We start from the raw sequence: 169,672 nt of genomic DNA, 5'->3' as shown, positions 1-169,672 counted from the left end.
GGAGACGAGGCCCATGGCGATGCCCGCGACGGGCGCGCGCAGCGGCACACCCGCCGACCGGTCGCGGGGCGGGCGACCCGGCCGACGTGGACGGGGCGGGCCCGGATGCCGCCGCGGCCTCCGAGCGCGCCTCCGCGGCCTCGCGCAGCGCGCGGAGCTCGCGGCGGGTCATGGGGGCGCCGGTGCCGATGCCGGGCCCGGCGCCCCGCGGGGCCGGGGTGTCGGCGTCCGCGGAGGAGGCCGTCGATCCGCCGGCGGGAGGGGAGGCCGGGACGGCGGACGCGGAGCCCGGAGTCGCCTCGACCACGTCCCCCACGTCGCCGAAGAGGCTCTCGAAGGGGTCGGCTCCTCCGCCCGAGGCCGTCGTGGCGCGTCGGGCGGGGTCGTGCTCAGGCGTGTCGGTCAGGATCGACTCGGTTCCTCGGGACGAGATCGCCGGGTGGGGAGCCGGCGGCGCGCTCGCTCTCGAGCGCATGTTGAAGGATTATAACGGCCGCCACCTGGTCGATCACGGGCCGCTGCTTACGGGAGCCTCTGCCGGAGGAGCGCAGGGCGCTCTGCGCGGAGACCGTCGAGAGCCGCTCGTCGACCAGCCGGACGGGGATCTCCGTGGCGTCGGCGAGCCGCCGCGCGAAGCCCTCGGCGTCGTCGGTGGAGGCCGTCGCCCGGCCGGAGAGGGCGAGCGGCAGGCCGACGACGAGCTCGACGCAGTCCGCCTCCGCGGCCACCTCCAGGATGCGGCGCACGTCCGCCGAGCCGGCCGCGTCGCGCGGCACGGTCTCGACGGGCGTGGCGATCAGCCCGTGCGGATCCGACCGGGCGAGGCCGATGCGGGCCTTCCCCACGTCGACCGCGATCCGGGCGCCCAGGCGCATCAGGATGCGAGCGCCTGGCGGACGGCCGCGAGCGCGTCGGAGATGGCCGAGACGTCCTGGCCGCCGCCCTGCGCGAGGTCGTCCTTGCCGCCTCCGCCGCCGCCGAGCACGGCCGCCGCGGCGCGGGCGAGCTGCCCCGCCTTGGCGCCGGCGTCGCGCGCGGCCTGGTTCGTGGCGACGATGACGGTCGGCTTGCCGCCCGCGTCGCCCGCGAGGGCGATGACCACGGGCTCGGATCCCGCGCGCTCGCGCACGAGCGTCACGAGCTGGCGCACCTCGTCCGCCGAGCGCACGCTGCCGAGCGAGTCCTGGATCAGCGTGACGGCGCCCACGCGCGCACCCTGCTGGAGGAGGGCCGGCACGCGCTGCTGCAGCGCCTGCGCCTCGAAGTCGGCGATGCGCCGCTCCGCGGTCTTGAGGTTCTGCAGGAGGTCGGCGATGCGGTCGGGCAGCTGCTCCCGCGGCGTCTTGAGGCTCGAGGTGAGCTGCGACACGATGGCGCGCTCGACGGCGAGGTCCTGGAACGCCTCGCGACCCACGAGCGACTCGATGCGGCGGTTCGTGGATCCGACGGACGACTCCCCCACCACGTTGATGAGCCCGATCTGCGCGCTGGAGGACACGTGCGTGCCGGCGCACAGCTCGCGCGACCACGGGCCGCCGATGTCGACGACGCGCACGGTGTCGCCGTACTTCTCGCCGAACAGCGCCATGGCGCCGAGCTGCTTGGCCTCGTCGAGCGGCATCACGCGCGTGACGACCTGCAGGTCGTCGCGCACGGCGCCGTTCGCGATGTCCTCGATCTCGCTGCGCGTCTCGGGGCTCAGCGCCTGGTTCCACGCGAAGTCGAGCCGCATGTAGCCGGCGCGGTTGTAGGAGCCGGACTGGTGCGCGTCCTGGCCGAGCACCTGGCGGAGCGCCGCGTGCACGAGGTGCGTGCCCGAGTGCGCCTGGGTCGCGCCGCGGCGCCAGTCGGCGTCGACGACGGTGGTGGCGGCATCGCCGACGCCCACCTCGCCCGAGCGCACCTGCACGCGGTGGCTGACGAGGCCCTTGACGGGCTTCTGCACGTCGAGCACCTCGAGGTCGAAGCCGTTCCCGACGATGCTGCCCGCGTCGGCCTCCTGGCCGCCGGACTCGGCGTAGAGGCTCGTCTCCGGGAGGATGACCTCCGCGATGTCGCCCGCGACCGCGTGGTCGACGCTGTGTCCGCCCACGATGAGGCCGAGGATGGTCGTCCCGGTCTCGAGCTCGTCGTAGCCCGTGAAGCGCGTCTCGCCGGCTGCGCGGAACTCGCTGTAGACGGTGAGGTCGGCGAGCGCGGTCTTCTTGCTCTTGGCATCCGCCTTGGCGCGCGTGCGCTGCTCCAGCATCAGCCGGTCGAACGCCTCGCGGTCGACCGTGAGGCCGTTCTCCTCCGCCATCTCGAGCGTGAGGTCGATGGGGAAGCCGAACGTGTCGTGCAGGAGGAAGGCGGTGTCGCCCGCGATCCGCTCGCCGCCCTTCGCCTTGGTCTCGCCCACGGCCACGTCGAGGATCGTCGTCCCGCCGGCGAGCGTGCGGAGGAAGGTCTCCTCCTCCGCGTACGCGAGGCGGGAGATGCGGTCGAAGTCGTCGGACACCTCGGGGTACGCCGCCTTCATCGCGTCGCGCGACGCGGGGAACAGCTCGCCGAAGGTGGCGGCGTCGACGCCCATGAGGCGCATGGCGCGCACCGTGCGGCGCATGAGGCGGCGCAGGATGTAGCCGCGTCCCTCGTTGGACGGCCGGACGCCGTCCGACATGAGCATGAGCGACGAGCGCACGTGGTCGGCGACGATGCGCATGCGCACGTCGTCCTCGTGGTCGGCGCCGTAGCGCCGGCCCGAGAGCTCGGACGCGCGGTCGAGGACCGGGCGCACCTGGTCGATCTCGTACATGTTCTCGACGCCCTGCTTGAGGAACGCGACGCGCTCGAGCCCCATGCCGGTGTCGATGTTCCGCTTCGGCAGGTCGCCGAGGATCTCGAAGTCGCTCTTGCCGGTGCCCGCCCCGCGCAGGTACTGCATGAAGACGAGGTTCCAGATCTCCACGTAGCGGTCGTCGTCCGTCGCCGGGCCGCCGTCGGCGCCGTAGGCCGGGCCGCGGTCGAAGAAGATCTCGGAGCAGGGGCCCGCGGGGCCGGGCTGCCCGGTGTGCCAGTAGTTCGTGTCGCGGCCGAGGCCCTGGATCCGCTCGTCCGGGAGCCCCGCGATGCGCTTCCACGCCTGCCGGGCCTCGTCGTCCTCGTGGTAGACGGTGACCCACAGGTCGTCGGGCGAGAAGCCGAGGCCGCCGTCGGCCTCGCTCGTGGTGAGCAGCTCCCACGCGTACGCGATGGCCTGCTCCTTGAAGTAGTCGCCGAAGGAGAAGTTGCCGTTCATCTGGAAGAAGGTGCCGTGGCGGGGCGTGCGGCCGACCTCCTCGATGTCGAGCGTGCGGATGCACTTCTGCACGCTCGTGGCGCGCGGGAACGGCGCGGGCACGACGCCCGTGAGGTACGGCACGAACGGGACCATGCCGGCCACCGTGAACAGGAGCGTCGGGTCGTCGCTCACGAGCGACGCCGACGGCACGACGGTGTGCCCCCGGTCGCCGAAGTACGTCAGCCAGGCGTTGCGGATGTCTGCGGTCTGCATGCGGTCTACTGCTTTCCCAGCTCGGTGATGGTGTCCTCGGCCTCGCCGACGGCGGCGCGGAGCTCGGCCTCGCGGCGGCGGTACCCGTGCTCGACGGCCTCGCCGAAGCGGCGGGCCCGGGCGTCGACGCCCTGGAACAGGCGGTGCCCGGCGGGCGTGCGGTCGACCACGTGGGCGGCGGCGAAGCCGATGGCGACCCCTACGGCGATGAGGACGAGGTTCTTCATGGGGTTCCCCTTCCGGGAGACGTCGTGCCGGGTGCGCGGCCACGGGGCCGAGGGCGATCCTACCGGCCCGGTCTCGGCGTCCCGCGGGCGGGCGGGCGGGCGCGCGGTCGCCGGCGCCCGTGGCCCGGATACGCCGCGAGGCGGGCCGCCCCGGAGGGCGACCCGCCTCGCGGACGGTGGTGCGGGTGGCTAGCGGGCCGCGTAGTACTCGACGACCAGCTGGACCTCGCAGGTCACGGGGACCTCGGCGCGCTTCGGCAGGCGCACGAGGCGGGCCTGCAGCTTGTCGAGCTCGACCTCGAGGTACGAGGGGAGCTTCGGCAGCACGTCGGCGTGACCGCCGGCGGCAGCGACCTGGAAGGGCTCGGTGCCCTCGGAGCGCGGCTTGACGTGGATCATCTGGCCGGCCTTCACGCGGAAGGAGGGGCGGTCGACGATCTTGCCGTCGACCATGATGTGGCGGTGCACGACGAGCTGGCGGGCCTGCGCCGTGGTGCGCGCGAGGCCGGAGCGGACGACGAGCGCGTCGAGGCGCTGCTCGAGGATCTCGACGAGGTTCTCACCGGTCAGGCCCTGGGTGCGACGCGCCTCCTGGAAGGCGATCTTGAGCTGGGCCTCGCGGATGCCGTACTGGGCGCGCAGACGCTGCTTCTCGCGGAGGCGGACGGCGTAGTCGCTGTCCTGCTTGCGCTTGGACCGGCCGTGCTCGCCCGGCGCGTAGGGGCGCTTCTCGAGGTACTTGGCCGCCTTCGGCGTGAGCGGGATGCCCAGCGCGCGGGAGAGGCGGGTCTTGCTGCGGGTGCGTGACTTGGTGGACACGTTTTCCTTCCAGGGAGAAAGTCTCTGACGACGGGTGGTGCAGGGCGTCCGCGCACACGCATGGGCGCGCGACGATCGATCCCGCTGATGCGGGTCCTGCGGAAGTAGAGGGATTCGCCACGGGTCGTCCGGCTACAGGACGTGTCCCTTGGATCTGGATGTCGACGCAGCCGCACGCGACACCCCATCTAGGCGACAGCGAGCTTAGCACGGCATCCGCGCGCTCCCGGGGGTGCGCCGCGCCGGCGTCACCCGCCGCGGACGATGCGCCGCAGCTTCTCCAGGCGCGCCGCGAGGTCGCGCTCGTGCCCGTGCTGCGTGGGCGAGTAGTAGGTGCGGCCCACGAGCTCGTCGGGGAGGTGCTGCTGGGTGACGACGCCGATGTCCGCGTCGTGCGGGTAGCGGTAGCCCTTGCCGTGGCCGAGGCGCTTCGCGCCCGGGTAGTGCGCGTCGCGCAGGTGCAGCGGCACGCGGCCGAACGCGCCGGCCCGCACGTCGGCGATGGCCTGGTCGATGCCGAGGTAGGACGCGTTCGACTTGGGCGCGGTCGCGAGGTGCACGACGGCCTGGGCCAGCGGGATCCGCCCCTCTGGCATGCCGATGAGCTGCACCGCGTCGGCGGCGGCGACCGCGACGACGAGCGCCTGCGGGTCGGCGAGCCCGATGTCCTCGGAGGCCGAGACGATGATCCGCCGGGCGATGAAGCGCGGGTCCTCCCCCGCCTCGATCATGCGGGCCAGGTAGTGCAGCGCGGCGTCCACGTCGGAGCCGCGGATCGACTTGATGAAGGCGCTGATGACGTCGTAGTGCTCGTCGCCGTTGCGGTCGTAGCGGAGGAGCGCCCGGTCGACGGCGAGGGCGACCTGCTCGGTGGAGATGGGGATGGGCGCGGGGTCCTCGGCGGGCGCGGGCGCGGCTGCCTCGTCGTCCTCGTCTTCGTCCTCGTCGTCCTCCGCCGCCGCGCGCGCCTTGCCCGACGCGTCCGCCTGGGCCGACACCGCGGCCGCCTCGAGCGCCGTCAGCGCGCGCCGGGCGTCCCCGGAGGCGAGCCGGATGATCATCGACCGGGCGTCGTCCTCGAGCGCGAACCGGCCGCCCAGTCCCCGGGCGTCCGCGACGGCGCGGTCCACGAGCACGCCGAGGTCGTCGTCGTCGAGCTGCTCGAGGGTGAGGAGGAGGCTGCGCGAGAGCAGCGGCGAGATGACGGAGAAGGACGGGTTCTCCGTGGTCGCCGCGATGAGGATCACCCAGCCGTTCTCCACGCCGGGCAGCAGCGCGTCCTGCTGCGCCTTGGTGAAGCGGTGGATCTCGTCGAGGAACAGCACCGTGGAGACGCCGAAGAGGTCGCGGTCGCTGAGCGCCTTCTCCATCACCTGACGCACGTCGCGGACCCCGGCCGTCACCGCGGACAGCTCGACGAAGCGGCGGCTCGACCCGTGCGCGATGGCCTGCGCGAGCGTCGTCTTGCCCGTGCCGGGCGGGCCCCACAGGATGATCGAGACGGAGCCCTGCTCCCCCGCGACGTCCGAGGCGAGGCTCACGAGCGGCGATCCGGGCGTCAGCAGGTGACGCTGGCCGGTGACCTCGTCGAGGCTCCGCGGACGCATCCGGACGGCCAGGGGCGTGGCCCCCGAGCGGAGGCCCGTTCGCGTGTCGGTCATGACCTCGATGGTAGGCGGGACCGGCTAGTGTTCCCGTACCGCCGACTCGGGCGGCACCGACCGGAGGACGCCGTGGCCCCCAGGAACGACCGCGCAGCCCGTGAGGCGCAGGCCCGGCTCCGCCGCTACGAGGCCCGTCAGGAGCTGCACGCGAGCGGCGTCCGCCGCCGCCGCCGCGACGACCTGGTCGCGGTCGTCGGCGTGATCCTCGTCGCCGCGCTCGCGGTCGGCGCGCAGCTCGCGTACGAGGCCGGCCCCGGAGCCCCGGCTCCCGCGCCGTCCTCCACCCCCGCCTCTCCCGGCGACCCCGCGCCCGCCACGCCGGACGCCACCCCGGCGCCGGACGCCACCCCGGCACCCTGAGCAGCCGGCCCGACCGCACGGTCCTCACGAGCGCCTGCGAGCCCGGGCCGATCGGCGTCCTCCCGCGCAGGCGCGACCCGCGCTGGGGCATGATCGACAGGTCAGCCCGCCGACGCACGCGGCGAACCTGCGCGATGCCCGTGCTCTAGGCTGACGTGCACGTCTCCGCACCGGTCCGGCCGGTCCTACGAACAAGGTGGAATCCGTGGCAGACAACGATCAGACCCCCTGGGGCCGCGTCGACGAGACGGGCACCGTCTTCCTCCGCGAGGGCGACGGCGAGCGCGTCGTCGGCCAGTACCCCGACGGGACCCCCGAGGAGGCGCTGGCGTACTTCCAGCGCAAGTTCACCGACCTCGCGGGTCAGGTCACGCTCCTGGAGCAGCGCGCCAAGCGCGGCGCCCCCGCGGCGGACGTGTCGAAGGCCGTCGCGCACCTCATCGAGGCGGTCGACGGCGCGAACGCCGTCGGCGACCTGCAGGCCCTGCGGGTCCGGCTCGACGTGCTCGCCGCCACGGTCGGCGAGCTCACGGAGAAGCAGGGCGAAGAGCAGCGCCAGGTCGTCCAGGGCGCCGTCGCCGAGCGCACCGCCATCGTCGAGGAGACCGAGCGCCTCGCGCAGCAGGACTTCTCGAAGGTGCAGTGGAAGCAGCTCACGGCCGAGGTCGACGCGCTGTTCGCCCGTTGGCAGCAGCACCAGCAGACGGGGCCGCGCCTCCCCAAGAACGAGGCCAACGAGCTGTGGAAGAGGTTCCGCACCGCGCGCTCCACGATCGACACCGAGCGCAAGGCGTTCTTCGCCGAGCTCGACAACGCGCACAAGGACGCCCGCTCCAAGAAGCAGGCCATCGTCGAGCAGGCGCGCGCCCTCGAGTCGCAGGGCGTCGGCGGCATCCCGGCGTACCGTCGCCTCCTCGACGAGTGGAAGCTCGCCGGCCGCGCCGGCAAGCGCTACGACGACGCGCTGTGGGCGCAGTTCAAGGCCGCGGGCGACGTCCTCTACGGCGCCAAGGCCGAGGTCGACGCGGCGGACGACGAGGAGCAGCAGGCGAACCTGCAGGCGAAGCTCGCCCTGCTCGACGAGGCCGAGCCCATCCTCCAGATCACCGAGCGCACCGCCGCGCGCGACAAGCTCACGGCCGTCCAGCTGCGATGGGATGCCGTCGGCCGCGTGCCGCGCGACAGCGTCAAGACCGTCGAGGACCGGCTCCGCAAGGTCGAGACGCACGTCCGCACTCTCGACGAGGAGTTCTGGCGCAAGAACAACCCGGAGACCAAGGCGCGCTCCGAGGGCCTCGCGTCGCAGCTCGGCGCCGCGATCGACAAGCTCCAGCGCGAGCTCGACGCTGCCAAGGCCGAGGGCGACGCCCGCCGCATCGCCGAGGCCGAGGAGGCGCTCGCCGCCCGCCGGGTCTGGCTGGACGCGCTGGGGTCCTAGCCCTCCTCCTCCGCACGGCGACGACGGGCCGGGATCCTCCACAGGATCCCGGCCCGTGGTCCGTGCGCGGCCGGCACCTGCCATGGTGCGCCGCATGACCCCGCGCCTCGCTCCCGTCCTGTCCGTCCTCGACCTGCCCCTCGCCGAGCTCTGCTCCGCGCGCCTCGACGGCGAGGTCTACGAGGTCGACGCCTGCTACTCCCCCGTGGACGAGCTCGCGTCCCCCTGGCTCCGCGCGGCGGCGCTGGCCGCCCAGGTGCCGAGCCGCCTCATCGCCGAGCGCCTGACCGCGGCGTGGGTCCACGGCGCCACGCGCCAGCCCCCGCGCACGCACGAGTACTGCGTCGACGCCGTCGCGCGGTGCCATCCACCGGAGCTGCGGAACGTCCGCATCCGCGAGGTCGTGCTCGACGAGCGCGACACCGTCGTCATGGCGGGCCTGCGCGTCACCACGCCCGTGCGCACGCTGTGCGACATCGCCCGCACGGTCGCCGACTTCACGCCGCGGCACGAGAGCGCGTGCCTCGGGCTGCTCGCCCTCCCCGACGTCACGGTGCCCGCTGCCCGCGCGCACCTCGAGGCCTCCGGGGCGCTGCCCGACAAGCGCCGCGCGCTCGCGCGCCTCTCGGCCCTCGCCGGTCTCGCGGACGACGCCGCAGAGCACGAGGGCGCCGGCGGCGCCGCTCCGATCAGCCCCCGTTGACCCGGTACACGTCGTACACGGCGTCGATCCGCCGTACGGCGTTGAGCACCCGGTCGAGGTGGGTGACGTCGCCCATCTCAAACACGAAGCGGCTGATGGCCAGCCGGTTCGAGGAGGTGGACACGGACGCGGACAGGATGTTCACGTGGTGCTCCGACAGCACGCGCGTCACGTCGCTGAGCAGACCCGAGCGGTCGAGCGCCTCCACCTGGATGTGCACGAGGAACAGGCTCTTGGACGAGGGCGCCCACTCCACCTCGATCATGCGCTCGGGCTCGGAGCGCAGCGAGCCGACGTTGTGACAGGACGCCTGGTGCACCGAGACGCCGGCACCCCGGGTCACGAAGCCGATGATCTCGTCCCCCGGGACGGGCGTGCAGCACTTGGCGAGCTTGACGAGGATGTCGGGGGCGCCGCGGACCAGCACGCCCGAGTCGCTGTTGCGCGACACCCGGGAGCGCTGCGTGACGGCGAAGACCTCCTCCGCCTCCCCGCCGCTGTCGCCCTGGATGGACGCGAGCACCTTCTCGATCACCGACTGGGTGGAGACGTGGCCCTCGCCTACGGCCGCGTAGAGCGCCGCGACGTCGTCGAACTTCATGCTCTGGGCCACGTCGGAGAACGCGTCCTGGTTCATGAGCTTCTGGAGCGGGAGGTTCTGCTTCCGCATGGCCCGGGCGATGGCGTCCTTGCCCTGCTCGATGGCCTCCTCGCGGCGCTCCTTGGTGAACCACTGCTTGATCTTGTTGCGGGCGCGGGCGCTCTTGACGAACGCGAGCCAGTCCTTGCTCGGGCCGCTGTCCGGGTTCTTCGACGTGAAGACCTCCACGACGTCGCCCGTGGTGAGCGGGTTCTCGAGGGGCACGAGCCGCCCGTTGACCTTCGCCCCCATGGTGCGGTGGCCGACGTCCGTGTGCACCGCGTAGGCGAAGTCCACGGGCGTGCCGCCGGCCGGGAGGCCGATCACCTTGCCGTGCGGCGTGAAGACGTAGACCTCCTTCGCCCCGATCTCGAAGCGCAGGCTGTCGAGGAACTCGCCGGGGTCGGCGGTCTCGGACTGCCAGTCGGAGATGTGGGCGAGCCAGGCGAGGTCGGTGTCCCCCTGCGGCGACACCTCCGTCGTGCGGCCGCCGTTCATGCGCTCCTTGTACTTCCAGTGCGCGGCCACGCCGAACTCGGCGCGCTGGTGCATCTCGTGCGTGCGGATCTGGATCTCGACGGGTCGCCCCTTCGGGCCGATCACCGTCGTGTGGAGCGACTGGTAGAGGTTGAACTTGGGGGTGGCGATGTAGTCCTTGAACCGCCCGGGCACCGGCGTCCAGCGCGCGTGGATGGCACCCAGCACCGCGTAGCAGTCGCGCAGCGAGTCGACGAGCACGCGGATGCCGACGAGGTCGTAGATCTCGTCGAACTCGCGACCGCGCACGACCATCTTCTGGTAGATCGAGTAGTACTGCTTCGGGCGGCCGGCGACCTTGCCCCGGATGCGCGCGGACCGCAGGTCGTCGTTGACGCTGTCGATCACCTGCTGCACGAACTCCTCGCGCTGCGGCGTGCGCTGCTTGACGAGGTTCTCGATCTCGACGTAGATCTTCGGGTAGAGCACCGCGAACGAGAGGTCCTCGAGCTCCCACTTGATGGTCTGGATGCCGAGGCGGTGCGCGAGCGGCGCGTAGATCTCGAGCGTCTCCTTGGCCTTCCGCTCGGCGGAGGCCGACTCGACGAAGCCCCACGTGCGGGCGTTGTGCAGGCGATCGGCGAGCTTGACCACGAGCACGCGGATGTCCTTCGACATGGCGACGACCATCTTGCGCACGGTCTCGGCCTGCGCGCTGTCGCCGTACTTGAGCTTGTCGAGCTTGGTGACGCCGTCGACCAGCATCGCGATCTCGTCGCCGAAGTCGTGCCGGAGCATGTCGAGCGTGTACTCGGTGTCCTCCACCGTGTCGTGCAGCAATGCGGCCGCGAGGGTCTTCGGTCCGATCCCGAGGTCGGCGAGGATCTGCGCCACGGCCACGGGGTGGGTGATGTACGGCTCGCCGCTCTTGCGCTTCTGACCCTCGTGCGCGTTCTCGGCGACCGAGTACGCCCGCTCGATGAGGCCCATGTCTGCCTTGGGGTGGTGCAGCCTGGCGGTGCGGATGAGCTGCTCCACGGCGCCGGCCGGCTGCGCCCGGGAGAAGAGGCGGGGCACGAGGCGCCGGAGGGAAGCCGTGCTCGAGGTCGTCTCCGTCATCGTCCAGCCTCCCAGCCGTCTGCTGGTGACCAAATTATCACCGCAGCACAGCGCTCCCGACCACTGCTCCGGCGGGACGGGCGCGGATCAGGCGACGCGGCCCGCGGACCCGTCGTCCGTGACGACGTCGCCGCCCATCTCCGCCCAGGCCTGCATGCCGCCGGTGATGTTGGAGGCCGCGAAGCCCCCGCGGAGGAGGGCCTGCGTGGCGAGCGACGACCGGTGGCCGGAGCGGCAGACCACGACGATGTGCTCGTCGGACGGCAGCTCGTCGGCGCGGTCCTGGAGCTCGCCCAGGGGGATGTGATGGGCGACCGCGGAATGGCCCGCGGCCCACTCGTCTGCCTCGCGCACGTCGAGGAGCCAGGACTCCCCCGTCGCCGTGCGGGCCTTGGCCGTGGCGGCGTCGATGTCCTCGGGGACGCCCGCTCCGTGTGCGCTGCTCATGCCTCCACCGTAGCCGCGGCGCGCTCGGCCTGGGCCCGGCTGGCGGCCGCGGCCGCGCGGGCGTCGCCCTTCTTCACCTTCGGCTCGTTCTCCCGGAGGTGCGCGTACAGCGGGGCGGCGAGGAAGATCGTGGAGTAGGTGCCCACGATGATGCCGATGAAGAGCGACAGGGCGATGTCTCGCAGGGTGCCCGCTCCGAGCACCACGGCGCCGATGAAGAGGATCGAGCCGACCGGGAGGATCGCGACGATCGAGGTGTTGATCGAGCGCACGAGCGTCTGGTTGACGGCGAGGTTGACGGACTGACCGAACGTGCGCCGCGACTCCTGGCCGTCCTCCGCGGTGTTCTCGCGGATCTTGTCGAAGACCACGACCGTGTCGTACAGCGAGTAGCCGAGGATCGTGAGGAAGCCGATCACCGCTGCCGGCGTGACCTCGAACCCGGTGATCCCGTAGATGCCGGCGGTGAGCACCAGGTCGTGGAGCAGTGCCACGATGGCGGCGACGGACATCTTCCAGGTGCGGAAGTACACCGACATGACGAGGGCGGCCAGCGCGAGGAACACCACGAGCCCCCAGAGCGCCTGGCGCGTGATGTCCTGGCCCCAGGAGGGGCCGATGAACGACTCCGTGACGCTCGCCGGCTCGACGCCGTACGCCGTGGCGAGGGCCTGGCGGACGGCGGTGCTGTCGGTGGCCTCGAGCTGGTCGGTCTGCACGCGCACCCCGTCGGAGCCGACGCTGGAGACGCGCGCCGGCACGGGGGTCACGGTGGCCACCGCGTCGCTCGCGATGTCCTGCGACTGCGAGGACGCCCCGCTCACCGTGAACTCGGATCCGCCCGTGAACTCGATGCCGAAGGTGAATCCGCCCCGGACCAGCGGCCCGAGGATCGAGATGAGGATGCACACGGCGGCGATGCCGTACCAGAGCTTGCGGCGCCCGACGATGTCGAACGAGCGCTTGCCCGTGTAGAGGTCGTTGCCGAACTCGGAGAAGCCAGCCATCAGTCGTCCCTGCTCGTGTCGTCGGATCGCGGCGCGTCGATCGTCGCGGTCGAGGTGGTGCCGGTTCCCGCGCCCTGGGCGGCCTTGCGCTCGGCGATGGTCTGCCGGCGCGCCGCCTCCTTGGCCGCGGCGGTGCCTCGGCCGGTCGAGACGGTCGGGGTGCGGAAGGTGGCGCGGCCGCGGTAGACCGCGCCGAGCGCCCGCGGGTCGAGCCCGCTGAGGCGGTGGCCCTCGGCGAAGAAGCGGCGCTCGGCGAGCAGCTGCAGGATCGGGTGGGTGAAGAGCGACACGACGATGAGGTCGATGATCGTCGTGAGCCCGAGCGTGAGCGCGAAGCCCTTCACGTTGCCGACGGCGAGGATGAAGAGCACCGCGGCGGCGAGGAAGTTGACCGTGTCGGAGGCGATGATCGTGCGCAGCGCGCGCTTCCACCCCTGCTCGACCGACGAGACGAGGCCGCGGCCGTCCCGGAGCTCGTCCTTGATGCGCTCGAAGTACACGATGAACGAGTCCGCCGTGATGCCGATGGCGACGATGAGCCCCGCCACCCCGGCGAGCGACAGCCGGTACCCCTCCCGCCAGCTGAGGAGCGTGATGAGCAGGTACGTGATGACGGCGGCGATGGCCAGCGACGCCACCGTCACCATGCCGAGCGCCCGGTACTGCACGAGCGAGTAGAGCACCACGAGCACGAGGCCGATGAGTCCCGCGATCAGGCCGCTGGTGAGCTGGGAGGACCCGAGCGTCGCCGAGATGACGTCCGAGCTCTGCAGGGTGAAGCTCAGGGGCAGGGCGCCGAACTTGAGCTGGTCGGCCAGCGCCTTGGCGCTCTCCTGCGTGAAGTTGCCCGTGATGGAGGGCTTGCCGTTGGTGACGACGCCCTGCGTGACCGGTGCGGAGATGACCTCGTTGTCGAGGACGAAGGCGAACTGGTTGCGCGGGGACTCGAGCGTGATGAGGCGGGTCGACATGTCGCCGAACTGCTTCGTGCCGTCTCCGTCGAAGACGAGGTTGACGGCCCACGTGCCGGTGCTGACGCCCTGGCTGGACTGCGTCAGCCCGCTCGTGGCGTCGGAGATCGTGCTGCCGTCGACCTCGACCGGGCCGAGCACGTACTTGGCCGCCTTGTCGTCGGCGCAGGCGATGATCGCGCGGTCGGCGGGTGCGGCCTGGCCGTCGTTCTCCGGCGCGGTGGCGCAGTCGTAGGCGGCGAACTGCGCCTGCAGCCTCGGGGTGATCCAGGCGACATCGCTGGGGCCGGTCGGCTGCGTCGCGGGCTCGTCGGAGAGCGTGGCGGGGTCGGGCGTGGCCTCGGCGGCCGGCGTCTCGGCCGCGGGGGTCGACCCGTCGGCGGGCGCGGATCCGTCCGTGGGCGTCGGCGTCGGCGTGGGCGTGGCGGTGCCGGGGGCGCCGACGAGCACGGGCCGCAGCTCGAGCTTCGCGGACGACTGCAGGCGCTGCATCGTCGCGGCGTCGGGCTCGCCCGGCAGGCTCACCACGATGTTGCTGCCGCCCTGCGTGGTGATCTCCGCCTCGGAGACGCCGCTCGCGTCGACGCGCTGGCGGATGATCGACACCGCCTGGGCGAGCTGCTCGCTCGTGGGCCCGGACGACGAGCCGTCGAGCTGCGGCGCGAGGATGATCTGCGTGCCGCCCTCGAGGTCGAGCGCCAGCTTCGGGGTCCAGGACCCGTTGCTGAAGGCGATGCTCGCCGCGTTGCCGCCGGCGAGGAGGCCGATGATGACGAGCAGCCAGACGAGCTTGCGCCGGGCCTTGCGTACCGGTGTGGGCGACTTGGCCACCTGGACACTCGACTTTCTCCGCGGGACGCCCGCCGCTGCGACGCGGTCCCGGATGGGTGGGGGAGCTGGCCCGGGCGCGATCCCGCCCGGGTGCGGCGGACGGCTCAGCCGCCCGCCCGGTGGATCAGGAGCGCGCGGTGGGCGCGTCGCCGTCGTCGAGGCGACGACCGGCGTCCGTGCTGCCGGTCTCGTCGACGACGTCGGTCGCGGGGGCGTCGTCCACGAGCTCGCTCGCGTCGTCCGCCACGGCCACGGTGGGCTCGACGACCCGGGCGATGGTCTGGCGGTGCAGCTTGAGGACGGTGCCGGGCGAGACCTCGAGGTAGGCGAGGTTGTTCTCGTCGTCGAAGGAGACGAGCGTCCCGTAGATGCCGGATGCGGTCATGACCTCGGCGCCGGGCACCATCTGCGTCTGCAGCGCGGCCAGGTCCTTCTGGCGCTTCCGGCTGTTGCGGAACATGAAGAAGATGAGCAGCGCCAGGACGGCGAACATGATCAGGGTGAACGGGTCCATGCGGGACGGGCCTTTCAGGAGCTGGGGGTGTACGGACGCGACGAACCGGCGACGTTCCGCGGGAGGCCAGCTTGAATCATAGGCCATCGCCGAAGAGCGGCTCCTCGGCCCCGGGAGACGCCGCCCCCGGTCCGGGGGCGCCCGGCCGGACCTGGGCCATCGGTCCCTCGAGCCCGAAGTGCCGCCAGGCGGCGGGGGTCGCCACGCGACCGCGCGGGGTGCGGGTGACCAGCCCGATGCGCACGAGGAACGGCTCGACGACCGACTCGATGGTCTCGGCCTCCTCCCCCACCGAGACGGCCAGGGTGTTGAGCCCGACGGGTCCGCCGTCGAAGCGCGTGAGGATGCCGCGCATCACCGCGCGGTCGAGCCGGTCGAGGCCGAGCGGGTCCACGTCGTAGAGGTCGAGGGCGGCGCGGACGGACGTCACGTCCGCCTCCGTGCCGTGGACGAGCGCGTAGTCGCGCACCCGGCGGAGGAGGCGGTTGGCGATGCGGGGCGTCCCACGGCAGCGTCCCGCGATCTCCGCGACGGCCTCGTGCTCGATCTCGAGGTGCAGCATCCCGGCCGCGCGCTCGATGACCTGCTCGAGCTCGTGCGTCTCGTAGAACTCGAGGTGCGCGGTGAAGCCGAAGCGGTCGCGTAGCGGGCTCGGCAGCATGCCGGAGCGAGTGGTGGCGCCCACGAGCGTGAAGGGCGCGAGCTCCAGCGGGATGGAGGTGGCGCCGGCGCCCTTGCCCACCATGATGTCGATGCGGAAGTCCTCCATCGCGAGGTAGAGCATCTCCTCGGCGGAGCGCGCCATCCGGTGGATCTCGTCGACGAACAGGATCTCGCCCGGCACGAGCGCGGACAGCACCGCCGCGAGGTCGCCCGCGTGCTGGATCGCGGGGCCGCTCGTGAGGCGGAGCGGCCGGCGGCTCTCCTCCGCGACGATCATCGCGAGCGTCGTCTTGCCGAGCCCGGGCGGGCCGGCCAGGAGGATGTGGTCGGGCGAGCGGTTCTGCATCGCGGCCGCCGTCAGCAGCAGCTCCAGCTGCCCACGCACCTTGACCTGCCCGACGAACTCCGACAGGGACCGTGGTCGCAGCGCGCCCTCGAAGGCGAGCTCGGCCTCCGACTCGGGGACGGGGCTCGACACGTCGCCCTGCTCGGGGGCGCTCACCGGTCGGCCGCCGCGCCGGCCGCGGCGGTGCCGGGCGCCTGCTGCGGGCCGAGCATCCCGAGGGCGACGCGGAGGAGGCGCGCCATGTCGGCCGGCGCGCCCTGCTCCTCGGCGGCGGCCACCGCGTCGTCGACCGCCGTGCGGGCGACGCGCTCCGACCAGCCGAGGCCCACGAGCGCGGTGAGGACGTCCGCGGTGACGGACGACGGGGCGGATGCCGCCGAGCGCGACCGCGGCTGCGTGACGACGAGCTTCCCCGCCAGCTGCAGGACGATGAGCTTCGCCGTCTTGGGGCCGATGCCGGAGACGCGGCGGAACACGGCGTCGTCCTCGACGGCGATCGCCTGCGCCATGGCCTCGGGGTCGAGGTGCTCCAGCACCGCGAGGGCGGACTTCGGGCCGACGCCGGTGACGCCGCAGAGCAGCTCGAAGGCGCGCAGCTCGTCCGGCCCGGGGAAGCCGAAGAGGGTGAGGGAGTCCTCGCGGACGACCAGGGACGTGAGGACGGTGGCCTCGGATCCGTGCCGCAGCTCGAGCGCGTGCCGCGGGGTGACGGAGATCCCGTAGCCGACGCCGTGGACCTCCAGCAGGAGGGTCTGACCGGAGACGGACAGCACGGTGCCGCGGAGGGAGGAGATCACGCCCACAACCCTACGAGCTAGCGCCGACCCCGCTGCGCACGCTCGGCGGCGAGCCACGCCGCCTGGGCCGCGGTCGGTCCGGCGGCACCGGGCGCCGCCGACGCGGCGGCGCGCGAGACCGGCGCGGGCGTCCCGGTGATCCCCGCGCGGGACAGCCCCGCCCGCCAGCCGGCGCAGATGGCGAGGGCGAGGGCGTCCGAGGCGTCGGCCGGGGTCGGCAGCTCGTCGAGGCCGAGGATCCGCGCGACCATCGTCGCGACCTGCTTCTTGTCGGCCTGCCCGTAGCCCGTGACGGCCGCCTTCACCTCGCTCGGCGTGTGCATCGCGACGTCGAGCCCGCGCCGCGCGGCGCCGGCGAGGGCCACGCCCGTGATCTGCGCGACGCCCATCACCGTGGAGAGGTTGTCCTGCGCGAAGACGCGCTCGATGGCGACGACCGCCGGGCCGTGCCGCGCCACGAGCTCGTCGATGCCGTCGCCCACCGCGAGCAGCCGGTGGTGCAGCTCGTCCGTGGGGCTCGTCCGCACGACCTGCACGTCGACGATGCGCGCCGAGCGGTCCGCGAACACGTCGACCACCCCGACGCCGCAGCGGGTCAGTCCGGGGTCGATCCCGAGGATCCGGACGGACGGCCCGGTGCCGCCCGCGCCGCTCCCCCGCGCCCCGGCGATGAGGGGCTACTCCTCGTCGTCGTCGTCGAGCGCCGCCTGGACCTCGGCGGGCACGTCGCTGTTGACGTAGATGTTCTGGACGTCGTCCAGGTCCTCCATGGCGTCGATGAGCTTGTTCACCTTGCGCGCGGTCTCGAGGTCGACCTCGACCTTGACCTGCGGCACGAACTCCACGTCGGCGGAGTCGTACTCGATGCCCGCCGCCTGGAGCGCCTGGCGCACGGCGACCATGTCGCTCGGCTCGCACCGGATCTCGAACACCTCGCCGTGGTCGGTGACGTCCTCCGCGCCCGCGTCGAGGACCGCCGTGAGGACGTCGTCCTCCGTCGGCGCCTCGGCATGGGGAACGGCGAGGACGCCCTTGCGGTGGAAGTTGTAGGCGACGCTGCCCGGATCGGCCATGGTGCCGCCGTTGCGGCTCATCGCCGTGCGGACCTCGGCGGCCGCGCGGTTCTTGTTGTCCGTGAGGCACTCCACGAGCATCGCGACGCCGTTGGCCGCGTAGCCCTCGTACATGATCGTCTGGTAGTCGACGACCTCGCCGAGGAGGCCCGCGCCGCGCTTGACGGCGCGGTCGATGTTGTCGTTCGGGACGCTGGTCTTCTTGGCCTTCTGCACCGCGTCGACGAGGGTCGGGTTGCCGGACATGTCGGCGCCGCCGATCTTGGCCGCGACCTCGATGTTCTTGATCAGCTTCGCGAACGACTTGGCGCGACGCGAGTCGATGATCGCCTTCTTGTGCTTCGTGGTCGCCCACTTGGAATGTCCGGACACGGGTGGTTCTCCTTACGCGGCGTCTGCTCGCTGTCAATGATGGACCATCGGGCGGCCGCGCCGATCGACCCCGGGGGTCAGAGGGTGCGGCCGGACTCCTCGACCATGTCGAGGAAGAGGCGGTGGAAGCGGAGGTCGCCCGTCACCTCCGGGTGGAACGAGGTGCCGAGGAGCGCGCCCTGGCGGACGGCGACCACGCGGCCGTCGTCGAGCGACGCGAGAGCCGACGCTGCCGGCCCGACCGACGCGACCACGGGCGCGCGGATGAAGACGGCGTGCACGGGCGGGTCCCCCAGCTCGGGCACGTCGAGGTCCACCTCGAAGGACGCGGTCTGGGATCCGAAGGCGTTGCGGCGGACCGCGACGTCGAGCCCGCCGATGCTCCGCTGGTCGTGGATCGCGTCGACGATCTCGTCGGCCAGCATGATGAGGCCGGCGCAGGTCCCGTACACGGGCAGCCCGTCGTCGATCGCACCGCGGAGCGGCTCGGCGATCCCGAACTGGCGCGACAGCTTGTCCATCACGGTGGACTCGCCGCCCGGGATGACCAGGCCGTTGAGCCCCGGCAGGTCCTTCGGCTGGCGGACGAGCCGCGTGCGCGCACCGAATCCCTCGAGCACCCGCACGTGCTCGCGGACGTCCCCCTGCAGCGCGAGGACGCCGACGAGAGTCCCGTCGGCGTTCGGCGCCGCCGTGCTACCGGCCACGCTGGGCGAGCCGGTGGGCGGCGCTCACGCCGGCGAGCTCGTCGCCGTCAGCCGGGATCGACGTGCCACCACCCCGTGCGGAGCGGGATGCGGAGGACGAGGGCATGGAGGACAGGATATCCCGCGCGCGACGGGTGCCCGGCCCGCGGGCGCGATTATGCGACGGGATGACCGCTTCGTCAACAGATGGCGAACGGGGGATGGACGTCGATACCGTCCTCGCACGAAGCTGACGATGTCGTATCGAACGCGAGGCTCCGTCCACGGACGGGCAGGCGTTCACGAGCTCCCTTCTCGTCGGAGGCGCACAGGTCGTACGCGTGCAGGACGAGACGGGGAGGGATCGATGTCGCATCAGGGCGTACCCGAGGGGTGCAGGCGGAGGCTGCTGGCCGACGCGCCGGCTGCCGTCCGCGAAGGGGTGCAGGGACGGGACCGGGTCCGGTCGCGCGAGGTCGTCGGGGCGTCCGCCGGTCGGGGAGCCGACCGTGGCTGAGACGAGGGCGGTGCTCCTCTGCGCCGGATCCGGCACCCGCGCGCGCGACGTCACGGGCGACGTCCCGAAGTGCCTGCTCGAGATCGACGCCGTGTCGCTGCTCGCCCGCGCCCGCGCCCAGCTCGCACGCGCCGGGGTGCGCGACTCCGTGGTGGTCGCCGGGTTCGAGTGGCGCCAGCTGGCGAGCGCCGTGGGACCGACCGGGACGGTGCGCGTCTGGGACGGCTGGGAGACCGCCAACAACCTCTGGACGCTCGGCGCGAACGTCGACCTCCTCGAGGGGGGAGGCGACCGGGTGATCCTCTTCGGCGACGTGGTCTTCGATCCGGGCATCCTCGACGCGCTGCTCGACTCGCCCGCGGACGTCGCGCTCGCCGTCGACGGCTCCTCCCGCCTCGAGGGCACCATGCGGGTCCGCCTCCGGGACGGTGCGCTCGAGATCGGCAACCGCCTCGCGCCGGCCGAGGCGGACGGCAACTTCGTGGGGATCCTCAAGCTGAGCGAGCGCGCCTGCGCGCCCGTCGCGGCCGAGCTCGCGCGTCGGTTCGCCGAGGGCCGCGATCGCGACGACTACTACACGGCGGTCCTCCCGGACCTCGCGCACACGCTGTCCATCGAGTGCGTCAGCGTCGGGGGGAACCGATGGGCGGAGGTGGACACGCCCGCGGACTACGCCCGCGCGCGCAGCATCTTCGAGACGGGGCGTGGAGGTGCCGGCCCATGTGCGGGGTGACGGGGATCCTGGAGCTCGACGGTCGGCCGTTCGCCGACCTGGAGATGCTCGCCGCCGTCAACGCGTGCCAGGCTCATCGCGGACCCGACGAGTCCGGCTACCACGTCGACGGTCCCGTCGGTCTGGGATTCACGCGGCTCAGCGTCATCGACGTGCCGCACGGGCAGCAGCCGATGGTCGACGCGGACACGCGCGTGTCGCTCGTCTTCAACGGGGAGATCTACAACTTCCGGGAGCTCCGGAGCCAGCTGCGGGCGCGCGGCCACGTGTTCCGGACGTCGAGCGACACGGAGTCGCTCCTCCGCGGGTACCTCGAGTGGGGCTCGGACGTGGTGCACCGGCTGAACGGCATGTTCGCGTTCGGCATCCACGACGGTCGCACGGGCACGCTCCTCCTGGCTCGGGACCGGCTCGGGATCAAGCCCCTGCACTGGGCGGTGGTCGACGGGAGGTTCGTCTTCGCGTCCGAGATGAAGGCGATCCTCGCGGTGCCGGGCTTCCGCAGGCAGGCGAGCCTCGCCGGCATCTCGAGCTACCTCACCTTCCGTCAGGCCGTGTGGGGGAACAGCTACTTCGAGGGGATCGAGAAGGTGCTGCCCGGCCATCTGGTCGAGGTGTCCGGAGGGCGGGTCGTCGACCGCGAGTACTGGCAGCTCCCCGTGCCCCGGCCGGACGGGTCCCGGAGCGGACCGGAGTGGATCGACCTCGCCGACGAGATGCTCGGGAGGGCCGTCGACCGCTGCCTCGTCTCGGAGGTGCCGCTCGGGGCGTACCTGAGCGGGGGCCTCGACTCGAGCCTCGTGGTCGCGATGATGGCGCGGCGCCTCGATCGCCCGGTGCGGACGTTCTCGGTCGGCTACGGGACGGGCGCGTACGACGAGGGCGTGTACGCGCAGCAGGTCGCCGACCACGTCGGCGCCGAGCACACCCATCTCGTCGTCGGCAGGGAGACGTACGAGGAGGGGCTCGTGCCGCTGATCCGGCACCGCGACGCGCCCCTGTCCATCCCGCAGGAGATCGCCGTCCACGCGCTCTCCACCGAGATGAGGCGCCACGTGACGGTCGCGCTCTCGGGGGACGGGGCGGACGAGCTGTTCGGCGGATACGGGCGGGTGATGCGCTCGCCGCTCGACTGGAAGAAGACGGCGGCGCTGCAGAAGGTGGTCCCGCCGGCCCTGGCGAGGAGGATCGCGGCCGCGCACGGCCCGAGCCAGACCTCGCTGGCCGCGAACCTGGACGTGCGCGACCACCTCGAGCACTTCTACCGCATGTACCACTGGGTGCCGTTCGAGGAGAAGTGGGGCCTCTTCTCCCCCGAGGCGCGCGAGGCCCTGCAGGGTGATCGCGCGGTCAGGGCCCCGTTCGAGCGGTCGTTCGCCCGGACCGCGGATGCCGACCCCTACGACCGGGTCCTGCACGCGTTCCAGCACCTCCATATCGGCGCGATCCTCGACAAGGTCGACGCGATCGGCATGTCCGCGAGCCTGGAGGGACGCGTGCCGTTCGTCGACCACGAGCTGGTCGAGGCGTTCGTGCACATGCCCGTCCGCCACAAGATGGCGTGGAACAGCCGCTCCGCGCAGCTCCGCTCGTGGTTCACGCCCGCCTTCCGCGCCTCCGAGACCCTGGACACGACGAAGACCGTGCTGCGGAGGGTCGCCGACAGGTACCTCCCGGGGACGCTGACGTCGCGCAAGAAGATGGGCTTCCCCACGCCGCTGGACGACTGGATGCGCGACGGCATGCTGGTCCGCGCCCGCGAGGTGCTCCTGGACGGGGCCACCCAGCGCGACGGCCTCTTCGATCGGCGGGCGATGGAGGGGTTCCTCCGCCGCCCGCAGGACCTCGACCACGACTTCTACGGGAAGAAGGTCTGGATGTACATGAACGTGGCGATCTGGATGCAGGAGGTGGTGCACTCGTGACCGCCGGGACCGCGACGTCGACGGCCGCCGACCGGGTGCTCGCCGCCCTGCGGCGGGAGGGGGTCGACTTCGCGACCGGCGTCCCGTGCTCCCTGCTCGCGGGGCTGTTCTCCGTCCTGGAGCGCGGAGGGCCAGGCGAGCGCATCCGGTACGTCCCGGCGCCGCGCGAGGACACCGCGATGGGGATGGCGGTCGGGGCACGGCTGGCGGGTGCGATGCCCGTCGTCCTGATGCAGAACTCCGGACTGGGCTACTGCCTGAACGTGCTCACGAGCCTCACCCTCATCTACGACGTCCATCCGCTCATCATCATGAGCTGGCGCGGGCACGACGGGACGGACGCCGTCGAGCACGACGTCATCGGCCGCGAGGTCGTCCGCCTCCTCGACGTCGTCGGGATCGCGCACGCGGTCCTGGACCCCGAGCGGCCGGAGCGGGCCGTGGCGTCGGGCATGGACGCGGTGCGGGACGCTCAGCCGTTCGTCGTGCTCGTCGTGGAGGGGATCTAGCCGTGCGGTACGAGGACGCGTTCCGAGCCCTGCTCGACGCGCACGCGGACGCCGCCGTGGTCGCCACGTGCGGCCACATCTCGCGGGACCTGTTCGGCTTCCACGACAGGGGCGGCACCCTCTACCTCGTCGGGTCGATGGGGATGGCGGGACCGGTGGCGCTCGGCGTCTCGATCCAGCTCCCGTCGACGACGGTGATCGCGATCGACGGCGACGGCTCCGCGGCCATGAACCTCAGCGGAGCGGCCAGCGTCGCGGGGAGCGGCAACCGGATCCTGCACGTCGTGCTCGACAACGGCCAGCACGGCAGCACGGGCGGTCAGCGCGTGTCCCCCTCCGGGGACCTGGCCGCCGTCGCCCGCGGGCTCGGGTACCGCACCGTGCTGGACATCACGACCGAGGACGGGCTCGCGGGGATCGCGGGGATCGCGCGCTTCCCCGCCTTCGCACGGATCCGGGTCGCCCCGAGGTCCGGGCCGATCGGACCCCGCGTGTCGCTCGCACCGCGGGAGCTCCGCGACAGGTTCGCCGCGCATCTGCGGTCGGACGGACACGAGATGAGAGGAGAGGGACGATGACGATGCAACGGACGCTCCGGGACGTGCTGGCCTCAGCGCGCATCGGGAGCGCGGCCGGCGCGCACAACGCGCTGACGGCGCGGCTGGTCGAACAGGCGGGATACGACGTGGTCTGGGCCAGCGGGCTCGAGATCTCCGCGTCGATGGCCGTGCCCGACGCGAACATCCTGACGATGAGCGACGTGCTGGCGGTGGCGGCGTCGATGGCCGCGAAGGTCCGGATCCCGGTCCTCGCGGACTGCGACTCGGGATTCGGCGGCACCGCCAACGTCGCCGCCATGGTGCGGGCCTACGAGGCCGCGGGCATCCAGGGCGTGTGCGTCGAGGACAAGACCTTCCCGAAGCTGAACAGCTTCGTGGCGGGGAACCAGTCGCTGGTGCCGATCGAGGACTTCTGCGGGAAGCTCGCCGCCGCCCGGGAGAACCGGTCCTCGGACGCGTTCGTCGTGATCGCGCGCATCGAGGCCTTCATCGCGGGATTCGGCCTGCACGAGGCGCTGGTCCGGGCCCGTGCGTACGAGGCCGCCGGCGCGGACGCGCTGCTGATCCACTCGAAGCGCGCCGACGCGACCGAGATCGAGGGGTTCCTCGCGGCCTACGACGGCGAGCTGCCCGTGGTCGTCGTCCCCACGACCTACAAGGAGACCACCCTCACGGACCTGCAGCGCATGGGGGCGTCGCTGGCCATCTACGCGAACCAGGGCCTGCGCAGCGCGATCTCCTCCACGCGGACGACGCTCCGCACGATCCTCGAGTGCGGCTCAGCCGCCGCGGTGGACGACTCGATCGCGCCCCTGCAGGAGGTGTTCGACCTCCAGGACATGGCCGATCACGTGAGCCGGGAGGCCCGCTACGAGGCCATCGGCCGCGACGTCGCCATGGCCGCCGAGTCGCCCGCCCCGCGGGTGGGCTGAGCCGGTGTCGGTCATGGACGCCGCGACGGCGACGGCGGGCCCGGCGCTCGTCAAGACGGATCCATCGACCGGGAGGGTGCTCGGCACCTTCCCGGCGGGTCGGGCGGAGCAGGTGCGCGTGGCGGCGGAGCGCGCGGCGTCGGCCTCCCGCGGCTGGGCGGACGCGGGAGCGGTTCGGAGAGGCGACGTCGTGCACCGGCTCGCCGAGCTGATCGAGGCGCACCGCGACGAGCTCGCCGCCAGCATCCGGGCGGAGACCGGCAAACCGGTCCGGGACGCCGTGGGCGAGGTCGAGCGCACGGTGGCCCTCGTGCGCTTCGCCGCCGGCTTCGGCAGGCGCACCGGCGGTGAGACGCTCCCCTCCGACACCCCGCTCACGGCGAGCTCGACGCATCGACGGCCGGTCGGGCCGGTCGCCCTCATCACGCCGTGGAACTTCCCCCTGGCGATCCCGGCCTGGAAGCTCGCCCCGGCGCTCGTGGCCGGGTGCACGGTCGTGCTGAAGCCGTCCCCGCTCGCCCCGCGGACGGCCGAGCTCCTCGTCGACCTCGCCGCGCTCGCCGGGGTCCCCGACGGCGTCGTCTCGGTGGTCCAGGGCGACGGCGTCACCGGGGACCTGCTGGTCTCCCGCGCAGAGATGCGCGCCGTCAGCTTCACGGGGAGCGTCGACGTCGGGCGCTCGATCCACCGGGCCGCCTCGCGGACGATGGCCAGGACCCAGCTCGAGATGGGCGGCAAGAACGCCGTCATCGTCATGGAGGACGCCGACCTCGATCGCGCCGCGACGGCCGTCGTGCGCGGCGCGTTCGGCCAGTCCGGCCAGCGCTGCTCCGCGACGAGCCGCGTCATCGCGCACGCGCCGGTGCACGACGCGCTGGTCGCGAGGATCGTCGAGCACGCCATGCGGCTCCGGCCCGGTCCCCCGGACGACCCGAGCTCGGACCTCGGCCCGCTGATCAGCGAGGACGCCATGCGGCGGTGCCTCGACGCCGTGCAGGCGAGCCGCCTGGATGGCGGCACCGTGCTGTGCGGCGGCGAGCGCATGGGGACCGTGGGGAACTTCGTGCTGCCCACCGTCATCGTCGGGCTGGATCCCACGGCGCCGCTCGCCCGGACGGAGGTGTTCGGGCCCGTCCTCGTCGTCCTCGCGGCATCGTCGCTGGAGGAGGCGATCGCCATCGGCAATTCCGTGGAGTACGGGATGTCCGCGGCCATCTTCACCTCCGACATCCGGAGCGTCGGGCGCTTCGTCGCCGAGACGGAGGCCGGCATGCTGCATGTCAACCGTGCGGGTACGGGAGCGTTCCCGCACATGGCGCACACGGGGGCGAAGTCCTCGCAGTTCGGTCCCGCGGAGTGCTCCGAGGAGGGCCTCGGCTTCTTCCTCGAGACGAGGACGGTGACCATCGATGTGTCGTGACACCCCCGCCGTCGCGTCGGCTCGCGACCGACCCCTCGTGTCCGCGGAGAGGAGTGCGTCATGTGCGGCACCGTAGGCCTGTTCGTCGGCTGCGCGGCCGCGGCCTTCTGCCCCGTCGCCCGGACGCAGGGCACGACGGACGCGGCCGGCGTCCCGCCGGACGCGCCTCCGCCGGACTACCGCTCCGCCTTCAGCAGCTGGGACGCGCGCGCGAGCGTCCGATCGGCGCCCCGGCGCGTGCTGCGGCCGGACGCGGGCCTCGCCCTGTTCCCGGAGGAGCTGGTGCCGGTCGCCGCGCATCCCCTCGTCCGCGCCCTCGGCCCCGAGGTGCTCGTGGGGATGCAGACGCGCCAGCTCTACCGCTACCTGCACTTCACCGCGAAGCTCGAGCACCTGGTGGTCAACCACGTGGCGCTCGGCATCGCCAACGGGGACGTCCGCGTCCCCATCCCCGAGCAGATGCGGTTCGACGCGCTCAAGATCTACTGCGACGAGGCGTACCACGCCTACTTCTCGGTGGACCTCATCCGCCAGGCCGAGCAGCTGACGGGCATCGCCCCGCCGAAGGCGGACGAGGAGCCCTTCTTCCTCGTGCGGCTGCGCGGCCTGCAGGCTCTTCACGAGCCCCGGCTGGCCGGCCTCATCGAGCTGGCCTTCACGATCGTCTCCGAGACGCTGATCTCCTCCACGCTCACGGACGTGGGACGCGGCGTGCGCGTCGATCCCGCCGTCACGGACGCGGTCCACGACCACGCGCTGGACGAGGGCCGCCACCACGCGTACTTCGCCGCGTACCTCGAGCACCTCTGGGGGAGCCTCGATCCCGGGCAGCGCGAGTTCGTCGCGCAGCTGTTCCCCCGGCTCATCGACGTCTTCCTCGACCCCGACCGGCCCTCCGTCGCCGCCGAGCTCGCCGCGTACGGGCTGCCCCCGGACCAGATCGAGCAGGTGCTGGCGGACGTGTTCTCGGACGACATCCGTCACGCGTACAACCGGGCCACGGCGGCCAAGCTGCTCGTGTACCTCGGGGCGCTGGACGTCTTCTCCAGCTCGGCGGCGCACGAGCAGGCGGCATCGCTCGGGCTCGTGGACTAGGAGATGATCGTGGACATGGAGCGCAGCGAGCGGACCACCGCCGGCGTCCGTCGGACCCGTCAGGCGGGGCCGACATGACGGCGGCTCCCCCGCAGGAGCGCGGACGGCTGGTGTGGCCGGTCGCGGCCTGGTTCTGGGCGCTGCAGTTCGCGGTCCTCAATCCCCTGCTGGCCGTGCTGCTCGTCACGCTGTACGACGCGACGCCCTCGCAGGTCGGCTGGGCGCTCGGCGCGTACAACGTGGGCGGCTTCATCGCGTCGCTGGCGATCCCCGTCCTCGCCGACCGGACGGGCGACTACCTCCGGCCGCTGCTCGTGTGCGCGGTCGCCGGGGTCGCGCTGGTGGTGGTCCTGGCGGTGACGACGTCGCTGCCGTGGGCCGTGGCCGCGCTCGTCGTGCTGGGCGGGCCGCCCGGGGTCGGGTCGACCCTGCTGTTCGCGCAGCTCCGACACGAGGGGGCGGCGCCCGCCCAGGTCATCCGCACCCGGGCGATCGTCTCGTTCGCCTGGGTCGTCGGTCCTCCGCTCGCCACCCTCTGGACGGGAGTGACGGGATCGCCGGCGGCGCTGCTGCTCCTCGCTGCGGTCGGCGTCGTCAACGTCGTCACCGCCCTGCTCCTGCTGCGCCGGCGCGGATCCACGGCCCCGGCGGGCGCCGGAGCCGCCCGCCCGAAGCTGCTCGCGCAGCTGCGCGGCTGGTCGCGCTGGACGACGATGACCGCGTTCGTCCTGCTGCAGGCCACCAACATCGCGACGGTCACGATCGCGTCCCTGTTCATCACGCGCGACCTCGACAGCCCGCTCGTCTGGGCCGGCGTCGTCCTCGGCGCGGCCGCGCTCCTGGAGATCCCCGCGCTCCTCGTCATCGGCCGGCTCCACGGACGCGCGAGCACGGCGTCGCTGCTCCTCACCGGCTTCGCCTCCGGCGCCGTCTACTACGGCACCGCCGCGCTCGCCTCCCACCCCTGGCAGCTCCTCGCCCTGCAGCCGCTGAACGCCTGGTTCTTCGCGGTGGTCGCGGGCGTGGGGCTCACCGTGTTCCAGGACGCCTTCGCGAGCCCCGGTCTCGCATCGGGCCTCTTCACGAACACCCGACGGGTCGGCGCCATCCTCGCCGGGGCGCTCATCGCGCTCCTCGCCGCCTTCCCGGCCCCCTACCGCGCGGTCTACGGCGCCTCGGCCGCGATCACCGCGCTCATGGCCATCGGGGCGCTCGTGATCGTGGTCGCCGGAGCCCGCGCCCGGACACGCTCCCGGGCAGCTGACCCGCTCAGGGCGCCGGATCGGGGGCCTCGCCCCGCGACACCACCCGCCACCGCATGCACCGACGACCGGAAGGAACACCGATGAGCAGCACGACGAGCAAGCTCGAGCCGAGCGACGAGTACCTGGTCCGCTTCCTGAGCGACGGGGAGTATCGCAGGGAGGCCTTCGCGGTCGCCGACCGGCTCGTCGACGAGGACGTGACCGACGAGGAGACCGTCCTCGCGTGGACGCACGGGGACGGGATCCTCGCCGAGCTGGTGACGCACCTGGCGGCGTCGAGGCGCGTGGTGAGGAGCCTGGCCGAGCCGGTGAGCGTGGGGATCGTCTTCGCCGTGTGGAAGGAAGCGCGACGCCTCCAGCCCCGGACCGAGCGGAACCCCGCCGGCGAGGACGCCCTGCGCGCGAAGGTCGCCGAGCTGGAGTGGCTGTTCCGCGACGCCCCCGTCAGCTGGCGGCTATACATAGTGGACGACGAGTGCCCCGAGGGGAGCCTGGAGGTCGCGCGCGCGATCGTCGAGGAGGACGGGCTCGAGTCGGTCGAGCTGCTCCGGTTGCGCGACGCGCTGCCCGCCGCGGAGCCGCCGCTGTCGAAGCTGGCCGCGGCCGACCTCTCGGTGAAGGGCGGCGCCCTCCTGCTCGGGCTGCGACGCGCCTCCGCGCGGGGCCACGACTACGTCATGTTCACGGACTGCGACAACAGCAACAACCTGGGTCAGATCGGGCTGCTGCTCGAGCCGTTCCTCACCGGCGGGGTCCGAGCCGCCATCGGGGATCGCCGATCCACGCGCGTCTCGCACTGGCAGGACTCCCGGGACAGCGAGTCGACGGCCAACTACGTCCTGAAGCGGGTGCGGCAACTCCTCGCCTTCGACCTGATCCTCCGCGACGTGACCTGCCCCTTCAAGATGTTCGACCGCGCGTGCCTCGCGGCGATGCTGGAGGAGCTCGACGTCTTCGACTTCTGCGTGGACTACGACATGCTCGGCTACCTGCAGCACGAGGGGACGCCGCTCGCCGTCGTGCCCATCGTCTCGCTCGATTCGGAGACGGAGACGACCTGGGTCCCGCTCGGCAACGCCAGCGTCTGGTGGCAGAAGCTGCGCGGCTTCGTCCACGTGGTGGAGAAGTACGGGCTGCCGCACGACCGGGAGGCGGCCGATCTGGTCCGGAGGCACCTGACGTCCCAGGAGGCCGTCGCGGCGGTGCTCCGCGCCGGAGAGCAGGGCGTCGTCCTCGGCGGGCGGCCGATCAGCCCTGCGGAGCAGCTGCAGATGGACCTGGGCGAGGTGGAGGAGTGGTTGTGTGCCGTGCTGTCGGAGTAGCCACGTGATCGGCGTGGCCCGGTGCCGCCTGGACCCGAGGTGGCGCCGATGAACGGTGACGGGCCCCACCTCGACGAGGTGCGGATCGGTGACGTGGCCCGCGAGCCGTCATCGAGACCGACGACGCGGTACAGCCTGACCGTGACGTCCCCGGTGGCCGAGCGCAGGATGTCGGTGGACTGCATCGACCTTCCCGACCTCGCCGCCGTCATCCCGTACTGCCCCGAGGACGCATCGGTCCACCTCGTGGAGCAGGTGCGGCCGGCGCTGTTCGTCAAGCACGGCTGGAGGACCGACCTCGAGCTGCCCGCGGGCTTCGTGGATCCCGGCGAGAGCCCGCGCGACGCCGCCGTCCGCGAGCTGCGGGAGGAGACCGGCCTCGAGGCCCTCGACATCGCGCATCTCTGCGACTTCGTGATCTCGCCCGGCTTCACCGGGGAGATCACGTCCCTCCACCTCGCCCGCGTCGCACCGCGGGAGGACGACGACCGCTGGACCATGACGGTCGACGAGGAGATGCTGCGGGTCCGCCGGGTGCGACTCGCCGACGTCGCCGCACTCCTCGGAGAGGGCCGGGTGCACAACGCCCTCACCTGCCTCGCCCTCACCTGGTGCCTGGCGCACGGGGATGCGCTGGACGCCGGCCCCGGCCCCGGCGCCGGAGGCTCCGATGCGTAGCCGCCGCGAGGACCGGACGACCATGCCCGGCCGACAGCCCGGAGACGTACGTGGCGATGACGAGGGGCGGGCATCCTGCCGGGCATCCTGCCGGGGATCCTCCGGATCGTCGGCGATCCGGCGGCCGTCGCCGACGCAGGCACCGCCTGCCCACGGTCCGTCAGGCGCCACCGACGGTCCACCAGCACGGCACAGGACCACCGGAGGAAGGAGCCCTCGATGCGACGACGCACGACACCCGGCCGGACGGCCTGCCTCGGCCTGATGGCGGCCGTCTCGGCCGCCACCCTGGGCCTCGCTCCCCCGGCGTCCGCCGGGACCGCCGCGAGCTCCGACCCCGCCGGGCTCCGCTCGCCGGCGATCGCGGCGGACGCCCCGCACACGCGGACGGTCGACTGGCTGGTGAGCCGGATGACGCCCACGGAGGAGCTTGACCTCATGGAGGGCAGCTGGGCGGACAAGACCAACATCGACGGCACCCTCGACCCGGACACCCACGACCAGGCCGGCTACGTGCGCGGCGTGGCCCGGCTCGGCATCCCCGAGACCCGTCACGCGGATGCGCTCGGCATCGAGGCGTCCGCCGCCGCGACGTCGTATCCGAACCGGCTCGGCCTCGCGTCGTCGTTCGACCGGGACGCGTTCTCGCGGTTCGGACAGCGGGTCGGCGAGGACGGCGCTGAGATGGACATGGACCTCATCTACGGTCCCCAGGTCGACATCGTGCGCATGCCCTCGTGGAAGCGCGACATGACGGCGCTCAGCGAGGACCCGTACGTGGCCTCCGAGCTGGGCTCCCGCGAGATCCAGGGGATCCAGAGCACCGGGCTGCTCGCGCAGGTCAAGCACGTCAGCTCCTACGACGGGCAGGACCAGAACATCGCCTCGCTGGTCGAGGGGCAGGCGGCGCACGAGCTGTACCTCGCGCCGATCGAGGCTGCCGCGTCCGCCGGGGTGAGCTCGATGATGTGCTCGTACGCGACGTCCCGGATCGTCGGCGAGGAGGACGAGCCCCGCTACGCCTGCGCGAACTCGGGTCTGCTCCAGCGCATCGTGAAGGACGAGTGGGGGTTCCCCGGCTGGATCACGACGGACTACGGCGGGGGCACGGCCACGTCCGACCTCCTCGCGGGGACCGACCAGGAGTTCACGACCACGAACTTCTCGTCGGACGCGCTTCTGCCGCTCATCGACCCGCAGTCCGACTCGTACGACGAGAGGTACGCGCACGCGGCGCGCGAGTCGGTGAGCCGGATCCTGTACCAGTACGAGCGCTTCGGGCTCCTCGACGACAGCCGCATCCCGGAGGCCGTGCGGTCGCCGGTGCCGCAGCACGGCGACGTCGACGACACGGACCACGCCATCCGGATCGACGAGCAGGCGGGGATCGAGGAGTCGCTCCAGCTCGCGGAGGAGTCCGCCGTCCTGCTGAAGGACGACGGGGGCGCCCTGCCGCTCGACCCGCAGCGGTCCGTCGCGGTGATGGGGCAGTCCGCCACCCTCCTCCCGGCCGGCCCGGGCGGAGAACGCGCCCTCGGGTTCGGGGACCGGACGAACATCACCCCGCTGAAGGCCATGCGTTCCATCGCCGGCGACCGCGTCACCAGCGCCCCCGGCATCGACCTGCTCGGCACCACCGTCCCGGCGGACGCGCTCAGCGCCGACGAGGGCGGCACCACGCGCGGCCTCACCCGCACGACCACGACGGGAACCGTCTCGACCACGTCGACCGACGCGGCCATCGACGGCGACCAGACGGATCTCCGCCCGGGCAGCACGTACTCCTGGACCGGCTACCTCGACGTGCCGGCGGACGGCCAGTACCGTCTGCTCACCCAGCGTCCCTACGGCACCGACAGCGGCGACGACAGCAGGTACAACCAGGACACCCGCCCGGCGAGCAACAGCACCGCCACCCTCGCGGTGGACGGCAGATCCGTCGCGCTGACCGACCCGGACGCCGAGGTGCTGCCCAACGCGTACCCCACGTACTCGACCGAGGCGGGGATCAGGACGACCGCCGGCAACGGCCAGTACCTGGGCTACGAGAACGCCGCGACCGTCCTCGACCTCACCGCGGGCCGGCATCGGGTGACGCTGGGGTACGCGCCGTCCGCGATCGCCGCGACGACGCCGACGTTCCGCTTCGCCTGGTCCCCGATCGAGGACTCGCTGCGGCAGGCCGAGACGGCAGCACGCACGCACGACGTCTCCGCCGTCTTCGTCGACGACGCGAACCAGGTCACCGGCGACGGCGTCTCCCCGACCAGCGACGTCGCGCGTCTCAGCGCCGACCAGGACGCGCTCATCCGGCGCGTCACCGCCGCCGCGCACGGGGCGGGCCACCGCGTGGTGGTGGTCGTGAACTCGGATGCCGCCGTGCAGATGCCGTGGGAGGAGGGCGTCGACGCCGTGCTGGAGATGTGGTACCCGGGCCAGGAGGGGGGCGCCGCGACGGCGGACACCCTCTACGGCGTCTCCGACCCGTCCGGCAAGCTGACGATCTCGTTCCCGAGGAACAGCTCGGAGACCCTGTTCGCCGGTCATCCCGAGCGGGCGGGCGGCACCCAGCCGCAGGGCGAGCCGACGAGGACGATCAAGTGGACCGAGGGGCTGGACGTGGGATACCGCTGGTACGCCTCCGCGGAGAACACGCAGGGCTTCGCGCCGATGTTCGCCTTCGGCCACGGCCTGTCGTACACGCACTACGTCTACGACGACTACTCGGCACGGGCGACCGGGGACGGCGGCATCGACGTCGACCTCCGGATCACCGACGCGGGAGGGGTCGCGGGCTCGGAGATCCCGCAGGTCTACGTCGGTCCGTCCTCGGAGCTGCCGGACGGGATCGCGCAGGCGCCCACGAAGCTCGTCCAGTTCGACCGCGTCGACCTCGCCGCCGGTCAGTCGAAGCGGGTTCGCATGCACGTCACCGCGCGCGAGCTGTCGTCCTGGTCCGAGTCGTCCCAGCGATGGGTGCTGGGGACGGGACCCCGGACGGTGTCCGTCGGCGCGGCGTCCGACGACATCCGCGTCTCCTCGACGGTGGACGTCGCGGCGGCGGACGTCGCGGCGGCGGACGTCGCGGCGGCGGACGCCGGGGGACGAGCCGCGCTCGTCCCCTCGTCGTCGACCGCGCCGGCCGTCGCCGTCCCGGCGGTCCCGTCCCTCGCGGAACCGGAGGCGCTCGGTCCGCCTGCTACCAGCCGCGCTCGGCGAGGCGGTGCGGGGCGGGGACATCGGCGACGTTGATGCCGACCATCGCCTCGCCCAGCCCGCGCGACGCCTGGGCGATGGCGTCGGGGTCCTGGTACAGCGCCGTCGCGGTGACGACGGCCTTCGCGCGGGCGACCGGGTTGCCGGACTTGAAGATGCCGGATCCGACGAACACGCCGTCGGCGCCGAGCTGCATCATCATCGCGGCGTCCGCCGGGGTGGCCACACCGCCCGCGGTGAAGAGCACGACGGGGAGCTGGCCGGTCCGCGCGACCTCGAGCACGAGGTCGTACGGCGCCTGCAGCTCCTTCGCGGCGACGTAGATCTCGTCGTGCGTGAGGGCGCTCAGGGCGCGGATCTCCGACTTGATGGTGCGGATGTGCTTGGTGGCCTCGGACACGTCGCCCGTGCCCGCCTCGCCCTTGGAGCGGATCATGGCCGCGCCCTCGGTGATGCGGCGGAGCGCCTCGCCGAGCGTCGTGGCGCCGCACACGAAGGGCACGGTGAAGCCCCACTTGTCGATGTGGTTCACGTAGTCGGCCGGGCTCAGCACCTCGGACTCGTCGATGTAGTCGACCTCGAGGGACTGCAGCACCTGCGCCTCGACGAAGTGGCCGATGCGCGCCTTCGCCATGACCGGGATGGAGACCTCCGCCTTGATCTGGTCGATGAGGTCGGGGTCGCTCATGCGGGCGACGCCGCCCTGCGAGCGGATGTCCGCCGGGACGCGCTCGAGCGCCATGACGGCGACCGCGCCCGCGTCCTCCGCGATGCGCGCCTGCTCGGCGTTGACGACGTCCATGATGACGCCGCCCTTGAGCATCTCCGCGAGTCCGCGCTTGACGCGGCTCGAGCCGACCTGTCCGGGGGTGTTGGTGTCAGTCATTGTGATCCCTATCCTATTCGCCCGCCGGGGCGGGCCAGGCTGCTGCGATGGATGCCCGGACGTCGCCCAGCAGCTGCGGCAGCGCCTTGGTCTTGGCGATGATCGGCAGGAAGTTCGCGTCCTGCCCCCATCGCGGCACGATGTGCTGGTGCAGGTGCTCGGCGATGCCGGCGCCCGCGACCTGCCCCTGGTTCATGCCGATGTTGTAGCCGTCGTTCCGCGACACCTCGCGCACGACGCGCATCGCGGTCTGCGTGAGCGCGCCGATCTCGGCCACCTCCTCGGGGCCCGCGAGGTCGTACGTCGCGATGTGCCGGTACGGGCAGACGAGCAGGTGCCCGCTGTTGTACGGGAACAGGTTCAGCAGCACGAAGGCGTGCTCGCCGCGGGCCACGATGAGCGCGTCCTCGTCGGACATCGACGGCGCGATGCAGAACGGGCACTCGTCGCGGTCCGGCTGCTGGCCCTTCTGGATGTAGACCATCCGGTGCGGGGTCCACAGGCGCTGGAACTCGTCGGGCACGCCCGCGAGGTGGCCCGGGTCGTCGACGCGCACGTCGGGGCGCTCGTCCTCTCCCCCGGACTCGTGGTCCGACAGGGTCAGACGGGCCACGCGGTCACCACCTGCTCGCGGCGCGCGATGGCGCCCGTGATCCGCTCGACGGCCTCGTCGACCGGCACGCCGTTGACCTGGGTGCCATCGCGGAAGCGGAAGCTCACGGATCCGGCCGCCCGGTCGTCCTCGCCGGCGATGAGCTGGTACGGGACGCGGAGCTTGGTGTGGGTGCGGATCTTCTTCGGCATCCGGTCGTCCGAGGTGTCGAGCTGCGTGCGCACGCCCGCCGCCCGGAGCCGGTCGAGCACGCCGCCGAGGTACTCCTCGTAGTCCTCGGCCACGGGGATCCCGACCACCTGCACGGGCGACAGCCACACCGGGAACGCGCCCGCATAGTGCTCGGTGAGCACGCCGAAGAAGCGCTCGATGGACCCGAACAGCGCGCGGTGGATCATGACGGGCTGCTTGCGCGTGCCGTCGTTCGCCGTGTACTCGAGGCCGAAGCGCTCGGGCAGGTTGAAGTCGAGCTGGATGGTGGACATCTGCCAGGTGCGCCCGATGGCGTCGCGCGCCTGCACGGAGATCTTCGGACCGTAGAACGCGGCGCCCGCGGGATCCGGCACGAGCTCGAGGCCCGTGTCGACCGCGACCTGCCGGAGCGTCTCGGTCGCCTCCTCCCACACCTCGTCGGATCCGACGAACTTCTCCGGGTCCTTCGTGGACAGCTCGAGGTAGAAGTCGTCGAGGCCGTAGTCGCGCAGCAGCGAGAGGACGAACTCGAGCGTGCCCTTCAGCTCGTCGGCCATGCGCTCGCGCGTCGTGAAGATGTGGGCGTCGTCCTGCGTCATGCCGCGCACGCGGGTGAGGCCGTGGATCACGCCGGACTTCTCGTTGCGGTAGACCGTGCCGAACTCGAACAGGCGCAGCGGCAGCTCGCGGTACGAGCGCTGACGCGACCGGTAGATGAGCACGTGCATCGGGCAGTTCATGGGCTTCAGGTAGTAGTCAGCGCCCTGGCGCGTGATCTCGCCCTCGTCGTTCCGCGCCTCGTCGAGGTGCATGGCGGGGAACATGCCGTCCTTGTAGAAGTCGAGGTGCCCGCTCGTCTCGAACAGGTTCGACTTCGTGATGTGCGGCGAGTAGACGAACTCGTAGCCGGCCGTCTCGTGCCGGCGGCGCGAGTAGTCCTCCATCTCCCGGCGGATGATGCCGCCCTTGGGGTGGAAGACCGCGAGGCCGGAGCCGATCTCGTCGGGGAAGGAGAAGAGGTCGAGCTCGGCGCCGAGGCGGCGGTGGTCGCGCTTCAGGGCCTCCTCGATGCGGCCCTGGTACGCGCGCAGCTCGTCCTTGGTGGGCCACGCCGTGCCGTAGATGCGCTGCAGCTGCGGGTTCTTCTCGGATCCGCGCCAGTAGGCGGCCGCGACGCGCGAGAGCGCCCAGCCGTTCCCGACCATGCGCGTGCTCGGCAGGTGCGGGCCGCGGCAGAGGTCGCGCCAGAAGACCTCGCCGGTCTTCCCGTCGACGTTCTCGTAGACCGTGAGCTCCGCGCCGCCGACCTCGACGGACTCGCCGTCCTCGCCGAGCTCCTCGCCGGATCCGCCCTTGAGGCCGATGAGCTCGAGCTTGTAGGGCTCGTCGGCCATGAGCTCGCGGGCCTCCTGCTCGGAGACGACGCGGCGCGTGAAGCGCTGGCCCTGGCGGATGATGCGCTCCATGTTCTTGGAGATCGCCTTCAGGTCCTCGGGCGTGAAGGGCTCGGCCACGTCGAAGTCGAAGTAGAAGCCGTCCGTGACGGGCGGCCCGATGCCGAGCTTCGCCTCGGGGTTGATCTGCTGCACGGCCTGGGCCATGACGTGCGCGGCCGAGTGACGGAGGATCGCGAGGCCGTCGGGCGAGTCGATGCGCACGGGCTCGACGACGTCGCCGGGGGCGACCTCTGCCGCGAGGTCCTTCAGCTCCCCGCCGATGCGCATGGCGACGACCGCGCGGTCGCCGAAGAGCGTGAACCCGGTGCCCGCCTCCGTCGCCTCGACCGGCGCGGTCGTCTCCGCGGGCGCGGCCTCGTCGTGGTTCTCGGGCTGGGCGGCGTCTACCACTGCGGGCTCCTTGCGGGACGGGGAGGGAACCGATCCAGACTACCGGCGCGCGGGAGCCGCCCCTCGCCGGGAGCGGCGGGCGTGCGCGCGCCGGCCGGCCGGAGGAGGCGCCGGGGGGAAAGAAAGAAGGCCCCGGTCTCCCGGGGCCTTCTGGGTGGTGAGCGATACTGGGATCGAACCAGCGACCTCTTCCGTGTCAGGGAAGCGCGCTACCGCTGCGCCAATCGCTCATGCACTTGCTCGAGGTGGGGACGGGATTTGAACCCGCGTGGACGGCTTTGCAGGCCGCTGCCTCGCCTCTCGGCCACCCCACCACCGGTGGTTCCCACCTTGTGAAAGGGGACCCCTCTCGGGGCCCCTGTCGAGCGGATGACGAGATTCGAACTCGCGACCCTCACCTTGGCAAGGTGATGCGCTACCACTGCGCCACATCCGCATTTCACACGATGTCCGCCGGCTTCCCGGCGTCCCTGCGTGCTCGATGACTCTAGCCGATCTCCTGGCGCGGGTGCAAAACGACGCGCGCCCGACCGCTCCGGGCACCCCGTTCACGCGCCCGCTGCCCCGTGTTCACGCGGATCCGGTGGGCGAGCGCTCGGGACCAGCCCGGGCGTGTCGCGCAGCGGACCGTCGTCGCCGGCCCCGCCGGGACCGGCGTGACCGCGACGGCGCCCGCGGTATGGCATCATGGATCCGCACCGTCCGCGGTGCGAGCACGGGCGATTGGCGCAGTTGGTAGCGCGCTTCCTTCACACGGAAGAGGTCATCGGTTCGAGTCCGGTATCGCCCACCGTCATCTCCCTCTCCCCCGCTACTGCAGCAGGGCCCGCGCCGTCCCCTCGTCGAGCACGATGTCGGTCACGAGCCCCGCGGCGAGGGCCCCGCGCACGCTCCGCGCCTTGGACGCCCCCGCCACCACGCACACGCGTCGGGGCGCCTTGCGGATCGTCGCCAGGTCCGGCCCGCTCGCCCGCGCGTTGATCGCGATGTCGGCCGACGACCCGTCTTCGCGGAAGAAGACGGTGGAGACGTCTCCCACGACGCCGTCCGCATCGAGCGCGCGCTGGTCGGACCGCTCGAGGTACCCGCCCGAGTAGACGTGGCTCGGCACGAGGGCGACCGGGGATCCGACGCCGAACAGGACCATGTCCATCCGCTCCTGCAGCTCGAGCACGCGCTTCGTGCTCCTCTCGCGCCAGAGGGCGAGCTTCGTGGCGGGGTCGTCGAAGAACGCCGGCACCGGGAACTGCTGCACGGTCGCGCCGTACGCCTGCCCGAACCGCCGGAGGATCTCGCTGGCGTACATGATCCCGGTGGTGCGCACGTTGCCCGCCCCGTTGAGCTGCACGACGAGCGTGTTGTGGGTGGGCTTCGGCACGAGGTACCGGCTGACGGCGCTCACCGTGGAGCCCCACGCGACGCCGACGACCATGTTCGAGTCGACGTACTGGGTGAGCATCCGTGCAGCCGAGAGCGCCACCCGGTCGACGCGGTCGACGTCGCTCGTCTGGTCGGGCACGGGGACGACGTGCGCGACCACGCCGTACCGGTCGTGCAGCTGCTCCCCGAGCACGGACGCGAGGTCGAGCGGCGAGCGGATCTGGATGTCGACGAGGCCCGACTCCCGGGCGTACGAGAGCAGCCGCGACACCGAGGAGCGGCTGGTGCCGAGCTCCCGGGCGATGGCCTCCATCGTCAGGTCCTGCATGTAGTAGAGGTGCGCCGCGCGCAGGGCGTCCTGGGTGCGCTCGTGCGCGATGCCGTCGACCATCCGACGATGCTTGCACATCCGTGCACGGGCTTCGCGGGATCCGTTCGCGGGCGGATGATGGACGGACAGCACGCGCACCACGCACGCATCGAACAGAGAGAAGCCTCCTCGTGACCACGTCGAAGAAGACCGACCTGCGGGACAACGTCGCCCGCATCCACGACCGCCCGAGCGCGCAGGTGCTCGTCATCGGCGGCGGCATCAACGGCATCGCGACGTTCCGCGACCTGGCGCTGCAGGGCGTCGACGTCGTCCTCGTCGAGCGCGCCGACTACGGCTCGGGCGCCTCGGCCGCCAGCTCGCACATGATCCACGGCGGCATCCGCTACCTCGAGAACGGCGAGTTCCGCCTCGTCCGCGAGTCCGTCGAGGAGCGCAACGGCCTCATCCGCATCGCGCCCCACTACGTGAAGCCGCTGCAGACGACCATGCCGATCTTCTCCACCTTCTCCGGCATCCTCAACGCGCCGCTGCGCATGCTCACGCACAAGCAGCGCTCCACCAAGGAGCGCGGCGCCCTGCTCATCAGCGTCGGCATGACGCTGTACGACTCCTTCTCGCGCGACGGCGGCTCCGTCCCCCGCCACCGCTTCCGCGTCGGCAAGGCCGCCCGCGAGGACATGCCCGCCCTCAACAAGGACGTGAAGTTCACGGGCACCTACTACGACGCCTCCGTGCACGAGCCCGAGCGCCTCGCGCTCGACGTGCTGAAGGACGGCCTGGCCGCGGGCGAGCACGCCCGCAGCGCCAACTACCTCGAGGCCGTGGGCGTCCAGGACGGCGGCGTGAAGCTGCGCGACGTGATCTCGGGCACCGAGTTCGTCGTCACCGCGCCGGTGGTCGTCAACGCGTCCGGCCCCTGGACCGACCTCACGAACGACGCCATGGGCGGCGACACGAAGTTCATGGGCGGGACCAAGGGCTCGCACATCGTCGTCGACAACGCCGAGCTGCTCGAGGCGACCAAGGGCCGGGAGATCTTCTTCGAGAACAACGACGGCCGCATCGTGCTCATCTACCCGCTCAAGGGCCGCGTGCTCATCGGCACCACGGACATCGACGCCGACCCGCGCGAGCCGGCCGTCTGCACCGAGGAGGAGGTCGACTACTTCTTCGACCTCGTCAAGCACGTCTTCCCGCAGATCGAGCTGAACCGCGAGCACATCGTGTACCGCTACTCGGGCATCCGCCCGCTGCCGCGCCACGAGGACACCGCGCCCGGCTTCGTGTCGCGCGACTACCGCATCGTCGAGACCGAGATCGCCGGCCTCCCCGACGCGAAGGTGCTGAGCCTCGTGGGCGGCAAGTGGACGACGTTCCGCGCCCTGTCGGCGCACCTGTCGACCGAGGCCACGACGCGCCTCGGCGTCGAGCGCTCCGTGGACACGACGGGCATGCCCATCGGCGGCGGCAAGGACTTCCCGTCCTCCAGCACCGCCCGCGCCCGCTGGATCGCCACGCAGGCGGCCCGCGCGGAGGGCATCGGCACCGAGCAGGTCGACCGCCTGCTCAACCGCTACGGGACGCGCGCCACGAGCGTCATCGACGTCCTGTCCGGGCAGCCGTCGACGCCCCTCGCGACCGACCCGCAGCTCACGCGCGCCGAGATCGCGTACTTCGCCACGCACGAGGACGCGGTGCACCTCTCCGACGTCGTCCTCCGCCGCACGAACCTCGCCTTCGTCGGCGGCGTCACCCACGAGATGCTCGCGGAGATCGCGGACGTGCTGCAGGAGGCGCTCGGTTGGAGCGACGACGAGCGCGACGCCGAGGTCCAGGACACCGTCGACGTGCTGAGCAGGTACCACGGGGTCGACGTGGGCGCGACCAAGGTGGCCGCGGACGCGACCGTCACGGAGTTCGCGAACTAGCACGACCGCCGCGGGCCCGCCCGCACCCGGGAGGCCGGTCGCCGAGAGGCGGCCGGCCTCCTCGTCGTGGAGTCCTGCCGCGCGATCGCGCCACGGCCCCTGCCAGGCGACGGGTCTAGGTTCGGGACATGACCCACCCCCGGCTCGACCCGATCCCGCTCACCACGCTCCAGGGCGAGGAGACCACCTTCGGCGCGTACGCCGACAAGGTCGTCCTCGTGGTCAACGTCGCCTCGCGCTGCGGGCTCGCGCCCCAGTACGAGAAGCTCGAGCAGCTCCAGCGCACCTACGGCGATCGCGGGTTCACGGTCATCGGCTTCCCCAGCAACCAGTTCCTGCAGGAGCTCGGGTCCGCGGAGGCCATCGACGAGTACTGCTCCACCACGTGGGGCGTCACCTTCCCGATGATGGAGAAGGTCAAGGTCAACGGGCGCTCGGCCCACCCCGTCTACGCGGAGCTGACGAAGGCGCCGGACGCCGAGGGCAAGGCCGGGCGGGTGAAATGGAACTTCGAGAAGTTCGTCGTGACGCCGTCGGGCTCCGTGCACCGCTTCCGGCCCACCGTGGAGCCGGACGCGCCGGAGATCGTGTCGCTGATCGAGGCGGAGCTGCCCGGCTGATCCGGCCGTCGCGCCCTGCTCAACCGCGGCGCGCGATCAGCCCCGCCAGGTACGACGCCTGACCCGCGTGCTGCAGGTCGTCGGAGAGCACGCTCACGAGGCGGGCGGCGAGCGTGACGGGTGGCGTCCAGTCCTCGTCCACGACGCGCGCGAGCTCCGACTCGTCGAGCCCGGCGAGGTACGCGAGGGTCGCCGCCTGCACGGCGTCGAGGTAGCCGAGGAGCAGCTCCGGGCCGGTGCCCGCGAGCGCGCCCACGTCCTCGGGAGACTGCCCGTACCCGGTGGCGGACGCGTCGAACGGCAGGGCGAAGCGCGCGTCCCATCCCCCGGCCGTCCACGTCTGCGGGGTGCCCGCGACATCGGCCACCTGCGCGTCCTGCACGCGGGCGAGGTGCCAGACGAGCCAGCCCACGGTGTTCGCCTCGGCGTCCGGGCGGAAGGCCAGGTCGTCGGCGTCGAGCCCGTCCACGGCCTCATGCACGATCCCGCCGATGCGTCCGTAGGCGTCGACGAGCAGGTCGATGGCGGGGGTCATGGCGTCTCCTCGGATCGGGTGCGCACCCGGGCGGGCGCCCTCCCATCCTGCTCCGCTCACGACCGTCGACGACGACATGGCAGGCTCGCGGGGTGACGCGACTCTCCCCCGACGCCCCCTGGTCGACGCCCGACGACGACGCGTGGTGCCCCTGCACGAGCGGCGACCCGTACGGCGCCTGCTGCGGCCCGATCCACCGCGGCGACGTCGCGGCGCCCACCGCCGAGCGGCTGATGCGCTCGCGCTTCTCGGCCTACGCGCGCGGGGACGCCGCGCACCTCGCGCGGAGCTGGCACCCGTCGACGCGGCCCGACGAGCTCGACCTGGATCCCGCTGTCCGGTGGTTCCGCCTCACGATCGTGCGCACCGCCCTCGGCGGGCCCGCGGACGCCACGGGCCTCGTCGAGTTCGAGGCGGCGTACCGGCACGACGGGGAGCGCGGCGCGCAGCGCGAGGCAAGCCGCTTCGCCCGGCACCGCGGATCCTGGGTCTACGTCGACGCGGAGTGACCGCGACGCCGCGGGTCAGGCCTCGCCGAACCCCGAGTCGATGAGCTCGACCAGCGCCGTGACGGCCTCCTCCGCGTCGTCGCCGGTGGCCTCGATGACGACGTGCGCGCCGCGCGTGAGCCCGAGCGCCATGACGCCCAGGAGCGACGCGGCGTTCTGCCCGTTGACCGTGATCGCCGACGAGTAGCCCGCGGCGCGCGTGACGAAGTCCGCCGCCGGGCGCGCGTGCAGCCCGTCGCGGTTCACGAGCACGGCCTCGCCGCGCACCGTGCCGGCGCCTCCCGCGGGGGCTGGCTCCGTGCCGTCGGCGCGCGGATCCGGGGCGAGCCCGGCGTCGGCGTCCTCCGCGGCGTCCGCGCTCGCGGCCGAGGCGGCCGCCGCAGCCACCTCCTCGAGGGTCCCGCCGGTCTCGGCGGCCACCGCAGCGGCCACCGCGCCCTCCACGAGCGGCGCGCGGACCACCACGACGCGGGCGCGGGCGTCGTCGTCCAGGAGGTCGACCGCGGTCTCGGCGGTGAGGTACGCGGATCCGAGGTCGGCCAGCACGACGACCCCGTCGCCGCCCTCCGCCCAGGCGAGCGCCTGGGCGACCACGTCGAAGCTCGTGCCGATGCCGGCGTCGTCGAGGGTGCCGTCGCCGGATCCGCCCGCGGGGACGAGCGCGACGGTCGGCGCCATCTGGCGCGCGAGGTCGACGAGGCCGTGGGCGATCAGGGCGCTGTGCGAGACGAGGACCAGCCCGACGCTCACGACGCGGCCCCCTCGGCGTCGCGGGCGGTCGAGGCCGCCGCCCGGAGGATCAGCGCGGACGACTGGGCCCCGGGATCGCGATGCCCGACCGCGCGCTCGCCCAGGTAGGAGGCCCGGCCCTTGCGCGCGACGAGCTGCTCGGTCGCCTCCGCGCCGCGCTCGGCCGCGTCGGCCGCGGCGGCGAGCACGTCGGCCGGAGCGGTCCCCGCGTCGGCGGCGGCGCGCGCGGCCTCGGCGGCGGGACCCCAGGCGTCGACCATGGTCTTGTCCCCCCGCTCGGCCTTGCCGCGGAGCACGATCCCGCCGACCGCGGCCTCGAGCAGGTCGGCCAGCGCGGCCCCGTCGAGGTCGACGCGGCCGGCGACGGCGGCGGACGCCTTGAGGTATGCCGTGCCGAGGAGCGGGCCGGATGCGCCGCCCACGGTGGAGATCAGCGTGGTCGCGACGGCCTTCAGCGCGTCGGCCGGCGTCGCGTCCGCGGCGAGCGCGGGGAGCTTCGCGACCACGGCGCTGAATCCGCGGTCGAGGTTCTCGCCGTGGTCGCCGTCGCCGATCTCGCGGTCGAGGGCGATGAGGTCGCCCCGCCGCTCGGCGATCACGCGCGCCGCCTCCGTGGTCCAGGCCACGACCCAGTCGGTCCCGAGTGCCATCTGCTACCTCCCCCACCGCAGGGCGGCGGTCTGCACGGGCGAGTCCCACAGCTCGGTGAGCTCGTCGTCGAGCAGCAGCACCGTGAGGGACAGGCCCTCCATGTCGAGGGCCGTGACGTAGTCTCCCACGAGGCTCCGCGCGACGGTCAGCCCGGCCTCGCGCAGCACGGCGGCCGCGCGGGCGTAGGCGATGTAGAGCTCCGAGAGCGGCGTCGCGCCCATCCCGTTCACCAGCAGGAGCACGCGGCTCCCCGCCGGCGCGGCCAGGTCCTCCAGCACCGGGTCGAGCAGCCGGTCGACGATCGCGTCCACGGGCTCGAGCGGCAGCTTCACGCGGCCGGGCTCGCCGTGGATCCCGATGCCGACCTCCATCTCGTCGTCCTCGAGCGCGAAGCTCGGCTCGCCGGCGTGCGGGACGGTGCACGCGCGGATGGCGACGCCCATGCTGCGCACCTGCCCGATCACCCGCTCGGCGATGGCGGCCACGGCGTCGAGGTCGTCCCCGCGCTCCGCCGCGGCCCCCGCGATGCGCTCCACGAGCACGGTGCCGGCGACCCCGCGGCGGCCGGCCGTGTACAGCGAGTCGGTCACCGCGACGTCGTCGTCCACGACGACGGTCCGCACGCGCACGCCCTCCGCCTCGGCGAGCTCGGCCGCCGTCTCGAAGTTGAGGACGTCGCCCGTGTAGTTCTTGACGATGTGCAGGACGCCCGCGCCGGCGTCGACCGCGAGCGTGGCCGCGACGACGGGATCCGGCGTGGGGCTCGTGAACACCGGGCCGGGCACCGCGGCGTCCAGCATCCCGTGCCCGACGAAGCCCAGGTGCAGGGGCTCGTGCCCGCTGCCGCCGCCGCTCACGAGGGCGACCCGTCCGGGGCGGGTCGGCTCCGCGCGTCGGACGTGCAGCGGGTCCGCGTTCAGGCGCACGAGATCGGCGTGCGCGGCGGCGAACCCCGCGACCGCCTCCTCGGCGACGGTCCTCGGGTCGTTGATCAGCTTCTTCACTGCGGCTCCTCGCGGGTCGCGGGCGGCGCGCGGGCCCCCGGGCGTCCGAGCCGGATCGAGGAACGGGACTCGGTCGGCGGCGACTCGGGTGCGTGCTCAACATACGCCCGGCGGCGAGCGCGGCACAGGTCGGCACCGGTGCCGGCGGAGCGGCCGGAAGCGCGTCGCGGAGCGGCCAGGCGGGGACGGGCCACCGGCTGCCCCGGCATTAGATTGGAAGGACCGCGATGATGCGGCAGAGGTCGTACCCGCGCCTCGACGAACGATCGGAGCACCACTCAGTGGATCAACTCAGAACGATATTCCTGTCGGAGACGGTGGGCACCGCCCTCCTCGTCCTCCTGGGATGCGGAGTCGTGGCGAACGTCGCGCTCATCAAGTCGAAGGGCCTCGCCGGAGGCACCCTCATGGTCAACTTCGGCTGGGGCCTCGCGGTCTTCGCCGGTGTGACCGTCTCGTACGCGTCCGGCGCGCACCTCAACCCGGCCGTGACGCTGGGCCTCCTCGCCGCCGGCAAGATCGAGGACGTCGCGAGCGTCCCCGTCTACATCCTCGCCCAGATGGTGGGCGCCATCATCGGCGCCGTCTTCTGCTGGCTCGCCTACAAGCAGCACTTCGACGAGGAGCCCGACGCGGCCACCAAGCTCGGCGTCTTCTCGACCGGCCCGTCCATCCGCAACTACGGCTGGAACCTCGTCACGGAGATCATCGGCACGTTCGTGCTGGTCATCGTGATCCTCGGCTTCAGTCTCGCGAACCACCCCGACGCGTCCGCGGCCACCCCCGCCGGCCTCTCGGCGCTCGGCGCCATCCCCGTCGCCCTCCTCGTGGTCGGCATCGGCGCGTCCCTCGGCGGACCGACCGGCTACGCCATCAACCCGGCCCGCGACCTCGGCCCCCGCATCGCGCACGCGATCCTCCCCATCAAGGGCAAGGGCCCGAGCGACTGGTCCTACGCCTGGGTCCCCGTCGTGGGCCCGGCCATCGGCGGCCTGCTCGCCGGCCTCGCGTCCTACGCGCTGCTCCCCATCATCTAGAACCCCGAACCCCACAGGAGAGACCACATGAGCGAGAAGTACATCGTCGCCATCGACCAGGGCACCACCAGCACGCGCGCCATCGTGTTCGACCACGCCGGGTCCATCGTGTCCACCGGCCAGCTCGAGCACGAGCAGATCTTCCCCCGCGCCGGCTGGGTCGAGCACGACCCGATGGAGATCTGGCGCAACACGCGCGAGGTCATCGGCCAGGCGCTGTCCAAGGCCGACATCACCCGCCACGACGTCGAGGCCGTGGGCATCACCAACCAGCGCGAGACCGCCGTCGTGTGGGACCGCACCACGGGCAAGCCCGTCTACAACGCCATCGTCTGGCAGGACACCCGCACGCAGAAGATCGTCGACCGGCTCGCGGCCGACGGCGGCGTCGAGCGCTTCAAGCCCACCGTCGGGCTGCCGCTCGCCACCTACTTCTCCGGCACCAAGATCGTCTGGATCCTGGAGAACGTCGAGGGCGCGCGCGCGAAGGCCGATGCCGGCGAGCTGATGTTCGGCACGACCGACACCTGGGTCCTCTGGAACCTCACGGGCGGCACCGACGGCGGCGTCCACGTCACCGACGTGACCAACGCCTCCCGCACGCTCTTCATGGACCTCGAGACCCTGCAGTGGGACGACGGGATCCTGGAGGCCTTCGACGTGCCGCGCTCGATGCTCCCCGAGATCAAGAGCTCCTCCGAGGTCTACGGCCAGGTCGAGTCCTCGAGCCTCCTCCGCGAGGTGCCCATCGCGGGCATCCTCGGCGACCAGCAGGCGGCCACGTTCGGCCAGGCCGCGTTCGACCAGGGCGAGTCGAAGAACACGTACGGCACCGGCAACTTCCTGATCTTCAACACCGGCACCGACATCATCCACTCGCAGAACGGCCTCCTCACGACGCTCGGCTACAAGCTGGGCGACGCGGAGCCGCACTACGCGCTGGAGGGATCCATCGCGGTCACGGGCTCGCTCGTGCAGTGGATGCGCGACAACCTCGGCCTCGTGTCGAGCGCCGCGGAGATCGAGACCCTCGCCGCCACGGTCGAGGACAACGGCGGGGTGTACTTCGTGCCCGCGTTCTCGGGCCTGTTCGCGCCGTACTGGCGCTCGGACGCGCGAGGCGCGCTCGTCGGCCTCACGCGCTACGTGAACAAGGGCCACATCGCCCGGGCCGCGCTGGAGGCCACGGCGTTCCAGACGCGCGAGGTGCTGGATGCGGTCAACGCCGACTCGGGCGTCGACCTCACCGAGCTCAAGGTCGACGGCGGCATGATCGCCAACAACCTGCTCATGCAGTTCCAGGCCGACATCCTCGGCGTGCCCGTCGTCCGCCCCGTCGTCGCGGAGACCACGGCGCTCGGCGCCGCGTACGCCGCGGGCCTCGCCGTCGGGTTCTGGAAGGACCTCGACGACCTGCGCAGCAACTGGCAGGAGGACAGCCGCTGGACGCCCGACATGGACGACGCCGAGCGCGAGCGTCAGCTGCGCCTCTGGAAGAAGGCCGTCACGAAGACCTTCGACTGGGTCGACGACGACGTGCAGTAGGCCGCACCCGCACGATCCGCACGCCCCGTCGCCCCTCGGTGACGGGGCGTGCGTCGTCCCACGGGCACCGGCGACGGGCATCGGCCGCCCGCGCGCTCAGAGGAGCGTCGGCTGCCCGCCGCCCGCGGGGACGTCGTCCACCGGCGCGATCAGGTCCCGCCCGTCGTTCCGGACGCTGTTGACCCGGGTGGAGACCCGGCGCGGCACGAGGCGCGGCTCGGGCAGCGACGCGAGCAGGTGCCGCACGTCGTCGACCGCCGCCGTCCCGACGTCGAGCCAGTCGTCCAGCCGGTCGCGCGGGACGATCACCGGCGTGCGGTCGTGGATGCGCCCGAGCGCGTCGCTCGCGGCGGACGTGAGGATCGCGAGGCTCCGCAGCCACGCGCCGGGCTGCCCGTCGGCCACCGCGGGGTCGCGCCAGTGCTCGTACACGGCGGCGAAGGCGAGGGGACCCTCGTCCTCGGCATGCAGGTACACCGGCAGCTTCCCCTCGGCGGTCGCCTGCCACTCGTAGTACCCGTCGGCCGGCACGATCGCGCGCCGTGCGAGCACGGCCTTCCGGAAGGCGGGCTTCTCCGTCACGGTCTCGACCCGGGCGTTGATGAGCGGCGGGCCCTGCGGCGACCGGGCCCACGGGGGCACGATCCCCCACCTCGCGCTGGCGAGCACGCGGCGGGTGCCGCCGTCGGCGTCCGCGCGCGGCCGGCGATCGGCGATCAGACGCACCTCCGTGGTCGGCGCCACGTTCCACGACGCCGGCGGGTCGTCGCCTTCCACGTCGTCGACCGCCCAGTCCCCGACGAGGTCGCCCGTCGCCCGCGCCACCACGAATCTCCCGCACATGCGACCATCATCCGCCGTGCCCGCGACATCGCCGGTCGCGGGCGGATCAGGCGCGGGTCGCGGCCGCCCACTCCCCGAGCTTGGCGGCCGCCAGGCCCGAGTCCACGGCGTCGGCGGCGACGACGAGCTTCTCGCGGAGCCGCTGCGCCATGGGCTGCTGCACGCGCGTGGGATCGCCCATGAGGTCGAAGGCCTCGAGCCCCGCCGCCGCGTTGAGCAGCACGACGTCGCGCTGCGGACCCGGCTCCCCCGCGAGCACCCGTCGGATGACGGCGGCGTTCTCCTCTATCCCCTCACCGAGGAGCGCCTCGATGGGCGCGCGCGGGATGCCGAGCTCGAGCGGGTCGAGATCGTGCTCGACCACGGCTCCGCGGCTGACCTCCCAGATGTGGCTGTGGCCCGTGGTGGTCAGCTTGTCGATCCCGTCGTCACCCCGGAACACGAGCGCCGTCGCCCCCCGGGTGCGGAACACGCCGACGAGGAGCGGCACGCGGGTCAGGTCCGCCACGCCGACGGCGGACGCCTCCGGCCGCGCCGGGTTGCAGAGCGGCCCCAGCACGTTGAAGAGCGTGGAGATGCCGAGCTCGCGTCGCGTCGCGGCGGCGTGGCGGAACCCGGGGTGGAAGAGCGCCGCGTGGGCGTAGGTGATGCCCGTCTCGCGGAGCACCTCCCCCACGCGCTCGGGCGTGATCGTGAGGTCGACGCCGAGGGCCGTCAGCACGTCGGAGGCGCCCGAGGCCGAGCTCGCCCCGCGGTTGCCGTGCTTGATGACGGGGACGCCCGCGGAGGCGGCGATCACGGCGGCGACCGAGGAGATGTTGAGGACCGCGCCGTAAGGGTCCCCTCCCGTGCCCACGATGTCGAGGGCACGCGGATCCGCGTCGAGCGGCAGGGCCTCCTCGAGCACCGCGTCCCGGAACCCGACGATCTCATCGACCGTCTCGCCGGCCGCGCGGAGCGCCACCAGCAGCCCCCCCAGCTGGGCGGGCGTGGCCTCGCCCCGCATCACCTGGCGCATCGCCCACGTCGACTCCGCGACGGACAGGTGGCCCCCCTCGATCAGGGCGGTGATGAGCGCGGGCCATGTGGGGGCGGAGGGCATGCGGATCAGCCTAACGAGAGGCTGGATCGGATCTCACGGGCGGCCCGGGTGGGCGTCGGGTGTCGTCGGCCTGGGTCATAATGGAACCTGTGACGACCACCTCAATCTCCCCTGCATCCACCGCGCCGGTGGTGAACCGGCCGAACACGGTCGCCGTCGGCACCATCGTGTGGCTCGGCAGCGAGGTGATGTTCTTCGCGGGCCTCTTCGCGATCTACTTCACCCTCCGCTCCACGTCCGGCGCCCTCTGGGAGTTCGAGGCAGGCCGCCTCAACGTGCCCTTCTCGCTGGTGAACACCCTCATCCTCGTGTCGAGCTCGTTCACCTGCCAGTTCGGCGTCTTCGCGGCGGAGCGCCTGCAGGCGCGGGCCACCGGATGGAAGCCCAGCCAGTGGGGCACGGTCGAGTGGTTCTTCCTCACCTACGCCCTCGGCGCCATCTTCGTCGTCGGCCAGATCTTCGAGTACGCCACCCTCGTCACCGAGGGAATCACGCTCAGCAGCAATGCCTACGGCTCGGCGTTCTACATGACCACGGGCTTCCACGGCCTCCACGTCACGGGCGGTCTCATCGCCTTCCTCCTCGTCATCGGGCGCATCTTCGCTGTCCGGTCGATGGGGCACAGGGAGGCGACGAGCGCCATCGTCGTGTCCTACTACTGGCACTTCGTCGACGTGGTCTGGATCGGGCTCTTCCTGGTCATCTACGTCCTCAAATAGCACCGAGCGGGAGCAACAACCACAGCATGAGCACCACGACAGCACGCGCCCGCCGCACCGGCCGCCGCAGCCCCCTGACCACCGTCGCCCTCCTCGCCATCGGCCTGCTCTTCACGGGCGGGGCCTACGCACTGATCCAGACGGGCACCGCCTCGGCCCAGGTCGACCTCAAGAGCGCGCAGACCATCGACGAGGGCCAGAAGCTCTTCGGCTCGAACTGCGCCACCTGCCACGGCATGGACGCCACGGGCACGGGCGTCGCCCCGAGCCTCATCGGCGTCGGCGCCGCGTCGGTCGACTTCCAGGTCGGCACGGGTCGCATGCCCCTCCAGGCCACCACGGTCCAGGCGGAGGAGAAGCCGACGCAGTTCACGGACGACCAGGTCAAGGAGCTCGCCGCCTACGTCGCGTCGCTCGCCCCCGGACCTGCGATCCCGGCGAGCCAGTACCTCGACGGGCAGGGCGACCCCGCGAACGGCGCCGAGCTCTTCCGCATCAACTGCGCGATGTGCCACAACGTGGCGGGGGCCGGAGGCGCCCTCACCGAGGCGAAGTTCGCCCCGAGCCTCAAGGGCGTGGACCCGGTGCACATCTACGAGGCCATGGTCACCGGCCCGCAGAACATGCCGGTCTTCAACGACACGAACATCTCCCCCGAGGACAAGCGCGACATCATCACGTCGCTCCAGTACATCGAGCAGAACAGCAACGTCGGCGGCGCGGACCTCGGCGGGCTCGGCCCGGTCTCCGAGGGGCTCTTCATGTGGATCTTCGGCCTCGGCGGCATCGTCGCCCTGACCGTGTGGCTCACCGCCAAGTCCAACTGACGCCCGCATCGATGACCCGCACCAGAACACACGAGAGGCACGCACATGGCACACGACGATAAGGACGAGTCGGGCGTCGTCCCCGCGGGCTACGACGCCGGCGAGCTCGAGTCCGCGGGCCGTGACGTCGTCCTCCCGGGCGGCACCGCCGTCGCCACGCGCGACGCGTTCCAGAACCCCGGCTTCCCGGAGCACCGCCTCCGCGTCACCGACAAGGACCCGAAGAAGGCGCAGACGGCCGAGCGCGTCGTCTACACCTGGTTCTACCTGTCCATCGTCGGCAGCGTCTTCGCCATCGGCGCCTACTTCGGCTTCCCGATCTACGCGGACGACCCGGGCAGCGTACGGCTCAACAACCTGTTCCTCGGCATCGGCATCGCCCTGGCGCTGCTCAGCCTGGGCATCGGCGCGATCCACTGGTCGAAGGCGCTCATGAGCGACCACGAGCTGATCGACGAGCGGCACCCGCAGGGCGGCTCCCCCGCCACGCAGGCGCGCGCCGTCGAGATCTTCGCCCAGGCGAACGAGGAGTCCGGCTTCGGTCGCCGCTCGCTCATCCGCAACAGCCTCATCGGCGCCCTCGTGGCCTTCCCGCTCCCCGCGGTCGTGCTGTTCCGCGACCTCTACCCGGGCAGCGCCGAGGAGCCCGCCTCCGCCCTCAGCCACACGATGTGGAAGGCCGGCGAGGTCCTCACGCGCGATCCGTCCGGCACGCCCATCAAGGCGTCCGACGTCACCATCGGCTCCGCGTTCCACGTCATCCCCGCGTCCCTCATGGACCTGGAGGAGGGCAAGCTCGAGGAGAAGGCCAAGGCCGCGGTGCTGCTCATGCGCCTGCGTCCCGAAGACCTGGTCGAGCTGCCGGAGCGCAAGGGCTGGTCGTACGACGGCATCGTCGCCTACTCCAAGGTCTGCACGCACGTGGGATGCCCGGTGGCGCTCTACGAGCAGCAGACCCACCATCTGCTCTGCCCCTGCCACCAGTCCCAGTTCGACGTGACCAACCACTGCGAGGTCATCTTCGGACCTGCCAAGCGGCCCCTGCCGCAACTGCCCATCGCCGTCAACGACGAGGGCTACCTCATTGCACAGAGTGATTTCACCGAGCCCGTAGGGGCGAGTTTCTGGGAGCGTCGTGGTGACTACAACAGCTGATCCGACCACGACGGGTGCCGCCGCGCCCGCCGCCACGAGCGGGGGCGGCCTCACCGCCGCCGCCGCCACCTACCTCGACGAGCGCACCAGCGTCAGCGTCGCCGTCAAGGAGTTCGGGCGCAAGATCTTCCCGGACCACTGGTCCTTCATGCTCGGCGAGGTGGCGCTGTACAGCTTCGTCGTCATCCTGCTCACGGGCACGTGGCTGACGTTCTTCTTCAACCCCTCCATGGCGGAGACGCACTACGCCGGCTCCTACGCGCCCCTCAAGGGCGTCGAGATGTCCGTCGCCATGTCGTCGTCGCTCGACATCTCGTTCGACATCCGCGGCGGCCTGCTCATGCGGCAGATCCACCACTGGGCGGCGCTGCTCTTCGTCGCCTCCATCGGCCTGCACATGCTGCGCATCTACTTCACCGGTGCGTTCCGCAAGCCGCGCGAGCTCAACTGGTTCATCGGCTTCGTCCTGTTCATCCTGGCGATGGCCGAGGGCTTCACGGGCTACTCGCTCCCCGACGACCTGCTCTCCGGCAACGGCCTGCGGATCATCGACGGCATGGTCAAGGGCATCCCGGTGATCGGCACGTGGATCTCGTTCCTCCTCTTCGGCGGCGAGTTCCCGGGCACGCACATCATCCCGAGGCTGTACACGCTGCACATCCTGCTGCTGCCCGCGATCCTCGTCGCGTTCCTCGCGCTCCACCTCCTGTTCGTGGTCGTGCACAAGCACACCCAGTTCGCCGGTCCCGGCCGCACGAACGAGAACGTGGTCGGTGTGCCGGTCCTCCCGACCTTCGCGGCCAAGGCCGGCGGCTTCTTCTTCGTCGTCTTCGGCGTGATCGTGGTCATGGCGTCGTTCTTCACCATCAACCCGATCTGGAACTACGGGCCCTACGACCCGTCACCGGTGTCCGCGGGAACGCAGCCCGACTGGTACATCGGCTTCGCGGACGGCGCCCTGCGCCTCGTCCCGCCGGGACTCGAGTTCGTGCTGTTCGACCACACGTTCTCGTTCAACATCATCCTGCCCATCACGGTCCTGGGCCTGTTCATCGTGCTCGTCGCGCTCTACCCCTTCATCGAGGCGTGGATCACGGGCGACAAGCGCGAGCACCACATCCTCGACCGTCCGCGCAACGCCCCGACGCGCACCGCGATCGGCGCCGCCGGCGTCACGTTCTACGCGGTCCTCTGGTCTGCCGCGAGCTCCGACCTCATCGCCACGCACTTCAAGGTGTCGATGGAGGGTGTCATCCACACCCTGCAGGCGCTCCTGATCCTCGGACCGGTCATCGCCTACCAGGTCACGAAGCGCATCTGCCTGGCGCTCATGAAGAAGGACCGCGAGATCGCCCTCCACGGGGTCGAGTCGGGCCGCATCGTGAAGCTCCCCGGCGGGGAATTCATCGAGGTGCACGAGCAGCTCGACGAGTACGAGCGCTGGCGCCTGGTGAGCTTCGACGACTACAAGCCGCTCATGATCCGCCCGGACAGCCGTGGACGCATCACGGTCAACCAGCGGGCCCGCGCGGCGCTGTCGAAGTGGTTCTTCGAGGACCGCATCTCCCCGGTCACCACCAAGGACGTCGAGCGCAGCCACGGCGACCACCACTAGCAGCACCCGCTCGGATTGATCCCGGGCACGACCGAGAGCCGGTCCGGCATCACGCCGGATCGGCTCTCGTGCGTCCACGGCCCCATCGCCCGACGCACGACCCCTGTCACGCGTCACAGCCGTCCGCCTCGAGGAGCGCCCGTGGATCTCGATCGTCTCGCTGCCTGGCTCCGCTGCCCGATGTGCCGCGAGGACCTGACGGCCGTGCCTCCCCTGGCCCTCCGCTGCGCGAACGGGCACGCCTTCGATGCGAACAAGCGCGGCTACGCCTCCCTCCTGCCGGCCGGAACGCGCGTCACCGGTGACACCGCCGACATGCTGTCCGCGCGCGACCGCTTCCTCGAGGGCGGGCACTACTCCCCCATCTCCGACGGGATCGCGGACGCACTCGACCTCGGCCGCGACGCGGCGCGGCGCGAGAGCGGTCCCCGACGGATCCTCGACGCCGGGTGCGGGACGGGCCACTACCTGCGCACCCTCCTCGACCGCGTGCCGTCAGCGCACGGTCTCGCGGCGGACCTGTCGGTCGACGCCGTGCGTGCGGCAGTGCGCGGTCGGCACGACGTCGACGGGCTCGTCGCCGACACCTGGGCGGGTCTACCCGTCCGGGACGGTGTCGCGGATCTCCTGCTCGACGTGTTCGCCCCTCGGAACATGCGCGACTTCCACCGGGTCCTGGTGCCCGACGGCCTCCTCCTGATCGTCGCGCCGGGACCCGAGCACCTCCGTCAGCTGCGCGAGGCCGGCCGCGCGGTCGGGATCCAGGCCGACAAGCGCGAGCGGATACTGGCCTCGGCCGCGCCGCTCTTCGAACCCCTGTCCGAGACCCTCATCCGCCACGACCTCGTGCTGGGCGCCGACGACGTCGATCGCCTCCTCGGGATGGGGCCGTCAGCGCACCACCGCGATCCGCGCGACGGATCCCCGCCCCTTCTAGAGGCCGGCTCGTCCCCCGTCACCCTCGACGTGACGATCCATCTGATGCGACGGTGCGACATCCAGGGCCCGGCCTGACGGCGGCCCGTGCCGGGAGCTCGCGTCCGGTCGCCACGCGCCGCGGCTCCCGTCGGCTATCCCCCGACTCCCCGAGGTGGAGGATCCCCGCCAGGTCAGCTTTCACGGGCTCGAAGGTCATCACCTCGCGGCGTGGCCACTGGCGGATGCGGGCCCGGCGGGCTGGACTGCGATGCTCGGGGACGACGTCCGCCTCCGTACGGGACCTCGGGCCGCGCGCCACGCACGATCGGCCCCAAGCCGGCCGGAGGAGGTCGCCGTCCGCCGGACGGCGGTACGCCTGGAGCAGCTGAGCTCTCCGCCCATCGCACGCGGATCTCATCCGCACTCAGGGCGGACGCCCGACGCTCCCTGCTGCCTCCGATACGTGCGCGTCGACGCGACTCACGGGATCCGTGCGTCCGCTGCTCGATCCCCCGACATGTCCTCCGGCTCGGAACGACCGCAGACGGGCCGGAACGCGAGACGCTCGGGACCGCAGTCGCGGCCCGGGCGTCTTCAGCGTCAGCGCCTCACCAGCTCAGCGAAGCAGCTTCTTGTAGAACTCCGCCGTCCGCTCGTAGCCGAGCCGCTTGTAGAACTCGCCGGCGCGTCGCGTGCTCATCGTGATCTGCCCGACGCCACGATCGCCGCAGAGGCGCTCGACCGCTCGGACCAGGGCCGAACCCGTGCCGGAGCTCCGCGCCTCCCCGTCGACGACGAGCTCCTCGAGGTGCGCGCTGAGGCCACCGGCGTAGAGCAGACGGCTGACGACGAGGTACGCGTATCCGACGACGCGGCCGGCATCCTCGGCGACCAGGAGCACGTCGCGACCGACGTCCTTGTTCGCCCGGAGGATGTGGAAGAACGTGACGTCGAAGTCGTCCCTGGTCGCCGGGGCGTTGATCATGTCGAGCTGCTGGCACAGGGCGAAGACGGCGTCTCCGTCGGAGGCCAGGGCGTGCCGGATGTCGACCATCGGATCAGCGGGCGAAGTAGCCGCGGTAGTACTCGTAGGTCCAGCCCACGAGCGCGATGATCGCGAGCCCACCGCCGATGATCGCGATCCAGATGCCGACGGCGAGGCCGAGGAACACGGACGCCGCACCGGCCGCGAGGATCACCGGCCACCAGCTCCACGGGCTGAAGAAGCCGAGCTCCGGATCGCCGTCATCGACGTTGGCGTCGCTGCGGTCCTCCGGGAGCTCCCCGTTCTGCGCGGCGTAGAGCCGAGCCACGAAGAAGCCGATGAACGCGGCCAGGACGCCCGAGAGCGCGATGGCCAGCGTGCCGACCCACTCGACCGTGTTCTGGTCGATGAGGTGCCAGATGGTGTACGCGGCCGCCGCGAGGACGAAGAAGACCGCGAGGATGTAGAAGAGGTTCCTATTGGCGCGCACGTCACTTCACCTTGTCGCTGGAGATGTCGTAGGTCGCGGCATCCGGAGCGTCCTTGGCAGGCCCGATGCCGACGGGGATGCCGGCTTCCGGGTGGTTCAGGTCGAAGGCCGGGGCCTCGGAGCGGATGCGCGGGATGGACGTGAAGTTGTGCCGCGGCGGCGGGCAGGACGTGGCCCACTCGAGCGAGCGGCCGTAGCCCCACGGGTCGTTGACCGTCACGCGCGGCGCGGTGCGGGCCGTGATCCACACGTTCAGGAAGAACGGGATCATCGACAGCGCGAGGATGCCGGCGCCGATGGTCGACAGCTGGTTCATCCAGGTGAAGTCGTCCTCGGGCTGGTAGGTCGCGTACCGACGCGGCATGCCCATGACGCCCAACCAGTGCTGGATGAGGAACGTGGTGTGGAAGCCGATGAACAGCAGCCAGAAGTGGACCTTGCCGAGACGCTCGTTGAGCATCGTGCCCGTCCACTTGGGCCACCAGAAGTAGAAGCCGGAGAACATGGCGAACACGACGGTGCCGAAGACCACGTAGTGGAAGTGCGCGACGACGAAGTACGTGTCCGAGACGTGGAAGTCGAGCGGCGGCGACGCCAGGATCACGCCGGTGAGACCGCCGAACGTGAACGTGATGAGGAAGCCGATGGCCCACAGCATGGGCGTCTCGAACGTGACCGAGCCGCGCCACATCGTGCCGATCCAGTTGAAGATCTTCACGCCGGTGGGCACCGCGATGAGCATGGTCATGAGCGAGAAGAACGGCAGCAGGACGGATCCGGTGACGTACATGTGGTGCGCCCACACCGTGACCGAGAGGGCCGCGATGGAGATGGTGGCGTACACGAGCGTCTTGTACCCGAAGATCGGCTTGCGGCTGAAGACCGGGAATACCTCGGACACGATGCCGAAGAACGGCAGCGCGATGATGTACACCTCGGGGTGGCCGAAGAACCAGAACAGGTGCTGCCACAGGATGGCGCCGCCGTTGGCGGGGTCGTAGATGTGCGCGTCGAAGATCCGGTCGGCGCCGAGGCCGAACAGCGCGGCGGCGAGCACCGGGAACGCCATCAGCACGAGGATCGACGTCACGAGGATGTTCCACGTGAAGATGGGCATCCGGAACATGGTCATGCCGGGGGCGCGCATGGTGATGATGGTCGTCACGAAGTTGACCGCCCCGAGGATGGTGCCGAAGCCGCTGAGCGCGAGCCCCATCACCCACAGATTGCCTCCCAACCCCGGTGAGAAGGTCGTGCTCGACAGCGGCGCGTACGCGAACCATCCGAACGAGGCGGCACCGGCCGGGGTGAGGAAGCCGGCGACCGCGATGAGCGAGCCGAAGTTGAACAGCCAGTACGCGAACGCGTTGAGGCGCGGGAACGCGACGTCCGGGGCGCCGATCTGCAGCGGCATGAGCACGTTGGCGAAGCCCGCGAACAGGGGCGTCGCGAACATGAGCAGCATGATCGTGCCGTGCATGGTGAAGAGCTGGTTGTACTGCTCCTTCGTCTCCACCACGTGCAGACCCGGCTCGAACAGCTGGGCGCGGATGACGAGCGCCATGACCCCGCCGAGGCAGAAGTAGAGGAACGAGGTGATCAGGTACAGGTACCCGATCGTCTTGTGGTCGGTGGAGGTGATCCAGTTGACCACGACGTTGCCCCGGCGTTCGGCCTTGCCGTTGCCGTCGAGGACCTTCGCCTGACCCGCGGGGATCGCGGTGGGACGGTTGAGGGTCGATGTCACGTTTCTGCTGCCCTACTCTTCGGACGACTCGGTGGTGGCCGGCACCTCGGTGCCGGGGAGGTTCTGCAGGCGGTCGTAGTCCTTGCCGAGGTCTCCTGCGAACCCGGCCGCCTTCTGCTTCTCGATGTAGGCGTTGTAGTCCTCGATGGACACGACCTTCACCTGGAACAGCATGAGGGAGTGGTACTCGCCGCAGAGCTCGGCGCAGTCGCCGTTGTAGGTGCCGATCCTCTGCGGGATGAACGACATGTAGTTCGTCTTGCCGGAGATGAGGTCCTTCTTGTAGAGGAAGTCCACCACCCAGAAGGAGTGCAGCGTGTCGCGCGTGTTGAGCTCCAGCTCGACCTTGGTGTTGACCGGCAGGTAGAGCGTGGGGAGCTTGGCCTTGTCGACGGCGCCCTGCGGGCCGTTCTCGGCCTCGACGGCCTGGACGCCCTGCTCGTAGGCGCCGCCCTCGAGGGTCTGGCCGGCCTCGGTCTGGCCGCCGAGGTAGTTGAAGTCCCACGCCCACTGCTTGCCGAAGACCTGGACCTTGACCTCGGGCTTGTCGAAGCGCGCCTCGATGGCGGCCTGGTCCTTGGCGGTGAAGGCGAAGAAGCCGAGCACGAGGATGAGGGGCACGATCGTGTAGAAGATCTCGATCGGCATGTTGTAGCGCATCTGCACCGGTAGGCCGGTCTGGCCCTTGCGGCGGCGGTAGACGACCGCTGCCCAGATGGTGAGGCCCCAGGTGAGCACGCCCACCGCGAGGAGGACGATCCAGGCCGTGACCCAGAGGCCGATGACCGAGTCGACGTGGTTCGTGGTGCCCGGCTCGGTGGGGAGGAAGCCCTGGAGCTGCTGCTGCGTGCACCCCGCGAGGAGTACCGAGATGCCTATGGCGACGGGGATCGTCAGCCAACGTTGACGGCGAGTGAAGCGCACGTGCAGACCCTTCGAAGAACCGGATGTGACGGGTTCCACCCTACGCGACAGGGAGCCGCCCGAAGGACGACTCCCTGCTCGAAGCCCGGTTCACCGGGCCGGATCGCTTACCGCTGCATGTGTCAGTGGAACGAGTCGCCGCAGGCGCACGAGCCGCCGGCGTTGGGGTTGTCGATGGTGAAGCCCTGCTTCTGGATGGTGTCCTCGAAGTCGATCGTCGCGCCGTCGAGGTAGGGGACGCTCATCTTGTCGACGATGACCTCGACGCCGTCGAAGTCGACCGTGGCGTCGCCGTCGAGCTCGCGCTCGTCGAAGTAGAGCTGGTAGATGAGGCCGGAGCAGCCGCCGGGCTGGACGGCGACGCGGAGGCGCAGGTCCTCGCGGCCCTCCTGCTGCAGCAGGCTCTTGACCTTGCTCGCGGCGGTGTCCGTGAGTCCGACGCGGTGGGCAGCCTGGGCGGCCTCGGTCAGCGTGGTGTCGGTCATGAGCACTCCTCGGGTGGTGGGATCTGCGGTCGGGCGACTCCGGTGGAGTCTACGTCGTGCAACCGCGGGAGTCACCCGGGTGTTCCCGCGGCCGGCGAGCATCTTCGCCGGACCCGACGGCCGGGGATCAGTCGCGACGTGCGATGCGGCTCAGCAGCACGGCCTCGCTGAGGATCGCCCGCTGCAGCACGCCCAGGTGCTGGGACTCGTTGGGGCTGTGCGCGCGGGTGTCGGGGTCCTCGACGCCGGTGACGAGGATCTGCGCGGACGGGAACGCCTCGACGAGGTCGGCGATGAACGGGATCGAGCCGCCGATGCCGGCCTGCACGGGTGCGCGGCCCCAGCCGGCGGTCATCGCGGCGGTCGCCTCGGCCATGGCCCATCCGGTCGTGTCGACGAGGAAGGGATCGCCCTGGTCGACGTCGCTGATCTCGACGTGCGCGCCGAAGGGACGGTGGGCCTGCATGTGCGCCTCGAGGGCGCGGTGCGCGTCGGCCGCGGTCTGGCCGGGCGCGATGCGCGCGCTGATCCGGACCGACACCTCCGGCAGCAGCGTGTTGCTCGCGTTCGCGACCGACGGGGCGTCGATGCCCGTCACCGTGATGGCGGGCTGCGCCCAGAGGCGGGTCAGGATCGGGCCCGTGCCCACCGGGGACACGCCCTCGAGCAGCGCGGCCTCCTCGGCGAGGCGGGCGTCGTCGTACTCGGGGGTGTCCATGTCCGCGGAGGAGAGGCCGGCGACGGCGACGGAGCCGTCGGCGTCCCAGAGCGAGTCGAGGAGGCGGACCGCGGCCATCATCGCGTCGGGGACGGCACCGCCGAACATACCGGAGTGCGACGCGTGGTCGAGCGTGCGGACGGTGAGGCGGAACGTGACGTTGCCGCGGAGCGCGATGGTGATGGAGGGGGTGTCGACGTCCCAGTTGTCGCTGTCCGCGACGACGATGACGTCGGCGGCCAGCGCGTCGTGGTGCTTCGCGAGGAAGTCGGAGAAGGAGCGGGACCCGGCCTCCTCCTCCCCCTCGATGAAGACCGCGAGGCCGAGGTCGAGGTCGTCGCCCTCCGCCTCGACGAGGGCGCGGATCGCCGCGACGTGCGTCATGATGCCCGCCTTGTCGTCCGAGGCGCCGCGCCCGTGCAGGCGGTCGCCGCGCAGGGTCGGCTCGAACGGCGGAGTATCCCAGTGCTCGTCCGCCCCGGGCGGCTGCACGTCGTGGTGCGCGTAGAGGAGGACCGTGGGCTTCCCGTTCCGCGGCGCCCGGGTCGCGAGGACGGCCGGCTGCCCGTCGTCGCCGGACGGGGTCGCGGCACGGTGGACGGAGACGTCGTCGAAGACGCCGAGCCCGGCGAGCAGTCCCGCGACGGCGTCCGCGCTGGCGGCCACGTGGGTGGGGTCGAAGGCCGGCCAGGACACCGAGGGGATGCGCACGAGAGCGGAGAGGTCGGCCACCGTGGCGGGGAACCCGCCCGCGACGGCCGCAGCGAGCCGGTCGACGGCCTCCTGGTCCGGGGCGGTCACGGCGTCTGCGGAGGTGTCGGGAGGCGTCATGCAGGTAATCTTAGATTCACTCCAGGCAAGGACGAGAGACGTGGCGAAGCAGCAGACACCCGCAGAGACCCCCTCCGAGACGACCGCTCCGGCGGGCGCCGAGGGCCGGACGGCCGACGGGAAGAAGGGCCCCACCCCCACCCGCCGGGAGCGCGAGGCCGCGAACCTGCGTCCGCTCGTCCCCCAGGACCGCAAGCTCGCCGCTCAGCAGAGCAAGGAGAAGGCGCGCGAGGCGCGCGCCCGGGCCAACGCCGGCATGGCGGCGGGAGACGAGCGGTACCTGCCCGTCCGCGACAAGGGACCGCAGAAGCGCTACGCCCGCGACGTCGTCGACGCCCGCTGGAGCGTCGGCGAGCTGCTGCTGCCCGTGATGGGCGTCGTCGTCGTGCTGACCTTCGTGCTGCCGACCAACATGGCCACGATCCCCCTGCTGTCGATCTACGCGTTCGTGCTGGCGGCCATCGTCGACGCGTACCTCACCGGCCGCCGCGTGCGAGCCGCGATCACCACGAGGGTCGGCGCGGACCGCGTCGAGCGCGGCATCCGCTGGTACACCGGCATGCGCACCATCCAGATGCGCCCGATGCGCCTGCCGAAGCCGCAGGTCAAGCGTCGCGAGAAGATCACGTTCGGCTGATCGCCGTCCGCGGGAGGCGGCCGCCAGCGGCAGCTCCGCGGGAGGCGGCCGTCAGCGGCCGCGGCGGATCCGCGCGAGCCCGGCGTTGACCGATCGGGCCCAGAGCGGCCCGCGGTAGAGGAACGCCGTGTAGCCCTGCACGAGGGTGGCACCCGCGTCGATGCGCGCCTGCACGTCCTCGGCCGTGTCGACCCCGCCGACCGAGATGATGCACGCATCGTCCGGCAGCACCCGGCGCAGGATCCCCAGCACCTCGAGCGCGCGCGAGGCCAGCGGCGCGCCGGACAGGCCGCCGGCCCCGGCCGCCGCGACGACGTCGGCATCCGTGCGGAGGCCCGCACGGGAGAGCGTGGTGTTCGTGGCGATGACGCCGGCCAGCCCCAGCTCCGTGGCGAGCCCGGCGATGCGCTCCACCTCGGCGTCCTGCAGGTCCGGGGCGATCTTCACGAGGACCGGCACGCCGTCGGCGGCGTCGCGGATGCTCGTGAGCAGCGGCCGGAGGAGCTCGATCTCCTGGAGCCCGCGGAGGCCGGGGGTGTTCGGCGAGCTGACGTTGACGGCGAGGTAGTCGGCGACGGGGGCGACCAGGCGCGTCGAACGCACGTAGTCCGCCACGGCGTCCTCGACCGCGACGGCGCGCGTCTTGCCGATGTTGACGCCGATGACGGGCCGGTCGCGCCGCGCGCGGAGGCGGCGGAGGCGGTCGGCGAGGGCGGCCGCTCCCCCGTTGTTGAACCCCATCCGGTTGATCACGGCGCGGTCCTCGATGAGGCGGAACAGGCGCGGCCGCGGGTTGCCCGGCTGCGCCAGGGCGGTGACCGTGCCGACCTCGACGTGGCCGAAGCCGAGCTGGCCCAGGCCGAGCACGGCCTGCGCGTCCTTGTCGAAGCCCGCGGCGACCCCGAACGGCGAGGGGAAGCGGAGCCCGAGGGCGTCCACCGCGAGTGACGGATCCGGTGCGGTCAGCCGCCGGGCGATCCAGCCGAAGCCGGACGGCGGGAGGAGGGCGATGGCCGTGGACGCGAGGTGGTGCGCGTCCTCCGGGTCCATGCGCGACAGGACCGTGCGGAAGAGGAGGGGATACATCGGCACCAGGCTAGCGGGTGCGGGCCCCGTCCCCCGCGGGCGCCCGCAGCCGGCGGGCGCCCGCAGCCGGCGGCTAGGGCGTGTCGGCGTCCGGCGCGGCCGAATGGGCGACGCGCAGCTGGGCGATGGCGGCCTCGAAGTCGTCGAGCGAGTCGAAGCCCTGGTAGACGCTGGCGAAGCGCAGGTACGCGACCTCGTCGAGCTCGCGGAGCGGCGGCAGGATGCTGAGGCCGATGTCGTTCGCCTCGATCTGCGAGGCGCCGGTGGCCCGGATCGCCTCCTCCACGCGCTGCGCGAGGACCGCGAGGTCGGTGTCGGTGACGGGCCGGCCCTGGCAGGCCTTCCGCACGCCGGTGACGATCTTCTCCCGGCTGAACGGCTCGACCACGCCGTTGCGCTTGATCACGCTGAGACTCGCGGTCTCCGTGGTGCTGAAGCGGCGGCCGCACTCCGGGCACTGCCGACGCCGGCGGATCGACAGCCCGTCGTCGCTCGTGCGGGAGTCGACGACGCGGGAGTCGGGGTGGCGGCAGAAGGGGCAGAACATCGTGTGCCCAGGATACGTCAGCCCCGGAGGCGGGCTGTCACCGCGTCGCCGTGGGCCGGGAGGTCCTCGGCGCGGCTCAGCACGACGATCATCGGCTCGGCCTCGCGCAGCGCATCCGCGTCGTAGCGCACGACCTGCTGCGGGCGCAGGAACGTGTAGGCGCCGAGGCCCGAGCCGAACCGCGCCTGGCCGCCGGTGGGGAGCACGTGGTTGGAGCCGGCGAGGTAGTCGCCGAGGCTCACGGGCGAGTGCGGGCCGAGGAAGATCGCCCCGGCGCTGTGGAGGTGCGGGAGCAGCGCATCCGGGTCAGCGGTCTGGACGGAGAGGTGCTCGGGGCCGTACGCGTCGCTGTAGCGCGCCGCGGTCGCGAGGTCGTCGACCACGAGGATCGCCGACTGCGGACCGGCGAGCGCCTGGACGACGCGGGCGGAGTGCGCGGTCGTGGCGGCCAGCGCCTCGACCTCCGCGTCCACCGCCCGGGCGAGCTCGGGCGAGTCGGTGACGAGGACGGACGCGGCCATCTCGTCGTGCTCCGCCTGGCTCACCAGGTCGGCGGCGACGAGCCGGGCGTCCGCGTGCGCGTCGGCGATGACGAGGATCTCGGTGGTGCCGGCCTCCGAGTCGATGCCGGTGACGCCGCGCACGACGCGCTTGGCGGCCGCGACGTAGATGTTGCCGGGCCCGGTGACGACGTCGACGGGCTCGAGGCCGATGTCGGCGACGCCGTGCGCGAAGGCGCCGATGGCCCCGGCGCCGCCCATCGCGTAGACCTCGTCGACGCCGAGGAGCCCGGCGGCGCCGAGGATCGCGGGGTGCACGGATCCGCCGTGCGCCGCCTGCGCGGGCGAGGCCAGCGCGATGCTCGCGACGCCGGCGACCTGCGCGGCGACGACGTTCATCACGACGCTCGACGGATAGGCGGCCTTGCCGCCCGGGGCATAGAGGCCGACCCGGCGGACCGGCTGCCAGCGCTGCACGATCGTCCCGCCGGGCACGACCGTGGTCGTGGTCTCCGGCGGGACCTGCGCGGCGGACCCGAGGCGCACGCGGCGGATGGCCTCCTCGAGGGCGGCCCGGACGTCGGGGTCGAGGCCGTCGACGGCCGCGGCGATCGCCTCGGCGGGCACGCGCAGCGCGTCGGGGCGGACCCGGTCGAGCCGCTCCGCCTGGTCGAGGAGCGCGGCGCTCCCCCGGGTGCGGACGTCCTCGACGAGCTCGCGCGCCACGTCGAGCGCGACGGCGACGTCGGTGACCGGACGCGGGAGGAGGTCGAGCAGGTCGGCGGTGCTGGGCGTGGTGCCGCGGAGGTCCTGGATGCGCATCATGACTCCGGAAGTCTACCGAGCGGGCGCCGGGCGGTTCGGGCGGCTAGCGTCTCCAGGCATGGACGCGCACCCCGCCACCACGCTCTCCGAGGCCCCGGGCCAGGCCGCCTTCCGCGCCGCGTTCCGGCGCCATGCCGCGGGCGTCGCGGTCGTCACGACGCGCGATGCCCAGGGCTCCCCCGTCGGCTTCACGGCGACGTCGCTCGCCTCCGTGTCGGCCGACCCGCCGCTCGCGAGCTTCAGCCTGGCCCGCACGGCATCGAGCGCCGCCGCGATCGGGACCGCCGATCACGTCGCGATCCACGTGCTCGGCGCGCGCGACCGGCCCCTCGCGGAGCGCCTCAGCGGCCCCGCTGCCGAGCGCTTCGCGGGCGACCACTGGTCCTCCGGCCCGCACGGCCTGCCGGTGCTCGACGGCGGCACCGCCCTGCTCGTCGCCCGCATCGTGGAGCGCGTGCACGTCCACGACGCGATCGTCGTGGTCGTGCGCATCGAGGACGGCGGCGCGGGCGTCGAGGACGAGCCGCTCGTCTACCACGCGCGGCGCTACCTGCGCCCCGGCGCCGACGCCTGAGAGGCCGCCGCCCGAGAGGACGCCGTCCGAGGTCCCGAGGCGCCCGGGCCGCGGATCAGCCCAGGCAGTTCGGCCCGAGCAGCGACTTGAGCTCGCCGTAGAGGTCGGCGCTCACCGTGACCGGGTACGGGATCTCGAAGACGCGCCCGTTGTCGCCCTTCACGAGCTGCAGACGCACCTCGGTGTCGCCCGAGTGCCGGATCAGCACGTCGTTGAGGCCCATGACCGTCTCGGTCGTCGCCCGGTTCTCCGCCAGGCTGATGAGCAGCGGACCGGAGCCGAGGCTCTGCCCGAGGTCGGGCTGGAACATCGAGAACGCGTGGATGTTCATGCCGTCGTCGCGCGTGGACACACGGCCGCGGATCACCACGACGGTGTCGCTCTGCAGCGCTGGAGCGAACTCCTGGTACGCCTTGCCCATGAACATGCAGGTGATCTCGCCGCCGAAGTCCTCCAGCTGCACCATGCCGTACTGGTTGCCGGAGTTGCGCGCCGTGCGGTGCTGCACGCTCGTGAGCAGGCCCGCCAGCGTGACCGTCTCGCCGTCCATCGACGCGTCGGTCGCGAGCAGCTCGGCGATGCCCGTGGAGGCGAGCTTCGCCAGCGGGATCTCGAGCCCCGCGAGCGGGTGGTCGGACACGTAGAGCCCGAGCATCTCGCGCTCGAACGCGAGCTTGTCGCGCTTCGCCCACTCCGGCCGCTCCGGCACCTTGCGCGCGTGCTGCGGCTCGTCCCAGAGGCTGTCGAAGTCGAAGCCGACCTGGCCGTTCATCGCGGCGCGCTTGTCGCTCACGGACGCGTCGATCATGCCCTCGTGCACCTCGAGCAACGCCCGGCGCGTGTCACCCAGCGAGTCGAACGCGCCGGCCTTGATGAGCGACTCCACGGTGCGCTTGTTCGCCACGGGGAGCGGCACCTTCTTGAGGAAGTCGTCGAACGACTCGAACGCGCCCTGCTCGGTGCGGGCGCCGCGGAGCGCCTCCACCACGTTGGCGCCGACGTTGCGCACGGCGCCCAGGCCGAAGCGGATGTCGGCGCCGGCGGCCGCGAAGAAGCCGATCGACTCGTTGACGTCCGGCGGCAGCACCTTGATCCCCATGCGGCGGCACTCGTTGAGGTACAGCGCCATCTTGTCCTTGGAGTCGCCGACGCTCGTGAGGAGCGCCGCCATGTACTCGGCCGGGTAGTGCGCCTTGAGGTACGCGGTCCAGTAGGAGACGACGCCGTAGGCCGCCGAGTGCGCCTTGTTGAACGCGTAGTCGGAGAACGGCAGCAGGATGTCCCAGAGCGCCTTCACCGCGGCCATCGAGTACCCGTTGTCGACCATGCCCTGCGAGAACCCGGCGAACTGCTTGTCGAGCTCCGACTTCTTCTTCTTGCCCATGGCGCGGCGGAGGAGGTCGGCCTGCGCGAGCGTGAAGCCGGCGAGCTTCTGCGCGACCGACATCACCTGCTCCTGGTACACGATGAGGCCGTGCGTGGTGCCGAGCACCTCGCGGAGCGGCTCCTCGAGCTCCGGGTGGATGGGGGTGATCTCCTGCAGCCCGTTCTTCCGCAGCGCGTAGTTCGTGTGCGAGTTCGCGCCCATGGGGCCCGGTCGGTACAGCGCGATGACGGCCGAGATGTCCTCGAAGTTGTCGGGCTTCATCATGCGCAGCAGCGAGCGCATGGGGCCGCCGTCGAGCTGGAAGACGCCGAGCGTGTCGCCCCGGGCCAGGAGGTCGTACGCGCCCTGGTCGTCGAGGCCCAGGTCCTCGAGCACGAGCTTCTCGCCGCGGTTCGACTCGATGTTGTTGAGCGCGTCGTCGATGATCGTGAGGTTGCGCAGCCCCAGGAAGTCCATCTTGATGAGGCCGAGGGACTCGCACGCGGGGTAGTCGAACTGCGTGACGATCTGGCCGTCCTGCTCCCGCTTCATGATCGGGATGATGTCGATGAGCGGCTCGCTCGACATGATGACGCCGGCCGCGTGCACGCCCCACTGGCGCTTGAGGTTCTCGATGCCCTGCGCGGTCTCGAAGACCTTCTGCGCCTCGGGGTCCATCGCGAGCACCTCGCGGAAGTCGCCGGCCTCGCGGTAGCGCGGGTGGTCGGTGTCGAGGATGCCGGACAGCGGGATGTCCTTGCCCATGATCGCCGGCGGCATGGCCTTGGTGAGCTTGTCGCCCATGGAGAAGGGGTAGCCGAGCACGCGGCTGGAGTCCTTCAGCGCCTGCTTGGCCTTGATGGTGCCGTAGGTGACGATCTGCGCGACGCGCTCGTCGCCGTACTTGTCGGTCACGTACCGGATGACCTCGCCGCGGCGACGGTCGTCGAAGTCGACGTCGAAGTCGGGCATGGAGACGCGGTCCGGGTTGAGGAACCGCTCGAAGAGGAGGCCGTGCTGCAGCGGGTCGAGGTCGGTGATGCCCATCGCGTAGGCGACCATCGACCCGGCGCCGGATCCGCGACCGGGGCCCACGCGGATCCCGTTCTCGCGGGACCAGGCGATGAAGTCCGCGACCACCAGGAAGTAACCCGGGAAGCCCATCTGCGCGATGACGCCGACCTCGTAGTCGGCGCGCTTCCGCACATCGTCCGAGAAGCCGCGCGGGTAGCGGCGGACGAGGCCGCGCTCGACCTCCTTGACGAACCAGGTCTGCTCGCTCTCGCCCTCGGGAACCGGGTAGCGCGGCATGTAGTTGGCGGACTCGTTGAACTGCACGTCGCAGCGCTCGGCGATGAGGAGCGTGTTGTCGCACGCCTCCTCGTGGTCGCGGAAGAGGTGCCGCATCTGCTGCGCGGTCTTGAGGTAGAACTCGTCGGCGTCGAACTTGAAGCGGTTGGGGTCGTCGAGCGTGGTGCCGGACTGGACGCAGAGGAGCGCCGCGTGGCTCGTCGCGTCGTGCTCGTGCGTGTAGTGCAGGTCGTTCGTGGCGACGAGCGGGAGGTCGAGGTCCTTCGCGAGGCGGAGGAGGTCGCTCATGATGCGGCGCTCGATGCCGAGCCCGTGGTCCATGATCTCGCAGAAGTAGTTGCCCGCCCCGAAGATGTCGCGGTAGTCGCTCGCGGCCTTCACGGCCTCGTCGTACTGGCCGAGCCGCAGGCGCGTCTGGACCTCGCCCGACGGGCAGCCGGTGGTGGCGATGAGGCCCTTCGCGTACGTGCTGAGGAGCTCTCGGTCCATGCGGGGCTTGAAGTAGTAGCCCTCGAGGGAAGCGCGCGACGACAGCCGGAAGAGGTTGTGCATGCCCTCCGTGGTCTCGGCGAGCATCGTGAGGTGCGTGTAGGCGCCGGATCCGGAGACGTCGTCGCGGCCGCCGTCGCCCCAGCGCACGCGTGTGCGATCTCCGCGGTGCGTGCCCGGCGTGATGTACGCCTCCGTGCCGATGATGGGCTTCACGCCCGCGTTCTTCGCCTGCTTCCAGAAGTCGAAGGCGCCGAACACGTTGCCGTGGTCCGTGATGGCGACGGCGGGCATCTTCTGCTCCACGGCGGCCTGCACGAGCGGTCCCACGCGGGCCGCCCCGTCGAGCATCGAGTACTCGCTGTGGACGTGGAGGTGGACGAACGAGTCGTTGCGGGGCACGGGTCTCTTCTACTCATGGATGGGCGGTGGGGCCATCATAGGCAGGCCCCCGAAGGCGCCTCGGGCGTGTCGGGCGTCAGCCGCGGAGGACCTCGAGGGCGTGCTGCAGGTCGGCCGGGTACGTGCTCGAGAAGGACGCGCGGTCGCCCGTGGCGGGGTGCGTGATCTCCAGCCGCATCGCGTGCAACCACTGCCGCCCGAGGCCGAGCTGCGCCGAGAGCACGGGGTCGGCGCCGTACATCGCGTCGCCGACGCAGGGGTGGCGCTGCGCGGCCATGTGCACGCGGATCTGGTGGGTGCGGCCGGTCTCGAGGTGCACCTCGAGCAGGGCCGCCCGGCGGAACGCCTCGAGCGTCTCGTAGTGGGTGACCGACGACTTGCCGTCGGCCGTGACCGCGAACTTCCAGTCGCTGCGCGGGTGGCGGCCGATGGGGGCGTCGATGGTGCCCGTCAGCGGATCCGGATGCCCCTGGACGACCGCGTGGTAGATCTTCTCGACCTCGCGGTCGTGGAACTGGCGCTTGAGCTCGGTGTACGCGCGCTCGGTCTTGGCGACGACCATCAGCCCGCTCGTGCCCGCGTCGAGCCGGTGCACGATGCCCTGCCGCTCCTCGGTGCCGGAGGTGCTGAGGCGGAACCCGGCCGCGGCCAGGGCACCGAGGACGGTGGGCCCGGTCCAGCCGACGCTCGGGTGGGCCGCGACGCCGACGGGCTTGTCGACCACGACGAGGTCGTCGTCGTCGTGCACGATGCCGAGGTCGGGCACCGCGAGCGGGACGACCGACGGCTCCCGCTTCGGCTGCCAGCTGACGGCGAGCATGGACCCGCCCACGAGGCGATCGGACTTGCCGGCCTCGCGGCCGTCCTGGGTGACGCCGCCCGCCTCCGCGACCTCGGCGGCGAAGCTGCGGGAGAAGCCGAGGAGGCGGGCGAGGCCCGCGTCGACGCGCTGCCCGTCGAGGCCGTCGGGGACGGGAATGGTGCGGTGCTCCATCGGGTGGTGCCTCTTCCGGTGCGGGGACGACGGGCCGCGCGAACGACGACGGCGACGCGGGACCCTCGTGGCTCGTGCGAGCCGGGTCCCGCGCCGCCGTCGGGCGCGCGGGTGGTGCGGGTGCTAGTTGCCCGAGTAGCCGGGGAACGAGGCGGTGGCGGGCGCCTCGGTCGATCCGGCGGCGTCCAGCTCGCGGAGCTGGCCCTCGATGTAGCCCTTGAGCTTCGTGCGGTACTCGCGCTCGAAGGTGCGGAGCTCGTCGATGCGGCCCTCGAGGACCTGGCGCTCCTTCTCCAGCACGGCGGTCTTGGAGCGCTGCTCGGCCTCGGCCTCGGCGGCGATGCGGGCGGCGGTGGCGTGCGCCTCGGCGACGAGCGCGTCGCGCTTCTCGACGCCCTCGCGGACGTGCTCCTCGTGCAGCTTGCGGGCCAGCTTGAGCAGGCTGCTCGTGCTCGACGTCTCGTCGTCCTCGTCCGCGGGGGCGGCGACGGGCGCCGACACGACGACGGGAGCCGGCTCGGGCTCGGGGGTGGGCTCCGGCTCGACGACGACGGGCGCCTGCTCGACCGCGGCGGGAGCGGGGGTCTCGATGGCCGTGGTGGCGGCGGGGGCGGACTCGCCGGAGGAGAGGCGCTGGCGCAGCTCCTCGTTCTCCTGGTGGAGGCGTCGCAGCTCGACGACCACCTCGTCGAGGAAGTCGTCCACCTCGTCCTGGTCGTATCCCTCGCGGAACTTGGTCGGCTGGAAACGCTTGTTGACGACGTCTTCAGGAGTGAGAGCCATGGCCTGCCACCTCTTTTGTGCGTAGAGCGGGGTCCGCGGGCGCGGACGGGGATTCGGGACAACGTGCGCCTCAACGCTACCAGCGGATCGCCCGGGTCCGGGGACTCGGGCCGCGATCCGCGGACGGAGGGGCGGCGCCTACCCGATGAAGCCGCGCGCGACGTTGAACAGGATGATGGCGACCAGCATCGTGATCATCCAGCCGAAGTCGAGCGCCACCGGACCGAGGCGCAGGGGCGGGATGAGCCGGCGCACGAAGCCGATGGGCGGGTCGGTCACCGTGTAGGACGCCTCGGCGACGATGAGCATCGCGCCGCGCGGACGCCACTCCCGCGAGAGCGACTGCACGAGGTCGAGGACGAAGCGCCCCCACATGCAGATGATGAACGCCAGGAGGGCGAACCACACGACGGTGGCGACGAGGGAGACGATGATCACGGAGACAAGTATGGCGGGCGTCGATGGGAGGTCCCGTCGACGCCCGCCATCTCAGCGGTCCGCGTGGATCAGCGCCCGAAGAAGGAGGCCTCGACCTCGGCCTCGGTGGCGGACTGCTCGCCGGAGACGGCGACGTGCGACGGCGAGAGCAGGAACACCTTGCTCGTGACGCGCTCGATCTTGCCGTACAGGCCGATGGAGAGGCCGCTCGCGAAGTCGATGAGGCGGCGCGCGTCGTCGTCCGTCATCTGCGACAGGTTGATGATGACCGGCACGCCCTCGCGGAAGTTCTCGGCGATGACCTGCGCGTCCTTGTAGGCCTTGGGGTGGACGGTGAGGATCTCGTTCATTTCAGCCGGCGCCGCATTCCTTGTGGTGGTCGAGGGCTTGTGCAGGGGGGTCACGGGTGCGCGCTTCGCCTGCTGCTGCTCGCGCTGCTGCGGGGCGGGCGCCGGCGCGGGGACGGCCTGCACGGGCGACTGCTGCTGCGTGGGCTGCTGCTGGTAGTCGAGCTCCTCGTCGGCGAGTCCCAGGTACACCATGGTCTTGCGAAGTGGGTTGGCCATCATTCCTCTTTCCGTTTCGGCCTGACGAACCGGACCGCACCTCCGACATTAAGGGCGGTCGGGTCGCTTTCCCGTGATTGCCGACCCGATCCGTAGGTGTGTCGCGCCCTCGAGCAGCGCCTCGCGCAGGTCGCCGGACATGCCCGCGGAGATGGCGCGGGCGTCGGGCAGGATGCGCCGCACGTCGTCCGAGATGCCGCGGAGCCGGGCGAACGCGCGGCGGGGCTCGCCGTCGTCGGGCGCGACCGCCATGACCCCGAGCACCCGGATGCCGGCCGCGGCCGCGGCGTGCTCCGCGAGGGCCTCCGCCTCGGCGGGCGGGACGCCTCCTCGGGCCGGGTCGTCCGTGAGGTTGACCTGGAGGAAGACGCGGGTCCCCTCCTCCTCGGATGCCAGCGCGTCCACGAGGGAGGGACGGTCGACGGAGTGGATCACGGAGGCGTACCGCCGCACCTGGCGCGCCTTCTTGCCCTGGAGCTGCCCGACGAAGTGCCAGGCGACGTCGCGCCCCGCGAGCTCGGCGGCCTTGCCCTGCGCCTCCTGGTGCCGGCTCTCGCCGAGATCGCGCACGCCGAGGTCGACGAGGGCGCTGAGGAGCGACACGGGCTGGAACTTGGTGACGACGATCGTGGTCACCTCGGCCGGATCGCGGTCCGCCTCGCGGACGGCGTCGGCGACCTGCGCGCGCACGGACGCCCACCGCTCGGCGAGGCCGGGGTGGGCCTCGCCGGGGTGGGCGTCCGACGCGTGCGCGCCGCCGGTCAGCGGAGCGTCGCTCACTTCAGGAAGTCGGGGATGTCCAGGTCGTCGCCGTCGTCCTCGAACGTCGGGTCGCTCGCCGGGACGGCCGCGACGGGCGCCTCGGCCTGCGGGCGCGACGGCGCGGACTCGACGGCCTCGGGGGCGGTGACCGCTCCCCCGCCGGCGGCGACGAATCCGCTGCGGCGGTTCTCGACCTTGGCCGACGGCTCGCCGCCGTCGAAGCCCGCGGCGATCACGGTGACGCGCACCTCGTCGCCGAGGGTGTCGTCGATGACCGCGCCGAAGATGATGTTCGCCTCCGGGTGCACGGCCTCCTGCACGAGCTTGGCCGCGTCGTTGATCTCGAAGATGCCGAGGTTCGACCCGCCCTGGATGGAGAGCAGCACGCCGTGCGCGCCCTCGATGCTGGCCTCGAGCAGGGGCGACGCCACCGCGAGCTCGGCCGCCTTGATCGACCGGTCGGCGCCGCGCGACGAGCCGATGCCCATGAGCGCGGATCCGGCGCCCTGCATGACCGACTTCACGTCGGCGAAGTCGAGGTTGATGAGACCGGGGGTGGTGATGAGGTCGGTGATGCCCTGGACGCCGGCGAGGAGCACCTGGTCGGCGGTGGCGAAGGCCTCGAGCATGCTGATGCCGCGGTCGCTGATCTCCAGGAGGCGGTCGTTCGGGACGACGATGAGCGTGTCGACCTCGTTCTTCAGCGTCGCGACGCCGAGCTCCGCCTGCGCGGAGCGGCGCTTGCCCTCGAAGCCGAACGGCTTCGTGACGACGCCGATGGTGAGCGCGCCGATCGACTTCGCGATGCGGGCCACGACGGGCGCGCCGCCGGTGCCGGTGCCGCCGCCCTCGCCCGCGGTGACGAAGACCATGTCGGCGCCCGCGAGGGCCTCCTCGATCTCCTCCGCGTGGTCCTCGGCGGCGCGTCGGCCGACCTCGGGGTCGGCGCCGGCGCCGAGGCCGCGCGTGATCTCGCGTCCGACGTCGAGCTTCACGTCCGCGTCGCTCATGAGCAGGGCCTGCGCGTCGGTGTTGATCGCGATGAACTCCACGCCCCGCAGACCGAGCTCGATCATGCGGTTCACGGCGTTGACGCCGCCACCGCCGATGCCGACGACCTTGATGACGGCGAGGTAGTTCTGGTTGTTCGACACGACGGGCCTCCGCTAGAACCTTCGACCTCCGGTGGAGGCTTAGAGTTTACTCAGTATGCATTTCCTGATCCCGACGTTAGGGGGCGTGGGGCGGGTGCGGCGACCGGCGCGCCGCGTGTCGCCACACCCGGTCGCTCAGGGACCAGCGACGGGCGCGTCGGGCGCCGAGACGTCGTAGGAGCCGACGTCGCCGCGGGCCTTCACGAGGGCCTGCAGCACCTGCGCCTTCTCCGTCGAGCGCTCCCCGCTCCCCCACAGCACCTTCTTGCCGCTGCGGAGCACGAGCATCACGTCGTCGGTCGTGTTGGCCTGGATGCTGTCGACCTGCGGCAGGAAGTCGGCGGGCAGCGCGACGAGCACCGCCGTCGCGGCTCGGAAGCGCGGGCTGGACAGGCCGGCGCTCGGCAGGTCGATGAGGGGGTAGCCGTCCGGACGCGCGGTGGCGCGCTCGATGGTGACGCCCGCGGGGTCGACGAGGTCGAATCCCGCGCCCGACTGGATCACGGCGACGGGCGTGCGCTCGACGATGCGGATCACGAGGGTCGACGGCGGCCGGCTCTCCGTGCTGTAGCTGCGGATGAGCGGGAAGGCGCGCAGCTCGTCGCCCACCCGTCCGAGGTCGACGAGAGGCAGGGGCGTGCCGACCTGGTCGGCGAGAGCGGCCTGGATGCTGTCCGGCGCGACGCGGTCGGCGCCCTCGACCTCGACGGTCCGCAGGGCGAGGAGCGGCGAGTAGACGGCGATGCCGACGACGATCGCGAGGACGAGGAACGCGCCGAGCGCGCCGAGGAGACCCGCTCGGCGACGCCGCGTGCGCTGCGTGAAGCGGCGGACCTCCTGGCGCTCGTAGCGCTGGCGCTCGCGGCGGGCGCGGCGGAGCTGGCGACGGGCCTCGGCATCTCCCGTGGTCGCGCTGGCCGGACGCGCTGGCCGGTGGGCGCGGGGCGTCGGCTCGGCGTCGCCCTCCCCGCGGGTGCGGCGGCGGAGCGGCTTCGCGGCCCGGGATCCGGCGGCCTCGGCGGCACCGCGCGCCCGTCGGCCGAGGCGTCCGGCGATGCCGCCCGCACGGGAGGCGGCCGGCTCCCGGCCGGTGCTCGGCGTGGGAGGCGCGCTGACGGGCGCCTCCGCCAGGTGCGGGAGGACGATCGGCTCGGTGTCGGGTTCGTCGTCGTCGCGCCACGGGGCGGAGGGGCGCCCGGCCGAGGGAGGCGTGGCGGCCGAGCGCGCGGGCGTGCCTGTGCCGGGGCGGGCGTCGGTCCGCGGCGCGGCGGTCGCCGTGACAGGGCGCGGCGGGACCGGGCGCGGCGCGGTCGGGCGCTGGGCCGTCGGGCGCTGCGGGGCCGGCGCGGACGGACGGGCCGGGTCGGACGCGGGGTCGGGAGAGGCGGATGCGGGCGGGGAGGCCGGGCGGGAGCCGCGTCGGCGCGACGCCGGTGCCCCGGCGCCGGCCGCAGGCGCGTCGGGCGCGGGCGGACGCGGGACCCGGGGCCGGTCGAAGCCCTCGGGCCGCTTCACTCGCGCGGCCGGGGGGACGCGGCGGGCTCGGTCGGGCGCGCCAGCGCGTCGACCACCTGCGGGATGATCCGGTACACGTCGCCGCAGCTGAGCGTCACGACGAGGTCGCCGTCCCGCGCGATCTCCGCGACGCGGTCGGCGGCCTCCTGCCAGTCGGGCAGGTAGTCGACGCGCGCGGCGTCCGCGAACCGCTCCGTCACGAGCGCACCGGTGACGCCGGGGATCGGGTCCTCGCGTGCGCCGAAGACGTCGAGCACGATGGTGTGGTCGGCGAGCTCCTCGTAGACGCGAGCGAAGTCGCCCGCCATCAGCTGCGTGCGGCTGTAGAGGTGCGGCTGGTGCACGGCGATGATGCGGCCCGCCCCGACGACGGTCCGCGCGGCGGAGAGCGCGGCGCGCACCTCGGTCGGGTGGTGCGCGTAGTCGTCGTAGACGCTCACGCCACGGACCTCCGCGTGCAGCTCGAAGCGACGGCCGGTGCCGGAGAAGCCGGCGAGGCCCGCGATCGCGTCGTCGGGATCCACGCCGAGACCGACGAGCACGGCGTACGCGCCGGCCGCGTTGATCGCGTTGTGGCGGCCGGGGACGCGGAGCGCGGCGCGGCGGGACACGCCCTCGTGGGTGATCGTGAAGGCGACGGGGCCGTCGGTGACGATGTCGGAGATCCGGACGTCGGCGTCCGGGTCCTCGCCGAACGTGACGATGCGGCCCTCGATGCGGTCGGTGACGCGCCGCGCGCCCGGGTCGTCGCTGGAGATCACGACGAGCTCGGATGCCGCGCTCGCGAACCGGACGAAGGCGTCGTCGAACGCCTCGTGCGAGCCGTAGTGGTCGAGGTGGTCGGCGTCGACGTTGGTGATGAGGGCGACGGCCGTGTCGTAGAGGAGGAAGGAGCCGTCGGACTCGTCGGCCTCGACGACGAAGAGCTCCTCGGATCCGGGGGCGCTGGAGACGCCGAGCCCGCCGATCACGCCGCCGTTCACGAACGAGGGGTCGCGGCCGGCCTCGAGCAGCGCCGTGACGATCATGCCGGTGGAGGTGGTCTTGCCGTGCGCGCCCGCGACCGCGACGAGGCGCTGGCCGCTGATGAGCCAGGCGAGCGCCTGCGAGCGGTGCAGGATCGGCAGGCCGCGCTCCTTCGCGAGCACGTACTCGGGGTTGTCCTGCCAGAGCGCGCCCGTGACGACGAGCGCCTCGGCGTCGCCCACGTGCGCGGCGTCGTGGCCGACGTGGATCTCGGCGCCGAGCTCCCGGAGCGCCTGCACGGCGTCGGAGTCGCGCGAGTCGGATCCGGTGACGCGGTGGCCCGCGGCGAGGAACAGGCGCGCGATGCCGCTCATGCCGGACCCGCCGATGCCCACGAAGTGGACGCGGCCGAGCTCGGTCGGGATGTCCATGGTCAGGTCGGGTGCGATCACGTGCGGTCTCCTCGGGAGGGTGGGAAGCGGGGCGGGCGGCGGCGCGGTCAGCGCGGGGAGGCGACCGGGGACGGGCGGCCGTCGGCGGAGTCGCGCACGAGGTCGGCCATGCGGGCGGCGCCATCGCGGCCGCCCACGGACGCGGCGGCCTCGGACATGCGCGCGAGCGCCGCCGGATCGGACAGGAGCGGGAGCACGTGCGCGAGCACCCAGTCGGGCGTGAAGTCGGCGTCGTCCACGACGATGCCGCCGCCCGCCGCGACGACGCCGCGGACGTTGACCGCCTGCTCGCCGTTGCCGACCGGGTACGGCACGTAGACCGCGGGGAGGCCCACGGCCGTGAGCTCCGAGAGCGCGCCGGCGCCCGCGCGCGAGACGACGAGGTCGGCCGCGGCGATGGCGAGCTCCATCCGGTCGGAGTAGCCGACCACGTGGTAGCGCTCGACCCCCGGATCGGTGAACTCCTGCGCGCCGCCGACGATGTGCAGGATCTGCGCACCGGTCGCCGTGATGCGCTCGGCCACCTGCACCACCGTCCGGTTGAGGCTGCGGGCGCCCGTGGATCCGCCGGTGACGAGGAGCGTCGGCCGGTCGGCGTCGAGGCCGAGCTCGGCGCGCGCGGCGTCGCGGACGGCGGCCCGGTCGAGGGTGGCGATCTCGCGCCGGAGCGGCATGCCGACGACCTGCGCGCGCGGTCCGAGCGCGGTGCCCGGGAACGTGATCCCGACGGCGGTGGCCACGCGGGCGCCCAGTCGGTTGGCGAGGCCGGGCGACGCGTTCGCCTCGTGCACGACGACGGGGACGCGGGAGCGGCGTGCGGCGAGGTACGCGGGCGCGGCCGCGTAGCCGCCGAAGCCCACGACCACGTCGACGCGGCGCTCGGCGATCATCCGGCGGATCTGCCCGACGGCGCGCGCGAACGCGGGCGCGAAGGCGACGGCGGCCCGGTCCGCCCGGCGCGGGAAGGGCAGCCGGGCGATGGTGAGCAGCTCGTAGCCGCGGGCCGGGACGAGGCGCGCCTCGAGGCCCTCGCGCGTGCCGAGCACGAGGATCGTCGACTCCGGCTCGCGCGCCCGCAGCTCGTCGGCGACCGCGAGCAGCGGGTTGACGTGCCCCGCGGTGCCGCCGCCGGCCAGCAGGTAGACCGTCACGAGCGCATGCCGATCACGGCCGGGATGACGTCCGGCGACTCCTCCGTCGTGGGCCTCCGGGCGAAGCCGAGCACGATGCCCATCGCGACGAGCGTCGTCACGAGCGACGATCCACCCGACGACACGAACGGCAGGGGCACGCCGAGCACCGGGAGCAGGTTCAGCACCACGCCGATGTTCACGAAGGCCTGCACGATGATCCAGGTCATGACGGCGCCCGTGGCGACGCGCGCGAACGTGTCGGTGTTCGCGCGGATCACGCGGATGAACCCGATGGCGAGCACCACGAACAGGAGGATGACGACGATCGCGCCGATGAGGCCGAGCTCCTCGCCGATGATGGCGAAGATGTAGTCGTTGTCGGCCTCGGGCAGCCACATCCACTTGGCCTTCGAGTTGCCGAGCCCCACGCCGAAGACGCCGCCCGCGGCCAGCGCGTACAGGCCGTGCGTGGACTGCCAGCAGCCGCCCGCGTAGTCGCACTGGCCGGTGAGGAACTCGGTGACGCGGCGCATGCGGCTGTCGCTGATGACGGTCATGAGCACCGCGAGCACGGAGCCGATCGTGAGCATGAGCGTGAGCTTGCCCATCGGGATCCCCGCGAAGAACAGGGCTCCCAGCACGATGCTCGCCATGATGATGACCGTCCCGAGGTCGCCGCCGAGCGCGACGAGGCCCACGGCCCCGCCCGCGACCGGGAGCACGGGGATGAGGATGTGCGGCCAGGTGCGCAGCAGGTGGCGCTTCCTCGACAGGATGAAGCCCAGCCAGATGACGAGCCCCACCTTGATGAGCTCGGCGGGCTGGAACGTGGTGCCGGCGATGCGGATCCAGCCGACGTTCTCGCCGACCTTCACGCCCATGGGGCCGAACACGAGCAGCTGCACGGCGGACGCGGCCAGCAGCAGGACCCACGCCCAGCGCTTCCAGAACATGGGCGGCACGAGCGAGACGAGCAGCATGAGCGGCACCCCGATGAGCGCGAACATGCCCTGCTTGAGGAAGATGCCGAAGAAGCCGCCGCCGGCGACGAAGGAGTCGATGCTCGACGACGACAGCACCATCACGAGGCCGAAGACCACGAGGAAGAGCGTCGTGCCGAGCAGGAGGAAGTAGGCGCCGCTCTCCGCGTGGAAGGCGCGGCCGAGGCTGATCCGCGCGGCGAGCCCGCGGCGCTGCGTGCCCTCCTGCGCGTCGTCGGCGGGTGCGGACGGGGTGCGCGGGCCGCGGGGGCCCGACGCGTCAGCCGCGCGAGGGGTCCGCGTCGTTCTCGGGGGCAGTGTCATCCGCCGCACCTCCCAGGTGGTGGTCGACCGCGGCGCGGAATCGGCGCCCGCGGTCGGCGTAGTCGGTGAATTGGTCCATGGATGCCGCCGCCGGGGCCAGCAGGACGGTGTCGCCCTGCTCTGCCACGCCCGCCGCGAGCCGCACCGCGGCCCGCATGACGTCCCCAGTGTCGCTCTCGGCCACCTCGAGGACCGTCACGTCGGGCGCGTGTCGCGCGAATGCCGCGAGCACCTCGGCGCGTTCGGCGCCGATCACCACGGCGGCGCGCAGCCGGGCGGCGTGGGCGCGGATCAGCTCGTCGAGCTCGACGCCCTTGAGCAGGCCGCCGACGACCCAGACCACCGACGGGAAGGCGGCGAGCGACGCGGACGCCGCGTGCGGGTTCGTCGCCTTGGAGTCGTCGACGAACGCGACGCCGTCCCGCTCCCCGACGCGCTCGATCCGGTGGCTGTCGAGCTCGAAGCGCTGCAGGGCCTGGCGCACGACCGCGGGCGAGACGCCGTAGGAGCGCGCGAGCGCGGCCGCCGCGAGGATGTTCTGCACGATGTGCGGCGCGGCCAGGCCCACCGCGCGCAGCTCGTCGAGCGTGGTCAGCTCGAGCGCGCTCGTGAAGCGCTCCTCGAGGAACGCGCGGTCGCAGAGGATCCCGTCGACGATGCCGAGGTCGCTCGGGCCGGGCGCGTCGAGGCCGAAGCCGATGGCGCGCGCGCCGTCCTGCACGTCGGCGTCGCGGAGCGCATCCTCGGTGGCGCGGTCGGCGCGGTTGTAGACGCAGGCGACCCGCGTGTCCGCGTAGACCCGGCCCTTCGCGGCGGCGTACGCCTGCCGGGATCCGTGCCACTCGAGGTGGTCGTCGGCCAGGTTGAGGAACGCGCTCGCGTACGGGCGCACCTCGCGCATGTAGTGCAGCTGGTGGCTGGACAGCTCCACCACGAGCACGTCGAAGCCGTCCGGGTGGCGCACGACGTCGAGCACGGGCAGGCCGATGTTGCCGCACGGGACCGCGCGCACGCCGCCCTCCTGCAGGAGCGCGGCGGTGAGCTGCGTGGTCGTGGTCTTGCCGTTGGTGCCGGTGATGGTGATCCACTCGGCGGGCGTCCCGGTCTTGTCGCGCACGCGCCAGGCCAGCTCGATGTCGCCCCACAGCGGGATGCCCGCCTCGAGCGCCCATGCGGGCAGCGGATGGGTGGGCGCGTAGCCGGGCGAGACGACGACGAGCTCGGGCGCGAACTCCGCGAGCTCCGCGGGGACGGGCTCCTCCTCGGTCGGCCGCACGAGGCGCCCGCCGATGACCTCGAGCAGCGCCAGGCGCTCGGGCGACGCGTCGGAGGCGACCACGAGCACGTCCGCGCCGAGCTCCACGAGGGTGTCCGCGACCGAGAAGCCCGTGCGGCCGAGACCGAGGACGGCGACGCGGAGGCCGCTCCAGTCGTCGTGCCAGCTGTGCAGGGAGTCGGGGCGCGTGAGCGCCGGATCGTCGTCGAGGGGAGCGTCCGTCATCTCTACTGCGTGATCCATTCCAGGTAGAAGGTGCCGACGCCGGCCGCGACCAGCAGGCCGGCGATGATCCAGAAGCGCACGACGACCGTGACCTCCGCCCACCCCTTCAGCTCGAAGTGGTGGTGGAGCGGGCTCATGAGGAAGATGCGCTTGCCGTGCGTGAGCTTGAAGTAGATGCGCTGCAGGATCACCGAGCCCGCGACGATCACGAACAGGCCGCCGATGAAGACGAGCAGCAGCTCCGTGCGGCTGAGGATGGCCAGGGCCGCGAGCGCGCCGCCGAGGCCGAGGGATCCGGTGTCGCCCATGAAGATCTGCGCGGGCGACGTGTTCCACCAGAGGAAGCCGATGAGGGCGCCGACGATGGAGGCCGCGATGATCGCGAGGTCGAGCGGGCTCGCCACCTCGTAGCAGCGGTACTCGTTCTGGTAGCTGGAGACGCTGTCGCACGACTGGTTGAACTGCCAGAAGCCGATGATGACGTAGGAGCCGATCGAGAAGATCGACGCGCCCGCGGCCAGGCCGTCGAGGCCGTCGGCCACGTTCACGCCGTTCGAGGTGCTCGCGACGATGAGGCAGATCCACACGATGAACAGCGCCGTGCCGATGACCGCGCCGAGCGCCATGAAGTCGAGCGGCAGGTCGCGGAACAGGCTGATGGCGGTCGATGCCGGCGTGAGGCCGGAGACCGGGTCGCGCAGCGTGATGGCGAGCACGGCGAACACCGCGGCGACGAGCACCTGGCCGGCGACCTTCTGCCAGCCGCCCAGCCCGAGCGACTGCTGCTTGCGCGTCTTCAGGTAGTCGTCGAGGAAGCCGACGAAGCCGAGGCCCACCATCATGAACACGACCAGCAGGCCCGACGGCGTCACGGGGTCGAAGCGGATGCCGTCCCACGTGAGCAGGTGCCCCGCGAAGTACCCGAGCACGCTCGCCAGGATGATGACGATGCCGCCCATGGTGGCCGTGCCGCGCTTCGTGTGGTGCGTCTGCGGGCCGTCGTCGCGGATGAACTGGCCCCACTGCAGCCGGTGGAACAGCTTGATGAACAGCGGCGTGAGGAAGAGCGTGAAGGCGAGCGAGAAGGCGCCCGCGAAGAGGAGGGCTACCACGAGTGCTTCTCCCCCAGCTCGTCGCCGAGGAAGCGCAGCCCGGCCGAGTTCGACGACTTGACGAGCACGAGGTCGCCCTCGCGGAGGATCCGGTCGAGGATCTCGCGGGCCTCGTCGACGTCCTCGGCGAAGATCGACTCGCCGTCCCACGAGCCCTGCGCGATGGCCTCGAGGTGCAGGCGGCGCGCGGCGCGGCCGACCACGACGAGCTGCCCGATGTTGAGGCGCACCGCGAGGAGGCCCACGCGGTCGTGCTCCTCCTCAAAGAACTCGCCGAGCTCGCTCATCTCGCCGAGGACGGCGACCGTGCGCTGGTCCGGGCCCTTGATCTGCGCGAGCGTGCGGAGCGCCGCCGCCATGGAGTCGGGGCTCGCGTTGTAGGCGTCGTTGATCACGGTGACGCCGTTGCCGCCGAGCACCTCCATGCGCCAGCGCTCGGCGCGCTGCACGGTCTGCAGCGCGGAGACGATGGCATCGCCGTCGACGCCGAGCGCCCAGGCGCCCGCCGCCGCGGCCATCGCGTTCGTGACGTGGTGCTCGCCGAGCACGCGGAAGGACACGGGCCGCGCGGATCCGTCGGGCAGGTGCAGGGTGAAGGTCGTGCCCGCGGCGGACGCGACGATGTCGGTCGCGCGCACCGCGGCGCGCGCGTCCCGCCCGAACCACAGCACGGGCGCGTCGGTCTTGTCGCTCATGGAGGACACGCGCGGGTCGTCGGCGTTGAGCACGGCCGTGTCCTCGGGCAGGAGGTCCTGGACCATCTCGGTCTTGGTGCGCAGGGTCTGCTCGATGCCGCCGAAGCCGCCCGCGTGCGCGAGCCCCACGGTGAGCACGATGCCGACGTCGGGCTTCGCCATGCGCACGAGGCGCGTGATCTCGCCGGGCCCGCTCGCGCCCATCTCCGCGACGAGGAAGCGCGTGGTGCGGGTGACCTTGAGCATCGTGAGCGGCGCGCCGACCTCGTTGTTGAAGGACGCGACGGGGGACACGGTCTCCCCCTGCGTGGCGAGGATCGCGTGCAGCAGGTTCTTGGTGGTGGTCTTGCCGTTCGAGCCGGTGACCGCGACCATGCGCAGGCCGCCGAGCGCGCGCACGCGGGCGACGACCTCGCGTGCGAGCACGCCGAGCGCGTCCACGACATCGGGCACGAGCACCTGGGGCACGGGCAGGTCGAGCTCCCGCTCGACGAGCAGCAGGGCCGCGCCGGCCTCGACGGCGTGCGGCGCGAAGAGGTGGCCGTCGGTCTGCTCGCCCGGCTTGGCGACGAAGATCCCGCCGGGCTCGATGAGCCGGCTGTCGGTGTCCACCGCTCCGTCCACGACGGTCTGCGGGGTGGCGTCGCCGCGCAGCAGGAGGCGGCCGCCGACCGCGTCGGCGATCTCGGCGAGGGTGAGGGCGATCATGTCAGCTCCAGCCTGCGTCGCGGAGGGCCGCGCGCGCGTCGTCACGGGCGGAGAACGGGATCTTGCGCCCGGCCACCTCGTGGTAGTCCTCGTGCCCGGGTCCGGCGACGAGGATGGTGTCCCCCTCGCCCACCAGCGACACCGCGGTGCGGATCGCGGTGGCGGGGTCGGGCACCTCGTGGATCTCGCGGTCGGGCACCGCCGCACGCGCCCCCGCGATGAGCGAGGCCCGGATCGACGCCGGGTCCTCGTAGCGCGGGTGGTAGTCGGTGATGACCACGACGTCGGCGAGGCGGGCCGCGATCGCGCCCATCTCGGCCCGCTTCGTGGTGTCGCGGTCGCCGTCGGCGCCGAAGACCATCACGAGCTTGCCGGGCGTGAACGGGCGCAGCGCCTGCAGCGTCTGCTCGAACGCGTCGGGCGTGTGTCCGTAGTCCACGAAGAAAAGGGGACCGGTCTCGCCCGACACGCGCTCGGCGCGACCGGGGATGTAGGCCCGGATGCCGCCGTCGCGGTCGAGCACCTGCGCGACCGCGTCGAGGTCGTAGCCCGACTCGACGAGCATGACGATGGCCAGGCCCGCGTTCGCGGCCATGAACCACCCGGGCACGGGGACGCGCGAGACGAGGACGCGGTTGTCGGGCCCCTCGAGGCGGAAGCCGGTCGAGTCAGGCGTCTGCTCGAGGACCGTCACGGTCCAGTCGGCCTCGACGCCGGGCTTCGAGGAGATCGTGGTGATGGGGATGCGGGAGCCGTCGACGATGCGCTGCCCCCACTCCGTGTCGAGCGACACCACGCCGCGGCGGGCGCGGTCGGGGTCGAAGAAGGCGGCCTTCGCGTCGAAGTACTCCTCGAAGTCGGCGTAGTCGTCGAGGTGGTCGTGGCTGAGGTTGATGAAGGCGGCCACGTCGAACACGAGCCCGTCCACCCGGTGGCGCGACAGCGCCTGGGCGGAGACCTCGATCGTGACGGCGCGGACCTCGGCCTCGCGCATCCGCGCGAGGAGCGCGTGCAGCTCGCTCGCCTCGGGCGTGGTGAGCCGGCTCGTGATGCTCTCCTCCCCGATCCTGCGCTCGGCCGTGGAGGTGAGCCCGGTGACGACGCCGAGCTGGCGGAGCAGCCCGTCGAGCAGGTAGACCACGCTCGTCTTGCCGTTCGTGCCCGTGACGCCGTAGAGCGTCGCCGGGTCCTCCGCGGAGCGGTGGACCCACGCCGCGATGTCGCCGAGGGCCGCCCGCGGGTCGGGGGTGAGGATCACGGGGAGGCCGGACCCCTGCGCGTCGGCCAGCCCGTCGGGGTCGGTCAGCACCGCGACCGCGCCGCTCGCCGCCGCCGCCGCCGCGAAGCGGGCCCCGTGGGCGCGCGCGCCGCGGAGGCCGACGTAGAGGTCCCCCGGCTGGACGTCGTCGGTCGACAGCGTCACGCCGGTGACCTCCACGTCGTCCACGTCGCCGACGACGTCGAGCGCGAAGTCGCGCACGAGGCCGGACAGCGACCGCGCGACGGGATGCTCGGGGCGGAGGGCGGGGGTGGCAGGGGAGGTCATCGCCCTCATCTCTCAGTAGGTCGTCGGGAGGTTCGGGGACGGCACGGTGGAGGGGGGCACCCGGTAGGTCTTCAGGACCTGGGACATGATCTTCTGGAAGACCGGGGCCGCGGCCGCCGAGGACTTTATGGTATCCGGATTGGCGAGGCTGATCGACACGACGTACTGGGGGTCCTCGGCCGGAGCCATGCCGGCGATCGAGACCAGGTAGTTCTTGCCGTACTTCCCGTCCGCCTCGGCGACCTGCGCCGTGCCGGACTTCGCGGCCACCCGGTAGCCCGGGATCGTCAGGTCCTTCGAGAGGTGCCCGCTGGTGACGACCGTCTCGAGCATGTTGACCGTGGAGTCGGCGGCCTGGGGCGAGATCACCTGCGAGCCCTCGGCCGACGGCTGGTGCGTCACCGTGCCGTCGGGCTGCTTGCAGCCGGACACGAGCGACAGCGGCAGCTTCACGCCGTGGTTGCCGATGGTCTGGTAGATGCTCGCGACCTGGAGCGCCGTCGTCGTGAGGCCCTGGCCGAACATGGTCGCGTAGTTCGTCTGCGGGTCCCACTGCTGCCACGGGCGCACGAGGCCGCTGCTCTCGCCCGGGAAGCCGATGGCCGTCTTCTCCCCCACGCCGAACGCCTTGAGGTAGTCGTAGCGCTCCGCGGGCGAGAGGCGCTCGCCGAGCGTCGAGATGCCCGTGTTGGAGGAGTCCATGAGGACGCCCGCGAGCGTGAAGCGCAGGTCGGGGTGCACGTAGCTGTCGCTGAGGTTCACGTTCGGCCGCGTGAACGTGTAGGGCGCCACCACGCGGGTGCCGGCGTCGGCCTTGCCCGAGTCGAGGAGACCCGCCGCCGTCACCGCCTTGAGCGTGGACCCGGGCTCGAACGCCAGGCTGAACGCCCGGCTCCCCCGGTCGTCCGGCTTCGTCGCCGCGACGTTGTTGGGGTCGACGGACGGGTACTCGGCGACCGCGAGGACCTTGCCGGTCTTGATCTCGACGATGGTGGCGTGCCCGTAGTCGGCGCCGACCTTGACGGCCTGCTCCGCCACAGCGGTCTGCGCGAAGTACTCGAGGTCGGTGTCGATGTTCGTCATCACGTCGCTGCCGTCCTTGGCCGGCTTCTGCGTGACGGTGCTCCCCGCGATGGCCACGCCGTCGGCGCCGCGCTCGTACGTCTGCGACCCGTCCTCGGCGGCGAGGCAGCTGTCGTACTCCTGCTCGAGGCCGGCCTTCACGCTGCCATCGCCCGCGATGTAGCCGAGGACGCTGCCCGCGATCTGCCCGTTCGGGTACGTGCGGCTGGACACGGGCTGGAAGTAGATCCACGGGATCTTGAGGCCCCGCACCTTGAGGTAGGCGTCCACGTCGAGGCCCTTGGTCACGTAGGCGAAGAGGGACTTGGGGTCCTTGGCCAGCGCGCCCGTGATGATCCCGTGGATCTCCTCGGGCTTCTGCCCCGTGATGGCGGCGAGCTGGGCCTCCGCCTCGGCGAGCGTCACGGCCTCCTTGGCGGGCTTCCCGTCGGCTCCGGTCACGGTGCGGGTGAAGTCGCCGGCCTTCGACGGGTCCATCGTCACGTCGTAGCGCAGCACGCTGCTCGCGAGCACGTTGCCCTCGGCGTCGAAGATGCTGCCGCGCACGCCGGGGAGGGGCTGCTCGATGGCGCGCTTGCCGAGCGCGGCCTCGTTCAGCTCCGTGGCCTGGACCACCTGGATATCGATGAGCTTGACCACGAACACCCCGATGACCGCGAGGATCGCGATGAGGGAGAAGGCGATGCGCCGTCGGTTCGAGATCGTGCTCACTCGGGGATTCCTCTCGGTGCCTGCGGTGCGGTGCTGTGCTCCGTCGGAGCGGTGTCGTGCGGGGGTCGCGCGCCCTCGGCGGGACGTGCGATCAGCGGGTCTTCGGGGTCGGGATCGCCGTGGCCGACGCTAGCCCCGAGGTCGCGCCGTCGGCGGGAGGCGCGCTCGGGGTCCCGGCGGTCACACCGCCGGTGGCCTCGGCCGAGCCGGGGATGGCGGAGCCGGGGTCGACCGCGGCTCCCGCGTCGGGCGACGTCGCCGCCTTCAGCGCCGCGGCCCTCTTCGCGGGGTCGGCCTCGATGGTCAGCGGCACCCCCGCGAGCAGCGAGTTGCCGATGAGCGTGTCCGCGGTGAGCGCCGTCGTGGCGCCGTCCTTCGCCTGCGGCGTGCCCTGGACGGTGCCGTCCAGCGAGAGGAACGAGGGCGAGGCGCTGGCGACCATGCCGAGCGCCTGGGCGTTGCGCGCGAGGTTCTGCGGCGAGGACAGCCGGTCGACGTCCTCCGTGAGCGCCTGGTGCGTGCGGTCGAGCTCCCTCTGCTGCTGCTGCAGCGACGAGATGGCGTAGGCGCCGTCGGACAGCCCGATGGACAGCATGAGCTGGGCGAGCAGGAGGACGAACAGGCCGCCCACCACGATCAGGGCGTAGACCGTGCGCGGACGGGCGCGGCGCTGGTCGCGCGTGGCGACCACCTCGATGTGACGGGACGCGGGCTCGGCGGACGGCCGGATCCGGGGACGCGCGGTCGCGCGTGCTGCATCGGTCATGCGTGTCGCCTCCTGGCTCGTTCGGCGGCGCGCAACCGGACGGATGCGGCGCGGGGGTTGCGGGCGATCTCGTCCTGGTCCGCGAGCTCGGCTCCGCGGACCAGGAGCTTGAGCTCGGGACGGTGCTCGGGCAGCTCCACCGGCAGGCCGACCGGCGCGGTGCTCGTCGACCGCGCGCGCAGCTCGCGCTTCACGATGCGGTCCTCGAGCGACTGGTAGGACTCGACGACCACGCGGCCGCCGACGGCCAGCCGGTCGACGGCGGCGGGCATGGCGCGCGCCAGGACGCTGAGCTCCTGGTTGACCTCGATGCGCAGCGCCTGGAAGACGCGCTTGGCCGGGTGGCCGGCCCGCTGCACCGCCGCGGGCGTCGCCTGCTGGATGATCTCCACCAACCGCGCCGAGGTCGTGATGGGCTCCACCTCGCGCGCTTGGACGATGCGGCTGGCGTAGCGCGGGGCGAGCTTCTCCTCGCCGTAGTCGTAGAAGATGCGGCGCAGCTCGAGCTCGTCGTACTCGGCGACCACCTGCGCGGCCGTCAGGCCCGCCGTGCCGTCCATGCGCATGTCGAGCGGCGCGTCCTGGGAGTACGAGAAGCCGCGCTCCACGCGGTCGAGCTGCAGTGACGAGACCCCGAGGTCGAAGAAGACGCCCTGCACCTCGCCGATGCCGAGACGGTCGAGCGCGCTCCCGATCCCGTCGTAGACGGTGTGCACGAGGTGGACCCGGTCGCCGAACCGCGCGAGCCGCTCCCCCGCGATGGCGAGGGCATCCGGGTCGCGGTCGAGGCCCACGAGACGTAGGCCGGGGAGCGCGTCGAGGAACGCCTCCGAGTGCCCGGCCATGCCGAGCGTGGCGTCGACCAGCACGGCGCCCTCCTCCTGGAGGGCCGGTGCGAGCAGCTCGAGGCAGCGCTCCAGCAGCACGGGGGTGTGGATGTCGTCGAGTGCCATGGCATCCCGATGCCCTGTCCGCGGCTCCTGATCCCCATCCGTCCCGACCTGCCACCGGGGAAGTGCGGCAGGGCGTCGGACGGCTGGGAGTCAGGGGCCGGGGTCAGAACAGGCCGGGGATCACCTCCTCCGCGGTGTCGGCGAACGCGCTCTCGTTGGCGGTGAGGTACTCGTCCCACGTGGCCGCGTCCCAGATCTCGACGCGGCTTCCCGCGCCGATGACCGCGAGCTCGCGGTCGAGGCCCGCGTAGGTGCGGAGGGCCTGCGGGATCGTGATGCGGTGCTGCTTGTCCGGCGTCTCGGCGTTCGCCCCGGACAGGAAGACGCGCATGTAGTCGCGCGCCTGCTTGCTCGCGAGCGGGGCCTGGCGCATGCGGTCGTGCAGCTCCTCGAACTCGCGCGTCGTGAACACGTAGATGCACCGGTCCTGGCCGCGCGTCATCACGACGCCGCCCTCGAGCTCGTCGCGGAACTTCGCGGGGAGGATGAGCCGCCCCTTGTCGTCGAGACGAGGCGAGTGGGTGCCGAGGAACACACCGACACCCCCTGTCTCTCCGGCCGTGGTTCAGGACTTGCTCCACTTTACTCCACAGCCCTCCACCCACCGCTAGGCAGCGCGCGTGAATGTCCGGTTCGCGACCGTGGTTCCCGCTGAACCAGCGGGATCCACGACGGGGAGGGATGTGGAGGGCGAATGCCCGCACGGCGCGCCGCGGGAGCACGACGACGCCCCCGGCCGCGCGGCGAGGCGCGATCGGGGGCGTCAGGGAGCCCGGTGGAGGGCGTCGGGGACGAGAGAAGGGGCCGGCCCCGGGTGCGGGGCCGGCCCCTTCGGGTCGGGTGGAGGGAGGTGGAGGACCCCCGCTCAGGGAGGCGTCAGTCCTGACCGCCCTGGCGCTTCTCCCAGCGCTCGTTGACGCGGTCCATGAAGGAGGACGAGCTGCGCTTGGCGGACGGCCGACGCGCGGGGCCCGGCGAGCCGACGGAGGGCATGGACTCCGAGGAGCCGCCCCGCGGGCTGAAGATGAGGAGCGCCCCGACCATCATGACGGCGAAGCCGAGGACGCCGATGATGGCCAGCTTGGTGATGACGCCCGCGGCCAGGGCGGCGATGCCCAGCACGATGACGAGCACTCCCACGACGACCAGGGTGTAGTTCGGTCTGCTGCGACGGCCGCTGACGGTCGCCACGAAGTCTGCGTCGTTGTGATAGAGGCTTCGCTCCATCTCCTCCAGCAGGCGCTGCTCTTGCTCGGAAAGCGGCATCATGTTCCCCTCAGGCTCGGGACGACGCGTCGATGTTCACCTGTGGATTCTAGCTCCCCACCCCTGGCTAGGCTAGGCGGGTGCCCGAAAGCGACCGCCTCGTCAGCCACGTCCAGACCCGCCTCGACGACTTCCTGGCAGCGCAGGCGGCGGGGCTCCGGGAGATCAGCCCGGATCTGACGCCCGTCCATGAGTTCTCCGCGGATCTGCTGAGAGGCGGCAAGAGGTTCCGGGCGCAGTTCTGCTACTGGGGCTGGCGATCGGTCATCGACCTCGAGCCCTCCCCCGCCGGACGCCCTCCGGGCGCGGAGCGACCGGGCTACCGGGCGGTCGTCGGCGTCGCCGCCGGCCTCGAGGTGTTCCACGCCGCGGCGCTCGTCCACGACGACATCATCGACCGGTCCGACACCCGGCGGGGGCGGCCCGCCGCGCACCGCCGCCTCGAGGCGCTGCACGCCTCCCGCGGGTGGGGCGGATCCTCCGCCGCCTTCGGCGAGGCCGGCGCGATCCTCCTCGGCGACCTCCTCCTCGGGTGGAGCGACGAGCTCCTCATCGACTCGCTGCTGGCGCTGGCGGACGGATCCGCGGCCCGCGCCACCCGCGCCGAGCTGGCGACCATGCGCACGCAGGTCACTCTGGGCCAGTACCTCGACGTCCTGGAGGAGGTGGCGTGGCCCACTGTCGACGAGGACGAGACGCTGGCCCGGGCGCACAACGTGGTCGTCTACAAGTCGGCGAAGTACAGCATCGAGGCGCCGCTGGTCGTCGGGGCGAGCCTGGCCGGCGCATCACCCGAGCAGGTCGCCGCGCTCCGGACCGTCGGCCTGCCCCTCGGCATCGCCTTCCAGCTGCGCGACGACGTGCTCGGGGTCTACGGCGACAGCGCGGTGACGGGCAAGCCGAGCGGCGACGACCTCCGGGAGGGCAAGCGCACCGTGCTCGTGGCGCTCGCCCGGCGACGGCTGCCCGACGGAGTGCGGCGCACCGTGGACGCGCTGCTCGGCGACCCGGAGCTCGACGACGAGCAGATCCGCGTGCTGCAGTCCATCCTCCGGGAGAGCGGCGCGCTCGACGAGGTCGAGGGGATGATCTCCCGCAACGTGCGGGAGTCCCTCGCCGCCCTGCGCGACGCCCCCATCTCGCCGCGGGCGCGCAACCAGCTGGAGCTGCTCGTGGACAGCGTCACCCGCCGCGTCACCTGACGGCGGATGCACGGCGTCCGCGGGTCAGCGGATCAGGCGCTCGCCTGCGCGACGCGGCGGACCTCGGCCTTGCGCCCGGCCAGCAGGGCGTCGATCGGCGCGGCGCCCAGGCTCGGCTCCTCGGTGAGGAGCCAGTCCATCGCCTCGTCGTCGTCGAAGCCGTTGTCCCCGAGGACGATGATCGTGCCGCGCAGCTCGGACAGCGGCTCGCCGTCGCGGAGGAAGACCGCGGGGACCTTCAGCACGCCGTCGAGGCGGACGGCCAGCAGCCTCCGGTCCTCGATGAGCCGGCGCACGCGGCTGACGGTGAGACCCAGGAGGTCGACGAGATCGGGGACGGTCAACCACTCACGGTCGGCATAGGGCTCGTTCACGTGTCACATGCTGGCACGCCCGGAGCGGGAGCGGCCACCGCGGCGGGCGCTCCGGGCTCCCGGCGTCCGCCGTCGACCGGCCCGGGAACTGCCTATCCGCCGAATGCGCGTGTCGCTGATCACTCCAGTCACATCCATCACTTATGTGCACTCCGTGCGCGTTGCGTGTTAACGTGGAACACCTGCATCAGGGAATCGTGCACGACGGCCGGAGTAGACCAACATGCCCATGACCGACACCACCCCTCCTCGCGACCCCCGCCGGTCCTCGGACACCTCCACCGGCCGGACAGCCACCCGCCGCTCCAAGGCGCTGCTGGCCACCATGCCCATCGTGCTGGTGGGGTCGCTCGCGGTGAGCCTCGGCATGGCGTCGCCCGCCGAGGCGGCTCCCGTCAAGCGGGTGCCCAAGGCCAAGTCCGGCCCCTCGCAGACCAAGCTGCCGACCGTCGCGGCGCCCGCCGCCGCCCCGGCCGCCGCGCCCATGGCCGCCACCCCCTCCTCCTACGTGGTCGAGCAGGGCGATACGGTCTCGAGCATCGCGGGGCGCTTCGGCATCTCCACGGCATCCGTCCTCGCGCAGAACGGACTCGGCTGGAAGACGACCATCTTCCCCGGGCAGACGCTCACCCTCGGCGGATCCGGCACCTCCTCGACGACGTCGAGCCCGGCCTCCGCGCCCACGGCAGCCGGCTCCCGCTACACCGTGGTCGCGGGCGACACCGTGACCGGCATCGCCGGCAAGCACGGCGTCTCGACGTCGGCCGTCCTGTCGGCCAACGGGCTGCAGTCCACGAGCAGGATCTTCCCGGGGAACCAGCTGACGATCCCCGGCGGCTCCGCGCCGGCCGCGGCGACCGCCCCCAGCGCCTCGCCCGCCGCCAAGTCCGGGCTGAGCGGCACCTACACGATCGCCACCGGCGACACCCTGCACAGCATCGCGCAGGACGCGGGCGTCACCGTGCAGGACCTGCTCAACGCCAACGGCCTCAACTGGTCGAGCATCATCTACGCGGGCAGCAAGCTGACCATCCCGAACGCCTCCGCGTCGGCCGTCCAGGTCGCCTCGCTGCACGGGACGACGATCATGACGGACGAGATGCGCACCAACGCCCGCATCATCGTCTCGGAGGGGCGGAAGGCGGGAGTCAACGACTACGGCCTGGTCATCGCGCTGGCCACCGCCGCGCAGGAGTCCACGCTCCGCAACCTCGACTGGGGCGACCGCGACTCCATCGGCCTGTTCCAGCAGCGCCCGAGCCAGGGCTGGGGCCAGCCCGCGCAGCTCCACGACCCGCACTACGCGGCGCGGGCGTTCTTCGGCGGCCCCGTCAACCCGAACCCCGGCACCACGCGCGGCCTCCTCGACACCCCCGGGTGGAAGTCGATGACCGTCACGCAGGCCGCGCAGGCGGTGCAGTACTCGGCCTACCCCGACGCGTACGCGAAGTGGGAGGGGTCGGCCTGGGCCTGGCTCGACGAGATCGGCTGACGCAGGCCGCCGTGCGGATCCGCGCCGCGTCGCTCCGGTGTGCCGGGGAGGCCCGGGCATCGGCCATCCCTAGAATCATCCAGTGACCTCCAGCCCGACCGACCCCATGATCGGCCGTCTCCTCGACGGCCGGTACCAGGTCAGATCCCGCATCGCGCGCGGCGGCATGGCCACGGTCTACGTGGCCACCGACCTCCGCCTCGAGCGGCGCGTCGCCGTGAAGGTCATGCACGGTCACCTCGCGGACGACAGCGCGTTCCGCGACCGGTTCATCCAGGAGGCGCGCTCGGCCGCGCGGCTCGCGCACCCGAACGTCGTCAACGTCTTCGACCAGGGCCAGGACTCGGACATGGCGTACCTCGTCATGGAGTACCTGCCCGGCATGACGCTGCGCGAGCTCCTGCAGGAGTACGAGCGGCTGACGCCCGAGCAGACCCTCGACATCCTCGAGGCCGTGCTCTCCGGGCTCGCCGCCGCGCACAAGGCCGGCATCGTCCACCGGGACCTGAAGCCCGAGAACGTGCTGCTCGCGGACGACGGGCGCATCAAGATCGGCGACTTCGGCCTGGCGCGCGCCGTCAGCGCCAACACCGCGACGGGGCAGGCCCTGCTCGGCACGATCGCGTACCTCTCCCCCGAGCTCGTCACCCGTGGCATCGCGGACACCCGCAGCGACATCTACGCCGTCGGCATCATGATGTACGAGATGCTCGCGGGCGAGCAGCCGTTCAAGGGCGAGCAGCCCATGCAGATCGCCTACCAGCACGCCAATGACCAGGTGCCGACGCCGAGCACGACGAACCCGTCGGTGCCCGTGGAGCTCGACGAGCTCGTGCTGTGGGCCACGGCACGGGATCCGGAGCAGCGTCCCCGCGATGCGCGCGCGCTCCTGGACGAGCTCTACGCCGTCCAGAACCGCCTCGACGCACGGTCCGGCGATCCCGCTCCGCTCCAGCGCACCGTCGTCTTCCCCAGCGCCCCGGCGCTGCCGCCCGTCACGACCGGCGAGACGCAGGTCGTGGGCGGCCCGCCCGTGCTGATGCGCGAGGAGGGCGAGCGCACGCAGCCCGACTCCGTGGTCGCTCTCGCGGCCGCCGGCTCGCGGCGCCGCTCGCGCGGGTGGGTCCTGGCCCTCCTCGTCGTCATGCTCGCCGCCCTCGCGGGCGGGACGGGCTGGTACTACGGTCAGGGCCCCGGCGCGCAGGTGCCCGTCCCCCGCGTGACGGCCATGGCCGTCGACGACGCGGCGGGCACGCTGCAGGGTCAGGGCTTCGTCGTGGCGCGCGCGGAGGAGCCGAGCGTCGACGTGGAGGTGGGGCACGTCATCCGCAGCGTCCCGGCCTCGGGCACCCCCGTCGACCAGGGATCCACCGTCACCGTCTACGCCTCCACGGGGCCGCGGCTCCTCCCCGTTCCCGAGGTCGTCGGCGCGGCGGAGGCCGACGCGCGCACCCGCCTGGAGGGAGTCCCCTTCGTCGTCCAGGAGGCGGTGGTCCGGCAGTACGGCGACGCCGCCGAGGGCACGGTCATCCAGGTGCTCGACGCCTCCGGAGCGCCCATCGGCGCGCAGTACCCCGAGCGGCAGGCGGTGACCCTGGTGGTCGCCGCCGGGAAGATCCCCCAGATCAACGGACGCTCGGTCGACCAGGCGAAGGCGACGCTGGCCCAGGCCGGGCTCGTCGGCGAGCCGGGCAAGCAGAGCTTCAGCGACGACGTCGACAAGGGCGAGGTCATCTCCGTCTACGCGCTCGACCAGAACCCGGTGCGCTCCGGCGCCGGCGGCGCTCCCGGCAGCAAGGTGGGCCTCGAGATCTCCAAGGGCCCCGACCTCGTCGCCGTCCCCGCGGTCGTCGGGCTCACGCGGGACGAAGCGAAGGCCGCGCTCGACAAGGCGGGCTTCAAGTACGCCTACTCGGCGTTCTGGGACGCGCTGCCCAACGGCATCACCCGGGTCGCGTCGGCGAGCCCGGAGGCGCAGGCGCTCGCCCGCCGCGGCTCGACGATCAACCTCGGCATCACCGCATCCGGCTAGCCGGGGGCCGCAGCTGCCGACGCTCGCGCACGCGCCGGAGACGACGATGCCCCGTCGCCCTCGTGGGCGGCGGGGCATCGTCGTGCGGGAGCGGTCAGCCGCGCGCGGCGGCCAGCTCCTCGGCGACCAGGAACGCGAGCTCGAGGCTCTGCATGTGGTTGAGGCGCGGGTCGCACAGCGACTCATAGCGCGTGGCGAGCGTCGCCTCGTCGATGTGCTCGGATCCGCCGAGGCACTCGGTGACGTCGTCGCCCGTGAGCTCGATGTGGATGCCGCCCGGGTGCGTGCCCGCCGCGCGGTGGGCCTGGAAGAAGCCCTGCACCTCGTCCACCACGTCGTCGAAGCGCCGCGTCTTGTAGCCGGTGGGCGTGGTGAGGCCGTTGCCGTGCATGGGATCCGTGACCCACAGCGGGTTGGCGTCGGACGCCTTGACGGCCTCGAGCAGGGGCGGCAGCGCGTCGCGGATGCGCCCGGCACCCATGCGCGTGATGAAGGTGAGGCGGCCGGGCTCGCGGTCCGGGTCGAGCTTCTCGATGAGCTCGTGCACGGTCTCGGGCGTCGTCGACGGGCCGAGCTTGACGCCCAGGGGGTTGCGGACGCGGGATAGGAAGTCGACGTGCGCGCCGTCGAGGTCGCGGGTGCGCTCCCCGATCCAGATGAAGTGCGCCGACGTGTTGTACGGCGTGCCGGTGCGCGAGTCGATGCGGGTCATGGGCCGCTCGTAGTCCATGAGGAGGCCCTCGTGGCCGGTGTAGAACTCGACGCGCTTGAGGTCGTCGAAGTCGGCGCCGGCGGCCTCCATGAACTTGATGGCGCGGTCGATGTCGCGGGCGAGGTGCTCGTAGCGCTGGTTCGCGGGGTTCGCGGCGAAGCCCCTGTTCCAGCTGTGCACCTCGCGGAGGTCGGCGAAGCCGCCCTGCGTGAAGGCGCGGATGAGGTTCAGCGTGCTGGCGGCCGTGTGGTACCCCTTCACGAGGCGCGCGGGGTCCGCCGCGCGCGACTCGGGCGTGAAGTCGTAGCCGTTCACGATGTCGCCGCGGTACGCCGGCAGCGTGAGGTCGCCGCGCGTCTCGGAGTCGCTCGAGCGCGGCTTCGCGAACTGGCCGGCCATGCGGCCCATCTTCACGACGGGCATCGCCGCGCCGTACGTGAGGACGACCGCCATCTGGAGGACGGTCTTCACGCGGTTGCGGATCTGGTCGGCCGTGGCGCCCGCGAAGGTCTCGGCGCAGTCGCCGCCCTGGAGGAGGAACGCGCGGCCGTCGGCTGCCGCGGCGAGGCGGCTGCGCAGCTGGTCGACCTCGCCCGCGAAGACGAGCGGCGGGAGCAGGGCGATCTCGGCGCTGGCGGCGTGCACGGCCGCGGCGTCGGGCCAGGCCGGCTGCTGCTTGACCTCGAGCGTGCGCCAGTGGTCGAGGCCCGCGAGGACGTCGGGGTGGGCGGGGACGAGGTGCTCTGAGGCCACGGTGGGATCCCGGTTCGTGTCGTGCGCGTGTGCGCGGTGGAGGCGGTGCGGGAGACGGTCAGCGGGCCGCGCTCGCGCGCTTCTCCTTGACCGAGGTCGCATAGACGTCGACGTACTCCTGGCCGCTCAGCCTCGAGAGCTCGTACATGATCTCGTCGGTGATGGAGCGGAGGATGAAGCGGTCTCCCTCGAGGCCGGCGAACCTACTGAAATCTAGCGGCTCGCCGATGACCACACCAATCCGGCGGACCTTGGGGATGCGCGTGCCGATGGGCATGACCTTCTCCGTGTCGATCATGGCGATCGGGACGACCGGGACCTCGCCCTCGAGGATCATGCGGGCGACGCCCGTGCGCCCGCGGTACATCTTGCCGTCGGGGCTGCGGGTGCCCTCGGGGTAGATGCCGAGCATCCGGCCCTCGGCGAGCACGCGGAGGCCCGTGTTGAGCGACGCCTCGGACGCCTTCCCGCCGGAGCGGTCGATGGGGAGCATGCCGGTGGCCGTGAAGAACATCTTCGTGGCCCAGCCCTTGAGGCCGGTGCCCGTGAAGTAGTCGCTCTTGGCGAGGAAGACGAGGTTGCGGTCCACCAGCAGCGGCAGGAACACCGAGTCGATGAAGGAGAGGTGGTTGCTCGCGAGGATGACGCCGCCCTTGGCGGGGATGTTCTCGAGACCGGTGACCCAGGGGCGGAACGTGCTCCGCAGGAGGGGTCCGGCGACCAGGTTCTTCATGAACCAGTAGAACATCGGGTGGCCACCTTCCGGGCGGGGTCGGGATCCAGCATAGCCAGCGGGGGCCGCGTCGGCCGCCGGGCCTCCGAGGCGAGGACGGCGCGGGTCAGGCCCCGTGGCGCAGCGCGGCCGCATGCAGGCGCGCGAGGTCAGCCGCGCCCACGACGCCCGCGTCGTTCACGAGCTCGGCGATGCGGAACTCGGGCTCCGGGTGGTAGCCGCGCGCCGGCAGGTGCGACAGGTAGGCCTCGCGGATGGGGTCGAGCAGCAGGTCGCCGGCCTGCGCCACGCCGCCGCCGATGACGAACATCTGCGGGTCGAGGATCGCGCCGATGCTCGCCGCGGCCTCCCCGAGCCAGGAGCCGAGGCGTCGCAGGGCCGCGAGGGCACCCGGATCGCCCGCCTGGATCAGGTCGCTGACGTCGTGCCCGGTGAGCGTGCCGACCTCGCGGCGGCGCGCGGCGAGGCCGTCGCCGTGGGTGCCGCCGAGGTCGGCGAGCTCGTTGGCGGTGCGGAGGAGGGCGCGGCCGGATCCGTACTGCTCGATGCAGCCGCGCGCGCCGCAGCCGCACGGCAGGCCGTCGGGCACGACGCGCATGTGGCCGAGCTCGGCACCGGCGCCGAAGCCGCCGCGGAAGAGGCGGTCGTCGGCCACGATCGCGCCGCCGACGCCCGTGCCGATGGTGAGGGTCACCATGTCGCTCACGAGGCGTCCGGCGCCGTAGCGGAACTCCGCCCAACCGGCGGCGTTGGCGTCGTTCTCGATGACGATGGGGAGGTCGATGCGGCGCCGCAGCCGCTCGCGCACGGGCTCGTTGCGCCAGTTGATGTTCGGGGCGTAGTAGACGGTGGACTGCGCGGCGTCGATGAAGCCCGCGGCGGCGACGCCCACGGCGACCGCATCCGGGTGCTCGGCGCGGAGGCCCTCGACCATGGCCACGACCGCCTCGACGATGGCATCGGGGCTGCTCGCCTCGGTGGGCGTGCGGGCCTCGGCCGCGATGGCGCCGAGCTCGTCGACCACGGCTCCCGCGATCTTCGTCCCGCCGATGTCGATCCCGATTGCATGCACGTGGCGGGCCCTTCCGTTGTTCTCGCCTGACGATCCTACCGACGCCCCGGACGCCCCCGTCCGGGGACGAGCGCCCGGCGACCGCGCGACGTTACTGTGGGAACATCCTTTTCCGGTACCGAGGGAGTTGCCGTGGAACAGCACATGATGCCCGCCGCCGTCGAGGCGCGGCCCGACGACAACGTCACCGACGTCCTGGTGCACCGCGTGAGGACGAGCCCCGACGCTCCGCTGTTCGCGCTGCCGGACGGGGACGGCTGGCGCGACGTCACGGCGCGCGAGTTCCATGCCCAGGTGGTCGCCCTCGCGAAGGGGTTCGTCGCCTCGGGCATCGAGCCGGGCGAGCGCATCGGCATGATGTGCCGCACGCGCTACGAGTGGACCCTCGTCGACTTCGCGGTCTTCTTCGCGGGCGCCGTCCTCGTCCCCGTGTACGAGACCTCCTCCCCCGGCCAGGTGCACTGGAACCTGCAGGACTCCGGCAGCGTCGCCGTGATCCTCGAGTCGGCGGAGCACTTCTCCCGCTTCGACGAGGTGCACCCGGACCTCCCCGACGTGCGCCGCGTGTGGCAGATCGACCTCGGCGACCTCGACAAGCTCGCCGAGCGGGGCGTCGACGTGCCGGACGCGGAGATCGAGCGGCGACGGAACCTCGCGGTCGGCTCCGACATGGCGACCCTCATCTACACGTCCGGGACGACGGGCCGGCCGAAGGGCTGCATCCTCACGCACGCCAACTTCGTGGAGCTCGCCCGCAATGCCGAGGTCGCCATGGAGGAGGTCGTGCGGGTTGGCGCGTCGACGCTCCTGTTCATCACGACCGCGCACGTCTTCGCCCGGTTCATCTCGATCCTCAACGTGCAGGCGGGCGTGAAGACCGGGCACCAGGCCGACACGACGCAGCTGCTGCCCGCGCTCGCGTCCTTCAAACCGACGTTCCTCCTCGCCGTGCCGCGCGTGTTCGAGAAGGTCTACAACTCCTCCGAGCAGAAGGCGGAGGGAGCCGGCCGCGGCAAGGTGTTCCGGAAGGCCGCCGAGGTCGCGTACGCGCACTCCGTGGCGGTCGACGCCGGGCGCGTGCCCTTCGCGCTGAAGGCCCAGTACAGGCTCTTCGACGCGCTCGTGTACTCCAAGATCCGACAGGCGATGGGCGGGCGCGTGCGCTTCGCGGTGAGCGGATCCGCACCCCTCGGCCTCCGCCTCGGGCACTTCTACCGGTCGCTCGGCCTCACGATCCTCGAGGGCTACGGCCTCACGGAGACCACGGCGCCCGTCAGCGTGAACCTCGTGAAGGGCTTCCGCATCGGCACGGTCGGCCCGGCGCTGCCCGGCGTCGCGACGCGGATCACCGACGAGGGCGAGATCGAGGTCAAGGGCGTCAACGTCTTCGACGGCTACTGGCAGGACGAGGAGGCGACGGCGGAGGTCTTCGACGACGGCTGGTTCCGCACGGGCGACCTCGGCAGCTACGACGCCGACGGCTACCTGACGATCACGGGCCGCAAGAAGGAGATCATCGTGACCGCCGGCGGCAAGAACGTGGCGCCCGCCGCGCTCGAGGACCCGATCCGCGCGAACCCGCTCGTCGGGCAGGTCGTGGTGGCGGGCGACCGGCGGCCGTTCATCTCGGCGCTCATCACGCTGGACCCCGAGATGCTCAAGGTGTGGCTGGCGAACAACGGCCAGGACCCGGCGCTGACGCTCGAGCAGGCGTCGCAGAACCCGGCCGTGCTCGCCGAGGTGCAGCGGGCGGTCGACGCGGCGAACGCGACGGTGTCGCGCGCGGAGTCGATCCGGAAGTTCGTCGTGCTGCCGGTGGAGCTGACGGAGGCGGCCGGGCACCTGACGCCGAAGCTCAGCATCAAGCGCCAGGTGGTGCTCGACGCGTTCGCCGACGTGATCACGCGGATCTACGAGGCAGCGCCGACCACCGAGGGGCACTCGCTGGTGCACTGACCGGCGTCGTCGGCCCGCGCGAGCGCGCGGGTCGACGGATCGGCGCGGGTCAGAACCAGCCGGACTCGCGGACCTGCTTCATGGCCTCGCGGCGGCGCTGCTTGTCGAGCCGGTCGAGGTACACCAGGCCGTCGAGGTGGTCGACCTCGTGCTGGAAGGCCTGGGCGAGCACGCCCGTGCCCTCGAGGCGCACCGGCTCCCCGTCGAGGTCGATGCCGCTGATCACGGCCTCGGGGTGGCGCATCGTGGGGAACCAGAGGCCCGGCACGGAGAGGCAGCCCTCGTCCACGAGCACGGCCTCGCCGCGCAGCTCCTCGATGACCGGGTTGAGGATGTAGCCGAAGGACGGCCCCACGTTGTAGCTGAAGGCCCGGAGGTTCACGCCGATCTGGGCGGCGGCCACGCCGGCGCGGCCGTCCGGCCGCACGCTGTCGAGGAGGTCCTCGACCAGGGCGCGCACGCCCTCGTCGATCTCGTGGATCTCCGAGGAGACGGTCTTCAGCACCGGATCGCCGAAGAGGCGGATCTGTCGTTCAGTCATTCTCTGCTTCCGTGGGTCCTGCGGGCCGGCGGTCAGGGTCGATCGGCGCCCGCGGGCGCGAGGCCCGCTCCATTCTCGCGTGCCCAGTCGGACACGGCCGACTCGGCGGCCAGCAGCGCGTTCTCGACGACCTCGGTGACGGCCGGGTGCGGCCAGTACTGCGCGCGGGCGAGGCCCGTGACGCGGTGGCCGAGGCTCGCGGCCGTGAGGAGCGGCTGGATCAGCGCCGCGGAGTCCGAGCCGATGATGTGCGCGCCGAGGATCGTGCCGCCGTCGCGCGGATCCACCACGAGCTTGCAGAACGACGTCGTGTCCTCGAGGGCCCACCCCCACGCCGTGGACGAGTAGGGCTGCTCGATCGTGACGACGGGCCCCGCCGCGCGCGCCTCCGCCTCCGTCAGGCCGAACGAGCCGATCTGCGGGCGCGAGAAGACCGCCTGCGGGACGGGCCCGGGAGCGCCGCCGGTGAGGTCGTCCGGGTGCAGCAGGTTGTGCTGCACCACGCGCGCCTGGTGGTTGGCCACGTGCTTGAGCTGGTGCTCGGCGCTGATGTCGCCGAGCGCGAACACGCCGGGCACGGGCTCGCCGCCGGCGAGCACGCGCTGCCGCTCGTCGACCACGATGCGGCCGTCCGCGCGCAGATCGTAGCCCGCGTTCGCGACCGCGAGGGTGTCGGTGTTGGGGACGCGGCCCAGCGCGACGAGCACGGCCTCGGTCTCGACCAGGTGGCCGGACGCGAGCCGCGAGCGGAGCACGTCGCCGTCGCGCTCGATCTCCTCCACCTCGCAGTCGGTGATGACGTCCCACTGCGTGCGCGCGAGCGTCGTGAAGCGCGTCGAGATGTCGGCGTCGAGGTTGCCGAGCAGGTGCGCGGACCGGGCGACCTGGGTCACGCGCACGCCCAGGTGGCTGAAGACGTGCGCGAACTCGGCGGCGACGTAGCCGCCGCCCACGATGAGGAGCGAGGCGGGGAGCTCGGCGATGCGCATGATGGAGTCGGAGTCGTGGATCGCCGGGTCCGGCGCGTACACGGCCGCCAGCGGGCGGGGTCGGGACCCCGCGGCGAGCACGACGCGGTCCGCCAGGATCCGCTGCCCGCTCGCCGACACGAGCACGCCCGGCGCCTCGAAGCCCACGCTCTCGCGCAGCAGCGTCACGTTCTCCATGCCGCTCTCGCGCCACTCGCGGCCGCCCTCGCTGATGGCGTCGACGCGGCCGAACACGCGCGCGGCGATGGCCGGCCAGTCGACGGCGTCGACCGACGCGCGGACGCCGAGCGCCGCGCCGTCGCGGGCCGCGGCGGCGACGTCGGCCACGTGCACGAGCATCTTCGTGGGGATGCAGCCCGCGTTGAGGCAGGTGCCCCCGAAGTGCTCCCCGTCGTCGACGAGGAGCACGCGCTGGTCGGCGAAGCGCTCGTCGACGATGGAGTTGCCGGATCCGGCCCCCACGATCACGAGGTCGTAGCGCTCGTCCTGCATCCGGTCCGTGTCGGTCATCCCGTGCCTCACTCCTCGATCTCGACGACGACGAGCAGGTCGCCCGCGTCGACCTGCTGCGTGGTCGGCACCGCGAGGCGCGCGACGCGTCCCGCGACGGGCGACGTGATGGCCGCCTCCATCTTCATGGCCTCGATGGACGCCACCGGCTGACCGGCCACCACCCGGTCGCCCGGCTCGACCTTGAGCGTCACGACGCCGGAGAACGGCGCGGACACGTGGCCGGGACGCGACGCGTCCCCCTTCTCGGCGACGGCGGTCGTGACGGCGATGCCGCGGTCCCGCACGAAGACGGGCCGCAGCTGGCCGTTCATCACGGCGAGGAGCGTGCGCATGCCCGACGCGTCGGCGTCTCCCACGGCCTCGAGGCCGATGAGCACGTCGACGCCCCGGCTGATCCGCACGACGTGCTCCCGGCCCTGGCGCAACCCGTAGAGGTAGTCCTCCGTGTCGACCACGGACAGGTCGCCGAACAGCCCCCGGATGGTCTCGAACTGCTCCGTCGGCTGCGGGAAGAGCAGGCGGTTCAGCGCCCGCCGGCGGTCCGCGCCGGGCATCTCGAGCGCGCGCCGGTCGTCGTCGGAGAGCGGCGTGATCCCGATGCGCACGTCGCGGCCCCGCAGCACGCGCGTGCGGAAGGGCTCCGGCCAACCGCCCGGCAGGTCGCCCAGCTCGCCGGCCATGAAGCCGATGACCGAGTCCGGGATGTCGTAGTCGCCGGGGTTCCGCTCGAAGTCGGCCGGGTCGGCCTTCGCCGCCGCCAGCTGGAGCGCGAGGTCGCCGACCACCTTCGACGACGGCGTGACCTTCGGGATGCGGCCGAGGATCCGGTCGGCCGCGGCGTACATGTCCTCGATGAGCTCGAAGTCGTCGGCGAGCCCCAGCGCGATGGCCTGCTGCCGCAGGTTGGAGAGCTGGCCGCCGGGGATCTCGTGCCGGTACACGCGCCCGGTCGGGCCGGGCAGCCCGGACTCGAAGGGCCGGTACATGCGCCGGACCGCCTCCCAGTAGGGCTCGAGGTCGCTCACCGCATCGAGGGAGAGGCCGGTGTCGCGCTCCGTGTGCGCGAGCGCGGCGACGAGGGCGGACGCGGACGGCTGGCTCGTGGTGCCCGACATGGGCGCGCTCGCGACGTCGACCGCGTCCGCCCCGGCGCGGCTGGCGGCGAGCAGCGTGGCGAGCTGTCCGCCCGCCGTGTCGTGGGTGTGCACGTGCACGGGCAGCTCGAACTCCCGGCGCAGCGCCGTGACGAGCCGCTCGGCGGCGGCCGGCCGGAGGAGGCCCGCCATGTCCTTGATCGCGAGGACGTGCGCCCCGGCGGCGACGCTGCGCTCCGCGAGGCGCAGGTAGTGGTCGAGCGTGTAGAGGTCCTCCGCCGGGTCGAGCAGGTTCCCCGTGTAGCAGAGCGCGACCTCCGCGACCGTGGTGCCGGTGGCGAGCACGGCGTCGATGGCGGGGCGCATCCGCTCGACGTCGTTGAGCGCGTCGAAGATCCGGAACACGTCCACTCCCGTGGCCGCGGCCTCCTCGACGAACGCGTCGGTGACCTCGGCCGGATACGGGGTGTAGCCGACCGTGTTGGCGCCGCGCAGCAGCATCTGGATCGCGACGTTGGGCAGGGCCTCGCGGAGCGACGCCAGGCGCTCCCACGGGTCCTCGCCGAGGAAGCGGAGGGCCACGTCGTAGGTGGCGCCGCCCCAGGCCTCGACCGACAGCAGCTCGGGCGTCATGCGCGCCACGTACGGCGCGACGGCCACGAGGTCGCGCGTGCGGACGCGCGTCGCGAGCAGCGACTGGTGCGCGTCGCGGAACGTCGTCTCGGTGACCGCGAGGGCCGTCTGCGCACGGAGCGCCGAGGCGAAGCCCGTGGGACCGAGCTCGAGCAGGCGCTGGCGGGATCCGGCGGGCGCGGGCCGCCGCAGGTCGAGCGCGGGCAGCTTGTCGGCGGGACGCGGCGTGCCGGGCCGCGGGCCGTTCGGCTGGTTCACCGTCACGTCGGCCAGCCAGTTGAGGATCTTCGTCCCGCGGTCCTGGGAGACGTTGCTCCGCACGAGCCCCGGCCGCTCGTCGATGAAGGACGTGCTGAGATCGCCCGCCTGGAACTGCGGGTCGTCGAGCACGGCCTGGAGGAAGGGGATGTTGGTGGAGACCCCGCGGATCCGGAACTCGGCGAGGGCCCGCTTCGCGCGCGTCACCGCCGACGGGAAGTCGCGGCCGCGGCACGTGAGCTTGGCGAGGAGGGAGTCGAAGTGCGGGCTGATCTGCGCCCCGGTGGCGACCGTGCCGCCGTCGATGCGGATGCCGCCGCCGCCCGGCGAGCGGTAGGACGTGATCTTCCCCGTGTCGGGCCGGAAGCCCTGCGCCGGGTCCTCCGTGGTGATGCGGCACTGCAGCGCCGCGCCGCGCAGCACGATGTCCCCCTGGTGCAGACGGAGGTCGGCGAGCGTCTCCCCCGCGGCGATGCGCATCTGCGACTGCACGAGGTCGACGTCGGTGACCTCCTCGGTGACCGTGTGCTCGACCTGGATGCGCGGGTTCATCTCGATGAAGACGTGCTGGCCCTTCCGCGGGCCGTCCGTGTCGAGCAGGAACTCGACGGTCCCCGCGTTGACGTAGCCGATGCTCCGCGCGAACGCGACGGCGTGCGCGTGCATCGCGTCGCGGATCCCCGGGTCGAGGTCGGGCGCGGGCGCGATCTCCACGACCTTCTGGTGGCGGCGCTGCACCGAGCAGTCGCGCTCGAAGAGGTGGACGGTCTCCCCCGTCGCGTCGGCCAGGATCTGCACCTCGATGTGCCGGGGCCGCAGCACCGCCTGCTCGAGGAACATGGTGGGGTCCCCGAAGGCGCTATCCGCCTCGCGCATGGCGGCGCGCAGCGCCTCCTCGAGGTCCTCCGGGCGCTCGACCCGGCGCATGCCGCGTCCGCCGCCGCCCGCCACGGCCTTCGCGAAGATCGGGAAGCCGATCGCCTCCGCCTGCTCGAGCAGCAGGTCGACGTCGGTCGACGGCGGCGTCGACGCGAGGACGGGGACGCCCGCCGCGGTCGCGTGCTCCTTGGCCGTGACCTTGTTGCCTGCCATCTCCAGCACGTCCGAGCCGGGTCCGATGAAGACGATGCCGGCCGCGGCGGCCGCCCGTGCCAGCCCGGGGTTCTCGGACAGGAAGCCGTAGCCCGGGTAGATGGCGTCGGCGCCCGACTCGACGGCCACCCGGATGATCTCGTCGACGTCGAGGTACGCCCGGACCGGGTGCCCCTCCTCGCCGATGAGGTACGCCTCGTCCGCCTTGAGCCGGTGCAGGGAGCCACGGTCCTCGTGCGGGTACACGGCCACGGTGCGGGCGCCGAGCTCGACCGCGGCGCGGAACGCCCGGATCGCGATCTCCCCCCGGTTGGCGACGAGGATCTTCGTGAACATGGCGGGCCTCTCGTCGGCAGGGCTTCGGGGGCGACGCGTTTAGGTTCTCCCAGAGTATCGACGGTAGCCTCTCCCTCGTGCATGTACTGAGCGTCAGCTCCCTCAAGGGGGGCGTGGGAAAGACCACAGTGACCCTGGGACTGGCGTCCGCCGCCTTCTCCCGCGGCTTGAGGACCCTCGTGGTCGACCTCGACCCGCAAGCCGACGTCTCGACGGGCATGGACATCCAGGTCGCCGGCCACCTCAACGTCGCCGACGTGCTCGCCTCCCCCAAGGAGAAGATCGTCCGCGCGGCCATCGCGCCGAGCGGCTGGACCAAGGGCCGCACGGGCACCATCGACGTCATGATCGGCAGCCCGTCCGCCATCAACTTCGACGGGCCGCACCCGAGCATCCGCGACATCTGGAAGCTCGAGGAGGCCCTCGCCAACGTCGAGGCCGACTACGACCTCGTGCTCATCGACTGCGCTCCCTCGCTCAACGCCCTCACGCGCACCGCGTGGGCCGCGAGCGACCGCGTCACCGTCGTCACCGAGCCCGGCCTGTTCTCCGTCGCGGCCGCCGACCGCGCGTTGCGCGCCATCGAGGAGATCCGCCGCGGCCTCTCGCCGCGCCTGCAGCCGCTCGGCATCATCGTCAACCGCGCACGCGTCCAGTCGCTCGAGCACCAGTTCCGCATCAAGGAGCTCCGCGACATGTTCGGTCCCCTCGTGCTCAGCCCCCAGCTGCCCGAGCGCACATCGCTCCAGCAGGCGCAGGGTGCGGCCAAGCCGCTGCACGTGTGGCCCGGCGAGAGCGCGCAGGAGATGGCGCGCAACTTCGACCAGCTGCTCGAGCGCATCATGCGCACGGCGAAGATCGGCGACTACGCGGAGAACGCCGCACGCTGACCCGCTCGCTCCCGGATCGCCGCTCCTCGTCGAGGGGCGGCGTTCGTCGTCCGGGCGGCCGGGCGGCCTCGGCCACGCCGCCCCCCCGTCCAACCGGAGCGTCGAGCGGCCGGACGCGAGCACGGCGTGACGCCCCGCGGCGGATGGCGCGCGGGAGGAGCGGCCTCCCGGAGCGGAAGCCGGCGCGGGGCGGACGCTCGGGTCTAGGAGGCCCGGACGGCGCGACGGGCGGCGAGCTCGTCGGTGGGGTCGACGGTCTGCGTGTCGATCTCGACGAGGGAGTGCTCGACCTCGCGGAGCACCTTGCCCACCGCGATGCCGAAGACGCCCTGGCCGCGGCTCACGAGGTCGATGACCTCGTCGTTGCTGGTGCAGAGGTAGACGCTGGCGCCGTCGCTCATGAGCGTCGTCTGGGCGAGGTCGACGACGCCGGACTCGCGGAGCTGGTTCACCGCGGTGCGGATCTGCTGCAGCGAGATGCCCGTGTCGAGGAGGCGCTTGACGAGCTTGAGGACGAGGATGTCGCGGAAGCCGTACAGGCGCTGCGTGCCGGAGCCGGAGGCCCCGCGGACGGTGGGCTCGACGAGGCCGGTGCGGGCCCAGTAGTCGAGCTGGCGGTAGGTGATCCCGGCGGCGCGGGCGGCGACGGCACCGCGGTAGCCGGCGCTCGCGTCCATCTCGGGGAGGCCGTCGGTGAAGAGCAGACCGAGGTCGTAGCGCCCGGAGTCCGGGGTGGAGTCGCTCATCGTTCTGCCTTCCACCCCCCAGCGCGGGTCCCGGAGGGGAGCGTGCGCTGATGCGGGTCGGTTCGTCGGGGTCGTGCTCTCACGGTAGCGGGGCCCACGGGCCCGAGCAACGACATCCGGCCTGAGCGCCCGGCGTGTCGTCCCGGCCCGCCCCGCGCCCCCATCGGGGGCGCCTGTCGGCCGGCGCCGCTCGGATCCTCCCGACGGACGGGCGTCCCGAGCGGACACGCCAGTCTACGGGCCGGGGCGGTCCGCGCGCGCCCCGTCGGAGGAGGAGGAGCGCCGATGCGGGACGCCGCGGGATGCCCGCAGCGATCTCCGGGGGCGCTCAGGAGGAGAGGCGGCCCAGAGCCGAGCGGATGAGGCTGCCGCGCACCACCTCGAGCTGCGTCGCGATCTCGCGCGCGAGCTCGGCGGCGTGCGCCCGGCTCGACGCGTCCCGGCGCCGGGAGACCGGCACGAGCGCCGACTCGATGAGGCTCAGCTCGCGCTCCGCCGCCTGGCGGAAGCCGCGGAGGTGGCGGGGCTCGATGCCCGTGCGCTGCAGCTCGACGAGCGCGCGCATGACCTGCACCGCCTCCTCGCCGTAGACCTCGGCCGGCACGAGCACGCCCGCGGTGATCGCGTCGCCGAGGAGCGGGGCCGTCGCGCCGGACTCGCGCACGAGCTCGGCGCGGTTGAAGCGCCGCTCCTGGTCGAGCATGGAGGCGGCGGGCGCGGTGGCCGCGCCGGGGAGCGCGGGCGACAGGCCGGCGTCGAGGTCGCGCAGGTAGGAGCGGATGACCTTCAGCGGGAGGTAGTGGTCGCGCTGCATGCCGAGCACCGTGCGGAGGCGCTCGACGTCGGCCGGGCTGAACTTGCGGTAGCCGGACTCCGTGCGGGAGGGCTGCACGAGGCCCTGCTCCTCGAGGAAGCGGAGCTTGCTGTTGGTGAGGTCGGGGAACTCCGGCGTGAGCCGTGCGAGCACCTGCCCGATGCTGAGGAGTCCGGGGGTGCGGGCGGGCGTCGACCGGGCGGCGGACGCCGGCACTACTCGATCGTCCGGCCGACGAGGTCGGCGCGCGAGGCGTAGAACGTGAGGCGGAACTTGCCGACCTGGACCTCGGCGCCGTCCTGCAGCAGGGCGGTGTCGATGCGGACGCCGTCGAAGTACGTGCCGTTCAGCGAGCCGAGGTCCTTGACCTGGAACGTGGTGCCCTCGCGCACGAACTCCGCATGACGACGCGAGACGGTGACGTCGTCGAGGAAGATGTCGGCGTCCGGGTGGCGCCCCGCGACGGTGACGTCGGCGTCGAGGAGGAAGCGCGCGCCCTGGTTCGGTCCGCGGCGGACCACGAGGAGCGCGGATCCGGACGGGAGCGCCGTGACGGCGTCCTTCTCGTCCGCGGAGACTCCGCCGTCGAGGCCCGCGAGCGCGGCCCCCAGCTCGTCCCGGAAGGTGGCCGTGGTGTCCGTGCTCGTGTACTGCTCGGGCACGCGCGTGGCGCCGTGACCCTCTTCGCGTGCATCCATGGTCGTACCTCCTGTGACCTCACAGCGTAACGGATCGGACACGCTCGGGACCACGCCGGGATGGCCCCGGCGCCACCCCGACCGGGTGTCACCGGGTGGTGCCGCGGGCGTCGTCGCCGAGGTCGCCGGAGCGCGTGACGTCGGCCTCGAGGGCCTGCGCCGGCGCCTTCTGGGCGGCCCCGTGCTCGGTGCCCATGCTCTTCTCGTCGAACGGGTCGCCGCCGCCGAGGACGAGGGCCACGCGGTCGGCGTCGATGCCGCGGGTCCAGGTGCCGATGAGGATGGTCGCGACCGCGTTGCCGGTGAAGTTCGTGAGGGCGCGCGCCTCCGACATGAAGCGGTCGATGCCCACGATGAGGCCGACGCCGTCCACCAGATCGGGGCGGTGCGACTGGAGGCCGCCGGCCAGCGTCGCGAGGCCGGCGCCCGTGACGCCCGCGGCGCCCTTCGACGCGATGATCATGAACACCAGCAGCGAGACCTGCTCGCCGAGCGCCAGCGGGCTGCCCAGCGCGCTCGCGATGAAGAGCGACGCCATCGTGAGGTAGATGGCCGTGCCGTCGAGGTTGAACGAGTAGCCCGTGGGGACGGTGATCCCGACGACGGGCTTCGAGACGCCGACGTGCTCCATCTTCGCGATGAGGCGGGGCAGCGCGACCTCGGACGACGAGGTCGAGACGATGAGGAGGTACTCGCGGCCGAGGTACCGCATCAGCTTGAAGATGCTGACCCGGGCGACGAACCAGAGCAGCGTGCCCAGCACCACGACGATGAAGAGCGCGCACGTGATGTAGAAGCCGATCATGAGCGTCGCGAGGCTGATGACCGCCTGGAACCCGGTGGCCCCGACGACCGCCGCGATGGCGCCGAACGCGCCGATCGGGGCGACCCACATGACCATGCTGAGGATCCGGAACACCAGGATCTGGATGTTGCGGATGCCCTCCAGCACCGGCTCGCCGCGCGTGCCGAGCTGCTGCAGCGCGAAGCCGACGAGGAGCGCCACGAACAGGGTCTGCAGGATGCTGCCCGAGGTGAGCGACGACAGCAGCGACGTGGGGATGATCGAGAGGAGGAAGTCCTTCTCGCCCGTCGCCTCGGTCGAGCCCTCCGGCGCCCGCAGGCCCCGGAGGTCGAGGCCCTCGCCCGGGTGGATGAGGTTGCCGACCACCATGCCGATCGCGAGCGCGAACGTCGACATGACGATGAAGTACAGGAGCGCGAGCCCGCCGACGCGGCCGACCGTGGCGGCCTTCGCGACCGAGCCGACGCCGAGCACGATGGTGCAGAAGATGATGGGCGCGATCATCATCTTGATGAGCGCGACGAACGCGTCGCCGACGGGCTTGAGGGCCACGCCCGCCTCGGGGGCGACGAGCCCGACCGTGACGCCGAGGATCACCGCCACGATGACGGCGATGTAGAGGTAGTGCTGGCGGTCCAGGCGGCGGAGCGCGGCGATCGGGTTGGTCATGGGACGTCCTTGTCTCGTGAGCGGGGCAGGGCACGGGGTGCGCTGCGCCGGGTACCCGTCAGGATCGCGCAGGCGCGGCCGAACCCCGGCGTTGTGTTCATAATGTTCCTGCCGGGGTGACCGCCGCGGAGGCGAGGAGGCGGCATGGCGGAGCGCGCGCTCCCCGCACGCCCGGGCCGGACGAGACGCCGGCGCCCCGCGCTCCCCCGCGGCATCGCCGCGCGGCTCCTCGTGGTCCAGCTCGCCGTGCTCCTCGTGGTGGCGGTGGCGGCCACCGCGGCCCTCTGGTCGGACTCCCGCCAGCGTGCGGAGCAGGCGGCGGCCGACCGCAGCCTCGCCGTCGCGACGACGGTGGCCGACTCGCCGCGGGTGGCGGAGGGGCTGGCGTCCGCGGATCCGACGGCGGCGCTCCTCGACTACTCGCTCGACGTGACGCGCGACACGGGCGTGGACTTCGTGACGATCATGGACCGCGACACCGTCCGCGTCACGCACCCCGATCCCGACCAGATCGGCCGGCGCTACCTCGGCACGACCGGGCCCGCGCTCGCCGGACGTCCGCTGACCGAGACCTTCACCGGAACGCTGGGCCCCAGCGTGCGCGCCGTCGTCCCCGTGCGGGACGCGGCGGGCGGGATCGTCGGGCTCGTGTCCGCGGGCGTGACCGTCGAGCGCGTCTCCGAGGTGCTGGGCGCGCGGCTGCCGGGGCTCCTCGGGACGGTCGGCGCGCTCGCGCTGCTGCTCGCCGCGGGCGCGGTCCTCCTCAGCAGGTCGCTCGAGCGGACGACGTGGGGTCTCGGCCCCGAGGAGATGGCGCGGATGCTCGCCTACTACGAGTCGGTGCTTCACTCCGTGGGCGAGGGCATCGTGCTCGTGGACCGCGACCGGCGGCTCGTGCTGCACAACGACCAGGCGGCCGAGCTCCTCGACCTCGACGTGGATCCGACCGCCGGGCCCGTCGAGGTCGCCGCGCTCGGGCTGCCCGCGCCCCTCGAGCGGCTGCTCGCCGGCGGGACGACGGCCGACGAGGTCGTGCACCTGCCCTCCGGCCGGGTCCTCGTCGTGACGCAGCGCCCCGCGCTGCCGACGGGCCGCACCGGCAGCGCCGCCCGGCTCGGGACGGTGACGACGCTCCGGGACCGGACGGAGGTCCAGCGTCTGTCGGGCGAGGTCGCGACGCTGCGGACGCTCTCGGACGCCATGCGGGCGCAGACGCACGAGTTCGCGAACCGGCTGCACACGATCGTGTCGCTCATCGAGCTGGAGCGTCCGCGGGAGGCGCTCGCCCTCGCGGCGTCGGAGCTCGAGACCGACCGGCGGGCCGCGGCGGGGGGCCTCGCCGAGGGCGCGGATCCGGTCGTCCAGGCGCTCGTGCGCGGGAAGACGGCGCAGGCGGCGGAGCGCGGCGTCGAGCTCGCCGTGCGCGTCGCGGACGGCACGGGCGCCCCGGGCGTCGCTCCCGCCGACCTCGTGACCATCGTGGGGAACCTGGTCGACAACGCCATCGACGCGGCCGCCGATCCGTCGCGCGCCACCGCGCGCGGCGACGACCGGGGTCGCGTGGAGCTCTCGCTGGCGCGGACGGACGACGGCGCGCTCCTCGTCGAGGTCGCGGACGACGGGCCCGGCGTCGATCCCGCGGTGCGTCCGCGCGTGCTCGAGTTCGGGGTGACCACGAAGCCGGACGCCGGGGCGCCGCGCGGGGTCGGCCTCGCGCTCGTCGCGCGCACGGCCGAGCGGCTCGGCGGCACGGTCGAGGTCGGCGACGCCGACGCGCGGCTGGGCGGCGCCCGGTTCCGGGTCGTGCTGCCGGCGGATCCGCGGGCGGGGCGGGGCGACGGCGGGTCGTCCGCGGCCCGCTCGGGCGACGACGACGCGACGGGGGTGCGCACGTGATCCGCGTGCTGGTCGTCGATGACGACGCGCTCACCGCGGAGGCGCACGCGGCGTACGCCGGCCGGCTCGACGGGTTCGAGGTCGTCGGCGTGGCCCACACGGGCGGCGAGGCGCTGCGCCTCATCGCCGAGGCCGGGCCCGACGGCATCGACCTCGTGCTCCTCGACATGACGCTCCCCGACATGCACGGGCTCGAGGTGTGCCGCCGGCTGCGCGCCGCGGGCTGGGCGACCGACGTGGTCGCGGTGACGGCGGTGCGCGACCAGGCCGTGGTGCGCAGCTCCGTCACCGCCGGCATCGTGCAGTACCTCATCAAGCCCTTCACGTTCGCGGCGTTCGCCGAGAAGATGGCGGCCTACGTCGGGTACCGCGAGGGCCTCGACGCCGGGAGCGGCAGCACGACGCAGCTCCAGGTCGACCGGGCGCTCGCCGCGCTACGCTCCCCCGCGACGGACGCCCGGCTGCCGAAGGGGATGTCGGCGGAGACGCTCGACCTCGTGCGCGGCATCGCCCGGGGTTCCGGCTCGGCCGCCGAGCGCCCCGCGGACGGGGTCTCGGCGGCGGAGGTGTCGTCCGTGCTCGACGTCTCCCGGGTGACCGCCCGGCGCTACCTGGAGTACCTCGCGGACGTCGGCCAGGTGGAGCGCGTGCCGCGGTACGGGACGCCGGGCCGACCGGAGCTCGGCTACCGCTGGACCGGCTGAGGCACGGTACGGCACGAGGCCCCGGGGCGCGACCCCGGGGCGGGATCCGCCCGCACCCGTGACGATGTCGGCGCCCCGTGCGAGTCTCGGGGAATGAGACGCACGATCCTCCCGCCGTACCTGCTGACCCGCCTCGCCGAGGCCGACCCGGACCGCATGTCCGCCGCGCGCCAGGCCGCGCGCCGCGCCCTCCGCGACCAGGGGCCGCTCATCCACGAGCGGCGGGGACCGGGCGCCGCACCCGACGCGTCGGCGCTCGCCGACCGCGACCCCTCCGGGATCCACCGCACGATCTCCGACGCGGGGAACCGCGAGGTGCTGCCCGGCCGCACCGTGCGGGTCGAGGACGCGCCCGACACGGGCGACAGGGAGGTGGACGAGGCGTACGCCGGGCTCGGCGCCACCTACTCCCTCTTCTCCGAGATCTACGGCCGGGAGTCGCTGGATGACCGCGGCCTGCCGCTGCTCGCGACGGTGCACTACGGCGAGGAGTACGACAACGCGTTCTGGGACGGCACCCGCATGGTCTTCGGCGACGGCGACGGCGAGGTCTTCGCGCCGTTCACGCGCTCGCTCACGGTCATCGGCCACGAGCTGACCCACGGGGTCACCGAGCTCACGCTGGGCCTCGTCTACCAGGGCCAGTCGGGCGCGCTCAACGAGTCGATCTCCGACGTGTTCGGCGTGCTCGTGGAGCAGCACGCGCTCGGGCAGACCGCGGACGAGGCCACCTGGCTCGTCGGGGCGGAGCTGTTCCTCGACCGGTCGACGGGCGTCGCGCTCCGCTCGATGCGCGCTCCCGGCACCGCGTACGACGACGACGTGCTCGGGAAGGACCCGCAGCCCGGCCATCTCGACGACTACGTGGAGACCGCGGAGGACAACGGCGGCGTCCACATCAACTCCGGGATCCCGAACCGCGCCTTCTTCCTCGCGGCCAGCGGCATCGGGGGCACGGCCTGCGAGGGCGCCGGCCGCGTCTGGTACGACGTCATCGAGACCGGCTCCGTGCGCCCCGACGCCGACTTCGCCGCCTTCGCCCGGGCCACGGTCGACGCGGCGTCCGCGCGGTACGGTGAGGGCGCGTCCGAGGTCGCCGCGGTCCAGGCGGCGTGGGAGGGCGTCGGGATCGAGGTCTAGGTGGAGATCGCCGTGTCGCGCACGGGCGGGATGGCGGGCATGACCCGCACCTGGTCGGTGCGCGTGGACGACGGCGCCGACGAGCTGGCCGGCTGGAGCGCGCTCGTCGACGCCTGCCCGTGGGACGAGCCCGCCGCGCCCACCCCGGGCGCCGATCGCTTCGTCTACCTCGTGCGCGCGGGCGACCGCGAGGCGCGCCTCGGCGAGGCCGCGGTCGACGGACCGTGGCGTCGGCTCGTCGACCGGGTGCGCGACGCGTCCCGTGAGAACCTCGGAGGATGACGCCGCCTCCCGCCCCCGACGACCGCTACGGACAGGACGTGCTCGCCGCCGGCTGGCGCGGGCCCGCCAAGACGGCGCCCCGGCCGCAGGACGCGACGCGCGACCTCGTGGTCGAGGAGCTGTCCACCGGGTTCTGCGGCGCGATCGTGCGCGTCGAGTCCGGCATGGTCGTGCTCGAGGACTACAAGCGGAAGCAGCGCACGTTCCCGCTCGGCGGGTCCTTCCTCCTCGAGGGCGAGCCCGTCGCCCTGCGCGTGCCCCGCGCCGCGCCCGCCGGCCCCGCGCGCACGGCGTCCGGATCCCTCGCGGTCGCCGACGCCAAGGCCCGCGTCGCGCTCCCGAGCCGGATCTTCGTGGAGGGCCGGCACGACGCCGAGCTCGTGGAGAAGGTGTGGGGCGAGGATCTCCGCATCGAGGGCGTCGTCGTCGAGTATCTCGAAGGCGTCGACCACCTCGACGAGGAGCTCGACCGCTTCCGCCCGGGCAAGGGCCGCCGCGTGGGCGTGCTCGTCGACCACCTGGTGCCGGGATCCAAGGAGAGCCGCATCGCCGAGGCCGTCGCCCGCGGGCCGCACCGCGCGCACGCGCTCGTGGTCGGCCACCCCTACGTCGACGTGTGGCAGTCGGTGAAGCCCGGGCGGCTGGGCCTCCGCGAGTGGCCCGTCATCCCGCGGAGCGTCGAGTGGAAGCACGGGATCTGCGCCGCGCTCGGATGGCCGCACGCGGAGCAGGCCGACATCGCGCGGGCGTGGCAGCGGATCCTCGGCCAGGTGCGCTCGTACCAGGACCTCGAGCCCGCGCTCCTCGGCCGGGTCGAGCAGCTCATCGACTTCGTGACGGATCCCGCGGGGCGGTAGCCCCCTCCGCCCGCCCCGCGGCGTGCCCCGTGCCCCGCGGCTCAGGCGGGCGCGGCCGCGGTCTCGCCCGTGCGCAGGCGGACCGGGAGCACCACGTCCGCGGCCGCGCGCCCCGCGAGCAGCTCGCCCACCATGCGCCCCGCGTGCAGGCCGCGGTCGTGCAGCGGCTGCTCCACGGTGGTGAGGCGGCGGCCGAGCCAGGGCAGGTCGGCGCCGTCGAAGCCCGTGACCGTGAGGTCCTCCGGCACGCGGAGACCGCGCGCGGCGGCCGCCTGCAGGGCACTCGCGGCGAGCATGTCGTTCTGCGCGAGGATCGCCGTGGGGGGCGACGGCAGGTCGAGCAGCACGCCCGCCGCGGCCTCGCCCGCGTCGAGGTCACGTCCGCCGGCCTCCACGCGGACCGCGTCGGGGAAGACGCTGCGCGCCGCGCGGAGGCGCTCGCGGATGGTGCGGTTGACGATCTCCTCGAGGCCCTGGCCGACGGGCACGACCGGTCCGGGCGGGCCGTCCTCCTCGATGCGCGTCGTGCGCATCAGCACGCCGACGCGGCGGTGGCCGAGCGCGCGTACGTGCCGCGCGAGCTCGCCCATGCCGCGGGCGTCGTCGATGTCGACCACGGCGACGCCGTCGCCGTGCGGCCCCTCGACGCCGACGATGGGGATGCGGCGCGCACGGAGGCCCGGCAGGAGCGCGTCGACCTCCTCGCCGCGGGTGAGGAAGACGACGGCGTCGACGGGCATGCCCTCGAGCAGCGGCGCGGCCCCGGCGTGCGGCTCGCGGCGGCCGGGCAGGAGCAGCTGCCCCACGTCGAGCTCGTCGAGCGCCTCCGAGAGGCCAGCCATGGTCGCGAGGGCGACGGGGTTCTGGAACGCGCGCCGGATGCTGCCCGCCACCACGACGCCGACGATGCCCGAGCGCCCGCTCTTGAGCGAGCGGGCCATCGGATCCGGGCCCGCGTAGCCGAGCTCCGCGGCGGCGCGCAGGATCCGGGCGCGCGTGGCCGGCGTGATGGACCCGGTGCTGCGGTACGCGAGGGACGCCGTGGAGGTCGAGACCCCCGCGAGGGCGGCGACGTCGGCGAGCGTCACGGAGCTGCGGGGTGAGTTCCTCCTCATGCCGCTCACCTTATTGACGGCCCGCTCCCCGGCGCGCACGTTCGCCCTCGGGGAGCCGGATCGCAACGTTCCGTTCACGTCCGGGCCACCAGCGGGCCGCACCATCGAAACGATGCGATCCGCATCGTCCCCCGAGCAGAAGGACACCCGACCCGTGATCCCCCGCCGTCACCTCCTCGCCCTCGCCGCCGCCGCGTCCGCCGCCGTCGCGCTCGCCGGCTGCGCGCCCACCACGAGCAGCGAGGCCCAGGCCCAGAACCACGCCGTGACCGACGCCTCGGGCAGCGCCCGCGTCTTCATCTCCGGCGACACCAACGTCAAGGCCCTCTGGGACGACGGGATCATCCCCGCGTTCGAGAAGGCGAACCCCGGCGCCTCCGTCACCACGACCCTCGACCTCCACGGCGAGCACGACGCCCAGACCATGGCGACGCTCACGAGCTCGGTGCAGGGCGGATCCGACCCCGGCTACGACCTCATCGACGCGGGCTTCACGGCGGCCGCCGGCACCGGCGGGCTCCTCGCGCCCGTCTCCGCCGGCACCATCCCGAACCTCGCCACCGTGCCCGACGCGACCGTGCAGGCCGGCGGCGGCTTCGGGATCCCCTACCGCGCGTCCTCGGTGCTCCTCGCCTACGACTCCACCAAGGTGTCGACGCCGCCGAAGACCCTCGACGAGCTGCTGTCGTGGATCACCGCGAATCCGGGCGAGTTCGCTTACAACTCGCCCGCGACGGGCGGCTCGGGCAGCGCGTTCGTCACGACCGTGCTCGACTCCCACCTCGACGACGCCACGCGGGAGAAGATGACGACCGGCTACGACCAGTCGCTCGAGGGCGCGTGGGACGCCGGCTTCGACCAGCTGAAGAGCCTCGACCCCGCCATGTACCAGGGCGGGGTGTACCCGAACGGCAACAACCAGGTGCTCGACCTGCTCGGCACGGGCGCCATCGAGATGGCCCCCGTCTGGAGCGACCAGGTCATCACCGCGCAGAAGTCCGGCACGCTGCCCTCCACGGTGAAGTACGCGCAGATCTCGAACCCGGCCTTCACCGGCCACGCGTCCTTCCTCGGCATCCCGAAGACGGCCGCGCACGCGGACGTCGCCCAGAAGCTGGCCGACTACGTGCTCTCCGCGGAGGGCCAGGCCGTCGTCGCGAGCACCATCGCGGGCTACCCCGTGATCGCGCTCGACCAGGTGCCGGAGGACCTCAAGGCCCAGTTCGCGTCCGCCGACCCGACCGAGCTGCGCCCCGGCTACAACAGCAAGATGGCGTCGGACATGGCGAACCTCTGGGACCAGAAGGTGCCCGGCCAGTGACGGCGATCCGGCAGTCGGCCCCCGCCGCGCCGGTCGCCCCCGCACGGCGCGCGACCCGGGTGTCCCCGGGCGCGCGCCGCGCCGGCATCGGCCTCGCGCTCGCCCTCCCGCCCGCGCTGCTGCTCGCCGTGTTCGTCGGGATCCCGGTGGTGCTCGCCATCGGGTTCAGCCTCGGCCACACCGGCGGGCTCAACAGCACCATCGCGTCCATCGGCCTCGGCACGCGGACCGCGACCGACTGGTGGGGCACGCTCGACGCGTACGCGGACGTGTTCCAGGACCCGCGCTTCCTGCGCGACCTCGGCGTGACCGTCGTCGTCACGGTGGTCTCCACTGCCATCGTGATCGCGCTGGCCCTGGCGATCTCGCTCAACCTCCGCCTCCGCGGCGGCCGGCTCGCGACGCTCTTCGCGGGGCTCGCGGTCATCCCGCTGTTCATCCCCGTCGTCATCGCGTCGTGGGCGATCCTCACCTTCTACTCGGGCGACGGGTTCGTGCGCACGGTCTTCGCGCTCATCGGCCTCGAGGGGCCGACGTGGGGCTACACGACGGTCGCGGTGGTCATCGGATCCGTCTGGACGAGCCTCCCCTTCGCCACGCTCATGGCCACCTCGGGCGTGCAGGGCATCCCCGACGCCATGATCGAGGCGGCGCGCGACGCCGGCGCGTCCACCTGGGCGATCGTCACCCGCGTGCTCGTGCCGCTCGCCGCCATCCCGCTCGTCATCGCGACGACCTTCACGGCGATCGGCGTGCTCGGCTCCTTCACGGTGCCGTACTTCACGGGACCGAACGCGCCCAGCATGCTCGGCGTCGACATCTCGAAGTACTTCACGGGCTTCAACCACCCGCAGCAGTCCATCGTCATGGCCATCGTGGTGTTCGTCCTGGCGTCGGGGATCGCGTTCCTCTACGTGCGGGCGAACTTCCGCTCCGCGAAGGCGGAGGGCCGGGTCTGATGCGCGCGCTCCTCTCCGCCCGCGGCGGGGTCCAGGCCGCGCTCTTCGCGGTCGTCGCCGTCTTCGTCCTCGGGCCGCTGCTGTGGCTCGCGGCGCACGCGTTCGCGACCTCGTGGGACTACCCGAGCCTCCTCCCCGCCGGCCTCACCCTCGACTGGTGGCAGGTCGTGTTCTCGGACGCCGAGCTCGGCGCGGCCGTCCGCAACTCGCTGTACTTCGCGCCCATCACGGTGCTGGTCTCGGCGCTCGTGTGCCTGCCGGCCGCCTACGCGTTCTCGCGGTTCCAGTTCCCCGGGCGGCGGATCCTGCTGGTGGGCCTCTTCGCGACCAACGCGTTCCCCAAGATGGGCCTCTTCGTCTCGATGGCGTCGCTCTTCTACGGGCTGCACCTGATGAACACGGTGACGGGCATCGTCATCGTGCAGCTCATCGGCACCGTGGTCTTCATGACCTGGATCCCGGCCGCCGCGTTCAGCGCCGTGCCGCGCTCCCTCGAGGAGGCCGCGCGCGACGCGGGCGCCGGACGCGTGCGGACCTTCCTGCACGTGACGCTGCCGCTCGCGCTGCCCGGGATCCTCGTCGCCGTGCTCATGTCGTTCCTCGCCGCGTTCGACGAGGCCCAGGGCACGTACCTCGTGGGGGCACCGGTCTACATGACGATGCCGACCGAGATGTACTCGCTGGTCCTCAACCACCCGGTGCAGGTCGCCGCGGTGTTCTCGATCCTCCTCTCCCTGCCCTCCGTCGCCCTCCTCCTGCTCGCCCGCCGCCACATCATGGGCGGGCGTCTGGCCGAGGGCTTCCAGATCCGTTAGGCCGGTCATGTCCGCATCCGCATCCCCCACCACGGCGACAGCGCCGCTCCCCCACGACGACGGCACGGGCACGCGTCCGGCGTCGGGCCTCGTCGTCGCCGGCCTCTCCAAGGACCTCGGCGGCCGCACCATCGTCGACGACCTCCACCTCGACGTCGCGCGCGGCGAGCTCGTCGCGCTCCTCGGCCCGTCCGGCTGCGGCAAGACCACGACGCTCCGGATGATCGCCGGGTTCCTCGAGCCCGACCGCGGCTCCGTCGTGATCGGCGGCCGCGACGTGACCGCGTCCGGCCCCGACAAGCGGCCGAGCGCGATGGTGTTCCAGAACTACGCGCTGTGGCCGCACCTCACGGTCTTCAAGAACGTCGCCTTCCCGCTGACGCTCCGGAAGCTGCCGAAGGACGAGATCGCCCGTCGGGTGATGGCCGCCCTCGAGACCGTGAACCTCGCGCACCACGCGCACTCGCGTCCCGCGCACATCTCGGGCGGTGAGCAGCAGCGCGCGGCCCTGGCCCGCGCCATCGTGCAGGAGCCCGACCTGCTGCTCCTCGACGAGCCGCTGTCGAACCTCGACGCGAAGCTGCGCGTGAAGGTGCGCGAGGAGATCCGCGACATCCAGCAGCGCCTGGGGATCACGACCGTCATGGTCACGCACGACCAGGACGAGGCGCTCGCCATCTCCGACCGCGTCGCCGTGATGCACCAGGGCCGCATCGAGCAGGTGTCGGCCCCGACCGAGCTGTACGCGCACCCGCGGACGCTCGTGGTGGCGTCGTTCATCGGCAGCATGAACCTGCTGCCCGCGCCGCGCCTGTCGGGCACGACGCCGGAGACGGTCGGCGCCGAGGCACCCGTCGCCTTCGCGCCCACCTCCGCCGACCCCGACGTGTGGGCGGTGCGTCCCGAGGACGTCGCCTTCGCGCCGCGCGGTCCGCGCTCGGAGGCGGACGCGACCTCCGTCGTGGTGCGCCGGGTCCTCCCGCACGGCCACTTCCAGGAGCTCGTGCTCGACGCGGGCGGCGTGGAGGTGCGTGCCCTCACGACCGGCGTCGCGCCCTCCGTGGGCGACGGCGGCACGGTGACGCTCCGGGACGTCCGGCACTACCGCGGCGGCACGCTCGTGGGATCGACCGCCGGCACCCCGGCTTCGACCGCGACGACGGCATCGGACGAGATCCGATGACGACCGCGACCGCCCACCGCGGCGACTCCTCCCGGCACCGCGAGAACACGCTCGCCGCGATCCGCTCGGCCACGGAGTCCGGCGCGACGACCGTCGAGGTCGACGTGCAGGTCACGCGCGACGGCGAGGTCGTGCTCGTGCACGACGCGACGCTCGAGCGCCTGTGGGGCCTCGACGCGCGCGTCGCGGACGTGGACGCGGCCGTCGTCCGCGATCTCGGCGGCGGCGACCTGCGGATCCCGCTCCTCGCCGAGGCGCTCGAGCTGCTCGCGGGCACCGACGTGGAGCTCGTCATCGACATGGCGTCGCCGGATCCCGCCGCCGCCGCCCACGCGGTCGTCGCCCGGGCGCCGCGCACGCCGCGCGTCGCCTGGTGCGGGCACCTCGGCGGCATGCGGGTCATCCGCTCGCTCGACGCCGACGCCGTGATCTGGCTGCCCTGGGCTGACGCCGTGCCGCCGACCGCGGGCGAGCTCGCGGAGCTCCGGCCCGCCGTCGTCAACATGCCGCACCTCCTCGTGGGCCGCGCGCTCGTCGAGGCGGTGCACGCCCAGGGCGCCCGCGTCGCGGCGTGGACGGTCGACGCGCCCGAGCAGATGGCGTGGCTCGCCTCCATCGGGGTGGACGCCATCACCACGAACCGGCTGCCGCTCCTCCTCGAGGTGCTCGCGCGCAGCGAGGCCGGTGCCGCGGAGGCCGGGTCGCCCGCCGCCGAGCGGATCCGCGCCCGGGCCGTCGCGCGCGACCTCGCCGGGTGGGCCGTGCAGCGCGTCCGCTCGCACGAGGTGGGCGACGTGGACACCAAGGCCAACCCCGCCGATCACGTGACCGAGATCGACCGCGCCGTCGAGCGCGACGTGCGCGACGTGATCGGCGCGCAGTTCCCGCACCACGTGCTGGTCGGCGAGGAGTACGGCGGCGAGGCCGTGCCCGGCCGCCCGTGCTGGTACCTCGACCCCGTCGACGGCACCGCGAACCTCGCCAACGGCGTGCCCTGGACGAGCTTCTCGCTCGCGCTCGTCGTGGACGGGACGCCCGTCGTGGGGATCGTCGCGGATCCGTGGCGCGGCACGGTCGTGGAAGCCGCCGCGGGCGAGGGCGCCTGGTGCGACGGGGAACGTATCGACCTCGCGGCGACGCCGCACGGGGTCGCGCCCGACGCCGATCCGCTGCGGGGCCGCATGGTGAGCACGGAGCTCGCCGGGCACGCGCCGTGGCCGGGGATGCTGCCGCTGCTCGCGGCGCTCGCCGACCGGTTCTGCACGATGCGGGTCATGGGATCCGGCACGCTCACGGTCGCGGGCATCGCGCTCGGGCACGGCGCGGGCGCGGTGATCGGGTCCTTCGGGCCGGTCGACCACCTCGCGGCGACGCTCATCGTGCGCGAGGCGGGCGGCGTGGTGCTCGACGCGGACGGCGACGACACGCTGTTCCCCGCGTCCGGCGGCGTGCTGGCGGCGCGCGACCGGCCGACCGCGGAGGCGCTGCACGCCCTCTGGCGGGCCGGGATCACGGACGCCCTGACGGCTGCCGTGCCGGCGCCGCCGCTCGCGGCCCTGGCGGGCTGAGCCGCTAGTCCGCGTCGCGGTCCGCGCGCGCGTCGAGCAGCGCGCGGATCCGACCGGGCCCCGTCACGCGCGCGCCGAGCCCCTCGACGCGCGCGACGAGCCCGCGGTCCGCCGTGACGACGACGACCTCGCGTCCGGCGTCGCGGGCCGCCCCGACGACGCGCACGATCTCCGCGTCGCCGTCGGCCGGGGCGGCGACCACGGCCACGCCGGGCGCGCGCAGGGTGGGCCCGCCCGGATCCGCGACGGGTGCCGCGGGAAGCGACGCGCCGCGCCCCTGGCCCTCCACGACCGCGACGACGTCCGGCCAGCGCACGGCGCCGGGCAGGCCGAGGTCGTCCGCGGGCAGGCCGTCGCGCGCGAGCAGGTCGAGCCCGGCGAGGAGACGGGACGTGGATCCCGCGCGGTCGCGCCACCACCCGTCGGGCCGGGAGCCGAGGAGGTTCGCGGTGTCGACCACGAGCGTCACGTCCCGCGCGAGCTCCCCGCGCAGCATCGGCCAGGATCCGCCGAAGCCCGGGTGCAGCGGCAGCGCGTCGACCTCGTCGACGGGCACCCAGCGCAGCTCGATGCTCTCCGCGTCCGCGACGCGGGGCGCGAAGGGCCGGAGGACGCGCGCGGTGACGGTCGTGTAGCTCCAGAAGCCGAGGTCGAGCACGGTCGCGAGCAGCGGGCGGATCCCCGCCGGCGGCACGCCCGCCTCCTCCGCCGACTCGCGCGCGGCGCCGTCGACCGCGGACTCGCCCGCGTGGCGGGCGCCTCCGGGCAACCCCCACGTGCCGCCGTGGTGGCTCCAGGCGACCCGGTGCTGCAGGAGCACGCCGCGGTCGGGATCGTGCACGAGCAGGCCCGCCGCCCCGAACGCGCCCCAGTAGCGCTGGCCCTCGGGGCTCTCGACCCAGGCGTCGCCGCTGTCTCGGGGCACCCCGCGCGGGGGCTCGGGCGGGCGCTCGGCGGTCATGGCCCCACCATCTCACGCGCTCCTTCGATAGCGTCGGGGCATGTCGTGCATCAGGTTCACCACCGCCGCGCAGCTCGAGGCCCTGCACCGGACCGCGCCCGCCGTCCTCACCGCGGAGGAGGCCGCCGCGCTGCATCCCGCGCCCGAGGTCACCCCCAGCAAGATCCGCCGCCTGCGCCTGCTCGCCGAGCACCGCGACCCCAAGGTGCGCGAGAGCGTCGCCAGCAGCCGCCACGCGCCGCTCGACGTGCAGCACGCGCTCGCGCACGACGCCGACGAGGGCGTCCGCGCCTGCCTCGCGCGCAACCCGGTCGCGCCCGCCGAGGTGCTGACGGTGCTCGTGGGCGACACCTCGGAGCGCGTGCGCTCCTGGCTCGCCGTCAACGACGCGACACCGTCGGCAGCGGTCGCGCTGCTCGAGTGCGACGAGTCCCCCGCCGTCCGCGACCTGCTGCTCTGGCGCGAGGCCCACATCGAGCGCCCCGCGGAGCCGGAGCCCGCCGAGGTCGTCGCCCGCTGACGACGCCCGCCGAGCGGGGCTCCGGGCCGGAGCACCGGGCGACGGAACCGCGATCGGCGGCGTCGCCCGGCGTCCCGGTCTCCGGGATCCGGGTCAGGCGCGCCCCTCTGCCACGTCGCGCGCCTTCGCCGTGCTGCGGCGGTCGCCCGGGTAGTGCACGGGCCGCATGCCGAGCACGATCTTGCCGCGCGCGTGCCGACGCTCCAGGTCGTCGAACGCGTCCTGCACCTCCGCGAGCGGGTAGAAGCCGGACACGAGCACGTCGACCTCGCGCTTGGCGGCGAGCTCCGCGACCGTGGCGAGCGTGCGCGAGCGGTGCACGTCGTCCTCCTCGACGGGCGGCAGCACGGCCTCGAGCTCGAGCTCCCGGCGGTCGTCGCTCGAGCTGAAGCGCTTGCCCGCGACGCCCAGCTCCTCGGCCACGTGCTCGCCGCCGCCGAAGTTGTCGACGAAGCCCTGCACGCCGTTCGGGGCCGCCTTCCGGATCCGGTCGGCCAGGCCGTCGCCGTAGACGACGGGCGTGACGCCGATCTGGCGCAGGTAGTCGAAGTTGCGCTCACCGCACGTGCCGATGACCCGGGCGCCGCGCCGCATCGCGAGCTGCGCCTGGATGCTGCCGACGCCGCCGGCCGCCGCGGTGACGACGAGGGTGTCGCCCTCGCCCACCGTGACGGCGTGCAGCACGTCGTGGGCCACGAGCCCGGCGAGGAAGAGGCCGCCCGCGATCTCCCACGGGAGCTGCGCGGGCTTCAGCACGAGGTTGCCCGCGGGCACGACCACGTGCGTCGCGTGCGCGGCCATGACCGTGTGGCCGAGGACGTCCTGCCCCTTCTTGGACCGGGTCACGCCCTCGCCGACGGCCGCGATGCAGCCGGCGAAGTCGCTGCCCTGCCCGTTGGGGAACGCGGTCGGCACCTCGTCGGGGAACCGGCCCTGGCGGATGTACGCCTCGATGTGGTTGATGCCCGCCGCGAACACCTCCACGAGGACCTCGCCGGGTCCGGGCGACGGACGCGGGACGTCGACGACCTCGAGGACGTCGACGCCGCCGAAGGACCCGAACTGCACCTGCTGGGTGGTGGATCTCGATGAAGGGCTCATGCGCGTCATCCTGCCGTCCCCGGCCGCGGCGCGCGAGGGCGCGGAGGCGATCGTGAGACTCGCGTTCGTAGACTGGATGCGGCCGGGCAGCCTCGAGTCGGCCGCGATCGGAGTGCCGTGCAGAGGATCCTCGGTGCCGTGCGCCTCATCGCCGCGGTGGTGGGCGCGATCGCGCTCGCCGGGGACCTCGACTACGTGCAGGGCTTCACGAGCTTCGCGACGGCCAACTGGTTCAGCTACTTCACGACGCAGAGCGGCATGGCCGGGGTCGTCGTGCTCGCCGCCTCCGGCGTGCACGCCCTCCGCGGCGGGGTCGAGCCGCGGCTGATGGCGGCCGTCCGCGCGATCGTCGTCAGCTACATGGTGGTCTCCGGCGTCGTGTTCGGGCTCATCGTGCTGGAGTCGAGCGCGCAGTCGTACCACGTCGAGGTGCCGTGGTCGAGCCGGCTCCTGCACTTCGTGCTGCCGGCCTACGCGCTCCTCGACTGGACCCTCGCACCCGGTCGCCCGCGCGTCCCCTGGCCGGCCGTGGGCTGGGCGATGGCGTACCCGGTGGCGTGGTGCGCGTTCACGGAGGTGCGCGGGCCGCGCGTCGGCTGGTACCCGTACTTCTTCATGGACCCGGCGCAGGTCGGCGTGCCGGTCGGCATCGCGGCCTGGTTCGCGCTCGTGGCGGGGGTGCTCGCGGCGATCACGGCCGTGGTCGTCGCGCTCAGCCGGATCCGGCCGGCGGACGGGCCCTCGGCGCACGGACGGACGGCATCGCGCGACCGCGGGGCCGACGGGACGGCGGACGCCCCGGCCGACCCCGGTCGCGCCGACGCCCCGGCGGAGCACGACGGGTCGCCCGACGACGCGTCCGACCCGGCCCGGCGCCGCCGTGCGAGCATCGGACGGTGACCCTCCCCGACGCGCGACCGCCCGGCGACGCCGGTCCGAGCGGCCACGGCCTCGAGCTGCGCTGGCCGACCGTCATGACGCGCGACGGCGACCCGGAGGCGGTCGTCGTCGACGTGGTGAACGAAGGGGACGCGCGCTGGATCCCGACGGGCGAGTCGCTGCTCGCCTTCGGCGCCATCACGGCCCCGGGCGCACCACCGCCGGGGATCGCGTTCGCGTTCGCGGGAGGCCCGCGGCGTGCGGTGGCGCTCGACCCCGGCGATCGCACGCGCGTCCCCGTCTCGATCCCCGACGGCGACTGGGCGGAGCTGGAGCCCGGCCCGCACGACGTGCACGCGGTCCTGATCAGCCCGCACGTCCGCGCCGCCGAGCCTCTCCGCGTGACGATCACGGCGGAGATGATCGCGCGCCGGTGCGCCGCCGTCGCGCGGGTGCCGCGGCACGACGCCGACGCCGTGCGTCGCTCCCGCGAGGCGACCATCGCGTGGCTGCGGGCGCGGACCGCCGCGGGCGACGCGCTCGTGGCGCTCGCCGGGGAGCTCGCCCGGGCGGCGTCCGCCGCGGACGCCGTGGCCCGGATCCGCGCCCTGCTCGACACCGACGAGTCGACGGCGCAGCTCCTGCTGGGCACGCCCCTGGACATGCTCCTGCCCTCCGCCGTCGCGGCCGGCCGACGCGAGCTCGCCGACGCCGAGGAGCGTCGCGACGCGTCGGCGCGGGCCGCCGACGCGTCCGGTCCCGCCTAGGACGCCGGGGTCGCGCTGCCGTCGGGCGCGGGCGTCTGCGTGGCCGTGCCGTCCGCGACGAGCGCCGGATCGGCGAAGGGCGCGAGCGTCCGCAGCGCCGCCTCGCGCAGGGTCGCGTCGTCCATCCGCGCGACCCGCTCGGCGGCCTGGGCCCCGACCTCGGCCATGAGGACGGGCTCGCCCGTGATCGGCAGCAGGTTGTACCAGCGGGTGTGGCTGCCGCCCGCGTCGTGCGAGGTCCAGACGGTGGCGGTCGTCGACCAGAACGGCTCGCGGAATCGCAGCCACACGCGGTCGGCGCGGCCGGCCCCGAGCGCCCGGATGGCCGTGTCGTGCGCCGCGGGGAGCGCCGGGTCGAAGGCGATGGCGCCCTCCTGCAGCACGCCGAGCGGGACCGTGACGACCACGCGGTCGACGGAGAGCGACTCGCCCGATCCCAGGCGGATGCCCACGCGCCCGTTCCCGTAGGAGATGCGCGAGACGGTGGACTCGCGGAGCACGTCGATCCGCTGGTCGCGCAGGAGGTGCTGCACCAGGCCCGCGAACCCGCCGGTGACGGCGACGTTGGCGACCGGCGCGGGCTCGTCGAGGCCGTGGGCCGCGGACAGGTCGCCGGGCGCCGCGCCGTGCGCGATGGCGACGTCGGTGGCGAGGAGGCCCGCGAGGCGCGAGGCCGGCGAGGCCGCTCCGCCCTCGATCGCGAGCGCGTCGCCGCCGGTGGCGAGGAGGGCGGCGGACACGCTCGCATCGGCCGACCGGGTGCGCGCCCAGGTGCGCGCGGCGGCGAGGGCGTCGGATCCGGCGGTCGAGGGCTCGAGCACCTTCCCGTCGGGGCCGCGGTCCTCGGCCACGAGCGCGAGCCCGTAGCGGGAGAGGCCCGCCGCCTCGACGGCGTCGCGGAGGGCGCCGTCGGGGTCGGCGGCGATCCAGAGCGCGCCGAGCTCCGCGGGCTGGGGCCAGTCGGGTCCGGTGACCGCCCGGATCCGGCCGCCGAGGTCCGCGCGCGCCTCGACGAGGACGACGTCGTGTCCCGCGTCGCGGAGGGCGCGGGCGGCGGCCGCGCCCGCGATGCCGGCGCCGACGACGGCGATCCGCTCGGATCCGGCGCCCGCCCGCTGGACCTCGGCGGCGGCACGCAGCCCGGACGCGTGCGCGCCGGCGACCGTGCCGGGACGGTCCGCGCTCGTGGCCTCGCCCGCGAAGAAGAGGCGGTCGGCCACGGGACGGGCGAGCGCATCGCGGTCGGCCGAGGTCGCGCCCGGACGCAGGTAGCTGCCGGCCCCGCGCGCGAAGGGATCGCCCGACCAGTCGGAGCGCGCGAAGGCGACGGGCTCGGGCACGCCCGCCGCGGTGATCGTCGGCGTGGGGCCGGGGGTCGACGTGCCGGGCGGCGTGGCCGGGGGCGTCGCGGGGGCGGGGGTCGTCCGCGTGCACGCCGCGAGCCCGAGGAGCGAGAGCCCCGACGCGGAGGCGGCGAGGAGGGTGCGGCGGGAGATCGACATGCTCCGGTCAGCGTACCGGGGAGCCGTCGCCTAGGGTCGGGGCATGCCCATCGACGACGCGCCGGCCCCGCTCCCCGGCGGCCAGGCGGCCGTCCGGGTCGACAGCTGGCTGTGGGCCGTGCGCGTCTACAAGACGAGGTCGCAGGCGACGGCCGCGTGCCGGGCGGGCCACGTGCGCGTCGGCGACGAGCGCGCGAAGGCCTCGCAGGCGGTCCGGCCGGGCGACGGGGTGCGGGTGCGCGTCGCGGGCGCCGAGCGGATCCTCGTCGTGCGCCGCACGCTCGTGAAGCGCGTCGGTCCCGCCGTCGCGGCCGAGGCGATGACCGACCTCACTCCCCCGCCGCCGCCCCGGGACGCCGCGCCGGCGACCGTCGTGCGCGACCGCGGCGCCGGGCGGCCGACGAAGCGCGACCGGCGCGACATCGAGCGGCTGCGCGATCCCGAGGGCATGCGCGGACGCTGATCCCGTGACGTCCGCACGCCCGTCCGGCGCAGCCGGCCGCTCCCGCGACGGACGGACCGGTCGCGCGTCAGAGCCCGGCGGCGGCGACGCGGCGCGCGTGCGCGAGCTCGCCGAGGATCCGCTGCCGCAACGCGTTCGACCGCTCGGCGAACCCGCGCTGCTCCGCCGCGTAGCGCGCCTTGCCCGCGGGCTCCTCGATCCGCACGGCCTCGAGCCCCAGCCCCGAGACGTCGTACGGGCTCGCGCGCATGTCGAGGGAGCGGATGTCCCGGGCCAGCTCGAACGCGTCGAGCAGCACCTCCCCGGCGACGAGCGGGCCGAGCTTCGTCGCCCACTTGTAGACGTCCATCCCGGCGTGCAGGCAGCCGGGCTGCTCGAGGTCGGGCTGCGTCTCGCGGGTCGGCGCCAGGGCGTTCCGCGGCACGGCCTCGGGTGTGAAGAAGCGGAACGCGTCGATGTGGGTGCAGGCCAGCCGGTGCGTCTCGACGACCTCGTCGGTCGCGGCGGATCCGAGACGCAGCGGCAGCCGCTCGTGCCGCTGCTCACCCGGCCCCACCCTGTAGACCATTGCCCACTCGTGCAGGCCGAAGCAGGAGAAGCGGCCGGGGCGGGCGGCGGTGCGGGAGAGGATCCGCTCGACGAAGGAGGCGGTGGACCCGCGCGCCTCGAGGTACGAGGACGCGTCCACGCGGACGCCGCCGTCCGCCGCGTCGTCGGCCGCGGCGTACCAGCGCCAGGCCGCGCGCTCCTCGCCCGCCGCGCCCGCGAGCACGACGCCCGCGCCCGGATGCCAGCGGCGCAGCAGCGACGGCTTGTGCGGGTAGTAGGTGAAGAGGAAGTCGTCCACCTCGTGCGTGCGGCCCGCGAGGCGGCGCTCGCGGAAGCCCGCGGAGAAGGCGTCGGCGCGCTCCCCGTGGCGGTCGGCCCGGTCGCGCCAGTCCGCCGGGTCGAGTGTCGCGCGGGCGGCGCGCTCCCCCGCGCCGGTCGCCGGATCCGCCGCGGGCGCGGGCAGGATGTCGGCGGCGGGGATCACCCGTCGAGGCTACCCGCGGCGGGCGCGCGATCCGGCGACGACGGGTCGGGGATCCCGCCCGCCGGGGAGCCGCGGGTGGATAGCATTGGCGCATGGATGACGACTCCCCCCTCACGCCTCCCGGCGTCGCCGGCTACACGATCACCGAGATCGTCGAGAGCGAATCGGGCGGCGAGCCCCTGTTCATCTCCGCGATCCTCCTCGACGGCGAGCACGTCGCCAACTGGATCTCGACCGACCTCGACGAGGACGACGGCATCGTCGCCGACATCGACCACGCGTTCGGCGGCCCGGCCACCGACCGAATGTTCCGCCAGGCCGCGGCGATCTTCCCGGACGCCGTGCTGTCCGAGATCCTCCCCGAGCTCGTCAGCTTCCTCTGGGTCGTGGCCGACGTCGCGGGCGTCGCCGACGACCAGGACCTCGACTTCGAGGCCGCCATCCGCATCGTCGCGGCCGAGGGCGACCTCGACGCGCAGGACCGCGACCTGCTCGGCCGCCTCGAGGGCCTGAAGCGCATCGACTGAACCGCCGTCTCCGAGCGCGCCGTCCGCATCGCGGGCGGCGCGCTCGTGCGTGGGCCGTGGGTGTGGAGGGTCCGGGCGCCCCGTGCTCCGGAGGCCTAACGTGGGGCTCCCGTCTCGATCCTCGCCGCGGCCTCGCCCGCGGCCCCGAGGCGCGGGGCGCCCACGGCGCATCATGAGCGCCGGACAGCCGGCGCCCCACGGGAAGAGGCCGACCACCGCATGATCAACGAGACGCTCATCGACACGCCGCCCCAGCTGTGGCGCACCTCGGAGCTGGTCGACAACGCCCGGCGCTACGTCGACGGCGTCGACGACCGCACGCCCGACCGCCTCTTCCTCGCCCTGAACACGCTCACGCTCGTGCTCGCCCGGTCGGGCCGGGCGGCGCAGGCGTCCGCGCTGCTGGACCGCGGCATCCAGGCGGCCGACCGGCTGATGCGCACGGACCCGGACGCGATCCGCTTCGGCATCGAATGCGTCATCAACCACGCCGACCTCCTGCGGTACTCCGGTGAGCCGCGCGCCGCGATCGCGCTCCTCCGGGAGGTCCACGAGCTGTCGAGCGGCCGGCAGCCGGATCGCCCGGAGATCCGGGGCGTGGACCTCGTGCGCGGCCGGTACGCAAGCCCGGCGGTGCTCGGCGGGGCCATGTTCATGCTGCGGCTGCGCAGCCGGATCTCGCTGCTGAAGACGCTCGTCGCCGTCGGCGACGAGCGGGAGGCGCTCGCGTTCGCGCGGCGCGCGGCCGAGGAGAGCGGCGACAGCGGTGGCCCGCTGCTCGACGTGGCGCTCGACTACGTCGCCGGGCTCGACGACGCGCCCCCCGCCGCACCGAGCGCGTCGGCGCCCGCCACGGCCCTCCAGGTCTGCCAGCTGATCCGCACCCGGTCCCGGCTCGGACTTCCCGTCCTCCCCGTCGAGGAGTTCGACGCCGCCGTCGACCGCGTCGTCGCGAGCACGACGCTGCACAACCCGCGCACGCCGATCCTGTGGCGGGTGGCCCACGCCCGTGCGGCGGGTCTCGACGGGCGGGTCGAGCAGCACCTGGGCGCCATGGGCGACGCGTGCGTCGCCGCCGGCGACAGGCGCCTGCACGAGCGCGCCCTGGTGTTCGCCGGACGGGAGGCCGGGGACGCGCGTGCGCTCTTCCCGGATCCGCGCCCGGACGCCCGGGAGCTCGACGCGCTCGCCGGCGCCTTCGCCCGCTGCGTCGACGGGGTCGCCGCGCCGCTCGCGCCCGCCGTCTGAGGGCCCTCACCTGGCCCCGCGGGCCGGGCCCCGCTCACCCTCCCCGCCCGCCCGGACGCGCGCGGGGCTCCGGCGTACGGTCGATGCATGAGCGACTCCGACATCGATCCCCTGTCCACCGTCCAGGGCGCCCCGGGCGTCACGCAGTCCATGCCGGGTGAGGCCGACTCCGACTCCGCCGTCGGCGGCACGGTCCCCGACGGCGAGTCCATCCAGCACGTCGACGACGACGAGGCTCCCGGCGACGGCGGCCTCTCCAGCGGCGGCGACTCGCTCGGCTCCGACGAGGACGCGGCCGACACCGCGTCCGGCGCGGGCGACGCGCCCACGGACCTGCCCGCCTGATCCACCGCCCCCCCCGAGGGCCCGCCGCGATGCGTCGCGGCGGGCCCTCGCGCGCGCGGCGGCCTCGGCCCGGTGTCAGCCCGCGGCGGGCCCGAGCAGCGTCAGCCGCTCGCGGAGGAGCGCTCGCACGGCGTACGGATCGGCGACGCTGAGCCGGCCCTCCTCCGAGACCCCGTCGCGGAGCACGAGCGGCAGGACGGACCGGCGGACGACGAGCGCCCCGCGGTTGCGGCCGCGCTCCACGCGCTCGACGGGGTGGGCGAGCGCGTCGTCCGGCACCACGACCACGGCCGCCGCGAAGCGGACCCCCGCCGAGGCCGCGAGCGACCGGGCCGCGCCGACCAGCCACGTGACGGGCGCGTCGCCCGGCGCGAGGGCACCGTCGGGATCCGGTGCGACGGGCTGCAGCTCGCCGCGCACGAGCTGGACGTCCGTGCCCCAGTCCTCGGAGCTGAGCGCGAAGAGGCCCGCGGGGGCGAGCACGACGTGGTCGACCTTTCCCGCGCCGTCGAGCGGCCGCACGTCGTGGAAGATCGTGGCGCCCATGCCGAGCGACGCCGCGGCGCGTGCCGTCGCCTCCTCGGCCAGGGCCTTCGCGAGCAGCCAGCGGACGTCGCGCGGGGCGCGGCGCACGAGCTCGGGCGACCAGGGATCCACGCCGAGGTCGGCGCCCGGCGCGACGCCCTGCCACGCCGCCACGCGGTCGAGGTAGTGGGCGCGGGCGAGCGCGCCGGCGACGCCGTGGACCGCGGCGCCGAGACGCGTGCCGGATCCGGGTGCGGGCGCGTACCCGGCGTCGTCCGGGCCGAGCGGGTCGTCGTCCGCGGTCGCCGGACGGCCCTGTCCGCGGTCGTACGCGGCACGGTCGGCGGGCTCCCCCACCAGCTCCCACGCGCGCTGCACCGCGTGGAAGAGGTGCGCCTCGCCGCCCGTGTCCGGATGCGTGGCGCGCACCAGCCGGCGGTACGCGGCGCGGACGGTCGCGGTGTCGGCCGCGGGATCCACCCCGAGCACCTCGTACGGCGTGCGGTCGGCGGGGCTCCCCGCGCGGCTCACTCGGCGGGAGAGGTGGACGCGTCGGCTGCGGCCTGGTCGGCGACCTCCGCCTCCCACGGCGCCGGAATGCCGTAGTAGCGCTCGAGGAAGTCCTGCACCCGCGCCTGGCGCTCGTCGGCCGGGACCTCCGGGAAGGAGCCGTCGTTGAGGCAGAAGAAGTCCTGCGAGCGGCGCTTGAGGAGGCCGGGGAGGAGATCCAGACCGGCGCGCGACGTGGTGTCGACGTAGGCGACCTTCGCGTTCTCCTGCTGCACCGCCCGGGCCGTCATCTGCGCGTAGTAGTGGTACAGCGAGTTGGTGACCGAGATGTCGGTGCTGGAGCGAAAGCGACTGAGCTGCGTGCGGTGGAAGTCCTCCGCGAACTCCTGCTCGAGCTCCAGCAGCACGCTCTTGCGCAGCGGCGTGGCCGCGTGCTCGAGGTGGCGGGTGATGAGGCGGCCGAAGCGCTCCATGAGGAGCCGGCGGTTGACGCGCGCCGAGTTCTCGAAGCCGCTGCGGTCGCTGTCGTTGTCGCCCAGGCCGATGCGCGTGGACGCCTCGATGAACTTCGTGATGCCGCCGGGCGAGAAGAACATGCCGGGCTGCACGGGACGGCCGAAGAACATGTCGTCGTTCGAGTAGAGGAAGTGCTCGCTGAGCCCCGGGATGTGCTGGAGCTGCGACTCGACGGCCTGCGAGTTGTGCGTGGGCAGCGCGGCGGGATCCGTGAAGAACTCCTCGCTGCGCACGAACGTGACGCCGGGGTGCTCGGCGAGCCAGGCCGGCTTCGGCGAGTCGGTGACGATGAAGATCCGGCGCACCCACGGTGCGAACAGGTAGACGGAGCGCAGCGCGTACTTGAGCTCGTCGATCTGGCGGAAGCGCGCCTCGGAGTCGTCGCCCTCGCCGACCACGACGTCCTTCATCCGCTCGGCGCGGCGCTTCTGGAACTCGGGGTCGTTGCCGTCGACCCAGGAGAAGACCATGTCGATGTCGAAGGTGATGTCGGACGCCTGCGCGTCGAACATGCCCCGGAGCGTCTTCCACTCGTGGCCGTACATCTCGACCGTGGTGGGCACGACCTCGGCGGCGGGGAGGATCTCGCGCGTGAGCGAGTTCTCGACCGGCCACACGATGGTCTCGCCCTCGAAGCGGAAGAACTGCAGCTCGACCGCGGTGGACGCCCCGTACGCGAGGAGGCCGTCCGGCTCGATGCGCGGGCGGTAGAGGCGGAAGATCCCGGCCTCGGGGTTGTCGGTGAGGCGGCCGTCGGCGACGAGGAGCGGCGGGCGGCGGCGGCCGTCGACGGTCTTGGCGTAGAGCGGCTCGTCGGCGCACGCGGTCACGAGCGCGCGCACCACGGTGTCGCGGTTCTGCACGTCGATGGCGATGACGGGGCGCTCGTCGTTGCCGCGGATGAGCCAGAAGTCGATGCCGGTCGCGAGCAGCGCGTCCCGGATGAAGAGGAGGTCGGTCACGAGCGCCTGGTGCGGCGTGAGCGTGCGGTTGACCAGCGTGGCGAGGCCCTTGCGGATGACGACGTCGGGGCGGTGGTGCGTGGTCGGCCACGTGGCGGGCGCGGGGGCGACCGCGTCGTCCTGGCGGGAGTACTCCTCCTCGCTGGTGGCCGGATCGACCGTCGGCTCGAGCGCCACGTTGAACTGCCGTGCGCTGCCCGCCATGGATCATCCCCTTGGTGCTTCTCGTGTGCCGATGCGTGCGCCTGACCCGACGGGTGGCGACGGATCATCCTACCGAGCGGTGGACCGCGCCCCCGGTCAGGAGCCTCCCGCGGACGGTGCGGTCAGCGCGGCGGCGCGGCTCCGGGCAGGGCCGGACGCGGCGACCCGTCGGCGTCCCGCCCGAGCCGCGCATGCAGGAGGAGGACGAGCGCCGAGCCGGAGAGCACGCCGTCGAGGATCCCGGCGGGCAGCAGGAACACCATGAGCACGAGCGTGACGACGCACAGGATCGCGGCGAGCGCGAGGCCCCAGAGCCGGTCGCGCCAGAGGCCGACGCCCGCGGTGATCCGGAGGGCCGCGAAGATCCCGCTCATCGCCATCATCGGGTAGAGGTTCTCGCGGAGGTACGGGAGCGCGAAGACGTCGGCGTGCGCGGTGATCGTCCCCTGCGGGATGCCGAGCGCGAGCAGGACGACGAGGCCCACGGCGACGACGCCCTCCATCAGCGCGCCCTGGACGAGGAGCAGCACGGCCGCGGCGCGGAGCTCGCGGCGCGGACGGCTGGCGCGGGCGGTGGTGCGGTTGCTCATGGTCTCCCCGGGGTCGGTGCGAGCGTGGCAGCCCGGTCCGGCGCCGGCAAGTCGGGGCGCCGGTTCGGGGGCGCGGCCCGGCGGATGCGAGGATCGCTGTCACACGCCCGACGCACGACCGCCCTCCGACGAGGACGCGGCCGCCGACCGGGACGCCCGGGAGGAGACCCATGGACCAGCCGACCGTCCGCTCCGTCCTCCCCGCCCGCACGCGGGACGACCTCGCCGCGCTCGGCCCGGCCGTCGCGGCGCTCGCCGGCGGGTCCGGGATCTTCGCGGAGCCGCATCCGCACCTCACCGGCCTCGTTGACCTGCAGACGCTCGGCTGGGAGCCGCTCCTCGTGACGGACGCGGGGCTCGAGATCGCCGCGACCTGCACCATCGCGCAGGTCGCCGGCATCGCGCCGCGCGACGGCTGGCACGCGCACCCCCTCTTCTTCCAGGCGTGCACGGCGCTGTTCGGGTCCACGGAGATCTGGCGCGTCGCGACCGTGGGCGGCAACATCTGCTCGGCCCTGCCCGCGGGGCCGATGACCGCGCTCGCCGCCGCCCTCGACGCCGAGGCGCTCGTCTGGCGCGCCGCCGCGGACGGCTCCCCCGCGCACGACGAGCGGATGCCCGTGGGCGCGCTCGTGACGGGCGACCGCACGACGGCGCTGCGTCCGGGCGACGTGCTGCGCTCGATCCACGTGCCCGCCGCGTCGCTCCGGGCGCGCACGGCGTTCCGGAAGATCGCGCTGTCGCCCATCGGCCGCTCCGGGGCGGTCGTGATCGGCCGGCTCGACGAGGACGGCGCGTTCACGCTCGCGGTGACGGGCGCGACGCTCCGGCCCGAGGTGCTGCGCTACGGATCCCTGCCCGCGGGCGACGCGCTCGCGGACGACGTGCGGGCGATCGGATCCTGGTTCACCGACGCGCACGGCGCCGCCGACTGGCGCCGGGCCGTGAGCGCGCTGCTCGCGGAGGAGATCCGCGCCGAGCTGGCGGGCGACGCGGCGGGATCCGGCGACGGCCCGCCCTCCGGCGAGCGCGGCACCCCGCTCGTCGCCGCGGCCACGACGACGGCGGGAGCGCGCGCATGGGCATGACCGTGGACGGCCGCGAGGTCCCCGGCGAGCCCGCTCCCGGGCAGAGCCTCCGCACCTGGCTGCGCGAGCACGAGGTGTTCAGCGTGAAGAAGGGCTGCGACTCCGGCGACTGCGGCGCCTGCACGGTGCTCGTCGACGGGGACGCCGTGCACTCGTGCATCCTCCCGGCGTTCCGGGCCGCGGGCCGCGTCGTCACGACGGCGGCGGGGCTCGGGACGCCGGGCGACCTGCATCCGGTGCAGCGGGCCTTCGTGGAGGCGGCCGGCTTCCAGTGCGGGTTCTGCACGCCCGGCATCGTGGTCACCGCGTCGACGCTGGAGCCGGATGCGCTCGACGACCTCCCGCGGCTGATGAAGAGCAGCCTGTGCCGCTGCACGGGGTACCGGGCGATCGACGAGGCGATCCGCGGGGCGCGCGCGCACGACGGCGACGGCCCGCACGAGCACGAGCACGGCCCCGGCTGCGGCGGGCGGCCCGCGGGACTCGGCCCCGTGCGGGCGACCCGATCGGCGCGGCCGACCGGATCCACCGCCGAGGCCGTCGCCCGCGAGGCCGAGCGCGCGCAGACCGGCCGCGTCGGCACGTCCCTGCGCGCCCCCGCGAGCGAGCGCGTCGTGAGCGGGCTCGAGCCGTACACGCTCGACGTCGCCGTCCCCGGCCTCCTGCACGCGAGCCTCGTGCGGAGCCCCCACCCGCACGCGCGCATCCGCTCCATCGACGCCACCGAGGCCCTCGCGCTGCCCGGCGTGCACGCCGTGCTCACCCACGAGGACTCGCCCGCGACGCTCTACTCGTCCGCCCGGCACGAGGACCGCTTCGACGACCCCGACGACAGCCGCGTGTTCGACGACGTCGTGCGGTTCCGCGGGCAGCGCGTCGCCGCCGTGATCGCGGACTCGGTCGGGATCGCCGAGGCCGCCGTGCGCCTGGTGCGGGTGGACTACGAGCCGCTGCCGCACGTGCTCGATCCCGACCTCGCCCGGCGGCCCGGCGCCCCGCTGGTGCACGGCGACAAGGACCCGGCCGTCTCCCGCATCGCGGACCCGCGGCGGAACGTCGTCGCGGAGATGCACGGCGAGCACGGCGACGTGGCCGCCGGCCTCGCCCGGGCCGACGAGGTCGTCTCCGGCACCTGGTCGACGCAGCGCGTGGCGCACACGCACCTCGAGACGCACGCGACCGTCGGCTGGATGGAGGAGGGCCGCCTCGTCCTCCGCACCAGCTCGCAGGTCCCGTTCCTGGTGCAGCGCGAGATCTGCCGCCTGTTCGAGCTCGAGCCGGAGCGCGTGCGCGTCTTCACGGCGCGCGTGGGCGGCGGGTTCGGCGGCAAGCAGGAGATCCTCACCGAGGACGTCGTGGCGCTCGCCGTGCTGGCGACCGGCCGCCCGGTGCAGCTCGAGTTCACGCGCTCCGACGAGTTCACCCTCTCCCCCGCGCGGCACCCCATGCGCGTGGGCGTCACGGTCGGCGCGACCTCCGACGGCGTGCTCACGGCGCTCGCGGTCGACGTGCTCAGCGACACGGGCGCGTACGGCAACCACGGGCCGGGCGTCATGTTCCACGGCTGCAACGAGTCGATCACCCTCTACCGCTCGCCGGCCAAGCGGGTGGACGCGCAGAGCGTCTACACGAACAACCTCCCGTCGGGCGCGTTCCGCGGCTACGGCCTCGGGCAGGTGATCTTCGCGATCGAGTCCGCGCTCGACGAGCTCGCCCGGCGCCTCGGCATCTCGGGCTTCGAGATCCGGCGGCGGAACGCGGTCGTGCCGGGCGACCCGCTGATCATCACGTACGCCGAGGGCCCCGACCTCGGCTTCGGCGGCAGCTACGGGCTCGACCAGTGCCTCGACCTCGCCGAGGCGGCGCTCCGCGACGGCGGCGGGGATCCGGTGCCGACGGGCGACCGCTGGCTCGTGGGCGAGGGCATGGCCGCCGCGATGATCGCGACCATGCCGCCGCGCGGGCACTTCGCCGACGTCACGGTCGCGCTGGCGGCGGACGGAGCGGTGACCGTGTCCGTGGGCACGGCCGAGTTCGGCAACGGCACCACGACCGTGCACGCGCAGCTCGCCGCGACCGCGCTGGGGACGACGCCCGACCGGATCCGCATCCGGCAGTCCGACACCGACGTCACACGCTACGACACGGGCGCGTTCGGGTCCGCGGGCACGGTCGTCGCCGGGAAGGCCGTGCACCGCGCGGCCACGGCGCTCGCCGGCCTCCTGCGCGAGGCGGCCTCGGCGCGCACGGGCATCCCCGGCGCCGCGTTCGCGCTCACGCCCGACGCGCTCGTGGCGGGCGACGTCTCGATCCCCGTCGCCGACCTCGTCGGTCCCGACGGCCTGGCGGCCGAGGCGCACGAGGACGGCGCGCTCCGCTCCCTCGCGTTCAACGTGCACGCGTTCCGGGTGGCGGTGGATCCCGCGACGGGCGAGATCCGCATCCTCCGCTCCGTGCAGGCCGTGGACGCGGGCACCGTCATCAACCCGGCGCAGCTGCGCGGCCAGGTCGAGGGCGGCACGGCGCAGGCGCTCGGCACCGCGATGTTCGAGGAGGTCGTGCACGACGGCGAGGGGCGGATCCTCACCGATGTGCTGCGGAACTACCACATCCCCCAGCTCGCCGACCTGCCCCGGACCGAGGTGCTGTTCGCCGACACGCACGACGAGCTCGGGCCGCTCGGCGCGAAGTCGATGAGCGAGGCGCCCTACAACCCGGTCGCGCCGGCGCTCGCGAACGCGGTGCGGGACGCCATCGGGATCCGGCCGTACGACCTGCCGATGTCGCGCGACCGCGTGTGGCGGCTCCTTCACGGCGGCGGCCCGCAGCCCGCGTTCGACAGCCCGACGACGCTCGGGGAGCGCGGGACGCGGGAGTCCTGATCCTGAAGCGCCAGCGGCGGGCGGGCGCGGCGGGTCAGGCCACGGACCGCGCGCGTCGACGCTGGGCGAGCACGACCGCCCGGCCGACGACGCCCACCGCCAGCACCCCGACGCCCGCGGCGATCGACGGCACGGGCAGCGTCGCCACCAGCACCAGACAGCCCGCGACGCCGAGCACCTGCATCGCCCGCGGGTAGCGCCGGTCGGCGCGGTCCTGCGTGAACGCGGCCGCGTTGGCGACCACGTAGTACAGCAGCACGCCGAAGGACGAGAAGCCGACGACGCCGCGGAGGTCCACCGTGAGCACGAGCGCGACGACGACCACGGCCACCGCGATCTCCGCCCGCTGCGGCACCCGGTACCGCGGGTGCACGACGGCCAGCGCGCGCGGCAGGTCGCCCTCGCGGGCCATCGCGAGCGACGTGCGCCCGATCCCGGCGAGGAGCGCGAGCAGGGCGCCGAGGCACGCCGCGGCCGCGCCGATCCCGACGACGGGGACCGCCCACGTCCACCCCGCGGCGCGCACCACGTCGGCGAGCGGCGCGGTGGATCCGGCGAGCCGCGCCTGCCCGAGCACCCCGAGGAGCGTCACGGCGACGAGCGCGTAGACGACGAGCGCGCTGCTGAGCGCGAGAAGGATCGCGCGGGGGATGGTGCGGGCCGGATCCCGCACCTCCTCCCCCATGGTCGCGATGCGCGCGTATCCCGCGAAGGCGAAGAACAGGAGGCCGGCGGATTGGAGGACGCCGTAGGGGGTCGTGTCGACGACGCCCGCGATCGGGCCGACGCCGGGTCCCGCGGCACCCGCCCCGCCCGTGACGGGGCCCGCGACCAGAACGAGGGCGATCACCGCGAGGACCACCGCGATGATCACACGGGCGAGCCGCGCCGTGCGGGTCACGCCGAGGCAGCCGACGACCGCGAGCGCGGCCACGGCGAGCGCCGCGACGGGCCGCTGCCACACCGCGGGCACGGCGTAGGCGGCGAAGGTCAGGGCCATGGCCGCGCAGCTCGCGGTCTTGCCGATCACGAACGACCAGCCCGCGAGGAAGCCCGGCCACTCCCCCAGGCGCTCGCGGCCGTAGAGGTACGAGCCCCCGGACGACGGGTAGCGGGCGGCGAGCTGCGCCGACGCGGTGGCGTTGCAGAACGCGACGACGGCGGCGATGGCGAGTCCGAGCAGGAGGCCGCCGCCAGCCGCGCGGGCCGCCGCGGGCATGACGGCGAAGATCCCCGCGCCGATCATCGCGCCGAGGCCGAGCACGGTGGCGTCGACGAGCCCGAGGCGCCGGGCGAGGCCGGGCTGGGCGGGTGGCGCGGACCCGGCGGCGGCGGTCATGCGGTCTCCCCGTGGATCGGCCCGGTCGTGGTCGTGAGCGGCGCCCCCGCGGTGCCCGCGCGCGCCGCGAGCACCTCCGCGAGGATCGAGACGGCCGTCTCCTCGGGCGTCGACGCGCCGATGTCGAGGCCGATGGGCGACCGCAGCCGCGCGAGCTCCTCCGCGCCGAGGCCCTCCGCCGCGAGCAGCGCGCGACGGCGCACATCGGTGACGCGGGACCCCATCGCCCCCACGAAGGCGACCGGGAGGCGGAGGGCGGCGACCAGGAGCGGCACGTCGAAGCGGTCGTCGTGGGTGAGCACGCAGATCACGGTGCGGGCGTCGACCTCGGTGCGGGCCAGGTACTCGTCGGGCCACTCCGCGACGACCTCGTGGGCCGACGGGAAGCGGGCGCGGGTCGCGAACGCGGGCCGGGCGTCGCACACCGTGACGCGGTAGCCGAGCAGCGCGGCCGCGTCCGCGAGGGCGGCCGAGAAGTCGACGGCGCCGAACACGAGCATCCGGGGCGGGGGCGCAGCCACCACGTGGAGGACGCGCCGCGGGCCGTCGGCGCAGGCGACCTCCGCGGTGCCGGAGCGGCCGGCGGCGAGGCGGGCGGCGAGCCCGGCGCGGATCCGGCGGGCGGGCTCGGATCCGACGGCCACGTCGACGGCGGGGTCGGGGGCGGCCGTGATCCACGTGCCGAGGGCGGGGCCGTCGAGCACGAGCGCGAGCGACGCCGCACGACCGGCGCGCGCGTCCTCGAGCGCGGCCCGCACCGGAGCCGGGACCGGCGACCGCGGGTCGCCCGCGGGGTCGAGCGCGACGACGACCACGCCGATCCGCCCGCCGCACGTGAGGCCGACCTGGAACGCGTCGTCGTCGCTGACCCCGAACGCGGTGAGCCGGGGCACGCCGTCCGCGAGGACCGCCTCCGCCACCTCCACGACCGCGCCCTCGACGCAGCCGCCGGAGATGGATCCGATGACCCGGCCGGTGTCGTCGACCGCCATCGCGGTCCCGGCCGTGCGCGGCGCGCTGCCGAGCACGTCGGTGACGCACGCGACGGCGAGACGCCGTCCGTCGGCGAGGGCGTCGAGCACCTCGGCGGCGATCTCGAGCACGGCACCTCCCGGGTGGCGGGGCTGAGGGGCGGACGGGACTGGGGAGCGGACGGGATCTGAGGAGCGGACGGACGACGGGAGCGGATGCCCGCGGCCTCACCCAGCCTCCCACGCGCCGGTGGAGGGATCGCGTCCCCGCCGCGCGCAGCGCGCTACCGTGACGCGATCACCCGCCCGCTCGTCCGGAGGAAGCCCCGTGTCCGATGCCCCCCGCCCGTCCGACACCCGTCAGGGCCACGCCCGACCCAGCTTCGGCCTCTGGTTGGAGACCGCGCCGGCGGGCGTGCTGACGGCCGCCTTCATCCCCGTCTTCTTCCTCATCGCCGGGGGCTGCCGCCTCGCCTTCGCGCGCCCCCTCCCCTTCGTGCCGGACGGTCCGCTCGGCCTGATCGTCCTCGCGGCCATCAGCATCGCGGCCGCCTCCACTGTCCCGAAGGCGCGGGACGCGCAGCAGCGGGCGCGACCCGGTGGCCGCATCACCGTGGACGTCTGGCGCGCCGTCTCCAACAGCCGCCTGCCGGACGACGCGGACCCCGCGGTGTGGCGCTCCCCCGTGGAGCAGTACGCGGCCGCCTTCCGCACCGGGCAGGAGAACCTCCCGAAGGCCCTCCTCGGCCTCGTGATCCTCGTCCTCGTCGGCTTCTTCATCCAGTTCGTCCCGTCCCCCCACGGGACGGCAGGCTGGTGCGCCCTCGTCATCGCGGTCGTGCTCGGGATCGCGATCCTCGTCCGACGGCGCCAGCTGCCGCCGCGCATCGACGCGGTCCTCGCGCAGCTCGCGGAGCTCGAGGCGCGCCGCGCGGACCCGCTCGACTGATCCGACGCCCGCCGCCCCACCCCCGAAGGACTCCCCGTGCCCGAAGCCCCTCATCCGCCCGTGCGCGGTCGTCTCGTCCGCCGCAGCTTCGGCCTCTGGTTCGAGACCGCGCCCCGCGGAGCGCTGATCGCCGTCGGCATCCCGTCGTGCTTCGTCCTCGTCGAGGGCATCCGCATCACCTCAGGGAGACCCCTGCCCATCGTCCCTGCCGGGACGCTCGGACTCGTGTGCGTGGCCGCGTTCAGCGTCGCCATCGGCGTCCTCTTCGGACTGGTGCGCGACTGGCAGCAGGAATATCGACCGATCGGGAGGATCACCGTCGACGTGTGGAAGGCCGTGTCCACCGGCCGACTGCCGGACGACGCGGATCCCGCGGCCTGGCGGCCCGCGGTGGAGTGGTACGCGTCGGAGTTCGGCCGCGCGAACGCGAGTCCCGCGAAGCTCATCGGCGCCCTCGCCATCTTCCCGATCGGCGGCCTCCTCGCCTTCCCGCACGCCTCGTTCGGCTGGATCCTGCTGGCCGTGGCCGTCTGGCTCGGCATCGTGATCCTCCTCAAGCACCGCCGCGTGCCGCGGCGCCTCGACGCGCTGTTCGCGCAGCTCGCAGAGCGCGAGGCGCGTCGCGCGGACTCCATCGACTGATCCCCGTTCGTCCGCCGGGCTCTGAGGCCTCGGACGATCGGCTTTCACGCACTGCGACGGGCCGGCAGCGTACCGGCATCCTCGCCGGGCGGGCCCTCGTCGATAGGGTGGGAGCGGATGTCGGGGGGTCTCCCTCGATGCCGTGCGCGCATCCGCCGCGCAGGACGAGGAGGTTCCCATGACCCCGACCGCACCCGCGCAGCCCGAGCCGTTCTTCCGCCGACTCCGACGGGCCTGGTACCACGCCCCGTTCCTCCTGCGGGCGTTCGCGTTCGCGCTCCTGGTGTACGCGTGGCTGTGGGTCATCGACCTCGACCAGCCGCCCCAGGAGGCGGGCAGCGGGATCGTCCGGGCCGTCGTGGCCATCGTCGCCGGGCTGGCCGTGGCGGGCGCGCGTCTCGTCACCCGCCTGTACCACCCCGGGGCGCCCACGCCGGTCGAGGTGTCGGAGGCCGCGGAGGACGGCGAGCTGCCGCAGGGAGCGGATCGGGTCGCGTGGCAGGGCGCGCTCGACCGCCGTCGTCGTGAGATCCGCCAGGAGGCGTGGGCCCTCCTGCCCGTCGGCCTGCTCCTCCTGGTCGGCCTCGCCTTCCTGCCGCAGCGCGCGGGCAGCAGCCTGCCCCTCGGGATCGTCGTGCTCCTCGCGGTGTTCGTCCCCTACGCCACCTGGCTGTTCGTGTCGCGCCCGCGTCGCCGCGACAGCGTCGACGCCCTGCTCATCCCGCTGCAGGAGCAGTCGCGCCGAGACGACGAGGAGCGCGCCGGCTGGGCACCGCCCGCACCCGACGACCGGATTCCCCCGGCTGCTGGATGAGCTCGTCACGCTGCCGCGCGAACCGCGCGTCCGACCGGCGCACGACCGTGACCGGCCCGACGTCCTCCGCGCACGACCGGCTCCGGCGCGCCCGCCGCCGGGTCGCCGACGCCCCCGCGATCGTCCCCGGGATGGGCGTCGCCGTGGCCTTCGCCGTGGTCATGACCTGCTCGCGGGTCGCGTTCGGCCGCGAGGCGAGCGTCGAGCGGTTCCTCGCGACCCTCACCGTCGGCGCGTTCGCCGGCCTCGTCCTCACGTTCGTCATCGCTCGCCGACGCCGCGCGGCACCCTCCCGCATGAGGTGGATCGACGTCTCCGAGGCGATCGACGACGGCCGCCTGCCCGCCGGCGCCGACGCGGACTCCTGGCGGTGGCTGCTGCTCCGCCGACGCGAGGTCCACGACCAGCTCGGTGGACCATGGGCGGTGCTGGTCGCGGCGGTCCTCCTCGTCGGCACCGTCGCCGTGGGCGCGCTCGGCGGATCGCCCCTCGCGTGGACGCTCCCGGCCGTGATCGCCGTCGCGGTGGCGGGCATGGCCGCGATCCGACGCCGCCGGCTCGCGCGCATCGACGCCCTCCTCCAGCCGCTGCTCGACGGCGATGCGGACCCGTCCTCGCCGAACGGGTCGTGACGACGCCCGCCCGCCCGACGCGGCGGCCAAGGGTCACCGCTTCCTGAGCGCCGGCGAGCCCTCCGGCGTGTCGGGGCGCGCGGCCCGTCCTTCGGCCGAGCATCGACCGGGCGCCCGATCCCGCCCGACGCGCACGCACCGTGCCCGCGGGATCCCGCCTCCCTGCACCGCCGCGCACCAGCCGAGCGAACGGATCCGCATGAGCGACCACCGGACCACCAGCACCCCCGCGCCTCCCGCCTCCCCGGGTCGCCGCGCCGTCCACCGCGGCCACGTCCTCCACATCACGGGATCCCCGCTCGTGCAGGACGCCCGCCGGCACCTCGTGTCCGTCCCCGACGGCGCGCTCGCGGTCGACGACGCCGGCCGGATCGCGTGGGTCGGCCCCTACCGCGAGCTCCCGGCCGCCTTCGCCGACGCCCCCGTGCACGGCGACGCGTCCGACTTCCTGCTCCCCGGCTTCGTCGACGCGCACGTGCACTTCCCGCAGACCTACACGACGAGCGCGCACGGCGGCGGCCAGCTCCTCGAGTGGCTCGACTCGTGCGTGTTCCCGTCCGAGGCCCGCCTGGAGGACGAAGGCTTCGCGCGCATGATCGCGGCGGACTTCACCCGGCGCCGGGTCATGGCGGGCACGACGAGCGCGCTGGTGTTCGGATCCGCGTTCCCGCACGCGCAGGACGCCCTGTTCGAGGCCTCCCGCGACGCGGGCCTCCGGCTCGTGAGCGGCCGCGGGATCCAGACGGTCGGCTCCGGCCCCGCGACCCCGCTCCTCACCTCGGAGGAGGACGCGATCGCGCTGTCCGTCGCGGAGATCGACCGGTGGCACGCCCTCGACACGGGCGACGCGACGACGGCGACGCTGCAGGTCGCGATCGTCCCCCGCTTCAGCCTGTCGGTCACCCCCACGACGCTCCGCGGCCTCGGCGAGCTGTACGACGTGGCGCGCGGCCAGGGCGTGCACTTCCACTCGCACCTCAACGAGAACGACCGGCCGGGCACGGGCGAGATCGCCGCCGTCCGCGAGGTCTTCGGCACCGAGACCTACCTCGACACCTACGACGGTCTCTTCCTGCCCGGGTCGGAGCGGGGCGGATCCAGCCTCCTCGGCCGGCGCAGCGTGTTCGCCCACGCGGTGCACTGCCAGGATTCCGAGCTCGCGCGCCTCGCGGAGACGGGCAGCAGCATCGCGCACTGCCCGACGTCGCAGCAGTTCCTCGGCTCCGGCACCATGCCGTGGCGGCGCACGATCGCGTCGGGTGTCAACGTGGCGATCGGATCCGACGTGGGCGCCGGCGACGAGTGGCTCGTCTCGCGCGTGCTCAACGACGCGTTCAAGGTGCACCTCTCGGAGCCCGGCGACGCGGGCGTGGAGATCGACGCCGCCGAGCTCCTCTTCACCGGAACGCTCGCGGGCGCTCGCGCCCTCGACATGGAGGAGCGCTACGGCAACCTCGACGTGGGCAAGGACGCCGACTTCCTCCGCGTCACGCCGGACCGCTGGGAGCCGCTCGCGCGGACGCTCGAGCACGGGATCCGCGCGGACGACGACGCCCGCGCCACCGACCAGATCCTGTTCACCCTGCTGATGGGGCTCCGCGAGCCGGCCATCGCGGGCGTGTTCGTGCAGGGGCGGCGGGTGTCGGCGGGCTGACGGCGCTCAGCCGGGGCACGGCCGGCGCAGGGCCGGTCAGCCGCGGCCGGCGTCGCGCTCGCGTGCCTCCCGCAGCCGCAGTCGCGCGCGGTGCGCCACCACGAGGAGGGCCAGCCACGCGAGCGCGAGCAGCCAGCCGGCGATCACGTCGGTGAGCCAGTGGTGCCCGAGGTAGACCCGGCTGAGGCTCACGGAGGCGGCGAACGCGATGGCCACGACGTAGGTGAGCACGCGCGTCGCCCGCCGCACCTGCCGGAGCACGAGGAGGTACGCGACGATGCCTGCGACCACGCTGGCGTTGAGCGTGTGGCCCGAGGGGAACGACGGCGACGTCTCGTAGGGCGGCACGGCGTCGGCGCGCGGCGGGCGGTCGCGGCCGACGAGCTCCTTGCCGACCTCGGTCATGGCGAGGGATCCGGCGCCCGCGGTGAGGCCGAGCACGACCGGCACCCACTGGCGGCGGCGGACCGCGAGGACCGCGATCACCGCGACGCCCATGATCGGCACGGCGTAGACGCCCGCGGCCTCCGTGAACACGGTGACGGCCGTGTCGAGCCACGGCGAGCGCGCGCCCATGGCGAGGTGCAGCACGGGCTCGTCGAGGAGGGCGACGCTGTCGTCGTCGATCACCGCGACGTAGAGGCCCGCGAAGAGGCTCGTGGCGGCGGTGATGACGAGCAGGCCGAGGACGAGGACGACGGCGAAGGTGCCGGTCGGGCCGACGCGGGTCGCGACGCCCGTCGCGGTGCGGGCGACGCGCCCCGGCGGCCGGGTGGTGCGCCGACGCGGGGGCACGCGGTCCCCGGTGGCGGCGGGGCGGGTCACCCGTGGACGAGCGCGGAGGACGGCACGCGGTCGCGTCGGCGCGCGGCGGCGGCGATGAGGCCGGCCGTGCCCGCGATGACGCCGATCACGAACGTCGCGACCGCGCCCATGAGGCCCATGAGCACGATCCCGAAGGCGCCGGCGCCCTCGTCGAGCTGTCCGACCCCGTCGCGCGTCGCCCAGGCCGCGAGCACGGTGAGGCCCAGGGCGAGGACCAGCGCGACGATCGTGGTCCCCACGAGATACCAGCCCCAGCCGGCGCCGCGGGCTCGGGCGGCGACGAGCACGACGGCCGCGAGGATCACGAGCACCGGCACGCCGAGCGTCAGGGTGAGGGCGAGGGCGAATGCGGTGTCGGCGTCCATCCGTCGAGCGTAGGCCGCGCGCCCGGGGAGGGCGAGGGACGGCGGGGCCGCGGCGGCGTGGGGCGCGCTCCTAGCATGGGCGGATGGCGGAGGCGGGATCAGCGGGCGCGACCGACGACCGGCGGCCGGGCACGCGCATCGCGGGCGTCGTGCTCGCCGGCGGCGCCGGCACCCGCTTCGGCGGCCCCAAGGCGCTCGCGACGCATCCCGACGGCACGCCCTGGCTCGCGACCGCGATCCGCGCGCTCGCCCGCGCCGGCTGCGACCCCGTGCTCGTCGTGCTCGGGGCGTCGGCGGACGCGGCCGAGGCGCTGCTCGGGACGCGGCCCGAGGCCGCGAGCGCGATCATCGTGCGCGCCGACGACTGGGCCGGCGGCATGTCCGCCTCCCTGCGCGCGGCGCTCCGGGCCGCCACGGCGCTCGATCCGACGCCCGTCGCGCTCGCCGTCGTCCCGGTCGACGTCCCCGACCTCGAGGCGGCCACCGTCCGCCGCGTGCTCGACGCGGCGCCCGTGGATCCGACGACGCTCCGGCAGGCGGTCTTCCGCGGCCGCCCCGGCCATCCCGCCCTGATCGGCCGCGCCCACTGGATGCCGCTCGCTGACGTGCTGCGCGGCGACGCGGGCGCCCGCGCGTACCTCTCCGCGCACGACGCGCGGCTCGTCGAGGCGGCCGACCTCAGCTCGGGCGCGGACGTCGACCGGCGCCCCTGAGCGGCACCCGACCGCCGGGACGATCCGCTCGCCGCCGCACCGCGCGGCGGTACGGTGGCCACGCGCGTCCAGACCCCGAGCGGTCCGCGCGTCCCGCGGCGCCCACGAGCCGCCGCGGGACCGATCCAGCACAGGAGCGACCATGCCCTTCGACGACGAGTTCCCGACCGCCGCGGAGCGCCCCTCCGGCGCAGAACGATCGTCGCGGCCGGGGATCGCGCGACACGGGCGGCTGCGCCCGCCGAGCGCCGCGCGGCACGTCGCCCTCGTCCTCACCGCGACCGTCGCCGTGGTGGCGATCAGCGCCACCTCGATCGCGGCGATCGCGGCGTGGGAGCTGAGCCGCACCGTCTCGGCGAACTCCGTCGACATCTCCGACGGCGCCGCCATCCCGCCGGCGCTCGGCGGGCTCGACGGGAGCGCGGACATCCTGCTCGTGGGCAGCGACAGCCGAGACGGACAGGGCGATGGGTACGGCGACCCGAAGGTCGTGGGCACGGGCCGCCTCAACGACGCGACCGTCCTCGTGCACGTCAGCGCCGATCACACGCGGGCGACGGCCATCTCCTTCCCCCGCGACATGCTCGTCGACATCCCCGCATGCAAGGGCGAGGACGGGAAGCCGGACGTGCCGGGAGCGACGCACGTCATGCTCAACACCGCGCTCAGCCGCGGCGGGCTCGGCTGCGTCGTGCGCACCATCAAGAGCATCACGGGGATCGACATCCCCTACGCCGGCGTCGTGCAGTTCAGCGGCGTCGAAGCGGTGTCCGAAGCCGTGGGCGGAGTCCCCGTGTGCCTGGCCAAGCCCATCCACGACAAGGACACGAGCCTCGACCTCCCGGCCGGCATCAACGTCATCCACGGTCACGAAGCTGCCGAGTTCCTGCGGACGCGACACGGCGTCGGCGACGGGAGCGACCTGGACCGCATCAGCAACCAGCAGGTGTTCCTGGGGGCGCTCGTCCGCACGGTGACGAGCAGCGACACCCTGACGAACCCCGCGAAGGTCTATGGGATCGCCCGCGCCGTCGTGGAGAACATGACGCTGTCGACCTCCATGGACAGCGCCACCGCGATCGCGTCGATCGCCCTCACCGTCAAGGGCATCCCCACCGACCGCTTCACGTTCGTGCAGTACCCGAGCGTGCGCCGCACCGACGGCCGGGTCGACCCGGACGCGCAGGCCGGCGCCCAGCTCATCAGCGCGGTCACGTCGGACTCCGACTTCAGCCTCGCGCCCGGCTCCATCGGCGGCGGGGTGCAGGCCCCGAAGTCGACGCCAGCGCCTTCGCCCTCGTCGTCTGCGGGATCCGCGGCCGCCGGTTCCCCGGACGCCGCCGCTCCGGGCACCGTGCTGCCGAAGGACGTGACGGGCCAGACCGCCGCCGAGGAGACGTGCGCGCACGGCTGACCGACGCGCGTCGGGACCCGCCTCAGCGCGCGAGCGCCTCCTCCAGCGCGTGCCACGCGAGCAGCGCGCACGTGCCGCGGAGCGGGTAGCGGCCGGAGTCCGCGAGGGCGAACGCGTCGCCCAGCCGCTCCTCCACGCCGGGCCGGAGCTCGTGGGAGCGGATGAGCGCGCGCAGCTCCACGACGAGGGCCGTCGCCTCCGCGGCCGTCCGCCCCTCGACGAGCTCGGCGAGCATCGACGCGGATGCCTGCGAGACCGTGCAGCCGCGGCCGTGCCAGCGGACCGCGATGCGCTCGGCGGGATCCACGTGCGTACCCGCCGAACCGACCGGGTACGACGGATCCACCGCGAGCACCCGGAGGTCCACGACATCGCCGCACGTCGCGTTGCGCTGCTCCGATGCACCGAGCACGAGGCCCGTCGACGGGGTGGCGGCGTCCGGCTCGGCGACGAACCGCCCCGGCGCAGAGGCGGCCCGCAGCTGGGCGTCGCTGCCGACGCGCCGCCGGGCGTGGTCGGCGATGAGGGCCGAGGCGATCTGCCGGTCGAGCGTCATCGTCCGACCGCGTACCCCTGCGCCCCGCGCGGGTTGGCGGCAGCTCCCAGCAGGCCCGTGGCCGGATCCCGCGTCACGGCCGAGAGCCGCCCGAGCGTCCAGTCCCCCGCGACCTCGACGACGTGCCCGCGGGCCCGCAGGTCGGCGATCACATCGTCGCCCACGCGCCCCTCGACCACGAGGCCGCCGGGCGTCCAGGTGCGCGGCCAGAACGACCCGGGGACGCTCGTCGTGTGGAACGTCGGCGCGTCCACGGCCTGCTGCGGGCTGAAGCCCCCGACGATCGTGCGCAGCAGGTAGGGCAGCTGCCACTGGTCCTGCTGGTCGCCGCCGGGCGAGCCGAGCGCCTCCACGGGCTCGCCGTCGCGCGTGATCAGCGTGGGCGTCAGCGTCGTGCGCGGCCGGCGCCCGGGCACGAGCGACGAGGGTCCGCCGGGCTCGAGCCAGGTCATCTGCAGGCGCGTGCCGAGGCAGAAGCCGAGCGACGGGATGAACGGCGACGACTGGAGCCAGCCGCCGGAGGGCGTGGCCGAGATCATGTTGCCGAAGCGGTCGACGATGTCGAGGTGGCAGGTGTCGCCGCGGGTCTCGCCCGTGCGCGAGACGGTCGGCTCGCCCGCTCCACCGGAGGAGGCGGGCGCGTCGCCCTCGACGACGAGCGGCGGCAGGAACGGCTCCACACCGTCGACGCGGCCGGGCCGCAGCTCGTGCGACGCCTCGTCCGTGATGAGCGCGCGCCGCTCCGCCGCGTACTCCGCGCTGAGCAGCACGTCGAGGGGCGCTCCGCCCGGCACGGCGTCGCCGTAGTACGCCTCGCGGTCGGCCAGCGCGAGCTTCTGCGCCTCGATGATGCGGTGGATCCCCGCGGCCGTCGCCGGGTCGATCTCCTCGTCCGTGAACCCGTCGAGGATCATGAGCGCCTGCAGCAGCGCCGGCCCCTGGCCCCAGGCGCCCGTCTTCCAGATGCGCACCCCGCGGAAGTCGATGGACACCGCGTCCTCCCACGAGGCGCGCGAGCCGGCGAGGTCCTCGGCCGTGAGGAGTCCGGCGTGGTCGGCGCCCGTGGAGTGCCGGTGCGGATCTTGCACGCTCGCGACCATCTCCCGGGCGACGAAGCCCTCGGCCCAGACCGTGCGGGCCGCCTCGATGCGGTCCTCGCGCGTCGCGCCCGGGCCCGCGGCGGACGACGACTCCGACAGGATCCGCTCCATGGCGGCGGCCCATGCGGGGTTCCGCACGAGGGATCCGGCCGCGGGCGCCTCGCCGTCGGGCATCCAGAACCCGGCGGAGGCGGACCAGTGCTCGCGGAACAGGTCGGCGACGCCCGCGATGGTGCGGCGCACGCTCTCCAGCACCGGATGCCCGTCCCGCGCGTACCCGATGGCGAACGCCCAGACGTCGGCGACCTCCCACGTGCCGTGGTCGCGCAGCAGGAGGAGCCACGCGTCGACCGCCGCGGGCACGGCCGCGGCGAGCGCGCCGGCGCCGGGCACGCGGTCGAGGCCCTCCTCCCGGAAGCGCTCGGGCGTCGCGGCGGCGGGCGCGGATCCCTGTCCCATGAGGAGCTTCGGCGCGGCCTCCCCCGCGACCTGCACGACGGCGGTCATGTCGCCGCCGGGGCCGTTGAGGTGCGGCTCCACGACGTGCAGCACGAAGGCGGCGGCGACCGCGGCGTCGAACGCGTTGCCGCCGCGCTCCAGCACGGCCTGGCCGGTGCCGGACGCGAGCCAGTGCGTGGAGGCGCTCATGCCGAACGTGCCGAGGAGCGTGGGGCGGGTGGTGAAGGCGTCGGGGGCGCGGAACGTCACTCAGGGTCCTTCCGGTGGGGTGCCCCCAGTGGACCACACCCGTCCCGCGTGGCGGGAATGCCACCGACCTCCCACCCGTTCACCGTTCGACCCGGGAGGCTCATGACTGACACCAGCGGCGTCGGATTCCGATCCGAGCGCGGCCCGATCCTCGTCGCCCTGATGATGACGACGGGCCTCGTGGCCATCGACTCGACCATCCTCGCCACCGCGGTGCCGTCCATCGTGGACGACCTCGGCGGCTTCGCCTCGTTCCCGTGGCTCTTCTCCATCTACCTGCTCGCGCAGGCGGTGTCGGTGCCGCTCTACGCGAAGCTCAGCGACACCGTGGGGCGGAAGCCGATCATCCTCACAGGCATCGGCCTGTTCCTCGTGGGCTCCGTGCTGTGCGGGTTCGCCTGGAGCATGCCCGCGCTCATCGCGGCCCGGGCGATCCAGGGGCTCGGCGCCGGCGCGGTCGCGCCCATGGCGATCACCATCGCGGGCGATATCTACACGGTCGCCGAGCGCGCCAAGACCCAGGGCTACCTCGCGAGCGTCTGGGCGGTCTCGAGCGTGGTCGGCCCCACCCTCGGCGGCGTGTTCTCCGAGTTCACGACCTGGCGCTGGATCTTCTTCGTCAACGTGCCGCTGTGCCTCGTCGCCGGCTGGATGATCGTCCGCCGCTTCCACGAGTCCATCGAGCGCAGCAGGCACCGCGTGGACTACGCGGGCGCCGCGCTCCTCACGGCGGGCCTCAGCCTCCTGATCCTCGCGGTGCTGGAGGGCGGCCAGGCGTGGGCGTGGGACTCCGTGCCGAGCATCGGATCGTTCGCGGTCGGCGGCGTGCTGATCGTCGCGTTCCTCCTCGTGGAGCGCCGCGCCGCCGAGCCCGTGCTGCCGCTTTGGGTGTTCTCCCGGCGGCTGCTGCTCACGACCACGCTCGTGTCGCTCGGCGTCGGCGCGATCCTCATCGGACTCACCTCCTACGTGCCCACCTACCTCGAGGGGTCGATCGGCGTCACGCCGCTCGTCTCCGGCCTCGCGCTCGCGGCGCTCACGATCGGCTGGCCGATCTCGGCGTCGCTGTCGGGCCGGCTCTACCTCCGCATCGGGTTCCGCCGCACGGTGCTCATCGGCATGGCGCTCACGATCGTGGGCACCGGATCCATCGCGCTGCTCGCGGCGACGCCCACGCTCGTCGGCATCTCGGTCGGCTGCTTCGTGGTGGGCCTGGGGCTCGGGCTCGTCGCGACGCCGAGCCTCATCGGCGCGCAGTCGAGCGTCGGCTGGGGCGAGCGCGGCGTGGTCACGGGCGCGAACCTGTTCGCGCGCTCGATCGGCAGCGCGGTCGGCGTCGCCGTCTTCGGCGCGATCGCCAACGCGATCTTCGCGGAGTCCGCGGGCGGCCAGAAAGACCCGGACGCCGTGATCGCCGCATCCGGCGCCGTGTTCCTCGCGGTGTGCGTGTGCGCGCTCGCCACGGTGATCGCGGGGCTCCTCATGCCGGAGTCGCGCGTGGAGGACACCGAGATCGCGCGCGCCGAGCCCCTCGTCGACTGACACGGCCCGCCGCCCGCGCGATTCGCGGGAATGCCGGTCCCGCCCCTAAAGTTGACCCAGATGCATACGTTCGCATGGATAGGGAAGCAGGGCAGCATGGCGCAGGAGATCGAGCTCGGACTGGACACGTTCGGCGACGTCACGGTAGGACCGGACGGCCGCGAGCTGCCCTACGCCGAGGTGATCCGCAACGTCGTCGCCGAGGGCGTCCTCGCCGACCAGGTCGGCATCGACTTCATCGGCCTCGGCGAGCACCACCGCGACGACTACGCCATCTCCGCCCCCGAGGTCGCGCTCGCCGCCATCGCCGCGAAGACCTCGCGCATCCGCCTCGGCTCCGCCGTCACCGTGCTCAGCTCCGACGACCCCGTGCGCGTCTTCCAGCGCTTCGCCACGCTCGACGCCGTCTCGGACGGCCGCGCGGAGGTCATCCTCGGCCGCGGATCGTTCACGGAGTCGTTCCCGCTGTTCGGCTACGAGCTGAGCGACTACGAGCGCCTCTTCGAGGAGAAGCTCGGCCTCTTCGCCGAGCTCGTGAAGGAGACGCCCGTCACCTGGAGCGGATCGACGCGCGCCGGCCTCACCGACCACGACGTCTTCCCGAAGACGGCGAAGGGCCTCACTACCTGGGTGGGCGTCGGCGGCAGCCCCGAGTCGGTCGTCCGCGCCGCGCGCCACGGCTTCCCGCTCATGCTCGCGATCATCGGCGGCGAGCCGCACCGCTTCGCCCCCTACGCCGACCTGTTCGCGCGCGCCAACGACCAGCTCGAGCAGCCGCGCCTGCCCGTCGGGATCCACTCGCCCGGCTACGTCGGCGAGACCGACGCCGAGGCGCGCGAGGCGTTCTTCCCCGACTACCAGGTGATGCACGCGCGCATCGGCAAGGACCGCGGCTGGCCGCCGCTCGCCCGCGCCTCCTACGAGCAGGAGATCGACCACGGGTCGCTCTACGTGGGCTCGCCCGAGACGGTCGCCCGCAAGATCGCCGCGACCCTGACGGCCGTCGGCGCGACGCGCTTCGACCTCAAGTACAGCGCGGGCCCGTTCTCGCACGAGCGCATGATGGGCGGCATCGAGCGCTACGGCACGATCGTGGCGCCCATGGTGCGCGACCTCCTGGCCTGATCCCGCAGGCCCTCGCGGACAGCCGATCCGCGACGTCCCGGCGAGCGGACCCGGGCTCGGGATATCCTGCGTCTCGGGCTCGCCACGGGCGGGCACCAGGGAGGACGGGCGGCGATGGGCAGCGCAGCGCATCCGCGTGCGTCCCGCGGACTCCTCGCCCTGGTCTCCGGTCCGCTCGCCGCGCTCCGCTCGGCCACCGTCGGCCGCGTGCAGTACCGGCTGCTTTACCGCGAGATGCGCCGCGCCACCTTCCCGCGCGACTCCCCCACGGGCTCGCAGCCGGGGCCGGATCCGTACGGCCTCGCCGTCGTCGGCGAGGGCACGGCCGTCGGCTACCAGACCGTCTCGCACGACCTCGGCATCGCCGGCCAGGTCGCCCACAAGCTGTCGGTGCGCACCGGCCGCGGCGTGTTCTGGGCCGTGCAGCCGTTCCCCGACTTCACCGTGCGCTCCTGGCGCCCGGGACTCGACGCCTTCCCCGCCTGGGCGAGCACCGACGTGGCCGTCATCGTGCTCGGCATCGGCGACGCGATCCGCTTCACGCCGACGCCGCTCTGGGAGTCGCTCCTCGACGCGTGCATCGCGGACGTGCACGCGCGCATGCCCGCGGACGCCCTCGTGCTGATCGCGGAGGTGCCGCCGCTGCAGGACTCGCCGGCGACACCCCCGCTCATCGCCGGCGCCATCGGCCGGCACGCGGATGCCCTCAACCGCGGCACGCGACGCGTCGTCGCCCGGCACGCGCGCACCGCGAGCGTCCCGTTCCCCACGTGGCGCATCCCGGAGTTCTCGGCGCCGAATCCGCAGGACACGCTGTACGGACGCGTGTACCGGGCGTGGGCGGAGCTGATCGTCGACGAGATCGCGCCGTAGTGGGGCGGCGCGAGGCGGGACGGCGACGGTGACCGGCGTCCCCGATCCGGGCCCCGTGCCCGTGCGGATCACCGTGGACGTGCCGCAGGTGCGACGGCTCCTCGCCGAGCAGCTCCCCGCCTGGGCGGGGCTCCCCGTGACGCCCGTCGACCCCGGCGGCTGGGACAACCGCACCTTCCGGCTCGGCGACGACATGCTCGTGCGGCTGCCCAGCGCGGCGCCGTACGCCCTGGCCGTGGCGAAGGAGCAGCGCTGGCTCCCGCTGCTCGCGCCCGCCCTGCCGCAGCCGATCCCCGTGCCGCTCGCGGAGGGCCGCCCGGGCGCGGGCTACCCGTTCCCCTGGTCGGTGTACCGGTGGATCGCCGGGGAGACCGCTCGGTCGGAGCGGGTGGCGGATCCGGTGCGCTTCGCGGAGGACCTCGCCGACCTCGTCCGCGCCCTGCGGGGCGTCGACGCGACCGGCGGCCCGCGGCCGGGCGCGCACAACTGGTTCCGGGGCGCTCCGCTCCGCACCTACGACGCCGGGACCCGCGCGGCGCTGCGCGACCTCGGGGGTCGAGTCGACGCGGACCGCGCGATGGGGGTGTGGACCCGCGCGCTCGGAGCGAGCTGGCGGGACGACGACGTGTGGTTCCACGGCGATCTCGCCGCGGGCAACATCCTCCTCGACCGCGGCGAGCTCTGCGGCGTGATCGACTTCGGCACGTGCGGCGTCGGCGATCCCTCCTGCGACCTGGCGGTGGCGTGGACGCTGCTGACGGACGACGGCCGACGCGCGTTCCGCGACCGCCTGCCGGTCGACGACGACGCCTGGGCTCGCGGTCGGGGGTGGGCGATCTGGAAGGCGCTCACCACGTGCGCGGGGGACGCGGATCCCGCCGACCGGCAGGTCCGGGACGCCCGGCGCGCGCTCGACCGGATCCTCGCCTCCGCCGACGACGACGCCTGACGGCCCGGACCGCGCACGGCAGACTGGACTCATGGGCGAGCTGCGGGACGGGTACGCGGCGGCCGACATCCGCGCCGCCGAGGCGCCGCTGCTCGCCGCCGGGGCGCAGCTGATGCGGGTCGCCGCCGCGGGGCTGGCCCGCGCGTGCCGGGAGCTCGCGCCCATGGGATCCGTGCTCATGCTGGTCGGCGCCGGGAACAACGGCGGCGACGCGCTGCTCGCGGCCGCGGAGCTCGGGCGGGAGGGCCGGGAGGTGCGCGTGATCCGCACGGCCTCCCGCATCCACGAGGACAGCGCCGCGCAGGCGGCCGCGGCGGGCATCCGCGTCGACCGGGCCGAGGACCTCGACGACGCGGCCGTGGCGGCGCTCGGCGCGTCGTCGGCGCTCGTGGTCGACGGGATCCTCGGCATCGGCACGACCGTGGATCCGGCGCTCCGCGGGGAGGCGCGGCGCGTGGTCGCCGCGCTCCTGCCCGTGGTCGCCGACGAGGGCGGCCCGCGCGTGATCGCGTGCGACCTCCCGAGCGGCGTCGGCTGCGACGACGGCGCGGTGCCGGATCCGACGGTGCTGCCCGCCGACGTCACGGTCACCTTCGGCGCGAGCAAGGCCGGGCTGCTGCGGGGGCCGGCGCGGGCGCTCGCGGGCCGGGTCGTGGTGGTCGACGTGGGTCTCGACCTCGCAGGTCTCGCGCCGACGGTCGTCGCCGCGCCCTGACGACGCGCCCGGGCGGTCGCGTGTCCCCCCTTCCGACGACTTCACCGGACGCTCCCGTCGCGTCAGAGTGGGAGCAGGCCGACCGGCCCGTCGAAGGGGGACGACACCATGCACGAGCACGCCAGGACATCCATCGCACCACCCGGAAGGGCGGCCGCGTGAGCGCCGCTCTCGTCATCGCCGTCGTGAACGCCGGGATCATGGCGCTCGTCGCGCTCGCCGCGCCGCGCCTGCCGCAGTGGTCCCGCGGATCCTCGTGGCTGCTGCTCGTGCTCGCGCTCGCGGTGCTCGGGCTGCACCTCATGGCCGACGCGTGGGGAATCCCCGCGACGCTCCTCGCGATCGCGTTCCTCATCTCCACCTGCCTCAACGCGAGCGCGCTGGCGCCGCTGATCATGCAGGGCCTCATCGCACGCGCGCCGGGCTCCCGCCGCGCCCTGGAGTAGACCGCGCCGACGCACGACGCCCGACAGGCCGATGGCCGCACCGCCCGAGGCGGTGCGGCCATCGCCGTCGTGGGGGGAGGATCAGGCGGGCGTCACGTCGATGAGCACCTTGCCCGTCACGCCGTCCTCGACCGCCCGGTGCGCGGCCGCCGCGTCCTCGAGCGCGAAGCGGGTGATCGGCAGGCCGGCCTCCTCGCCGACGGGCAGCGCGCCGTCGAGAGCCGCGAGGTGGATGTCCGCGCGGGCCGTGTCGAGCGCGTCGCGGCCCACCGTGTACAGCAGCAGGAACTGGTAGCGGAGGTTCTTCACGAAGCTGTCGACCACGGGGAGCGTCACGGTGTCGCCGCCGTTGTTCGCGTACACGGCGACCGAGGCGCGGTTCTTGGCGACCGCCTGGTTGAGCTCGGCGTTCTGCGCGGGCGCGACCTCGACGATCAGGTCGACGCCGTCGGGCGCGATGGACCGGATCTCGGCCACCGCGTCGCCGTGCTTGTAGTCCACGACGTGCTGCGCGCCGGCGGCCGTCGCGAGCGCGGCCTTCTCGGGCGAGCTGACCGTGGTGATCACGGTGGCGCCGGCCCAGCGCGCGAGCTGGATGGCCGCGTGGCCCACCGCGCCCGCGCCGCCGGCGACGAGCACGTGCTTCCCGGCGAGGGCGCCGGGCGCGAGGCGCGACGGGCCGTCCTCGGAGACGGTGAGCGCGCGGTGCGCCGTGACGGCGGGGACGCCGAGGCTGGCGCCGAGGTCGAAGGAGAGGCCGTCGGGCAGGGGCGCGACGCGGTCGACCGGGAGGACCGTCTTCTCCTGCGCGGTGCCGGTGGGGCGGCCGTGGGCGGCCAGCATGATCCAGACGCGGTCGCCGACGGCGAGGTCCGTGACGTCGGGCCCGACGGCGTCGATGACGCCCGCGCCGTCCTGGTTCGGGACGACCTCGGGGAACGGCAGCTCCTGGCCGGGCGCTCCGCCGTCGCGGGACTTCCAGTCGGTGGGGTTCACGCCCGAGACGACGATGCGGACGCGCACCTCGCCGGGGCCGGGCGCGGCCTCGTCGCGGTCGACCAGCTGCAGGACGTCGGGGGCACCGGTGCGGGTGTAGGCGATTGCTCTCATGCCCTGCCCAACGCCCGGCGCCCGCGCGGTGTTCCTCGGGTCAGCTCCCGAGCGTGTCGTGCGTGAACCGGCCGCCGAGCAGGGTGGCGGACACGCGCATGGCCCGCAGGTCGTCGGCGGTGGTGGCGTCGGCGAGCGGATCCCGCTCCACGATCGCGAGGTCGGCCCGCTCCCCCGGCGCCACGCGCGTGCGCACCGACGCGTCGAGCGCGGCGGCCCGGTCGATGGCCTGCTCGGGGTGCCACGGCGCCCGGCCGTCGCGCGACCGGCCGACCGCGGCGGACATCGTGGCCCACGGATCCAGCGGCGCGACCGGCGCGTCGGAGCCGAGCGCGAGGCGCGTGCCCGCGGCGCGGAGGTCGGCGAGCGCGAACGCGCGGCCCGTGCGGCCGGCCCAGTAGACGTCGGCGACGTCGCGGTCGTCCATCGCGTGCTCGGGCTGGACGCTCGCGACGACGCCGAGCGCCGCGAAGCGCGCCACGTCCTCGTGCGTGAGCAGCTGGGCGTGCTCGATGGATCCGGACGTGCCGTCCGCGTCGCGGTGCGTGCCCCGGAGCTCCTCGTCGAGGTGCGCGAACGCGTCGAGCGCGAGCCGGTTGGCGTGGTCGCCGATGGCGTGGATGGCGGGCCGGAGCCCCTGCCGGGCGGCGCGCAGCATCAGCCCGCGCAGCTCCTCGGGCGGCACGGAGAGCGTGCCGCAGGCGCCGCCGTGCGCGTCGCCGCCCTGGCCGTCGAGGTCGGGGTACGGGTCGAAGCAGTACGCGGTGCGGGTGTTGAGGGATCCGTCGGTGACGACCTTCGCGGGCCCGACGCGCACGAGGCCGTGCGTGCCCGGGATCACGTCGCCGGTGCGGAGGCCCTCGTCGCGCGCCCGGTCGAGGTCCTGCGGCCAGATGCCGCACTCCACGCGGAGGGCGCCGTGCCCGAGGGCGGCGAGGCGGCGCCAGCGATCCGGGTTCCAGTCGATCTCGAGGTCGACCACGCCGACGACCCCGCGGCGGGCGGCGTCGCGGGCGACCTCCACGGCCTGCGCGTCGAGCGAGGCGGCGTCGCCCTCCTCCACGCGGTACATGAAGGCGAAGCAGTCGTCCTCGCGCAGGAGGCCGGTCGGGTGGTCGCCGTAGCCGTGCGGCGCGAGGGCCGCCGAGCTCGCCCAGCAGCAGTGCAGGTCGCCGCTCACGAGGAGGACGGGGGTGTCGCCCGCGACGGCGTCGAGCAGGTGCTTGGTGGGGAGGTCGGGCCAGAGGCCGTCGCGGAACCCGTAGCCGACGAGCGCCTCGCGGACGCCGCCGCCCGGGCCCGTCACGGCGCCGCCGGACGCGGCGACGCGCGCGGCGAGCGCGTCCCGCACGAGCGCGACGGCCTCCGCGGCGGACGACACCCGGGAGAGGTCGAGGCGGCGGGACACCTTGGTCCACTGCGTGAAGTGCACGTGGTTGTCCCAGAGGCCGGGGATCACGAACCGGCCGTCGAGCGCGCGGACCTCGGCTCCGGCGGGGTCGGCGGATCCGGCGGGCCCGACCGACGCGACGATCCCGTCGCGCACGAGCACGTCGACGGGCGCGGCTGACCCGGCCACGCGTCCGCCCGCGAGCAGCAGCGCGCTCACGCGTCGCCCTCGGCGGATCCGTCGGCGTCGCGCGCCCGGGCCCGGCGCATCTCCGCGGCGAGCGCCCGGTCCGGGTACTCCGCGCCGTGCTCCAGCTCGTGGAGCACGCGCTCGACCACGTGCGGCGGCTTGTCCTGGCTGAGCTTGGCCTTGGCGACGAACCGCGTGACGACGAGCCGGAGGCCCACGGTGCCCGCGCTGATGCGCGCGGAGTAGGCGGCGTCGGCGGCCGTGCCCGCCATGCGGCGCGGTTCGGGCATCCGGTCCTCGAAGCGGTCGACGAGGTGCCCCAGCACGCGCAGGTTCTCCTCGGCCGACAGGATCTCGACGCGGCAGGTGAGGTGCGCGCTGATGTGGTTCCAGGTGGGCACGGCGGGGTCGGCGTCGTACCAGCCGGGCGAGACGTAGCCGTGCGGGCCCTGCACGATGACGAGCACCTCGCCGTCGGGGCCGCTGCGGAGCCCGAGCTCGTGGATCCGCTCGTCGGGACGGCCCACGTGGGTGAGCAGCACGAGGTCGTCGCGAGCCGGATCGAGCAGCACCGGGTAGTGCGAGGCGACGAGCCCGGCGCCCGTGCCGCTGACGATCGTGGCCCACGGGTTCTCCGTCACGAGCCGGCGGATCTCGCCCTCGTCCTCGAGCGCGTACGACGGGTTCTCCCTCACCGGGCGGCCCGCCGCGGCTCGGGGGCGGGCGAGGACGCGAGGGGCATGACGGGATGCTACCGGCCGTCGGGGGCGCGTCGTCGCCCGCCGCGACGACGGGTCCGGGCGCCGGCGATCAGCGCGCCCGGAGCCCCGGGAACTGGTCGTCGCGCCACTCGCCGACGAGCCGCTCGCCCGCGTCGGCGGCGTCGACCTCGCGCTGCCGGAGCTCCACCCGCCGGATCTTCCCCGAGGCCGTCTTCGGCAGCTCGCCGAACTCCACGCGGCGCACGCGCATGAACGCCGGGCACCGCTCGCGCGCGTGCCTCAGCACGGCGAGCGCGGTCTCCTCGTCGGGCTCCCATCCGGCCGCGAGGTGCACGTAGGCCTTGGCGACGTTGAGCCGCACGGCATCCGGCGCGCCGACGACCGCGGCCTCGGCGACGGCCGGGTGCTCGATGAGCACGCTCTCGACCTCGAACGGCGAGATCTTGTAGTCGGAGGACTTGAAGATGTCGTCGGTGCGGCCGATGAAGGTGATGGTGCCGTCCGGATCACGTCGGGCGACGTCGCCCGTGTGGAAGAGGCCGTCGCGCATCGCCTCGGCGGTGCGCTCCTCGTCGCCGAGGTACCCGGCCATGAGGTTGACGGGCCGGGTGGCGAGGTCGAGGCAGATCTCGCCCTCGTCGGCGCGCTCGCCCGTGACCGGGTCCACGAGCACGAGGTCGACGCCCGGCAGCGGCGTGCCCATCGAGCCCGGCACGACGGGGTCGCCGGGCGCGTTCGCGACGATGGCCGTGGTCTCCGTCTGGCCGTAGCCGTCGCGGATCACGAGCCCCCACCACTCCTCGATGCGCGCGATGACCTCGGGGTTGAGCGGCTCTCCGGCCGACATGATCTCGCGCAGCCGCCCCGGCCGCTCCCGGATGCCCGCCTGGATGAGCATCCGCCACACGGTCGGCGGCGCGCAGAACGTCGTCACCTCGGCGCGGTCGAGCTGCTCCACGAGCGCGTGCGCGTCGAACCGCGCGTAGTCGTGCACGAACACGGTGGCCTCGGCGATCCACGGCGCGAAGAAGCAGCTCCACGCGTGCTTGCCCCAGCCGGGCGAGCTGATGGCGAGGTGCACGTCGCCGGGCCGCAGGCCCAGCCAGTACGCGGTCGTCAGGTGCCCGACCGGGTACGAGACGTGCGTGTGCACGACCATCTTCGGCTTGCTCGTGGTGCCCGAGGTGAAGTAGACGAGCGCCGGATCCGTGGACGCGACGGCCACGCGCACCGACTCGGCGGGCGCGTGGTCGGCCGCGCGGTAGTCGGTCCAGCCGGCGGTCGCGGGCGCGTCGTCGCTCGCGCCGATCGCGATGCGCAGGAACGCGCCCGGCACCTCGTCGAGCACGGCGGTGTGCGCGGCGTCGGCGATCACGGCGCGGACGCCCGCGCGCTCGACGCGGTCGGCGAGGTCCGCGGAGCCGAGCACAGTCGAGGTGGGCAGGATCACGGCGCCCGCCTTCATGATCGCGAGCATCGCCTCCCACAGCTCCACCCGGTTGCCGAGCATGAGCATGACGTGGTCGCCCTTGCGCACCCCGAGCCCCACGAGCCAGGTCGCGACGCGGTCGGAGCGCGTCGCCATCTCGTCGAAGGTGACGCTCCGCTCGGAGCCGTCGCCCGCCACGACGCGCAGCGCCACCCGGTCGTTCCCCCGCGCTACGCAATCGAACCAGTCGACGGCCCAGTTGAAGGACTCCCCCACGTCCGGCCACGCGAAGCGCGCCGCCGCGCCTGTCCGGTCGGTGCGCATCTCCTGCAGGAGGTCACGGGCGGCGCGGTAGGAGGAGTTGGCTTCGGTCATGGGTCCATCCTGCTGGCAGCGCCCCGGTGCGTGCCGCAGGTGATCCGGGAACCGCACCGCCCGGCGGACGGCTCCGGAGCGACCCAGCGCTGCACGAACCCACCGAAGACGGAAGGACGATCGCATGACCGAGATCACCGCCCACCACGGGCTCCTGAAGGACACGAACCTGCACGTCGACGACACCGGCGGATCCGGCCGCCCCGTCGTCCTCATCCACGGCTGGCCGCTGTCCGGCGAGTCGTGGAAGAAGCAGGTGCCCGCGTTCGAGGCCGCCGGCTACCGCGTCATCACCTACGACCGCCGCGGCTTCGGCCGAAGCGACAAGCCGCTCACGGGCTACGACTACGACACCTTCGCGTCGGACCTCGACGCGCTGCTCACCGCGCTCGACCTCCGCGACGTGACCCTCGTCGGGTTCTCGATGGGCGGCGGCGAGATCGCCCGCTACATCGGCACCCGCGGCGAGGAGCGCCTCCACAGCGTGGTCTTCGCGTCCGCCGTGCCGCCGTACCTGGAGAAGACCGACGACAACCCGGACGGCCCGCTCACGAAGGACGCCGCCGCCGAGATGACCGCCGGCCTCACGAAGGACGAGGACTCCTTCTACGACGAGTTCACGACCGGGTTCTTCTCGGCGAACGGGGTGCTGAAGGTCACGGAGGCCGAGCGCCAGGAGGCCATCGCCCTCGCGCACCAGTCGAAGAAGCACGCGGCGCTCGCGTCGATGGCCGCCTTCGCGACCACGGACTTCCGCGACGACCTCACGAAGGTCACGGTGCCGACGCTCGTCATCCACGGCGACAGCGACGCGACCGTGCCGTTCGAGGGATCCGGCGAGCGCACCCACCGTGCCATCGCGGGCTCCGAGCTGCACGTCGTGGAGGACGCGCCGCACGGCGTCACGGTCAGCCACCCCGAGGAGTGGAACCAGGCCGTGCTGGAGTTCCTGAAGAAGTAGGACGCACCACCGCTCGCGCAGGGGCGCTGATCCGATCCCGGGTCAGCGCCCCTGCGTGCGCTTGTACGGCTTGGGCTGGCCCTTGACCACGGGCGCACGGCCCTGCCCCTTGGAGGCCTTCGCCTTGCCGCCGGCGGGCGGCTTCGGCGCCTCGGGCGGGGTGGACGGCTTCGCGAGCTCCTCGAGCGCCTCCTCGTAGGCGAGGCGGCCGGTCTTCGTGAGCCGCGTCTCGGTGCTCTGCGGGTCGAACACGGCCTTGCCGTAGTGCTCCTCGACCGCGCGGATGGAGGAGGCGAGCTTCGCGCGCGAGATGCCGAGCTGATCCGCCGCCTTCGGGTGGTGCAGCACCTCGGCGGCGACCACGAAGTGACGCTGATGGCTGATCTTCACGTGCGTGAGCCTCTCGTCGCGGCGGATGCCGGACCCCCACGGTACAGGGCGGGTGCCGCCGCCCCGGGCGCGGCCGGTAGCGTCGACGCGGGCGGACGGCCCGGACGGAGGCGCGACATGGCGGGACTCGAGGTCGTGGCGGCCGTGCTGATCCGCGACGGGCGCGCCCTCGCCTGCCGCCGGGCGCCCCACACGTCCGGCGCCGGCACGTGGGAGTTCCCCGGCGGCAAGGTCGAGCCGGGCGAGACGCCACAGGAGGCCCTCGCGCGCGAGATCCGCGAGGAGCTCGGGATCGACGTGACGGTCGGCGCGGTCGTCGACCGCTCCGAGGTGCCCGTCGGCGACCGGGTGATCGACCTCTCGTGCTACCTGGCGGATCCGGTCGGCGAGCCGCCGACGTCGAGCACCGACCACGACGAGCTGCGGTGGGTGCCGCTCGCGGACCTCGGCGGGCTCGACTGGTCGGCGCCGGACCTCCCCACGGCGCGGCGGCTGGTGCTCCGGGCGCGGCACCCCGACGCCGACTGGGTGATCGCCGTCGGCGCGACGCCACCGGCCCGCGATCCGTCCCGGGACGCGCACGCCGCGCGCCTCACGGAGCTGGCGGCCGGGTACGCGCGCGGCTTCGCCGACCTCCGGGAGGGCGTGCGGGCCGCGCATGCCGACGGGCTCGACGAGCACCGCATCGCCGCGGCGGCGGGGCTGACGCTGGCCGACGTGCGCGCGCTGCTCGGCTGAGCGCGGTCGGGAGGTCCCGCTCGGGCGCGGATCCCGGCTCGTATGGGGGCGCGCAGCGGGAGCGGACGCCCGGGTCGCCTGATGCGCCCGCGTGAGGCACACGGGGGCATCGAGCGGGGCATTCATCCCCAGGCATCGCAGCTGGGGATGACCGGCACGCATTCCCAGGCGCGAGCCCCTAACGTCCAGCAGCACCCTGCCCGAGGCGTCTGCCCGGGCTCCCCCTCACCACGAACAGAGAGACACCCATGTCCGTCATGTCCTCCCCGCTCCGCCGCTCCGCGGCCGTCGCCACCGTCGCGCTCGTCGCCACGCTCGCGATCCCGACCGCCGCGCAGGCCTCCGCGCCCGCCCACCGCGCGTCCACCTCGCACAGCACCGTCGCCCAGAACCACCACCACGCGCCCTTCGCGGTCCGCACCACCGTCGTCCCGAAGACGGCCGTGAAGACGTTCGGCGGCGGCGTCATCTACACGCCGCAGGACACCGGCAAGCCCGTCCTCGGCGCCGTCGTCATCACGCCCGGCTTCACCGACACGAACGCCGACGAGAAGGAGATGGCGGAGCTCGTCGCCTCGCAGGGCTTCGTCGCCTTCGCGATCGACACGCTCGACGTGGGCGATCTCCCCGACCAGCGCGCCACCGAGATCCTCGCCGCGGCCGACTACCTCACCGACCAGAGCGCGGTGAAGTCCCTGGTCTCCGCGAAGGACCTCGGCTTCATCGGCTACTCGTTCGGCGGCGGCGGCACCTTCCAGGCCGCGCAGGCTCGTCCGTCCGTCAAGGCCGCGATCGGGCTCATGCCGTTCGACATCCCCGACGTGAACGACCCGAACGCGACGACCCCGTCGTACCCGAAGATGACGACGCCGAGCCTCGTCATCACCGGCCAGAAGGACGACGTCGCCGACCCGAAGTACATGGGCAAGCCCATCTACGACTCCATCCCCGTCGGCACGCCGAAGCAGTACCTCGAGCTGAAGGGCCTCGGCCACGCCGCCGGCGAGCACGTGCCGGTCGCCACGATCCGCGTCGCGGTCACGGCGTTCCTCAAGCGCTTCCTCGACGACAACCACGAGTACACGAAGTTCATCTGCCCGGCCCCGAAGGTCGAGGGGCCCATCAGCGCGTCGCTCAGCTCCTGCCCCAAGGGCTGACCCGTCCGTTCCTCCCGCGCGGCGTCCGACCCCTTCCGGGTCGGGCGCCGCGCGGGCGTGTCCCCTTCGTGACGCCTAGGGTGGGACCGATCCACCATCCGCCCCCGCTCCACGCGGGCCGGCAACCGAACGGAGCGCTGATCGCGCTGAGCACCACCCCGCCGCCCGCGGATCCGCGGCGCCCCCGCCGGGACCCCGGCGCCGCGCGTCCGCCGCGCCAGCGCCGCCGCCGCGTCAACCCGCAGGAGATGCGCGACGTCCGCGCGCGCCTCCGCGGCACCATCTACGAGGGCACCGAGCCCGCGCACGGCCGACTCGGCGACCTCTACTCCCCGCGCCAGATCGTCGACTTCTGCCTCGACCTCGGCGAGGTGATGCTCGCATCCGGCGCCGACGTGCGCGCCGTCGAGATCGCCATCGTCGCCGTGAGCACGAAGTGGAACCTCGCGCCGCTCGAGCTCGACATCACGGGCACGGCCATCACGATCCAGTACGCGCCGCACGAGGGCCCGCCGCTCGTGAAGCTGCGCGTCGTCACGGCCGAGGGCAGCGACCTGCACCGGCTGTCGCTCGTGTACCAGATCGTCGACGAGCTCCTCCACGACGACCGCGACATGACGAGCGCCGTCGACGGCCTCGTCGAGGTGCTGAAGTCGCCGCCGCGCTGGCCGTCGTGGATCACCGACGCGTCCATGGGCCTCTTCGGCGTCTCCGTCTCGCTGCAGGCCGGCGGCTCGCTCGCGGGCGCCGTGGGCGCGTTCCTCCTGATGATCGGCTCGATGGTGCTGGGCCGGCAGCTCGCCCGCCGCGGCATCCCGCCCTTCTTCGTGGTGGCCGTGCAGTCGGCCGCCGTCGCCGCGATCGGCACGCTCGCCATCTGGTCGGGCATCATGCCCGCCGGGAGCGCGGCCGCCATGGTCGCGGCCGTGGTGGTGCTGATCCTCCCCCACGTCACGATCGTCACGTGGGCGCAGGACGCCATCTCCGGGTTCCGGGCCATGGCGCTGTCGCGGGCGATGATCATCGTGCTCATCGTCGCGGGCATCGCGGTCGGCATCCCGGGCGGCCTGGCGCTCACCGCGGGCGTCGACATCGAGGTCGACCCGACCGACATCACCCTCCGCGCCCTGCCCTTCTGGATGCTGCTCATCACCACGTTCTTCGCAGCCGGCGCGACGGGGATCACGCAGGGCGCCAACGCGCGCGTGATGCCCGTGGCCATCGCCGTCGCGCTCGTGGGCACGACGTCGCTCTACGTCCTCCGCACGGCGGGCGTGCCGCTGCTCGCCGGCACGTTCCTCGTCGCGACGCTGCTCGGCGCGCTCGGGACGGTGGTCGCGGCGCGCCTCCGGGTGTCGGCCACGGCCATCGCGGTGCCCGCCTTCTGCGGTTCCCTCCTGCCGTCGCTCGCGGTCGCCTCGGCGCTGCTCAACTCGATGGCCGGCACCTCCGGCGCGACGGGCGCGTTCGTCGGCGCCATGGCCACCACGCTCGCGATCGGCGCGGGCCTCGTGCTCGGCAGCCTCCTCGCGACCCCGCAGGCCCGCCGCCACCTCCGCCGCCGCTCGAAGCGCGTGGTCGTGCAGTCGGTGCGGCTGGACACGACGCCCATCGGCATCATCCGCGACCCGGCGCTCCTCGATCCACTCCCGCGACCCGAGGAGCCCGCGTGAGGGAGATCCTCCTGGTGACGCACCCGGAGGCGACGCACCACGTCGAGGGGCGCGTCGGCGGCTGGCACGACTCGGAGCTCACGCCGCGCGGGCGCGACCAGGCCGACCGCATCGCCGATGCCGTCGCCGCGCGCGTGCCCGCGGGGACTTCGATCCTCACGTCCGACCTGCGCCGCACCCGGCAGACCGCCGACGCCGTCGCCGCGCGCGTCGGCGGACGCCCGGTGGCGGTGCCCGAGCTGCGCGAGAAGTCCTACGGCGAGGGCGAGGGGCAGCCGGACGCCTGGTTCCGGGAGCGCTTCGTCCCGCCGCCCGCGATCGGCGAGCGGATGCACCACGACGAGGGGCTCGCGGGCGCCGAGACCAAGGCCGAGTGGGTGGCCCGCGTCTACCGCGGGATGGGCGCCGTCATGGCCGACCCGGCGCCGCACGTGGTCGTCGTCACGCACGGCGGGTCGGGCACGTTCGTCATCGCCCGGTGGATCGGCATGCCGCTGACCGCGCTCGACGTGGTCGCGTTCCGCCTGCCGGCCGGCAGCATCACGCACCTGGTGGAGGACGACGTGTTCCACAACCGCACCGTGGCGACGCTCGGGGACACGGCGCATCTCCTCGACTGAGGCCCGGCACGCGAGCCCGGGCAGTGCAGCGCCGGACGGCCACCCCGCTCGGCCCGCCGGGATCCGCCCCCGAGGCCGGGCATAGCCTGGAGGGAGAGGTCCCCACGAGGGACGCCACCCACCTACGAGGAGGATCCCCGATGGACGTGCACCCCGGTGTCACCCTGCTGGACGACGACGTGCGGGACGCGCACGAGCTGTTCCGCTCGCTGCACGCGCACCCCGAGCTGTCGATGCAGGAGCACGCGACCGCCGCCGCGATCGAGGCCTACCTGGAGGCCATCGGCGCCGAGACGAGCCGCTGCGGCGGCACCGGCGTGGTCGGGATCCTCCGCAACGGCGACGGCCCCGTGGTCGCGTTCCGCGCCGACACCGACGGCCTCCCCATCCTCGAGGAGACCGGTCTCGCCCACGCGAGCCGCGACACCGGCATCGACCCCTCCGGCACCGAGGTGCCCACGATGCACGGCTGCGGCCACGACTTCCACGTCGCCGCCGCGCTCACCACCGCGCAGGCGCTCGCCGCGAACCGCGACGTGTGGGCCGGCACGATCGTGTTCGTGTTCCAGCCCGGCGAGGAGACCGGCGAGGGCGCCCGCGCGATGCTCGCCGACGGCCTCTGGGAGAGGGCGCCGCGCCCCGAGGTGGTCCTCGGCCAGCACGTCTTCCCGCTCCCCGTCGGCATGGTCGCCACCCGCGAGGGCGCGTTCATGAGCATGTCCGACTCGTGGAGAGTCACCGTCAAGGGCCGCGGCGCGCACGGCTCGCAGCCGCAGAACTCCATCGACCCGATCGTCGCCGCGAGCGCCATCGTGCTGCGCCTGCAGACCGTGGTCGCCCGCGAGCTCGACCCGCAGGCCGCGGCCGTCGTGACCGTGGGCACGTTCCAGGCGGGCACGAAGGAGAACATCATCCCCGAGCACGCGGTGCTCGGCCTCAGCATCCGGACCTTCGACCCGGCCGTGCGCGAGCGCGTGCTGGCGTCGGTGCGGCGGATCATCCTCGCCGAGGCGGCCGCGAGCGGGGCGCCCGAGCCGGAGATCGAGGAGATCGTCTCGTTCCCGCTCAACCGCAACGACCCGGAGGCGACGCGCGGCGTCGTGGCGGCGCTGACGGCGCAGCTCGGCGGGGACATGGTGAAGGAGTCGCCGCCCATCATGGGCAGCGAGGACTTCGGGATCCTCGGGGAGGCCATCGGCGTGCCCACCGTCTACTGGGCGTTCGGCGGCGTGGAGCCCGAGGCGTTCGGCGGCGCCACCCCGCCGCCCGGGAACCACACGCCGCAGTTCGCGCCGACCATGGCCGGCACGATCGAGACGGGCGTCAAGGCCGCGACGGCCGCCCTGCTCTCGCGTGTCGGGACCGCCCGCGGGTAGGGTCGACCGGACACGCACACGGAGGAGGAACCACCATGTCGGATGCGCTGATCGCCGGGCTCGTCGTCGTGCCGCTCGCCCTCGCCTACGTCGCGCTCATCGTGACGGCCCTCGTGCAGGTCGTCCGCGACCGGACGCTCGCGGGGCTCTCCCGCGACCTCTGGATCGCCGCGCTCGTGCTCGTGCCGATCGTCGGCGCCATCGCCTGGTACGGCATCGGGCACCGCACGGTCGACGCGCAGCGCGCCGTCCAGCGCCTGCGCCTCGGCCTCTAGCCGTCGCCCGTCCGCTCCGCTCGGAGCAGCACCGCGCCCGCCGCTCGACCCCGGTCAGCGGCGGGCGCGCCTGTTCCGCCAGGCCGACCACGCGCCGGTCGACCACAGCGCCCAGAGCACGAGGAGCGGCTGGAACACCAGGCGGATGGCGCGGGCGGCGTCGGTCTCCAGGCCGAACGCGGGCGTGCGGGTGACGAGCTGCGAGATGTTGCCGGGGAAGATCGCGACGAAGAACGCCGCCACCACGAGCCCGACCCAGATCCGCCAGCGTCCGAGCAGCACGAGCGAGAGGCCGAGCAGGATCTCCACGACGCCCGACGCGAGCACCACGAAGTCGGGATCCATCGGCAGCCAGGTGGGCACCTGCGCCTGGAACGACTCCCGCGCGACCGTGAGGTGCCCGGTGCCGGCCATGATCAGCACGAGGCCGAGCAGGATCCGCGCGAGCGTGCGCGGGACCGAGCGGCGGCCTCCGTCCGGGGCGATGCGCGGGTCCGCCGCCCGCTGATCGGCGTCGGTCGGGCGGGAGGCGGGGCGCGAGGTCATGCCCCCAGTCTGACGCGCCGCGCGGGCCGGTCGCGCCGTCGCCCGCGCCGTGCGACGGCCGCGCGCGGCCGCATCCGTCGCCTCGTCTCGGTCCGCCTCCAGCCGCGTCGGCTGTTCGGCGTCCGCTCGCGGAGGTGCCGCCGACGGCTACCGTCGATGCCTCGGCCGCCGGTCCGGCGGTCGCTCCCCCACGGAAAGGCTGCCCATGACGCACGCGTCCCGCACCGCCGCACGGATCCTCGCCCGCACGCTCCTCCGCCGCCCGGCCCTCGCCGTGGTCGCGGGCGCTGCCGGCCTCCTCGCCCTCGTGGCCGTCTCCCCCGCATCGTCCGCCACCGCCGACGACGCCGTGCCCGCCCCCGCGACCGTCACCCGCTCCGCCGCCGAGGCGGCCGAGGCCGTCGCCTTCTGGACGCCCGAGCGGCTCGAGGGCGCGGGATCCCCCGAGCTCACGCGCGTGACCGGCACCCCGACCTCGCCGGACGACACCCCGTCCGCGGACGAGCTCACGACCTCCGCCGCCCGCGAGCAGCGCCGCGCCCGGCCGGTGATCCCGGTGGCCCAGCAGGTCGACCCCGTCCCGCACATCGGCATCGTCGCGTACGTCGTCGACGGCAAGGAGATGAGCTGCACGGGCAACGCCGTCGAGTCCGAGAACGGCCTCACCGTGGCCACCGCGGGCCACTGCGCGTTCCCCGGGAAGGACCCGTCGAGGATGGTCTTCGTGCCCGGCTACATGAAGGGCCAGCCGTACACCGTGTGGCCGGTCACCTCGGTGACGCTCGCGGCGGGCTGGCGCGAGACGCTGGATCCGGCGCGCGACACGGCGTTCCTCACGGTCGGCAGCCCCGACGGGCGCACCCTCACGGAGGCCGTCGGCGCGTCCCCGGTCGAGTTCCACCAGAAGCTCACGCACTACACGACCATCATCGGCTACCCGGCGTCGGGCCGCTTCACGGGCGACGCGCCGTTCCTCTGCAGCGGCACCGCCCGCGCCACGCACCTCGAGGGCCAGTCCGGCCAGGAGCTCGACTGCGACATGAAGGAGGGCGCGTCCGGGGCGCCGCTGTTCGACGGATCCGGCCCGGGCGCCCGCCAGTACAGCGTGCTGTCCGGCGGCCTGGAGGATCAGCCGCTCGTGGTCGCGCCCGTGTGGGACCGCGTCATCGAGGCGGCGTACCGGGCCGCGCAGGCGCACGTCGCCTGATCCCGTGCGGGTCGCGCGTCTCCCTCGGGGAGGCGCGCGACCCGGCCCCGCTCACGGCAGCGTCGGGAGGAGGAAGCCGGCGCCGACGACGGCCGCGGGGAGCGCAGCAGCTGGCGATCGCC

Annotated in this window: 156 protein-coding genes and 4 tRNA genes; 72 read left to right on the top strand and 88 right to left on the bottom strand. The window is 73.4% G+C overall.

All coding sequences use genetic code 11. From position 1 onward, the window contains the following. Positions 1-389: 389 nt before the first annotated feature. From ruvX to PED38_RS14150, 5 genes are all read right to left on the bottom strand, one after another. Positions 390-875 (bottom strand): Holliday junction resolvase RuvX, encoded by a 486-nt coding sequence (ruvX, locus tag PED38_RS14170; RefSeq protein ID WP_063071181.1) that lies wholly within the window; start codon positions 873-875, stop codon positions 390-392. Continuing rightward, positions 875-3,532 (bottom strand): alanine--tRNA ligase, encoded by a 2,658-nt coding sequence (gene alaS, locus PED38_RS14165; RefSeq protein ID WP_270981762.1) that lies wholly within the window; start codon positions 3,530-3,532, stop codon positions 875-877. The genes ruvX and alaS overlap by 1 nt, the downstream gene beginning before the upstream one ends. A gap of 5 nt (positions 3,533-3,537) precedes the next feature. Further along, complete coding sequence (locus tag PED38_RS14160) at positions 3,538-3,759, bottom strand: hypothetical protein (protein ID WP_063071179.1); 222 nt, start codon at positions 3,757-3,759, stop codon at positions 3,538-3,540. Positions 3,760-3,948: 189 nt separating this feature from the next. Continuing rightward, positions 3,949-4,578 carry a 30S ribosomal protein S4 gene (gene rpsD, locus PED38_RS14155; protein ID WP_012038492.1) on the bottom strand — a complete coding sequence of 210 codons (630 nt, stop codon included), beginning with the start codon at positions 4,576-4,578 and terminating at the stop codon, positions 3,949-3,951. Between the two features lie 248 nt (positions 4,579-4,826). After that, a complete protein-coding gene (locus tag PED38_RS14150) occupies positions 4,827-6,239 on the bottom strand; it encodes a replication-associated recombination protein A (RefSeq protein WP_270981761.1) in 1,413 nt (470 codons plus the stop codon). 72 nt (positions 6,240-6,311) lie between these two features. Here PED38_RS14150 and PED38_RS14145 point away from each other — a divergent pair, with 72 nt between their 5' ends. From PED38_RS14145 to PED38_RS14135, 3 genes are all read left to right on the top strand, one after another. Then, positions 6,312-6,602: a hypothetical protein gene (locus PED38_RS14145; RefSeq protein WP_063071178.1), complete on the top strand. Its 291-nt coding sequence runs from the start codon at positions 6,312-6,314 to the stop codon at positions 6,600-6,602. A gap of 205 nt (positions 6,603-6,807) precedes the next feature. Next, positions 6,808-8,040: a DUF349 domain-containing protein gene (locus PED38_RS14140; RefSeq protein ID WP_270981760.1), complete on the top strand. Its 1,233-nt coding sequence runs from the start codon at positions 6,808-6,810 to the stop codon at positions 8,038-8,040. A 94-nt stretch (positions 8,041-8,134) separates the two neighbouring features. Next, positions 8,135-8,743, top strand: coding sequence for a type IV toxin-antitoxin system AbiEi family antitoxin (locus PED38_RS14135; protein ID WP_254654491.1), 609 nt, complete (start codon positions 8,135-8,137; stop codon positions 8,741-8,743). On the opposite strand, the gene PED38_RS14130 is transcribed toward PED38_RS14135, so the two are convergent. The 10 genes from PED38_RS14130 to pdxT all read right to left on the bottom strand — a co-directional run bounded on the left by PED38_RS14130 (position 8,730) and on the right by pdxT (position 18,707). Beyond that, positions 8,730-10,979, bottom strand: coding sequence for a RelA/SpoT family protein (locus PED38_RS14130; RefSeq protein WP_063071177.1), 2,250 nt, complete (start codon positions 10,977-10,979; stop codon positions 8,730-8,732). The two genes, PED38_RS14135 and PED38_RS14130, sit on opposite strands and share 14 nt — an antisense overlap. Before the next feature lie 87 nt (positions 10,980-11,066). Next, entirely contained in the window at positions 11,067-11,426 is a 360-nt protein-coding gene (locus PED38_RS14125; protein ID WP_063071176.1) for a rhodanese-like domain-containing protein, read from the bottom strand. Continuing rightward, positions 11,423-12,433, bottom strand: coding sequence for a protein translocase subunit SecF (gene secF, locus PED38_RS14120; protein ID WP_063071175.1), 1,011 nt, complete (start codon positions 12,431-12,433; stop codon positions 11,423-11,425). Before secF ends, PED38_RS14125 begins: the two co-directional genes overlap by 4 nt. After that, positions 12,433-14,235 carry a protein translocase subunit SecD gene (gene secD, locus PED38_RS14115; protein ID WP_270981759.1) on the bottom strand — a complete coding sequence of 601 codons (1,803 nt, stop codon included), beginning with the start codon at positions 14,233-14,235 and terminating at the stop codon, positions 12,433-12,435. The genes secF and secD overlap by 1 nt, the downstream gene beginning before the upstream one ends. Positions 14,236-14,359: 124 nt before the next feature. Then, entirely contained in the window at positions 14,360-14,749 is a 390-nt protein-coding gene (gene yajC / locus PED38_RS14110; RefSeq protein ID WP_107490167.1) for a preprotein translocase subunit YajC, read from the bottom strand. A gap of 76 nt (positions 14,750-14,825) precedes the next feature. Beyond that, positions 14,826-15,914, bottom strand: a complete 1,089-nt coding sequence (gene ruvB / locus PED38_RS14105) for a Holliday junction branch migration DNA helicase RuvB (protein ID WP_081234913.1) — start codon at positions 15,912-15,914, stop codon at positions 14,826-14,828. Next, positions 15,911-16,555, bottom strand: a complete 645-nt coding sequence (ruvA, locus tag PED38_RS14100; RefSeq protein ID WP_063071190.1) for a Holliday junction branch migration protein RuvA — start codon at positions 16,553-16,555, stop codon at positions 15,911-15,913. Before ruvA ends, ruvB begins: the two co-directional genes overlap by 4 nt. Before the next feature lie 17 nt (positions 16,556-16,572). Continuing rightward, positions 16,573-17,226, bottom strand: coding sequence for a crossover junction endodeoxyribonuclease RuvC (gene ruvC / locus PED38_RS14095; RefSeq protein ID WP_270981764.1), 654 nt, complete (start codon positions 17,224-17,226; stop codon positions 16,573-16,575). Between the two features lie 6 nt (positions 17,227-17,232). Then, complete coding sequence (locus tag PED38_RS14090) at positions 17,233-18,000, bottom strand: YebC/PmpR family DNA-binding transcriptional regulator (RefSeq protein WP_063071171.1); 768 nt, start codon at positions 17,998-18,000, stop codon at positions 17,233-17,235. Positions 18,001-18,077: 77 nt separating this feature from the next. Then, the gene (pdxT, locus tag PED38_RS14085; protein WP_063071170.1) at positions 18,078-18,707 is read right to left on the bottom strand and encodes a pyridoxal 5'-phosphate synthase glutaminase subunit PdxT; all 630 of its coding nucleotides are present in this window, start codon (positions 18,705-18,707) and stop codon (positions 18,078-18,080) included. 488 nt (positions 18,708-19,195) lie between these two features. On the opposite strand from pdxT, the gene PED38_RS14080 reads away from it, so the two are divergent. The 11 genes from PED38_RS14080 (at position 19,196) to PED38_RS14030 (ending at position 32,894) form a co-directional block, all read left to right on the top strand. Then, positions 19,196-19,936 (top strand): phosphocholine cytidylyltransferase family protein, encoded by a 741-nt coding sequence (locus tag PED38_RS14080; RefSeq protein ID WP_175345471.1) that lies wholly within the window; start codon positions 19,196-19,198, stop codon positions 19,934-19,936. Next, positions 19,933-21,861 carry an asparagine synthase (glutamine-hydrolyzing) gene (gene asnB / locus PED38_RS14075; protein WP_270981758.1) on the top strand — a complete coding sequence of 643 codons (1,929 nt, stop codon included), beginning with the start codon at positions 19,933-19,935 and terminating at the stop codon, positions 21,859-21,861. The genes PED38_RS14080 and asnB overlap by 4 nt, the downstream gene beginning before the upstream one ends. Next, positions 21,858-22,370 carry a thiamine pyrophosphate-binding protein gene (locus PED38_RS14070; RefSeq protein ID WP_270981757.1) on the top strand — a complete coding sequence of 171 codons (513 nt, stop codon included), beginning with the start codon at positions 21,858-21,860 and terminating at the stop codon, positions 22,368-22,370. The genes asnB and PED38_RS14070 overlap by 4 nt, the downstream gene beginning before the upstream one ends. A 2-nt stretch (positions 22,371-22,372) precedes the next feature. Continuing rightward, positions 22,373-22,948, top strand: coding sequence for a thiamine pyrophosphate-dependent enzyme (locus tag PED38_RS14065; protein ID WP_270981756.1), 576 nt, complete (start codon positions 22,373-22,375; stop codon positions 22,946-22,948). Then, the gene (locus tag PED38_RS14060; RefSeq protein ID WP_063071165.1) at positions 22,945-23,862 is read left to right on the top strand and encodes an isocitrate lyase/phosphoenolpyruvate mutase family protein; all 918 of its coding nucleotides are present in this window, start codon (positions 22,945-22,947) and stop codon (positions 23,860-23,862) included. The genes PED38_RS14065 and PED38_RS14060 overlap by 4 nt, the downstream gene beginning before the upstream one ends. 13 nt (positions 23,863-23,875) lie before the next feature. Beyond that, on the top strand, positions 23,876-25,282 hold the full coding sequence (locus PED38_RS14055; RefSeq protein WP_063071164.1) for an aldehyde dehydrogenase family protein: 1,407 nt from the start codon (positions 23,876-23,878) through the stop codon (positions 25,280-25,282). Between the two features lie 60 nt (positions 25,283-25,342). Further along, on the top strand, positions 25,343-26,377 hold the full coding sequence (locus tag PED38_RS14050) for a diiron oxygenase (protein ID WP_270981755.1): 1,035 nt from the start codon (positions 25,343-25,345) through the stop codon (positions 26,375-26,377). A 74-nt stretch (positions 26,378-26,451) separates the two neighbouring features. After that, positions 26,452-27,726, top strand: a complete 1,275-nt coding sequence (locus PED38_RS14045; protein ID WP_270981754.1) for an MFS transporter — start codon at positions 26,452-26,454, stop codon at positions 27,724-27,726. Next, complete coding sequence (locus tag PED38_RS14040) at positions 27,723-28,964, top strand: glycosyltransferase (protein ID WP_270981753.1); 1,242 nt, start codon at positions 27,723-27,725, stop codon at positions 28,962-28,964. The genes PED38_RS14045 and PED38_RS14040 overlap by 4 nt, the downstream gene beginning before the upstream one ends. A gap of 174 nt (positions 28,965-29,138) precedes the next feature. After that, complete coding sequence (locus tag PED38_RS14035; protein WP_270981752.1) at positions 29,139-29,642, top strand: NUDIX hydrolase; 504 nt, start codon at positions 29,139-29,141, stop codon at positions 29,640-29,642. A gap of 219 nt (positions 29,643-29,861) precedes the next feature. Beyond that, a complete protein-coding gene (locus tag PED38_RS14030; RefSeq protein ID WP_270981751.1) occupies positions 29,862-32,894 on the top strand; it encodes a glycoside hydrolase family 3 C-terminal domain-containing protein in 3,033 nt (1,010 codons plus the stop codon). On the opposite strand, the gene pdxS is transcribed toward PED38_RS14030, so the two are convergent. The 6 genes from pdxS to PED38_RS14000 form a co-directional block, all read right to left on the bottom strand. Further along, positions 32,842-33,744: a pyridoxal 5'-phosphate synthase lyase subunit PdxS gene (pdxS, locus tag PED38_RS14025; protein ID WP_116055610.1), complete on the bottom strand. Its 903-nt coding sequence runs from the start codon at positions 33,742-33,744 to the stop codon at positions 32,842-32,844. The two genes, PED38_RS14030 and pdxS, sit on opposite strands and share 53 nt — an antisense overlap. Before the next feature lie 13 nt (positions 33,745-33,757). Next, on the bottom strand, positions 33,758-34,300 hold the full coding sequence (locus tag PED38_RS14020; protein WP_107490168.1) for an HIT family protein: 543 nt from the start codon (positions 34,298-34,300) through the stop codon (positions 33,758-33,760). A gap of 44 nt (positions 34,301-34,344) precedes the next feature. After that, positions 34,345-36,396 carry a threonine--tRNA ligase gene (gene thrS / locus PED38_RS14015; RefSeq protein ID WP_063071157.1) on the bottom strand — a complete coding sequence of 684 codons (2,052 nt, stop codon included), beginning with the start codon at positions 36,394-36,396 and terminating at the stop codon, positions 34,345-34,347. 155 nt (positions 36,397-36,551) lie between these two features. Continuing rightward, a tRNA-Val gene (locus tag PED38_RS14010) sits at positions 36,552-36,626 on the bottom strand. Between the two features lie 13 nt (positions 36,627-36,639). Further along, positions 36,640-36,710: transfer RNA gene (locus PED38_RS14005), tRNA-Cys, on the bottom strand. 50 nt (positions 36,711-36,760) lie between these two features. Beyond that, positions 36,761-36,832: transfer RNA gene (locus tag PED38_RS14000), tRNA-Gly, on the bottom strand. Between the two features lie 281 nt (positions 36,833-37,113). Here PED38_RS14000 and PED38_RS13995 point away from each other — a divergent pair. Continuing rightward, positions 37,114-37,186, top strand: a tRNA-Val gene (locus tag PED38_RS13995). Between the two features lie 21 nt (positions 37,187-37,207). Here PED38_RS13995 and PED38_RS13990 read toward each other — a convergent pair. Next, the gene (locus PED38_RS13990) at positions 37,208-38,167 is read right to left on the bottom strand and encodes a sugar-binding transcriptional regulator (RefSeq protein WP_063071156.1); all 960 of its coding nucleotides are present in this window, start codon (positions 38,165-38,167) and stop codon (positions 37,208-37,210) included. 110 nt (positions 38,168-38,277) lie between these two features. On the opposite strand from PED38_RS13990, the gene PED38_RS13985 reads away from it, so the two are divergent. After that, complete coding sequence (locus PED38_RS13985; RefSeq protein ID WP_270981750.1) at positions 38,278-40,038, top strand: glycerol-3-phosphate dehydrogenase/oxidase; 1,761 nt, start codon at positions 38,278-38,280, stop codon at positions 40,036-40,038. A gap of 128 nt (positions 40,039-40,166) precedes the next feature. Then, positions 40,167-40,658, top strand: a complete 492-nt coding sequence (locus PED38_RS13980; protein WP_270981749.1) for a glutathione peroxidase — start codon at positions 40,167-40,169, stop codon at positions 40,656-40,658. Positions 40,659-40,677: 19 nt separating this feature from the next. On the opposite strand, the gene PED38_RS13975 is transcribed toward PED38_RS13980, so the two are convergent. After that, entirely contained in the window at positions 40,678-41,193 is a 516-nt protein-coding gene (locus PED38_RS13975; RefSeq protein ID WP_063071153.1) for a mycothiol transferase, read from the bottom strand. Between the two features lie 92 nt (positions 41,194-41,285). Here PED38_RS13975 and PED38_RS13970 point away from each other — a divergent pair, with 92 nt between their 5' ends. Further along, positions 41,286-41,702, top strand: coding sequence for a YchJ family protein (locus PED38_RS13970; protein WP_270981748.1), 417 nt, complete (start codon positions 41,286-41,288; stop codon positions 41,700-41,702). Between the two features lie 15 nt (positions 41,703-41,717). Here PED38_RS13970 and dhaM read toward each other — a convergent pair whose 3' ends face one another. Genes dhaM through dhaK form a run of 3 tightly spaced genes read right to left on the bottom strand, consistent with a single transcriptional unit; the run spans position 41,718 to position 44,107 of the window. Beyond that, on the bottom strand, positions 41,718-42,452 hold the full coding sequence (gene dhaM / locus PED38_RS13965; protein WP_270981747.1) for a dihydroxyacetone kinase phosphoryl donor subunit DhaM: 735 nt from the start codon (positions 42,450-42,452) through the stop codon (positions 41,718-41,720). Then, entirely contained in the window at positions 42,449-43,102 is a 654-nt protein-coding gene (dhaL, locus tag PED38_RS13960; protein WP_270981746.1) for a dihydroxyacetone kinase subunit DhaL, read from the bottom strand. The genes dhaM and dhaL overlap by 4 nt, the downstream gene beginning before the upstream one ends. Before the next feature lie 3 nt (positions 43,103-43,105). Continuing rightward, the gene (gene dhaK, locus PED38_RS13955) at positions 43,106-44,107 is read right to left on the bottom strand and encodes a dihydroxyacetone kinase subunit DhaK (protein WP_270981745.1); all 1,002 of its coding nucleotides are present in this window, start codon (positions 44,105-44,107) and stop codon (positions 43,106-43,108) included. A 230-nt stretch (positions 44,108-44,337) separates the two neighbouring features. Between dhaK and PED38_RS13950 the strand changes: the two genes are divergently transcribed. After that, positions 44,338-45,144, top strand: a complete 807-nt coding sequence (locus tag PED38_RS13950) for an MIP/aquaporin family protein (RefSeq protein WP_414146347.1) — start codon at positions 44,338-44,340, stop codon at positions 45,142-45,144. Between the two features lie 27 nt (positions 45,145-45,171). Further along, positions 45,172-46,689: a glycerol kinase GlpK gene (glpK, locus tag PED38_RS13945; RefSeq protein WP_063071147.1), complete on the top strand. Its 1,518-nt coding sequence runs from the start codon at positions 45,172-45,174 to the stop codon at positions 46,687-46,689. A gap of 96 nt (positions 46,690-46,785) precedes the next feature. On the opposite strand, the gene PED38_RS13940 is transcribed toward glpK, so the two are convergent. Continuing rightward, positions 46,786-47,532, bottom strand: coding sequence for an SOS response-associated peptidase (locus PED38_RS13940; protein WP_270981744.1), 747 nt, complete (start codon positions 47,530-47,532; stop codon positions 46,786-46,788). A 46-nt stretch (positions 47,533-47,578) separates the two neighbouring features. Then, positions 47,579-48,634, bottom strand: coding sequence for an anthranilate phosphoribosyltransferase (gene trpD, locus PED38_RS13935; RefSeq protein ID WP_270981743.1), 1,056 nt, complete (start codon positions 48,632-48,634; stop codon positions 47,579-47,581). An 80-nt stretch (positions 48,635-48,714) separates the two neighbouring features. Here trpD and ctaE point away from each other — a divergent pair, with 80 nt between their 5' ends. From ctaE to PED38_RS13910, 5 genes are all read left to right on the top strand, one after another. Then, complete coding sequence (gene ctaE, locus PED38_RS13930) at positions 48,715-49,353, top strand: aa3-type cytochrome oxidase subunit III (protein WP_081001874.1); 639 nt, start codon at positions 48,715-48,717, stop codon at positions 49,351-49,353. A 26-nt stretch (positions 49,354-49,379) separates the two neighbouring features. Beyond that, positions 49,380-50,180, top strand: a complete 801-nt coding sequence (gene qcrC / locus PED38_RS13925) for a cytochrome bc1 complex diheme cytochrome c subunit (RefSeq protein ID WP_063071144.1) — start codon at positions 49,380-49,382, stop codon at positions 50,178-50,180. Between the two features lie 45 nt (positions 50,181-50,225). Further along, the gene (gene qcrA, locus PED38_RS13920; RefSeq protein ID WP_063071143.1) at positions 50,226-51,335 is read left to right on the top strand and encodes a cytochrome bc1 complex Rieske iron-sulfur subunit; all 1,110 of its coding nucleotides are present in this window, start codon (positions 50,226-50,228) and stop codon (positions 51,333-51,335) included. Further along, the gene (gene qcrB / locus PED38_RS13915; RefSeq protein ID WP_063071187.1) at positions 51,319-52,950 is read left to right on the top strand and encodes a cytochrome bc1 complex cytochrome b subunit; all 1,632 of its coding nucleotides are present in this window, start codon (positions 51,319-51,321) and stop codon (positions 52,948-52,950) included. Before qcrA ends, qcrB begins: the two co-directional genes overlap by 17 nt. Positions 52,951-53,091: 141 nt before the next feature. Beyond that, positions 53,092-53,964 carry a putative RNA methyltransferase gene (locus PED38_RS13910; RefSeq protein WP_063071142.1) on the top strand — a complete coding sequence of 291 codons (873 nt, stop codon included), beginning with the start codon at positions 53,092-53,094 and terminating at the stop codon, positions 53,962-53,964. A gap of 520 nt (positions 53,965-54,484) precedes the next feature. Here PED38_RS13910 and PED38_RS13905 read toward each other — a convergent pair. The 6 genes from PED38_RS13905 to PED38_RS13880 all read right to left on the bottom strand — a co-directional run bounded on the left by PED38_RS13905 (position 54,485) and on the right by PED38_RS13880 (position 60,048). Beyond that, entirely contained in the window at positions 54,485-54,922 is a 438-nt protein-coding gene (locus PED38_RS13905; RefSeq protein ID WP_063071141.1) for a GNAT family N-acetyltransferase, read from the bottom strand. A gap of 4 nt (positions 54,923-54,926) precedes the next feature. Then, a complete protein-coding gene (locus tag PED38_RS13900) occupies positions 54,927-55,343 on the bottom strand; it encodes a cytochrome c oxidase subunit 4 (RefSeq protein ID WP_063071140.1) in 417 nt (138 codons plus the stop codon). Between the two features lies 1 nt (position 55,344). After that, the gene (gene ctaD / locus PED38_RS13895; protein ID WP_175345470.1) at positions 55,345-57,090 is read right to left on the bottom strand and encodes an aa3-type cytochrome oxidase subunit I; all 1,746 of its coding nucleotides are present in this window, start codon (positions 57,088-57,090) and stop codon (positions 55,345-55,347) included. A 12-nt stretch (positions 57,091-57,102) separates the two neighbouring features. After that, entirely contained in the window at positions 57,103-58,014 is a 912-nt protein-coding gene (gene ctaC, locus PED38_RS13890) for an aa3-type cytochrome oxidase subunit II (protein ID WP_063071139.1), read from the bottom strand. A 122-nt stretch (positions 58,015-58,136) separates the two neighbouring features. Then, positions 58,137-58,499, bottom strand: a complete 363-nt coding sequence (gene erpA / locus PED38_RS13885) for an iron-sulfur cluster insertion protein ErpA (RefSeq protein WP_045528243.1) — start codon at positions 58,497-58,499, stop codon at positions 58,137-58,139. 127 nt (positions 58,500-58,626) lie between these two features. Then, positions 58,627-60,048 (bottom strand): dipeptidase, encoded by a 1,422-nt coding sequence (locus PED38_RS13880; RefSeq protein WP_270981742.1) that lies wholly within the window; start codon positions 60,046-60,048, stop codon positions 58,627-58,629. Positions 60,049-60,088: 40 nt separating this feature from the next. On the opposite strand from PED38_RS13880, the gene PED38_RS13875 reads away from it, so the two are divergent. After that, entirely contained in the window at positions 60,089-60,685 is a 597-nt protein-coding gene (locus tag PED38_RS13875; RefSeq protein WP_081234903.1) for a DUF3043 domain-containing protein, read from the top strand. 51 nt (positions 60,686-60,736) lie between these two features. Here the strand turns inward: PED38_RS13875 and PED38_RS13870 are convergent, their stop codons facing one another. From PED38_RS13870 to hisD, 3 genes are all read right to left on the bottom strand, one after another. Beyond that, positions 60,737-61,771, bottom strand: a complete 1,035-nt coding sequence (locus PED38_RS13870; RefSeq protein WP_063071136.1) for a quinone-dependent dihydroorotate dehydrogenase — start codon at positions 61,769-61,771, stop codon at positions 60,737-60,739. A gap of 73 nt (positions 61,772-61,844) precedes the next feature. Next, entirely contained in the window at positions 61,845-62,318 is a 474-nt protein-coding gene (gene nrdR / locus PED38_RS13865) for a transcriptional regulator NrdR (RefSeq protein ID WP_063071135.1), read from the bottom strand. Positions 62,319-62,335: 17 nt separating this feature from the next. Next, positions 62,336-63,640 carry a histidinol dehydrogenase gene (gene hisD, locus PED38_RS13860; RefSeq protein ID WP_270981763.1) on the bottom strand — a complete coding sequence of 435 codons (1,305 nt, stop codon included), beginning with the start codon at positions 63,638-63,640 and terminating at the stop codon, positions 62,336-62,338. A gap of 61 nt (positions 63,641-63,701) precedes the next feature. Here hisD and PED38_RS13855 point away from each other — a divergent pair, with 61 nt between their 5' ends. Continuing rightward, a complete protein-coding gene (locus PED38_RS13855) occupies positions 63,702-64,217 on the top strand; it encodes a flavin reductase family protein (RefSeq protein WP_063071133.1) in 516 nt (171 codons plus the stop codon). 55 nt (positions 64,218-64,272) lie between these two features. Here PED38_RS13855 and dnaE read toward each other — a convergent pair whose 3' ends face one another. The 20 genes from dnaE to PED38_RS13755 all read right to left on the bottom strand — a co-directional run bounded on the left by dnaE (position 64,273) and on the right by PED38_RS13755 (position 88,196). After that, positions 64,273-67,734 carry a DNA polymerase III subunit alpha gene (gene dnaE / locus PED38_RS13850; protein WP_442870660.1) on the bottom strand — a complete coding sequence of 1,154 codons (3,462 nt, stop codon included), beginning with the start codon at positions 67,732-67,734 and terminating at the stop codon, positions 64,273-64,275. A 127-nt stretch (positions 67,735-67,861) separates the two neighbouring features. Continuing rightward, the gene (locus PED38_RS13845; RefSeq protein ID WP_270981740.1) at positions 67,862-68,779 is read right to left on the bottom strand and encodes an RluA family pseudouridine synthase; all 918 of its coding nucleotides are present in this window, start codon (positions 68,777-68,779) and stop codon (positions 67,862-67,864) included. Between the two features lie 123 nt (positions 68,780-68,902). After that, the gene (locus tag PED38_RS13840) at positions 68,903-69,562 is read right to left on the bottom strand and encodes a DivIVA domain-containing protein (RefSeq protein ID WP_063071131.1); all 660 of its coding nucleotides are present in this window, start codon (positions 69,560-69,562) and stop codon (positions 68,903-68,905) included. Between the two features lie 138 nt (positions 69,563-69,700). Continuing rightward, positions 69,701-70,000, bottom strand: a complete 300-nt coding sequence (locus PED38_RS13835) for a YggT family protein (RefSeq protein WP_063071130.1) — start codon at positions 69,998-70,000, stop codon at positions 69,701-69,703. Positions 70,001-70,068: 68 nt separating this feature from the next. Continuing rightward, positions 70,069-70,566 carry a cell division protein SepF gene (locus PED38_RS13830; RefSeq protein WP_270981739.1) on the bottom strand — a complete coding sequence of 166 codons (498 nt, stop codon included), beginning with the start codon at positions 70,564-70,566 and terminating at the stop codon, positions 70,069-70,071. Positions 70,567-70,614: 48 nt separating this feature from the next. Then, on the bottom strand, positions 70,615-71,346 hold the full coding sequence (locus tag PED38_RS13825) for a YggS family pyridoxal phosphate-dependent enzyme (RefSeq protein ID WP_081234899.1): 732 nt from the start codon (positions 71,344-71,346) through the stop codon (positions 70,615-70,617). Continuing rightward, complete coding sequence (gene ftsZ / locus PED38_RS13820) at positions 71,343-72,482, bottom strand: cell division protein FtsZ (protein WP_063071129.1); 1,140 nt, start codon at positions 72,480-72,482, stop codon at positions 71,343-71,345. Before ftsZ ends, PED38_RS13825 begins: the two co-directional genes overlap by 4 nt. Before the next feature lie 135 nt (positions 72,483-72,617). Next, positions 72,618-73,997, bottom strand: coding sequence for an FtsQ-type POTRA domain-containing protein (locus PED38_RS13815; protein ID WP_270981737.1), 1,380 nt, complete (start codon positions 73,995-73,997; stop codon positions 72,618-72,620). After that, positions 73,994-75,415, bottom strand: a complete 1,422-nt coding sequence (gene murC / locus PED38_RS13810) for a UDP-N-acetylmuramate--L-alanine ligase (RefSeq protein ID WP_270981735.1) — start codon at positions 75,413-75,415, stop codon at positions 73,994-73,996. The genes PED38_RS13815 and murC overlap by 4 nt, the downstream gene beginning before the upstream one ends. 47 nt (positions 75,416-75,462) lie before the next feature. After that, a complete protein-coding gene (gene murG / locus PED38_RS13805; RefSeq protein ID WP_270981734.1) occupies positions 75,463-76,566 on the bottom strand; it encodes an undecaprenyldiphospho-muramoylpentapeptide beta-N-acetylglucosaminyltransferase in 1,104 nt (367 codons plus the stop codon). Further along, a complete protein-coding gene (gene ftsW / locus PED38_RS13800) occupies positions 76,563-77,852 on the bottom strand; it encodes a putative lipid II flippase FtsW (protein WP_063072117.1) in 1,290 nt (429 codons plus the stop codon). The genes murG and ftsW overlap by 4 nt, the downstream gene beginning before the upstream one ends. Next, complete coding sequence (gene murD, locus PED38_RS13795) at positions 77,809-79,353, bottom strand: UDP-N-acetylmuramoyl-L-alanine--D-glutamate ligase (protein ID WP_270981732.1); 1,545 nt, start codon at positions 79,351-79,353, stop codon at positions 77,809-77,811. Before murD ends, ftsW begins: the two co-directional genes overlap by 44 nt. 2 nt (positions 79,354-79,355) lie before the next feature. Then, positions 79,356-80,465 (bottom strand): phospho-N-acetylmuramoyl-pentapeptide-transferase, encoded by a 1,110-nt coding sequence (gene mraY / locus PED38_RS13790; protein WP_063072119.1) that lies wholly within the window; start codon positions 80,463-80,465, stop codon positions 79,356-79,358. Continuing rightward, positions 80,459-81,868: a UDP-N-acetylmuramoyl-tripeptide--D-alanyl-D-alanine ligase gene (locus PED38_RS13785; RefSeq protein ID WP_270981730.1), complete on the bottom strand. Its 1,410-nt coding sequence runs from the start codon at positions 81,866-81,868 to the stop codon at positions 80,459-80,461. Before PED38_RS13785 ends, mraY begins: the two co-directional genes overlap by 7 nt. A 1-nt stretch (position 81,869) precedes the next feature. Continuing rightward, a complete protein-coding gene (locus tag PED38_RS13780) occupies positions 81,870-83,414 on the bottom strand; it encodes a Mur ligase family protein (protein WP_270981729.1) in 1,545 nt (514 codons plus the stop codon). Between the two features lie 12 nt (positions 83,415-83,426). Further along, positions 83,427-85,208, bottom strand: coding sequence for a peptidoglycan D,D-transpeptidase FtsI family protein (locus tag PED38_RS13775; RefSeq protein ID WP_063072122.1), 1,782 nt, complete (start codon positions 85,206-85,208; stop codon positions 83,427-83,429). Positions 85,209-85,299: 91 nt separating this feature from the next. After that, positions 85,300-85,974: a hypothetical protein gene (locus tag PED38_RS13770; RefSeq protein WP_270981728.1), complete on the bottom strand. Its 675-nt coding sequence runs from the start codon at positions 85,972-85,974 to the stop codon at positions 85,300-85,302. Further along, positions 85,971-86,927: a 16S rRNA (cytosine(1402)-N(4))-methyltransferase RsmH gene (gene rsmH, locus PED38_RS13765; RefSeq protein WP_270981726.1), complete on the bottom strand. Its 957-nt coding sequence runs from the start codon at positions 86,925-86,927 to the stop codon at positions 85,971-85,973. The genes PED38_RS13770 and rsmH overlap by 4 nt, the downstream gene beginning before the upstream one ends. Positions 86,928-87,030: 103 nt before the next feature. After that, positions 87,031-87,462, bottom strand: a complete 432-nt coding sequence (mraZ, locus tag PED38_RS13760) for a division/cell wall cluster transcriptional repressor MraZ (RefSeq protein ID WP_063072125.1) — start codon at positions 87,460-87,462, stop codon at positions 87,031-87,033. A gap of 341 nt (positions 87,463-87,803) precedes the next feature. Next, entirely contained in the window at positions 87,804-88,196 is a 393-nt protein-coding gene (locus PED38_RS13755; protein WP_270981724.1) for a DUF3040 domain-containing protein, read from the bottom strand. A gap of 77 nt (positions 88,197-88,273) precedes the next feature. Here PED38_RS13755 and PED38_RS13750 point away from each other — a divergent pair, with 77 nt between their 5' ends. Then, positions 88,274-89,395: a polyprenyl synthetase family protein gene (locus PED38_RS13750; protein ID WP_270981723.1), complete on the top strand. Its 1,122-nt coding sequence runs from the start codon at positions 88,274-88,276 to the stop codon at positions 89,393-89,395. 32 nt (positions 89,396-89,427) lie between these two features. On the opposite strand, the gene PED38_RS13745 is transcribed toward PED38_RS13750, so the two are convergent. Further along, entirely contained in the window at positions 89,428-89,769 is a 342-nt protein-coding gene (locus PED38_RS13745; protein WP_063072127.1) for an Rv2175c family DNA-binding protein, read from the bottom strand. A gap of 223 nt (positions 89,770-89,992) precedes the next feature. Between PED38_RS13745 and PED38_RS13740 the strand changes: the two genes are divergently transcribed. Together PED38_RS13740 and pknB are read left to right on the top strand one after the other, a co-directional pair. Next, positions 89,993-91,261 (top strand): muramidase family protein, encoded by a 1,269-nt coding sequence (locus PED38_RS13740; protein WP_270981721.1) that lies wholly within the window; start codon positions 89,993-89,995, stop codon positions 91,259-91,261. A gap of 82 nt (positions 91,262-91,343) precedes the next feature. Next, positions 91,344-93,293: a Stk1 family PASTA domain-containing Ser/Thr kinase gene (pknB, locus tag PED38_RS13735; RefSeq protein ID WP_063072129.1), complete on the top strand. Its 1,950-nt coding sequence runs from the start codon at positions 91,344-91,346 to the stop codon at positions 93,291-93,293. Positions 93,294-93,387: 94 nt separating this feature from the next. Here the strand turns inward: pknB and PED38_RS13730 are convergent, their stop codons facing one another. The 3 genes from PED38_RS13730 to PED38_RS13720 all read right to left on the bottom strand — a co-directional run bounded on the left by PED38_RS13730 (position 93,388) and on the right by PED38_RS13720 (position 96,563). Further along, positions 93,388-94,758: a class II 3-deoxy-7-phosphoheptulonate synthase gene (locus PED38_RS13730; RefSeq protein ID WP_063072130.1), complete on the bottom strand. Its 1,371-nt coding sequence runs from the start codon at positions 94,756-94,758 to the stop codon at positions 93,388-93,390. A 58-nt stretch (positions 94,759-94,816) separates the two neighbouring features. Beyond that, positions 94,817-95,506 carry a lysophospholipid acyltransferase family protein gene (locus PED38_RS13725; protein ID WP_053774695.1) on the bottom strand — a complete coding sequence of 230 codons (690 nt, stop codon included), beginning with the start codon at positions 95,504-95,506 and terminating at the stop codon, positions 94,817-94,819. Between the two features lie 91 nt (positions 95,507-95,597). Beyond that, positions 95,598-96,563, bottom strand: a complete 966-nt coding sequence (locus tag PED38_RS13720; protein ID WP_270981719.1) for an ROK family glucokinase — start codon at positions 96,561-96,563, stop codon at positions 95,598-95,600. Positions 96,564-96,695: 132 nt separating this feature from the next. Between PED38_RS13720 and PED38_RS13715 the strand changes: the two genes are divergently transcribed. After that, positions 96,696-98,519 carry an AMP-dependent synthetase/ligase gene (locus tag PED38_RS13715; protein WP_270981717.1) on the top strand — a complete coding sequence of 608 codons (1,824 nt, stop codon included), beginning with the start codon at positions 96,696-96,698 and terminating at the stop codon, positions 98,517-98,519. Positions 98,520-98,568: 49 nt separating this feature from the next. On the opposite strand, the gene PED38_RS13710 is transcribed toward PED38_RS13715, so the two are convergent. Genes PED38_RS13710 through PED38_RS13700 form a run of 3 tightly spaced genes read right to left on the bottom strand, consistent with a single transcriptional unit; the run spans position 98,569 to position 103,975 of the window. Then, complete coding sequence (locus PED38_RS13710; protein WP_063072133.1) at positions 98,569-99,060, bottom strand: peptide deformylase; 492 nt, start codon at positions 99,058-99,060, stop codon at positions 98,569-98,571. 32 nt (positions 99,061-99,092) lie between these two features. Continuing rightward, complete coding sequence (locus tag PED38_RS13705; protein WP_270981715.1) at positions 99,093-100,559, bottom strand: mycothione reductase; 1,467 nt, start codon at positions 100,557-100,559, stop codon at positions 99,093-99,095. An 8-nt stretch (positions 100,560-100,567) separates the two neighbouring features. Continuing rightward, a complete protein-coding gene (locus PED38_RS13700; RefSeq protein ID WP_270981713.1) occupies positions 100,568-103,975 on the bottom strand; it encodes a pyruvate carboxylase in 3,408 nt (1,135 codons plus the stop codon). Positions 103,976-104,052: 77 nt separating this feature from the next. Between PED38_RS13700 and PED38_RS13695 the strand changes: the two genes are divergently transcribed. Further along, complete coding sequence (locus tag PED38_RS13695; RefSeq protein WP_045528295.1) at positions 104,053-104,865, top strand: ParA family protein; 813 nt, start codon at positions 104,053-104,055, stop codon at positions 104,863-104,865. A 203-nt stretch (positions 104,866-105,068) separates the two neighbouring features. Here PED38_RS13695 and PED38_RS13690 read toward each other — a convergent pair whose 3' ends face one another. The 4 genes from PED38_RS13690 to PED38_RS13675 form a co-directional block, all read right to left on the bottom strand. Continuing rightward, the gene (locus PED38_RS13690) at positions 105,069-105,611 is read right to left on the bottom strand and encodes a MerR family transcriptional regulator (RefSeq protein ID WP_063072136.1); all 543 of its coding nucleotides are present in this window, start codon (positions 105,609-105,611) and stop codon (positions 105,069-105,071) included. Between the two features lie 328 nt (positions 105,612-105,939). Then, positions 105,940-106,641, bottom strand: coding sequence for a transcriptional regulator FtsR (gene ftsR, locus PED38_RS13685; RefSeq protein ID WP_063072137.1), 702 nt, complete (start codon positions 106,639-106,641; stop codon positions 105,940-105,942). Next, a complete protein-coding gene (locus tag PED38_RS13680; protein ID WP_063072138.1) occupies positions 106,641-107,123 on the bottom strand; it encodes an FHA domain-containing protein in 483 nt (160 codons plus the stop codon). The genes ftsR and PED38_RS13680 overlap by 1 nt, the downstream gene beginning before the upstream one ends. 88 nt (positions 107,124-107,211) lie before the next feature. Next, positions 107,212-108,597, bottom strand: a complete 1,386-nt coding sequence (locus tag PED38_RS13675; protein ID WP_063072139.1) for a cation:dicarboxylate symporter family transporter — start codon at positions 108,595-108,597, stop codon at positions 107,212-107,214. A 144-nt stretch (positions 108,598-108,741) separates the two neighbouring features. On the opposite strand from PED38_RS13675, the gene PED38_RS13670 reads away from it, so the two are divergent. The 5 genes from PED38_RS13670 (at position 108,742) to PED38_RS13650 (ending at position 113,476) form a co-directional block, all read left to right on the top strand. Beyond that, positions 108,742-110,493 carry a sensor histidine kinase gene (locus PED38_RS13670; RefSeq protein WP_270981711.1) on the top strand — a complete coding sequence of 584 codons (1,752 nt, stop codon included), beginning with the start codon at positions 108,742-108,744 and terminating at the stop codon, positions 110,491-110,493. Then, on the top strand, positions 110,490-111,197 hold the full coding sequence (locus PED38_RS13665) for a response regulator (RefSeq protein ID WP_063072141.1): 708 nt from the start codon (positions 110,490-110,492) through the stop codon (positions 111,195-111,197). Before PED38_RS13670 ends, PED38_RS13665 begins: the two co-directional genes overlap by 4 nt. A gap of 93 nt (positions 111,198-111,290) precedes the next feature. Further along, the gene (locus PED38_RS13660; RefSeq protein ID WP_270981710.1) at positions 111,291-112,337 is read left to right on the top strand and encodes a M4 family metallopeptidase; all 1,047 of its coding nucleotides are present in this window, start codon (positions 111,291-111,293) and stop codon (positions 112,335-112,337) included. Beyond that, positions 112,338-112,619, top strand: a complete 282-nt coding sequence (locus tag PED38_RS13655) for a protealysin inhibitor emfourin (protein WP_063072143.1) — start codon at positions 112,338-112,340, stop codon at positions 112,617-112,619. After that, positions 112,616-113,476, top strand: coding sequence for a DUF3097 domain-containing protein (locus PED38_RS13650; RefSeq protein ID WP_270981708.1), 861 nt, complete (start codon positions 112,616-112,618; stop codon positions 113,474-113,476). Before PED38_RS13655 ends, PED38_RS13650 begins: the two co-directional genes overlap by 4 nt. 41 nt (positions 113,477-113,517) lie before the next feature. Here the strand turns inward: PED38_RS13650 and PED38_RS13645 are convergent, their stop codons facing one another. Then, entirely contained in the window at positions 113,518-114,591 is a 1,074-nt protein-coding gene (locus PED38_RS13645; RefSeq protein ID WP_063072145.1) for a LacI family DNA-binding transcriptional regulator, read from the bottom strand. Between the two features lie 112 nt (positions 114,592-114,703). Between PED38_RS13645 and PED38_RS13640 the strand changes: the two genes are divergently transcribed. Genes PED38_RS13640 through PED38_RS13620 form a run of 5 tightly spaced genes read left to right on the top strand, consistent with a single transcriptional unit; the run spans position 114,704 to position 120,437 of the window. Continuing rightward, complete coding sequence (locus tag PED38_RS13640) at positions 114,704-115,912, top strand: extracellular solute-binding protein (protein ID WP_270981707.1); 1,209 nt, start codon at positions 114,704-114,706, stop codon at positions 115,910-115,912. Then, complete coding sequence (locus PED38_RS13635) at positions 115,909-116,871, top strand: ABC transporter permease (protein WP_063072146.1); 963 nt, start codon at positions 115,909-115,911, stop codon at positions 116,869-116,871. Before PED38_RS13640 ends, PED38_RS13635 begins: the two co-directional genes overlap by 4 nt. After that, entirely contained in the window at positions 116,871-117,686 is an 816-nt protein-coding gene (locus tag PED38_RS13630; RefSeq protein WP_063072147.1) for an ABC transporter permease, read from the top strand. The genes PED38_RS13635 and PED38_RS13630 overlap by 1 nt, the downstream gene beginning before the upstream one ends. A 7-nt stretch (positions 117,687-117,693) precedes the next feature. Next, entirely contained in the window at positions 117,694-118,869 is a 1,176-nt protein-coding gene (locus PED38_RS13625) for an ABC transporter ATP-binding protein (RefSeq protein WP_270981705.1), read from the top strand. Continuing rightward, on the top strand, positions 118,866-120,437 hold the full coding sequence (locus PED38_RS13620) for an inositol monophosphatase family protein (RefSeq protein WP_270981704.1): 1,572 nt from the start codon (positions 118,866-118,868) through the stop codon (positions 120,435-120,437). The genes PED38_RS13625 and PED38_RS13620 overlap by 4 nt, the downstream gene beginning before the upstream one ends. Before the next feature lie 4 nt (positions 120,438-120,441). Here PED38_RS13620 and PED38_RS13615 read toward each other — a convergent pair whose 3' ends face one another. After that, positions 120,442-121,398 carry an NUDIX domain-containing protein gene (locus PED38_RS13615; protein WP_270981703.1) on the bottom strand — a complete coding sequence of 319 codons (957 nt, stop codon included), beginning with the start codon at positions 121,396-121,398 and terminating at the stop codon, positions 120,442-120,444. Between the two features lie 40 nt (positions 121,399-121,438). Between PED38_RS13615 and PED38_RS13610 the strand changes: the two genes are divergently transcribed. Continuing rightward, positions 121,439-121,918 (top strand): hypothetical protein, encoded by a 480-nt coding sequence (locus PED38_RS13610; RefSeq protein ID WP_270981702.1) that lies wholly within the window; start codon positions 121,439-121,441, stop codon positions 121,916-121,918. Positions 121,919-122,011: 93 nt separating this feature from the next. Here the strand turns inward: PED38_RS13610 and PED38_RS13605 are convergent, their stop codons facing one another. Continuing rightward, positions 122,012-123,019 carry an NADP-dependent oxidoreductase gene (locus PED38_RS13605; protein ID WP_270981700.1) on the bottom strand — a complete coding sequence of 336 codons (1,008 nt, stop codon included), beginning with the start codon at positions 123,017-123,019 and terminating at the stop codon, positions 122,012-122,014. Between the two features lie 117 nt (positions 123,020-123,136). Between PED38_RS13605 and PED38_RS13600 the strand changes: the two genes are divergently transcribed. Together PED38_RS13600 and PED38_RS13595 are read left to right on the top strand one after the other, a co-directional pair. Further along, entirely contained in the window at positions 123,137-123,919 is a 783-nt protein-coding gene (locus tag PED38_RS13600; RefSeq protein WP_270981699.1) for a Pr6Pr family membrane protein, read from the top strand. Then, positions 123,916-124,665, top strand: a complete 750-nt coding sequence (locus PED38_RS13595; protein WP_270981698.1) for a hypothetical protein — start codon at positions 123,916-123,918, stop codon at positions 124,663-124,665. Before PED38_RS13600 ends, PED38_RS13595 begins: the two co-directional genes overlap by 4 nt. Here PED38_RS13595 and PED38_RS13590 read toward each other — a convergent pair. Next, positions 124,662-126,167 carry a flavin monoamine oxidase family protein gene (locus tag PED38_RS13590; RefSeq protein ID WP_270981696.1) on the bottom strand — a complete coding sequence of 502 codons (1,506 nt, stop codon included), beginning with the start codon at positions 126,165-126,167 and terminating at the stop codon, positions 124,662-124,664. The two genes, PED38_RS13595 and PED38_RS13590, sit on opposite strands and share 4 nt — an antisense overlap. Before the next feature lie 43 nt (positions 126,168-126,210). On the opposite strand from PED38_RS13590, the gene PED38_RS13585 reads away from it, so the two are divergent. Next, positions 126,211-126,630: an RNA-binding S4 domain-containing protein gene (locus tag PED38_RS13585; protein ID WP_063072156.1), complete on the top strand. Its 420-nt coding sequence runs from the start codon at positions 126,211-126,213 to the stop codon at positions 126,628-126,630. Between the two features lie 67 nt (positions 126,631-126,697). On the opposite strand, the gene PED38_RS13580 is transcribed toward PED38_RS13585, so the two are convergent. Beyond that, the gene (locus PED38_RS13580) at positions 126,698-127,663 is read right to left on the bottom strand and encodes a 3-methyladenine DNA glycosylase (RefSeq protein WP_270981694.1); all 966 of its coding nucleotides are present in this window, start codon (positions 127,661-127,663) and stop codon (positions 126,698-126,700) included. 92 nt (positions 127,664-127,755) lie between these two features. On the opposite strand from PED38_RS13580, the gene PED38_RS13575 reads away from it, so the two are divergent. The 3 genes from PED38_RS13575 (at position 127,756) to PED38_RS13565 (ending at position 129,783) form a co-directional block, all read left to right on the top strand. Next, positions 127,756-128,190, top strand: coding sequence for a hypothetical protein (locus PED38_RS13575; RefSeq protein WP_063072157.1), 435 nt, complete (start codon positions 127,756-127,758; stop codon positions 128,188-128,190). A 219-nt stretch (positions 128,191-128,409) separates the two neighbouring features. Beyond that, positions 128,410-129,438, top strand: a complete 1,029-nt coding sequence (locus PED38_RS13570) for a hypothetical protein (RefSeq protein WP_270981692.1) — start codon at positions 128,410-128,412, stop codon at positions 129,436-129,438. A gap of 87 nt (positions 129,439-129,525) precedes the next feature. Then, positions 129,526-129,783 (top strand): hypothetical protein, encoded by a 258-nt coding sequence (locus PED38_RS13565; RefSeq protein ID WP_063072159.1) that lies wholly within the window; start codon positions 129,526-129,528, stop codon positions 129,781-129,783. Positions 129,784-129,858: 75 nt separating this feature from the next. Here the strand turns inward: PED38_RS13565 and PED38_RS13560 are convergent, their stop codons facing one another. The 3 genes from PED38_RS13560 to PED38_RS13550 all read right to left on the bottom strand — a co-directional run bounded on the left by PED38_RS13560 (position 129,859) and on the right by PED38_RS13550 (position 133,090). Next, positions 129,859-130,839, bottom strand: a complete 981-nt coding sequence (locus PED38_RS13560) for a J domain-containing protein (RefSeq protein ID WP_270981689.1) — start codon at positions 130,837-130,839, stop codon at positions 129,859-129,861. Continuing rightward, the gene (locus PED38_RS13555) at positions 130,836-132,500 is read right to left on the bottom strand and encodes a stealth family protein (protein WP_270981688.1); all 1,665 of its coding nucleotides are present in this window, start codon (positions 132,498-132,500) and stop codon (positions 130,836-130,838) included. The genes PED38_RS13560 and PED38_RS13555 overlap by 4 nt, the downstream gene beginning before the upstream one ends. Positions 132,501-132,622: 122 nt before the next feature. Then, on the bottom strand, positions 132,623-133,090 hold the full coding sequence (locus PED38_RS13550) for a hypothetical protein (RefSeq protein ID WP_270981686.1): 468 nt from the start codon (positions 133,088-133,090) through the stop codon (positions 132,623-132,625). Positions 133,091-133,260: 170 nt separating this feature from the next. Between PED38_RS13550 and PED38_RS13545 the strand changes: the two genes are divergently transcribed. After that, positions 133,261-134,178, top strand: a complete 918-nt coding sequence (locus PED38_RS13545) for an FAD binding domain-containing protein (RefSeq protein WP_063072163.1) — start codon at positions 133,261-133,263, stop codon at positions 134,176-134,178. Continuing rightward, complete coding sequence (locus PED38_RS13540; RefSeq protein ID WP_270981685.1) at positions 134,169-137,060, top strand: molybdopterin-dependent oxidoreductase; 2,892 nt, start codon at positions 134,169-134,171, stop codon at positions 137,058-137,060. The genes PED38_RS13545 and PED38_RS13540 overlap by 10 nt, the downstream gene beginning before the upstream one ends. Positions 137,061-137,094: 34 nt before the next feature. On the opposite strand, the gene PED38_RS13535 is transcribed toward PED38_RS13540, so the two are convergent. Both PED38_RS13535 and PED38_RS13530 read right to left on the bottom strand, forming a co-directional pair. Next, entirely contained in the window at positions 137,095-138,399 is a 1,305-nt protein-coding gene (locus tag PED38_RS13535) for an APC family permease (protein ID WP_270981683.1), read from the bottom strand. Then, positions 138,396-139,502, bottom strand: coding sequence for an XdhC family protein (locus PED38_RS13530; protein ID WP_270981682.1), 1,107 nt, complete (start codon positions 139,500-139,502; stop codon positions 138,396-138,398). Before PED38_RS13530 ends, PED38_RS13535 begins: the two co-directional genes overlap by 4 nt. A 196-nt stretch (positions 139,503-139,698) precedes the next feature. On the opposite strand from PED38_RS13530, the gene PED38_RS13525 reads away from it, so the two are divergent. The 5 genes from PED38_RS13525 to PED38_RS13505 all read left to right on the top strand — a co-directional run bounded on the left by PED38_RS13525 (position 139,699) and on the right by PED38_RS13505 (position 144,061). Beyond that, positions 139,699-140,319 (top strand): hypothetical protein, encoded by a 621-nt coding sequence (locus PED38_RS13525; protein WP_063072167.1) that lies wholly within the window; start codon positions 139,699-139,701, stop codon positions 140,317-140,319. A gap of 36 nt (positions 140,320-140,355) precedes the next feature. Next, entirely contained in the window at positions 140,356-140,961 is a 606-nt protein-coding gene (locus PED38_RS13520) for a hypothetical protein (RefSeq protein ID WP_131798131.1), read from the top strand. A gap of 178 nt (positions 140,962-141,139) precedes the next feature. Next, a complete protein-coding gene (locus tag PED38_RS13515) occupies positions 141,140-141,775 on the top strand; it encodes a hypothetical protein (RefSeq protein ID WP_063072169.1) in 636 nt (211 codons plus the stop codon). Further along, positions 141,772-142,407 carry a hypothetical protein gene (locus PED38_RS13510; RefSeq protein ID WP_270981680.1) on the top strand — a complete coding sequence of 212 codons (636 nt, stop codon included), beginning with the start codon at positions 141,772-141,774 and terminating at the stop codon, positions 142,405-142,407. Before PED38_RS13515 ends, PED38_RS13510 begins: the two co-directional genes overlap by 4 nt. A gap of 199 nt (positions 142,408-142,606) precedes the next feature. Continuing rightward, on the top strand, positions 142,607-144,061 hold the full coding sequence (locus PED38_RS13505; protein ID WP_270981679.1) for an amidohydrolase family protein: 1,455 nt from the start codon (positions 142,607-142,609) through the stop codon (positions 144,059-144,061). Positions 144,062-144,097: 36 nt separating this feature from the next. Here the strand turns inward: PED38_RS13505 and PED38_RS13500 are convergent, their stop codons facing one another. Together PED38_RS13500 and PED38_RS13495 are read right to left on the bottom strand one after the other, a co-directional pair. Continuing rightward, on the bottom strand, positions 144,098-144,886 hold the full coding sequence (locus PED38_RS13500; RefSeq protein WP_270981677.1) for a phosphatase PAP2 family protein: 789 nt from the start codon (positions 144,884-144,886) through the stop codon (positions 144,098-144,100). After that, positions 144,883-145,251 (bottom strand): hypothetical protein, encoded by a 369-nt coding sequence (locus PED38_RS13495; RefSeq protein WP_270981676.1) that lies wholly within the window; start codon positions 145,249-145,251, stop codon positions 144,883-144,885. Before PED38_RS13495 ends, PED38_RS13500 begins: the two co-directional genes overlap by 4 nt. 83 nt (positions 145,252-145,334) lie before the next feature. Here PED38_RS13495 and PED38_RS13490 point away from each other — a divergent pair, with 83 nt between their 5' ends. Together PED38_RS13490 and PED38_RS13485 are read left to right on the top strand one after the other, a co-directional pair. Further along, complete coding sequence (locus PED38_RS13490) at positions 145,335-145,964, top strand: nucleotidyltransferase family protein (RefSeq protein ID WP_270981675.1); 630 nt, start codon at positions 145,335-145,337, stop codon at positions 145,962-145,964. Between the two features lie 142 nt (positions 145,965-146,106). After that, positions 146,107-147,378, top strand: a complete 1,272-nt coding sequence (locus PED38_RS13485; protein WP_270981674.1) for an LCP family protein — start codon at positions 146,107-146,109, stop codon at positions 147,376-147,378. Positions 147,379-147,400: 22 nt separating this feature from the next. On the opposite strand, the gene PED38_RS13480 is transcribed toward PED38_RS13485, so the two are convergent. Continuing rightward, positions 147,401-147,934: an iron-sulfur cluster assembly scaffold protein gene (locus PED38_RS13480; RefSeq protein ID WP_063072175.1), complete on the bottom strand. Its 534-nt coding sequence runs from the start codon at positions 147,932-147,934 to the stop codon at positions 147,401-147,403. After that, positions 147,931-149,742: a gamma-glutamyltransferase family protein gene (locus tag PED38_RS13475; RefSeq protein ID WP_270981673.1), complete on the bottom strand. Its 1,812-nt coding sequence runs from the start codon at positions 149,740-149,742 to the stop codon at positions 147,931-147,933. The genes PED38_RS13480 and PED38_RS13475 overlap by 4 nt, the downstream gene beginning before the upstream one ends. Positions 149,743-149,844: 102 nt before the next feature. Here PED38_RS13475 and PED38_RS13470 point away from each other — a divergent pair, with 102 nt between their 5' ends. The 6 genes from PED38_RS13470 (at position 149,845) to PED38_RS13445 (ending at position 155,392) form a co-directional block, all read left to right on the top strand. Next, on the top strand, positions 149,845-151,284 hold the full coding sequence (locus PED38_RS13470) for an MDR family MFS transporter (protein WP_270981672.1): 1,440 nt from the start codon (positions 149,845-149,847) through the stop codon (positions 151,282-151,284). A gap of 96 nt (positions 151,285-151,380) precedes the next feature. Further along, positions 151,381-152,409: an LLM class flavin-dependent oxidoreductase gene (locus PED38_RS13465; RefSeq protein WP_063072178.1), complete on the top strand. Its 1,029-nt coding sequence runs from the start codon at positions 151,381-151,383 to the stop codon at positions 152,407-152,409. Positions 152,410-152,523: 114 nt separating this feature from the next. Beyond that, positions 152,524-153,282 carry an esterase gene (locus tag PED38_RS13460; RefSeq protein ID WP_063072179.1) on the top strand — a complete coding sequence of 253 codons (759 nt, stop codon included), beginning with the start codon at positions 152,524-152,526 and terminating at the stop codon, positions 153,280-153,282. Positions 153,283-153,310: 28 nt separating this feature from the next. Further along, positions 153,311-154,231: an aminoglycoside phosphotransferase family protein gene (locus PED38_RS13455; RefSeq protein WP_063072180.1), complete on the top strand. Its 921-nt coding sequence runs from the start codon at positions 153,311-153,313 to the stop codon at positions 154,229-154,231. A 31-nt stretch (positions 154,232-154,262) separates the two neighbouring features. After that, complete coding sequence (locus tag PED38_RS13450) at positions 154,263-154,946, top strand: NAD(P)H-hydrate epimerase (RefSeq protein ID WP_270981671.1); 684 nt, start codon at positions 154,263-154,265, stop codon at positions 154,944-154,946. A gap of 158 nt (positions 154,947-155,104) precedes the next feature. Next, complete coding sequence (locus PED38_RS13445; RefSeq protein WP_063072182.1) at positions 155,105-155,392, top strand: hypothetical protein; 288 nt, start codon at positions 155,105-155,107, stop codon at positions 155,390-155,392. A gap of 81 nt (positions 155,393-155,473) precedes the next feature. Here PED38_RS13445 and PED38_RS13440 read toward each other — a convergent pair whose 3' ends face one another. The 4 genes from PED38_RS13440 to PED38_RS13425 form a co-directional block, all read right to left on the bottom strand. Next, positions 155,474-156,502, bottom strand: coding sequence for an NADPH:quinone reductase (locus PED38_RS13440; protein ID WP_270981670.1), 1,029 nt, complete (start codon positions 156,500-156,502; stop codon positions 155,474-155,476). Positions 156,503-156,542: 40 nt separating this feature from the next. Beyond that, entirely contained in the window at positions 156,543-158,111 is a 1,569-nt protein-coding gene (locus PED38_RS13435; protein ID WP_063072184.1) for an amidohydrolase, read from the bottom strand. Beyond that, the gene (locus PED38_RS13430; protein ID WP_270981669.1) at positions 158,108-158,776 is read right to left on the bottom strand and encodes an FMN-binding negative transcriptional regulator; all 669 of its coding nucleotides are present in this window, start codon (positions 158,774-158,776) and stop codon (positions 158,108-158,110) included. Before PED38_RS13430 ends, PED38_RS13435 begins: the two co-directional genes overlap by 4 nt. 115 nt (positions 158,777-158,891) lie before the next feature. Continuing rightward, the gene (locus PED38_RS13425; protein ID WP_270981668.1) at positions 158,892-160,607 is read right to left on the bottom strand and encodes an AMP-binding protein; all 1,716 of its coding nucleotides are present in this window, start codon (positions 160,605-160,607) and stop codon (positions 158,892-158,894) included. A gap of 124 nt (positions 160,608-160,731) precedes the next feature. On the opposite strand from PED38_RS13425, the gene PED38_RS13420 reads away from it, so the two are divergent. Beyond that, a complete protein-coding gene (locus PED38_RS13420) occupies positions 160,732-161,568 on the top strand; it encodes an alpha/beta fold hydrolase (protein WP_063072187.1) in 837 nt (278 codons plus the stop codon). A gap of 42 nt (positions 161,569-161,610) precedes the next feature. Here the strand turns inward: PED38_RS13420 and PED38_RS13415 are convergent, their stop codons facing one another. Next, positions 161,611-161,958, bottom strand: coding sequence for a LysR family transcriptional regulator (locus tag PED38_RS13415; protein ID WP_063072188.1), 348 nt, complete (start codon positions 161,956-161,958; stop codon positions 161,611-161,613). A 117-nt stretch (positions 161,959-162,075) separates the two neighbouring features. On the opposite strand from PED38_RS13415, the gene PED38_RS13410 reads away from it, so the two are divergent. The 6 genes from PED38_RS13410 (at position 162,076) to PED38_RS13385 (ending at position 167,797) form a co-directional block, all read left to right on the top strand. Then, a complete protein-coding gene (locus PED38_RS13410; protein WP_270981667.1) occupies positions 162,076-162,696 on the top strand; it encodes a (deoxy)nucleoside triphosphate pyrophosphohydrolase in 621 nt (206 codons plus the stop codon). Between the two features lie 248 nt (positions 162,697-162,944). Beyond that, positions 162,945-163,853: a dienelactone hydrolase family protein gene (locus PED38_RS13405; RefSeq protein ID WP_270981666.1), complete on the top strand. Its 909-nt coding sequence runs from the start codon at positions 162,945-162,947 to the stop codon at positions 163,851-163,853. A 248-nt stretch (positions 163,854-164,101) separates the two neighbouring features. Further along, entirely contained in the window at positions 164,102-165,526 is a 1,425-nt protein-coding gene (locus PED38_RS13400) for a threonine/serine ThrE exporter family protein (protein ID WP_254654549.1), read from the top strand. Next, the gene (locus tag PED38_RS13395; protein WP_063072192.1) at positions 165,523-166,146 is read left to right on the top strand and encodes a histidine phosphatase family protein; all 624 of its coding nucleotides are present in this window, start codon (positions 165,523-165,525) and stop codon (positions 166,144-166,146) included. The genes PED38_RS13400 and PED38_RS13395 overlap by 4 nt, the downstream gene beginning before the upstream one ends. 140 nt (positions 166,147-166,286) lie before the next feature. Further along, positions 166,287-167,522 carry an amidohydrolase gene (locus PED38_RS13390; protein ID WP_270981665.1) on the top strand — a complete coding sequence of 412 codons (1,236 nt, stop codon included), beginning with the start codon at positions 166,287-166,289 and terminating at the stop codon, positions 167,520-167,522. A 35-nt stretch (positions 167,523-167,557) separates the two neighbouring features. After that, entirely contained in the window at positions 167,558-167,797 is a 240-nt protein-coding gene (locus PED38_RS13385; protein WP_063072194.1) for a PLDc N-terminal domain-containing protein, read from the top strand. Between the two features lie 54 nt (positions 167,798-167,851). On the opposite strand, the gene PED38_RS13380 is transcribed toward PED38_RS13385, so the two are convergent. Continuing rightward, positions 167,852-168,343 carry a DoxX family protein gene (locus PED38_RS13380; RefSeq protein ID WP_063072195.1) on the bottom strand — a complete coding sequence of 164 codons (492 nt, stop codon included), beginning with the start codon at positions 168,341-168,343 and terminating at the stop codon, positions 167,852-167,854. Positions 168,344-168,548: 205 nt separating this feature from the next. Here PED38_RS13380 and PED38_RS13375 point away from each other — a divergent pair, with 205 nt between their 5' ends. Beyond that, positions 168,549-169,550 (top strand): trypsin-like serine peptidase, encoded by a 1,002-nt coding sequence (locus PED38_RS13375; RefSeq protein WP_063072196.1) that lies wholly within the window; start codon positions 168,549-168,551, stop codon positions 169,548-169,550. Positions 169,551-169,672 lie beyond the last annotated feature (122 nt).

It is taken from the genome of Clavibacter sp. CT19 (genome assembly GCF_027858075.1).
Lineage (GTDB): Bacteria > Actinomycetota > Actinomycetes > Actinomycetales > Microbacteriaceae > Clavibacter > Clavibacter tessellarius_A.
Note: the sequence above shows the minus strand (reverse complement) of the source record. Positions and strands in the feature narration are given on the sequence as shown.

Excerpts from the sequence above, each read along its gene's own strand:
- PED38_RS14135 (WP_254654491.1), top strand. The coding sequence starts at position 8,135 with ATGACCCCGCGCCTCGCTCCCGTCCTGTCCGTCCTCGACCTGCCCCTC.
- PED38_RS13460 (WP_063072179.1), top strand. The coding sequence starts at position 152,524 with ATGGGCAGCGCAGCGCATCCGCGTGCGTCCCGCGGACTCCTCGCCCTG.
- PED38_RS13425 (WP_270981668.1), bottom strand. The coding sequence starts at position 160,607 with ATGACCGAAGCCAACTCCTCCTACCGCGCCGCCCGTGACCTCCTGCAG.
- PED38_RS13675 (WP_063072139.1), bottom strand. The coding sequence starts at position 108,597 with ATGACCAACCCGATCGCCGCGCTCCGCCGCCTGGACCGCCAGCACTAC.
- PED38_RS13610 (WP_270981702.1), top strand. The coding sequence starts at position 121,439 with ATGTCGTGCATCAGGTTCACCACCGCCGCGCAGCTCGAGGCCCTGCAC.
- PED38_RS13980 (WP_270981749.1), top strand. The coding sequence starts at position 40,167 with ATGACCCACCCCCGGCTCGACCCGATCCCGCTCACCACGCTCCAGGGC.
- PED38_RS13550 (WP_270981686.1), bottom strand. The coding sequence starts at position 133,090 with ATGAGCAACCGCACCACCGCCCGCGCCAGCCGTCCGCGCCGCGAGCTC.
- PED38_RS13545 (WP_063072163.1), top strand. The coding sequence starts at position 133,261 with ATGGACCAGCCGACCGTCCGCTCCGTCCTCCCCGCCCGCACGCGGGAC.
- PED38_RS13950 (WP_414146347.1), top strand. The coding sequence starts at position 44,338 with ATGCGGCAGAGGTCGTACCCGCGCCTCGACGAACGATCGGAGCACCAC.
- PED38_RS13705 (WP_270981715.1), bottom strand. The coding sequence starts at position 100,559 with ATGACCGACACGGACCGGATGCAGGACGAGCGCTACGACCTCGTGATC.
- PED38_RS13670 (WP_270981711.1), top strand. The coding sequence starts at position 108,742 with ATGGCGGAGCGCGCGCTCCCCGCACGCCCGGGCCGGACGAGACGCCGG.
- secF (WP_063071175.1), bottom strand. The coding sequence starts at position 12,433 with ATGGCTGGCTTCTCCGAGTTCGGCAACGACCTCTACACGGGCAAGCGC.
- PED38_RS14050 (WP_270981755.1), top strand. The coding sequence starts at position 25,343 with ATGTGCGGCACCGTAGGCCTGTTCGTCGGCTGCGCGGCCGCGGCCTTC.
- dnaE (WP_442870660.1), bottom strand. The coding sequence starts at position 67,734 with ATGCTCGACGGGGCGGCCCGCGTGGGACCGCTCGTGCAGGCCGCCGTG.
- PED38_RS13390 (WP_270981665.1), top strand. The coding sequence starts at position 166,287 with ATGGACGTGCACCCCGGTGTCACCCTGCTGGACGACGACGTGCGGGAC.
- rsmH (WP_270981726.1), bottom strand. The coding sequence starts at position 86,927 with ATGGCACTCGACGACATCCACACCCCCGTGCTGCTGGAGCGCTGCCTC.
- PED38_RS13830 (WP_270981739.1), bottom strand. The coding sequence starts at position 70,566 with ATGGCCAACCCACTTCGCAAGACCATGGTGTACCTGGGACTCGCCGAC.
- PED38_RS13755 (WP_270981724.1), bottom strand. The coding sequence starts at position 88,196 with ATGATGCCGCTTTCCGAGCAAGAGCAGCGCCTGCTGGAGGAGATGGAG.
- PED38_RS13880 (WP_270981742.1), bottom strand. The coding sequence starts at position 60,048 with ATGACGCCTCCCGACACCTCCGCAGACGCCGTGACCGCCCCGGACCAG.
- dhaL (WP_270981746.1), bottom strand. The coding sequence starts at position 43,102 with ATGGCACTCGGGACCGACTGGGTCGTGGCCTGGACCACGGAGGCGGCG.
- PED38_RS13840 (WP_063071131.1), bottom strand. The coding sequence starts at position 69,562 with ATGGCTCTCACTCCTGAAGACGTCGTCAACAAGCGTTTCCAGCCGACC.
- PED38_RS13855 (WP_063071133.1), top strand. The coding sequence starts at position 63,702 with ATGGACGCGCACCCCGCCACCACGCTCTCCGAGGCCCCGGGCCAGGCC.
- PED38_RS13990 (WP_063071156.1), bottom strand. The coding sequence starts at position 38,167 with ATGGTCGACGGCATCGCGCACGAGCGCACCCAGGACGCCCTGCGCGCG.
- PED38_RS14150 (WP_270981761.1), bottom strand. The coding sequence starts at position 6,239 with ATGACCGACACGCGAACGGGCCTCCGCTCGGGGGCCACGCCCCTGGCC.
- PED38_RS13380 (WP_063072195.1), bottom strand. The coding sequence starts at position 168,343 with ATGACCTCGCGCCCCGCCTCCCGCCCGACCGACGCCGATCAGCGGGCG.
- PED38_RS13620 (WP_270981704.1), top strand. The coding sequence starts at position 118,866 with ATGACGACCGCGACCGCCCACCGCGGCGACTCCTCCCGGCACCGCGAG.
- PED38_RS13780 (WP_270981729.1), bottom strand. The coding sequence starts at position 83,414 with ATGACCTCCCCTGCCACCCCCGCCCTCCGCCCCGAGCATCCCGTCGCG.
- PED38_RS13710 (WP_063072133.1), bottom strand. The coding sequence starts at position 99,060 with ATGACTGAACGACAGATCCGCCTCTTCGGCGATCCGGTGCTGAAGACC.
- PED38_RS14040 (WP_270981753.1), top strand. The coding sequence starts at position 27,723 with ATGAGCAGCACGACGAGCAAGCTCGAGCCGAGCGACGAGTACCTGGTC.
- PED38_RS13570 (WP_270981692.1), top strand. The coding sequence starts at position 128,410 with ATGATCAACGAGACGCTCATCGACACGCCGCCCCAGCTGTGGCGCACC.
- PED38_RS13740 (WP_270981721.1), top strand. The coding sequence starts at position 89,993 with ATGCCCATGACCGACACCACCCCTCCTCGCGACCCCCGCCGGTCCTCG.
- PED38_RS13490 (WP_270981675.1), top strand. The coding sequence starts at position 145,335 with ATGGCGGAGGCGGGATCAGCGGGCGCGACCGACGACCGGCGGCCGGGC.
- glpK (WP_063071147.1), top strand. The coding sequence starts at position 45,172 with ATGAGCGAGAAGTACATCGTCGCCATCGACCAGGGCACCACCAGCACG.
- PED38_RS13590 (WP_270981696.1), bottom strand. The coding sequence starts at position 126,167 with ATGTCGATCTCCCGCCGCACCCTCCTCGCCGCCTCCGCGTCGGGGCTC.
- PED38_RS13465 (WP_063072178.1), top strand. The coding sequence starts at position 151,381 with ATGGCGCAGGAGATCGAGCTCGGACTGGACACGTTCGGCGACGTCACG.
- PED38_RS13940 (WP_270981744.1), bottom strand. The coding sequence starts at position 47,532 with ATGTGCGGGAGATTCGTGGTGGCGCGGGCGACGGGCGACCTCGTCGGG.
- alaS (WP_270981762.1), bottom strand. The coding sequence starts at position 3,532 with ATGCAGACCGCAGACATCCGCAACGCCTGGCTGACGTACTTCGGCGAC.
- PED38_RS13870 (WP_063071136.1), bottom strand. The coding sequence starts at position 61,771 with ATGTATCCCCTCCTCTTCCGCACGGTCCTGTCGCGCATGGACCCGGAG.
- PED38_RS13630 (WP_063072147.1), top strand. The coding sequence starts at position 116,871 with ATGCGCGCGCTCCTCTCCGCCCGCGGCGGGGTCCAGGCCGCGCTCTTC.
- PED38_RS13400 (WP_254654549.1), top strand. The coding sequence starts at position 164,102 with ATGCGCGACGTCCGCGCGCGCCTCCGCGGCACCATCTACGAGGGCACC.
- PED38_RS13975 (WP_063071153.1), bottom strand. The coding sequence starts at position 41,193 with ATGACCCCCGCCATCGACCTGCTCGTCGACGCCTACGGACGCATCGGC.
- PED38_RS13495 (WP_270981676.1), bottom strand. The coding sequence starts at position 145,251 with ATGGACGCCGACACCGCATTCGCCCTCGCCCTCACCCTGACGCTCGGC.
- PED38_RS14060 (WP_063071165.1), top strand. The coding sequence starts at position 22,945 with ATGACGATGCAACGGACGCTCCGGGACGTGCTGGCCTCAGCGCGCATC.
- PED38_RS13905 (WP_063071141.1), bottom strand. The coding sequence starts at position 54,922 with ATGGTCGACATCCGGCACGCCCTGGCCTCCGACGGAGACGCCGTCTTC.
- PED38_RS13660 (WP_270981710.1), top strand. The coding sequence starts at position 111,291 with ATGAGACGCACGATCCTCCCGCCGTACCTGCTGACCCGCCTCGCCGAG.
- PED38_RS13510 (WP_270981680.1), top strand. The coding sequence starts at position 141,772 with ATGAGCTCGTCACGCTGCCGCGCGAACCGCGCGTCCGACCGGCGCACG.
- PED38_RS13505 (WP_270981679.1), top strand. The coding sequence starts at position 142,607 with ATGAGCGACCACCGGACCACCAGCACCCCCGCGCCTCCCGCCTCCCCG.
- PED38_RS13515 (WP_063072169.1), top strand. The coding sequence starts at position 141,140 with ATGACCCCGACCGCACCCGCGCAGCCCGAGCCGTTCTTCCGCCGACTC.
- PED38_RS13575 (WP_063072157.1), top strand. The coding sequence starts at position 127,756 with ATGGATGACGACTCCCCCCTCACGCCTCCCGGCGTCGCCGGCTACACG.
- PED38_RS13540 (WP_270981685.1), top strand. The coding sequence starts at position 134,169 with ATGGGCATGACCGTGGACGGCCGCGAGGTCCCCGGCGAGCCCGCTCCC.
- PED38_RS14030 (WP_270981751.1), top strand. The coding sequence starts at position 29,862 with ATGCGACGACGCACGACACCCGGCCGGACGGCCTGCCTCGGCCTGATG.
- ftsW (WP_063072117.1), bottom strand. The coding sequence starts at position 77,852 with ATGACACTGCCCCCGAGAACGACGCGGACCCCTCGCGCGGCTGACGCG.
- PED38_RS13420 (WP_063072187.1), top strand. The coding sequence starts at position 160,732 with ATGACCGAGATCACCGCCCACCACGGGCTCCTGAAGGACACGAACCTG.
- hisD (WP_270981763.1), bottom strand. The coding sequence starts at position 63,640 with ATGCGCATCCAGGACCTCCGCGGCACCACGCCCAGCACCGCCGACCTG.
- PED38_RS13785 (WP_270981730.1), bottom strand. The coding sequence starts at position 81,868 with ATGATCGCCCTCACCCTCGCCGAGATCGCCGACGCGGTCGGCGGCCGC.
- ruvX (WP_063071181.1), bottom strand. The coding sequence starts at position 875 with ATGCGCCTGGGCGCCCGGATCGCGGTCGACGTGGGGAAGGCCCGCATC.
- trpD (WP_270981743.1), bottom strand. The coding sequence starts at position 48,634 with ATGCCCTCCGCCCCCACATGGCCCGCGCTCATCACCGCCCTGATCGAG.
- PED38_RS13640 (WP_270981707.1), top strand. The coding sequence starts at position 114,704 with ATGCGATCCGCATCGTCCCCCGAGCAGAAGGACACCCGACCCGTGATC.
- PED38_RS13470 (WP_270981672.1), top strand. The coding sequence starts at position 149,845 with ATGACTGACACCAGCGGCGTCGGATTCCGATCCGAGCGCGGCCCGATC.
- PED38_RS13485 (WP_270981674.1), top strand. The coding sequence starts at position 146,107 with ATGCCCTTCGACGACGAGTTCCCGACCGCCGCGGAGCGCCCCTCCGGC.
- PED38_RS13605 (WP_270981700.1), bottom strand. The coding sequence starts at position 123,019 with ATGAGCCCTTCATCGAGATCCACCACCCAGCAGGTGCAGTTCGGGTCC.
- qcrA (WP_063071143.1), top strand. The coding sequence starts at position 50,226 with ATGGCACACGACGATAAGGACGAGTCGGGCGTCGTCCCCGCGGGCTAC.
- yajC (WP_107490167.1), bottom strand. The coding sequence starts at position 14,749 with ATGGACCCGTTCACCCTGATCATGTTCGCCGTCCTGGCGCTGCTCATC.
- PED38_RS13440 (WP_270981670.1), bottom strand. The coding sequence starts at position 156,502 with ATGAGAGCAATCGCCTACACCCGCACCGGTGCCCCCGACGTCCTGCAG.
- qcrC (WP_063071144.1), top strand. The coding sequence starts at position 49,380 with ATGAGCACCACGACAGCACGCGCCCGCCGCACCGGCCGCCGCAGCCCC.
- PED38_RS13410 (WP_270981667.1), top strand. The coding sequence starts at position 162,076 with ATGGCGGGACTCGAGGTCGTGGCGGCCGTGCTGATCCGCGACGGGCGC.
- ctaE (WP_081001874.1), top strand. The coding sequence starts at position 48,715 with ATGGAACCTGTGACGACCACCTCAATCTCCCCTGCATCCACCGCGCCG.
- PED38_RS14045 (WP_270981754.1), top strand. The coding sequence starts at position 26,452 with ATGACGGCGGCTCCCCCGCAGGAGCGCGGACGGCTGGTGTGGCCGGTC.
- PED38_RS14125 (WP_063071176.1), bottom strand. The coding sequence starts at position 11,426 with ATGAGCAGCGCACACGGAGCGGGCGTCCCCGAGGACATCGACGCCGCC.
- PED38_RS13615 (WP_270981703.1), bottom strand. The coding sequence starts at position 121,398 with ATGACCGCCGAGCGCCCGCCCGAGCCCCCGCGCGGGGTGCCCCGAGAC.
- PED38_RS14055 (WP_063071164.1), top strand. The coding sequence starts at position 23,876 with ATGGACGCCGCGACGGCGACGGCGGGCCCGGCGCTCGTCAAGACGGAT.
- PED38_RS13555 (WP_270981688.1), bottom strand. The coding sequence starts at position 132,500 with ATGGCGGGCAGCGCACGGCAGTTCAACGTGGCGCTCGAGCCGACGGTC.
- PED38_RS13680 (WP_063072138.1), bottom strand. The coding sequence starts at position 107,123 with ATGGATGCACGCGAAGAGGGTCACGGCGCCACGCGCGTGCCCGAGCAG.
- PED38_RS13385 (WP_063072194.1), top strand. The coding sequence starts at position 167,558 with ATGTCGGATGCGCTGATCGCCGGGCTCGTCGTCGTGCCGCTCGCCCTC.
- nrdR (WP_063071135.1), bottom strand. The coding sequence starts at position 62,318 with ATGTTCTGCCCCTTCTGCCGCCACCCCGACTCCCGCGTCGTCGACTCC.
- erpA (WP_045528243.1), bottom strand. The coding sequence starts at position 58,499 with ATGACCGACACCACGCTGACCGAGGCCGCCCAGGCTGCCCACCGCGTC.
- PED38_RS13625 (WP_270981705.1), top strand. The coding sequence starts at position 117,694 with ATGTCCGCATCCGCATCCCCCACCACGGCGACAGCGCCGCTCCCCCAC.
- PED38_RS13480 (WP_063072175.1), bottom strand. The coding sequence starts at position 147,934 with ATGACGCTCGACCGGCAGATCGCCTCGGCCCTCATCGCCGACCACGCC.
- PED38_RS13565 (WP_063072159.1), top strand. The coding sequence starts at position 129,526 with ATGAGCGACTCCGACATCGATCCCCTGTCCACCGTCCAGGGCGCCCCG.
- PED38_RS13770 (WP_270981728.1), bottom strand. The coding sequence starts at position 85,974 with ATGACCGATGCAGCACGCGCGACCGCGCGTCCCCGGATCCGGCCGTCC.
- PED38_RS14160 (WP_063071179.1), bottom strand. The coding sequence starts at position 3,759 with ATGAAGAACCTCGTCCTCATCGCCGTAGGGGTCGCCATCGGCTTCGCC.
- PED38_RS13650 (WP_270981708.1), top strand. The coding sequence starts at position 112,616 with ATGACGCCGCCTCCCGCCCCCGACGACCGCTACGGACAGGACGTGCTC.
- murD (WP_270981732.1), bottom strand. The coding sequence starts at position 79,353 with ATGACGGACGCTCCCCTCGACGACGATCCGGCGCTCACGCGCCCCGAC.
- PED38_RS14130 (WP_063071177.1), bottom strand. The coding sequence starts at position 10,979 with ATGACGGAGACGACCTCGAGCACGGCTTCCCTCCGGCGCCTCGTGCCC.
- PED38_RS13700 (WP_270981713.1), bottom strand. The coding sequence starts at position 103,975 with ATGTTCACGAAGATCCTCGTCGCCAACCGGGGGGAGATCGCGATCCGG.
- PED38_RS13645 (WP_063072145.1), bottom strand. The coding sequence starts at position 114,591 with ATGAGGAGGAACTCACCCCGCAGCTCCGTGACGCTCGCCGACGTCGCC.
- PED38_RS13375 (WP_063072196.1), top strand. The coding sequence starts at position 168,549 with ATGACGCACGCGTCCCGCACCGCCGCACGGATCCTCGCCCGCACGCTC.
- PED38_RS13585 (WP_063072156.1), top strand. The coding sequence starts at position 126,211 with ATGCCCATCGACGACGCGCCGGCCCCGCTCCCCGGCGGCCAGGCGGCC.
- PED38_RS13405 (WP_270981666.1), top strand. The coding sequence starts at position 162,945 with ATGTCCGTCATGTCCTCCCCGCTCCGCCGCTCCGCGGCCGTCGCCACC.
- pdxS (WP_116055610.1), bottom strand. The coding sequence starts at position 33,744 with ATGACTGACACCAACACCCCCGGACAGGTCGGCTCGAGCCGCGTCAAG.
- PED38_RS13725 (WP_053774695.1), bottom strand. The coding sequence starts at position 95,506 with ATGTTCTACTGGTTCATGAAGAACCTGGTCGCCGGACCCCTCCTGCGG.
- PED38_RS13690 (WP_063072136.1), bottom strand. The coding sequence starts at position 105,611 with ATGAGCGACTCCACCCCGGACTCCGGGCGCTACGACCTCGGTCTGCTC.
- PED38_RS13845 (WP_270981740.1), bottom strand. The coding sequence starts at position 68,779 with ATGGAGCACCGCACCATTCCCGTCCCCGACGGCCTCGACGGGCAGCGC.
- PED38_RS13450 (WP_270981671.1), top strand. The coding sequence starts at position 154,263 with ATGGGCGAGCTGCGGGACGGGTACGCGGCGGCCGACATCCGCGCCGCC.
- PED38_RS13535 (WP_270981683.1), bottom strand. The coding sequence starts at position 138,399 with ATGACCGCCGCCGCCGGGTCCGCGCCACCCGCCCAGCCCGGCCTCGCC.